The organism is Pseudomonas sp. B21-048, from assembly GCF_024748615.1.
Classification (GTDB): Bacteria; Pseudomonadota; Gammaproteobacteria; order Pseudomonadales; family Pseudomonadaceae; genus Aquipseudomonas.
In genome coordinates this window covers 171,934-401,412 of record NZ_CP087168.1, presented here as the reverse complement: position 1 = coordinate 401,412, position 229,479 = coordinate 171,934, and the positions used below count along the sequence as shown (strand labels likewise).

The 229,479-nt window shown below is 58.6% G+C and carries 211 protein-coding genes, 3 tRNA genes and 15 pseudogenes (1 of these 229 only partly in view); 125 read left to right on the top strand and 104 right to left on the bottom strand.

The genetic code is table 11. From position 1 onward, the window contains the following. The first annotated feature begins 193 nt into the window (after window positions 1–193). On the top strand, window positions 194–2,638 hold the full coding sequence (locus LOY56_RS01865) for a penicillin-binding protein 1A (protein WP_408980368.1): 2,445 nt from the start codon (window positions 194–196) through the stop codon (window positions 2,636–2,638). A 244-nt stretch (window positions 2,639–2,882) separates the two neighbouring features. Here LOY56_RS01865 and LOY56_RS01860 read toward each other — a convergent pair whose 3' ends face one another. From LOY56_RS01860 to rpmE, 3 genes are all read right to left on the bottom strand, one after another. After that, window positions 2,883–4,151 (bottom strand): malic enzyme-like NAD(P)-binding protein, encoded by a 1,269-nt coding sequence (locus LOY56_RS01860; protein ID WP_258619252.1) that lies wholly within the window; start codon window positions 4,149–4,151, stop codon window positions 2,883–2,885. 183 nt (window positions 4,152–4,334) lie between these two features. Then, the gene (locus LOY56_RS01855) at window positions 4,335–5,135 is read right to left on the bottom strand and encodes a thermonuclease family protein (RefSeq protein WP_258619251.1); all 801 of its coding nucleotides are present in this window, start codon (window positions 5,133–5,135) and stop codon (window positions 4,335–4,337) included. 14 nt (window positions 5,136–5,149) lie between these two features. Continuing rightward, the gene (rpmE, locus tag LOY56_RS01850) at window positions 5,150–5,380 is read right to left on the bottom strand and encodes a 50S ribosomal protein L31 (protein WP_007899231.1); all 231 of its coding nucleotides are present in this window, start codon (window positions 5,378–5,380) and stop codon (window positions 5,150–5,152) included. 170 nt (window positions 5,381–5,550) lie between these two features. On the opposite strand from rpmE, the gene LOY56_RS01845 reads away from it, so the two are divergent. From LOY56_RS01845 to LOY56_RS01800, 10 genes are all read left to right on the top strand, one after another. After that, a complete protein-coding gene (locus tag LOY56_RS01845; protein WP_258619246.1) occupies window positions 5,551–7,770 on the top strand; it encodes a primosomal protein N' in 2,220 nt (739 codons plus the stop codon). Between the two features lie 286 nt (window positions 7,771–8,056). Further along, entirely contained in the window at window positions 8,057–9,793 is a 1,737-nt protein-coding gene (argS, locus tag LOY56_RS01840; protein ID WP_258619239.1) for an arginine--tRNA ligase, read from the top strand. A gap of 1 nt (window position 9,794) precedes the next feature. Beyond that, window positions 9,795–10,502: an SPOR domain-containing protein gene (locus LOY56_RS01835; protein ID WP_030129222.1), complete on the top strand. Its 708-nt coding sequence runs from the start codon at window positions 9,795–9,797 to the stop codon at window positions 10,500–10,502. 233 nt (window positions 10,503–10,735) lie between these two features. Further along, entirely contained in the window at window positions 10,736–11,266 is a 531-nt protein-coding gene (gene hslV, locus LOY56_RS01830) for an ATP-dependent protease subunit HslV (protein ID WP_258619226.1), read from the top strand. Between the two features lie 54 nt (window positions 11,267–11,320). Next, window positions 11,321–12,661 carry an ATP-dependent protease ATPase subunit HslU gene (gene hslU, locus LOY56_RS01825; RefSeq protein ID WP_258619225.1) on the top strand — a complete coding sequence of 447 codons (1,341 nt, stop codon included), beginning with the start codon at window positions 11,321–11,323 and terminating at the stop codon, window positions 12,659–12,661. A 120-nt stretch (window positions 12,662–12,781) separates the two neighbouring features. After that, a complete protein-coding gene (locus LOY56_RS01820) occupies window positions 12,782–13,159 on the top strand; it encodes a DUF971 domain-containing protein (RefSeq protein WP_258619223.1) in 378 nt (125 codons plus the stop codon). Between the two features lie 256 nt (window positions 13,160–13,415). Next, a complete protein-coding gene (gene phaC / locus LOY56_RS01815; protein ID WP_258619221.1) occupies window positions 13,416–15,095 on the top strand; it encodes a class II poly(R)-hydroxyalkanoic acid synthase in 1,680 nt (559 codons plus the stop codon). Window positions 15,096–15,229: 134 nt separating this feature from the next. Further along, complete coding sequence (gene phaZ, locus LOY56_RS01810; protein ID WP_030129227.1) at window positions 15,230–16,084, top strand: poly(3-hydroxyalkanoate) depolymerase; 855 nt, start codon at window positions 15,230–15,232, stop codon at window positions 16,082–16,084. A gap of 113 nt (window positions 16,085–16,197) precedes the next feature. After that, entirely contained in the window at window positions 16,198–17,880 is a 1,683-nt protein-coding gene (phaC, locus tag LOY56_RS01805; protein WP_258619219.1) for a class II poly(R)-hydroxyalkanoic acid synthase, read from the top strand. 59 nt (window positions 17,881–17,939) lie between these two features. Next, window positions 17,940–18,560, top strand: coding sequence for a TetR/AcrR family transcriptional regulator (locus LOY56_RS01800; protein WP_258619218.1), 621 nt, complete (start codon window positions 17,940–17,942; stop codon window positions 18,558–18,560). 182 nt (window positions 18,561–18,742) lie between these two features. Here LOY56_RS01800 and LOY56_RS01795 read toward each other — a convergent pair whose 3' ends face one another. The 3 genes from LOY56_RS01795 to LOY56_RS01785 form a co-directional block, all read right to left on the bottom strand. After that, window positions 18,743–19,516 (bottom strand): phasin family protein, encoded by a 774-nt coding sequence (locus LOY56_RS01795; protein WP_258619217.1) that lies wholly within the window; start codon window positions 19,514–19,516, stop codon window positions 18,743–18,745. A 10-nt stretch (window positions 19,517–19,526) separates the two neighbouring features. Further along, window positions 19,527–19,949 carry a phasin family protein gene (locus LOY56_RS01790; protein ID WP_258619216.1) on the bottom strand — a complete coding sequence of 141 codons (423 nt, stop codon included), beginning with the start codon at window positions 19,947–19,949 and terminating at the stop codon, window positions 19,527–19,529. Between the two features lie 224 nt (window positions 19,950–20,173). Beyond that, window positions 20,174–20,449 carry a polyhydroxyalkanoic acid system family protein gene (locus tag LOY56_RS01785; RefSeq protein WP_258619215.1) on the bottom strand — a complete coding sequence of 92 codons (276 nt, stop codon included), beginning with the start codon at window positions 20,447–20,449 and terminating at the stop codon, window positions 20,174–20,176. Window positions 20,450–20,601: 152 nt separating this feature from the next. On the opposite strand from LOY56_RS01785, the gene ubiE reads away from it, so the two are divergent. The 11 genes and pseudogenes from ubiE to LOY56_RS26895 all read left to right on the top strand — a co-directional run bounded on the left by ubiE (window position 20,602) and on the right by LOY56_RS26895 (window position 28,850). Then, the gene (ubiE, locus tag LOY56_RS01780) at window positions 20,602–21,372 is read left to right on the top strand and encodes a bifunctional demethylmenaquinone methyltransferase/2-methoxy-6-polyprenyl-1,4-benzoquinol methylase UbiE (protein ID WP_258619214.1); all 771 of its coding nucleotides are present in this window, start codon (window positions 20,602–20,604) and stop codon (window positions 21,370–21,372) included. Continuing rightward, window positions 21,372–21,995: an SCP2 domain-containing protein gene (locus tag LOY56_RS01775; protein WP_258619213.1), complete on the top strand. Its 624-nt coding sequence runs from the start codon at window positions 21,372–21,374 to the stop codon at window positions 21,993–21,995. Before ubiE ends, LOY56_RS01775 begins: the two co-directional genes overlap by 1 nt. Further along, window positions 21,992–23,596, top strand: a complete 1,605-nt coding sequence (gene ubiB, locus LOY56_RS01770) for a ubiquinone biosynthesis regulatory protein kinase UbiB (protein ID WP_258619212.1) — start codon at window positions 21,992–21,994, stop codon at window positions 23,594–23,596. Before LOY56_RS01775 ends, ubiB begins: the two co-directional genes overlap by 4 nt. A 143-nt stretch (window positions 23,597–23,739) precedes the next feature. Continuing rightward, window positions 23,740–24,141: a phosphoribosyl-AMP cyclohydrolase gene (gene hisI, locus LOY56_RS01765; protein WP_258619210.1), complete on the top strand. Its 402-nt coding sequence runs from the start codon at window positions 23,740–23,742 to the stop codon at window positions 24,139–24,141. Continuing rightward, window positions 24,134–24,466, top strand: coding sequence for a phosphoribosyl-ATP diphosphatase (locus LOY56_RS01760; protein WP_258619206.1), 333 nt, complete (start codon window positions 24,134–24,136; stop codon window positions 24,464–24,466). The genes hisI and LOY56_RS01760 overlap by 8 nt, the downstream gene beginning before the upstream one ends. Window positions 24,467–24,490: 24 nt before the next feature. Then, on the top strand, window positions 24,491–24,769 hold the full coding sequence (locus tag LOY56_RS01755; RefSeq protein ID WP_258619205.1) for a twin-arginine translocase TatA/TatE family subunit: 279 nt from the start codon (window positions 24,491–24,493) through the stop codon (window positions 24,767–24,769). A 10-nt stretch (window positions 24,770–24,779) separates the two neighbouring features. Further along, entirely contained in the window at window positions 24,780–25,205 is a 426-nt protein-coding gene (gene tatB / locus LOY56_RS01750) for a Sec-independent protein translocase protein TatB (protein WP_258619204.1), read from the top strand. Next, window positions 25,202–25,996: a twin-arginine translocase subunit TatC gene (tatC, locus tag LOY56_RS01745; RefSeq protein ID WP_258619201.1), complete on the top strand. Its 795-nt coding sequence runs from the start codon at window positions 25,202–25,204 to the stop codon at window positions 25,994–25,996. The genes tatB and tatC overlap by 4 nt, the downstream gene beginning before the upstream one ends. Continuing rightward, window positions 25,993–26,700 (top strand): 16S rRNA (uracil(1498)-N(3))-methyltransferase, encoded by a 708-nt coding sequence (locus LOY56_RS01740; RefSeq protein ID WP_258619198.1) that lies wholly within the window; start codon window positions 25,993–25,995, stop codon window positions 26,698–26,700. Before tatC ends, LOY56_RS01740 begins: the two co-directional genes overlap by 4 nt. 233 nt (window positions 26,701–26,933) lie before the next feature. Further along, window positions 26,934–27,992: pseudogene (locus LOY56_RS26900) on the top strand (methyl-accepting chemotaxis protein); the annotation flags it as partial. Continuing rightward, window positions 27,978–28,850, top strand: coding sequence for a methyl-accepting chemotaxis protein (locus LOY56_RS26895; RefSeq protein ID WP_408980367.1), 873 nt, complete (start codon window positions 27,978–27,980; stop codon window positions 28,848–28,850). The pseudogene LOY56_RS26900 and the gene LOY56_RS26895, both read left to right, overlap by 15 nt. A 640-nt stretch (window positions 28,851–29,490) precedes the next feature. Here LOY56_RS26895 and mdoH read toward each other — a convergent pair. From mdoH to hutC, 15 genes are all read right to left on the bottom strand, one after another. Then, a complete protein-coding gene (gene mdoH, locus LOY56_RS01730) occupies window positions 29,491–32,061 on the bottom strand; it encodes a glucans biosynthesis glucosyltransferase MdoH (RefSeq protein WP_258619196.1) in 2,571 nt (856 codons plus the stop codon). Then, window positions 32,054–33,865, bottom strand: coding sequence for a glucan biosynthesis protein G (locus LOY56_RS01725; protein WP_258619195.1), 1,812 nt, complete (start codon window positions 33,863–33,865; stop codon window positions 32,054–32,056). Before LOY56_RS01725 ends, mdoH begins: the two co-directional genes overlap by 8 nt. 320 nt (window positions 33,866–34,185) lie before the next feature. Further along, window positions 34,186–34,623, bottom strand: a complete 438-nt coding sequence (gene dtd / locus LOY56_RS01720; protein WP_258619193.1) for a D-aminoacyl-tRNA deacylase — start codon at window positions 34,621–34,623, stop codon at window positions 34,186–34,188. Further along, a complete protein-coding gene (gene pip / locus LOY56_RS01715; protein ID WP_258619191.1) occupies window positions 34,620–35,591 on the bottom strand; it encodes a prolyl aminopeptidase in 972 nt (323 codons plus the stop codon). Before pip ends, dtd begins: the two co-directional genes overlap by 4 nt. Window positions 35,592–35,869: 278 nt before the next feature. Next, window positions 35,870–36,673, bottom strand: coding sequence for an N-formylglutamate deformylase (gene hutG, locus LOY56_RS01710; RefSeq protein WP_258619190.1), 804 nt, complete (start codon window positions 36,671–36,673; stop codon window positions 35,870–35,872). A 10-nt stretch (window positions 36,674–36,683) separates the two neighbouring features. Next, entirely contained in the window at window positions 36,684–37,889 is a 1,206-nt protein-coding gene (hutI, locus tag LOY56_RS01705) for an imidazolonepropionase (RefSeq protein WP_258619187.1), read from the bottom strand. A 17-nt stretch (window positions 37,890–37,906) separates the two neighbouring features. Further along, window positions 37,907–39,316: an amino acid permease gene (locus tag LOY56_RS01700; protein ID WP_258619184.1), complete on the bottom strand. Its 1,410-nt coding sequence runs from the start codon at window positions 39,314–39,316 to the stop codon at window positions 37,907–37,909. A 109-nt stretch (window positions 39,317–39,425) separates the two neighbouring features. Next, window positions 39,426–40,958, bottom strand: coding sequence for a histidine ammonia-lyase (hutH, locus tag LOY56_RS01695; protein ID WP_258619183.1), 1,533 nt, complete (start codon window positions 40,956–40,958; stop codon window positions 39,426–39,428). Window positions 40,959–41,076: 118 nt separating this feature from the next. Beyond that, window positions 41,077–42,600 carry a histidine ammonia-lyase gene (gene hutH, locus LOY56_RS01690; protein ID WP_258619182.1) on the bottom strand — a complete coding sequence of 508 codons (1,524 nt, stop codon included), beginning with the start codon at window positions 42,598–42,600 and terminating at the stop codon, window positions 41,077–41,079. Window positions 42,601–42,758: 158 nt separating this feature from the next. Then, the gene (locus tag LOY56_RS01685) at window positions 42,759–43,610 is read right to left on the bottom strand and encodes a glycine betaine/L-proline ABC transporter ATP-binding protein (RefSeq protein WP_258619181.1); all 852 of its coding nucleotides are present in this window, start codon (window positions 43,608–43,610) and stop codon (window positions 42,759–42,761) included. Continuing rightward, window positions 43,607–44,458 carry a proline/glycine betaine ABC transporter permease gene (locus LOY56_RS01680; protein ID WP_007907826.1) on the bottom strand — a complete coding sequence of 284 codons (852 nt, stop codon included), beginning with the start codon at window positions 44,456–44,458 and terminating at the stop codon, window positions 43,607–43,609. The genes LOY56_RS01685 and LOY56_RS01680 overlap by 4 nt, the downstream gene beginning before the upstream one ends. Window positions 44,459–44,528: 70 nt before the next feature. Further along, window positions 44,529–45,497, bottom strand: a complete 969-nt coding sequence (locus LOY56_RS01675; RefSeq protein ID WP_258619179.1) for an ABC transporter substrate-binding protein — start codon at window positions 45,495–45,497, stop codon at window positions 44,529–44,531. A gap of 170 nt (window positions 45,498–45,667) precedes the next feature. Then, the gene (gene hutU / locus LOY56_RS01670) at window positions 45,668–47,371 is read right to left on the bottom strand and encodes a urocanate hydratase (protein ID WP_258619176.1); all 1,704 of its coding nucleotides are present in this window, start codon (window positions 47,369–47,371) and stop codon (window positions 45,668–45,670) included. Window positions 47,372–47,881: 510 nt separating this feature from the next. Then, entirely contained in the window at window positions 47,882–48,454 is a 573-nt protein-coding gene (locus tag LOY56_RS01665; protein ID WP_258619173.1) for a HutD family protein, read from the bottom strand. Between the two features lie 10 nt (window positions 48,455–48,464). Continuing rightward, window positions 48,465–49,133 carry a histidine utilization repressor gene (gene hutC / locus LOY56_RS01660; protein ID WP_201061667.1) on the bottom strand — a complete coding sequence of 223 codons (669 nt, stop codon included), beginning with the start codon at window positions 49,131–49,133 and terminating at the stop codon, window positions 48,465–48,467. 200 nt (window positions 49,134–49,333) lie between these two features. Between hutC and LOY56_RS01655 the strand changes: the two genes are divergently transcribed. Then, a complete protein-coding gene (locus LOY56_RS01655) occupies window positions 49,334–50,698 on the top strand; it encodes a formimidoylglutamate deiminase (RefSeq protein WP_258619171.1) in 1,365 nt (454 codons plus the stop codon). Window positions 50,699–50,819: 121 nt separating this feature from the next. Here the strand turns inward: LOY56_RS01655 and LOY56_RS01650 are convergent, their stop codons facing one another. Next, window positions 50,820–51,389 carry a lipocalin family protein gene (locus LOY56_RS01650; protein WP_258619169.1) on the bottom strand — a complete coding sequence of 190 codons (570 nt, stop codon included), beginning with the start codon at window positions 51,387–51,389 and terminating at the stop codon, window positions 50,820–50,822. 31 nt (window positions 51,390–51,420) lie between these two features. Beyond that, entirely contained in the window at window positions 51,421–51,675 is a 255-nt protein-coding gene (locus LOY56_RS01645; RefSeq protein ID WP_008068804.1) for a hypothetical protein, read from the bottom strand. A gap of 281 nt (window positions 51,676–51,956) precedes the next feature. Here LOY56_RS01645 and LOY56_RS26890 point away from each other — a divergent pair. From LOY56_RS26890 to LOY56_RS01630, 4 genes and pseudogenes are all read left to right on the top strand, one after another. Continuing rightward, window positions 51,957–52,991: pseudogene (locus LOY56_RS26890) on the top strand (cache domain-containing protein); the annotation flags it as partial. Between the two features lie 93 nt (window positions 52,992–53,084). Beyond that, window positions 53,085–53,849: a methyl-accepting chemotaxis protein gene (locus tag LOY56_RS26885; RefSeq protein WP_408980366.1), complete on the top strand. Its 765-nt coding sequence runs from the start codon at window positions 53,085–53,087 to the stop codon at window positions 53,847–53,849. A gap of 178 nt (window positions 53,850–54,027) precedes the next feature. Continuing rightward, window positions 54,028–54,300 (top strand): type II toxin-antitoxin system Phd/YefM family antitoxin, encoded by a 273-nt coding sequence (locus LOY56_RS01635; protein WP_258619167.1) that lies wholly within the window; start codon window positions 54,028–54,030, stop codon window positions 54,298–54,300. Continuing rightward, window positions 54,297–54,629: a type II toxin-antitoxin system RelE/ParE family toxin gene (locus tag LOY56_RS01630; RefSeq protein ID WP_258619166.1), complete on the top strand. Its 333-nt coding sequence runs from the start codon at window positions 54,297–54,299 to the stop codon at window positions 54,627–54,629. The genes LOY56_RS01635 and LOY56_RS01630 overlap by 4 nt, the downstream gene beginning before the upstream one ends. A 12-nt stretch (window positions 54,630–54,641) precedes the next feature. On the opposite strand, the gene LOY56_RS01625 is transcribed toward LOY56_RS01630, so the two are convergent. The 5 genes from LOY56_RS01625 to LOY56_RS01605 form a co-directional block, all read right to left on the bottom strand. Further along, the gene (locus tag LOY56_RS01625) at window positions 54,642–55,244 is read right to left on the bottom strand and encodes a DUF924 family protein (protein WP_258619163.1); all 603 of its coding nucleotides are present in this window, start codon (window positions 55,242–55,244) and stop codon (window positions 54,642–54,644) included. A 3-nt stretch (window positions 55,245–55,247) separates the two neighbouring features. After that, window positions 55,248–56,258 carry a class 1 fructose-bisphosphatase gene (locus LOY56_RS01620; RefSeq protein ID WP_038978569.1) on the bottom strand — a complete coding sequence of 337 codons (1,011 nt, stop codon included), beginning with the start codon at window positions 56,256–56,258 and terminating at the stop codon, window positions 55,248–55,250. A gap of 252 nt (window positions 56,259–56,510) precedes the next feature. Next, window positions 56,511–57,878 (bottom strand): DUF3999 domain-containing protein, encoded by a 1,368-nt coding sequence (locus tag LOY56_RS01615; protein ID WP_258619160.1) that lies wholly within the window; start codon window positions 57,876–57,878, stop codon window positions 56,511–56,513. Next, on the bottom strand, window positions 57,875–61,462 hold the full coding sequence (locus LOY56_RS01610) for a DUF2339 domain-containing protein (protein WP_258619159.1): 3,588 nt from the start codon (window positions 61,460–61,462) through the stop codon (window positions 57,875–57,877). Before LOY56_RS01610 ends, LOY56_RS01615 begins: the two co-directional genes overlap by 4 nt. A 218-nt stretch (window positions 61,463–61,680) precedes the next feature. Then, window positions 61,681–64,131: a glycogen/starch/alpha-glucan phosphorylase gene (locus tag LOY56_RS01605; RefSeq protein WP_258619158.1), complete on the bottom strand. Its 2,451-nt coding sequence runs from the start codon at window positions 64,129–64,131 to the stop codon at window positions 61,681–61,683. A 258-nt stretch (window positions 64,132–64,389) separates the two neighbouring features. On the opposite strand from LOY56_RS01605, the gene LOY56_RS01600 reads away from it, so the two are divergent. Then, complete coding sequence (locus tag LOY56_RS01600; protein WP_258622555.1) at window positions 64,390–64,830, top strand: YkgJ family cysteine cluster protein; 441 nt, start codon at window positions 64,390–64,392, stop codon at window positions 64,828–64,830. Between the two features lie 190 nt (window positions 64,831–65,020). Here the strand turns inward: LOY56_RS01600 and typA are convergent, their stop codons facing one another. Both typA and thiI read right to left on the bottom strand, forming a co-directional pair. Then, window positions 65,021–66,841: a translational GTPase TypA gene (typA, locus tag LOY56_RS01595; protein WP_237883633.1), complete on the bottom strand. Its 1,821-nt coding sequence runs from the start codon at window positions 66,839–66,841 to the stop codon at window positions 65,021–65,023. 139 nt (window positions 66,842–66,980) lie between these two features. Further along, complete coding sequence (thiI, locus tag LOY56_RS01590; RefSeq protein ID WP_258619153.1) at window positions 66,981–68,435, bottom strand: tRNA uracil 4-sulfurtransferase ThiI; 1,455 nt, start codon at window positions 68,433–68,435, stop codon at window positions 66,981–66,983. Between the two features lie 329 nt (window positions 68,436–68,764). On the opposite strand from thiI, the gene glnA reads away from it, so the two are divergent. The 6 genes from glnA (at window position 68,765) to ntrC (ending at window position 74,857) form a co-directional block, all read left to right on the top strand. After that, window positions 68,765–70,171, top strand: a complete 1,407-nt coding sequence (glnA, locus tag LOY56_RS01585; protein ID WP_258619145.1) for a glutamate--ammonia ligase — start codon at window positions 68,765–68,767, stop codon at window positions 70,169–70,171. A gap of 134 nt (window positions 70,172–70,305) precedes the next feature. Then, window positions 70,306–70,854 carry a chorismate mutase gene (locus LOY56_RS01580; protein WP_258619137.1) on the top strand — a complete coding sequence of 183 codons (549 nt, stop codon included), beginning with the start codon at window positions 70,306–70,308 and terminating at the stop codon, window positions 70,852–70,854. A 92-nt stretch (window positions 70,855–70,946) separates the two neighbouring features. Further along, window positions 70,947–71,462 (top strand): DUF4124 domain-containing protein, encoded by a 516-nt coding sequence (locus LOY56_RS01575; protein ID WP_258619125.1) that lies wholly within the window; start codon window positions 70,947–70,949, stop codon window positions 71,460–71,462. Beyond that, complete coding sequence (locus LOY56_RS01570) at window positions 71,459–72,064, top strand: DUF4124 domain-containing protein (protein ID WP_258619122.1); 606 nt, start codon at window positions 71,459–71,461, stop codon at window positions 72,062–72,064. Before LOY56_RS01575 ends, LOY56_RS01570 begins: the two co-directional genes overlap by 4 nt. A gap of 274 nt (window positions 72,065–72,338) precedes the next feature. Next, window positions 72,339–73,424, top strand: coding sequence for a nitrogen regulation protein NR(II) (gene glnL, locus LOY56_RS01565; protein WP_258619117.1), 1,086 nt, complete (start codon window positions 72,339–72,341; stop codon window positions 73,422–73,424). Continuing rightward, a complete protein-coding gene (gene ntrC, locus LOY56_RS01560) occupies window positions 73,421–74,857 on the top strand; it encodes a nitrogen regulation protein NR(I) (RefSeq protein WP_258619113.1) in 1,437 nt (478 codons plus the stop codon). The genes glnL and ntrC overlap by 4 nt, the downstream gene beginning before the upstream one ends. Before the next feature lie 438 nt (window positions 74,858–75,295). On the opposite strand, the gene LOY56_RS01555 is transcribed toward ntrC, so the two are convergent. Next, window positions 75,296–75,736 carry a hypothetical protein gene (locus tag LOY56_RS01555; protein WP_258619112.1) on the bottom strand — a complete coding sequence of 147 codons (441 nt, stop codon included), beginning with the start codon at window positions 75,734–75,736 and terminating at the stop codon, window positions 75,296–75,298. Between LOY56_RS01555 and LOY56_RS01550 the strand changes: the two genes are divergently transcribed. Further along, the gene (locus LOY56_RS01550; protein ID WP_007949025.1) at window positions 75,735–76,190 is read left to right on the top strand and encodes a tRNA (cytidine(34)-2'-O)-methyltransferase; all 456 of its coding nucleotides are present in this window, start codon (window positions 75,735–75,737) and stop codon (window positions 76,188–76,190) included. The two genes, LOY56_RS01555 and LOY56_RS01550, sit on opposite strands and share 2 nt — an antisense overlap. A 95-nt stretch (window positions 76,191–76,285) precedes the next feature. Here the strand turns inward: LOY56_RS01550 and secB are convergent, their stop codons facing one another. Genes secB through LOY56_RS01535 form a run of 3 tightly spaced genes read right to left on the bottom strand, consistent with a single transcriptional unit; the run spans window position 76,286 to window position 77,498 of the window. Beyond that, window positions 76,286–76,771 (bottom strand): protein-export chaperone SecB, encoded by a 486-nt coding sequence (gene secB / locus LOY56_RS01545; protein ID WP_007897410.1) that lies wholly within the window; start codon window positions 76,769–76,771, stop codon window positions 76,286–76,288. Window positions 76,772–76,828: 57 nt separating this feature from the next. Next, window positions 76,829–77,083: a glutaredoxin 3 gene (gene grxC, locus LOY56_RS01540; RefSeq protein WP_053153180.1), complete on the bottom strand. Its 255-nt coding sequence runs from the start codon at window positions 77,081–77,083 to the stop codon at window positions 76,829–76,831. Window position 77,084: 1 nt separating this feature from the next. Further along, window positions 77,085–77,498 carry a rhodanese-like domain-containing protein gene (locus LOY56_RS01535; protein WP_258619109.1) on the bottom strand — a complete coding sequence of 138 codons (414 nt, stop codon included), beginning with the start codon at window positions 77,496–77,498 and terminating at the stop codon, window positions 77,085–77,087. Window positions 77,499–77,650: 152 nt separating this feature from the next. Here LOY56_RS01535 and gpmI point away from each other — a divergent pair, with 152 nt between their 5' ends. The 6 genes from gpmI to LOY56_RS01505 all read left to right on the top strand — a co-directional run bounded on the left by gpmI (window position 77,651) and on the right by LOY56_RS01505 (window position 84,056). Continuing rightward, window positions 77,651–79,180, top strand: coding sequence for a 2,3-bisphosphoglycerate-independent phosphoglycerate mutase (gpmI, locus tag LOY56_RS01530; RefSeq protein WP_258619108.1), 1,530 nt, complete (start codon window positions 77,651–77,653; stop codon window positions 79,178–79,180). A 181-nt stretch (window positions 79,181–79,361) separates the two neighbouring features. Then, entirely contained in the window at window positions 79,362–80,654 is a 1,293-nt protein-coding gene (locus LOY56_RS01525; RefSeq protein ID WP_258619106.1) for a murein hydrolase activator EnvC, read from the top strand. Between the two features lie 34 nt (window positions 80,655–80,688). Then, window positions 80,689–82,008, top strand: a complete 1,320-nt coding sequence (locus tag LOY56_RS01520; protein ID WP_258619105.1) for a S41 family peptidase — start codon at window positions 80,689–80,691, stop codon at window positions 82,006–82,008. A gap of 1 nt (window position 82,009) precedes the next feature. Next, window positions 82,010–82,807: a divergent polysaccharide deacetylase family protein gene (locus LOY56_RS01515; RefSeq protein WP_258619104.1), complete on the top strand. Its 798-nt coding sequence runs from the start codon at window positions 82,010–82,012 to the stop codon at window positions 82,805–82,807. A 104-nt stretch (window positions 82,808–82,911) separates the two neighbouring features. After that, window positions 82,912–83,451, top strand: a complete 540-nt coding sequence (locus LOY56_RS01510) for a hypothetical protein (protein WP_258619103.1) — start codon at window positions 82,912–82,914, stop codon at window positions 83,449–83,451. Between the two features lie 47 nt (window positions 83,452–83,498). After that, the gene (locus LOY56_RS01505; protein WP_258619102.1) at window positions 83,499–84,056 is read left to right on the top strand and encodes a hypothetical protein; all 558 of its coding nucleotides are present in this window, start codon (window positions 83,499–83,501) and stop codon (window positions 84,054–84,056) included. Between the two features lie 18 nt (window positions 84,057–84,074). On the opposite strand, the gene LOY56_RS01500 is transcribed toward LOY56_RS01505, so the two are convergent. From LOY56_RS01500 to LOY56_RS01470, 7 genes are all read right to left on the bottom strand, one after another. Further along, on the bottom strand, window positions 84,075–84,830 hold the full coding sequence (locus LOY56_RS01500) for an ABC transporter substrate-binding protein (RefSeq protein WP_258619101.1): 756 nt from the start codon (window positions 84,828–84,830) through the stop codon (window positions 84,075–84,077). A gap of 74 nt (window positions 84,831–84,904) precedes the next feature. Beyond that, window positions 84,905–85,675 (bottom strand): imidazole glycerol phosphate synthase subunit HisF, encoded by a 771-nt coding sequence (gene hisF / locus LOY56_RS01495; RefSeq protein WP_007897430.1) that lies wholly within the window; start codon window positions 85,673–85,675, stop codon window positions 84,905–84,907. Window positions 85,676–85,684: 9 nt separating this feature from the next. Beyond that, a complete protein-coding gene (hisA, locus tag LOY56_RS01490; RefSeq protein ID WP_007897434.1) occupies window positions 85,685–86,422 on the bottom strand; it encodes a 1-(5-phosphoribosyl)-5-[(5-phosphoribosylamino)methylideneamino]imidazole-4-carboxamide isomerase in 738 nt (245 codons plus the stop codon). 100 nt (window positions 86,423–86,522) lie between these two features. Then, window positions 86,523–86,783: a DUF2164 domain-containing protein gene (locus LOY56_RS01485; protein ID WP_258619086.1), complete on the bottom strand. Its 261-nt coding sequence runs from the start codon at window positions 86,781–86,783 to the stop codon at window positions 86,523–86,525. Further along, a complete protein-coding gene (gene hisH, locus LOY56_RS01480) occupies window positions 86,784–87,422 on the bottom strand; it encodes an imidazole glycerol phosphate synthase subunit HisH (protein WP_237883601.1) in 639 nt (212 codons plus the stop codon). Beyond that, window positions 87,422–88,015 (bottom strand): imidazoleglycerol-phosphate dehydratase HisB, encoded by a 594-nt coding sequence (gene hisB / locus LOY56_RS01475; protein WP_007897437.1) that lies wholly within the window; start codon window positions 88,013–88,015, stop codon window positions 87,422–87,424. Before hisB ends, hisH begins: the two co-directional genes overlap by 1 nt. A gap of 272 nt (window positions 88,016–88,287) precedes the next feature. Next, complete coding sequence (locus LOY56_RS01470; RefSeq protein ID WP_258619081.1) at window positions 88,288–89,949, bottom strand: OFA family MFS transporter; 1,662 nt, start codon at window positions 89,947–89,949, stop codon at window positions 88,288–88,290. Between the two features lie 292 nt (window positions 89,950–90,241). On the opposite strand from LOY56_RS01470, the gene LOY56_RS01465 reads away from it, so the two are divergent. The 6 genes from LOY56_RS01465 (at window position 90,242) to LOY56_RS01440 (ending at window position 95,038) form a co-directional block, all read left to right on the top strand. Next, window positions 90,242–90,646 carry a PanM family protein gene (locus LOY56_RS01465; RefSeq protein WP_258619079.1) on the top strand — a complete coding sequence of 135 codons (405 nt, stop codon included), beginning with the start codon at window positions 90,242–90,244 and terminating at the stop codon, window positions 90,644–90,646. Between the two features lie 73 nt (window positions 90,647–90,719). Continuing rightward, window positions 90,720–92,954: an AsmA family protein gene (locus LOY56_RS01460; RefSeq protein WP_258619076.1), complete on the top strand. Its 2,235-nt coding sequence runs from the start codon at window positions 90,720–90,722 to the stop codon at window positions 92,952–92,954. Continuing rightward, complete coding sequence (mutY, locus tag LOY56_RS01455; protein ID WP_258619074.1) at window positions 92,951–94,018, top strand: A/G-specific adenine glycosylase; 1,068 nt, start codon at window positions 92,951–92,953, stop codon at window positions 94,016–94,018. Before LOY56_RS01460 ends, mutY begins: the two co-directional genes overlap by 4 nt. Next, window positions 94,015–94,287 (top strand): oxidative damage protection protein, encoded by a 273-nt coding sequence (locus LOY56_RS01450; RefSeq protein WP_258619073.1) that lies wholly within the window; start codon window positions 94,015–94,017, stop codon window positions 94,285–94,287. Before mutY ends, LOY56_RS01450 begins: the two co-directional genes overlap by 4 nt. A 103-nt stretch (window positions 94,288–94,390) precedes the next feature. Next, window positions 94,391–94,466: transfer RNA gene (locus tag LOY56_RS01445), tRNA-Phe, on the top strand. A 386-nt stretch (window positions 94,467–94,852) separates the two neighbouring features. Beyond that, window positions 94,853–95,038 carry a YhfL family protein gene (locus LOY56_RS01440; RefSeq protein WP_258619071.1) on the top strand — a complete coding sequence of 62 codons (186 nt, stop codon included), beginning with the start codon at window positions 94,853–94,855 and terminating at the stop codon, window positions 95,036–95,038. 738 nt (window positions 95,039–95,776) lie between these two features. Here LOY56_RS01440 and LOY56_RS01435 read toward each other — a convergent pair. Next, window positions 95,777–96,226, bottom strand: a complete 450-nt coding sequence (locus LOY56_RS01435) for a carboxypeptidase regulatory-like domain-containing protein (protein ID WP_258619069.1) — start codon at window positions 96,224–96,226, stop codon at window positions 95,777–95,779. A gap of 262 nt (window positions 96,227–96,488) precedes the next feature. Between LOY56_RS01435 and LOY56_RS01430 the strand changes: the two genes are divergently transcribed. From LOY56_RS01430 to LOY56_RS01370, 13 genes and pseudogenes are all read left to right on the top strand, one after another. Further along, window positions 96,489–97,547 (top strand): YhcG family protein, encoded by a 1,059-nt coding sequence (locus LOY56_RS01430; protein WP_258619068.1) that lies wholly within the window; start codon window positions 96,489–96,491, stop codon window positions 97,545–97,547. Further along, window positions 97,531–97,710, top strand: a pseudogene (locus tag LOY56_RS01425) (alpha/beta hydrolase); the annotation flags it as partial. The gene LOY56_RS01430 and the pseudogene LOY56_RS01425, both read left to right, overlap by 17 nt. 87 nt (window positions 97,711–97,797) lie before the next feature. Further along, window positions 97,798–98,214 carry a hypothetical protein gene (locus LOY56_RS01420; protein ID WP_095052725.1) on the top strand — a complete coding sequence of 139 codons (417 nt, stop codon included), beginning with the start codon at window positions 97,798–97,800 and terminating at the stop codon, window positions 98,212–98,214. Between the two features lie 6 nt (window positions 98,215–98,220). Beyond that, entirely contained in the window at window positions 98,221–98,673 is a 453-nt protein-coding gene (locus LOY56_RS01415) for a hypothetical protein (protein ID WP_258619061.1), read from the top strand. 152 nt (window positions 98,674–98,825) lie between these two features. Beyond that, window positions 98,826–98,966 (top strand): annotated as a pseudogene (locus LOY56_RS01410) (AbrB/MazE/SpoVT family DNA-binding domain-containing protein); the annotation flags it as partial. A gap of 384 nt (window positions 98,967–99,350) precedes the next feature. After that, a complete protein-coding gene (locus LOY56_RS01405; protein WP_007897462.1) occupies window positions 99,351–100,124 on the top strand; it encodes an ABC transporter ATP-binding protein in 774 nt (257 codons plus the stop codon). 13 nt (window positions 100,125–100,137) lie between these two features. Beyond that, window positions 100,138–100,884, top strand: a complete 747-nt coding sequence (locus LOY56_RS01400) for an ABC transporter substrate-binding protein (RefSeq protein WP_258619060.1) — start codon at window positions 100,138–100,140, stop codon at window positions 100,882–100,884. 78 nt (window positions 100,885–100,962) lie between these two features. After that, the gene (locus tag LOY56_RS01395) at window positions 100,963–101,658 is read left to right on the top strand and encodes an ABC transporter permease (RefSeq protein WP_258619059.1); all 696 of its coding nucleotides are present in this window, start codon (window positions 100,963–100,965) and stop codon (window positions 101,656–101,658) included. Then, window positions 101,655–102,344: an ABC transporter permease gene (locus tag LOY56_RS01390; protein WP_123721658.1), complete on the top strand. Its 690-nt coding sequence runs from the start codon at window positions 101,655–101,657 to the stop codon at window positions 102,342–102,344. Before LOY56_RS01395 ends, LOY56_RS01390 begins: the two co-directional genes overlap by 4 nt. Beyond that, window positions 102,325–103,554 (top strand): SAM-dependent methyltransferase, encoded by a 1,230-nt coding sequence (locus LOY56_RS01385; RefSeq protein ID WP_258619057.1) that lies wholly within the window; start codon window positions 102,325–102,327, stop codon window positions 103,552–103,554. Before LOY56_RS01390 ends, LOY56_RS01385 begins: the two co-directional genes overlap by 20 nt. Window positions 103,555–103,775: 221 nt before the next feature. After that, window positions 103,776–104,188, top strand: a pseudogene (locus LOY56_RS01380) (FkbM family methyltransferase); the annotation flags it as partial. Between the two features lie 77 nt (window positions 104,189–104,265). Then, window positions 104,266–104,341 (top strand) — tRNA-Thr (locus tag LOY56_RS01375). A 650-nt stretch (window positions 104,342–104,991) separates the two neighbouring features. Next, a protein-coding gene (locus tag LOY56_RS01370; RefSeq protein ID WP_258619056.1) for an IS5 family transposase occupies window positions 104,992–105,845 on the top strand; the annotation gives its coding sequence in 2 pieces (ribosomal slippage) (window positions 104,992–105,333 and window positions 105,336–105,845; 852 coding nt in all). A 3-nt stretch (window positions 105,846–105,848) separates the two neighbouring features. Here LOY56_RS01370 and LOY56_RS01365 read toward each other — a convergent pair. Next, a pseudogene (locus LOY56_RS01365) lies at window positions 105,849–106,058 on the bottom strand (TM2 domain-containing protein); the annotation flags it as partial. A 411-nt stretch (window positions 106,059–106,469) separates the two neighbouring features. After that, a complete protein-coding gene (locus tag LOY56_RS01360) occupies window positions 106,470–108,029 on the bottom strand; it encodes an MFS transporter (RefSeq protein ID WP_258619043.1) in 1,560 nt (519 codons plus the stop codon). Window positions 108,030–108,186: 157 nt separating this feature from the next. Between LOY56_RS01360 and LOY56_RS01355 the strand changes: the two genes are divergently transcribed. Then, complete coding sequence (locus LOY56_RS01355; protein WP_258619040.1) at window positions 108,187–109,086, top strand: LysR substrate-binding domain-containing protein; 900 nt, start codon at window positions 108,187–108,189, stop codon at window positions 109,084–109,086. Window positions 109,087–109,278: 192 nt separating this feature from the next. Here LOY56_RS01355 and LOY56_RS01350 read toward each other — a convergent pair whose 3' ends face one another. Next, window positions 109,279–110,028 (bottom strand): hydroxypyruvate isomerase family protein, encoded by a 750-nt coding sequence (locus LOY56_RS01350; RefSeq protein ID WP_258619039.1) that lies wholly within the window; start codon window positions 110,026–110,028, stop codon window positions 109,279–109,281. Window positions 110,029–110,225: 197 nt separating this feature from the next. On the opposite strand from LOY56_RS01350, the gene LOY56_RS01345 reads away from it, so the two are divergent. Further along, a complete protein-coding gene (locus LOY56_RS01345) occupies window positions 110,226–111,128 on the top strand; it encodes a GntR family transcriptional regulator (protein WP_258619036.1) in 903 nt (300 codons plus the stop codon). Between the two features lie 184 nt (window positions 111,129–111,312). On the opposite strand, the gene LOY56_RS01340 is transcribed toward LOY56_RS01345, so the two are convergent. Further along, the gene (locus LOY56_RS01340) at window positions 111,313–112,023 is read right to left on the bottom strand and encodes an SDR family NAD(P)-dependent oxidoreductase (protein WP_258619034.1); all 711 of its coding nucleotides are present in this window, start codon (window positions 112,021–112,023) and stop codon (window positions 111,313–111,315) included. Window positions 112,024–112,115: 92 nt separating this feature from the next. Beyond that, the gene (locus LOY56_RS01335) at window positions 112,116–112,337 is read right to left on the bottom strand and encodes a 4-oxalocrotonate tautomerase family protein (RefSeq protein ID WP_258619032.1); all 222 of its coding nucleotides are present in this window, start codon (window positions 112,335–112,337) and stop codon (window positions 112,116–112,118) included. A gap of 242 nt (window positions 112,338–112,579) precedes the next feature. Between LOY56_RS01335 and LOY56_RS01330 the strand changes: the two genes are divergently transcribed. Together LOY56_RS01330 and LOY56_RS01325 are read left to right on the top strand one after the other, a co-directional pair. Continuing rightward, window positions 112,580–113,737: an ATP-binding protein gene (locus tag LOY56_RS01330; protein ID WP_258622554.1), complete on the top strand. Its 1,158-nt coding sequence runs from the start codon at window positions 112,580–112,582 to the stop codon at window positions 113,735–113,737. 548 nt (window positions 113,738–114,285) lie between these two features. Continuing rightward, complete coding sequence (locus LOY56_RS01325; RefSeq protein WP_258619030.1) at window positions 114,286–115,212, top strand: LysR family transcriptional regulator; 927 nt, start codon at window positions 114,286–114,288, stop codon at window positions 115,210–115,212. Here LOY56_RS01325 and LOY56_RS01320 read toward each other — a convergent pair. The 10 genes and pseudogenes from LOY56_RS01320 to LOY56_RS01275 all read right to left on the bottom strand — a co-directional run bounded on the left by LOY56_RS01320 (window position 115,126) and on the right by LOY56_RS01275 (window position 123,566). Then, complete coding sequence (locus LOY56_RS01320; protein ID WP_258619028.1) at window positions 115,126–115,446, bottom strand: AzlD domain-containing protein; 321 nt, start codon at window positions 115,444–115,446, stop codon at window positions 115,126–115,128. The two genes, LOY56_RS01325 and LOY56_RS01320, sit on opposite strands and share 87 nt — an antisense overlap. Continuing rightward, on the bottom strand, window positions 115,425–116,141 hold the full coding sequence (locus LOY56_RS01315) for an AzlC family ABC transporter permease (RefSeq protein WP_258619027.1): 717 nt from the start codon (window positions 116,139–116,141) through the stop codon (window positions 115,425–115,427). Before LOY56_RS01315 ends, LOY56_RS01320 begins: the two co-directional genes overlap by 22 nt. Beyond that, entirely contained in the window at window positions 116,138–116,551 is a 414-nt protein-coding gene (locus tag LOY56_RS01310) for a GNAT family N-acetyltransferase (RefSeq protein WP_258622553.1), read from the bottom strand. Before LOY56_RS01310 ends, LOY56_RS01315 begins: the two co-directional genes overlap by 4 nt. Window positions 116,552–116,597: 46 nt before the next feature. After that, window positions 116,598–117,344 (bottom strand): 2OG-Fe dioxygenase family protein, encoded by a 747-nt coding sequence (locus tag LOY56_RS01305; RefSeq protein WP_258619025.1) that lies wholly within the window; start codon window positions 117,342–117,344, stop codon window positions 116,598–116,600. Window positions 117,345–117,549: 205 nt separating this feature from the next. Then, a pseudogene (locus tag LOY56_RS01300) lies at window positions 117,550–117,681 on the bottom strand (nuclear transport factor 2 family protein); the annotation flags it as partial. Then, window positions 117,663–117,902 (bottom strand): annotated as a pseudogene (locus tag LOY56_RS01295) (DsbA family protein); the annotation flags it as partial. The pseudogenes LOY56_RS01300 and LOY56_RS01295, both read right to left, overlap by 19 nt. A gap of 86 nt (window positions 117,903–117,988) precedes the next feature. Then, window positions 117,989–118,201, bottom strand: a complete 213-nt coding sequence (locus tag LOY56_RS01290) for a hypothetical protein (RefSeq protein ID WP_258619015.1) — start codon at window positions 118,199–118,201, stop codon at window positions 117,989–117,991. A 245-nt stretch (window positions 118,202–118,446) separates the two neighbouring features. Continuing rightward, window positions 118,447–119,553 (bottom strand): agmatine deiminase, encoded by a 1,107-nt coding sequence (gene aguA, locus LOY56_RS01285; RefSeq protein WP_258619013.1) that lies wholly within the window; start codon window positions 119,551–119,553, stop codon window positions 118,447–118,449. Between the two features lie 3 nt (window positions 119,554–119,556). Then, window positions 119,557–120,435: an N-carbamoylputrescine amidase gene (gene aguB / locus LOY56_RS01280; RefSeq protein WP_258619007.1), complete on the bottom strand. Its 879-nt coding sequence runs from the start codon at window positions 120,433–120,435 to the stop codon at window positions 119,557–119,559. 218 nt (window positions 120,436–120,653) lie between these two features. Beyond that, window positions 120,654–123,566 carry an aminotransferase gene (locus LOY56_RS01275; RefSeq protein WP_258619005.1) on the bottom strand — a complete coding sequence of 971 codons (2,913 nt, stop codon included), beginning with the start codon at window positions 123,564–123,566 and terminating at the stop codon, window positions 120,654–120,656. Window positions 123,567–123,789: 223 nt separating this feature from the next. Between LOY56_RS01275 and LOY56_RS01270 the strand changes: the two genes are divergently transcribed. From LOY56_RS01270 to LOY56_RS01250, 5 genes are all read left to right on the top strand, one after another. Continuing rightward, window positions 123,790–124,314, top strand: coding sequence for a DUF3916 domain-containing protein (locus LOY56_RS01270; protein ID WP_258619004.1), 525 nt, complete (start codon window positions 123,790–123,792; stop codon window positions 124,312–124,314). 140 nt (window positions 124,315–124,454) lie between these two features. Beyond that, window positions 124,455–125,000, top strand: coding sequence for a dTDP-4-dehydrorhamnose 3,5-epimerase (gene rfbC, locus LOY56_RS01265; RefSeq protein WP_258619003.1), 546 nt, complete (start codon window positions 124,455–124,457; stop codon window positions 124,998–125,000). Between the two features lie 106 nt (window positions 125,001–125,106). Then, the gene (locus LOY56_RS01260; protein ID WP_258619001.1) at window positions 125,107–126,915 is read left to right on the top strand and encodes an ATP-binding protein; all 1,809 of its coding nucleotides are present in this window, start codon (window positions 125,107–125,109) and stop codon (window positions 126,913–126,915) included. Continuing rightward, a complete protein-coding gene (locus tag LOY56_RS01255) occupies window positions 126,912–128,306 on the top strand; it encodes a sigma-54 dependent transcriptional regulator (protein WP_258619000.1) in 1,395 nt (464 codons plus the stop codon). Before LOY56_RS01260 ends, LOY56_RS01255 begins: the two co-directional genes overlap by 4 nt. 40 nt (window positions 128,307–128,346) lie before the next feature. After that, complete coding sequence (locus tag LOY56_RS01250; RefSeq protein WP_258618999.1) at window positions 128,347–128,802, top strand: thioesterase domain-containing protein; 456 nt, start codon at window positions 128,347–128,349, stop codon at window positions 128,800–128,802. 104 nt (window positions 128,803–128,906) lie between these two features. On the opposite strand, the gene cysQ is transcribed toward LOY56_RS01250, so the two are convergent. After that, window positions 128,907–129,740: a 3'(2'),5'-bisphosphate nucleotidase CysQ gene (gene cysQ / locus LOY56_RS01245; protein WP_258618998.1), complete on the bottom strand. Its 834-nt coding sequence runs from the start codon at window positions 129,738–129,740 to the stop codon at window positions 128,907–128,909. After that, window positions 129,737–130,303, bottom strand: coding sequence for an ADP compounds hydrolase NudE (nudE, locus tag LOY56_RS01240; RefSeq protein WP_223486444.1), 567 nt, complete (start codon window positions 130,301–130,303; stop codon window positions 129,737–129,739). Before nudE ends, cysQ begins: the two co-directional genes overlap by 4 nt. A gap of 90 nt (window positions 130,304–130,393) precedes the next feature. On the opposite strand from nudE, the gene yrfG reads away from it, so the two are divergent. Further along, a complete protein-coding gene (gene yrfG, locus LOY56_RS01235; RefSeq protein WP_258618997.1) occupies window positions 130,394–131,056 on the top strand; it encodes a GMP/IMP nucleotidase in 663 nt (220 codons plus the stop codon). A 118-nt stretch (window positions 131,057–131,174) separates the two neighbouring features. Here yrfG and lysM read toward each other — a convergent pair whose 3' ends face one another. Further along, complete coding sequence (lysM, locus tag LOY56_RS01230; RefSeq protein WP_258618996.1) at window positions 131,175–131,615, bottom strand: peptidoglycan-binding protein LysM; 441 nt, start codon at window positions 131,613–131,615, stop codon at window positions 131,175–131,177. A 137-nt stretch (window positions 131,616–131,752) separates the two neighbouring features. Here lysM and LOY56_RS01225 point away from each other — a divergent pair, with 137 nt between their 5' ends. From LOY56_RS01225 to LOY56_RS01210, 4 genes are all read left to right on the top strand, one after another. Beyond that, on the top strand, window positions 131,753–132,640 hold the full coding sequence (locus LOY56_RS01225) for a LysR family transcriptional regulator (RefSeq protein WP_258618992.1): 888 nt from the start codon (window positions 131,753–131,755) through the stop codon (window positions 132,638–132,640). Window positions 132,641–132,734: 94 nt separating this feature from the next. After that, window positions 132,735–133,574, top strand: a complete 840-nt coding sequence (fdhD, locus tag LOY56_RS01220) for a formate dehydrogenase accessory sulfurtransferase FdhD (protein ID WP_258618991.1) — start codon at window positions 132,735–132,737, stop codon at window positions 133,572–133,574. Further along, window positions 133,571–135,919, top strand: a complete 2,349-nt coding sequence (locus LOY56_RS01215) for an FdhF/YdeP family oxidoreductase (RefSeq protein ID WP_258618988.1) — start codon at window positions 133,571–133,573, stop codon at window positions 135,917–135,919. The genes fdhD and LOY56_RS01215 overlap by 4 nt, the downstream gene beginning before the upstream one ends. Window positions 135,920–136,175: 256 nt before the next feature. Beyond that, entirely contained in the window at window positions 136,176–136,658 is a 483-nt protein-coding gene (locus LOY56_RS01210; protein ID WP_258618982.1) for a glycine zipper domain-containing protein, read from the top strand. Window positions 136,659–136,727: 69 nt separating this feature from the next. Here LOY56_RS01210 and LOY56_RS01205 read toward each other — a convergent pair whose 3' ends face one another. Together LOY56_RS01205 and LOY56_RS01200 are read right to left on the bottom strand one after the other, a co-directional pair. Then, a complete protein-coding gene (locus tag LOY56_RS01205) occupies window positions 136,728–137,147 on the bottom strand; it encodes an acyl-CoA thioesterase (RefSeq protein ID WP_408980365.1) in 420 nt (139 codons plus the stop codon). A 138-nt stretch (window positions 137,148–137,285) separates the two neighbouring features. Then, window positions 137,286–138,512, bottom strand: coding sequence for a 3-hydroxyacyl-CoA dehydrogenase (locus LOY56_RS01200; protein WP_258618980.1), 1,227 nt, complete (start codon window positions 138,510–138,512; stop codon window positions 137,286–137,288). Window positions 138,513–138,813: 301 nt separating this feature from the next. On the opposite strand from LOY56_RS01200, the gene LOY56_RS01195 reads away from it, so the two are divergent. Further along, window positions 138,814–140,316 (top strand): Fic family protein, encoded by a 1,503-nt coding sequence (locus LOY56_RS01195; protein ID WP_258618978.1) that lies wholly within the window; start codon window positions 138,814–138,816, stop codon window positions 140,314–140,316. 24 nt (window positions 140,317–140,340) lie between these two features. On the opposite strand, the gene LOY56_RS01190 is transcribed toward LOY56_RS01195, so the two are convergent. Beyond that, the gene (locus LOY56_RS01190; RefSeq protein ID WP_258618975.1) at window positions 140,341–142,275 is read right to left on the bottom strand and encodes an ATP-dependent DNA helicase RecQ; all 1,935 of its coding nucleotides are present in this window, start codon (window positions 142,273–142,275) and stop codon (window positions 140,341–140,343) included. 270 nt (window positions 142,276–142,545) lie between these two features. After that, window positions 142,546–143,049, bottom strand: coding sequence for a polysaccharide deacetylase (locus LOY56_RS01185; protein WP_258618973.1), 504 nt, complete (start codon window positions 143,047–143,049; stop codon window positions 142,546–142,548). A 311-nt stretch (window positions 143,050–143,360) separates the two neighbouring features. On the opposite strand from LOY56_RS01185, the gene LOY56_RS01180 reads away from it, so the two are divergent. The 8 genes and pseudogenes from LOY56_RS01180 (at window position 143,361) to LOY56_RS01145 (ending at window position 148,458) form a co-directional block, all read left to right on the top strand. Beyond that, the gene (locus LOY56_RS01180) at window positions 143,361–143,639 is read left to right on the top strand and encodes a hypothetical protein (RefSeq protein ID WP_258618971.1); all 279 of its coding nucleotides are present in this window, start codon (window positions 143,361–143,363) and stop codon (window positions 143,637–143,639) included. A gap of 109 nt (window positions 143,640–143,748) precedes the next feature. Further along, window positions 143,749–144,876, top strand: coding sequence for a hypothetical protein (locus LOY56_RS01175; RefSeq protein WP_258618969.1), 1,128 nt, complete (start codon window positions 143,749–143,751; stop codon window positions 144,874–144,876). Between the two features lie 78 nt (window positions 144,877–144,954). Beyond that, a complete protein-coding gene (locus LOY56_RS01170) occupies window positions 144,955–145,116 on the top strand; it encodes a hypothetical protein (protein ID WP_258618968.1) in 162 nt (53 codons plus the stop codon). Between the two features lie 350 nt (window positions 145,117–145,466). Beyond that, window positions 145,467–145,766, top strand: a complete 300-nt coding sequence (locus LOY56_RS01165; RefSeq protein WP_258618965.1) for a hypothetical protein — start codon at window positions 145,467–145,469, stop codon at window positions 145,764–145,766. Between the two features lie 113 nt (window positions 145,767–145,879). Beyond that, window positions 145,880–146,040: pseudogene (locus LOY56_RS01160) on the top strand (transcriptional regulator); the annotation flags it as partial. 64 nt (window positions 146,041–146,104) lie between these two features. Then, window positions 146,105–146,458: a DUF1493 family protein gene (locus tag LOY56_RS01155; protein ID WP_258618964.1), complete on the top strand. Its 354-nt coding sequence runs from the start codon at window positions 146,105–146,107 to the stop codon at window positions 146,456–146,458. Window positions 146,459–146,695: 237 nt separating this feature from the next. Beyond that, window positions 146,696–147,190 carry a helix-turn-helix domain-containing protein gene (locus LOY56_RS01150; protein WP_258618962.1) on the top strand — a complete coding sequence of 165 codons (495 nt, stop codon included), beginning with the start codon at window positions 146,696–146,698 and terminating at the stop codon, window positions 147,188–147,190. After that, window positions 147,187–148,458, top strand: coding sequence for a type II toxin-antitoxin system HipA family toxin (locus LOY56_RS01145; RefSeq protein WP_258618961.1), 1,272 nt, complete (start codon window positions 147,187–147,189; stop codon window positions 148,456–148,458). The genes LOY56_RS01150 and LOY56_RS01145 overlap by 4 nt, the downstream gene beginning before the upstream one ends. Window positions 148,459–148,581: 123 nt before the next feature. Here LOY56_RS01145 and LOY56_RS01140 read toward each other — a convergent pair whose 3' ends face one another. The 3 genes from LOY56_RS01140 to LOY56_RS01130 form a co-directional block, all read right to left on the bottom strand. Continuing rightward, on the bottom strand, window positions 148,582–150,126 hold the full coding sequence (locus LOY56_RS01140; protein ID WP_258618958.1) for a phosphoenolpyruvate carboxykinase: 1,545 nt from the start codon (window positions 150,124–150,126) through the stop codon (window positions 148,582–148,584). Between the two features lie 179 nt (window positions 150,127–150,305). After that, a complete protein-coding gene (gene hslO, locus LOY56_RS01135) occupies window positions 150,306–151,208 on the bottom strand; it encodes an Hsp33 family molecular chaperone HslO (protein ID WP_258618951.1) in 903 nt (300 codons plus the stop codon). Window positions 151,209–151,433: 225 nt separating this feature from the next. Further along, a complete protein-coding gene (locus LOY56_RS01130; RefSeq protein WP_258618950.1) occupies window positions 151,434–151,841 on the bottom strand; it encodes an RNA-binding S4 domain-containing protein in 408 nt (135 codons plus the stop codon). A gap of 272 nt (window positions 151,842–152,113) precedes the next feature. Between LOY56_RS01130 and LOY56_RS01125 the strand changes: the two genes are divergently transcribed. Then, window positions 152,114–152,533: an ATP-dependent zinc protease gene (locus LOY56_RS01125; protein ID WP_237887112.1), complete on the top strand. Its 420-nt coding sequence runs from the start codon at window positions 152,114–152,116 to the stop codon at window positions 152,531–152,533. Beyond that, entirely contained in the window at window positions 152,530–153,435 is a 906-nt protein-coding gene (gene rimK / locus LOY56_RS01120; protein ID WP_008005189.1) for a 30S ribosomal protein S6--L-glutamate ligase, read from the top strand. Before LOY56_RS01125 ends, rimK begins: the two co-directional genes overlap by 4 nt. An 84-nt stretch (window positions 153,436–153,519) precedes the next feature. Here rimK and LOY56_RS01115 read toward each other — a convergent pair whose 3' ends face one another. Together LOY56_RS01115 and ompR are read right to left on the bottom strand one after the other, a co-directional pair. Continuing rightward, window positions 153,520–154,833 carry an ATP-binding protein gene (locus LOY56_RS01115; RefSeq protein ID WP_258618945.1) on the bottom strand — a complete coding sequence of 438 codons (1,314 nt, stop codon included), beginning with the start codon at window positions 154,831–154,833 and terminating at the stop codon, window positions 153,520–153,522. Between the two features lie 115 nt (window positions 154,834–154,948). Continuing rightward, complete coding sequence (gene ompR / locus LOY56_RS01110; protein WP_007903084.1) at window positions 154,949–155,689, bottom strand: two-component system response regulator OmpR; 741 nt, start codon at window positions 155,687–155,689, stop codon at window positions 154,949–154,951. Between the two features lie 360 nt (window positions 155,690–156,049). Here ompR and LOY56_RS01105 point away from each other — a divergent pair, with 360 nt between their 5' ends. The 10 genes from LOY56_RS01105 (at window position 156,050) to LOY56_RS01060 (ending at window position 166,510) form a co-directional block, all read left to right on the top strand. Continuing rightward, window positions 156,050–158,374: a Tex family protein gene (locus LOY56_RS01105; protein ID WP_008076563.1), complete on the top strand. Its 2,325-nt coding sequence runs from the start codon at window positions 156,050–156,052 to the stop codon at window positions 158,372–158,374. Beyond that, window positions 158,374–158,757 (top strand): PaaI family thioesterase, encoded by a 384-nt coding sequence (locus LOY56_RS01100; protein ID WP_258618935.1) that lies wholly within the window; start codon window positions 158,374–158,376, stop codon window positions 158,755–158,757. The genes LOY56_RS01105 and LOY56_RS01100 overlap by 1 nt, the downstream gene beginning before the upstream one ends. Before the next feature lie 375 nt (window positions 158,758–159,132). Continuing rightward, window positions 159,133–160,716, top strand: coding sequence for a glutamate--cysteine ligase (gene gshA / locus LOY56_RS01095; protein ID WP_258618933.1), 1,584 nt, complete (start codon window positions 159,133–159,135; stop codon window positions 160,714–160,716). A gap of 275 nt (window positions 160,717–160,991) precedes the next feature. Then, window positions 160,992–161,969 (top strand): taurine ABC transporter substrate-binding protein, encoded by a 978-nt coding sequence (tauA, locus tag LOY56_RS01090; protein ID WP_123721711.1) that lies wholly within the window; start codon window positions 160,992–160,994, stop codon window positions 161,967–161,969. A gap of 16 nt (window positions 161,970–161,985) precedes the next feature. Continuing rightward, window positions 161,986–162,780: a taurine ABC transporter ATP-binding subunit gene (gene tauB / locus LOY56_RS01085; RefSeq protein ID WP_258618926.1), complete on the top strand. Its 795-nt coding sequence runs from the start codon at window positions 161,986–161,988 to the stop codon at window positions 162,778–162,780. After that, window positions 162,777–163,610 carry a taurine ABC transporter permease TauC gene (gene tauC, locus LOY56_RS01080; RefSeq protein ID WP_258618924.1) on the top strand — a complete coding sequence of 278 codons (834 nt, stop codon included), beginning with the start codon at window positions 162,777–162,779 and terminating at the stop codon, window positions 163,608–163,610. The genes tauB and tauC overlap by 4 nt, the downstream gene beginning before the upstream one ends. Window positions 163,611–163,648: 38 nt before the next feature. Further along, window positions 163,649–164,491: a taurine dioxygenase gene (tauD, locus tag LOY56_RS01075; RefSeq protein ID WP_258618921.1), complete on the top strand. Its 843-nt coding sequence runs from the start codon at window positions 163,649–163,651 to the stop codon at window positions 164,489–164,491. A 135-nt stretch (window positions 164,492–164,626) separates the two neighbouring features. After that, window positions 164,627–164,926, top strand: a complete 300-nt coding sequence (locus tag LOY56_RS01070) for a hypothetical protein (protein ID WP_258618917.1) — start codon at window positions 164,627–164,629, stop codon at window positions 164,924–164,926. A gap of 72 nt (window positions 164,927–164,998) precedes the next feature. Beyond that, complete coding sequence (locus tag LOY56_RS01065; RefSeq protein WP_258618914.1) at window positions 164,999–165,304, top strand: hypothetical protein; 306 nt, start codon at window positions 164,999–165,001, stop codon at window positions 165,302–165,304. 3 nt (window positions 165,305–165,307) lie between these two features. Then, complete coding sequence (locus LOY56_RS01060; protein ID WP_258618912.1) at window positions 165,308–166,510, top strand: XRE family transcriptional regulator; 1,203 nt, start codon at window positions 165,308–165,310, stop codon at window positions 166,508–166,510. A gap of 84 nt (window positions 166,511–166,594) precedes the next feature. Here LOY56_RS01060 and mgrA read toward each other — a convergent pair whose 3' ends face one another. Further along, window positions 166,595–167,632, bottom strand: a complete 1,038-nt coding sequence (gene mgrA, locus LOY56_RS01055) for an L-glyceraldehyde 3-phosphate reductase (protein WP_258618909.1) — start codon at window positions 167,630–167,632, stop codon at window positions 166,595–166,597. 401 nt (window positions 167,633–168,033) lie between these two features. On the opposite strand from mgrA, the gene LOY56_RS01050 reads away from it, so the two are divergent. Then, complete coding sequence (locus tag LOY56_RS01050; protein WP_258618906.1) at window positions 168,034–168,294, top strand: hypothetical protein; 261 nt, start codon at window positions 168,034–168,036, stop codon at window positions 168,292–168,294. Between the two features lie 172 nt (window positions 168,295–168,466). On the opposite strand, the gene epsC is transcribed toward LOY56_RS01050, so the two are convergent. Continuing rightward, window positions 168,467–169,393 carry a serine O-acetyltransferase EpsC gene (gene epsC / locus LOY56_RS01045; RefSeq protein ID WP_258618905.1) on the bottom strand — a complete coding sequence of 309 codons (927 nt, stop codon included), beginning with the start codon at window positions 169,391–169,393 and terminating at the stop codon, window positions 168,467–168,469. A 190-nt stretch (window positions 169,394–169,583) separates the two neighbouring features. On the opposite strand from epsC, the gene LOY56_RS01040 reads away from it, so the two are divergent. The 11 genes from LOY56_RS01040 (at window position 169,584) to LOY56_RS00990 (ending at window position 181,063) form a co-directional block, all read left to right on the top strand. Further along, window positions 169,584–170,576 carry a D-cysteine desulfhydrase gene (locus LOY56_RS01040; protein ID WP_258618903.1) on the top strand — a complete coding sequence of 331 codons (993 nt, stop codon included), beginning with the start codon at window positions 169,584–169,586 and terminating at the stop codon, window positions 170,574–170,576. Window positions 170,577–170,814: 238 nt separating this feature from the next. Further along, window positions 170,815–171,609, top strand: a complete 795-nt coding sequence (gene tcyJ / locus LOY56_RS01035) for a cystine ABC transporter substrate-binding protein (RefSeq protein WP_258618900.1) — start codon at window positions 170,815–170,817, stop codon at window positions 171,607–171,609. Next, window positions 171,609–172,274, top strand: a complete 666-nt coding sequence (gene tcyL / locus LOY56_RS01030) for a cystine ABC transporter permease (protein WP_052962896.1) — start codon at window positions 171,609–171,611, stop codon at window positions 172,272–172,274. Before tcyJ ends, tcyL begins: the two co-directional genes overlap by 1 nt. Window positions 172,275–172,278: 4 nt before the next feature. Beyond that, on the top strand, window positions 172,279–173,028 hold the full coding sequence (tcyN, locus tag LOY56_RS01025; RefSeq protein WP_258618897.1) for an L-cystine ABC transporter ATP-binding protein TcyN: 750 nt from the start codon (window positions 172,279–172,281) through the stop codon (window positions 173,026–173,028). 510 nt (window positions 173,029–173,538) lie between these two features. Next, window positions 173,539–174,297, top strand: a complete 759-nt coding sequence (locus LOY56_RS01020; protein WP_258618895.1) for a hypothetical protein — start codon at window positions 173,539–173,541, stop codon at window positions 174,295–174,297. A 252-nt stretch (window positions 174,298–174,549) separates the two neighbouring features. Beyond that, entirely contained in the window at window positions 174,550–175,791 is a 1,242-nt protein-coding gene (locus tag LOY56_RS01015; RefSeq protein ID WP_258618893.1) for an SfnB family sulfur acquisition oxidoreductase, read from the top strand. A gap of 5 nt (window positions 175,792–175,796) precedes the next feature. Then, entirely contained in the window at window positions 175,797–176,990 is a 1,194-nt protein-coding gene (locus LOY56_RS01010; RefSeq protein ID WP_258618891.1) for an SfnB family sulfur acquisition oxidoreductase, read from the top strand. Beyond that, the gene (locus LOY56_RS01005) at window positions 176,990–178,348 is read left to right on the top strand and encodes an LLM class flavin-dependent oxidoreductase (protein WP_258618890.1); all 1,359 of its coding nucleotides are present in this window, start codon (window positions 176,990–176,992) and stop codon (window positions 178,346–178,348) included. Before LOY56_RS01010 ends, LOY56_RS01005 begins: the two co-directional genes overlap by 1 nt. Window positions 178,349–178,495: 147 nt before the next feature. Beyond that, window positions 178,496–179,305 (top strand): MetQ/NlpA family ABC transporter substrate-binding protein, encoded by an 810-nt coding sequence (locus LOY56_RS01000; RefSeq protein ID WP_258618888.1) that lies wholly within the window; start codon window positions 178,496–178,498, stop codon window positions 179,303–179,305. 2 nt (window positions 179,306–179,307) lie between these two features. Continuing rightward, window positions 179,308–180,429 (top strand): methionine ABC transporter ATP-binding protein, encoded by a 1,122-nt coding sequence (locus LOY56_RS00995; RefSeq protein ID WP_258618881.1) that lies wholly within the window; start codon window positions 179,308–179,310, stop codon window positions 180,427–180,429. Further along, the gene (locus LOY56_RS00990) at window positions 180,419–181,063 is read left to right on the top strand and encodes a methionine ABC transporter permease (protein WP_030128490.1); all 645 of its coding nucleotides are present in this window, start codon (window positions 180,419–180,421) and stop codon (window positions 181,061–181,063) included. The genes LOY56_RS00995 and LOY56_RS00990 overlap by 11 nt, the downstream gene beginning before the upstream one ends. 94 nt (window positions 181,064–181,157) lie before the next feature. Here the strand turns inward: LOY56_RS00990 and LOY56_RS00985 are convergent, their stop codons facing one another. Continuing rightward, on the bottom strand, window positions 181,158–184,076 hold the full coding sequence (locus tag LOY56_RS00985; RefSeq protein ID WP_258618868.1) for an RHS repeat-associated core domain-containing protein: 2,919 nt from the start codon (window positions 184,074–184,076) through the stop codon (window positions 181,158–181,160). 527 nt (window positions 184,077–184,603) lie between these two features. Here LOY56_RS00985 and LOY56_RS00980 point away from each other — a divergent pair. Next, window positions 184,604–184,960 (top strand): DUF6124 family protein, encoded by a 357-nt coding sequence (locus LOY56_RS00980; RefSeq protein ID WP_258618863.1) that lies wholly within the window; start codon window positions 184,604–184,606, stop codon window positions 184,958–184,960. A gap of 187 nt (window positions 184,961–185,147) precedes the next feature. Then, window positions 185,148–185,777, top strand: coding sequence for a bifunctional 2-polyprenyl-6-hydroxyphenol methylase/3-demethylubiquinol 3-O-methyltransferase UbiG (locus LOY56_RS00975; protein ID WP_258618862.1), 630 nt, complete (start codon window positions 185,148–185,150; stop codon window positions 185,775–185,777). A gap of 30 nt (window positions 185,778–185,807) precedes the next feature. Here the strand turns inward: LOY56_RS00975 and LOY56_RS00970 are convergent, their stop codons facing one another. From LOY56_RS00970 to LOY56_RS00960, 3 genes are read right to left on the bottom strand one after another with little or no spacing between them, the layout of a single operon-like run. Beyond that, window positions 185,808–188,852: an efflux RND transporter permease subunit gene (locus tag LOY56_RS00970; RefSeq protein ID WP_258618861.1), complete on the bottom strand. Its 3,045-nt coding sequence runs from the start codon at window positions 188,850–188,852 to the stop codon at window positions 185,808–185,810. Next, window positions 188,849–189,916 (bottom strand): efflux RND transporter periplasmic adaptor subunit, encoded by a 1,068-nt coding sequence (locus LOY56_RS00965; RefSeq protein ID WP_258618860.1) that lies wholly within the window; start codon window positions 189,914–189,916, stop codon window positions 188,849–188,851. Before LOY56_RS00965 ends, LOY56_RS00970 begins: the two co-directional genes overlap by 4 nt. Next, window positions 189,913–191,016, bottom strand: coding sequence for an efflux RND transporter periplasmic adaptor subunit (locus tag LOY56_RS00960; protein ID WP_258618858.1), 1,104 nt, complete (start codon window positions 191,014–191,016; stop codon window positions 189,913–189,915). The genes LOY56_RS00965 and LOY56_RS00960 overlap by 4 nt, the downstream gene beginning before the upstream one ends. A 214-nt stretch (window positions 191,017–191,230) precedes the next feature. Here LOY56_RS00960 and LOY56_RS00955 point away from each other — a divergent pair. Next, a pseudogene (locus LOY56_RS00955) lies at window positions 191,231–191,954 on the top strand (AAA family ATPase). Between the two features lie 81 nt (window positions 191,955–192,035). Here the strand turns inward: LOY56_RS00955 and LOY56_RS00950 are convergent. The 6 genes and pseudogenes from LOY56_RS00950 to LOY56_RS00925 all read right to left on the bottom strand — a co-directional run bounded on the left by LOY56_RS00950 (window position 192,036) and on the right by LOY56_RS00925 (window position 196,840). Next, entirely contained in the window at window positions 192,036–192,818 is a 783-nt protein-coding gene (locus tag LOY56_RS00950) for a MetQ/NlpA family ABC transporter substrate-binding protein (RefSeq protein WP_258618856.1), read from the bottom strand. Between the two features lie 271 nt (window positions 192,819–193,089). Further along, window positions 193,090–194,022, bottom strand: a complete 933-nt coding sequence (locus LOY56_RS00945; RefSeq protein ID WP_258618853.1) for a sigma 54-interacting transcriptional regulator — start codon at window positions 194,020–194,022, stop codon at window positions 193,090–193,092. Window positions 194,023–194,078: 56 nt separating this feature from the next. Next, window positions 194,079–194,660, bottom strand: a complete 582-nt coding sequence (locus LOY56_RS00940) for an alpha/beta hydrolase (protein ID WP_258618844.1) — start codon at window positions 194,658–194,660, stop codon at window positions 194,079–194,081. A 377-nt stretch (window positions 194,661–195,037) separates the two neighbouring features. Next, window positions 195,038–195,245, bottom strand: a pseudogene (locus LOY56_RS26880) (TonB family protein); the annotation flags it as partial. A 460-nt stretch (window positions 195,246–195,705) separates the two neighbouring features. Next, window positions 195,706–196,032 (bottom strand): hypothetical protein, encoded by a 327-nt coding sequence (locus LOY56_RS00930; protein WP_258618842.1) that lies wholly within the window; start codon window positions 196,030–196,032, stop codon window positions 195,706–195,708. A gap of 214 nt (window positions 196,033–196,246) precedes the next feature. Further along, window positions 196,247–196,840: a fatty acid desaturase gene (locus LOY56_RS00925; protein WP_408980348.1), complete on the bottom strand. Its 594-nt coding sequence runs from the start codon at window positions 196,838–196,840 to the stop codon at window positions 196,247–196,249. A 98-nt stretch (window positions 196,841–196,938) separates the two neighbouring features. Here LOY56_RS00925 and LOY56_RS00920 point away from each other — a divergent pair, with 98 nt between their 5' ends. After that, window positions 196,939–197,943 (top strand): AraC family transcriptional regulator, encoded by a 1,005-nt coding sequence (locus LOY56_RS00920; protein WP_258618840.1) that lies wholly within the window; start codon window positions 196,939–196,941, stop codon window positions 197,941–197,943. Between the two features lie 221 nt (window positions 197,944–198,164). Here LOY56_RS00920 and LOY56_RS00915 read toward each other — a convergent pair whose 3' ends face one another. Then, window positions 198,165–198,530 (bottom strand): response regulator, encoded by a 366-nt coding sequence (locus tag LOY56_RS00915; protein ID WP_258618838.1) that lies wholly within the window; start codon window positions 198,528–198,530, stop codon window positions 198,165–198,167. Between the two features lie 76 nt (window positions 198,531–198,606). Further along, the gene (locus tag LOY56_RS00910; protein WP_258618837.1) at window positions 198,607–199,293 is read right to left on the bottom strand and encodes a Crp/Fnr family transcriptional regulator; all 687 of its coding nucleotides are present in this window, start codon (window positions 199,291–199,293) and stop codon (window positions 198,607–198,609) included. An 84-nt stretch (window positions 199,294–199,377) separates the two neighbouring features. Here LOY56_RS00910 and LOY56_RS00905 point away from each other — a divergent pair, with 84 nt between their 5' ends. Continuing rightward, window positions 199,378–199,896: a DUF962 domain-containing protein gene (locus LOY56_RS00905; RefSeq protein ID WP_258618835.1), complete on the top strand. Its 519-nt coding sequence runs from the start codon at window positions 199,378–199,380 to the stop codon at window positions 199,894–199,896. 85 nt (window positions 199,897–199,981) lie between these two features. Here LOY56_RS00905 and LOY56_RS00900 read toward each other — a convergent pair whose 3' ends face one another. From LOY56_RS00900 to LOY56_RS00875, 6 genes and pseudogenes are all read right to left on the bottom strand, one after another. Further along, window positions 199,982–200,971 (bottom strand): sulfate/molybdate ABC transporter ATP-binding protein, encoded by a 990-nt coding sequence (locus LOY56_RS00900; RefSeq protein WP_123357244.1) that lies wholly within the window; start codon window positions 200,969–200,971, stop codon window positions 199,982–199,984. 3 nt (window positions 200,972–200,974) lie between these two features. After that, window positions 200,975–201,844 (bottom strand): sulfate ABC transporter permease subunit CysW, encoded by an 870-nt coding sequence (gene cysW, locus LOY56_RS00895; protein ID WP_258618834.1) that lies wholly within the window; start codon window positions 201,842–201,844, stop codon window positions 200,975–200,977. Window positions 201,845–201,857: 13 nt separating this feature from the next. After that, a complete protein-coding gene (gene cysT, locus LOY56_RS00890) occupies window positions 201,858–202,676 on the bottom strand; it encodes a sulfate ABC transporter permease subunit CysT (protein WP_033058556.1) in 819 nt (272 codons plus the stop codon). A gap of 146 nt (window positions 202,677–202,822) precedes the next feature. Further along, window positions 202,823–203,836: a sulfate ABC transporter substrate-binding protein gene (locus LOY56_RS00885; RefSeq protein WP_258618823.1), complete on the bottom strand. Its 1,014-nt coding sequence runs from the start codon at window positions 203,834–203,836 to the stop codon at window positions 202,823–202,825. Window positions 203,837–203,985: 149 nt separating this feature from the next. Then, entirely contained in the window at window positions 203,986–204,168 is a 183-nt protein-coding gene (gene oscA / locus LOY56_RS00880; RefSeq protein WP_007975618.1) for a sulfur starvation response protein OscA, read from the bottom strand. 205 nt (window positions 204,169–204,373) lie between these two features. Beyond that, window positions 204,374–204,653: pseudogene (locus tag LOY56_RS00875) on the bottom strand (GGDEF domain-containing protein); the annotation flags it as partial. Between the two features lie 135 nt (window positions 204,654–204,788). Between LOY56_RS00875 and desA the strand changes: the two are divergent. Together desA and LOY56_RS00865 are read left to right on the top strand one after the other, a co-directional pair. Next, window positions 204,789–205,973 carry a delta-9 fatty acid desaturase DesA gene (gene desA / locus LOY56_RS00870; protein WP_258618818.1) on the top strand — a complete coding sequence of 395 codons (1,185 nt, stop codon included), beginning with the start codon at window positions 204,789–204,791 and terminating at the stop codon, window positions 205,971–205,973. A gap of 288 nt (window positions 205,974–206,261) precedes the next feature. Next, entirely contained in the window at window positions 206,262–207,251 is a 990-nt protein-coding gene (locus LOY56_RS00865; protein ID WP_258618816.1) for a sensor domain-containing diguanylate cyclase, read from the top strand. 81 nt (window positions 207,252–207,332) lie between these two features. Here the strand turns inward: LOY56_RS00865 and LOY56_RS00860 are convergent, their stop codons facing one another. From LOY56_RS00860 to gabD, 3 genes are all read right to left on the bottom strand, one after another. Beyond that, complete coding sequence (locus LOY56_RS00860) at window positions 207,333–208,547, bottom strand: response regulator (protein ID WP_258618813.1); 1,215 nt, start codon at window positions 208,545–208,547, stop codon at window positions 207,333–207,335. A 135-nt stretch (window positions 208,548–208,682) separates the two neighbouring features. Next, complete coding sequence (gabT, locus tag LOY56_RS00855) at window positions 208,683–209,960, bottom strand: 4-aminobutyrate--2-oxoglutarate transaminase (protein WP_258618810.1); 1,278 nt, start codon at window positions 209,958–209,960, stop codon at window positions 208,683–208,685. Window positions 209,961–210,144: 184 nt separating this feature from the next. After that, the gene (gabD, locus tag LOY56_RS00850) at window positions 210,145–211,587 is read right to left on the bottom strand and encodes an NADP-dependent succinate-semialdehyde dehydrogenase (RefSeq protein WP_258618798.1); all 1,443 of its coding nucleotides are present in this window, start codon (window positions 211,585–211,587) and stop codon (window positions 210,145–210,147) included. Window positions 211,588–211,936: 349 nt separating this feature from the next. Between gabD and LOY56_RS00845 the strand changes: the two genes are divergently transcribed. Beyond that, window positions 211,937–212,013 (top strand) — tRNA-Arg (locus LOY56_RS00845). A 49-nt stretch (window positions 212,014–212,062) separates the two neighbouring features. Here LOY56_RS00845 and LOY56_RS00840 read toward each other — a convergent pair. Next, on the bottom strand, window positions 212,063–212,452 hold the full coding sequence (locus LOY56_RS00840; RefSeq protein ID WP_258618797.1) for a MerR family transcriptional regulator: 390 nt from the start codon (window positions 212,450–212,452) through the stop codon (window positions 212,063–212,065). 73 nt (window positions 212,453–212,525) lie between these two features. Between LOY56_RS00840 and LOY56_RS00835 the strand changes: the two genes are divergently transcribed. The 7 genes from LOY56_RS00835 (at window position 212,526) to LOY56_RS00805 (ending at window position 218,036) form a co-directional block, all read left to right on the top strand. Further along, the gene (locus LOY56_RS00835) at window positions 212,526–213,605 is read left to right on the top strand and encodes an SDR family oxidoreductase (RefSeq protein WP_258618795.1); all 1,080 of its coding nucleotides are present in this window, start codon (window positions 212,526–212,528) and stop codon (window positions 213,603–213,605) included. Window positions 213,606–214,049: 444 nt separating this feature from the next. Next, complete coding sequence (locus LOY56_RS00830; protein WP_258618794.1) at window positions 214,050–214,949, top strand: DMT family transporter; 900 nt, start codon at window positions 214,050–214,052, stop codon at window positions 214,947–214,949. A gap of 260 nt (window positions 214,950–215,209) precedes the next feature. Further along, a complete protein-coding gene (locus LOY56_RS00825; protein WP_258618792.1) occupies window positions 215,210–215,542 on the top strand; it encodes a hypothetical protein in 333 nt (110 codons plus the stop codon). 439 nt (window positions 215,543–215,981) lie between these two features. After that, window positions 215,982–216,647: a hypothetical protein gene (locus tag LOY56_RS00820; protein WP_258618791.1), complete on the top strand. Its 666-nt coding sequence runs from the start codon at window positions 215,982–215,984 to the stop codon at window positions 216,645–216,647. Next, entirely contained in the window at window positions 216,625–217,266 is a 642-nt protein-coding gene (locus LOY56_RS00815) for a colicin E3/pyocin S6 family cytotoxin (RefSeq protein ID WP_258618790.1), read from the top strand. The genes LOY56_RS00820 and LOY56_RS00815 overlap by 23 nt, the downstream gene beginning before the upstream one ends. Window positions 217,267–217,281: 15 nt before the next feature. After that, complete coding sequence (locus LOY56_RS00810; RefSeq protein WP_258618787.1) at window positions 217,282–217,521, top strand: pyocin S6 family toxin immunity protein; 240 nt, start codon at window positions 217,282–217,284, stop codon at window positions 217,519–217,521. Window positions 217,522–217,805: 284 nt separating this feature from the next. After that, a complete protein-coding gene (locus LOY56_RS00805; protein WP_258618785.1) occupies window positions 217,806–218,036 on the top strand; it encodes a hypothetical protein in 231 nt (76 codons plus the stop codon). A gap of 49 nt (window positions 218,037–218,085) precedes the next feature. Here LOY56_RS00805 and LOY56_RS00800 read toward each other — a convergent pair. Further along, window positions 218,086–218,342, bottom strand: a pseudogene (locus LOY56_RS00800) (IS3 family transposase); the annotation flags it as partial. Between the two features lie 36 nt (window positions 218,343–218,378). On the opposite strand from LOY56_RS00800, the gene LOY56_RS00795 reads away from it, so the two are divergent. Beyond that, window positions 218,379–219,374 carry a restriction endonuclease gene (locus tag LOY56_RS00795; RefSeq protein WP_258618784.1) on the top strand — a complete coding sequence of 332 codons (996 nt, stop codon included), beginning with the start codon at window positions 218,379–218,381 and terminating at the stop codon, window positions 219,372–219,374. Window positions 219,375–219,945: 571 nt separating this feature from the next. Next, complete coding sequence (locus LOY56_RS00790; RefSeq protein ID WP_258618782.1) at window positions 219,946–220,050, top strand: DUF3077 domain-containing protein; 105 nt, start codon at window positions 219,946–219,948, stop codon at window positions 220,048–220,050. A gap of 77 nt (window positions 220,051–220,127) precedes the next feature. On the opposite strand, the pseudogene LOY56_RS00785 reads toward LOY56_RS00790, so the two are convergent. From LOY56_RS00785 to LOY56_RS00760, 7 genes and pseudogenes are all read right to left on the bottom strand, one after another. Then, window positions 220,128–220,310: pseudogene (locus LOY56_RS00785) on the bottom strand (type II toxin-antitoxin system HicB family antitoxin); the annotation flags it as partial. Then, window positions 220,307–220,397: pseudogene (locus LOY56_RS26875) on the bottom strand (type II toxin-antitoxin system HicA family toxin); the annotation flags it as partial. The pseudogenes LOY56_RS26875 and LOY56_RS00785, both read right to left, overlap by 4 nt. Window positions 220,398–220,464: 67 nt before the next feature. Next, window positions 220,465–220,731 carry a hypothetical protein gene (locus LOY56_RS00780; RefSeq protein ID WP_258618781.1) on the bottom strand — a complete coding sequence of 89 codons (267 nt, stop codon included), beginning with the start codon at window positions 220,729–220,731 and terminating at the stop codon, window positions 220,465–220,467. Window positions 220,732–220,752: 21 nt separating this feature from the next. Beyond that, window positions 220,753–221,373, bottom strand: a complete 621-nt coding sequence (locus LOY56_RS00775) for a hypothetical protein (protein WP_258618779.1) — start codon at window positions 221,371–221,373, stop codon at window positions 220,753–220,755. Beyond that, the gene (locus LOY56_RS00770) at window positions 221,370–221,951 is read right to left on the bottom strand and encodes an RNA polymerase sigma factor (protein ID WP_258618778.1); all 582 of its coding nucleotides are present in this window, start codon (window positions 221,949–221,951) and stop codon (window positions 221,370–221,372) included. Before LOY56_RS00770 ends, LOY56_RS00775 begins: the two co-directional genes overlap by 4 nt. A gap of 17 nt (window positions 221,952–221,968) precedes the next feature. Continuing rightward, window positions 221,969–223,687, bottom strand: coding sequence for a VWA domain-containing protein (locus LOY56_RS00765; RefSeq protein WP_258618777.1), 1,719 nt, complete (start codon window positions 223,685–223,687; stop codon window positions 221,969–221,971). An 86-nt stretch (window positions 223,688–223,773) separates the two neighbouring features. Further along, window positions 223,774–224,334, bottom strand: a complete 561-nt coding sequence (locus tag LOY56_RS00760) for a YbhB/YbcL family Raf kinase inhibitor-like protein (RefSeq protein WP_258618776.1) — start codon at window positions 224,332–224,334, stop codon at window positions 223,774–223,776. 140 nt (window positions 224,335–224,474) lie between these two features. Between LOY56_RS00760 and LOY56_RS00755 the strand changes: the two genes are divergently transcribed. Then, on the top strand, window positions 224,475–226,004 hold the full coding sequence (locus tag LOY56_RS00755) for an FAD-dependent oxidoreductase (RefSeq protein WP_258618774.1): 1,530 nt from the start codon (window positions 224,475–224,477) through the stop codon (window positions 226,002–226,004). Window positions 226,005–226,139: 135 nt separating this feature from the next. On the opposite strand, the gene pgaD is transcribed toward LOY56_RS00755, so the two are convergent. The 3 genes in view from pgaD to pgaB are tightly spaced (at most 1 nt apart) and all read right to left on the bottom strand, a layout consistent with a single transcriptional unit that may run on beyond the window. Beyond that, entirely contained in the window at window positions 226,140–226,667 is a 528-nt protein-coding gene (gene pgaD / locus LOY56_RS00750; RefSeq protein WP_258618768.1) for a poly-beta-1,6-N-acetyl-D-glucosamine biosynthesis protein PgaD, read from the bottom strand. After that, complete coding sequence (pgaC, locus tag LOY56_RS00745) at window positions 226,664–228,022, bottom strand: poly-beta-1,6-N-acetyl-D-glucosamine synthase (protein WP_258618761.1); 1,359 nt, start codon at window positions 228,020–228,022, stop codon at window positions 226,664–226,666. The genes pgaD and pgaC overlap by 4 nt, the downstream gene beginning before the upstream one ends. Window position 228,023: 1 nt before the next feature. Continuing rightward, window positions 228,024–229,479 carry the 3' portion of a poly-beta-1,6-N-acetyl-D-glucosamine N-deacetylase PgaB gene (gene pgaB, locus LOY56_RS00740; protein ID WP_258618758.1) on the bottom strand. 542 nt of this gene lie beyond the right edge of the window, so 1,456 of the gene's 1,998 nt are visible here — the last part of the coding sequence; its start codon lies off the right edge, out of view; its stop codon occupies window positions 228,024–228,026.

The window sequence follows — 229,479 nt, the reverse complement described above, 5'->3', positions numbered from 1 at the left end:
AGTTACGGACTCTGTAATATCCATTGCGTTCAATACCCCCCGTCTTGACAGAAGCGCAAATGACGCCCCCGACGGAAAAATGCTTATAATGCCGAGCGTTTTTTCCGCTTTCACTGCAAGCGCGGGTCACTCTTTGTATAGCCTGAACCCTGATGCCTAATTCATTCTTTGCCCTGGATATCCAAAAGCCTTGATTCGTCTGCTGAAATTTTTCGGTTGGTCCATCGTCGCCGTTTTCTGCGGACTGCTTCTGGGTCTGAGCGGCGCCTTTCTTTACCTTAGCCCTGGATTGCCGTCCGTGGAGGCGCTGAGAAGTATTCAGTTGCAGATTCCTTTGCGGGTGTACAGCAGCGACAACAAGTTGATCGCAGAATTTGGCGAAATGCGCCGTACTCCGATCCGTTTCGCCGACATTCCCCCCAATTTCATCAATGCGTTACTAAGTGCTGAAGACGATAATTTCGCCAACCACTACGGCGTCGATCCCAGCAGCCTGATGCGTGCCGCCACCCAGCTGGTAAAGAGCGGACACATTCAGTCCGGAGGCAGCACCATCACCATGCAGGTGGCGAAGAACTTCTTCCTGACCAGCGAGCGCAGCTTCTCGCGCAAAACCACCGAAATCCTCTTGGCCCTGCAGATCGAACGGCAGTTGACCAAGGACGAGATTCTCGAGCTGTACGTCAACAAGATCTATCTGGGCAACCGCGCCTACGGCATCGAGGCGGCAGCGCAGGTCTATTACGGCAAGTCGATTCGTGACGTCAGCCTGGCGCAGATGGCGATGATCGCCGGCCTGCCAAAAGCCCCGTCGCGCTTCAACCCGCTGGCCAATCCGACCCGCAGCAAAGAGCGTCGCGACTGGATCCTGGGGCGCATGTATAAGCTCGGCAAAATCACCGAAGCCGACTACACCACTGCGATCAATGAGCCGCTGAACGCCAGCTACCATGTGCCGACTCCGGAAGTGAACGCGCCGTACGTCGCCGAAATGGCCCGTGCCGAAATGGTCGGCCGCTATGGCAGCGATGCGTACACCGAAGGTTTTCGTGTCACCACCACAGTCCCGAGCAATTTGCAGGAGATGGCCAACACCGCGGTTCACGAAGGCTTGATGACCTACGACCAACGGCACGGTTATCGCGGCCCCGAGTCACGCCTGCCGGGTAAAACCCGAGAGGCCTGGACTCAGGAGCTGACCAAACAGCGAATCATCAGCGGCCTGGAACCGGCGATCGTGACCCAGGTCGACAAGAACGGCGTGCAGGTGCTGACCCGCACGGGTACCGGCGAAGAGCACGTCGCCTGGGACACCATGAAGTGGGCTCGTCCGTTCCTGAACACCAACAGCATGGGCGCCAATCCGAAGCAGCCGTCAGATGTCGCGCAGGTCGGTGATCTGATTCGCGTGCAACGTCAGCCAGACGGTTCGCTCAAATTCAGCCAGATTCCGCAGGCTCAAGGCGCACTGGTTTCCCTCGACCCGCAGAACGGTGCCATTCGTTCGCTGGTCGGTGGTTTCGCCTTCGAACAGAGCAACTACAACCGCGCCATGCAGGCCAAGCGTCAGCCGGGCTCGAGCTTCAAGCCGTTCGTCTACAGCGCCGCCCTGGACAACGGCTACACCGCCGCCAGCCTGGTGAACGACGCACCGATCGTGTTCGTTGACGAATACCTGGACAAGGTCTGGCGTCCAAAGAACGACACCAACACCTTCCTCGGTCCGATCCGCATGCGTGAAGCGCTCTACAAGTCGCGCAACCTTGTGTCGATTCGCCTGCTGCAAGCGCTGGGTGTCGACCGCACCATCGACTACATCAGCAAGTTCGGCTTCAACAAGCAGGACCTGCCGCGCAACCTGTCTCTGGCCCTGGGCACCGCAACCTTGACGCCCATGGAAATCGCCACCGGCTGGAGCACCTTCGCCAACGGCGGCTACAAGATCACCCCGTACATCATCGACAAGATCGAAAGCCGCAACGGCGACACGCTGTTTGTTGCCAACCCGCCGAGCGTTCCAAAAGGCGCCGTCGCCAGCGATGGCATCGCCGTGCCGGCCTCCAACACCTTCACAGTCAACGCCATTCCAGGCGAAGCACCGAGCACCCTGCCAGCACCACAAACACCAGCCGTGGCCGAGCGCATTGTCGATGGCCGCACCACCTACATCCTCAACAGCATGCTTGAGGATGTGATCAAACTCGGTACCGGCCGCCGCGCGCTGTCCTTGGGCCGTAGCGACATCGCGGGCAAGACCGGCACCACCAACGAATCCAAGGACGCCTGGTTCTCCGGTTACAACGCCGATTACGTGACCACCGTCTGGACCGGTTTCGACCAGCCGGAAAGCCTGGGTAAACGCGAGTTCGGCGGCACCGTGGCCCTGCCGATCTGGATGAACTACATGGCGGCGGCCCTTAAAGACAAGCCGCCTCACACCCAGGCGGAGCCGGAAGGCATCCTCAGCCTGCGGGTTGACCCCGTCAGCGGCCGTGCAGCCAGCCCTGGCACGCCAGGCGCCTACTTCGAACTGTTCAAGGCCGAAGACACGCCACCGTCGGTGAACGAGCTGGGTAACGGCAATGTGCCGGGCAGCCCGTTGCCAGCGGATGAGGCGGCGCCGATCGATTTGTTCTGATCGTGTAGCAACACCCAAAAGCCCTGCCTTCGAAAGAAGAGCGGGGCTTTTTTTGGCCTGCCGATGGTTCCCACGCTCTGCGTGGGAATGCAGCCCGGGACGCTCCGCGTCCCTTTCTAAAGCTGGAACGCGGAGCGTCCCTTGAGGCATTCCCACGCAGAGCGTGGGAACGATCAAACTCTCAGATACAAAAAAGCCCCGACTCAGAGTGAGCCGGGGCTTTTGGTTGAAGCGCTACAACGGCTTAGCCGTTGAACACGTCATCCACGCTCTTCAGCGGGTAGTTCTTCGGATACGGCAGGGTCGCCACACCGGTCTCGATCGCAGCCTTGGCCACGGCATCGGAGATCAGGGTGATCAGACGGGCATCCATTGGTTTCGGAATGATGTACTCACGACCGAATTCCAGCTTGATGCCGCCGTAGGCATCGCACACTTCCTGAGGCACTGGCAGCTTGGCCAGTTCACGCAGGGCGTTAGCGGCAGCCACTTTCATTTCTTCGTTGATGCGCTTGGCGCGAACGTCCAGGGCACCACGGAAGATGAACGGGAAGCCCAGTACGTTGTTGACCTGGTTCGGGTAGTCCGAACGGCCGGTGGCCATGATCACGTCGTTACGGGTGGCGTGGGCCAGTTCCGGGGCGATTTCCGGGTCCGGGTTGGAGCAGGCGAACACGATCGGGTTCGGCGCCATGCGCAGCAGGTTCTCAGCGCTCAACAGGTTCGGGCCCGACAGACCGACGAATACGTCGGCGCCATCCAGCGCGTCAGCCAGGGTGCGCTTCTCGGTCGCGTGAGCGAAGACAGCCTTGTACTGATTCAGGTCGTCACGGCCGGAGTGGATCACGCCGGTACGGTCAACCATGAAGATGTTTTCGATATTGGCGCCCATGCTCACCAGCAACTTCATGCAGGAGATGGCGGCAGCGCCGGCACCCAGGCAGACGATCTTGGCTTCTGGCAAGGTTTTACCGGCGATTTCCAAGGCATTGATCATGCCGGCCGCGGTCACGATCGCGGTGCCGTGCTGATCATCGTGAAATACCGGAATATCGCACTGCTCGATCAGAGCACGTTCGATCTCAAAGCACTCAGGTGCCTTGATGTCTTCCAGGTTGATACCACCGAAGGTGATGGAAATACGCTTGACGGTGTCGATGAAGGCTTGCGGGCTTTCGGAGTCGACTTCGATGTCGAACACGTCGATGCCGGCGAAGCGCTTGAACAATACGCCCTTACCTTCCATAACCGGCTTGGAAGCCAATGGGCCCAGGTTACCCAGGCCGAGAATCGCGGTGCCATCGGAAATGACTGCAACCAGGTTGCCCTTGCCGGTGTATTTGTAGGCCAGTTCAGGATCGCGGGCGATTTCGCGTACTGGTTCGGCTACGCCGGGGCTGTAGGCCAGCGACAGATCGCGGGCGGTAGCGGTGGCCTTGGTGAGCTCGACACTCAGCTTCCCTGGACGGGGATGGGCGTGATATTCGAGAGCGGCAGTTTTCAAATCAGACATAGGGGCATTCCGCTTTTTACTGTTGGACAGACGGACCGCCGAGGATACTCGCCTCGCAAAGTCCTCACAAGACTGACCAGTCACCCCTGTCAAGCGCCCGGCCCTACGACTTTGGGCCAAGAGCCACGGAACACAAGGGATAGACTGTTCACAATCGATAGAAAAAATGTCTACAAGTTTTTCTTACGGCGCCGCCTGCAACATCGCCGGATCGGTCAGCGGCAGAAGCCAGCGCGCCTGTCCCGGTTTCAACCCACCGCGGCGCGAACGATCCACCACCCAGCCACGAGCCTCGATTTGCTTGCCTTTGAGCTGTTCAAGCGATGCAACATCGAATTGGTCCAGCATATTGGGTGCAACCCGCAATACAACCGAATCCTGCAACTCGATCCAAACCCCGCCGCGATTGCGCTGAACCTTGCTCACACGACCACTGAGCATGGCGAAGCCGGACGCGCTGATCTGCTCCGCTTTCAGTACAGGTGATTGTCGCCACAGCCCAAGACCGGCCCGACGCGCACTGCGCTCTGCCGCTTGCTGGCAGGCGACCAAATCGATATTCGGTGCTACCGCCACCTGAAAACCGAGGCCCTCAGCAAGCATTTGCGCTTCGAGGTTGGCCCCATCGACGCCATAGACATGGGCCAGAGTCCGGCCGTAATGATCTTTGCTTTCTTTACCTGGCAGCAAACTGACCTGCCCATCGCTGGCGGCCACCAGAGCTTCAAGGCGTTTGCGCGCGGCCACGGCGAACGGTTCGTCGGAACGCCCCTGCTTGCCCAGCTCCGGCGTGTTCAAACCGATCATTCGCACACTGCGGCCATCGCGCAGGCGCAAGGTGTCGCCATCCACCACCCGCTGCACCGCGACCGACGTCAGCCCGCTCGGCGCCGGGCAGAAGGCCTGGGCAGCGGAAAGCCAAATCGCGGACACAAAAAAGGCGCCCGCGAGGGACGCCTTTTTCATCAGCAAGGAAAAGCCCATCGGGCCTTTCAACCTTACTCTGCAGCAGCTGGAGCTTTCTTGCCGAAAGCGCCGAAACGGTCTGCGAAGCGCTGCACACGACCGCCAGTATCCAGAGTCTTCTGCTTACCGGTGTAGAACGGGTGGCACTCGTTGCATACGTCGATCGCCAGAGGCTTGGCCAGGTTCGAACGAGTTTCGAACTTGTTGCCACAGCTGCAGGTAACTGCGGTGATTTCGTATGTTGGATGGATATCGGCTTTCATGATGTATTCCTCAGGCTAGCGTGCCGCCACTCAACACCATTGTTGAATACCGCACGTAATTAGGCCGCGGATTCTACCAGACAATGCCATTCACGCAAGCTGTCGCTTAAACCAGTCGTCTGCTAGGCTCCCGGCCTTCTTCATCGCCCTCTCATCGAGAAAACAATCGCGTGCCCAACGCCATTTTGCGCCTCGCCCTGCCTTCGCCCCTGCGCCGCCTGTTCGATTACCGTGCCCCGGCCGGAGTCCTGCGCGCCCAGTTGCACCCGGGCATGCGCTTGCGGGTGCCGTTCGGTCGGCGGGAGATGATCGGGATTCTGGTGGAGGTCACCGACACCAGCGAAGTGCCGGCAGAAAAGCTCAAACCGGCCCTGGCGCTGCTCGATGCCACGCCACCCCTGCCGCCAGCGCTGTTCAAACTGTGCCTGTGGACTTCCCAGTATTACCAGCACAGCCTAGGCGATACGTTGAGCTGGGCACTGCCGGTACTGTTGCGACAGGGTGAACTGGCCGAAGCTCGTCAGGAGCGCTTCTGGTCCGCCGCGCCCGGGGCGAGCCTCGATGATCCGCGCATCGCCCGCGCCCCGCGACAACGTGAAGCACTGGCGACCCTGGCTCAGCATCCCCACGGCGTCGCTCATCAGCTTCTGAGCAAACTGATGCTGAGCAAGGACAGCCTCGATCTATTGCTGGCCAAGGATTTGGTGCAAGTAGAAATCCGCAGGCACGCGCCCGGTGCGCGCCACGAACACTGGCTGGCGCAACCGGAATTGCCGCTCAACCCCGAGCAGCGCGCCGCTTACGAGGCGATTCGCGCCGGGTTCGACAGTTATCACGCGTTCCTGCTGGCCGGCGTCACCGGCAGCGGCAAGACCGAAGTGTATTTGCAGCTGATCCGCGAAACCCTCGAGGCCGGCAAGCAAGCCCTGGTGCTGATCCCGGAGATCAACCTCGGCCCGCAAACCCTGGCGCGCTTCGAGCAACGTTTCAATGCGCGCATCGCGCTGATCCACTCCGCCGTCAATGACCGCGAACGCCTGGAAGCCTGGCTGGCGGCACGGGATGGCGAGGCCGACATTATTATCGGTACCCGCTCGGCACTGTTCACGCCAATGAAGAACCCCGGCCTGATCATCATCGATGAAGAGCATGACGGCTCCTATAAACAGCAGGAAGGCCTGCGCTACCACGCCCGCGACCTGGCCCTGGTTCGCGCCCGGCAGGAAAACATCCCGATTGTCCTCGGATCCGCCACACCCTCGCTGGAAAGCCTGCAAAACGCCTACACCGGTCGTTACGGTCTCTTACGCCTGAATGAGCGGGCCGGCGGCGCCAAGCAACCGCGCTTTCTGCGCCTGGACGTGAAAAGTCGCCCGCTGGACAGCGGCATTTCCGGACCGATGCAGCAAGCCATCGGTCAGACCCTGGCCGCCGGCCAGCAGGTGCTGGTGTTCCTCAACCGCCGAGGGTTCGCTCCGACGCTGCTGTGCCACGACTGCGGCTGGATGTCCGAGTGCAAGCGCTGCGATGCGAGGATGACTGTGCACCAGCGCTCAGGCGAACTGCGTTGTCACCATTGCGGCGAAGTCGAGCGGGTGCCCCGCCACTGCCCGAAATGCGGCAAAGTCGATTTGCGTCCCGTGGGCGCTGGCACCGAGCGTGCCGAAGAGCGGCTGGGCATCCTGTTTCCCGGTGTTCCGGTATTGCGGGTCGATCGCGACAGCACCTCGCGCAAGGATGCGATGAATCAGCTGTTCGCCACCATTCAGAAAGGCCAGCCGTGCATTTTGGTGGGCACGCAGATGCTTGCCAAAGGGCACCACTTTCCACGGGTGACGCTGGTGTCGATTCTGGATGCCGACGGCGGACTGTTCTCCGGTGATTTCCGCGCCAGCGAACGCATGGCGCAGTTGATCGTCCAGGTCGCCGGGCGCGCGGGGCGGGCCGAAGAGCCGGGCAAAGTGATTATCCAGACGCACCTGGCAGACCATCCTCTGTTGGTGCAACTGACCGAGCAGGGCTATTTCGCTTTTGCCGAACAGGCGCTGAGCGAACGCCGCTCCGCAGGGCTCCCGCCGTTTGCGCATCTCGCGCTGCTGCGGGCCGAAGCGCATAAACCGGGGCAGGCCGAAGGCTTCCTCGATGAGGCGTGCAGCGAGGCTGAGCGCTTGCTGGCCGAGCAGAATCTGTCCGGGATCGAGTTACTGGGGCCAGTGCCGGCACCGATGGAGCGTCGAGCCGGGCGTTATCGTGCACAGTTGTTGCTGCAGGCCACGGCCCGGGCGCCGCTGCATCGATTGCTGAGCAGTTGGTTGCTGGTTTTGGAGCAGATGCCGAGTGGGCGGGCGGTGCGTTGGTCGCTGGATGTAGATCCGGTCGATTTGTATTGATTGACAACCTGTGGCGAGGGAGCTTGTCGGAACGCCGCGCCGTCCCGTTCGACTGCAAAGCAGTCGCAAAAAAGGTATGCCGGGTCTTTCAGACAAATCATAGCGCCTGATTTCAGGGCCGCTTCGCGCCCCAACGGGAGCAAGCCCCCTCGCCACAGGTAATCATCCGCCGTAAGTCCACAATGAACCTACAATGGTTGGCAAGCCCGTCTTCGCAACGGATAATGCCCAGTTTTTCCACCAGCGCATCGATGCGCCGCCGCGCTAGCGGTCGAAAGAGAAGACCATGAAAGACACCATTCGCCAGCTGATCCAACAAGCCATCACCCAACTCGTCAACGAAGGTGTGTTGCCTGAAGGCCTGTCGCCGGCGATCCAGGTGGAAAACTCTCGCGACAAGAAAAACGGCGACTTCGCCAGCAACATCGCCATGATGCTGGCCAAACCGGCGGGCATGAAACCCCGTGACCTGGCCGAGAAAATCATCGCCGCGTTGCCGGCTGACGAGAACGTTTCCAAAGCCGAAATCGCCGGTCCTGGCTTCCTGAACTTCTTCCAGAACACTCAAGCCCTGGCGACCCGCCTGGACGCGGCTCTGGCCGACGACCACGTCGGCGTGCGCAAGGCCGGCCCGGTGCAGCGCACTGTGGTAGACCTGTCGGCGCCGAACCTGGCCAAAGAGATGCACGTCGGCCACTTGCGCTCGACCATCATCGGCGACGGCGTCGCGCGTGTTCTGGAGTTCCTCGGCGACGAAGTGATCCGCCAGAACCACGTTGGCGACTGGGGCACCCAGTTCGGCATGCTGATGGCTTATCTACAGGAAAACCCGATCACCAGCGACGAGTTGTCGGACCTGGAAAACTTCTACCGTGCCGCCAAGCAACGCTTCGACGAGTCCGAAGAATTCGCTGATCGCGCCCGTGGTCTGGTGGTCAAGCTGCAAGCCGGCGACCCGGACTGCCTGGCGCTGTGGACCAAGTTCAAAGACATCTCGCTGTCGCACTGCCAGAAAATCTACGAACTGCTGAACGTCAAACTGACCATGGCCGACGTGATGGGCGAAAGCGCCTACAACGACGACCTGATCAACGTAGTCAACGATCTCAAGGCCGCTGGCCTGCTGGTCGAAAGCAACGGTGCCCAGTGCGTGTTCCTTGATGAATTCAAGAACGCCGACGGCGACCCGCTGCCGGTGATCATCGTCAAGGCCGATGGCGGCTACCTCTACGCCACCACCGACCTGGCGGCTGTGCGCTACCGCAGCGGCGTGCTGAAGGCTGATCGCGCGCTGTACTTCGTCGACCAGCGTCAGGCCCTGCACTTCCAGCAAGTGTTCCAGGTCGCGCGCCTGGCCGGCTTCGTGACGCACCCGATGGAAATGGAACACATGGGCTTCGGCACCATGAACGGCGCCGACGGTCGTCCGTTCAAGACCCGTGACGGCGGCACCGTGAAGCTGATCGACCTGCTGACCGAAGCCCAGGAACGCGCCTACACGCTGGTGAAGGAGAAGAACCCGGAGCTGGCCGAAGACGAGTTGCGCAACATCGCCAAGGTCGTGGGCATCGGCGCCGTGAAATACGCCGACCTGTCCAAGCACCGCACCAGCGACTACAGCTTCAACTTCGACCTGATGCTGAACTTCGAAGGCAACACCGCGCCATACCTGCTGTACGCCTACACCCGCGTGGCCGGTGTGTTCCGCAAGCTCGGCAAGGACTTCAGCGAAGTCGAAGGGCAGATCGTCCTCGAAGCCGCCCACGAACATGAGCTGGCGGCGAAACTGGCGCAGTTCGGCGAAATCCTCAATAACGTGTCCGACAAAGGCACGCCGCACATCCTCTGCACCTACCTGTACGATGTTGCCGGCCTGTTCTCCAGCTTCTACGAGAACTGCCCGATCCTCGGCGCCGACACCCCGGCGCAAATGCAGAGCCGTCTGCGCCTCGCCGCGCTGACCGGCCGCACTCTCAAGCAAGGCCTGGAACTCTTGGGTCTGGAAACTCTGGAGCGTATGTAAGTTGGCTGCCAAGAAAAAACCTGCACCCAAGCGTGGCGCCAGCCGTTACCAAGCCCCTGCAAAGCAACCGATCCCGGGCTGGCTGTGGATGGCCATCGGCCTGACGGTCGGCGCGTTCATTGTGTTCCTGATGAAGCTGGAGCCGGGCAAGGGCAGCGATACCGTCAAGCGCGAGAAGATCGAGCAGCAGAAAGCCACCAAGATCGCCGAGGCCAACAAGACCCCGCCGAGCCCGACGCAACCGGTGAAGCCGAAGTATGACTTCTACACCTTGCTGCCGGAATCGGAGGTGATCGTGCCGCCGGACGCAGTGCCGGAGAAAACCCTGCCGACACCACAAGTGCCGGCCATCCCGACCACGCCGGTGACGCCAGCGGAAGCGGCGAAGATCGACACGGCCCGGGCTCAAGCGGCATTGGCCGGCATTACCCCGCCGCCAGCGCCACCCGTGGCGAAAGCGGCGCCGGTGACCAAGTTCTTTCTGCAGGCCGGTTCGTTCCGCAAGGAAGCCGATGCCGACAAGGTGCGTGCGCAGATCATTCTGCTGGGTCAGGCGGTGGCGGTTGAATCCGGCACTGTGAAGGACGAAACCTGGTATCGGGTGCTGGTCGGCCCGTTCAGCAACCGTGAACAGCTGACCACCGCCCAGAAGCAACTGGCTGGCAGCGGCTTCAGCAACCTGCTGTTACAACAACGTCAGAGCCGCTGATCCCGCGCCCGATCGTTCCCACGCTCTGCGTGGGAATGCAGCCCGGGACGCTCTGCGTCCCTTCCGGCGCCGGAACGCGGAGCGTCCCTTGAGGCATTCCCACGCAGAGCGTGGGAACGATCGTCTGTCAGGCACCGCTCGTCCCCTCTCCCGTCCTACAGTTGAAAAACGCTCCACCACCCCCATATGAGTTGGCAGAAGGCATTTTCGCCCCGCTGCGTGGAGACTCTCCCTTGACCACCATCGTTTCAGTTCGCCGCCACGGCAAAGTCGTCATGGGCGGCGACGGCCAGGTTTCGCTCGGTAATACCGTAATGAAAGGCAACGCGAAGAAAGTTCGCCGCCTCTACCATGGCCAGGTTATCGCCGGTTTTGCCGGGGCCACCGCTGACGCCTTCACCCTCTTCGAGCGTTTCGAAGGCCAGCTTGAGAAACATCAGGGTCACCTGGTTCGCGCCGCCGTCGAACTCGCCAAAGAATGGCGCACCGACCGTACCCTGAGCCGCCTCGAAGCCATGCTCGCGGTCGCCAACAAAGATGCCTCCCTGATCATCACCGGCAACGGTGACGTGGTTGAACCCGAAGAAGGCCTGATCGCCATGGGTTCCGGCGGCGGCTACGCCCAGGCTGCTGCGAGTGCGCTGCTGAAGAAAACCGATTTGTCGGCTCGGGAAATCGTCGAAACCGCCTTGGGCATCGCTGGCGACATCTGCGTGTTCACCAACCACAACATCACCATCGAGGAGCAGGATCTCGCTGAGTAAGCCTGTTTCGGCCTAGCGCCACGGCTCACTTTTGCTTGAGGACCGCCAATTACTATGCCCATGACCCCCCGTGAAATCGTCCACGAACTCAATCGCCATATCATCGGCCAGGACGATGCCAAACGCGCCGTCGCCATCGCCTTGCGCAACCGCTGGCGCCGGATGCAGTTGCCCGAAGAGCTGCGCGTCGAAGTCACCCCCAAGAACATTCTGATGATCGGCCCGACCGGTGTCGGTAAAACCGAAATCGCCCGTCGCCTGGCCAAGCTCGCCAACGCGCCGTTCATCAAAGTCGAAGCGACCAAGTTCACCGAGGTGGGCTACGTTGGCCGTGACGTCGAATCGATCATTCGTGATCTGGCCGACGCTGCGATCAAACTGCTGCGCGAACAGGAAATGACCAAGGTTCGCCACCGCGCCGAAGACGCCGCCGAAGAGCGCATCCTCGACGCTTTGCTGCCACCGGCACGCATGGGCTTCAGCAACGAGGACTCCGCGCCGTCCCAGGATTCCAACACCCGTCAGCTGTTCCGCAAACGCCTGCGTGAAGGTCAGCTGGATGACAAGGAGATCGAAATCGAAGTGGCCGAAGCGACCGGCGTCGATATCTCCGCGCCACCGGGCATGGAAGAAATGACCAACCAGCTGCAGAGCCTGTTCGCCAACATGGGCAAGGGCAAGCGCAAAAATCGCAAGCTCAAGGTCAAGGAAGCGCTGAAACTGGTTCGCGACGAAGAAGCCGGTCGCCTGGTCAACGAAGAAGAACTGAAGGCCAAGGCCCTGGAAGCCGTTGAACAGCACGGTATCGTGTTCATCGACGAAATCGACAAAGTCGCCAAGCGCGGCAATTCCGGTGGCATCGACGTGTCCCGCGAAGGCGTACAGCGTGACTTGCTGCCGCTGATCGAAGGCTGCACCGTCAACACCAAACTGGGCATGGTCAAGACCGACCACATCCTGTTCATCGCTTCCGGTGCGTTCCACCTGAGCAAGCCGAGCGATCTGGTGCCCGAGCTGCAAGGTCGCCTGCCGATTCGAGTCGAGCTCAAGGCCCTGAGCCCGGAAGATTTCGAGCGCATCCTCAGCGAGCCGCATGCATCACTCACCGAGCAGTATTGTGCACTGCTGAAAACCGAAGGCCTGAACATCGAGTTCCAGCCGGACGGCATCAAGCGTCTCGCCGAGATCGCCTGGCAGGTCAACGAGAAAACCGAAAACATCGGTGCCCGTCGCCTGCACACCCTGCTCGAGCGTCTGCTCGAAGAGGTGTCGTTCAGCGCCGGTGATCTGGCCAGCACCCACGAGGACAAGCCGATCCTGATCGATGCCGATTACGTCAACAGCCACTTGGGCGAATTGGCGCAGAACGAAGACCTGTCCCGTTATATCCTGTAAGCAACACTTGTAGGAGCGAGCTTGCTCGCGATGGTGTGTCAGACACATTGATGTTGACTGACACACCATCGCGAGCAAGCTCGCTCCTACAGGGGTTCCATCCATAACGGAACTCAGGCCATGACCCAACTCCCCACCGACATCAAACTCCACAAAGCCTCAAAAACCCTCACGCTCAAATACGCGTCCGGCGAGGAATATCACCTGAGCGCCGAGTTTCTTCGCGTGCACTCTCCTTCCGCCGAGGTCCAGGGCCACGGCAAACCTATCCTGCAATTTGGCAAGATCGCCGTAGGCCTGAGCAAGGTCGAACCGGCCGGTCAGTACGCACTGAAATTGACCTTCGACGACGGCCACGACAGCGGCTTGTTCACCTGGGAATATCTCTATCAGCTAGCAGTGCGCCAAGAAGATCTCTGGAACGATTATCTTGCTGAACTCAAAGCGGCTGGAAAGACCCGTGATCCGAATGAGTCGGTCGTCAAGCTAATGCTCTAACTCAGGCCTCTGGCTATTTAGAGGGCATTTTCTAATTCCATCTGTTTGAATGCTCCGCTGCGGTGTCAACGATTGGCCCGCTTGCGAAAAAAATTAAACTCGGGTAACCAATGGAGCTGGCAAGTTCCGTGCAGTGCTCTCTGAACTAAAAAGCAGCGATGCGCAATTTACAGTCACCCGAGCAGTAGTACCTGGCGTGCTGTGTGACTACACAGCTGGACTCAGGTACTCGTCTCAGGACAATGGAGCGTCGTAGATGAGTAACAAGCTTAACGATGACTTGAAATTTCAGGCTTCGGAAAACACCTTGGGGCTGAATCCTGTTGTTGGACTACGTAGAAAGGATCTCTTGGGCTCTGCCCGCATGGTGCTGAGCCAGGCCATCAGGCAACCTATCCACAGTGTCAGGCATGTCGCCCATTTCGGCATCGAACTCAAGAACGTGCTGCTGGGAAAATCCGAGCTTCAACCGCAAAGTGATGACCGTCGCTTCCTTGACCCGGCGTGGAGTCAGAACCCGCTCTACAAACGTTATTTGCAAACGTATCTGGCGTGGCGCAAGGAGCTTCACGCGTGGATCGATGACAGCAACCTCTCGCCCAAAGACGTCGCTCGCGGTCATTTCGTGATCAACCTCATGACCGAAGCCATGGCCCCGACCAACACGGCGGCCAACCCGGCGGCGGTCAAACGCTTCTTCGAAACCGGTGGCAAGAGCCTGCTCGACGGTCTCTCCCATCTGGCCAAGGATCTGGTGCACAACGGCGGCATGCCGAGCCAGGTCAACATGGGCGCGTTCGAAGTCGGCAAGAGCCTGGGCGTGACCGAAGGCGCAGTGGTGTTTCGCAACGACGTACTGGAGCTGATCCAGTATCGACCGATCACCGAGCAGGTGCATGAACGCCCGCTGCTGGTGGTGCCGCCACAGATCAACAAGTTCTACGTTTTCGACCTGAGCCCGGACAAGAGCCTGGCGCGCTTCTGCCTGCGCAACAACGTGCAGACATTCATCGTCAGCTGGCGCAACCCGACCAAGGAGCAGCGCGAGTGGGGTCTGTCGACCTACATCGAAGCGCTCAAGGAAGCGGTCGATGTCGTCACCGCGATTACCGGCAGCAAAGACTTGAACATGCTCGGTGCCTGCTCCGGCGGCATCACCTGCACCGCCCTGCTGGGTCACTACGCAGCGATCGGCGAGAAGAAGGTCAACGCCCTCACCCTGCTGGTCAGCGTACTGGACACCACCCTGGACAGCGATGTGGCCCTGTTCGTCGACGAACAGACACTCGAAGCCGCCAAGCGCCATTCCTACCAGGCCGGTGTGCTGGAAGGTCGCGACATGGCGAAAGTCTTCGCCTGGATGCGTCCCAACGACCTGATCTGGAACTACTGGGTCAACAATTATCTGCTGGGTAATGAACCGCCGGTTTTCGATATCCTGTTCTGGAACAATGACACCACCCGGTTGCCGGCGGCGTTCCACGGTGACCTGATCGAGATGTTCAAAAACAATCCACTGATCCGCTCCGATGCCCTGGAAGTGTGCGGCACGCCGATCGACCTCAAGCAGGTCACCGCCGACATCTTTTCCCTGGCCGGTACCAACGATCACATCACTCCGTGGAAGTCCTGCTACAAATCCGCGCAGCTGTTCGGCGGCAAGGTCGAATTCGTGCTGTCCAGCAGCGGGCATATCCAGAGCATTCTGAACCCTCCGGGCAATCCGAAAGCACGCTACATGACCAGCACCGACATGCCGGTCAAAGCCGAAGAGTGGATGGAAAATTCCACCAAGCACACCGATTCCTGGTGGCTGCATTGGCAGGCGTGGCAAGCCGAGCGTTCGGGCAAACTGAAGAAATCCCCCGCCAACCTTGGCAACAAGGCCTATCCAGCGGGTGAAGCTTCGCCGGGTACTTACGTGCATGAACGTTGAGCTTCAAATAACTCGTAGTCCGCGGCACTGGGAGGTGCCGCGATCTCTATCGATTACTCTCGAGGCCAGCCTCGAACATTCTGCGACGGCCCGGGACGGCTCGATCAGCGTTTAAAAACTACAGGGCTCTGTGCATGCCGCAACCGTTCGTCTTTCGTACCGTCAACCTGGATGGCCAGACCCTCCGCACTGCGGTACGCCCCGGCAAGCCTCACTTGACGCCCTTGCTGATTTTCAACGGCATCGGCGCCAACCTGGAGCTGATATTTCCGTTCGTCCAGGCACTTGATCCGGACCTGGAAGTCATTGCCTTCGACGTACCTGGCGTCGGTGGCTCATCGACTCCCAACCGCCCGTATCGCTTTTCGGGCCTGGCGAAACTCACTGCACGAATGCTCGACTATCTCGATTACGGGCAAGTCAACGTGATTGGCGTTTCGTGGGGTGGCGCCTTGGCGCAGCAGTTCGCACATGACTATCCCGAGCGCTGCAAGAAGCTGGTGCTGGCGGCCACGGCGGCCGGTGCCGTGATGGTTCCGGGCAAGCCGAAAGTACTGTGGATGATGGCAAGCCCCAGGCGCTACATCCAGCCATCCCATGTGATCCGCATCGCACCGATGATCTATGGCGGCTCGTTCCGTCGCGATCCGACCCTTGCTGCCAGTCACGCCGCCAGGGTTCGTTCGGCAGGCAAACTCGGGTATTACTGGCAGCTGTTCGCCGGCCTCGGCTGGACCAGCATTCACTGGCTGCACAAGATCAACCAGCCGACCCTGGTGTTGGCCGGCGACGATGACCCACTGATCCCGCTGATCAACATGCGCATGCTGGCCTGGCGAATTCCCAATGCCCAACTGCACATCATCGACGACGGCCATCTGTTTTTGATTACCCGGGCCGAAGCGGTGGCACCGATCATCATGAAGTTTCTTGAGGAAGAGCGTCAGCGCGCAGTGATGCATCCGCACCCCGCGCCATCAGGTGGCTAATCGGCCCAATGTGGGACGGCAGGACGCCGTACCGCGCAACAATCGGCAACAACGTCTATGGTGTTTTGTTCGGTGAGTTTGTTTTTGGCCTGATGACGAAGGAGTGTTAACTCATGCGCGACAAACCGGCGAAGGGCTCTTTGCCCACTCCCGCTGCCTTCATCAATGCACAAAGTGCAGTGACCGGTCTGCGCGGCCGGGACCTGTTTTCGACCTTGCGCAGCCTGGCCACCCATGGCCTGCGCAACCCGGTGTACACGGCCCGGCATGCCTTGAAGCTGGGCGGCCAGTTGGGCCGCGTACTGCTGGGTGAAACCTTGCACCCGACCAACCCGCAAGACAGTCGCTTTGCCGACCCGACGTGGAGCCTCAATCCTTTTTATCGCCGCAGCCTGCAGGCCTATCTGAGCTGGCAGAAAGAAGTCAAAAGCTGGATCGACGAGAGCAACATGAGCCCGGACGATCGCGCCCGCGCCCACTTCGCCTTTGCCTTGATCAACGACGCCGTGGCGCCGTCCAACACCCTGCTCAATCCGCTGGCGATCAAGGAATTTTTCAACTCCGGCGGCAGCAGTCTCGTGCGGGGTATCGGCCATCTGCTCGACGACCTCCTGCACAACGACGGCCTGCCCAGACAGGTCACCAAGCAATCGTTCGAGGTGGGCAAAACGGTTGCCACCACTACCGGCTCCGTGGTGTTTCGCAATGAGCTTCTGGAGCTGATCCAGTACAAGCCGATGAGCGAAAAACAGTATTCAAAGCCATTGCTGATCGTGCCGCCACAGATCAACAAGTACTACATTTTCGACTTGAGCCCCGGCAACAGCTTCGTCCAGTACGCCCTTAAAAACGGTTTGCAGACCTTCATTATCAGCTGGCGTAATCCCGATGTGCGTCATCGCGAATGGGGGTTGTCGTCTTACGTCGAAGCCGTCGAAGAAGCAATGAATGTGTGCCGGGCGATCACCGGCGCTCGCGAGGTCAACCTGATGGGGGCTTGCGCCGGCGGGCTGACCATCGCCGCGCTGCAAGGGCATTTGCAGGCCAAGCGGCAGCTACGACGGGTATCCAGCGCGACCTACCTGGTCAGCCTGCTCGACAGTCAGATCGACAGCCCGGCCACCCTCTTCGCCGACGAACAGACGCTGGAAGCGGCCAAACGCCGTTCCTATCAGAAGGGCGTTCTGGAGGGTCGTGACATGGCCAGGGTGTTTGCCTGGATGCGTCCCAACGACCTGATCTGGAATTACTTCGTCAATAACTACCTGCTGGGCAAGGAGCCACCGGCGTTCGACATTCTCTACTGGAACAACGACAACACGCGCCTGCCAGCCGCGTTTCATGGCGACCTGCTGGACTTCTTCAAGCACAACCCGTTGAATCATGCAGGCGGGCTGGAAGTGTGCGGCACGCCGATCGATCTGCAGAAAGTCACCGTCGACAGTTTCAGCGTGGCGGGCATGAATGATCACATCACCCCGTGGGATGCCGTGTATCGCTCGACATTACTGCTGGGGGGCGAGCGGCGCTTCGTGCTGGCCAACAGTGGTCATGTGCAGAGCATTCTCAACCCACCTAATAATCCGAAAGCCAACTATGTCGAAAATCCGAAACTGAGCAGCGACCCGCGGGCCTGGTATTACGATGCCAAGCGCGTCGATGGTAGTTGGTGGACACAATGGCTGAGCTGGATTCAGGAGCGCTCCGGCGCGCAACGTGAAACCCAGATGGCCCTCGGCAACCAGAATTATCCACCGATGGAGGCAGCACCCGGTACTTACGTGCGCGTGCGCTGACGTTCAACGAACCACGGCCGCCAATGGCCGTGGCATGACTCGACCATTAAGAAGACTGGATGAAAACCCGCGACCGGATTCTCGAATGTGCCCTGCAGTTGTTCAATCAGAAGGGCGAACCGAACGTCTCCACCATGGAGGTTGCCAATGAAATGGGCATTAGCCCCGGTAACCTCTACTACCACTTCCATGGTAAGGAACCGCTGATCCTCGGGCTGTTCGAACGCTTCCAGGCCGAACTGACGCCCTTGCTCGATCCTCCGTCCGATGTGGAATTGGCACCCGACGATTACTGGCTGTTTCTGCACCTGATCATCGAACGCCTGGCCCATTACCGGTTTCTGTTCCAGGACCTGTCGAACCTTGCCGGCCGCCTGCCGAAACTGGCCAAGGGGATACGCAACTTGCTCAATGCGCTGAAACGCACTCTGGCTTCATTGCTGGCACAATTGAAGGCTCAAGGTCAGTTGGTCAGTGACACCCAGGCGCTGGGGCAGTTGGTGGAACAAATCACCATGACGTTGCTGTTCTCGCTGGACTATCAGCGGATTCTCGACCGTGAAGGTGAAGTGCGGCTGGTGGTGTACCAGATCATGATGCTGGTGGCGCCGCATTTGCTGCCGCCGATAAAAATCGCGACTGAGCGGTTGGCGTTGCAGTACCTCGAAGAGCACGACTGATCCTGTGGGTCTTCGGTGCTCTCCAGAATGCATGCACCAACAAAAACGCCCGACCTTCGCAGGCCGGGCGTGATCGTTCCCATGCTCCGCGTGGGAATGCAGCCGGTGACGCTTTGCGTCACTGCCGCAATGGACGCGGAGCGTCCGGTGAGGCATTCCCACGCGGAGCGTGGGAATGATCATCAGGACTGACTGGTTGGCGTCGATGGAGCCGGCGCGGCAGTCTGGGTTACAGCAGGGGTCGGTGCAGCGGCGGAGTTCGCCGTGCTCACCGGGGTTGCCGGTTTGGCGGCAGCCACTGCGGGTTTCGGTGCAACCGCTTTCGCGGCTGCCGGCTTCTTCACTGCTGGCTTCTTCGCTGCAGCGGGTTTGGCCACTGCGGTTTTAGCTGCAGGTTTGGCGGCTGGTTTTGCGGCCGCTTTGGTTGCAGGTTTCGCTGCGGCAGTTTTGGTTGCCGGTTTAGCGGCAGCCTTGGCCAATGGTTTGGCAGCGCTTTTGGCTGCTGGTTTGGCCGCCGCGGTTTTCGCCGCAACAGGGGCAACCTTGGCACCGGTGAGTTTCTCGATCTGCTTGGTCAGGGTATCGACCTTGCTGTGCAGTGCCTTGACCTCATTGCGGCTCGGTACACCCAGGCGCGAAATGGCGCTGTTCAGACGCTTGTCGAAAGCCCCTTCCAGCTCATCCCATTTGCCCAGTGCGCGATCTTTCACGCCGCTGATGCGCGACTTGGCCGACGAAGCGGAATCCTTGGCGGCATCGACTTTCTTGCCGACAGCGCTCTTGGTGAGCTTCTCGGCTTTCTCGCCGTCCTTAACCAATGCATCGAAGAGTTTGCTGCCGTCGGTGTCAATCTTCGAGTACACGCCTAAACCAGCCAGCCAGATCTTGCGGGAGTAGTCTTCGACCTTCCCGATCCACGAGCTGCCTTCTTTTTCAGTCGTCTTTTTACCAGCCATCCCGTTCTCCTTAAGATTTACGCGCGACACGTTCGAGCAATGCCGTCAGCTCATCGAGCTTAGCAGAGAGTGTCTCAACGTCATGTTTAGACGGAATGCCGATACGATTCAAGGCACTTGCGATACGCGTATCGAAAGCCCGCTCGACCTTATCGAGTTGAAGTTCGACTTTGCCTTTGAAAGTGCTTACTTCACTCTTGGCTTCATCGATCTCGGCATTGGCCGCTTCAAGTTTTTCAGTGACGACTTTTTTACCTTTCTTTTCAACAGTTTGACCAGCCTTGATCAACTCTTGAACGTATTCGCTACCCTCTTGACCGACCTTGGTGTAAGCACCCAAGCCTGCCAGCCAGATCTTGCGGGCATACGATTTGACGTCGCTCAGCGTATTAGTCTCAACGTCGACTTTTTTCTTCAAAATAACTTTGGCCATGGTTCACCTCACGCGCAGAAGGGTCGAGGAACTGCCCGCAGAGAGTCGGGCTCAGGCACAAAGTAGTGAGAATAATTAGAAACGGCACCCTAACAAGTGACATAAACAAATGGGACTTGCCTGACATCAATTGTGGCGAGGGAGCCTGCTCCTGCCGACCGATCCGCGCCCGGGCGCAGCAGTCGCAGCGGGAGCAAGCTCCCTCGCCACAGTTGCGCGCGACCTTATGCCAATGCTTTATCGAGGGCCCTTTCGATTTCCGATTTGATGGTGCTACTCATGGCGGACATCAACAGGCCCAGTTCGACATCAACCTTGATCGAGTCCTCGCCTATGTATACCGCACCTTTCACACCGGAACGTTTGAGGTTCAGGGTATCCCCGGACCACTGCGGCTCCAGGCCAAATTGTTCGGACAGCTTCTGCGCCAACTTGTCGGCCTTCTCGCGGGCCGCTTCCTTACCCAGGCCGTGGGCACGTTCAACACTAATATGGGCCATCGAATGACTCCTGCTTTATGGATACTTCCTGAAAATCTTGACCGTTGCTGCGTCAAAACGTCCCGGTGATTGCCTATCTTACCTTCAGCCTTGCCAAGACAAAGCAGGCCACCGGGATTAGAATGCCCGCATTCTCTTTTGGTGACAGCGATATGACTGATCAGCGCAAAGGCAGCGATGCCGAACCCACCACTCACTTCGGCTTCAAAAACGTACCGGAAAGCCAGAAAGCGGAAAAAGTCGCTGAGGTTTTCCACTCGGTAGCCGCCAAGTACGACCTGATGAACGACCTCCTGTCGGGCGGCATGCACCGTCTGTGGAAGCGTTTCGCGATCGAGCTGTCGGGCGTGCGTACCGGTAACCGCGTGCTGGACATCGCCGGCGGCACTGGCGACCTGACCCGCAAGTTCTCGCATCTTGTGGGACCGACTGGTCAGGTAGTGTTGGCCGACATCAACGAATCCATGCTCAAGGTCGGGCGTGACCGCCTGCTGGATCTGGGTGTGTCCGGCAACGTCGAATTCGTTCAGGCCGATGCTGAAAAGCTGCCGTTTCCGGACAACCATTTCGACTGCGTGACCATCGCTTTCGGCCTGCGCAACGTAACGCATAAAGAAGACGCCCTGCGCTCGATGCTGCGCGTGCTGAAACCGGGCGGCCGTTTGCTGGTGCTGGAGTTCTCCAAACCGACCAACGCGCTGATGTCCAAAGCCTACGACGCCTACTCGTTCGCCTTCATGCCGTTGATGGGCAAGCTGATCACCAATGATTCGGAAAGCTATCGCTACCTGGCCGAATCGATCCGCATGCACCCGAATCAGGAAACCCTGAAGTCGATGATGGTCGAGGCCGGTTTCGACCACGTGACCTACCACAACATGACCGCAGGCATCGTCGCCCTGCACCGCGGCATCAAGCCCTGATGCTGCTGGCCGGCCTGTTCGCCAGCGTTGAACTCGGCCTGAACCGGGTGCTGCGTCTCGACAGCACGGCGCTGCCGCGGCTGGCGCATTTGAGCGGCAGAGTGATCGCCGTTGATTGCCGCAGCCCCGCGCTGCAAGTGTTCATCCTGCCCAGCGATGAAGGCCTGATGCTCGCATCCCAATGGGAAACCGGTGCCGACTGCACCTTGCGCGCACCGGCCTCAAGCCTGCTGAAGCTGGCGATGAACAAGGACAAGAGCTCGGTCCTGCATGACCCTGAAGTCGAACTCGACGGCGACAGCGGCGTGCTGCTGGAACTGGCGGCGATCCTTCAGGACCTCGAACTGGACTGGGAGTACGAACTCTCGCGCTGGCTGGGACCTGTCGCTACGCAACTGGTCGGCGGTCATCTGCGCAGTCGCGCACGCTGGTATCAGCAAGGGTTCACCAGCCTGAACCAGAACCTGGGCGAGTACCTGGCCGAAGAATCGCGCGCCCTCGTTGGTCAGCGCGAAGCCGAAGCCCGCTTCAATGAACTGGACCAGATCAAGCTCGATCTGGAACGTCTCGAGGCGCGTTTTGAGCGCCTTTCCCGATCCCTCGACCCAAGCGATAACGCATGAAGCTGCTTGCCGTCCGCCGTTTGTTGCGCATCCAGCGCGTTGTGATTCGCTACCGCCTCGATGACTTGCTGTTCGCCCTGCCGCTGCCCTGGTTTCTGCTGGCGCTGCGCTACGCCCTGCCGTGGCGCTGGTTTCCGCGCAAGACGCTGGACCTGAGCCGTGGCGCGCGACTACGCCTGGCATTGCAAGACCTGGGGCCGATTTTCATCAAGTTCGGCCAGATCCTTTCGACACGCCGCGACCTGCTGCCCGAAGACATCGCCGATGAACTGATGAAGCTGCAGGACCGCGTGCCGCCGTTCGACTCGCAAGTGTCGATCCGGTTGATCGAAGAGCAGCTCGGCAAAAAAATCAGTGAAGTCTTCAGCCGTTTCGACGTCGAACCGCTGGCCTCAGCCTCGGTGGCGCAAGTACATGCCGCGCAGCTGAAAACCGGTGAAGAAGTCGTCGTCAAAGTGATCCGCCCGGGCCTGAAACCGATCATTGCCCAAGACTTGGCGTGGCTGTTCATCCTCGCTCGCGCCGCGGAGAAACTCTCGGCCGACGCGCGCCTGCTGCACCCGGTGGACGTGGTCAGCGACTACGAAAAAACCATCTACGACGAACTTGACCTGCTGCGCGAGGCAGCCAATGCCAGCCAATTGAAGCGCAACTTCGACGGTTCGCCGCTGCTCTATGTGCCGCAAGTCTATTGGGACTGGTGCCGGCCGAAAGTGCTGGTGATGGAGCGCATCTACGGGATTCAGGTCACCGACCTCGCGACCCTGGCCGACCAGCGTACCGACATGAAAATGCTCGCCGAACGTGGCGTCGAGATCTTCTTCACCCAGGTGTTCCGCGACAGCTTCTTCCACGCCGACATGCACCCCGGCAACATCTTTGTCAGCACCGTGCAACCGTGGAGCCCGCAGTACATTGCGATCGACTGCGGCATCGTCGGCAGCCTGACCCCGGAAGATCAGGACTATCTGGCGCGCAACCTGTTCGCGTTCTTCAAGCGTGATTACCGTCGTGTTGCGCAGTTGCACATCGATTCGGGCTGGGTGCCGGCGGAAACCAAACTCAACGAATTCGAAGCAGCGATCCGTACCGTGTGCGAGCCGATCTTCGAAAAGCCGTTAAAAGATATTTCCTTCGGTCAGGTGCTGATGCGCCTGTTCCAGACCGCTCGCCGCTTCAACATGGAAGTGCAGCCACAGTTGGTCTTGCTGCAAAAAACCCTGTTGAACATCGAAGGCCTGGGCCGTCAGCTGTACCCGGACCTTGACCTGTGGAACACCGCCCAGCCGTTCCTCGAGCGCTGGATGCGCGAACGCGTCAGCCCCAAAGCCTTGCTGGGCAACGTGCAGAGCCAGTTCGAACAGATCCCGCACCTGGCCAACATGGCCCGCGACCTGCTCGAGCGCATGTCCCAGCCCCACGCCAACGACCCGCCGCCCCCTTGGCACAAGCGCAAGGACGACTGGTTCCTGCGCCTGCTCGGCACCGCTCACTTGGCGGGTGGCACGATACTCGCCGCCGGTGGTCCGTTGAACGATTTGGGGCATTGGCCCGCAGGAATCATGGTAGCGGTCGGTTTGTATCTGGTCGTTCGCCGATAGCCGGATTGAGCTGCAAGCGATAAGCTTCAAGCTTCAAGCACCGGGTTCAAGACTTGAACTCATCAACACAGGCACAACGCAAACCTGCTTTTACTTGTAGCTTGAAGCTCGAAGCTTACAGCTGCTTTTTTCAGGAATCGAAGATGAAAAACTGGCTGGACGAGATCAAGTGGGACGCCGATGGTCTGGTGCCGGCGATTGCCCAGGACCACAAGACCGGACGCGTCCTGATGATGGCCTGGATGAACCGCGAAGCGCTGGAATTGACCGCTGCCGAGAACCGTGCCATTTACTGGTCACGTTCCCGTGGCAAGCTGTGGCGCAAGGGTGAAGAGTCCGGTCATGTGCAAACCCTGCTTGAGATGCGCCTGGACTGTGACGCCGACGTGATCATCCTGATGGTCGAGCAGATCGGTGACATCGCCTGCCATACCGGCCGTCAGAGCTGCTTCTACCGCGTCTTCGAGAACGGCGACTGGAAAACCGTCGACCCGGTACTGAAAGACCCGCACGCTATCTACTCCGCAGGACATACCCATGAGTGACACCCTGACCCGTCTGGCCCAGGTGCTGGAAGAGCGCAAAGGCGCCGCTGCCGACAGCTCGTATGTCGCCAGCCTGTACCACAAGGGCTTGAACAAGATTCTGGAAAAAGTCGGCGAAGAGTCGGTCGAAACCATCATTGCCGCCAAGGATGCCGCCATCAGCGGTGACTGCAGCGATGTGATCTATGAGACCGCCGATTTGTGGTTCCACAGCATGGTCATGCTCGCCCAGCTGGGGCAGCATCCACAGGCTGTGCTCGATGAACTGGACCGCCGCTTCGGTCTGTCTGGACATACCGAGAAAGCCTCTCGCCCGTCCGCCTGAACATCTATTACAGAGGAACGCAACATGGGCATTTTTGACTGGAAACACTGGATCGTCATCCTGGTTGTCGTCGTGCTGGTGTTCGGCACCAAGAAACTGAAAAACCTCGGTACTGATGTCGGCGAGTCGATCAAGGGCTTTCGTAAAGCCATGAACGACGACGAGAAACCGGCTGACCCGACAGCAACCCCGGCCCAACCGGTTCCACCTGTTCAGCCACAGACCACACAGTCTGTGAACCCGCCGCACACCATCGATGTGCAGGCGCAAAAAGTCGAAGAGCCGACCCGTAAAGACTCGTGAGCACTGACTAATGTTTGGTATCAGCTTCTCTGAACTGCTGCTCGTCGGCCTCGTCGCCCTGCTGGTGCTGGGGCCCGAGCGTCTGCCGGGCGCTGCGCGCACCGCCGGCTTGTGGGTCGGGCGCCTGAAACGCAGCTTCAACGCGATCAAACAGGAAGTTGAACGTGAAATCGGTGCCGACGAGATTCGCCGGCAACTGCACAACGAGCACATTCTGTCGCTGGAGCAGGAGGCGCGGAAGATCTTCACGCCGACTCAGCAAGAGCCGACGCCGGTGGAACCTGTAGCGACGCAGACGATTCATGCGCCGGCGGCTGAAGCTATCCCGGTGGTTGCAACGGCTGAACCTGCTACTCCGGTAGAACCTGCTCCTCCTGCGGCTACGCCTGTTGCGCCAGCCCCTCACGACACCACTTTGCCGCCGCGAGCCCCATGAGCGAACTTCCGGAAAACGACCAGCACATGCCGCTGGTTTCGCACCTCACCGAGTTGCGCACCCGTCTGCTGCGCTGTGTAGCGGCGATTTTCATTATCTTTGCCGGGTTGTTCGCCTTCACCCAGCAAATCTACACCTTCGTCTCCACGCCGCTGCGCCAGTACCTGCCGGCCGGCGCGACGATGATCGCCACTGACGTGTCGTCGCCGTTCCTGACGCCGCTGAAGCTGACCATGATGGTTTCGCTGTTCCTGGCAATCCCGGTGATCCTGCATCAGATCTGGGGCTTCATCGCGCCGGGCCTGTACAAGCATGAAAAGCGCATCGCGGTGCCGTTGCTGGTGTCCAGCATTCTGCTGTTCTACACCGGCATGGCCTTCGCCTATTTCCTGGTGTTCCCGCTGATCTTCAAGTTCTTCGCCGCCGCCACCCCGGCCGGTGTGGAAATGATGACCGACATCACCAGCTACCTCGATTTCGTCATGACGCTGTTCTTCGCCTTCGGCGTGGCGTTCGAGATTCCGGTGGCCGTGGTGCTGCTGGTGTGGATCGGCGTGGTCAATGTCGCCTACCTGAAGAAAATCCGCCCGTATGTAGTCATCGGCTGCTTCGTGGTCGGCATGATCCTGACGCCGCCGGACATCTTCTCGCAGACGCTGTTGGCCGTTCCGATGTGGTTGCTGTTCGAGATCGGCATCCTGTTCGGCAGCCTGATCAGCAAGCGCGGCGAGCACCCGGACGATCAGCCGGCTGACGATCACAACGACCAGCCGCCAGCGACTCAAGCGTGAACCTGCTGCTCCTCGAAGAGGCCGACTTTATTACGGCCGACCGGGCTATCCTGCGCGATCGCCGGTTGACTCACATGCAGGAAGTCCACCGCTCGGTGGTTGGCGACAGCCTGCGGGTCGGGCGTATCGGCGGGTTGATGGGTTCAGCCGAATTGCTGCGCCTGGACGCCGATGAAGCCGAGTTGCGTGTCACCCTCGAGCAGCCGCCACCGACCAAGCTGCCACTGACTTTGGTGTTGGCGCTGCCGCGACCGAAAATGCTCCGCCGGGTATTTCAGACCGTGGCCGCCATGGGTGTGCCGCGAATCGTGCTGGTGAACAGCTATCGCGTCGAGAAGAGCTTCTGGCAAACCCCGTTCCTGGAACCCGAGGCGATTCGCGAGCAGTTGATCCTGGGTCTTGAACAAGCCCGGGACAGCGTGCTGCCGGAGGTCGTCATCGAGAAGCGTTTCAAGCCCTTTGTCGAAGATCGTCTGCCGGCCATTACCGAAGGTACCCTCGGCCTGGTCGGTCATCCCGGTAACTACCCGCCCTGCCCTCGCGGCGTGGACGAACCCGTGACCCTGGCCATCGGCCCCGAAGGCGGCTGGATTCCCTACGAAATCGATTTGCTGGGCAAGGCCGGCCTGCAACCGGTGCAACTCGGCGAGCGCATCCTGCGGGTTGAAACCGCCGTCACTGCGCTGCTGGCACGCCTCTTCTAACCCCAGACACTTATCCTGTGGCGAGGGAGCTTGTCGGATCGCCGCACCGTCCCGCTCGGCTGCGAAGCAGTCGTAAAACCAGTGAATGCGGTCTTGCTGGTAAAAAGCGCTGGCCGCTTCGCGCCCAAGCGGGAGCAAGCTCCCTCGCCACAAGTGTTTACTCCCCTACAGATCCCTGCCAGCCGGCCGATACAGTTCCCATAAAACCGATTAGGTCCTAGGGGAGTTGCAGCATGTACCGTTGGCTGGCCGAGAAACTGGGAAACGTAAGCGTCAATCGCAAACTGGGTATCGGCTTCGGTCTGGTGCTGCTGCTGACCTTGTTGATCACCTTTACCGGCTGGACCGGTCTGAGCGGTGTGATCAGCCGTGGCGATACGCTTGGGTTTATTTCCAGCCTCAATGAGCTGACCAAAGACCTGCGCCTCGCCCGTCTGGATTACGACATGCGCCGTGGCGAACAAGGTCCGGGCGCTGTCAACGAGCTGATCAGCCGACTCGATACCGGCCTGAAAACCGCCCGCACGCTGATCGAACAGCCTGGCGACGTGGCAATGATCGACCAACAATTGGCCGCTGTCAGCGAGTACAAACGCGCCTTCGCTGACATGACTCAGGCCACCGCCACCCGCGAAGATGCTCGCAGTAAACTGGGTGCCACCGCCGATAACGCCGTGGCCCGGGTCGCTGAAGTCGAAAAATCCATGCTGCAAGGCGACAGCGTCGCTCAGTTCAACAGCGTGATCGACCTGAGCAAGCTGATCCAGCAAGCGCGCTTCCAGGTGCGCGGCTATACCTACAGCGGCAAGCCCGAGGCCGAGCAGCCGGCGTTGGGCGCCATCGACAACGCCCTGAAAAACCTCGAGAGCTTGCCGTCTCAGCTGCCGGAACAACACATCGCCAACCTGCAACAGGCGACCGACTCACTCAAAGCCTATCGCGCGGCCGTCAGCCAGTTCCGCGACTCCCAAGTCGCCAGCGCCGCCGCCCTCAAACGCATGGTCACGCAAGGCGACATGCTGCTCGACGTCAGTAAAAAACTCACTGCTTCGCAAACTGTCGCGCGCGACACCGACACAGCGCACGCCAAGAATATGCTCCTGATGGCCACCGTCCTCGCGCTGGCCTTTGGTTTGTTCGCAGCCTGGGCCATCACTCGCCAGATCGTCATTCCTCTGAGCCAGACCCTCAAAGTGGCCGAGCGTGTCGCCGCGGGCGACCTGACTCACAACCTCACCTCCGAACGTCAGGACGAACTGGGTCAGCTACAGCGCGCCATGCAGAGCATGACCCTGGGCCTGCGGGAACTGATCGGTGGCATCAGCGATGGCGTGACCCAGATCGCCAGCGCCGCTGAAGAACTGTCCGCCGTCACCGAGCAGACCAGCGCCGGGGTCAACAGCCAGAAGGTCGAGACCGATCAGGTGGCCACCGCCATGCACGAAATGACCGCCACTGTGCAGGAAGTCGCGCGCAACGCCGAGGAAGCGTCCGAAGCCGCCGTCGCCGCCGACCAGCAGGCTCGCGAGGGTGACCGGGTGGTCGGCGAAGCCATCGCCCAGATTGAGCGCCTGGCTACCGAAGTCGGTAACTCCACCGAAGCCATGGGGCATCTGAAGCGCGAAAGCGACAAGATCGGCAGCGTGCTCGACGTGATCAAGTCCGTGGCCCAGCAAACCAACCTGCTGGCGCTCAACGCCGCCATCGAAGCCGCCCGCGCCGGTGAAGCCGGGCGCGGTTTTGCGGTGGTCGCCGACGAAGTCCGCAGCCTGGCCCAGCGCACCCAGAAGTCCACCGAAGAAATCGAAGAGTTGATCGTCGGCCTGCAAACCGGCACTCAGCAAGTCGCGACCATCATGGACAACAGCCGCAGCCTGACCGACAGCAGCGTCGAACTGACCCGGCGCGCCGGCAGCTCGCTGGAAAGCATCACCCGCACGGTGTCGGCAATCCAGTCGATGAACCAGCAGATCGCTACCGCTGCCGAGCAACAGAGTGCAGTGGCCGAAGAGATCAATCGCAGCGTGCTGAACGTGCGTGATGTGTCCGAGCAGACCTCGGCCGCCAGTGAAGAGACCGCGGCGTCCAGCGTTGAGCTGGCGCGGTTGGGGGCGCATTTACAGAGGTTGGTGGGGCGGTTCAAGGTTTGAGGTGATGCGGCGATTAGGCGTAGGGAGCGAGTACATATCCATTTCTGCGGTAGCGGCGGCTGGCGGTTTCGCTTTTACAGCGAGTCCCTTTTCCAAACGCCGAAAAGGAACCAAAAGGCTTTGCCCCTCCATTCGGTGCCTCGCTCCGGCATTGCTCCGGGAGAGCATCGCGAGCAGGCTCGCTCCCAAGGTTGGACTGGGTACATCCGGGGAAGATGGGTCGGCTGACAGGCCGCCATCGCAGCGACGAGGCGACCCGACAAGCCAGCTCCACAAAAAATCGACGCCCGTCCAAAATCAGCGCCCATCCGCTTTGCTGTTCACCACTCAACAGGCCGAGCGTTAGCTCGCCTGCAGCTCTTGATCTTGATGCACCGTCCCCTCGAGAGGCCGAGCCTTTGGTTACTTGGGGCTTTTCCAAGTGACTCGCTGTAAAAGCGAAACCGTCAGCGGCCGTTACCGCAGAAACGGATATGTACACCATTAAAATCGGCAGGCCATCGCGAGCAAACCCCACTCCCACAGGATCCGCGCCGAACACAAAGCTGAGTTCAGTCAGATCAATTGCATGAGGCGTTCCCGGCTGCACGTGGGAATGATCAGTAGCGCAAAAAAAACCCCGCTTTCGCGGGGTTTTTCATTAGGCCAGCTGAGGCTGCACGCTCACAGGCTTGAGCGGTAACAGCGGCGCATGGGGATCGGCATCCACCGATGTGCGCCAGGCTTGCAGCCACTCGGCATGGCCTTCGTTCCAGACCTGCTCATGCAAGCGACCCAGTGCAACCGGATCACTCAGCAGGGCCAGGCACTCGTTGTTGGTCAGCCCCGCAGGCCCGACCTTCATCGCATGGCGAACCCGCTCGATGCGCAGCCATTCGATCGGCTCGGCCTGACGGTGACGGGACGTCGCCAGCGCACACGCCAAAGCGTTCTGCTGAGGATCGACCACTGCCCGGATGAAACCGTCATTCAACGCATGCCAACGGTTTTCGTGGGTGTACTGGTCGGTTGCCAGCAACGCCTGTGGCGGATTGTATTCCTCAGGGATCAGGAACAGGCTTTCGTCACGGGACTTGAGGCCAAGGCCGACACGGCTGGAGATCACCGACACCGGGATCGACAGCATCAGCGAACCGACAATCGGCACCAACCACCAGAGGAAGCTCGGGTTCAGCCAGATCACCAGCAAGGCCCAGAAGAAGCCCAACACGGTCTGCGGCCCATGGCGCTTGACCGCTTCACTCCACGGCGTGGAGTCGTCGTCACGTTGCGGCGAGTTCCAGGTCGCGGCCCAGCCGAGGAACGCGGCGAGTACGAAACGGGTGTGGAAGATCATCCGCACCGGCGCCAGCAGCATGGAGAACAACATCTCCAGCAGCATCGACAGCGTCACCTTGAACTTGCCACCGAACTCTTTCGCGCCCTTGGCCCAGATCAGGATGATGCTCAGCAACTTCGGCAGGAACAGCAGCACGATGGTCGTCGAGAACAGTGCAATCGCCTTGTCCGGCTGCCATTGTGGCCACAGTGGATAGAGCTGACGCGGTTCTAGGAAGTACTGCGGCTCCATCAACGTGTTGACCGCCAGCAAGGCCGTCGACAACACCAGGAACAAGAACCACAACGGCGCGGACAGGTACGACATCACGCCGGTCAGGAATACTGCACGGTGCACCGGGTGCATGCCCTTGACCAGGAACAGCCGGAAGTTCATCAGGTTGCCGTGGCACCAGCGACGGTCACGCTTGAGTTCGTCCAGCAGGTTCGGCGGCAGTTCTTCGTAGCTGCCCGGCAAGTCGTAGGCAATCCATACGCCCCAGCCGGCACGGCGCATCAGCGCAGCTTCGACGAAGTCGTGGGACAGAATCGCACCGGCAAACGCGCCTTTACCGGGCAACGGCGCCAGGGCGCAGTGCTCGATGAACGGCTTCATGCGGATAATCGCGTTGTGGCCCCAGTAGTGGGATTCGCCCAACTGCCAGAAGTGCAGACCGGCAGTGAACAGCGGACCGTACACACGCGTGGCGAACTGCTGCATACGCGCATAAAGGGTGTCCATGCCCGACGCACGCGGCGCGGTCTGGATGATCCCGGCGTCCGGCGTGGCTTCCATCAGGCGCACCAGACTGCTCAGGCATTCGCCGCTCATGACGCTATCGGCGTCGAGCACGACCATGTACTTGTAGTCACCGCCCCAACGACGACAGAAGTCGTCGAGGTTGCCGCTTTTACGTTTCACGCGGCGGCGACGGCGGCGATAGAAGATCTTGCCGAAGCCCTTGGCCTCACGGCAGACGTCCAGCCAGGCCTGTTGTTCGGCAACGCAGATATCGGCGTCGTTACTGTCGCTGAGTACGAAAAAGTCGAAGCGATCCAGGTTACCCGAGGCCGCAACCGATTCGAAGGTCGCCCGCAAACCGGCAAACACCCGCGGCACGTCTTCGTTGCAGATCGGCATCACCAGTGCGGTGCGTGCGTCCTTGGCGATCGGCTCGTTGCCGGCGCTGGCGCCGGAAATGCGGTACTTGTCACGGCCAGTGATCAACTCGAGGAAGCCCATCAGCGCGGTCCAGAAACCGGCCGAGACCCAGCAGAACAGAATCCCGAACATAATCAGAATGCTGGTTTGCAAGGCATATGGCAGCACTTGCGTGGCGGTTTGGGTCAGCGGTTGATGCAGGACTTCTTCAAGATCGACGAACGACCAGCCCTGGTACGGCATGATGCCTTTCATGTACCAGCCGGCGACGATCGTCTGACCGAGCATCAGCACCAGCAGAATGTAGCGGCGGATCGAACCGACGGTGCGCCAGCGAGCCGCCGGCAGCACGTTCTCATCTTTCGGCGGTACGGGCGGATTGGTGCGACCGGTCAGTCGACGCCAGCCACGCACCAAAATGTTGGTGCGCCACGGCTCGGGCACGACTTTGGTTCGACGGATTGGTGGGGTTGCCTTGAGGCAAACCCGACCGCTGGCGTCGAGCCCCAGCATTTGCGCATCCGCCAGTTCTTCGGCGGTGTTCAGGGTCAGGCGCCGGCCGACCGAAGCCTGAGCGGCCTCGGTCGGCGCGTCGAACGTCGAGGACGACAGACGTTCGTGCAGTTCACTGAAAGACTTGCAGCCCGCGAGTTCCGCGCGCTGCTCGTCGCTCATCGGCAAATGCGCCAGGTACTCGGCAAGCGTTTGTGGCTGTACGTGTGAATTACTCATCGGCAGGCAACTGATAGCTCCAGGTCTCGGTCAGGACTTGTTCAGTCGGTGCCGATTCCGTTGTGGCTGGGGCCGCTTCGGCAGCGACAGGCTGCTTGGCGTCTTTGTTGTCCTTGCCCTTGGTGTCCTTGACTTGCTGGGCTTGGGCTTGTGCTTCAGCCTGCTTGGCTTCCTTGTCCTTCTTCTCCTGCTGTTTGGCGGCGATCTTGTCGGCCTTGGCAACGGAAGAACTGGACGCTGGCGCCGCGGTCTTGAGCGCCTCGGCAGGCGAGATGTTCTTGACCAGCGCTGCGCGCATCTCGGTGGATTTGCTCGGATCCTTGATCTTCATCCGCAGGGTCAGGCGCCAGCCCTTGGTTTCAGGGTTGTAACGGACGCTGTTCTCGACCAGTTCTGCGTTGTCGCCAACACTCACTTGGCTGCGTACTTCAGCGTCTTCCGGCAGGACTTGCAGGGACGGGCCTTCGAAATCCACCAGATAGGCCACGCTGCCGTCCGGCTGACGAATCAGGTTCGACTGCTTGACGTCACCCGTGGAACGCAGGGTCTGTTGAACCCAGGCGCTGTCCGGAGAATGCAGGGAGGCTTCGTCGATGGTCCAGTGCATGCGGTAGGCAACGTCCAGGGACTGGCCGGGCTCAGGCAGTTTTTCCGGGCTCCAGAAAGCGACAATATTGTCGTTGGTTTCGTCGGCGGTAGGAATCTCTACCAGATCGACGGAGCCTTTGCCCCAATCGCCTTTCGGTTCGATCCAGGCGCTTGGACGCTTGTCGTAGCGGTCATCGAGGTCTTCGTAATGGCTGAAGTCACGGCCACGTTGCAGCAAGCCGAAACCGCGCGGGTTCTCGATCGAGAAGTTACTCACGGACAGGTGTTTCGGATTGTTCAGTGGACGCCAGATCCATTCGCCGTTGCCAGCATGAATCGACAGGCCACTGGAGTCGTGCAGTTCGCGACGGTAGTTCAGCACTTTCGACGGCTGGTTGGCACCGAACAGGAACATGCTGGTCAGCGGCGCAACGCCAAGCTTGGTGACCTTGTCACGCAGGAACATCCTGGCCTTGACGTCGACAACCGTGTCACTGCCCGGACGCAGGGTCAGGCGGTAGGCACCGGTGGCGCGTGGCGAATCCAGCAGGGCAAAGATCACCAGATGCTTGTCGCCCGGCGCGGGCTGTTGAATCCAGAACTCGGTGAAACGCGGGAACTCTTCGCCGGAGGGCAACGCGGTATCGATGGCCATGCCGCGAGCGGACAAGCCATAGGTGTGACCTTTGCCGATAACGCGGAAGTAGCTCGCGCCAAGCATGGTCATGATTTCGTCTTGCTTGTCGGCCTTGTTGATCGGGTACAGCACACGGAAACCGGCATAACCCAGCTGCTCGGTGGCTTTAGGATCGAACTTGACGTCGCCGAAATCGAAACGACTCGGGTCGTATTTGATCTCTTCAACGGTATTAGCCGTGATTTCGTTGATTTTCACCGGCGTATCGAAATGCATACCCTGGTGATAGAACGACAGCTTGAACGGGGTTTTCTGGTTCGCCCATTCGGCTTTTTCAGTGAGGAACCGAATTTTTTGATAGTCCGCGAATTTCATCTCGCGAAATTCATTCGGCAAGTTACTGCGCGGGGCTTCGTATTTTTGCCCGGCCAGCTCTTTCGCCTTGACCGATACGTCATCCAGATTGAATGCCCAAAGCTGGCCGGCGCTGAACAGGCAGAGCAGTGCCGAGCCTGCTACCAGAGCGCTTCGAAACCGTTTGGCAGACAATTTTGCTGCATTACAGGGACTAACAATCACGAGCAACCCTCGCCGAAAACAGATCAAAAAACCAACGGCCAGTTAAAGTGCCAGCACGGTGTGCGGTGGAAAAAACCGACGCTGCGAGCCACTCTTGCCAAGTTGGCGAGCATTGTTCCGACTCCTATGGGGCAAAATGATTCCCCAACAGGTCCCGGACAAGTCTCTACCTAAGTCAAAACGGACCAACGAACGCTGATCCCCGTAGCGCGCGATTATCTAGCAGGCCGCGTTACAACGCATCAGGGGCAAGCAAGTATTTATCGGGAAAAGCCCCTGTTTTCAGCCGAAATACCCTTAAAAAGATGTTTCAAGCACTTTCACGTCTGTAACAGGAAGGTTACCGGACCATCATTGACCAGGTGCACCTGCATATCCGCGCCGAATCTACCTGATGCCACAGTGCTATGCATCTGTTTCGCTTTGCCTGATAGATAGTCGAACAGCTCCTCGCCCAAAGCCGGAGGCGCCGCCGTCGAAAAACTGGGGCGCAACCCGTTTTTGGTGTCGGCGGCCAAGGTGAACTGCGAGACCAGCAGCAACCCGCCGCCTACGTCCGCCAAGGACAGATTCATCTTGCCCTCGGCGTCACTGAATACTCGATAGTTAAGCAGTTTATGCAGAAGTTTGTCAGCGCTGGCCCGAGTATCGCCGGGCTCGACCGCCACCAGCACCAGCAACCCCTGATCTATCGCCCCAACCACCTCTCCCGCCACCTCGACTCGCGCGCCACGCACGCGTTGCAGCAGGCCCTTCATGCTTCGTCAGGCGACAGGTTGAGCATACGGCGGGCCATCTGATCGGCGGCGCGAACCAAGGCATCGGTAATACCCGTTTCGGACGCCGCATGGCCGGCGTCGCGAATCACCTGCAATTCGCTGTTCGGCCAGGCCTGATGCAATTCCCAGGCATTGTCCAACGGACAGATCACGTCGTAGCGACCGTGGACGATCACGCCAGGCAAATGGGCGATCTTGCCCATGTCGCGAATCAGCTGGTTCGGCTCGAGGAAAGCGTTATTGGTGAAGTAATGGCACTCGATACGGGCGATGGACAACGCACGCTGAGGCTCGGAGAAACGCTCGACCACCAGCGGATTCGGCCGCAGGGTGGCGGTGCGGCCTTCCCACATGGACCAGGCCTTGGCCGCGTGCATCTGAGCGATCTGATCGTTACCGACCAGACGTTTGTGGAACGCCGAGAGCAAATCGTGGCGTTCGTCCTGCGGGATTGGCGCGATGTAGTCCTGCCAGTAATCGGGAAACAGGCGACTGGCGCCACACTGGTAGAACCACTCGATTTCCTGGGGACGGCAGAGAAAAATCCCGCGCAGAATCAAGCCATGCACGCGCTCCGGGTGGGTTTGCGCGTAGGCCAGGGCCAGGGTCGAACCCCAGGAGCCGCCGAACAGCACCCATTTGTCGATGCCCAGGTGTTTGCGAATCCGCTCAAGGTCGGCGACCAGATCCCAAGTGGTGTTGTTTTCAAGGCTGGCGTGAGGGGTGGAGCGACCGCAACCGCGTTGGTCGAAGGTGACAATGCGATACAGGTTCGGATCGAAATACCGGCGGCTCTGGGCATCACACCCGGCGCCGGGGCCGCCGTGGATGAACACCACCGGCAAACCTTCCGGCGAACCGCTTTCGTCGACATACAGCGTGTGGGTTTTATCGACAGCCAGATCGTGCCGGGCGTGGGGTTTGATCTGCGGGTACAAAGTCTGCATTGCGCGCTCCGTAAGGGGTCGAGGTCATCCCTGGGGGGGACTTCTATTATTCTGCCGTCCGGCATCATAAACCCGAATGACTTCAATGAGCATGCCCCTTGCAGCGTCAGAGTTTGTCAGCCGCCGCCCGCCCCGTTGGGGCGGCGAAGCAGCCCCAACACATTCAATCGATTTCCGACAGATTTACCGCGCGTGCAGGAATTACGACTGCTGCGCAGCCGAACGGGGCGGTGCGGCGTTCCGACAAGCTCCCTCGCCACAGGGTATTGTGCTGAGCTTTAGCGCTTGTAGTGTTCCTGTCCCCACGCCAACAACCCTTGCAACAATTCCCTGAGCACCACTTGCGTCGGCGCCGCCAGGTCAGGGCGATAGCGGAATGGCTCGAACTCTTCCATGTACGTGCACTGACCCAACTCCAGTTGCACGGCATGGATGTTCTCGGCCGGGTTGCCGTAATGCCGGGTGATGTGCCCGCCCTTGAAGCGACCGTTCAGCACATGGCTGTAATCGCCATGCCGTGCGCAGATGGCTTCCAGTTGGCTGGCCAATTGGGGATCGCAACTGGCGCCATTGAAGGTGCCGAGGTTGAAGTCCGGCAACTTGCCGTCGAACAGATGCGGGATGATCGAGCGGATCGAGTGTGCATCGAATAGCAGTGCGTAGCCGAACTCGGCTTTCAGTCGCGCCAGTTCTTCCTGCAAGGTCCGGTGGTACGGCGTCCAGATGTGTTCCAGATACGTCGCCCGTTCTGCGGCCGATGGCTCCAGCCCTTCGCGGAACAACGGAATACCGTCGAACAACGTCGCCGGGTACAGGCCGGTGGTGGCGCCGACATATAAAGGCTTGTCGTCGGACGGCCGGTTCAGGTCGATGACAAACCGCGAGTACTCGGCTGCCAGGGTGCTGGCGCCCAGCTCGGCGGCGAATTCGTAAAGCCTTGGGATGTGCCAGTCGGTGTCCGGCAGGCTTTTCGCGTCGGGAATCAATCCCGCTTCGACCACTGGGGTCAGGCGCAGGCCGGCGTGGGGCATGCTGATCAGCAGCGGCACACGGCCTTGTTTGAAGTTCAGAACCTTATCCACAACTGCTCTCCTAAACGCTTGTTTCGACGCCGTGACGCACGACGCGTTTTTCCAGGTCGCCGCCCAGCCAGTACGACAGGTCGGCCGGTCGATCAATCTGCCAGGCGACGAAGTCTGCGACTTTGCCGGCTTCCAGCGAACCGTGAGTCTCGGCCATGCCCAGCGCGGTGGCGGCATGAATCGTTGCGCCCGCCAGGGCCTCTTCCGGGGTCATGCGGAAACAGGTGCAGGCCATGTTCAACATCAAGCGCAACGACAGCGCCGGCGAAGTGCCCGGGTTGAGATCGCTGGCGATGGCGATTTTTACGCCGTGTTTGCGCAGGGCTTCCATCGGCGGTAATTGGGTTTCCCGCAGGAAGTAGAACGCGCCGGGCAGCAATACCGCGACGGTGCCGGACTTGGCCATGGCGATGGCGTCGTCTTCGGTCATGAATTCCAGATGATCAGCGGACAGTGCGTGATAACGCGCCGCCAGGCTCGAACCGTGCAGCGACGACAATTGTTCGGCGTGCAGCTTCACCGACAAACCGAGGTTCTGCGCGGCAACGAAAACCCGCTCGACCTGCTCCGGCGAAAACGCCAGGTATTCGCAGAAAGCGTCCACCGCATCCACCAACCCTTCGGCCGCCAGGGCCGGGAGCATTTCGCTGCAGATGTGATCGATGTAAGCGTCGGCGCGGTCCGCGTATTCCGGAGGCAAGGCATGGGCGGCAAGGCAAGTGCTGCGCACGCTGACTGGCAGCTCGGCGCCAAGACGACGGATGACCCGCAGGATCTTGCGTTCGCTGGCCAGGTCCAGGCCGTAGCCGGACTTCATCTCGACCGTGGTCACGCCGTCGCGCATCAGGCTCTTCAGGCGCTTGGCGGCGCTGGCGAACAGCTCGTCTTCAGTTGCCGCGCGAGTAGCGCGCACGGTGCTGGCGATGCCACCACCGGCCGCTGCGATTTCCGCGTAGCTGACGCCTTGCAGACGTTGCTCGAATTCACCGCTGCGGTTACCACCGAACACCGTGTGAGTGTGGCAGTCGATCAGGCCCGGAGTCACCCAGGCCCCTTTAAGATCATTGACTGCCGGGTACTCGCCCGACGGCAGTTCAGCGCGTGGGCCGATCCACTCAATGTGCGCACCTGACGTCACGATGGCCGCATCCTCGATGATCGAGTAGACGCCTTGCGCCATGGTTGCGACGTGGCAGTGTTGCCAGAGAGTTTTCATCCGTGGCCTCCGTTAGGTTATCGATGAGAAAAAGAAGGTTCCCGCTCCACCGGTACTGCCTTCCCTGCCGCCGGTTTCACCCACGTCAGGTACGCCAGCACCAGCAATACAATCCAGACCACGCCGACGATCAGAGCCGCCTGGGTATCCGGGAAATAGCCCAGCACGCCGAAAATGAACAGCATTAAAGCAATCGCCGCCATCGGCGCATAAGGCCAGAACGGCACCGGGAATTTCAGTTGTGCGACCTGCTCGGCGTTCATGGAACGACGCATCGCCACCTGGGTGAACAGAATCATCAGCCAGACCCACACCGTGGCAAAGGTTGCGATGGAGGCGATCAACAGAAACACGTTTTCCGGAATCAGGTAGTTCAGCAGCACGCCCAGCAGCAGCGCGGCACTCATCACCACCACGGTCATCCATGGCACGCCATTGACCGACAGGCGGGCGAAGCCCTTGGGCGCATGCCCTTGCTGGGCCAGACCGTACATCATCCGGCCCGCGCCGAAGATGTCACTGTTGATGGCCGACACCGCCGCCGAGATCACCACAATATTGAGGATGGTCGCCGCCGAACTGATCCCGAGGTTGTCGAAAATCTGCACGAATGGACTGCCCTGGCTGCCAATCTGCTGCCAAGGAAAGATCGACATCAGCACAAACATCGTCAGCACGTAGAACAGCAGGATACGCAACGGTACGGCATTGATCGCCCGGGGCAGCACGTGCTGCGGGTCTTTGGCTTCACCCGCCGTTACGCCGATGATTTCAATGCCGCCAAACGCAAACATCACCACGGCAAACGAAGCGATCAGGCCACCTACGCCGTTGGGCATAAAGCCGCCATGGCTCCAGAGGTTGCTGATGTCGGTCGCCTGGGCGCCGGGCGCGGTGCTGATACCGAACAGCATGATGCCGAAGCCACCCAGGATCATCGCAACGATGGCCGCGACCTTGAGCAGCGACAACCAGAACTCCATTTCACCGAAGACTTTGACGTTGCACAGGTTCAAGCCGCCGACCACCGAAACGATGCCGAGTACCCAGATCCAGCGAGCGACTTCCGGAAACCAGAAGCCCATGTAAATACCGAACGCGGTGACGTCGGCCATACCGACGATGACCATTTCGAACGCATAGGTCCAACCGAGGATGAAGCCTGCCATCGGCCCCAGATAGGTGCTGGCGTAATGGCCGAAAGAGCCGGCCACCGGGTTGTGTACCGCCATCTCGCCGAGGGCGCGCATAACCATGAACACCGCCGCGCCACCGATCAGATAAGCGAGCAATACCGCAGGCCCGGCCATTTGAATGGCCGAGGCAGAACCGTAGAACAGCCCGGTGCCGATCGCCGACCCCAGCGCCATGAAGCGAATATGTCGGGCAGAGAGCCCGCGTTTCAAACCTTTTGTTGGCTGTTGCATTTCTCGTCCTTAATTATTCTTATCCGACGCAAAATCGAATCGCGAGCAGGCTCGCTCCCACAGGGGGATGCATTCTAATGTGGGAGCGAGACTGTTCGCGAAAAGGCCATTACAGGCTAGGCAGCAACTTCGTCGTAACCAGCTCATTCAGGCAACGCGTCGCCAACAACTCGCTCGCTGCATTGATGTCTGGCGCAAAGAAACGGTCCTTCTCATAAAACGGCACTTCAGCCCGCAAAATCGCCCGAACCTTTTCCAGTTTGGACGAGGTTTTCAGACCTTCACGCAGATCGAGCCCCTGAGCTGCCGCCAGCCATTCCACCGCCAGAACCCCACGCGTGTTTTCCGCCATTTCCCACAGACGCTTGCCCGCTGCCGGAGCCATGGACACATGGTCCTCCTGGTTGGCGGAAGTCGGCAGACTGTCCACCGAGTGCGGATGAGACAACGCCTTGTTTTCGCTGGCCAGCGCCGCAGCAGTCACCTGGGCGATCATGAAGCCGGAGTTCACGCCGCCATTGGCCACCAGGAACGGCGGCAGTTGCGACATATGTTTGTCCATCATCAGCGAGATGCGGCGTTCGCTCAGGGAGCCGATTTCGGCGATAGCCAACGCCATGTTGTCGGCAGCCATGGCCACCGGCTCGGCGTGGAAGTTACCGCCGGAGATCACGTCGCCTTCAGCGGCGAACACCAGCGGGTTGTCGGAGACGGCGTTGGCTTCGATGGCGAGCACTTCGGCGGCCTGACGGAACTGGGTCAGGCAGGCGCCCATGACTTGCGGCTGGCAGCGCAGGGAGTACGGGTCCTGGACCTTTTCGCAGTTCTGGTGCGAGTCGGACACTTCGCTGCGCTCACCCAGCAGATCGCGGTAAGCAGCCGCAGCGTCGATCTGGCCTTTCTGGCCGCGAGCCGCATGAATGCGTGCATCGAACGGCGAGCGCGAGCCCAGCACCGCTTCGACGGTCAGGGCACCCAGCGCTACGGCACCGGCGAACAGATCTTCGCCTTCAAACAAGCCACGAAGAGCGTAAGCGGTGGAAACCTGGGTACCGTTGAGCAGCGCCAGACCTTCTTTGGCAGCCAGGGTCAGCGGAGTCAGACCAGCAACTTTCAGCGCTTCGGTGGCGGGTAGCCACTCGCCTTTGTAACGCGCCTTGCCTTCACCCAGCAGCACCAGCGACATGTGCGCCAATGGTGCCAAATCGCCGGAGGCGCCGACCGAACCTTTCAATGGAATGTGCGGATACACCTCGGCATTGATTAGCGCGATCAGTGCATCGATCACCACGCGGCGAATGCCGGAAAAACCACGGCTCAGGCTGTTGACCTTGAGCACCATGACCAGCCGCACCAAGGCGTCGCTGATCGGCTCGCCAACACCGGCGGCGTGGGACAGCACCAGCGAGCGCTGGAGGTTTTCCAGGTCTTCACTGGCGATGCGGGTCGAGGCCAGCAGGCCGAAACCGGTGTTGATGCCATAAGCGGTGCGGTTCTCGGCGAGGATCTGTTCCACACAGGCAACGCTGGCTTCGATTTGCGCCGAAGCACTTTCGTCGAGGGTGATGTTGACCGGTTGCTGATAAACATCACGCAGTTGGGCAAGGCTCAGCTGGCCGGGAATCAAATTAAGCGCAGTCACATCATTCTCCTTTTGAGAGTTTTTATTAACTAACCAGACGCTCCGGAAATTTCCGTTGTCCGTCGCTTCCCGACTTTTTGAGAGGGGCTGGCGCCTTGGCACGCTGGTGTTGTGGATTTCAGTTCAGGTTCGGTAAAGCCTTGTGCAACAAAATCGGGTCTTTCAAAACACTGGCAGCGGCGGCAATGTCCGGTGCCAGCCAGCGATCCTGGTCGTAGGCCGGAACCCGCTCACGCAGCAGACGCCACGCGGTATCAGTACCAGCGCCAAAGCGTTGCTCTTTGAGGAATTCAAACGCCTGGGATGCCAGCAAATATTCAATGGCGAGGATCTGCGTGCAGTTTTCCAACGCGCGATGCAGCTTCAGCGCCGCATTGGTGCCCATGCTCAAGTGGTCTTCCTGCAAGCCCGAAGTGACGAAGTTGTCGAGCACCGCCGGTTGCGCCAATTGACGGTTTTCCGCGCACAGGGACGCGGCAACGTACTGGACGATCATCATCCCGGAATTCACCCCGGGATTGGCCACCAGAAACGCCGGCAAACCGCTGACGTGCGGGTTGATCAAGCGGTCCAGGCGACGCTCGGCGATGGAGCCGATTTCGGCCATGGCAATCGCCAGCAAATCCGCCGCCAATGCCACTGACTGACCGTGCGGGTTGGCCTGGGACACCACCCGGAAGTTGTCCGGCGTGCCCAGCAGCATCGGGTTGTCGGTGACAGAGTTGAGTTCGGTTTCGATCTGCTTTTTCGCGTGCTCAAGTTGATCGCGAGCGGCGCCGTGGACTTGCGGGATCGAACGGATGCTCAACGCATCCTGAGTGCGAATACCCTTGCTGCTGGCAATCACTTCACTGCCCTTGAGCAATGCCCGCAGATTGATACCAACCTGCTGCATGCCCGGGTGAGGCTTGAGCGCGATGATCTCGGCGTCGAACGCGGCAATCTGGCCGCGCTGGGCTTCGAAGCTCATGGCACCGATCACATCGGCCCACTGCACCAGACGCGTCGCATCGGCAATGGCCAGACAGCTGAGACCAGTCATGCACGGCGTGCCGTTGACCAGGCACAAACCATCTTTGGCGCCGAGCTGAACCGGTTGCAAACCTTCCTCGCTCAACGCCTGCTGCGCGGAAACGATCTGCCCGCGATAGCTGACATTGCCGACGCCCAGCAGCGTGATTCCGATGTGGGCCATGTGGGTCAGATAGCCCACCGAGCCCTGGGACGGCACTTGTGGGGTGATGCCACGATTGAGCAGCGCCAGCAGCGCCTCGACCACCCGACGGTGAATGCCGGATTTACCATGGCTGTAATTGACGATGGCGGCGCACATGATTGCGCGGGTTTGCTCGTCGGCCAGCGGCGCACCGACGCCACAAGCATGGCTGAGCAAGGTGTTGCGCGACAGTTGGCTGAGTTGTTCGTCTTTGAGCGAGACGTTGCACAAGGCACCCAGACCGGTGTTGACGCCATAGGCACGCTCGCCGCTGGCGACAATGCGCTGGACGATCGCTTGGGCATTTTCGATCCGCGTCCAGATCTGGGGCGACAGCTCGAGCTGCGCGCCGTGACGAGCGACTGTGACCACATCCTGCCAGCGCAACGGGGCGTCGGCGATAACGATTTTTTCAGCCTGGGACATCTTCAACCTCTTGAACTTGATCGTTCCCACGCTCTGCGTGGGAATGCCGCCTGGGACGCTCCGCGTCCCGTTGTCAGCGCAAGGCTCAAGCCCTGCGCATGTGTGACGCGGAGCGTCACGAGATGCATTCCCACGCAGAGCGTGAGAACGATCGGTCTTTAAACCACCGCAGCACGCCGCTGTACAAACCGGTCCACATACTCATCCGCCGGTGAATGCAGGATCTCTCTTGGCGTACCCACCTGAATCAGGCGGCCATCCTTGAGAATCGCAATCCGGTTGCCAATGCGCACGGCCTCGTCGAGGTCGTGGGTGATGAAGACGATAGTCTTGTGCAGGGTCTTTTGCAGTTCCAGCAACTGGTCCTGCATCTCGGCACGAATCAACGGATCAAGGGCGCTGAACGCTTCGTCCATCAAGATGATGTCGGTGTCCGCCGCCAAGGCGCGAGCCAGGCCCACACGCTGGCGCATACCGCCGGAAAGCTGATGCGGGTATTTGTTTTCGTAGCCCTTGAGGCCCACGGTGTTGATCCAGTGCAGCGCGCGCTCGGCGCACATCTGCTTGCTCTCGCCACGCACTTTCAGGCCGTAGGCGACGTTATCCAGCACGGTCTTGTGCGGCAGCAGGCCGAAGCTCTGGAACACCATGCTGATCTTGTGTCGGCGAAATTCGCGCAGGGCTTCCATGTCGTATTGCAGGATGTCCACGCCGTCCACCAGGATCGCGCCGCTGGTCGGGTCGATCAGGCGGTTGAAGTGACGCACCAGCGTCGATTTGCCGGAACCCGACAGGCCCATGATCACGAAGATCTCGCCGGTGCCGATGCTCAGCGACAGGTCGTTCACGCCAACCACGCAGCCGGTTTCGGCCAGCACCTGGTCTTTGGTCTTGCCCTGGCCAATCATGCCCAGCGCATCCTTGGAGCGGCTGCCGAAAATCTTGAAGACGTTTTTGACTTCGATCTTGCTGATGGCTTCATTGCTTTTGCTAATGGCTTCGTTGCTCATTTGCTCACCTCATGCCGTGGCCGACCATACGCCTGAGTAATGCGGTCGATGACCACTGCCAGAATCACAATCGCCAGGCCGGCCTCAAGCCCCCGTCCGACGTTGAGGGTCTGAATCCCCACCAACACGTCTTCACCCAAGCCACGGGCACCGATCATCGAGGCGATGACCACCATCGACAGGGCCATCATGGTGGTCTGGTTGATCCCGGCCATGATGCTCGGCAGGGCCAGCGGCAGTTGCACGCCAAACAGTTGTTGCCAGCGATTGGCGCCGAAGGCGTTGATCGCTTCCATTACTTCACCGTCGACCTGACGAATACCCAGATCGGTCAGGCGGATCAGCGGCGGCGCGGCGTAGATCACCGTGGCGAAAATCGCCGGGACCTTGCCCAGGCCGAACAGCATCAGCACCGGAATCAGGTACACGAAACTCGGCATGGTCTGCATGATGTCCAGCAGCGGCATCAGCACCGAACGCAGGCGATTGCTGCGCGCCGAGAGGATGCCCAGCGGAATGCCGATCAACACCGAGATGACCGTCGCCACCATCATCAGCGCCAGGGTCTGCATCAGCTTGTCCCAGAGGCCGACCGCACCCACCAGGAACAGCAGACCGACGATGACCGACGTGGTCACGACTTTGCGGGTCGCGTGCCAGGCAACGCCCGCCACGATCGCCAGCATCAGCCACCAGGGCGCCGCACGCAGCAGCCCTTCGAGATTGACGATGGCCCACAGCAGGGTGTCGGAGATGCTGCGGAACACATCGCCGTAGTTGGTAACCAGCGTATCGACCCAACTATTGACCCAGTCGGCGATGGAAAAGGTAAAGCTTTCGGGAAACATAAGAGACTCTCAATCAAGGGGTTGCGATCAAGCATCCGACTGCCGTTGCCGACAGTCGGAGAAGCTCGACCTACAAGGCCGCGTCGATCTTTTTGGCTGCGTCTTCGCTCACCCATGCGTGCCAGACTTCAGGATGTTCCTTCAGGAAGATCTTCGCCAGTTTTGGCGACTCGATCCGCTCTTTGGCCATGCGTCCGAGGTTCTGATTCAGCAGGTCGATCGGCAGGTTGACCTTTTCCAGCACGGTAACCAGTTCCGGGGCTTGCTCGTGGAAAGTCTTGGACAGGCCGACCTTGATGGTCACGCGCTTGTCCACGCCTGGTTTCTCTTCGAGTTTGACCAGGTCGACTTGGCCCATCAGCGGGGTTGGCGACCAGTAGTAGAACAAGATCGGCTCGCCACGTTTGTAGCTCGACAGCACCGCGGCATCCAGTGCGGGACCGGTGCCCGGACGGAAGTTGGTGTAGGTGCTTTCCAGACCATAGCTTTTGAGCATTTCGCTGTTGTCCAGCTCACAGGTCCAGCCGGCCGGGCAGTTATAGAAACGGCCCTTGGATGGCTCTTCCTGATCCTTGAACACTGCAGCGTATTTACCCAGATCGGCAATCGCTTTCAGGTCCGGGGCTTTTGGCTCCAGCTTGCGCTTGGCATCACCTTCGATCACGTAACGCGGCACGTACCAGCCTTCGATTGCGCCAACGACCGGAGCGCCGACACCGACAACCTTGCCGGCCTTCTCGGCCTTGTTCCAGACTTCGCTACGACCGACCCACTCTTCGGCAAACACTTGAATGTCGTTGCTGCTCAGGGCGTTTTCCATGGTGATGGAGTTGCCTGGCAGGCTGTCGGTCTTGCAGTCGTAGCCTTTCTCCAAAACGATTTGCATCACGTCGGTCAGCAGCATGGCGCTTTCCCAGTTCAGGCCGGCGAATTTCACCGGTTTTCCCGATTCGCACCAGCCTGCTGCCTGAGTGGCGCCAGCACTGGCCAGCAGGCCCATGGACAGTAATGTGGTCAGCAGGGTCTTGTTCGATTTCATTGTGTGACGCTCCTAATCATGAGTTGGCTTACGGCAGTCAAGAGGCATCCAGCCCTGTCCACGTCCAATCAGGCCTGCTCTACGCGCGACCCGCCCCGCTTATTGTTGGGTCTGCAACATCGTGATCTCTGCAGGAGCTGCCGCGACAGCTCCTGCAGTGGTCTTTTCTCTTATTTGCCGGTAATCATCGGCAGGTTCAGGCCCTGCGCCTTGGCGCAGTCGATGGCGATCTGGTAACCCGCATCGGCGTGACGCATGACACCGGTGGCCGGGTCGTTGTGCAGCACGCGCGCGATACGCTCGGCCGCTTCGTCCGTACCGTCGCAGACAATCACCATGCCCGAGTGCTGGGAGAAGCCCATGCCGACGCCGCCGCCGTGGTGCAGGGAAACCCAGGTCGCGCCGCTCGCGGTGTTGAGCAGAGCGTTGAGCAGTGGCCAGTCGGACACGGCATCGGAACCGTCCTGCATCGATTCGGTTTCGCGGTTCGGGCTGGCAACCGAACCGGAGTCCAGATGATCGCGACCGATCACGATTGGCGCCGACAACTCACCGCTGCGGACCATCTCATTGAAGGCCAGACCGAGCTTGGCGCGCAGGCCCAGGCCAACCCAGCAGATACGTGCCGGCAGACCCTGGAAGCTGATGCGCTCGCGGGCCATGTCCAGCCAGTTGTGCAGGTGGGCGTCGTCCGGAATCAATTCTTTTACTTTGGCGTCGGTCTTGTAGATGTCCTGCGGATCGCCCGACAGCGCAGCCCAACGGAATGGGCCGATGCCGCGGCAGAACAGCGGACGGATGTAAGCCGGTACGAAGCCTGGGAAGTCGAACGCGTTCTCGACGCCTTCTTCCTGAGCCATCTGACGGATGTTGTTGCCGTAGTCGAAGGTCGGAATACCCATTTTCTGGAAGTCGAGCATCGCTTTAACGTGCACGGCCATCGATTGCTTGGCGGCTTTCACCACGGCAGCAGGCTCGGTCTTGGCGCGAGCGCGGTACTCTTCCCAGGTCCAGCCGGCCGGCAGGTAGCCGTTGAGCGGGTCGTGGGCGCTGGTCTGGTCGGTGACCATGTCCGGGCGCACGCCGCGCTTGACCAGTTCTGGAAGGATTTCGGCCGCGTTACCCAGCAGGGCGATGGAAATCGCTTTGCCTTCCTTGGTGTATTTGGCGATGCGGGCCAGCGCGTCGTCGAGGTCGGTGGCTTGCTCGTCGACATAACGGCTGTTCAGGCGGAAATCGATGCTGACCTGTTGGCATTCGATGTTCAGCGAGCAGGCGCCGGCCAGGGTTGCGGCCAATGGTTGCGCGCCGCCCATGCCGCCGAGGCCTGCGGTCAGGACCCAACGACCTTTCAGGTCATCGTTATAGTGTTGCCGACCGGCTTCGACGAAGGTTTCGTAGGTGCCCTGAACGATGCCTTGGCTGCCGATGTAGATCCAGCTGCCGGCGGTCATCTGGCCGTACATGGCCAGGCCTTTGGCGTCGAGCTCGTTGAAGTGTTCCCAGCTCGCCCAGTGTGGCACCAGGTTGGAGTTGGCGATCAGTACACGCGGGGCGTTGCTGTGGGTCTTGAACACGCCGACCGGCTTGCCGGATTGCACCAGCAGGGTCTCGTCGTCATTCAGGTTGGTCAGGCTTTCGACGATCTTGTCGTAGCATTCCCAGTTACGCGCCGCACGACCGATACCACCGTAAACCACCAGTTCTTTAGGGTTCTCGGCGACTTCCGGGTCGAGGTTGTTCATCAACATGCGCAGCGGCGCTTCAGTCAGCCAGCTTTTGGCGGTCAGCGTGTTACCGCGGGCAGCGCGGATTTCAACATTGCGGTGCTTTGTAAAAGGGGCAGTAGTAGGTTTCTGGGTATTGTCAGTCACGAAAAAGACTCCTCAGCGATCAATTCAAACCAGCCCTGGCAGTGGGCAAGCCAGCCTGTGCGCGTCAAAGCGCCACAAGCGAATCAGTGGACGCTGCGAGGAGCCTCGAATCGACTCATACGCATACGTCTTTACTTGTACATACAAGCATATGCAATCGAGCGGCCAACTTGTTGGATGAGCATTCAAGAAAAGTTTTGAAAGGGCTGGAAAGCCTGTAGATCAAGGGTTCTAACGAAGATGAAATTTTTCGGGGGAATTTTGTGCGAGGACGATGGATGTTACTTGAGCGTGGTTTTGCGCCACGCTGGGGCGTTCGGTAACAAAGTGGTGCGCATTGGGAAACGGCGTGGGCTACTGTTTTTGTGGCGAGGGAGCTTGCTCCCGCGGGGCTGCGAAGCAGACCCAAAAACCGGAGCAAGTGGTGTGTCAGAAGAACCGGGATACTGCATTGACGACTGCTGCGCCCGGGCGCGGATCGGCCGGCGGGAGCAAGCTCCCTCGCCACAGTTAGCCGCGTGCAATCAGCTCGATGACACAGCACTGACCCTTGATGGAGATATCCAGCAGCCCGGCGTTACCGTCCAGTTGCAGACAATCATGGCGCCCTAGCTGAGAGGCGTTGTTATCAACTGTCACTTCAAGTTGTTCAGACACGCTGAACACCAGCACGGTGCCGGCCGAACTGAAAAGCCGCTGCTCGCCTTCCAGCCACTGCAACCGAGCGCAGTAACGGTCCGGCGCATAAATCAGGTTGAAGTCGCGAATCGGCCCGCCGAGTAATGTGCAGGACACATGACTCTCGCCACTGAAAGCAAATGGGTCCAGTGGTAACAACGGCCGCGTGTCCTGACCGTCGACGCGCAAGGTCATGCCCTCGCCTTGCAGCACGGTAATCACCCGCTCATAGCCGGCAAAAATGGAAAACCCGCCCGACTCGCCGATGTCGGCAATCGACAGGCGCCAGCCGAAACCCTCAAGGCCTGCACCTCCATCACGGGTGATCTCTTCGGTGCTGCCGCCGCCGTTTTTCCACGGCATGCGCGGGTAATCGGCCGCGCGTAACACTTTCAACTGGCTCATTTATGGCTCTTTATTTATGGAACCGACCTTCCAGACGATGGCGGGAACCGGGGTGGATCAAACGGGCGGCAGTCACTGGCTGACGGCCGGACCAGGTGCGACGACGAATCAGCAGGCATGGCTCGCCCTTTTCAATCTGCAGCAATTTGCATTCGGACGGCTCGGCGAGAATCGCTTCGACCACGTGCTCGCCTTCAGTCAACGGTGCGACTTGATTTAGATAGGCGTAGGGCGTTTGCAGGGTGAAGTCTTGCTTGAGGTAGTCCGGCGCCACCAGCGCGTTGACGAAACGGTCTTCGATTTGCACCGGAATATCGTTTTCGAAATGCACGATCAGCGAGTGGAAAACCCTCTGGCCTTCGCGCATGTCCAGGGCCAGGGCCCGCTCGGAGCCGGCGGCCTCTTCTTCGAGGGTAATTACCTTGCAGGTGTGGCGATGGCCACGGGAGGCGATCTCGTCGGCGATGTTGTGTACTTCAAACAAGGCAGACTGACTTTTCGGCTCGGCGACGAACGTACCGACGCCTTGCATGCGCACCAGTAGGCCATCGGCGGTCATCTCGCGCAGTGCACGGTTGATGGTCATGCGGCTGAAACCCAGCTGGCTGACCAACTCGCTTTCCGACGGAACGCGGTAGTGCGGCGGCCAGTTTCCACTGTCGATCTGCTGGGTGATCATCTGTTTCACGCGGGCGTACAAGGGCGCCGGACTGTCGCCCAGATTGGCGCTCAGATTGGCATTCGGCGGCAATGTGGCAGAGGGAGTCGGCACGGTTAATCCTTGTTCATCTATGAGAGGTTGCTAGCTTGCCGGAGTTTACCGAGCAGGCAAACGTCTGTATATGTATATACAAATAACACACGATGGGGTGCTGAACCATGTCCGCCTTCTTTGCCGAACGCGCGCTGCTGCCTAGTGGATGGGCCAACAATGTACGTCTTGAGGTCAGCGCCGATGGCGTACTGACCCATATCCAGGCCGATTCTCACGCAAATGACGCCGAACGGCTGAGCGGTCCGCTGCTACCGGGGATGCCGAATTTACACTCCCACGCCTTCCAGCGGGCCATGGCCGGGTTGGCGGAAGTGGCGGGTAATCCGAACGACAGTTTCTGGACCTGGCGCGATTTGATGTACCGGCTCGTCGGAAAAATCAGCCCGGACCAACTCGGCGTCATCGCCCGTCAGCTGTACATCGAAATGCTCAAGGCCGGTTACACCTCGGTCGCGGAATTTCATTACGTACACCACGATACGAACGGCCAACCGTACGCAGACCCGGCCGAACTGGCGCTGCGCATCAGCCAGGCCGCCCGCTCCGCCGGTATCGGTTTGACCCTGCTGCCAGTGCTCTACAGCCACTCCGGTTTCGGCGGCCAGGCCCCGAACGAAGGTCAGCGCCGCTTTATCAACAGCACCGAAAATTACCTGAAACTTCAGTCGCGCTTGCAGCCTATCCTGGCGCAGCAACCGGCCCAGGCCCTGGGTTTGTGTTTCCACTCGTTGCGCGCGGTCACCCCACAGCAGATCAGTGAAGTGCTGGCGGCCAGCGACAAGCAGTGCCCGGTACACATTCACATCGCCGAACAGCAGAAGGAAGTCGATGACTGCCTGAGCTGGAGCGGCCGCCGTCCGCTGCAATGGCTGTACGAAAACACCGAAGTCGATCAGCGCTGGTGCCTGGTCCACGCGACTCACGCCAATCCGGAAGAAGTTACGCTCATGGCCAACAGCCGAGCGATCGCCGGCCTGTGCCTGACCACCGAAGCCAACCTCGGCGACGGGATTTTTCCGGCGGTGGACTTCATGGCGCAGGGCGGGCGCATGGGTATCGGTTCCGACAGCCATGTGTCATTAAGCGTGGTAGAAGAATTGCGCTGGCTGGAATACGGCCAGCGTCTGCGCGATCAGCGGCGTAATCGTTTGTATGGCGCGGATCAGCCGATGGTCGGCCGCACACTGTACGACGCAGCCCTAAATGGCGGCGCCCAGGCGCTGGGGCAGCCGATTGGCGCCCTGGAAGTCGGCAAGCGTGCGGATTGGTTGGTGCTCGATGGCAGCGATCCGTACCTGGCGACGGCCAGTGGCGACGGGATTCTCAATCGTTGGCTGTTTGCCGGTGGTGATCGTCAGGTGCGGGATGTGCTGGTCAACGGCCAGTGGATCGTGCGTGATGGGCGCCATGCTGGGGAAGAAGAAAGCAGCCGGGCGTTTACCCAGGTTCTGCGCGAACTGCTCGGTTAAGCGAAAAAGCAAAAGATCGCAGCCTTCGGCAGCTCCTAAATAGATCCGGTTGGTCGCAATAATGCGGATCAACCGGACTCTGGAGCTGCCGCAGGCTGCGATCTTTTTTTCGGCCGCGCCGCTAGTTCGAAGTCTTGGCCATCTTGGTATCCGACGTGCGCCAGATCAGCCGTGTCGTGTCATAACCCTGCTGACGCGCCTTGCTCAGCAGTTCTTCGCGCACTACACCATTGACCGTCGGGGTGCGTGACAGCAGCCAGAGATGACGGCGGCTCGGGTCGCCGACAATCGCGGTCTTGTAATCATCGCTGACGTACAAGACCCAGTATTCGCCCTTCGACACACCGGGTATCAGTCGCGAGAACCAGGTATCGAACTCGACCCATAGCTTGTCGGCCTTGCCGGGCACCTGCGGGGAAGCCGTGCCTTTGGCCTCCTCCCATTGCCAATCTGACGTCAGGCAGCGGTTCAGTACTGCCATGTCACCGTCAGGCTTGAGGCTGTAATGGGCTTCGGATTGCGCGCAGTTGCGCTGGAAATACATCGGCAGACGCGCCAATTCGTACCAGGTTCCCTGATAACGTTTGAGGTTGACGCTATTGACGGTCTTGGGCGCCAATGGATCTACGCCAGAAGTGGCGCAGCCGGCCAATACCAGGCCGGCAAAAAGAACGATCAGTAACCGCTTCATTATTTTTTCTCCCGTGGGCGCAAGCCCCGGTTTATTTCAAGCCTTGGCCGGAAAACATCAGCACTTTGTCACCGGCATACTGCACGCTGATAAAGCTGTTTTTGTCGCCCCAGGTGCAACTGGACATGCCGAGCGCGCCCGAGCAATCGGCCGGTTTACCCAGCAAGGTTTCAACCTCGGCCTTGGGCATGCCGGTCGACAGCTTCGAGTAATTTTCCTGATTGATCTTGCCGCATGCGGCCAACAACACGCAGAACGAGAGCAAGGCGATAGATCGCAGCGACATGGTGTAACTCCTGGGGCAGAAAGGAATGGCATGGCTGCCAAGCTGAAGCTTAGAAGAGAAAACCCCTGTCTGGTTCCCTGAGCATCCGCCTATTTGTTCGGCCGTCCGTCAGCCTTCCGGCGATAAATCAGCCACTTTTTCGCGCCATTGAGTATTTCGTCGGTTTTCACAGAAACCGCCTAATCTTTGGCGCCGGCCAGTCGACATAGAAGCAGTGCAAAGCCTTCCACTGCGGCAAATTGACGCCCATCGTTGATCAGCCCTTCGCGGTAGCTCATTTAATGACCAGAAACATGAAATTCAGCCACAAAATACTGTTGGCAGCCGCGCTCGTGGTGGCCGTTGCATTCGCCTGTTTCATCCTGTTCAACGATTATCGCCAGCGGCAGACTTTGCGCAGCAGTACCGAGTCTTCAATGCAGGAACTCGGCAGCCTGACCACCAGCAACATCCAGACCTGGCTGGAAAGCCGCATCCAGTTGCTGCAATCGCTGTCCCAGCAGATCGCCGTGGACGGCAGCGCCCCGGCCGACCTCAAGCGCGCCATCGACCTGCCGGCCTACACCAGCAACTTTCAGCTGAGCTACTTCGGCGGCACCGATGGCGTGATGTTCTCGGTCCCGGCCGGCAATCGCGCGGCGGACTACGACCCCCGCGCCCGTGGCTGGTACAAGGCGGCCAACAACGCGCAACAGACCATCGTCACCGAACCCTACATCGCGGCGTCGTCGGGCAAACTGGTAATCACCGTTGCCACGCCAGTGAAGCACCAGAATCAAATGATTGGCGTCGCTGGCGCAGACATTGATCTGTCTAGCATCAGCGCAATCATCAACTTGCTGAATTTCGGCGGTCATGGCCATGCCTTTATCATCAGCGCCGACGGCAAGATCCTGATCCACCCGGACAGCAAACTGGTGCTTAAAAACCTGGCCGACGCCTATCCGAACGGCGCGCCGAAAATCAGCCCGGGCCTGAAGGAAGTCGAACTGGACGGCAAAACCCGGTTCATGTCCTTCACTCACGTTAATGGTGTGCCATCGGCGGACTGGTACGTAGCGCTGGTGCTGGACCAAGACACCGCGTTCTCGATGCTCAGCGAATTTCGCACTTCGGCAATCATTGCCATGGTCATCGCCGTAGTGATCATCATCGCGCTGCTGGGCATGTTGATCCGCGTGCTGATGCAACCGCTGCTGACCATGGGCCGCGCCATGCATGACATCGCCGAGGGCGAAGGTGATCTGACCAAGCGTCTGACCATTCACGGCCAGGACGAATTTGGTGCGTTGGGCACCTCGTTCAACCGTTTTGTGGAACGTATTCATACCTCGATCCGCGAAGTGTCCTCGGCCACCGGGCAAGTCAATGAAGTCGCCTTGCGGGTCGTCGCAGCGTCTAACTCATCGATGTTCAACTCCGATCAGCAAGCCTCACGCACCAGCAGCGTGGCTGCAGCGATCAACGAACTCGGCGCCGCCGCTCAGGAAATCGCCCAGAACGCCGCCCTCGCCTCGCAACATTCGAGCGACGCCCGTGCCTTGGCCGAAGACGGTCAGCAAGTGGTGGATAAAACCATCGCGGCGATGCAGCAGCTGTCGGTGAAGATCAGCGACTCGTGCGGCAACATCGAAACACTGAACAGCAACACGGTGAACATCGGCCAGATTCTGGAAGTGATCACCAGCATCTCGCAGCAAACCAACCTGCTGGCGCTCAACGCAGCCATCGAAGCCGCCCGTGCCGGTGAAGCCGGCCGTGGTTTTGCCGTGGTCGCGGATGAGGTGCGCAACCTCGCCCACCGCACTCAAGATTCGGCGCAGCAAGTGCAGAAGATGATCGAAGAACTGCAAGTCGGCGCCCGGGAAGCGGTCAGCACCATGACCGACAGCCAGCGCCAGAGCGAAAGCAGCGTCGGCATCGCCAACCAGGCGGGCGAACGCCTGGTCAGCGTGACGCAGCGCATTGGTGAGATCGACGGGATGAACCAGTCGGTGGCCGCCGCGACCGAAGAGCAGACGGCGGTGGTCGAGTCGATCAACGTCGACATCACCGAAATCAACACGCTGAACCAGGAAGGTGTGGAGAACGTGCAGTCGACTTTGCGTGCGTGTGCTGATCTTGAGCAGCAGGCGGCGCGGTTGCAGCAGTTGGTTGGCAGTTTCAGGATCTAGTGTTTTCAACGGCCCCTTCGCGGTGCGGCGGTCCGACTTGCCCGCGAAGACGGCATCGGCTGCGACGAAAATCTAGAACCGAGACCCGACCCTACTGAAAACGTTGGTCGGTGCCAGCCTGACGCAGGACTGAATTAAGACTAAACTCAGTCCTATTCAATCTGACGAGGCTCATCCCATGAAGCTTTCATCTCAAATCAAGCCGATCAGTTACCTGAAAAGCCACACTGCGGAAATCGTTAAAACGCTCACCGAGAGCCGTGAGCCCTTGGTGATAACCCAAAACGGTGAAGCGAAGCTGGTGGTCATGGATGTGAAAAGCTTTGAAGAGCAAGAAGACACAATGGCTCTTTTAAAGCTCTTGGCAATGGGTAATCGGGAGATTGAAGAGGGCAAGTTTCGGGATGCCGAAGACGTCTTCGCAGAATTGGACAAGGACGACCATCAATGAGTTTAAAGGTCGTCATTCTTCAGTCCGCCGAAACAGACCTCAAAGAAATTCGTACCTATCTCACCAAACAATTTTCTACGCAGACATGGCAAAACACCTACGCCAATCTGAAAGCAGCCATCCGTCATTTGGGAAACCAGCCCTATGCCGGGTCAGTCCCGGAAGAGATTGAGAAGCTCAATCTCAGCCAATATCGACAAACTCTCTCGGGAATGAACCGGATCATTTATGAAGTGCGGGGACAAACGATCTACGTCCACATCATTGCCGATACGCGGAAAAACCTATCGACACTGCTGATGAAGCGACTGTTACAAGGGAATCCGTGAGTTCACAGCCCATCAGAACCGCGACCCCGGCCCATTCAAAAACTCCAGCTCCTCAGCCGTAGACTCGCGCCCCAACACCGCATTGCGATGGGGAAACCGTCCAAACCGCGCAATGATCTTCTGATGCCGCTCGGCATAATCCAGGTTATCGGCAAATACCGCCCGATCCGCCTCTGGCTGCTGTTCAACCAGATCTAGAAACCGCGAAACCGCTTCGTTTTGCACCGCCAGATTCTCGCTGTGCTCGAATACCAGATAGATAAACACCCGCTGGATCGGTCGCAGTTGCCGATCGAAATCCGCGGCTATGCCTTGCGCTACCAGTGCCTGAGCCTTGAGGTCGCCTGAAAAGGATTTGGGGGTGTCGCGAAAGATCATTCGTGGCAGCTGATCGAGCAGCAGCACCAGGGCCAGCCAACCTTCAGGGCATTGCACCCATTCGGTCAATCCGCCGGCCAGTGCTTGCTCGACCAGATCCGCGAAACGCATCCGCGCTTCGAGGTCCTGGCTGTCGCGCTTGCCGAACCATAACTTGCTCTTGTCAGCCGCTATTTCGTTGGGTGATTCGAAAGATCCGAACCACCACTCGAGCAACGGCTGCCAGGGCGCGGTCATGGCTTATTCCTTGTGGTAAGCCGTGACGCGGGCAACTTCTTCTTTCGAACCGAGGAACACCGCAACACGCTGGTGCAGGCCTTCCGGCTGGATGTCGAGGATGCGCTGGTGGCCGTCGGTAGACGCGCCGCCCGCCTGTTCCACCAGGAACGACATCGGGTTGGCTTCGTACATCAGGCGCAATTTGCCCGGTTTCGATGGCTCGCGGCTGTCGCGTGGGTACATGAACAGACCACCACGGTTCAGGATGCGGTGCACGTCGGCGACCATTGCGGCAACCCAACGCATGTTGTAGTTCTTTTTCAGCGGGCCTTCATCACCTGCCAGCAATTCGCCGACGTAGCGCTGTACCGGTGCTTCCCAGTGACGCTGGTTGGACGCGTTGATGGCAAATTCCTGGGTGGTTTCAGGAATGGTGATGTTTTCGTGGGTCAGTACGAAACTGCCCATTTCACGGTCCAGGGTGAAGCCTTTCACGCCATCGCCCAAGGTCAGGATCAGCATGGTCTGCGGACCGTAGATCGCGTAGCCGGCGGCCACTTGCTGGGTACCTGGCTGCAGGAAGGCCTTTTCATTCAAGGGCTCGTTCTGAGTCAGGTATTCGTTCGGGCAACGCAGTACCGAGAAGATGGTGCCGACCGGCGCGTTGATGTCGATGTTCGACGAACCGTCCAGCGGGTCGAATACCAGCAGGTACGCGCCTTTCGGGTATTTGCCCGGGATCTGGTAGGCATTGTCCATTTCCTCGGACGCCATGCCGGCCAGGTGACCGCCCCATTCGTTGGCTTCGAGCAAGATCTCGTTGGAGATCACATCGAGCTTCTTCTGCACTTCGCCCTGGACGTTTTCAGTGCCCATGCTGCCCAGAACGCCACCCAGGGCGCCTTTGGACACGGCGTGGTTGATCTCCTTGCAGGCACGCGCCACCACTTCTATCAGGAAACGCAGATCGGCAGGAGTGTTGTTGCTGCGGGTCTGCTCAATCAAATAGCGACTCAAGGTAACGCGGGACATGGAAGACTCCGGAATGGGGGGCTAAAAACCCGCGCAGTTTAACGCGAGTCGGGGCGCATTTCCTCCTATCAGACGTGATGCGCCCAATAGAGTTCATGCGCGGGGTTGAGCGTAGTTCGAAATGGGGCCGCAATTGGCGGCAGTTTAAATATTTTTGATGGCCGCAAGGACGCCTTCGCGGCCAAGCCTCGCTCTTGTAGGGGCGAGCGGGCGGCGATCCGACTTGCCCGCGATCTGGCGCGAAGCGCCAGCCTAGGATTTGACGGGTGGTTTGCGCAGCAAGCTGAACGCCATGCCCCCCAGAACCAGCACACTGAGCAACAGCACCGCCCACAACCCGAACTTCTTCCAGTTCGTGTCCGCCACTGTTGGCAGGGTTGCCGCCGGAGTCACCACGACCCCACCCTCCACGGTCGCCTTGCCCAACGCCGCCAGCTTCGCGGCGCTGTAATCCGGTATCAGCGTCGACAACGGCAGGTTCGCCGCCTTCACCGTCGCACTCCCCAGCGCCAGCGTATAAGGCCCGGCCCCGCGCGCCAGAAACACCAGTTGCGTGGACCGCACGGCAAACCGCACGGTCGGCGTTTCGGCGCCCAGACCTCCGCCGCGCTCATCCACAGTCAGCTTCAATTGCTGCACGGTCTGGCCCGGCAACTGCAATTCGTTCTGCACCACGTCCTGGCCATTCTGCGTCAGACGATAAAGCAAACCGCTGGTCATCGGTTGCCACGGCAGACTAGTCTCCCGGCGCCCCGACAACGTCACCGGGGCCAGGCTGTTGGGCTGACTCAGTTCGATTTGCAAACGCTGAACGTTCAACCCCATCGGCAATTGCCAAATGTACTCACCGGCCTTCACGCTGGTGCCAGCCAACGGTTGCGACCAGACTAGCGGCAGCGGCAAGGTGCGAGGGTTAGTGCTTTCCAGTTGCGCCGACGTCAGCACGGGCGCCGATTGAGGTGAACTCCACAGCAAGCGCAAATAGCGCGCCGATTGCCCCGGCAGGCCAACCTCATGTTGCTCGACCCGTTCGTCGGCAAACGTCAGACGCGCCACCTGCCCTTCGCCCCAAGACTGCCAATGCTGCAAATCGTCACTGGCTTCGATGCTGAAACGCTGGAAACCGTCGCGATCGCTGGTCCAGTCGAGGATCAATTGCTGCAACGGCGCCTTGATGCGGCTGGCGTCGAGTAACCAACCGCGCAGCTCTTCTTCGCCCGCCTCCAACTGGCTGGACGGCTGCACTTCGATCAACGTGCCGTTGGTGTTCGATTGCACGCGCACACTCGGCGCGCGTTCGGTGGCATCCGCCGAGTTGTACAACGGGAACCACTTCACGTCGTTCAGCGTGCGGTTTTCGCGGGTCTGCGCGGGCTCTCGGGCCAGAGCATAAGCCTGAGGCTCACCGGCGGCGTTGAACACGCGCAGATCGCTGAGATCGGTTTGCCGCGCCTTCAGTTGCACGCCCAAGGGCAATTCCAGGCGATACCACGGGCCCTCGCCACTCACGGACAACGGCACCTGAGCGGCAAAGTCCGCCGGTTTTTCCTGCGCGCCGGCCGACAGCGTCACCCCCAGCAACACAGCCCCCCACAAGCCCAGGTTCAGCTTCTGACTCAAGACGACACTCCTTCGGTTTCAGGGGCCGGTTTTTCGACATCCGGCACAGCCTCGGCACGCTTGGGCGGCAACGGGGCGAAATAGCCCACCACCAACAGCAACACGCCAACGCCTATAAACGACACGATCCGCGCGAGCCCGCCGCGGTTACTCAATTCAACGAAGAACAGCTTGGCGACCACCAGCGCGATCAGCGCCGCGCCGATCAGCCAGACTTCGCGGCGATGACGCAGATGCCCACCGATCATCAGACTCAGGGCCATCAGGGTCCAGACGATGGACAGGCCGGCCTGCACCAGCATCGATTCAAGCAGCAGATCCAGCGCGAACGGCACGCCGCCCCAGTGGTGAGCCGTGCGCATCACCAGCGCGGTGAAAAAGACGAACAGCGAAACACCGGCAATTACTTGCGTGGCGTTATCGGCGTACTCCTTGCGAATCGCCAGTTGCGTCACGGCGGTCCGAGACCAGACGTAAACGCCGAACAGGGCAAACAACAGACCCAACTCCAGCGGGTTAATCAGCGGCACATACGGCAGTGGCTCGGCGGTGCCGTCACTGGCGATGTTTGCCAGCCAGAACCAGCCGAGCATCAACAACGCCAACGGCGCAGCGGCATAGACCCGGTACTCGCGGGGATACTCCGACACCGGCCATGGCCACGCACGCGGCGCGGCCATCAGCACCAGATACAGACTCGGCAGAATCGCCCAGCCCAACCAGCGCCAGGCGTTGTACTGCTCCGACAACAGCAGCAAGCCGTAACGCAGCTCCAGGGCCAGCACGCCGATCAACAGCCAGCAGCCGAGCACATGGGCGGTGCTCAGGGCTCTTGCAGGCAGCGTCGGCGCCAGGCGCCGCAGGGAGATGAAATGCACGACAAACACCGCGACCCAAACCAACCAGCCGAAGTTGGCGGCCGGGTGATAACGCGAATACCAGGCCGCGAGCAGCACCAGACCGGCGGCTGGAATTAGCAAGGTGCAAAGCAAGCCCAGCGACGACCATGTCTGGCGCAGCGCCAACAGCGTCCACAGCGCGACACTCACGGCGGCGACGGCCAGCAACAAAGTGGCTTGCAGATTCAACGGCGCAAAGCGCAGCACTTCGCTGACCCACGCCAGCGCCCACCAACCCGCGCCCCACACCAGCAACACTTCGGACAAGCGTTGCAGACTCAGCCCATCGAAGGCCGAAGCATGATTGCCAAGCTGCAGACGCCAGGCCCCGACGAATGCGGCCAGCCCCAGCACCAGCGGCGTCCAGAAACCGCTATGCGCCAGCGGTCGCAACCCTTCGCTGAACAGCGGGCCGAGCAGGTCCGGCCCGGCGAACAGGAACGCAGCACCGCCGATCACCTGCAACAGCAGACCAAAGACAAAACTCACGCGCTGCTTCAGGTACAGGCTCAACCAGATGATGAACAAACCACTGGCTGCCCACACCGCACTCGCGGTTTGCCATGGCAACACAAACAGCACGGCGAGGTTGATCAGCACCAGACCGGCCAGCAACACCACTGACAAGCCGCGCAGCAAACGCACGTCATTGCGCACCATGTCGTCGCGGGCCGCCAGCAACATCCCGGCGATCAACGCCAGCCCGATCAGGGACGCGCTGAGTAAACCGCTCCAACCGGCGCTGAACACCGCAGCCGACTCACCACCCGCCCCTTGCAGCCGCAACAGGAACAACGCTCCGCCGAGCAGTTGCACGGCGAACGCGGTGAACAGGAACGTTCGCGATTGCAGGCGCAGGCCGACGAACAACGTCGCCAACCCTGCCAGCGCCCAACTGATCGCCGTGCCGTGAGTGAGGAAAAACAGCGGCGCCAGCAGATAGATATAGGTCAGGCCCAGGCAAGCCAACACCGGCAATCCTTTGCGCTCCCACTGCGACGCCTGTTCGGGCAATGCTTTGCGCAATTGGTAGAAGCTGAACAGCAGCGCCATGCCGAGCATCAACGCCCCCAACGGGGCGCCATCGAGCAGGCTGTTCTCGCCGCTACGCAATTCACTGAGGAAGGCCAGTGCCGAGCCCAGTTGCAGCAGCAAGGCAAAGGCTCGCGCCAGCGGTCGTTGTTGGCGCAGGCCGAGCCAGAAAATCCCCGCGCCTTCCACCGCCCAAGCCGCCGCGGTCCAACGTGCATCGAGCCCCAAGGGGATCGCCAGGCTGGCAAAGATCACCCCCAGCGCCAGACAGGTTTCCGCCAACAACAGCGCTCGTCCACCCATCAGCAACCGGGCCAGCCCCATGTAAATCATGCCCAGCGCCAAGGCGCTGAAAGCAGCGGCAAATTCCAGGTGCTCCACCAACGCAAACTGCAAACCGAAGCCCACCAGCGGTGGCGCGAACAGCATGGTGCCGTCAACGTAATCGCCCTTGCGCACCGACCAGTGCAGCAGTGCATCGCGGCTGTCGTCCTCGGGCGCATCGCTCATTTCCAGCAGCTTGCGCCGAGCAAACAACAACCCGATGGCCAGGTACATCAGGAAAAACAGAATCAGAAACGGCTCGGTGCTCCACAGCAACTCTGGTGTATAGGAACGCAGGCCCCAGGCCAATCCGATGCCGAAGGTGCCGACAAAACCGATCAGGTTGAGCAACCGCCAGGCCTTGAACCACGCGATGGCGAGGATGCCGGCATTGAGCAAGGCGAAGTAGCTGAACAACGCGACATGGTTGCCAGCGCCGGTGGAAGTCAGGATCGGTGCGGCGAAACCGCCCAAGGCGGCTGCGGCGGCCAAGCCTAAGGCGTTTTGGGTAATGGCGAGAATTGCCGAGAACACTGTTACCACCACCAGCAGCCCCAGTGCAGCCGTGGGGTCGAGCAATGGATGCAGACGCATCGCGGCAAATACAGTCAGGTACAACACCGCGATCCCGGTGCCTTGCAGCATCAGCGCGTAATTGCTGTTGCGCAGGCGCAACCACCAGCCCAGCGCGAGCAAGCCCAAGGCCGCCGCCGCGACACCGGCGTAACGCAACTCGACCGGTACCACCATGCCTTCGGTGGCGTAGCGCAATAAGAAGGCCAGGCCGAGAAACAACAGCAGCACGCCGACCCGCAGCACGGTATTGCCGCCGAACAGCCAGTTGCGTGCGCCGCTGATGGCGCGTTCGATGAAGTTCGGGCCGCGAGGTGCTGCCGGTTGCTGTGGTTCGCGGGTGACGGGCTCGGGTTTCCACAGATCATCGGGCTGCGGACGACTGGTTTCGGTGGCGGCTGCTGCGATCGGTTCGAGTTCGGGCGGCAGTTCCCAGACCAATTCCGCGGTGGCGACAGGGGCTTGCTCGACAATGATTTCAGGAGATGGAACGGGTTCGCTGGCCACAGATTCACTGGCTTCAGGCGTTTTGACGCCCGACACTTCCAGCAATGTCAATCGCTGCTCGACCGCATTCAGCGCAACCTGCGCCTGATCCAGCAAGCGTCGCTGCTCGGCGGTTTGAGTCGTCAAGCGGCCGATGCGAATGGCCTGGCCGATACCCTGCCCGAGCAAAGCGCCCAACAGCGCACCGCTGAACGACTCGTCAAGCATCCAGCCGAGCAGCAGCCCAATCAGCATGAACATCCATTGCATGGTCGATATCCCTAAGCGGCCCATTGCCTTGTGGCGTTTGCACTGACGTCATCGCGGGCAAGCCACGCTCCTACAGCGATCAATGTCCTTTTGTAGGAGCGAGGCTTGCCCGCGAAGACGTTCGCGCAGCGGTCACTGAAACATCCGGCAAAACTGGTGCTTAGTATATCGGTCCGGCTCAACAACCGTCGGGCCGGACTCGCAATTATTGCTAAAAGTTACTCCAACGCTTTCCAAATATCCGTGGCGTACTCGCGAATGGTCCGGTCGGACGAGAACCAACCCATCCGTGCGCTGCTCAATACCGCCGAGCGCCACCATTCTTTCGAGTCGTGCCAGTGAGCCTCGACGCGCATCTGAGCGTTCCAGTAGGAATCGAAATCGGCGCAGACCAGGAAGCGGTCGTAGTCCACCAGCGAATCGATCAAGTTGGTGTAACGGGACGGATCATCCGGTGAGAACACACCGCTGCGAATCGCTTGCAGCACGTCATTGAGTCGATGGGAGGCGGCAATGTCCGGCGCCGCGTTGAATTCATGGTTGAGCTTGCGCGCCTCCACTTGCTCGGCGCTGAGGCCGAAGATGAACATGTGTTCGGCGCCGATGCGTTCGCACATCTCCACGTTGGCCCCGTCCAGGGTGCCGATGGTCAGCGCGCCATTGAGGCCGAATTTCATATTGCTGGTGCCCGAGGCTTCGAAGCCGGCGGTGGAAATCTGCTCCGACAAATCCGCCGCCGGAATGATGCTTTCAGCCAAGCTCACGTTGTAGTTGGGCAAGAACACCACTTTGAGCAAACCACGCACGGTCGGGTCGTTATTGACCACGCGGGCGATGTCGTTGGTCAGCTTGATGATCAGCTTGGCCTGGTGATAACTGGCCGCCGCCTTGCCGGCGAATATTTTCACCCGCGGCACCCAGTCGATTTCCGGTTCGGCACGAATCGCCTGATACAGCGCAACGGTGTGCAGCAGGTTGAGCAACTGACGTTTGTATTCGTGGATCCGCTTGACCTGCACATCGAACATCGCCGCCGGGTTGATCGCGACCCCCAGCCGTTCATGAATCAGGTACGCCAGGGCTTTCTTGCTGTGCAGCCGCTGTTCGGCGAACTGTTTGCGAAATTCAGCCTTCTCGGCAAACGGTTCCAGCCCTATCAGGCGCTCTTCGGGGTTATCCAGCAGATCCGGGCCGAGGGCGTCGACCATCATCGAGGTCAGCTCGGGGTTGGCCTGATAGAGCCAGCGGCGGAAGGTGATGCCGTTGGTCTTGTTGTTGATCCGCTCCGGATAGAGTTTATGCAACTCGGAAAACACTGTGCTGCGCATCAGCTGTGTGTGCAGGCCGGACACGCCGTTAACGCTGTGAGAACCAAGGAACGCCAGGTTGCCCATGCGCACGCGACGACCGTTGTCCTCCTCGATCAGCGACACCGCACGCAACACGTCGAAATCGTGAACGCCCTTGGCGCGCAATGAGTCGATGTGCTGGGCGTTGATCAAATAAATGATCTGCATGTGCCGTGGCAGCATCCGCTCCATCAAACCGACCGGCCAGGTTTCCAGCGCTTCCGGCAACAGCGTGTGGTTGGTGTACGACAGCGTGTCGACGGTGACCTGCCACGCCGCATCCCACGCCACGTCATAAACATCGACCAACTGACGCATCAACTCGGCCACGGCAATCGAGGGGTGAGTGTCGTTGAGTTGAATGGCCGCGTGATCGCCCAGGGTCAGCACCGAGGTGTGCATGTTGCGATGGCGGCGCAGCAAATCCTGCAGGGACGCGGCGACGAAGAAGTATTCCTGACGCAGGCGCAGTTCCTGGCCGGCCTCGGTGCTGTCTGCCGGGTAGAGCACGCGGGAGATACTTTCGGCCCGGGCCACTTCGGCGACCGCGCCCAAGTGGTCGCCAGCGTTGAAGCGCTCCAGGTGCAAATCTTCCATGGCCCGGGCACGCCACAGCCGCAGCGTGTTGACACTCGCGCCGTGCCAACCGACCACCGGCGTGTCATAAGCAATGGCCCGCACGGTTTCCGCCGGGGACCAGACTTGCCGGGACTTGCCGTTTTCATCGGTCACGGTTTCGACACTGCCGCCGAAGCCGATCGGATAGGCGACCTCCGGCCGTTCGAACTCCCACGGATTGCCGAAATCCAGCCAGTGTTCGGTCTGTTCCTGTTGCCAGCCGTCGACGATGGCCTGACGGAACAAACCGTGTTCGTAACGAATGCCGTAACCATGGCCGGCGATGCCCAGGGTCGACATGCTTTCCATGAAGCACGCCGCCAGACGCCCGAGGCCTCCGTTGCCCAGTGCCGCATCGGGCTCCAGCAGACGAATGCGTTCGATGTCGACGCCAAGCTCGGTCATGGCTTCGCGGGCCACATCGAGCAGGCCGAGGTTGCTCAGGCTGTCGTAAAGCAAGCGGCCGATCAGGAATTCAAGGGAGAGGTAATAGACCCGCTTCTGACCTTTACGGTAGATCTGCCGGGTGTGGTCCATCCAGTGCTCGACCATGTGATCGCGCGCCGCCAGGGCGATGGCTTCGAACCAGTCGTGGTCGAAGGCGTGATCCGGGTCTTTGCCCACCGCGTAGGTAAGCTTGGTCAAGACGGCGTCGCGGAATGCGGCCACCTCTGCTTCGCGAACAAGTGGTTCTTGAGTCATCGATAAGACCTCGAGCGAGCGTGAAGTTGTCTGAGCCTAGTCGGTCTGACAGACCATTGAAGCTCTGGTTCGGCCGTTTTTCCTGTTAGTGCGGGATAGATCGGCATCAGGTTATCGCGTGCCTGAAACAATGCAGGGGTCGTGCCGACACAAGGACTATTTTGCGCCAAGCAAAAAAATCTGGCGAAAGGTTGTTCAAAAATCCACCAGTCCCGGTATCATCGCGCGCCCTGATGCACACGCTGGTAACAACCGATGATGAAGCCCAACCTGATCGCCGCCGCGGAGATCGATCGCCTCGATACCTGGGCCAAGTATTCTGCCCCAATGTGCGGCGCCTGCGTGTCCAGCTGCTGCACCTTGCCAGTCGAGGTCAAGATCAAGGATCTGATCCGTATCGGCATCGTCGATGAGTTCGAACGTGGCGATCCGCCGAAGAACATCGCCAAGCGTTTGCAAAAGGAAGGGATCGTCGAGCGCTATAACCAGAAGTCCGAGATCTTCACCCTTCAGCGCATGAGCAACAACGATTGCCTGTACCTGGATCGTAAGAGCCGTCTGTGCACTATTTATGATAAGCGCCCGGACACCTGCCGCAACCACCCGAAGATCGGACCGCGACCGGGGTATTGCGCGTATAAGCCTAAAGAAGTGGTGCGCGAGAGCAGCAATAGCCGCCGCACCCTCGAGAAGTTTTAACCCTACCATGATCATTCCCACGCTCCCGCGTGGGAATGCAGCCCGGGATGCTCCGCGTCCCAAAGCGGACGCTCCGCGTCCATTGAGGCGTTCCCACGCAGAGCGTGGGAACGCTCATCAAACCCCAGACAAACAAAAACGCCCCCGACCTTTCGGTCGGGGGCGTTTTTTTGCCCGCTAACTAAATGACTTAGTTACCGGACTTCTTCGCAGCGCGGGTACGCTCGCTTTCGCCCAGGATCTTCTTGCGAAGACGGATGGACTTAGGCGTGACTTCGCACAGCTCGTCTTCCTGTACGAACTCCAGAGCTTGCTCCAGAGTGAACTTGACAGGCGGAACCAGAGCGATGGTTTCGTCTTTACCCGAAGCACGCATGTTGTCGAGCTTCTTGCCTTTAGTCGGGTTGACACCCAGGTCGTTGTCGCGGCTGTTCAAGCCAACGATTTGACCTTCATAGATGTCCTGGCCGTGTTCTACGAACAGCTTGCCACGCGCCTGCAGGGTTTCCAGCGAGTAAGTCAGAGCCTTACCGGTCGCTACCGACACCAGTACACCGTTCTGACGGCCGGACATGTCGCCGGACTTCATCACGTCGTAACGGTCGAAGATCGAGGTCAGGATGCCGCCACCGGAGGTCAGGGTCAGGAATTCGTTACGGAAACCGATCAGACCACGAGCCGGGATGTTGTACTCAAGACGCACACGGCCCTTGCCATCCGGAACCATGTTGGTCAGGTCGCCTTTACGCAGACCCATTTGCTCCATGATCGCGCCCTGGGATTCTTCCGGCAGGTCGATGGTCACGTTTTCGTACGGTTCGTGCTTGACGCCATCAACCATACGGATAATCACTTCCGGACGACCAACACCCATTTCGAAGCCTTCGCGACGCATGGTTTCGATCAGTACCGAGAGGTGCAGCTCACCACGGCCGGAAACTTTGAACTTGTCAGCCGAGTCGCCTTCTTCAACGCGCAGAGCAACGTTGTAGAGCAGTTCCTTGTCCAGACGTTCCTTGATGTTACGGCTGGTCACGAACTTGCCTTCTTTACCGCAGAAAGGCGAGTCGTTTACCTGGAAGGTCATGGAAACGGTTGGCTCGTCGACGGTCAACGGCTTCATCGCTTCAACAGCGGTTGGGTCGCACAGGGTGTCGGAGATGAACAGTTGTTCGAAGCCGCTGATGCAGACGATGTCGCCGGCAGCTGCTTCTTCAACGTCGATACGGTGCAGACCGTGGTGACCCATCAGCTTCAGGATACGGCCGTTGCGCTTCTTGCCGTCGGCGTCGATAGCGACAACCGGAGTGTTCGGCTTGATGCGACCACGAGCGATACGGCCAACGCCGATAACACCCAGGAAGCTGTTGTAGTCCAGAGCGGATATCTGCATCTGGAACGGACCATCACGGTCGACTTTCGGTGCTGGTACGTCGTCGATGATCGACTGGTACAGCGGGGTCATGTCTTCAGCCATGGCGGTGTGGTCAAGACCAGCAATACCGTTCAGGGCCGAGGCGTAGACGACTTTGAAGTCCAGCTGTTCTTCGGTGGCACCCAGGTTGTCGAACAGGTCGAAGATCTGGTCCAGAACCCAGTCCGGACGCGCGCCTGGACGGTCAACCTTGTTGATGACCACGATTGGACGCAGGCCGGCTTCGAAAGCCTTCTTGGTCACGAAACGGGTTTGCGGCATAGGGCCGTCTTGAGCGTCAACCAGCAGCAGAACGGAGTCAACCATCGACATTACGCGTTCAACTTCGCCGCCGAAGTCGGCGTGGCCCGGGGTGTCCACGATGTTGATGTGGTAGCCGTTCCAGTTGATGGCGGTGTTTTTCGCCAGAATGGTAATACCGCGTTCTTTCTCCTGGTCGTTGGAGTCCATCACGCGCTCGTCGTTGAGCTCGTTGCGCTCCAGGGTGCCGGATTGACGCAAGAGTTTGTCTACCAGGGTGGTTTTACCATGGTCAACGTGAGCAATGATGGCGATGTTGCGTAGATTTTCGATCACTTGTGTATCTCGATCAGAGGATTCGGTGTGCTGACAGGTCGTGGCAGCGATTAACTTTAGAGTCCGTCAAAGCCGTTACAGCTTGACGGCGGCGTCGGGGGGCCGGTGACGCAGGCCACAGGCAAACAGCCCCGGGCACTTAGCTCGGTCGATAAACGCGCACATTGGCATGCCCCTCACTGAGCAAATGGTGGGCATGCAGGCGACTCATCACGCCTTTGTCGCAATACAACAGGTACTGGCGAGTAGGGTCCAGTTCCTTGAAACGAGCGTTCAATGCATAAAACGGCATCGTCTGCACCTCAATGCCAGCGAGATCCAGCGGCTCGTCTTCAGCGGCATCCGGGTGACGGATGTCGATGATGATCTGGCCCGCCAGTGCTTCGCTGACTTCTTCGATCTGCAAATCCTGGCCCAATTCGTCGATTACGCGATCGATCGGCACCAATTTGGCGTTCTCGAGCGCACGCTCGAGGACCGCCATGTCGAATTCTTTCTCTTCATGCTCCACGCGCGGACGCTTGGCGTGGGTCTTTGGGTTCACCGAGATGACCCCGCAGTATTCCGGCATGTGCTTGGCGAAATCGGCAGTACCGATTTCGTTGGCCAGGTCGATGATGTCCTGCTTGTGACTGGCGATCAGCGGGCGCAAGACCAACTTGTCGGTCACGCAGTCGATCACGGACAGGTTCGGCAACGTCTGGCTCGACACCTGGGAAATCGCTTCGCCGGTGACCAGCGCTTCGATCTCCAGCCGATCGGCAATACGGGAAGCAGCGCGCAACATCATACGCTTCAAAACTACGCCCATATGACTGTTATCGACTTTCCCGAGAATTTCTCCCAGTACTTCCTCGAACGGCACACTGACAAATAACACGCGTTGGGAGCTGCCGTACTTCTTCCAGATGAAGTGCGCGACTTCCATGACGCCCAGTTCGTGGGCACGTCCGCCCAGATTGAAGAAGCAGAAATGGCTCATCAGCCCGCGACGCATGATCTGGTAGGCGGCGACGGTGGAATCGAAGCCGCCGGACATCAGCACAAGCGTCTGTTCCAAGGCACCCAGCGGATAACCGCCAATGCTGTTGTGCTGGTTGTGAATCACGAACAACCGTTTGTCGCGAATTTCGATACGGACTTCAATTTCCGGCTCTTTCAGCGAAATACCGGCTGCACTGCACTGACGGCGCAGTTGGCTGCCGACGTATTTCTCGACATCCATGGAGCTGAATTCGTGCTTGCCGGCACGCTTGCAGCGCACCGAAAAGATCTTCCCGGCCAGGGCGTCACCGAAATGCTGCTTGCACTTGGCGACGATGTCGTCGAAATCGCCCAACGGGTACTCATCGACCTGCAGGAAATGCGCGATGCCCGGCATGCAGCTCAGGCGTTCGGTCATCTCCTTCAGGGCTTTCGGCTCGCTGACGCGGGTTTCCAGCTCGAGATTGTCCCACACACCGTTCACCACCACGGCCGGGTCCAGATCGCGGAGCACGGTACGGATGTTTTTGGCCAACTGGCGGATGAAACGCATCCGTACCGGGCGGCTCTTGATGGTGATCTCGGGGAAGACTTTTACGATTAGTTTCATGAAAACAGCGCGCGCTGGGCCAGCCGAAAAAGGGGGGCGCGGATTATAGCGGAAATTGCTCAAGGTTTAACCAGTTAATGTGCAGAAGGTTTTGCGTGCACCAAAACAGGTCATTTATGCAATTTAACGCTACATTACAGGGCGAGGTTTGGCGCTTTTTGAGGCTTTGCGCCTTTCTAAGCGTGATATTGGGGCAAAAAACCCACGGTGGGGCACTGGCATGCAATTTGCTCCCTTGTGAGGCAGGTTGCCATGGCAGAGTATTCGCGCCGGCATCACCCACAGATAAGGGCATCCATTACTAGCCCTAAGCCACCCCGGAGGACACTATGTCGAAGTCGGTTCAACTCATCAAAGATCATGACGTCAAGTGGATTGATCTGCGCTTCACGGACACCAAAGGCACTCAGCACCACGTGACCATGCCGGCTCGCGATGCGCTGGATGAAGCTTTCTTTGAAGAAGGCAAAATGTTCGACGGTTCCTCCATCGCCGGCTGGAAAGGCATCGAAGCTTCCGACATGATCCTGATGCCGGATGACAGCACTGCCGTTCTCGACCCGTTCACCGAAGAGCCGACCCTGATCCTGGTTTGCGACGTGATCGAGCCTTCGACCATGCAAGGCTACGACCGTGACCCACGTGCGATCGCCAAGCGTGCCGAGGAATACCTGAAGTCGACCGGTATCGGTGACACTGTATTCGTGGGCCCAGAGCCTGAGTTCTTCATCTTCGACGAAGTGAAGTTCAAATCCGACATCTCCGGTTCCATGTTCAAAATCTTCTCCGAACAAGGTTCGTGGATGTCCGACCAGGACGTGGAAGGCGGCAACAAAGGCCACCGTCCAGGCGTCAAAGGCGGCTACTTCCCTGTTCCGCCGTTCGACCACGACCACGAAATCCGTACCTCCATGTGCAACGCGATGGAAGAAATGGGCCTGGTCATCGAAGTTCACCACCACGAAGTGGCGACTGCCGGTCAGAACGAAATCGGCGTGAAATTCAACACCCTGGTTGCCAAGGCTGACGAAGTTCAAACCCTGAAGTACTGCGTACACAACGTTGCTGATGCATACGGCCGCACCGCGACCTTCATGCCTAAGCCTCTGTACGGCGACAACGGTTCGGGTATGCACGTTCACCTGTCCATCGCCAAAGATGGCAAGAACACCTTCGCTGGCGAAGGCTATGCCGGCCTGTCCGATACCGCTCTGTACTTCATCGGCGGCATCATCAAGCACGGTAAGGCCCTGAACGGCTTCACCAACCCGTCGACCAACTCCTACAAGCGTTTGGTCCCAGGTTTCGAAGCGCCGGTGATGCTGGCCTACTCGGCTCGCAACCGTTCGGCTTCGATCCGTATTCCTTACGTGTCCAGCCCTCGCGCTCGCCGTATCGAAGCTCGCTTCCCGGATCCAGCAGCTAACCCGTACCTGGGCTTCGCTGCACTGTTGATGGCTGGCCTGGACGGCATCCAGAACAAGATCCACCCTGGCGACGCCGCTGACAAAAACCTGTACGACCTGCCGCCTGAAGAGGCGAAAGAGATCCCACAAGTTTGCGGCAGCCTGAAAGAAGCCCTGGAAGAGCTGGACAAAGGTCGTGCGTTCCTGACCAAAGGCGGCGTTTTCAGCGACGACTTCATCGACGCTTACATCGCCCTGAAAAGCGAAGAAGAAATCAAGGTTCGTACCTTCGTACACCCACTGGAATATGAGCTGTATTACAGCTGCTGATCCGGTAGCGCCGCGCTACGCGGCGTGACAAAAGAGAGGCCTCCTTCGGGAGGCCTTTTTTATGGGCGACCGTCTGTCACCGGATGCCCGGTTGCGTGCATCATGGCCTTCATCCGATAAAGCCGAGATGCCCCATGCGCCTACGCCCATGCCTTGCCCTGCTCACCGCCCTGCTGGCCAACAGCGCTTTTGCCAGCCCAGCCCCCGCCGCCCTCGCTCCGTTGCTTGGCACCATCGAAGAACGCCTGACAATTGCCGATCAGGTCGCGCTGAGCAAATGGGACAGTGGCAAACCGGTCGAAGACCGGCAGCGCGAGCGCGAGGTGATTGCCGGCGCCGTCGCCCTGGCACCCGCCTATAAATTGAGCAACGAAGCCGTCGAACAGTTCTTCTCGGCGCAGATCGAGGCCAACAAACTGGTGCAATACGCTCACCTGTCTGACTGGCACGCGCAAGGCAAGGCGCCCAACGATCCTCGCCCCGACCTCGTCGGGCAGATCCGCCCACAACTTGACCAGTTACAAAAACGCCTGCTGCAACAACTGGCCGAATTCAGCCCTTATCGCAACGACCCGCAGTGTCCGACCTGGCTGGCCAAGGCCAATAAAACCAATGCCCAAGCGCCGCTGCGAAAGCTCGCCCAGATACGCGCCACCGCTGAGTTGTGCAGCGCCAGCCGCTGAGCCGGCCTGCCGACGTGCGCTGAAGTGCTCTATGCTGTCGCCATGAACGGAACAGGGCCGGACACTTGCCCAACGGCCAATGGAAGCCTGCAATGCGCTCATTGTTGTTATGCCTGTTTGTGCTGATCGCCCTGCCCGCCGCCGCGCAGATTTACAAGTACACCGACGCCAACGGCAACACCGCGTACAGCAATCAACCGCCTGATGGCGTAAAAGCTCAACCCGTGGAGTTGCCACCGCTCAACAGCGTCGAGCTTCAACCACCGAGCGAGCCAGTAGCGCCTGCGCAATCCAGTCGCCGTGAACAGCTCGGTAGCGCCTATCAGGTGCTGGAGCTGACCGGTCTGCCCACCGAAGAAGCCCTGCGCGCCAACAACGGCACGTTCACCGTCGGTGTATTGATCCAGCCGCGCCTGCAAGGCGCTCATCGATTGAGACTGTTACTGGACGATCAACCCTACGGCCAACCGAGCAACGTCCCGATTCTGCAAGTGGTGAACATCGACCGTGGCGAACACCGCCTCGCGGTTCAGGTGATCGATGGGCAAAACGTCCTGCAGCAGAGCCCCCCCGTGACTCTCACCGTACAACGGGTGCATAAGCCTTGAGCTTCTGGCTGTTGCTCGCGTGCCTGATCAGCCTGCCGGCAATGGCCGAGGTTTTCACCTACGTCGATGCCCAGGGCAATCGGGTCTTCACCGATCAGCCGGGCACCCGTAATGCCAAGCGTGTGCCACTGGCGACCAGCAATCGAATGTCGCCCAACCCGAGCGGTGCCGCCCCCATGACGGCCGCGAAAAACCAGGCCAAAACCCTGTTTCATTACGACATGCTTCGTGTGTTGGTGCCGGAGCCGGATGCCACAATCCGTAGCACTGCCGGTGAATTGATCGTCAGCGTTACCAGCGAACCCGGCCTGCAACAGGGCCATCGATATCGACTGCTGCTGGATGGCCAACCCACCGCCGAGCCTGGCCCAAGTCCGGTGTTCGCCCTGAGCAACATCGACCGCGGCAGCCACAACCTGTCGGTGGAAATCCTCGACGAGCAGGACCGCACCGTCGAACGCACGGCCAATCAACCGTTTCATATGCTGCGCATTTCCCTGGCGCAGAAACGCCAGGTCAAACCCTGCGTCCTTACAGACTACGGCCAACGGCCGGAATGCCCGCTCAAAGACAAACCCGAAGAAGAAAAAAGCTTCTTCTGATGCTAATGCCCGTGTAGGAGCCCAGCGGTGCGGCGATCCTATCTGTCGTTCAGCTTTGCGCACTATATTGGTGCAAAAGAGTGCACAGTGCTCACACCCCTAAACCATTCTGGTTCGAAAGCACCCGCAAAAACTGACAGAACGCCACGCAAACGAGCGCCAAAGGCCTGTTTCAGGCTTTTAACGCTTCTTTTCGGAGCCTTGGTTTGGTTTTTGCATTTTCCTTACATCGGCGCTTGTTTTTTACGCGCATATCGCTCCAAAAGAGGTCCTGATGACCATTAGCGACGCACTACACCGCTTGCTACTCGACAACCTGACCACCGCCACCATTCTGCTCGACGCCGAACTGCGCCTCGAGTACATGAACCCGGCGGCAGAGATGCTGCTGGCCATCAGCGGTCAACGTAGCCATGGGCAGTTCATCAGTGAGTTGTTCACCGAATCCACCGAGGCGCTGAACTCCCTGCGCCAGGCGGTCGAGCAGGCGCACCCGTTCACCAAGCGCGAGGCGATGCTCACCGCCCTCACCGGCCAGACCCTGACCGTCGACTACGCGGTAACGCCGATCCTGAGCAATGGCGATACGCTGCTGTTGCTGGAGGTTCACCCGCGTGACCGCTTGTTGCGGATCACCAAGGAAGAGGCGCAGCTGTCGAAGCAGGAGACCAGCAAGATGCTGGTACGCGGCCTCGCCCACGAAATCAAAAACCCTCTCGGCGGGATTCGCGGCGCGGCTCAGTTGCTCGCCCGTGAATTGCCGGAAGAAAGCCTGCGCGATTACACCAACGTCATCATTGAAGAAGCCGATCGCCTGCGCAATCTGGTGGATCGCATGCTCGGCTCCAACAAATTGCCCTCACTGGCCCTGTGCAACGTCCATGAAGTGCTGGAGCGCGTGGGTCAGTTGGTGGAAGCCGAGAGTCAGGGCTGCATCACGTTGGTGCGCGACTACGACCCAAGCATTCCAGATGTCCTGATTGATCGCGAACAAATGATTCAGGCCGTCCTGAACATCGTGCGCAACGCGATGCAGGCCATCAGCACCCAGAACGAGCTGCGCCTTGGCCGCATCAGCTTGCGTACCCGCGCCATGCGTCAGTTCACCATCGGCCACGTACGCCATCGCCTGGTGACCAAGATCGAAATCATCGACAACGGCCCGGGGATCCCCGCCGAGCTACAGGAAACCATCTTCTTCCCCATGGTCAGCGGCCGTCCGGACGGTACCGGGCTGGGCCTGGCCATTACCCAGAACATCATTAGCCAGCACCAGGGCCTGATCGAATGTGACAGCCATCCAGGCCACACCACGTTCTCGATCTTTCTGCCACTGGAACAAGGAGCCACATCGACATGAGCCGTAGTGAAACCGTGTGGATCGTCGATGACGACCGTTCTATCCGTTGGGTCCTGGAAAAAGCCTTGCAGCAGGAAGGCATGACCACGCAAAGCTTCGACAGCGCCGATGGCGTGATGAGCCGCTTGGCGCGCCAGCAGCCGGATGTGATCATCTCCGACATCCGCATGCCGGGTGCCAGCGGACTGGACCTTCTGGCACGGATTCGCGAACAACACCCACGGCTGCCAGTCATCATCATGACCGCGCACTCCGACCTGGACAGCGCTGTCGCGTCCTATCAGGGCGGCGCGTTCGAATACCTGCCCAAGCCGTTCGATGTCGACGAAGCCGTCTCCCTGGTCAAACGCGCCAACCAGCACGCTCAAGAACAGCAAGGTCTGGAAGTCGTTCCGACACTGACCCGCACCCCGGAAATCATCGGCGAAGCGCCGGCGATGCAGGAAGTGTTTCGTGCCATCGGGCGCTTGAGCCACTCCAATATCACCGTGCTGATCAACGGCGAATCCGGTACCGGTAAAGAGCTCGTGGCCCACGCCCTGCACCGTCACAGCCCACGGGCGGCCTCGCCGTTCATTGCGCTGAACATGGCGGCCATCCCCAAGGACCTGATGGAATCCGAGCTGTTCGGCCATGAAAAAGGTGCATTCACCGGCGCGGCCAACCTGCGTCGCGGGCGTTTTGAGCAGGCTGACGGCGGCACGCTGTTCCTCGATGAAATCGGCGACATGCCGGCGGATACCCAGACTCGCTTGCTGCGGGTATTGGCGGACGGTGAGTTCTACCGTGTCGGCGGCCATGTGCCAGTGAAGGTCGATGTACGCATCATCGCTGCGACTCACCAGAACCTGGAAACCCTGGTGCATGCCGGTAAATTCCGTGAGGACTTGTTCCACCGCCTCAACGTGATCCGCATCCACATTCCACGGCTGTCGGACCGTCGCGAAGACATCCCGACCCTGGCCAAGCATTTTCTCGGGCGCGCCGCGCAAGAACTGGCGGTGGAACCGAAGCTGCTGAAAAGCGAAACCGAGGAATACCTGAAGAACCTGCCGTGGCCAGGCAACGTGCGTCAGCTGGAGAATACCTGCCGCTGGATCACTGTGATGGCCTCGGGTCGCGAAGTGCACATCAGCGATCTGCCGCCAGAGCTGCTGAGCTTGCCGCAGGATTCGGCGCCGGTAACCAACTGGGAGCAAGCGTTGCGTCAGTGGGCTGATCAAGCGCTGGCTCGCGGCCAGTCGAGTTTGCTCAACAGCGCCGTGCCGGCCTTCGAGCGGATCATGATCGAAACCGCCCTCAAACACACCGCCGGCCGCCGCCGCGATGCTGCCGTTTTGCTGGGTTGGGGCCGTAATACCCTGACACGCAAGATCAAGGAACTGGGGATGAAGGTTGATGGTGGGGATGATGATGAGGGGGATGAGGGCTAGTCCCTTCACCTGATTGTTCCCATGCTCTGCGTCCGCTTCGGCAGGGATGCGGAGCGTCCCGGGCTGCATTCCCACGCAGAGCGTAGGAACGATCATCGCCCCGGCGTGCACCGCCGCAATGCACCGTGAACCGCAATCGCGCACGGCAACAGATCCGAAATCCCGCCTGCGTTCGCAATCGAACCTCTATCGAAAAAACACAAAAGCCCCGAATTACGGGGCCTCTAGCGCTACTCAGCGGTTTTTTGTTTGCACTTGTTAAAAACTGGCACGCCCCCTGCAATAGCCCAATCAGTGATTCGATTCACTACCCAGTTTCGGGGACCTTGGTACAGGCAGGCCGGGGATTCCCCTCTTTACACCGGGCTCATACCGCAATTGCGACGAGCCTTCCCGTTTTGGGGAACCTTGGTACAGGCAGGCCGGGGATTCCCTCTTTTATTGCTCTCGGAGATGGATCTCCAGCCGCCAGCGGTCATCGACCTCGCTACCGGCCCATTCGCCCTGCAGCGGACGGGCCGCCACCACCGTCAGCAACAACCCCCCATCACTCAATCGCGTTCGCCAGTTCACGTCCTTGCCGTTGAGCTTAAGCTGACCTTTTTGCGCCTTGCCTTCAGCCTCGAACAACAGCGCCACGCTGCCGTCAACCAGCTCACCGTGGGTTTTGGGCTCGTTGTTGAACCACACCACCAGCCCATCGTTCGTCACCTCGACTTGCTCTAAAACGCTGGGGTCGGGCGCGGTCAGGCGACCGATCATCAGGCCCACCATCATCCCGACAATCGCCAGCGAAGCCATCACCCGCGGGAATAGTTTCGAACGAGGGTCCTTTGGCGGCGTAGAATGCCCGTCATCTTTACCTTCGGAGCCGTGCATGTTTCACGTCATCCTTTTCCAACCAGAAATTCCGCCGAATACCGGCAACGTTATCAGGCTGTGCGCCAACAGTGGCTGCCACCTGCATTTGATCGAACCGCTGGGCTTCGAGATGGACGACAAGCGTCTGCGCCGGGCCGGCCTCGATTACCATGAGTATGCCACCCTGCAACGCCATGCGGACCTCGCCAGCTGCCTGGAAAGCCTCGGCCATCCACGGTTGTTCGCCTTTACCACCAAGGGTTCGCGGCCATTTCATGACGCCAGCTTCGCCGAGGGCGATGCCTTCCTGTTCGGCCCGGAAAGCCGTGGCTTGCCGGCCGAGGTGCTCGACGCCCTGCCCGGCGAACAACGCCTGCGCTTGCCGATGCGCGAAGGCTGCCGCAGCCTGAACCTGTCCAACACCGTGGCCGTCGCCGTGTATGAAGGCTGGCGCCAGCTCGGGTTCAAGTAATCTCGAGACCTGATCGTTCCCACGCTCTGCGTGGGAACGATCACCCAAGAAAAAAGCGCCTGTTACGGCGCTTTTTTCGTTTCTGCATCGAACGCTTATTGCACAGTCGGGGTTTCGCCCGCGGCCTGCATGCGTTGCAGCTCTTGTGCGTACAGCGCGTCGAAGTTCACCGGGGCCAGCATCAGGGCCGGGAACGAACCGCGGGTCACCAGGCTGTCCAGGGTTTCGCGAGCGTACGGGAACAGGATGTTCGGGCAGAACGCGCCTAGGGTGTGACTCATCGAAGCATCGTCCAGGTTCTTGATCAGGAAGATCCCGGCCTGTTGCACTTCAGCAATGAACGCCACTTCTTCACCGTTTTTCACGGTGACTGACAGGGTCAGCACGACTTCGTGGAAATCGCCTTCCAGAGCCTTCTGACGGGTGTTCAGATCCAGACCAACGCTTGGCTCCCACTGCTGGCGAAAGATCGCCGGGCTTTTCGGGGCTTCGAAGGACAAGTCACGTACGTAGATGCGCTGCAAGGAGAATTGCGGTGCGGTTTCTTCTTCGCTAGCTGCAGTGTTCTGTTGGTCAGTCATCTCAGATCCTTTCTGATCTCGGGTCTTGTAAAGGTTGGCTATTTTTAAGTCAGGCAGTCAGGCCTTGAGCAGGGCGTCGAGCTTGCCGGCGCGCTCCAGGGCAAACAAATCATCACAACCGCCCACGTGGGTGCTGCCAATCCAGATCTGCGGCACGGACGTACGTCCGGCCTTCTGAGCCATCGCGGCACGCACCTGCGGCTTGCCATCGACCTTGATCTCTTCGAAGGCTACGCCTTTGTTCTCGAGCAGGTACTTGGCTCGCGAGCAATAAGGGCAGTAATCGCTGGAATAGACGACGACGTTGTTCATATCACTTCACCAGCGGCAGATTGTCGGCTTTCCAGCTGGAAATACCGCCAGACAGCTTGGCGGCGGTGAAGCCGGCTTTCATCAGTTCGCGGGCATGAGTGCCGGCAGTCTGGCCCATGGCGTCGACCAGGATAATGGTCTTGGCCTTGTGCTTTTCCAGTTCGCCGACGCGAGCGGTCAGTTTGTCCTGAGGAATGTTCAACGCGCCAACAATGTGACCGGCGGCGAAATCCTTGGTCGGACGAATGTCGATCACTATGCCCTCGTCCTTGTTGACCAGCCCGGTCAGTTCACCGGTGCTAAGGTTGCGGCCGCCGCCTTGCATCTGATAGGCCAACAGCAAGGCCGCCAGTACAACGAAGATACCCACGAGAATGTAGTGGTTGGTGGCGAATTGAATCAGGTGATCAACCATCGAAGGAGGTTCCAGGGCGTTAAAATGTCGGCCAGTATACACAGCCACTATGGTGGGCCAAACCCCGTCCGGCGGTGACGGCGCCGGAACTTCGCTTTAAACTGCCACTCCCTTTTCCATCGCCTCTTTTAATTCAGCCACGAGTGGAATCTATGACTACGACGCCTAAACCTTTGGTCCTGATGATTCTCGACGGCTTCGGTCACAGTGACAGCCAGGAATCCAACGCTATCTATGCGGCAAAGAAGCCCGTACTGGACCGCCTGTGGGCCACTGTGCCAAATGGCTTGATCTCGGGCAGCGGCATGGACGTCGGCTTGCCGGACGGCCAGATGGGTAACTCCGAAGTCGGCCACATGAACCTCGGCGCCGGCCGGGTGGTGTATCAGGACTTCACCCGTGTGACCAAAGCGATTCGCGATGGCGAATTCTTCGAGAACCCGACCCTCTGCGCCGCGGTGGATAAAGCCGTTGCTGCCGGCAAAGCCGTGCACTTCATGGGGCTGCTGTCCGATGGCGGTGTTCACAGCCACCAGGATCACCTGGTCGCCATGGCTGAACTGGCCTACAAGCGCGGCGCCGAAAAAATCTACCTGCACGCCTTCCTTGATGGCCGTGATACGCCACCGAAAAGCGCCCAGTCGTCCATCGAACTGCTGGATGCTGCGTTCCAGGCCCTCGGTAAAGGTCGGATCGCCAGCATCATCGGCCGTTACTACGCCATGGACCGCGATAACCGTTGGGACCGCGTGTCCCAGGCCTACAACCTGATTGTCGATGGCAGCAGCGAATTCAACGCCGCCACCGCCCAGGAAGGCCTGCAAGCCGCGTATGAGCGCGGCGAGAGCGACGAATTCGTCAAAGCCACCAGCATTGGCGAGCCAGTGAAGGTTGAAGACGGCGACGCCGTGGTCTTCATGAACTTCCGCGCCGACCGTGCCCGCGAACTGACCCGCGTGTTCGTCGAAGACGACTTCAAGGAATTCGAACGTGCTCGCCAGCCAAAACTGGCCGGTTTCGTCATGCTGACCCAATACGCCGCCAGCATCCCCGCGCCGTCGGCCTTCGCCGCGAGCAGCCTGGACAACGTGCTGGGCGACTACCTGGCGAAAAACGGCAAGACGCAGCTGCGCATCGCCGAAACCGAAAAGTACGCCCACGTGACTTTCTTCTTCTCTGGCGGTCGCGAAGAACCGTTCCCGGGCGAAGAACGCATCCTGATCCCGTCGCCGAAAGTCGCCACCTATGACTTGCAGCCCGAGATGAGCGCCCCGGAAGTCACCGACCGCATCGTCGATGCCATTGAAAACCAGCGTTACGACGTGATCGTGGTCAACTACGCCAACGGCGACATGGTCGGCCATAGCGGTGTATTCGACGCGGCTGTCAAAGCAGTTGAATGCCTGGACCTGTGCGTCGGCCGCATCGTCGATGCGCTGGAAAAAGTCGGCGGCGAAGCCCTGATTACCGCCGACCACGGCAACGTCGAGCAAATGTCCGACGCATCGACCGGCCAGGCGCACACTGCGCATACCACCGAGCCGGTGCCGTTCATCTATGTCGGCAAGCGTGACTTCAAGGTCCGCGACGGCGGCGTACTGGCGGATGTCGCGCCGACCATGCTGATGTTGCTGGGGCTTGAGAAGCCGGCGGAGATGACGGGTACTTCGATTCTGGTGTAAGCAGCCTCTTCAAACACCGCCAAACCCTGTGGGAGTGAGCCCCCTCGCCACACAAGCTCGCTCCCACATTGGTTTTCGGTGTTTTTTCTGTCCAGTTATCACACAACCCCAATTGGGCATTTTTTTTGCTGCGCTTGGCGGGCATACTAGGCCGTCCCTTTCCCTGGTGTCGCCCGCCTCTATGCTTCGCGTCCTGATAGCCCTTGCCCTGACTTGCCTGCTTCAACCGGCCTTTGCCGACGAGCGCACGCAAACCCAACAACAGTTGGACGCCACGCGTCAGGACATTACCGAGCTGAAAAAACTGCTGGGTAAACTCCAGGAAGAAAAATCCGGGGTGCAGAAAGACCTCAAGGGCACCGAAACCGAGATGGGCAAGCTCGAGAAGCAGGTCGAAGCCCTGCAAAAAGAGCTGAAGAAAAGCGAATCCGAGCTGCAGCGACTCGATGCTGAGAAAAAAAAACTCCAGAGCGCGCGCATTGAACAGCAACGACTGATCGCCATCCAGGCCCGCGCGGCCTATCAGAATGGCCGTCAGGAGTACCTGAAGCTGCTGCTCAACCAGCAGAACCCGGAAAAATTCGCCCGCACCCTCACCTATTACGACTACCTGAGCCAGGCCCGCCTGGAGCAGCTGAAGAATTTCAACGAAACCCTGCGCCAACTGGCCAATGTCGAAAAAGACATCGGCCTGCAGCAAGCGCAATTGCTGGTGCAGAAAAGCAGCCTCGACAGCCAGCGTGACGAACTCGACAAGGTCCGCCAAGAGCGTCAGCAAGTCCTGACCAAACTCAACGACGACGTGAAGGCTCGCGATCAGAAACTGGCGGCGCGCGAGCAGGATCAGGCAGATCTGTCTAAAGTCCTTAAAACCATTGAAGAAACCTTGGCCCGTCAGGCCCGAGAGGCAGAAGAGGCGCGGCAAAAAGCGCTGATCGCCCAGCAGGAAGCCGAAAAAAAGCGTTTACGTGAGGCTCAGGCTGAAGCAGATGCCACCGATGCCCCACGCAAACCCGCTAAATCGACACCCGGCGCACTGGTTTCAAGTTCAGGCGAAACCTTTGGCGGCCCCTTTGCTTCCACCCGCGGCAGACTTCCATGGCCGGTTGATGGTCGACTGCTGGCGCGCTTCGGTGAAAGCCGTGGCGACGATGCCCGCACCAAATGGGATGGCGTGATGATCAGCGCTTCCGCCGGCAGCCAGGTGCATGCCGTGCACGGCGGCCGCGTGGTGTTTGCCGATTGGTTGCGAGGCGCCGGACTGCTGGTGATCCTCGATCATGGCAACGGTTTTTTGAGTCTTTACGGTCACAACCAGACGCTGCTCAAGTCTGCGGGTGACGTGGTAAAAGCCGGTGAGTCCATCTCCACTGTCGGTAGCAGTGGCGGGCAGGACACACCAGCGCTGTATTTCGCTATTCGTCAGCAGGGTCACCCGAGTGATCCGGCGCAATGGTGCCGCGCGCAAGGATAGGCGTTGAGTCACCTACTTCAGGAGTTCGTTCGACATGCTGTATTTGTCCCGCCTTACCTCGCTGGCCCTGACGATTGCCCTGGTGATCGCCGCGCCGTTGGCGTTTGCCGCTCAACCGACCCCGGCGGTCGCACCTGCCGGCACCGCTGCGACCACCAAGGCGCCATTGCCGCTGGACGAGTTGCGCACCTTTGCCGAAGTCATGGACCGGATCAAGGCAGCCTATGTAGAGCCGGTGGACGACAAGACCCTGCTGGAAAACGCCATCAAAGGCATGCTCAGCAACCTCGACCCGCACTCCGCGTACCTGGGCCCGGAAGACTTCGCTGAATTGCAGGAAAGCACCAGCGGCGAATTTGGCGGCCTGGGCATCGAAGTCGGCGCCGAAGACGGTTTCATCAAGGTGGTTTCCCCCATCGATGACACCCCGGCCTCCAAGGCTGGCATTCAGGCCGGCGACTTCATCGTCAAGATCAACGGCCAGCCGACTCGCGGCCAGAGCATGACCGAAGCCATCGACAAGATGCGCGGCAAGATCGGCCAGAAGATCACCCTGACCCTGGTACGCGACGGTGGCGCGCCATTCGACGTGACCCTGGTCCGCGCCATCATTCAAGTGAAGAGCGTGAAGAGCCAGCTGCTGGAGTCCGGCTACGGTTACATCCGCATCACCCAGTTCCAGGTCAAGACCGGCGAAGAGGTCTCCAAGGCCCTGGCCAAGTTGCGTAAGGACAACGGCAAGAAGCTCAGCGGTATCGTCCTCGACTTGCGCAACAACCCGGGCGGCGTGCTGCAATCGGCAGTGGAAGTGGTCGACCACTTCATTACCAAGGGCTTGATCGTCTACACCAAGGGCCGCATCGCCAACTCCGAACTGCGCTTCTCCGCCACCGGCAAGGACGAAAGCGAAGCCGTTCCAATGGTCGTGCTGATCAACGGCGGCAGCGCCTCGGCCTCGGAAATTGTCGCCGGCGCCCTGCAGGATCAGAAACGCGCGGTCGTCATGGGCACCACCAGTTTCGGCAAAGGCTCGGTACAAACCGTGTTGCCACTGAACAACGAACGCGCACTGAAAATCACCACGGCGCTGTACTACACGCCGAACGGCCGCTCAATTCAGGCGCAGGGCATCGTCCCGGACATCGAAGTGCGCAAGGCCAAGATCACTAGCGAGCAGGACGGCGAATACTTCAAGGAAGCCGATCTGCAAGGACACCTGGGCAATGGTAACGGCGGCGCCGACAAACCGACCGGTTCCGGTGGCAAAGCCAAGGCCATGCCGCAAGATGACGATTACCAGTTGGCCCAGGCCCTGAGCCTGCTCAAAGGGCTGAGCATCACCTCCGGCCGCTGAGATGCGCCTGCGGTTGCTCCTCGGTCTGCTGTGCTGTCTGGCGGGTGTCGCTCACGCGGCGCCTGCCACGACAGCGGCCACACCTCACAAGGCTTATCTGAGCCTGATCATCGATGACCTGGGGCAGAACCTGCCCCGGGATCGCCGCGTGCTGGCCCTGCCCGGCCCGGTCACCACGGCAATCATGCCCGATACACCCCACGCCACCGAATTCGCCCGCGAAGCCCATCGCGCCGGCAAGATTGTCATCCTGCATATGCCCATGGACCCGGCCACTGGGCCATTCGCCTGGCATCCCGAGCTACCCATCGAAGAACTCGAGAAGCGCCTGAACGCGGCGTTCAAAGCTGTGCCGTACACCGCCGGCATCAACAACCACATGGGCAGCCGCATGACTGTTCAGCAATCGGCCATGGCCTGGCTGATGGCGGACTTGCAGCGTCGGCACAATTTCTTCGTCGACAGCCGCACCAGTGCGCAAACCGTGGCGGCCGCCGAGGCGCAGAAGATTGGTTTGGCGAGCGTTTCGCGGGATGTGTTCCTGGATGACGAGCCCACTGAAGCCGCGATTTTCACTCAGCTACAGACGGCTATCAGCCTGGCGCGCAAGCAGGGTTCCGCGGTGATGATCGGGCATCCGTATCCGCAGACATTGGCGGTGCTTGAACGTGAATTGCCCAAGCTCAAGGCCCAGGGCATTGACTGGATCGACATCAAACAGATGATCAGTGTGCGCGGCAATCGTGCAACGGCAGCGCACGGCAAGGATGGTCAGTACCGCCTCCCGACTGCCCGGTAATTCCTCCCGGCCCACTCCATTTCGCGATAACTATTTATACCTGTCGGTACACCGCCCCGTGCCACGATAGCGCTCACCCCGAATTTCATCACCAAGGAATGGACATGAAATATCTCAGGTTCTTTTGCTTCGCAGGCCTGATTGGTCTGCTGGCTATTTCCTCCGCAGTGCAGGCCCGAGACTTGGGCGAAGGCGCCGTCAACGGCTCAACTTCGAAAGCGTTGCAAAACAGCGAGCACTACTATGAACTCTGGAGCGGCATCGGACGACTCGGTCTGCCCTCAGGGGAATCCTGCAGCGCCGTTCTTCTGGATACGCGAAACAGGCAAAGCCGAGCCATCGGCCCTGCTTACCTGCTCACCAGCGGTCATTGCGTGTTCTTTGAGTACGGTTCGGCACGGACCAATCTGCCTTTGAAAGCCAGCGTCACCTTCCACTACTTTCATGACGTGCCACAGCGTAAGCGCCAATACGCCATTCGGACCGCCCGATGGAGCAGCCTGGTCGGGACCGATCTTGCGGTACTCGAAGTCGACGCGACATTGGCGCGCCGGGCGGCTTTACCGAACAAGGGCTTCGATTCAGTGCCTGCGCTGAACAAACCGCCGGAACGTTCATCGATCATCCCGGGGTGTTCTCTTTAGCCATGAGAAACAGCTGCGACCTTTACGCTGGCGGCTCCGGTAGCCCGATGCTGAATCGCCGCACCAACGAAATAACCGGCATCGTCAGTAAAGTCATGGCCTCGCGTAATACACCAGCGCTGCCCGACTGTGAGCACTCGACGTCTTGCAACGCCGCCCGCTTCAACTACAGCTACTCGGCCAATTTTCTGCACAAGTGCTTTATTGACGGTGTCTTCACCAGCAATGGATCGGACTGTTCGCTGGAGCCGGTCGAACTGACTGTCACTGAGCCCTGGAAGCTCAAGTCATACGTTCATCGAACGCAGAATGCGGATGGGCAGATCGTATTACCTACTTGGGACTTCAGGTTTTCCCTTGAGGCGCCCTTCTATCGCTATAAAACGGTCCATAACGCTAGGGACTGCAAGGTTCCTGACAAATACAGTGCCACCATCAGCGCTGAAGATGCTTATATCAATACTCAAATCGGGCCACAAAGCGGCGCACATGCACTCTGCATTATCGGCGTCGCCTCAGGGGCACAGCCGCTGACAAAGGCGACGTTGAATAACGTGTTTACAACTGCCGTGTACTTGAGCGCGACGCCGGACGCTGCGCTTTAGACCACATCAAGGTAATTGCTACAGATAGCGCCCCATGATGTCGTCAACGATGCCTTCCTTGCGCAATTGATCCAGCGCGGCCTGCAGCTTCGCGACAGTTTCATCCGGCACGTCTTTGTTCAATGCCAGGTACAACTCGGCGCTGTTGAAGCGCAGTACGGTCTTGAGCCCGTTGACGCCTTCGCGACGCGCCAGATAACGCCCGGCAGGGTCACCGGTGGCCCACAAGTCGATCTGGCCCTCGACCAGTTTTTTTGCATTGTCCTGATCCCGCAGCACAACAATCGGCTTCAATCCTTGCTTGGCCAGCGTCTCGGCAATCGCGTCGCCCTTGTAGGCGCCAATCTTGTATTGGCGCGCCTGCTCCAGCGACTCGAGGGTGATCTTGCTATCGGCCTTGGCCAGCAGAATCCAGTCGTCGGGGCCGATAGGGCCGACCCACTTGAAGAGCTTCTCTCGATCCGGCAACCGCGCCATCACGAACACGCCATAACCAGGCTTTTCCAGGGCGAGTTTGTAGATACGTTCCCAGGGGAAACGCAGCGTCAAGCTGTAGGTAATGTCGGCGCGTTTGAACATCTCGCGGATGATGTCCGTGGCGATGCCATTGATATTCTCGTCCTGCGCGAAGTTCTTGCCGTTCTTCGCCATGTTGTAGGGCGGGAAGTTTTCAGTCAGCAACACCAGGCCGGTGCTGGGACTTTCTTTGGCGTAAACGCCGTTGATGAGCAACAGGGAAGCGCTGGCGAGGATAAGAAGAAGACGTTTTAGCATGTCGGGCTACCGGAATCCATGGCGTGCTCAAGAGTGCCTTGAGCACGCCATGCTGTCCACTGGCCTGTACCCGTTTAACGCATCACGATGCCGCGATGAGCCATGTAGGCCTTGGCTTCCTGCACGGTATATTCGCCAAAGTGGAAAATACTCGCCGCCAGCACCGCGCTGGCGTGGCCTTCGAGAATGCCGTCGGCCAAGTGCTGCAAGTTGCCAACACCGCCGGACGCGATCACCGGAATCCCCAGCGCATCGCTGATGGCGCGGGTGACGCCCAAGTCGAAGCCGTTTTTCATGCCGTCCTGGTCCATGCTGGTCAGCAGGATTTCGCCGGCACCCAGGCCTTCCATCTTCTTCGCCCACTCAACCGCGTCGAGACCGGTTGGCTTGCGACCACCGTGGGTGAAGATTTCCCAGCGCGGGGTTTCGCCCGGACCGGAAACCTTCTTCGCGTCGATGGCGACGACGATGCATTGCGAGCCGAAATGCTGGGCCGCTTCGCCGACGAATTCCGGATTGAACACCGCCGCGGTGTTGATCGAGACCTTGTCCGCACCGGCATTGAGCAAGTTGCGAATGTCCTGCACGGTACGTACGCCGCCGCCGACAGTCAGCGGGATGAACACCTGGCTGGCCATGCGTTCGACGGTGTGCAGCGTGGTGTCGCGACCGTCGACGCTGGCGGTGATGTCGAGAAAGGTAATCTCGTCGGCACCTTGCTCATCGTAACGACGGGCGATTTCCACCGGGTCGCCGGCATCGCGAATGTTCTCGAACTTGACGCCCTTGACCACCCGGCCGTTATCCACGTCCAGGCAAGGGATGATGCGTTTGGCCAGCGCCATGGTGAGTCCTCAGCCTTTGTACGAATCGCAGAAAGCTTGCGCTTCAGCAACATCGAGGGTGCCTTCGTAAATCGCCCGGCCGGTGATGGCGCCGATGATGCCTGGCGCCTTGGCGTCGAGCAGCGACTTGATGTCACCCAGATTGTGGATACCGCCGGAAGCGATCACCGGAATCTTCGTCGCAGCGGCCAGGGCGGCGGTGTACGAAACGTTGCAGCCCTGCATCATGCCGTCTTTGGCGATGTCGGTATAAACGATCGCGGACACGCCGTCGGCTTCGAATTGCTTGGCCAGGTCAATCACCTGAATGGTGCTGATTTCAGCCCAGCCGTCGGTGGCGACAAAACCGTCTTTGGCATCCAGACCAACGATCACTTTGCCCGGGAACGCGCGGCAGGCTTCGGCAACGAAAGCCGGATCTTTCACGGCTTTGGTGCCGATGATCACGTAGCTCACGCCTGCTTTGACGTAGTGTTCAATGGTTTCCAGCGAGCGAATACCGCCGCCGATCTGAATCGGCAGGTTCGGATAACGCTTGGCGATGGCGGTGACCACTTCGCCGTTGACCGGCTGGCCTTCGAAGGCACCGTTCAGGTCGACCAGATGCAGACGGCGGCAACCGCCTTCCACCCACTTGGCAGCCATGCTCACCGGGTCATCGGAGAACACCGTGGAATCTTCCATGCGGCCCTGACGCAGACGAACACAGGCACCGTCTTTAAGATCGATAGCGGGAATAATTAGCATGCTTTTCCTTCGTCAAAGAGCTGCAAGCTGCAAGCCATAAGCTGCAAGCGCGCACGCGTGTCTACTTCTTGCAGCTTAAAGCTTGAAGCTTGCCGCTGCCCTAATTCTTCTCAAGCGCCCACAGGTCGCTTTCGATGCTTTCGAACCTCTCTTTGAGGTGCGTCTGCACATCGAAAATCGCCCTGTTGTAATAGTGCGGAGCAATTTCGCGGGTAAACAGCTCAAGGATTTCAGCCGCTTCGAACGAACCCAGGTCCAGTTCGAAACGGTCCTCCATGAAGCGTTTGATCTTCTGATTGGCCTCGTTCTCCTGTTCGGGAGTGAGGGTCAGGATCGGCGGCTTGCCCTTCTTGACGGCCATTTACCAGCGACCGTCCCACGCGGCAAAGTTCTGCAGCAATTGCAGGCCATGGGTATGGCTCTTCTCCGGGTGGAATTGCACGGCGAAACGCGAGCCATCGGCCAGCGCAGCGGCGAAATCGACACCGTAGTGACCGCTGCCCACCACCTGCCGCGCATTGCCGGCAGCAATGTAGTAGCTGTGCACGAAGTAGAAACGCGCCAAGTCCGGAATGTCGTGCCACAGCGGGTGACTCACCGTCTGCTTCACTTCGTTCCAGCCCATGTGCGGGACTTTCAGGTGTTCGCCGTCTTCGTGCAAATCTTTGCCGAAGAACTTCACCTGGCCGGGGAACAGACCGATGCAATCGACGCCGTCGTTCTCTTCGCTGCGGTCGAGCAAAGCTTGCATGCCCACGCAGATGCCAAGGAACGGACGGTCCTGGCTGACTTCACGCACCAGCGAGTCGAAGCCCAGGCGACGGATCTCCGCCATGCAATCGCGAATCGCGCCGACGCCGGGAAATACCACCCGGTCGGCTTCGCGAATCACATCGGCATCGCTGGTGATCAGCACCTTGCCGGCACCGACGTGCTCGAGGGCCTTGGCCACCGAGTGCAGGTTGCCCATGCCGTAATCGATAACCGCGACCGTCTGCATTACAGAACGCCTTTGGTCGACGGCATCTGACCAGCCATGCGGTCATCAAGCTCTACGGCCATGCGCAGGGCGCGGCCGAAAGCCTTGAACACGGTTTCGATTTGGTGGTGGGTGTTGGTGCCACGCAGATTGTCGATGTGCAGGCTGACGAGGGCGTGGTTGACGAAGCCCTGGAAGAATTCCTGGAACAGGTCAACGTCGAAACCGCCGACGGTCGCGCGGGTATAAGGAACATGCATCTGCAGGCCAGGGCGGCCGGAGAAGTCGATCACCACGCGCGACAGCGCTTCATCGAGCGGCACGTAGGCATGGCCGTAGCGACGGATGCCTTTCTTGTCGCCGATGGCTTTGGCGAAGGCCTGACCCAGGGTGATACCGACGTCTTCCACCGTGTGGTGGTCGTCGATATGCAGGTCGCCCTTGCTGACAATATCCAGGTCGATCAGCCCGTGACGGGCGATCTGGTCCAGCATGTGCTCAAGAAAAGGTACGCCGATATCAAATCGGGCCTTTCCGGTGCCATCCAGGTTGATCGAGGCTTTGATCTGGGTTTCCAGAGTGTCGCGCTCGACAGACGCCATACGTTCGGCCATCACCAGCTCCGCAAAAATCATTGGGGCGAAAAAGGCAGCCATTATAGGGTCGCGGGCGCTAAACAGAAACACGGGAGGTGATATCACTGACGGAGTGAACTCAGTGCCGCCAGCGATGTACATGTCAGTACAAGCACCCCAAGACCACTGATCGCTCCCACGCTCTGCGTGGGAGTGCAGCCCTGGACGCTCCGCGTCTGCTCTGAATGTGACGCGGAGCGTCACGGGAGGCATCCCCACGCAGAGCGTGGGAACGATCCGTTACGGGGAACTTAGTGGAACAACACTGCAGTCTTCTGCAACGTCACCCAAACACCCCACGCCAACGGAATACCCACCACCAACCACGCAGCCACCGCCAAAGGCTTGGTGCCCGCATCCGCTTTCCACTCCAGCACGGTGCTGGCGTCAGCACCCTTGTCGTGGCCCAGCGCCTGCTCGGCCGCCAGTTCAGCGTCGGTCATGAAGTACTTGTCGGCCACCGGACGAACCATCAGGTTGCACAGGAAACCCAGCACCAGCAGGCCCGCGAGGATGTACAGGGTGATGTCGTAAGCCGCGGCACGTTCAACGCCGAGGCTCAGCTGATATTCACGCAGGTAGTTCACCAACACCGGTCCCAACACCCCCGCCGCTGCCCAAGCGGTCAACAGACGACCGTGGATCGCGCCGACCATTTGCGTACCGAACAAGTCAGCCAGGTAAGCCGGCACCGTCGCAAAACCACCGCCGTACATCGACAGGATGATGCAGAACGCCGCCACGAACAGCGCAACGTTGCCCAGGTGGCCGAGATTCGGAATCAGCGCGTACAGCGCAAATCCGAGGGCGAAGAACACGAAATAAGTGTTCTTGCGACCCAGGTAGTCCGAGAAAGAAGCCCAGAAGAACCGGCCACCAATGTTGAACAGGCTCAGCAAACCGGTGAAACCGGCCGCAATCGCTGCGATCGAGGCCAGTTGCCCGGCATCCAGCTGACCAAATGTCTGGTCGGTGCCCAGCAATTTACCGGCGAAGACTTCCTGCAACAGCGGCGAAGCCATGCCGAGGATGCCGATACCCGCCGAAACGTTCAGGCACAGCACCAGCCACACCAGACAGAATTGCGGGGTTTTCCACGCCACATTCACATGCACGTGACGGTGAGTGATCATCGAGTTCAACGCTTTTTTCGCCGGAGCAGTCCAGCCTTCAGGCTTCCAGCCAGTTGGCGGAACGCGGTACGACAGCGCGCCACCGATCATGAACACGAAGTAGATCGCGGCCATCACCAGAAAGCTCTGCCACACGCCGACGCTGGTTGGTGAAGCGAAGTGGCCCATCAGCGCTGCAGCCAGTGGAGCGCCGACCATCGCGCCGCCGCCGAAGCCCATGATCGCCATGCCTGTGGCCATGCCGCGCTTGTCCGGGAACCACTTGATCAGGGTCGAGACCGGCGAGATGTAACCCAACCCCAAGCCGATACCACCAATGACCCCGGAGCCGATCCACATCAGCCAGATCTGGTGGGTATAAACCCCCAACGCCGAAATCAGCAGACCGCCACACCAGCACAGTGCCGACACCACACCGGCCTTGCGCGGACCTGCGTGTTCCAGCCAGCCGCCCCAGATCGCTGCCGAGCAGCCGAGGAAGATGAAGAACAGGGTGTAGATCCAGCCGAGCATCGAGATCGGCCAGTCGCATTGAGACGAAAAGACCTGAGCGATGAAGCTCATGTCCGGCTCGCAAGTCACGGCCTTGGTGACGCCCAGGGCTTTGGACAACGGCAACCAGAACACCGAAAAGCCGTAGGCCATGCCGATGCACAGGTGGATGGCCAGAGCGGCCGGTGGTACCAGCCAACGGTTAAAACCGGGCTTGGCAATGATGCGCTCCTTGGACAGGAACGCGGGCTGGTCGGCAAAGCCGTCCGCCGTGATGCTCGTAGTCATGGTGTTTCCCCCAATTATTAGTATGGTTCGCCAGCCGCTCTTCACCCCCAGCCTTTATGCACGCAGACACGACTGTTTTTTCGGAGCTGAAGCTTCATTTTTGATGTGACATCAAGTCATTGAAGGACGGACGAACGGGCAAAGGTTACCATTTGAACGCGACAGAAAAACCAAAGTGATATCACCTTTTGTATGTCATCTGTTCTCGTACAACCCGCAAGAATGTGTTTCACGCGTAGGAGCAGCCTTCGGCAGCTCCTACGGGGCCGGATTACTTTTCAAAGGAAGCGCCATGCCGATCATTGTCGAACTGCTGAACCCAGCCACTTATCAGGATCAACAAGATCTGCAGAAGATCTACCGCGATGCTCCGGACTGGCTGTTTGCGCCATTCACTGGGGAGACGCAGCTGATTGAAGACTGCCTGCGGGACGGTTCGCTGATCGCCGGACGCTTCAACGATCGGCTGTTGGGCGCGGCACGTCTGCAACGACACCAGGACGTCTGGCACTTGTCTCATTTATGCGTACGAAAAATTACCCGTCGCCGTGGCGTTGCCGAGCGTCTGGTGAACGAAGCGCGGAAAATGGCGTCGCAATCAGGTGCGACATTGCGGCTGTTGGCGCCTGCCGGGCACCTCGAAGCTCAAGCACTTGCGGCTAAGCTGAAGGTGCCGCTGGATGTACTTACCCTATGATCGCTGACCGGTCGTCCACTTCGCAGCGCTATACTCCCCGCTAAATTTCGAGACTAATTACAAGGACTCGCCTATGAAAGCGTTCGGCAAAATCCTGGGTCTGGTACTTCTCGGGCTGTTGCTGATCATTGTGGCGCTGGGCTTTGCCCTGACCCACCTCTTCGATCCCAACGACTATAAAGACGAGATTCGCCAGATTGCCCGCGACAAGGCCCACATCGAGCTGACGCTCAATGGTGATATCGGCTGGAGCCTGTTTCCCTGGCTGGGCCTGGAATTGCACGAAGCCAGTGTTGCAACCCTGGCCAAGCCTACCGAGCCGTTCGCAGACTTGCAGATGCTCGGCCTGTCGGTCCGCGTGATTCCGCTGCTGCGCCGCGAAGTGCAGATGAGCGATGTGCGCGTCGAAGGCCTGAACCTGCGCCTGAACCGCGACAAGGACGGCCACGGCAACTGGGAAGACATCGGCAAGGTCCCGGCGCCTGCCACCCCGAGTACCTCGGCCACGCCGCCCGCCGCCACCGGCGAACCTGCACCAACGACGACTGCTCAGGCAGAAAAACCGGCCCAGCCGATCCGCCTGGACATCGACAGCCTGACCGTCAACAACGCCCGCGTTGAGTACAGCGACGAGAAAACCGGCAAGCAGTTCAGCGCCGAAAGCATCCAGCTGAGCACGGGGCCCGTGCACGACTCGACCAACATCCCGGTCAAACTCACCGCGTTTCTCGGCACCAACCAACCGGTTCTGCGGGTGCGGACTGAGCTGGCTGGCGAGTTGCGTTTCGAGCGTGCGCTGCAGCGCTACAAATTCGAAGACATGAAACTCTCCGGTGAAGTCGCTGGCGATCCGCTGCAAGGCAAGACCATGACCTTCGCCGCTCAAGGCCAGCTGCTGCTGGACAAGGCCGCCAACGTCGCCGAATGGACCGGCATCAAGATCTCCGCCAACCAGCTGCGCGCCTTGGGTGAACTGAAGGCCAACGACCTCGACAAGACCCCGAAGATCAGCGGTGGCCTGTCGATTGCTCAATTCGACCTGGCGAAATTCGTCGACAGCATCGGCCAAAAACTCCCGGCGATGGCCGAAGGTAGCCTGAGCAAAGTCGAACTGGTGAGCCAGGTTGCCGGCACGCCGACCAGCTTGTCCCTCGACAACCTCAACCTGAAACTCGACGACAGCACGTTCAGCGGCCGCATCGCTGTCGAAGACTTCGCCAGGCAATCGCTGCGACTGAACCTCAAGGCTGACACCTTCAACGTTGATCGCTACTTGCCGCCAAAATCCGCCGAAGCCGACAGCGCGAAGCAGGTGCGTCAGGCCGAAGTGGCCAGCACCGAGACCGAGGCCATGGCTGGCGCGGGCAGTTCACCACTGCCACCTTCACCGACCAAAGGCTCATGGAGCACCGAGCGCCTGTTGCCGGTGGAGCGTCTGAGCAAACTCGACGTGAACGCCGACCTGACCTTTGGCCAACTGACCCTCGACAAACTGCCGATTCAGAATGCTGCACTCAAGGCTACCGGCCAAGGTGGCCTTCTGACGCTGGAAAACCTGCGCGGCGACCTGTACGACGGCAACTTCGAAGCCAAAGGTACCCTGGACGTGCGCCAGCAAGTGCCGGCGCTGAACATGCAGACGCGCATCAGCAAAGTGCCCGTGGAAAAAATCCTCGAAAGCCAAGGGAAAACCCCACCAGTCCAAGGCCTGGTTACGCTCAACAGCGCGCTGACCAGCAGCGGCAATAGCCAGAACGTGCTGATCGATAACCTCAACGGCAACGCCAGTTTCGTCATCAACAACGGCGTGCTGCTCAATGCCAACCTGGAGCAGCAACTGTGCAAAGGCATTGCCACCCTGAACCGCAAAACCCTCACCGGCGAGCCACGGGGCAAGGACACACCCTTCGAAGAGCTCAAGGGCAACCTGACCTTGCGCAACGGCGTGGCCAGCAACCCCGACCTGAAAGTGCGCATTCCGGGCATGACCGTCAACGGTAACGGCGACATCGACCTGCGGGTGCTGGGCATGGATTACCGCGTCGGCGTGATCGTCGAAGGCGACAAGAGCGACATGCCGGACCCGGCCTGCCAGGTCAGCGAGCGCTTCGTCGGCATCGAGTGGCCACTGCGCTGCCGCGGCCCGCTGGAACTGGGCGCCAAGGCTTGCCGCATCGACAACGAACGCATGGGACAAGTCGCGAGCAAACTGGCCGGCGAGCGGATCAGCGAAAAAATCGACGAGAAGCTTGGCGATAAAGTCAGCCCGGAACTGAAAAACGCGCTCAAGGGGCTGTTCAAACGATGAGAACCGAGCAATTTTCAACGGCGGTGCTGGATTGGTACGACCGCCACGGCCGCCACGATTTGCCTTGGCAACAGGGCATCACCCCTTACCGGGTGTGGGTCTCGGAAATCATGTTGCAGCAGACCCAGGTCAGCACCGTGCTGAATTACTTCGACCGTTTCATGGCTTCGCTGCCAACGGTCGAAGCCCTGGCCGCCGCGCCGGAAGACGAAGTGCTGCACCTGTGGACCGGCCTCGGTTACTACACCCGTGCGCGTAATCTGCAAAAGACCGCGAAAATTGTCGTCGCCGAATATGGCGGCGAGTTTCCCCGTGATGTGGAAAAGCTCACTGACCTGCCGGGTATCGGACTTTCCACTGCTGGCGCAATCGCCAGCATCAGCATGGGCCTGCGTGCGCCGATCCTCGACGGCAACGTCAAACGGGTGCTTGCGCGCTTTACCGCGCAAGAGGGTTATCCGGGCGAGCCCAAGGTTGCCAAACAGCTGTGGGCCAACGCTGAGCGCTTTACGCCGCAGACCCGTGTCAACGCCTACACCCAGGCGATGATGGACCTGGGCGCCACGCTCTGCACCCGCAGCAAACCGAGCTGCCTGCTTTGTCCGCTGGAAAAGGGCTGCGAGGCGCACAGGCTTGGCCTGGAAACCCGCTACCCAATCCCCAAGCCGCGCAAAGCCGTGCCACAGAAGCGCACGCTGATGCCGATGCTCGCCAATGGCGAAGGGGCGATTCTGCTTTACCGTCGCCCTTCCACGGGCCTGTGGGGCGGTCTCTGGAGCCTGCCGGAACTCGACGACCTCGACGACCTGCAACATCTGGCTTCGCAGCATTCACTGGAATTGGGCAACCAACAGGCACTACCAAGCCTGGTGCACACCTTCAGCCACTTTCAGTTATCCATCGAACCTTGGCTGGTTCAGGTCCAGGAGGCCGGCCATCACGTGGCCGAGGCCGACTGGCTCTGGTATAACCTCGCCACCCCGCCGCGCCTGGGCCTTGCCGCCCCGGTCAAAACCTTGCTCGAACGCGCGGCCGCCGTATTGAACGCAGGAGAGTCGTCATGACCCGCACCATCATGTGCCGCAAGTACAAAGAAGAATTGCCCGCCCTGGAGCGCGCTCCGTTTCCGGGCGCAAAAGGTCAGGACATTTTTGACCACGTATCGCAAAAGGCCTGGGCCGACTGGCAGAAACACCAGACCCTGCTGATCAACGAAAAACGCCTGAACATGATGAACGCCGAGGATCGCAAATATCTTCAAGGCGAGATGGACAAGTTCTTTTCCGGCGAGGAATACGCCAAGGCCGAAGGCTACGTTCCGCCATCGGAGTAACCCTGCAAAATCGGGGTCCGGATCGTAAGCGACGGAATAAATTAAAATTTTTTTGAAAACTTGCTTGACGACCCCCTGAAAAACCAGTTTAATGCGCCCCGTTGCCCAGATAGCTCAGTCGGTAGAGCAGGGGATTGAAAATCCCCGTGTCGGCGGTTCGATTCCGTCTCTGGGCACCAAAATACCGAGAAACCCCAAGGAACAATGTGTCCTTGGGGTTTTTTATTGCCTGCGATTTTATGGTCGCTGGACCATTTCTGGACCAAGTCACTTCGGCAGTGTGATTGATAGCTGTTGGCGCTGATTGAAAACTGACCTGGGTCAGTTTTCGGTCAGCGGCAACACTACTTCATGATGGGCGAAATTTGCCAGACGGAAAACGGTGATTACACCCTCTCGATGTAACCGACGTTGCCCATCACTTCATCAGATTCGCGATCTATCCAGTACATTTTAATCCACATAAAATGAACTTTAGGATTTTTCCTATAGACCAGTGCTTTACTTTAAGCCATCATTGCTGGCCACCATTAGGTGCGGATTATAAATTTAAGGATTTAGTATAATGAAGTTCAAGGCGATCTTGGCTGTTGTAGCAATTTGTGGGACGGCTGTTCTGACTGGCTGCACGGGCCAAGTCTACAACCAGCAAAAAAACTGTTCTTACGACTATCTTTTTACTCCATCGGTTTCCATCTCGAAAATCATTGGCGGATGCGGCCCTATTGACAAACTGTCCCCACAACAGTAATCGCATAGTTACTTAGTTCAGTAATGCCCTTTCCTATGCCATTAGGAAAGGGTCCACACTATTATTAATAAGAACATCGATAGACAAATACGCATCAATCCTTCACCACCCGCGTCAATATCCCTTCGTGCCGCGTCGCGATTCAGCAGCCTTTCCACATCTGCAGCGTCTCGGGCGAATGCATACTCGCTGTCCGACCAAAAACCGACAAATAGCTTGAATCGCAGGTCTCCAGCAGCAATTGACTGCGGTTGTCTCAAGTTTTTGTCAGCGTTTGAGCTCCGCTAATGACTCTCTATCACGGCATTTCAATGCACTGTGTTGCCCAGCTTCTCCGGTCAAACAATGCTCATTCTACTGTAAGAGTTACATTGGCTGATGTAGGTGCTTTTGAAGTTCCTAAATAATAAAATGCATAAATATCACGCGGTACGCGCAGTGCGTGGAAAACCAACCGCAATCCACTTCCAACGCTCCGGTGCTCCTCCGGTACGTCCGGACGCTTTTGAAGCCATCTGGCCCGCTTCTGGCCGGGGGTTACAGTAAGGAATTTGAGATAGGGCAAGGATAACCAGCCGTTTCTCGAATGCGGAAGAAGGTTCACAGGTTTTGAAAATCCCCGTGTCGGCGGTTCGATTCCGTCTCTGGGCACCAAATACCGAAAACCCTGAATCGCAAGATTCAGGGTTTTTTTATGCCCGCGATTTGATCAGGCATCGTGCAAGCGTCTCTCTTGGGCTAGTTTTCAGTATTCCAGTGGAAGACAAGATTGCGAGCGGCACCACTTCCTACATCCGTCGTATCACGCCGCTCCTCACCATTGCGCGTCGCGACGACGGTGTACTTGCCAGGTGGCAGCTGTACGTAAACCAGCGGGCCGGCCTCACTCAGCGTCAGCACGGGTTGCCCCGGGTCTTTCTGAATGACCAGATTTACATCCGGAACATATTTGCCCTCCGCCCCGATGGAGAAAGTCATGTGCAGGTTGTAGCCCTGCGCTTGTTGAATAGCTCGAGCCTCATCCTCTCCGATCCCCCCGGACAGGTAAGTAATCCCGTTTTGCTGTTGCTGCTGGACTTGCACGCCTGTGCTGTCGATCGGTTCAAGACTGGCGGCGTTAAGCACGACTGGAAACATCAGTACGCCGACGGCGGCGATGGGCAGCATGAATGAATGGACGTTCTTCATGATGGCGACTCCCGGGTTGCTCAGAACCCAATCGTTACTCTTTTTAGATTTGTTACCGAATGTTCAAGTTTTAGATCGATTAGCACTTGGGCTCACTGCGAATCGGACTACATGATGCGCTCCTCATGCACGGGCCACCGTGGGCCCGGTCCTGCAAAGCAAATTCATCTTTCCTTCCGATTTACCAGCAACGCCCGGCATCGCGGACTATCACTCTCTTGCCATCCTCTTGTGCCTGTTTCCTTCAGCCGCGGAAAATGTCATGAGCCTTCTCAAACCCGGTAACACTCAAGATTCACAGATCACTTCACTGCTCGGCAATCTTGGCGAATTGATCCGTGACGCGCGTCAGAAGGTGCTGCGAGCGGTCGATACCGTTCAGGTGCAAACCTGCTGGCAGATCGGACGGCATATTGTGGAGTTCGAGCAGGAAGGCGCTCGGCGGGCGGTGTATGGCAAGCAGTTGCTATCGACGCTGGCGAAAGTACTGACGGAGCAGTTTGGGAAAGGTTTCGACGCTTCCAACCTTCGCTACATGCGCCTGTTCTATCAAGCGTTCCCAATTCGTGACGCACTGCGTCACGAATTGAGCTGGACCCACTACCGCAGACTGCTACGAGTCGACAACGACAATGCTCGCCACTGGTACATGAACGAGTCAGCTATGCAGAACTGGTCAAGTCGAGCCCTCGAGCGCCAGATCAATACCCTCTATTACGAACGCCTGCTGGCGAGCCGCGACCGGGCTGCCGTCAAACAGGAAGCCGCCACCAATATCCAGCAAATGAACGCCAGCCCTCGGGATTTCATCCGCGACCCCGTGCTACTGGAATTTCTCGGCCTGCCCAATGCGGGCTTGATCCAGGAAAGCGAATTTGAACAAGCATTGATCAATCAACTCCAGGGCTTCCTGCTCGAACTGGGCAAAGGCTTCGCCTTCATCGCTCGCCAGCAACGCATCAGTACCGAGAGCAAAGACTTCTACATCGACCTGGTGTTCTACAACTACCTGCTCAAGTGCTTCGTCATCTTCGACCTCAAGCGCGGCGTACTGACCCACGAGGATGTCGGCCAGATGGACATGTACGTGCGCATGTACGACGACCTCAAGCGCGGACCGGAGGATAGCCCCACCGTCGGCCTCATTCTCTGCGCGCAAAAAGATGAATCGGTGGTGCGCTATTCAGTGCTGCAAGGCAACGAACAACTGTTCGCCAGTACCTACAGACTGGTGTTGCCGAGCGAGGAGGAACTTCGCACAGAACTGGATCGGGAATGGGCGGTGCTTGAGGAGCGGTTGCTCAAGCAGAGACTCCGATAAGTACGGGTGGATTATTCATAAAAGCCTGCTCGACTACTTCCCTGGCAGCACAGATACCCGCCTGCGAATCGCTCCTGAAAACATCGGCGAAGAAGAAGTCGGACATTTCGCCTTTTTTCGCAGCGCATACCAAGCCACACTATGGCCCATTGCATTGTCCTGACTGCAGACCGATGCCTCGACACACCTGGGTCGGCGAATGCCACGCAGTTGATGGATGCGCCCTCTCAACGAATTACGGAACGACACCATGGCCTCCGCCAACAAACAGAACAAACGCGCCTCACGCGCCAAAGCCAAGGCCAAGCAGAACCGCACCCAGCGGGCCGCCGCGCCGGTCGAGCTGGACCCGAATGACGATCGCATCGACTTCGAATCGGTGGACCTCACCGAATTGTTCAAAGAGATGATCGATGCGGCAAAGATCAGCCAACAGGCGATGTGCGCAGCTTTTCTGGAACACCCATTGCTCGCGCTGGTGCTGGAGCAGGAAGGCGAAGAAACCGCGACAGACTTCATCATCGCTGCACTGATCGAGTATCGCCAATGGTCCACCGAAGCCGACGAAGCCAGCGCCCTGGCGTGGATCGAATCCCCGGCCTTCCAGGCTGACTACGTGGCAGCGTCCGAAGTCATTGCAGCCCAAAACCAACAGAAACCGAACTGAGTTCCCATGGCCTCCCTGAACAAGCAACAGAAACGCGCCAAACGCGCCAAGATCAAAGCCCGGCAAATCAATATCCACGGCCGAAAACCCGCCGCGCTGGACGATGACCTGGGCGAAATCGGCGAGCCGATCCCGGAATACACCCTGACGATGTTCAGCAAAATGCGCGACGCCGAAGCCACCAGCCGCAACGGCATGCTGCTGACCCTGCTGTCGAACCTCGCCGGGATCATCAGCGACCATCCAGAACTGCTGGACATGGAAAACGCCGACAACGAAGCCATGGCCGCCACACACCTGGCCGCCGATATGCTGATCGACTACCGCATGTGGGCCGACGGCATGGACCGCGACGCCGCCCAGGCCTGGCTGACCGATCCGCAGTTCATCACCGACTTTGGCGATGCGCTGGACAGTTATCGTCAGTCGCTGGACCTGCCGGTCGAAAAGGCTGAGTAAAGCCATTCCAAAAAACGGCCGCTTATCATCGCTGACAACGGCCGTTTTTCGTAGCAATGAACTGTTGTGACCATCACAATCCTTCATCAGTCGCCACGTATATCCCATTGAAATATCCCGCCGAATTTCTATCGCGTCAGCAGGAGGCCACCCTGGAACACACCACTCTTTTTATGAGCAATCGAAGCCAGGCCGTCCGCCTACCCAAAGCCGTCTCAATACCCAACGATATGAAGCGAGTCGATGTTATCGCTATCGGCAGGGCTCGCCTCATCACCTCGACAGGAGAAGCCTGAGATAGCTGGTTCGACGGTGAAGGGGTGAGCGCAGACTTTGGCGAGGTGTCGTCGAACAGCATGACGGTCAGGGCCGTGAAAAAGCACACATAACTATAAAAGTGCAGATCAGGAACGTTTGTCCGGTTAGCGCTTCCAACACCCCGCCAAAACTGGCAACATCGCGCCTTTTTTTACCCGACAGCCGCGCCAAAGCCTCTTCAAACGGCTGTTCGTTTGTTGATGGGGCGACAGTCTGCTGTGCCGATGCGACAACCTGCCACAGGCCACCCGTTTACCGTCCGTAGCGCTGTTGGCTGCCATTCGAACGCTATGCTAGCTTGGCCGCCTCGCCAGGAAGGCCGCCAACAGCAGGAGCGCAAAACACTATGAGGAACGCACATGGCTGAGGCCACGCCCGCGCTTGAAATCCGCAACTTGCACAAACGCTACGGACAGCTTGAGGTGCTCAAAGGCATCTCGCTGACCGCCCGCGACGGCGACGTGATCTCGATCCTGGGCTCCTCCGGTTCCGGCAAGTCCACGTTCCTGCGCTGCATCAACCTGTTGGAAAACCCGCATCAGGGCCAGATCCTGGTGGCCGGCGAAGAACTCAAGCTCAAAGCTGCCAAGAACGGCGAACTGGTCGCTGCCGATGGCAAGCAGATCAATCGCCTGCGCAGCGAGATCGGTTTTGTATTTCAAAACTTTAATCTCTGGCCACACATGAGCGTGCTCGACAACATCATCGAAGCCCCGCGCCGCGTGCTCGGCCAAAGCAAGGCTGAGGCCATCGAAGTCGCCGAAGCCTTGCTGGCCAAGGTCGGCATCGCTGACAAACGTCATGCCTACCCGGCGCAACTTTCCGGCGGCCAGCAGCAACGCGCGGCCATCGCCCGCACATTGGCAATGCAGCCCAAGGTGATCCTGTTCGACGAGCCCACTTCCGCCCTTGACCCGGAAATGGTCCAGGAAGTACTTAATGTCATCCGCGCATTGGCCGAAGAAGGCCGCACCATGCTGCTCGTGACCCATGAAATGGGCTTCGCCCGTCAGGTTTCCAGCGAAGTGGTGTTCCTCCACCAAGGCCTGGTAGAAGAACAAGGATCGCCGCAGCAAGTGTTCGAAAACCCACTTTCGGCGCGCTGCAAACAATTCATGTCCAGCAACCGCTAACGGAGCTACCCACATGCAGAACTACAAAAAAATCTTCCTGGCCGCTGCCGCCACCCTGGCCTTCAGCGCCGGTGCCGCCGCCGAGACCTTGAAGATGGGCATCGAAGCGGCCTACCCGCCGTTCAACAACAAAGATGCCAGTGGCAATGTCGTCGGCTTCGACAAAGATATCGGCGAGGCCCTGTGCGCCAAGATGAAAGTCGAGTGCACCGTGGTCACCTCCGACTGGGACGGCATCATTCCGGCCCTGAACGCCAAGAAATTCGATTTCCTGATCTCCTCGATGTCGATCACCGACGAGCGCAAGCAAGCGGTGGACTTCACCGAACCGTACTACTCCAACAAGCTGCAGTTCATCGCCAAGAAAGACGTCGATTTCAAAACCGACAAGGCTTCGCTGCAAGGCAAAGTGATCGGCGCCCAACGCGCGACCCTCGCCGGCACCTGGTTGGAAGACAACATGGAAGGCGTCGAAGTCAAACTCTACGACACCCAGGAAAACGCCTATCTGGACCTGACTTCGGGTCGTCTGGACGGCATCCTCGCCGACAAGTACGTCAACTATGAGTGGCTGAAAAGCGACGCCGGCCGTGCTTATGAATTCAAAGGCGATCCGGTGGAAGAAAGCGACAAGATCGGTATCGCTGTTCGCAAGAACGACCCGATCCGCGAGAAGCTGAACATCGCGCTGAAAGAAATTGTCGCTGATGGCACTTACAAAAAGATCAACGACAAGTACTTCCCGTTCAGCATCTATTGATTCTGACCTGCCTGACCGGCGCCGCTCGCTGACGGCGCCAGTCTTTGGCATTGCCTGCCGCGATTTGAAAAGAAATCCATGATTATCGACCTCTACGGATTCGGCCCGGCGCTCGCCGCTGGTGCGCTGATGACTGTGAAACTGGCACTCTCGGCCCTGTGCCTGGGGCTGGTGCTCGGTCTGCTCGGCGCCTTGGCCAAGACTTCCCCGTACAAGCCGCTGCAATGGCTTGGCGGTACTTATTCGACGCTGGTTCGCGGCATCCCGGAATTGCTCTGGGTGCTGCTGATCTACTTCGGCACGGTCAACCTGATGCGCGCCCTGGGCGAGTTCTTCGGCAACCCCGACCTCGAACTCAATGCCTTCGCCGCCGGCGTGATTGCGCTGGGGCTGTGCTTCGGCGCCTACGCCACGGAAGTGTTTCGCGGTGCGATTCTGGCGATCCCCAAAGGTCACCGTGAGGCCGGCGTGGCCTTGGGCCTGTCGAAATTTCGCATCTTTACCCGGCTGATCATGCCGCAGATGTGGCGCATCGCCCTGCCGGGCCTGGGCAACTTGTTCATGATCCTGATGAAAGACACCGCGCTGGTCTCCGTCATCGGCCTGGAAGAAATCATGCGTCACGCACAAATCGGCGTGACCGTGTCCAAGCAACCGTTCACCTTCTATATGGTGGCCGCGTTCATGTACCTGGGCCTGACCATCTTGGCCATGACCGGCATGCACTTTATGGAACGACGCGCCGCTCGCGGCTTCGCGAGGAGCGCCCAATGAACTGGGAAGTCATCATCAAATGGCTGCCGAAACTGGCTCAAGGCGCAACGCTGACCCTGGAGCTGGTGGCCATCGCCGTGATCGCCGGGTTGTTGCTGGCGATTCCACTGGGCATCGCCCGCTCGTCGCGACTCTGGTACGTGCGGGCATTCCCCTACGGCTACATCTTCTTTTTCCGTGGCACACCGTTGCTGGTTCAGCTGTTCCTGGTCTACTACGGCCTGGCGCAGTTTGATGCGGTGCGTAACAGCTCGATGTGGCCGTACCTGCGCAGTCCGTTCTGGTGCGCCACCGTGACCATGACCCTGCACACTGCGGCCTACATCGCCGAGATCCTGCGCGGCGCGATCCAGGCGATTCCACCGGGCGAGATTGAAGCGGCGCGGGCGCTGGGCATGTCCCGGGCCAAAGCGCTGTTCTACATCATGCTGCCGCGCGCGGCGCGCATCGGCCTGCCGGCCTACAGCAACGAAGTAATCCTGATGCTCAAGGCCAGCGCCCTGGCCAGTACCGTGACCTTGCTGGAACTGACCGGCATGGCCCGCACCATCATTGCCCGCACCTACCTGCCGGTGGAGATTTTCTTCGCCGCGGGCATGTTCTATCTGCTGATGGCGTACGTGCTGGTTCGCGGTTTCAAGCTGCTGGAGCGCTGGTTGCGCGTCGATGCCTGCCAAGGCCGCTGATTCCTGCGTGCTGACGGGCGAGGCCCTACTCGCCCGTTTCACTGCGCTGGATGCTTTTCTGATCGAGCATCAAGCATTGTGGAAGCCTCGACCGTTTACCCATCTGCACTTGCCTTGGGAAATGTCCTATCCGGAATTGGCTCGATGGCTACGCGGGCGGTCGCTGGAAGATGCGGAAAACAGTCATAACCAACCTTGCTTGCTCGATGCGCCGGAGCCGTTTGCTTCATTGGCGGCGATGTCTGCTGAACTGAGCGCGGTGGGTGAATTGCCAGCTCGCATGCTTGAAGCCGCAGGCCATCGCTTGAATGTGGATGTGCCGGGACGTAAATGGCAGCAGATCGAAGCGTTCGCCAGTTGTTTACAGTTTGTTCATGCATCAACGCATTGGCTGGATTGGTGTTCGGGCAAGGGCCATTTGGGACGACGCCTGTTGCAAACCGGGCAACAACTGACATGCCTGGAGTACGACCCAACGCTAGTCGCCAGCGGCCAAGCACTCAGCAAGCGTCATCAATTGCACGCGCTGCATGTCGAGCAGGATGTACTCGCGCCTGGCGCAGCCGCTTTATTGAACGCCGATCACACGCCGGTCGCGCTGCACGCCTGTGGCGATCTGCACGTGCGGCTGATCCAGCTCGCCAGCGCCGCCGGTTGCAAACAATTGGCCATCGCACCCTGTTGCTACAACCGGATCAGTCTGAACACCTATCAGCCGCTTTCCTACGCAGCTGAGCGCTCCGACCTACATCTTTCCCTCGATGATCTTGCGCTGCCGATGAGCGAAACCGTCACCGCCGGCGCTCGCGTCCGACGCCAGCGCGACATCTCCATGGCCCGGCGCCTGGCGTTCGACCTGCTGCAACGACAACTGCGCGGCGTCGACGAATACCTGCCGACCCCTTCCCTGCCCAGCGCCTGGCTGGACAAACCTTTCGCCGATTACTGCCGCGATCTGGCTGCACTCAAAGACTTATCCACAGTCGGCACGCCAAACTGGGCCGTACTGGAAGACGCCGGTTGGCTGCGATTGGCCGAAGTGCGCAATCTGGAGCTGCTGCGAGGCCTTTTCCGACGGCCGCTGGAGCTTTGGCTGGTACTTGATCGGGCGCTTTTCCTATCTGAGCAGGGTTATGCCATTCGCCTTGGCACTTTCTGTAACCCCCCCCTTACGCCGCGCAATTTTCTGCTGCTGGCAGAACGTCCTTAAACAGTCATCGTCTGTGGATAACTCTGTTGATGGAATTATCGTGGATCCAATATCCATGCCGTTTTACGCCCGAAACGTTGCTGGTCATTTTTTGTTCATACCCATAAAAAACCCGTAAAACAGGTATTTGCAGACAAATGAGAACGAGTCTACAAAATCGCAATGAACAGACCATCGCCCCTAATCCATTGTGCATAAGCATTTCATCAAAACGACATAACCGCCGCCCCATCCACTTTCTGAAAATCGACGGTCACGAAGAAACCGTCCTGCGCGGCATGGACTTCACCCAATGGCGGCCATGGATCATCCTCATCGAAACCCCATGGGAACGCGACCAGACCTGGGAAACCCTCGTCACCGGCGCCGGCTACCAGTCCATCCTGTTCGATGGCATCAACACCTACTACCTCGCTGAAGAGCACTTGGCCCTCAAACCCGCCTTCAACATCCCGCCATGCAACCTGGACGAATTCCAATTCTGCCGCGGCCACAACTTCAGCCACCCCATCACCGACGCCGAAAACCACCTCGCCGCCGCCCTGCAACGCGCCGAAGCGCAGCTGCTGCAATGCAAAACAGCCGGGCCTGGAAAGCCATTCAGAAACTCAAGAAAACCTTGCTTCGCGCCTGACCAGAAGCCTGCGTAAAAATAGTCTGAATTCAGGGGTTTACAGAACCAACCCAATCGCTATAATCGTCGCCCAACACGCCGGTATAGCTCAGTTGGTAGAGCAACTGACTTGTAATCAGTAGGTCCCGGGTTCGACTCCTGGTGCCGGCACCATACAAAACGAAGCCCTCGTAGAAATGCGAGGGCTTTGTTGTTTGTGGCATCCAAAAAAACAGCCCCTGTAGATACCGTCTTAACTCCCCCGCGCCAAAATCTGCATGCACATTTACCCGTTACAATTTCTGACGACCTTCTCCTGCGACCTAAAATGCTCCTCCAATACACCCGCCAAGCCTAGGTTGACTTAGTCAGCAAGCTCAAATCGTGCGGGTTTTTTCTGTCTGAAGAAGACTAGATGAGTGCCTTCGACATGCCAGACCAGGTTGGCCGAATTTGAGGTTGCCGGTACTCAAAATCGATAGTCACCGGCGGGCGCTGACAGGAGTCGGATCGTTATTGGGGCGATCAGATGGATTGAAGCGGCCTTCGAGCGGCTTTGCTGTGTATGTAGGGCAAGGATTGCCTCTGTATCACCACCCGCGCCTCCGAGGTTCATTCGGATTGGGTGGTGAACTTTAGTTTTCCTTGATTAGAGCTACTTCAAGGCGGGCATCATGTCGAATTTTTTCAGAATGCTCACGAATAATGCCAGGAATCAAAAAGAGGTCCACTAGGTTCTGTACGAAATCCTTTGAAACCGCCGTCACCGCACTTGAACACTGATATTCGGTAAAGTTCGCGCCCATCGAAGGCAGGAGGCCACGATGGTGAAACGGTACGAAATTCCCGATGCAGCCTGGGAGCTGGTTGCTGACCTCTTTGAACAACCCCGGCGCAATGGTCGGCCGAGAGCCGATGATCGTTTGATGCTCAATGGCGTGCTCTGGGTGCTTTGCTCAGGCGCCGCATGGCGCGACATGCCCGAGCGCTTCGGGCCCTGGTCAACGGTCTACCAACGGTTTCGGGATTGGCGTAACCAAGGAACGTTCGACCTGATGCTCAGGCGGCTGCACATTAAGCTGAACGAGCAAGGATTGATCGACCTGGAAACATGGATGATCGATTCCACAGCTGCACGCGCAACCCGAGCTTCATCAGGCGCCGGGAAAAAAGGGGGCCTGATGAACCTTCAGACCATGCGCTAGGCCGCAGTCGCGGAGGCCTGACGACCAAGATTCATATGCTTTGCGACGCCAACGGCATACCGCTGCGTTTTCTACTTTCGGGCGGACAAGCCAGTGATATCTCGTATGCCCAGCCACTGCTCGATGAAGCCTATATCCCCAGTTTGCGCGGTCGTCCTCGCAAACGATGTCGCTGGCTTTTGGCCGACAAAGGCTACGATGCTGAGGCTCTGCGTCGCTACTGTGACCGTTACCGGATGCAGCCGGTAATCCCTCTGCGATCCATGAAACGCAAACCCAAGCCCGGTTTGCCTCGCTTGTTTGATCGGCCAAAATACCGGCAGCGCAACATCATCGAGCGCATGTTCGGCTGGCTGAAAGAAAACCGCCGCATCATCACACGCTTCGACAAGCTCGCGAAAAGTTATGCTGCGATGGTCTCGTTAGCTTGTGCTATGCGGTGTTTGCGACATTACTTTTCGTACAGTGCCTAGCAACCAGATACCCGTAACAACAAGGGGAATCAGAGTAAAAAAACCGACGATCGTGATAATCAATTGTGCGACCGCAGTCCCAGTCTTACCGAGATAGAACCGGTGGCCACCAAAGCCCCCCAAGAAAAACCACAGCAAATAAGCCACGCCGGTAGATTTTTGGGCATTGGCGACCTTTTGCTCAATTAACATCTCAGCTTGCAGGGAAGACATTCAGATTTCCTTTCCCATCAGGGAGTCCATGCGCCGGTATGACACTAAGGTCAATTGAAGCGTATGGATGGCATCTTGCAATCAAACATTCGAAATTGAGTGCGCTAACGGCGCCCGTTTTCAGAAAAAATCGGGCAAAGCGCTGTCGTTGACAGCAATCAGGTAGCCAGAACCTTAAGGCTGCGCCACACACCGTGGTATTCCTTCCAAATGTGCGATTAGCGTCCGGCGGCTCGCATGATCATCGCGATGTGATGGATGCTAATTCGGAGACAGATCACGACTACTGGCTTAAATGAATAGGCCAACACTAAATTAATCGTGTCAATTAATCGTGTCTGTCCCCGTTTTTCCCTCGGGAACACGCAGGGTGAGCTTCATTGGAATCGCCGCTCGTTCGCATCCGCCCGATCACTCGCGGTCACCCACGATCACGGGACGGACTGCTTCTACTGGTTGATGATCATGCGCGCTAACTCGACCGAGCGTTGCGAGCACAGCAACTGCCGTGAGCACGCTGCCAGCGCCCAAGATGAAAAGCAGATGACGAAACGCGTTCGCGTACTCGTGGCGCAAAAGCTCTGACTGCCCTGGCAGTTGGTTGCCGGCGTTCTTCAGATCGCCGAGCGCAGCCCGGCTGGATGCCTCCATAATCTGATGCGGTGCAAAATTCGTGGCGGCGTCGAATAGCCCCCATTGAATGAACGTCGCCAGCAACGCTCCGGCGACGGCGATGGCTATACCGTCGGCGGAAACGCGAACTGCGTTAAAAATCCCTGTGGCCATTCCCGCGCGTTCTTTTTCAACCACGCTAACGGCCATGCCATCCATCAAACCCCAAGGCAGGCCAATACCGATGCCGATCAGCGCCATAGGCATTACCGCATGACTTACTCCGCTATCTAGCACGACGCCTAGCCAAAACAGCCCGACAGCCACCAGCATCAGCCCGACCGCCGAGAGCATTCCTGATGTGTAGTATCGCGCGAGCTGAGCAGCCAGAAACGGCACAAGCAACAACGGTGCGGCCAGCGCAATCATCATTTGTCCGGTCTGCGAAGCACTAAGCCCATCGACTCCAATAAATCGCGCCGGGAGCAAGATGACGAGGACGACAAAAAAAAATGCAGGGCTCGCTGCAAGAATCTGCACACCAACAAACTTGGATTGCTTGAACAACGAAAGGTCGAGCATAGGACTACTGGTTCGGCGCTCTATCAGCACGAATATCATGAACAGCAAGATCGCGCCGGCGACACTTCCCAAAACGATTGGGCTGGCCCAACCGTCCTCAGGCGCGAGGAGAATGCCATAGGTAAACAGGGTTAGTGCGGCCGTGAAGCTGAGAGCACCGGGCCAGTCCATACCATTGTTAGCCGGGTCTTTAGAATCAGTCGCGCTCACGCAGACAAGCACGAAGCCCGCTACGCCTATCAATGCCGTAGCGTGGAACGTCCATTTCCAGCCTGCGGAGTCGACCAGTAGCCCCGCCGCCAATGGGCCGAAAGCTAATCCAATGCCAAAAGTCGTCCCAAGGAGACTGAAAACCTTGGTGCGTTCAGAACCGTGGAATACCTGGGCTAGAGACGACATGGCGCCGGCGAAAGCAGCTGCTCCGCCCAACCCCTGTACAAGCCGTAGGACATCGATCTGCAAAACTGTGGAAGAGAAGGGAATAGCAATGGTAGACAACACAAAGATTACTAGACCCATCAGCCATACCCGCTTGCGTCCATAGATATCCGTCAGGCTCCCTGCCGCCATCATGGCGCTGCCATAAGTCAGGATATATGCGTTGACGACCCAGCTGAGCTCGACAGCAGATCCGCCCATGGCAGCGCTGATGGAAGAGAGGACAACTGCCGGCCCAGTGAAGCAAAGCGGGATGAGAACGCCTGTCAGGCAAGCTGCGAATAGCTGTATCCACTTCAATAACTGGGGAGCCGCCTGAACGCTGCGTGTTGAATTCATCTGAATGTTCCCTGATTGATGTGCAGAGGTGTTGGTCCTCAGCGCACGGTTGTCCGCGGTGATCGGCCCACCAAGAGGCTAGGGCATGCGTTCGCAAACAAAAACAGGCCTATAATCCGAACATATCGGACACTGGTGTCCGCAGTGAGGGCAGCCCTTGGAATCGCTTGGTAGCATTTCACTATTCGTATTGGTGACTGAGACTCGAAGCTTTACAGAAGCAGGGAAACGACTAGGTATTTCCTCCTCTGGCGTCGGTAAAAGTATTGGTCGGCTGGAGGAGAAGCTCGGTGTACGCCTATTCCAGCGCAACACCCGCAGTATTGCCCTGACGTTAGAAGGGTCACTGTTTCTTGAGCGGTGCCGACGGATACTTTCGGAGCTTGAAGCCGCAGAAATGGAGCTAAGCAATGCCCGTGAACAACCGAGGGGAAAATTGCGAATTAGCTTGCCTCTAGTCAGCGGTCTAGTGATGCCAGCAATCATTCAATTCATGCGCACTTACCCCGAAATAGAACTCGACATAGATTTTTCTGATCGAATGGTCGACGTTATTGAGGAGGGCTTTGATGCTGTGTTGCGGACAGGCGAGCCTAGTGACTCTCGGTTGATTTCTAAAAGGCTGGGAGGCTTTCAGCTCCAGATTGTGGCGTCTCCAGACTATCTCGCACAGTACGGTGTACCTAAACGGCCAGCAGATCTCGCTACGCACTCATGTTTATTGCACAAGTTTCCTTCGACAGGGAAGGTTGAACCTTGGCCGCTACGCGTTGAGACCGGAGAGCCGGATTTCGAGCTCCCTCAGACCATGGTGTGCAACACGACTGAAGTGATTGTCGATGTGGCTCGTTCAGGTTTGGGAATCGCTTGCCTACCTGACTTCATGACTTCCAAGTCCATCAAAAACGGCGAACTGGTTAGGGTGTTAGCAGACTATACGGTTCACACTGGGGTGTTCAGGCTTCTGTGGCCATCGAGCAAACATCTTTCTCTAAGACTACGGGCCTTCATAGATTTTATGCACAGTCAGCTATTCACTAGCGACCTGCATGGATAGCTCGTTTATCTGCTCGCCGAGGCAGCTCACCTCGCAACAATATTCACCTTCATAAAAATCATTAATGGCAAATAGTTAAATATCCATTCGACTCGGTACCGCACCATACAAAACAAAGCCCTCGTAGAAATACGAGGGCTTTGTTGTTTCTGGCGTACGTGAAACCCGAATCCCATTCACGCGTCGCAAGCACTAAGCACTTAGCGACTTAATCCAGTCAAGGCTCGCAACGGTAGAACCCGAAGGATGGTATTCACAACCAATCCATCCTGAGTAGCCACGCTGCTCCAGCGCCGCGAACAAGGCAGCAAAGTCGATGCTCCCCGTTCCCGGTTCGTGACGACCCGGGCAGTCGGCAATTTGTACATGGACGGTTCTGTCATAAAACCGAGCCAGAACATCTGCTGCGTCTCCAGTCAGAAGCTGGGCATGGTAAAGATCGAGAATCAGCCCAACACTCGGGAAGGTCTCCAGCACCTGTTGTGCCTTGTTGAAGTCAGACATGTAATAGCTTGGCATAGCCTCTGAACTGATCACTTCGATAAGCGGCCGCAAACCCTGGTCTTCGAAGTACTTGACTGCATATTCCAGGTTGCCCTCGAAGATAAGCGCTGCCTCATCCTGCGTCGTAACGCCAGACATGAGGTGGACATCCGAACACGCCAGCGCCTTTGCATAGCGGGCAGCCTGGAGCAACCCGTTGCGAAACTCTTCTTTCTTGCCCTGCAAGGCAGCAATGCCTTTGGTAACGCCAGCCGGTGCGGCGAACTGAATCAACGGCAGACTGTATTGAGCCAGATGGTCGGCCAGCAGACTTGCGTCGAATTCATAGGGCGACGGGAACTCCACCGCCCGAAAACCAGCTGCTGCGGCAGCTTCGATGCGTTGCAGAAAAGGTAACTCATTGAATTGGAAGCCGAGATGAGCATTGAACTTGAGCATGGGGTAAACATCCATCCTGGGAAGAAACGAAATCATCAGCCTGGAGCATCCTTCGCAGCTCCAGCACTGCACTGTCGGGAGTGGCGCTCTCTGTGCAGATATCCACTGCCTCTTCGTATGGTATTTTCCAACTCCACTCCGGTGGGGCATCTGCCCCAACGGGAATGGACTGAAGCTAACCATTCGAGATAGAACCTGTGATCAAGAAAGACCTCGCCTTGCAGTTGGCCCCACGCGTCATCGACATGGTTCGCGCCCGGTCGATGAAAGCCGGTGAGCCGTTGCGCGAGCAGACGTTCGCCCAGGCGCTGGGTGTTTCGCGCTCGCCTATCCGGCGAGTGTTTGCCTTGCTCGCCGAGTGGGACCTGGCCATTCAGGAGCCTAATCGTGGCTACTTTCTGAAACAGGGCGCAGAGCAGATTGAGGAAGCAAGATTCCCTCTTGCCACTGATCCTTTCGAAGACTTTTACCTTCGCGTGGTCGATGACATTCTTGGCGGCGAAATACCTGCCCATTTTTTCGAAGCGCAGCTGTTGCGCCGTTACGAAGTGCCCCGTGGACAATTGCTCAAGGTGCTGAACAGGCTGGCCAGCGAAGCCATGGTGGAGCGCAAGCCGGGGCAAGGATGGGCGCTCAAAGACTTCGTGCATAACGCTCAGACATACATACAAAGTTATCGCTTTCGTATGGCCATCGAGCCGGCAGCCCTGCTTGAGCCCGGTTATCAGATCAATCACGCCGCGTTTGCCAAAGCCAGGCAGCAACAGCAGGCCATGCTCGATGGGGATATCCACACCTTGTCCCGTGCCCAATTGTTCCAAGTGGGCGCGCAGTTTCACGAACTGATCGTGCAGTGCTCCGCAAATGTCTTTTTCATCGATGCCATACGCCAGCAAAACCAACTCAGGCGTTTCATGGGCTACAAAGCCAACGTCGATCGCACTCGTCTTATTGCGCAATGCCAGGAACACATCCATTTGCTCGATCTCATTGAGTCTGATCGGCGTGAAGAAGCCGCGCAATTTCTCTGGAGGCATCTGGACGAAGTGGGCCGACTCAAGACTCATCAAGGCGTCATGCCAAAAGATGAAGGGATATAGAGCGCACCACTGACACCCTATTACTGATCGAAGCTTCGTCAGAGCGCTCTCCAATAATTCGGCAATCAGCTTAGCACGATTGTTTCTACTTAATACAAGATACAAAAACAGATACCACCCCCCCACAAAACAAAGCCCTCTCAGAAATGCGAGGGCTTTGTTTTTTCCGGGATTTGGAAAGGTCTCAGTGACCCGCACTCTGCCCACCATCAACATGCAAGATTTCGCCGGTGACAAAGTTGGCACTGTCCAGATACACCACAGCCTGAGCAATATCGCTGATCTCCCCCATGCGCCCAACCGGATGCAAACTCCCCAGCGCTTCGTGAGTTTCCTCGCCGTGCATCGGGGTCTTGATGATGCCGGGGGAAACCGCATTCACCCGAATCCCACGCTTGGCATACTCAATGGCCAGTGACTTGGTCGCAGCGTTCAAACCACCCTTGGTCAACGACGCCAGTACCGACGGCACACCGTCGATGGCATGGTCCACCAGGCTGGTGGTGATGTTGACGATGTGTCCTTTGCCCTGTTTTTCCATCTCGGTGATTGCGAGTTGGGTGATATAGAAGAAGCCATTCAGGTTTACCGACAGCACCGCCGCATAATCTTCAGGGGTATAAGCGGTGAACGGCTTTGCAACGAAGATACCGGCGTTGTTGACCAGTGTGTCGATGCGACCAAAACGCGCGATGGCTTCACGAATGACTTGCTGGGCGATCGCCGGGTCGCCGATGTCGCCCGCCACGGTGTGGATGTCCGGATCGGTGGACGGCTGGATCGAGCGTGAAGTCGCGACAATCTTGTAATCGAGATCACGGAAGGCCTTGACCATGCCTGCGCCGAGACCTTGGGAGGCGCCAGTAATAACGATGACTTTTTTCGAATTGCTCATGATGAACCTCAACTGGAAATTTTAAAAAGTGATCAATCAGGCTTCGGCGGGGCACACCACATCGGAGATGAAATCGAGGGTGACGGACGCAGTCATGACTGCCCCTCTTCCTCAGCCAGTTGCTTTCGGTACTGGGTGGTGGTGATGCCGGCATAACCCCAGTTATCGGTGTCGACTTCTTCGATCACGATGTGAGTCAGGTCCGGGCGCTTGTTGAGGACGCGTTCCAGGGTTTCAGTGATTTCGGCGATCACCTGAGCTTTCTGCTCTGGGGTAACGCCATCGCGGGTGATGCGTACGCTTACGAAAGGCATGGGGGAATCTCCAGTGACCTTCTCATCGGAATAATGGGGAGGCGTTGGAGATCAATGTATGAGGTTGGTCTGGGGGGGATAAAGGTGGGGGCGGGAACATCATTAGTGACGTGATGTAATGAGTTCAAAGGATGTTGTGCTTGGCTAAAGTCCATCTGCGCACCCTCAGGCCAGTTTCCAGCCTTTATGCTAAATTATGGCTGGCCAATAATTATGGCGTGTCCATAAAAAGAGGTAATTGCATGAGCAGCATTTTTCAGCGCCCTGAACTGGCTGAACAGATGGCAAATCAGCTTCTCAATCCGGGTGTTCTCGATGAGGGTCTGCGCTCAGGTCTGTTTCTTTCCGGCCTGCGCAGAACCGGTAAAACGACTTTCCTGAGAAATGACCTCATCCCTGCCTTGGAAGAAGCGGGTGCTCTGGTCATTTACGTCGACTTATGGAGCGATACGCTGGCCAATCCTGCAATACTCGTGCATGACGCTATCCGTCAACATCTGGAAGAACTCCAAACGCCTGGCTCCAGCCTGCTCGAAATGCTCAAACGCGTTAGTGGTGCAGATGTCGGAGTAGCCGGATTCAAGTTTGGTTTCAAGCTCGACAGCATTGGCAATGCAGGTGGGCCTACGCTGGCACAGGCGCTGACAGCAGTCGTCGATCAAGCAAAAACAGATTTGGTGCTGATCATCGACGAAGTGCAGCACGCCATTTCCTCCGATGACGGCAATCAGCTGCTCCTGGCACTCAAAGCCGTCCGTGATGCGATCAACCCACGCCCGAATACGCCGGGCTATTTTCTGTTCATCGGAACGGGATCGCACCGGGCGCAAATCAGTGAACTGACTGCAAAACGGAACCAGGCGTTTTCCGGCGCAACGTCGGCGGCGTATCCGGTGCTGAAAGGGGATTACGTTGAGTACCTGCTCAACCGCCTCGCCATGACGGTAAAGAAGGAAAAATTACCGTCTCTTGAGGTCGCCATCGAAGCGTTCAACACCTTGGGGAATCGACCTGAGGAAATGCTCAAGGCATTGCGACAGTTGATGCAGCAAGAAGGTGATCCAGACCTTTTCTTGCCAGTTATTGCCAGCACTTTGCGTTCGGCAGCGGCCGGTATTGAGCTTGAAAAAGTTGAACAACTGGGAAGTCTGGCTCAGGCTATTTTCAACAAAATTGCGTCTGCGGACGGCGATGCACGAGGTATTTTCTCTACCGATGCTGCGGCTGAGTATTCGAAGACTGTAGGTCGTGAGGTGCGCGTTGAAGAGATTCAACCGGTGGTGATTGCGCTAGTTGCCGAGAACATCATCATGCGACGTGGTCATGGGATTTATGCGATTACGGATCAGTTTGTTCAGGAGATTTGGTTGGAGGAACGGGCGCTGATTGACGTTAGTTAGAGAGGTGTCGCTAACGGCGACATGTCCACGTTTCGGCGGTTTTTTCGAAGACCAAAAAACGCCGACACACGGTCAACACACCCATTGACACCCCCCTCACACGGGCAGAGAATTTAATCGAGAGCGCGAAACCGACTGCCTTCAGGTGGCGATAGTCGACGTTAGGAACCCCGTTGGTGACCTGAAAATCAGCGTAGGGGCAAAACCTCTCCTCCCCTGCTTGAGGGAGCATAATATCAAGCACCCATTCATGAAAGCAGCCTCATCAGGCTGCTTTTTTTGCCTGGGAAAAAGATTTCATTGTTCAATCAAAACCAAAAAACAACTACGTCTGCCCCCGTTCAGCCACTTTTTGACCAGATCATCTATCCTCCACCCAAAAACCCGCCCCTGTAATAAGTCTCCAACCATCGGACGCGAAATCATTTCGCTACTAAACTCGGGACAAGCATGCTCAGGTGCAGGATCATAGCCAGCACGCGACCGACGCCCACCGGGGCGGCCAGGTACACAACAATAATCAGCCCACTTTAGAGGGCATTACCCAAATGGATAGTAGAACCTTACGTAATCTCATGCGCATCGTGCAGACCGGCTCGTTGTCGGCGGCGGCGGAGCATTCCTGTTTGACCGTGCAGGCCTTGGCCGCGCAGTTGAACAAGGTCGAAGAGCAGTTTGGTTTTCGGTTGTTTCGTCGCTCCAACAAGGGGCTGACCCTAACGACGCAGGGCAAGGAGCTCACGCCCTATATGGACAAGGTATTGGTCGCCATGCGGCAATTGGAGGAGAAAGTCGCCACGCTCAAGGTGCCCGGACAACGTACGCTCAAGGTTGCGCTTAATACGACCCTGTCAGCCGACTTCAACCGGCGAATGATCGGACGCCTCATTGAGGTGTTTCCTGATTATCAACTGGAATTCAGCTACGCCGAGTCGATGGAAAACCTCAGCAAGTTGAAGAATGAAGACTTCGACCTGGCCGTGCTGATTGGCCCGCAGCAACCAGGTTTACCCAGCATTGCCCTGCCCGATGTACAGGTGCAGGTGGTGGGTGCTCATTGCGGTCAGGAAAACGATCCGCTGATGCTGCTCAGCAACAAGTTTCAGGTTCGTCCTGCCGACGATTGTCCGTATTCCCACAGTTTCTTGCGTTTTCTCGACGCCGGCCTTGGTCATTACGAGTCAGACAAGCGGATGATCTATTCCTGCAGCGAGACCCTGACCCTGTCGTTGATCACGCAAATGGACGGCCTCGGCGTGGTGTCCCGTGAGGCGGCCCTGCGTAACGGCTTGACCATTTTCCCGGGTTTCGAGGACTCCCTTGAAGTACGGCTGGCGGTCAATAACCCCGAGTTGTCGAGCCAGGCCCTGAACGAGGTGGTTGCTCTGTCACTGCATGAACGACCCGAGCGCGATGTACGCAGCCGTTCCCACCGCTACGCTGAGAAAGAGATTTTTGCTGAAATACGCACATAACAACGTCGGAATGGCTGCATAAAATTCCGGGCGATCAAGTTGCACCTGCTGATCCTTGATCAACAGCGGCGTGAGACTGATTGCAGCGACGATCGCCACCGGCAGGTATTCCAGCGCCCGGGCGACCAGGGGTGGCCAATGGTCGGTGTTCACCTGCAGCGGCAACGCGCGCGGCAGGAATGTGACGGCCATCATCAGCGCGACGACGAGGATCAGGAACGTTTGGTCAGGCATACACCCACCCCGCAGCCCACGAATGTGGCAATGAACACGTTGAAGGGTGAGCTGCCGATCAGGCTCAGGGCACCCATGCAGGCAACCGCGGCCAGTGCGGCGATCAGTTTGTTACGGGTGTTGCACAGCGATACCAGCACGTAGAGCATCATCGCGGTCAGCGCATAGTCGAGCTGATACTTGATCAGGTGCGCCGCGTACTGTGCGCAGATCGCCCCCAGCAAACCGCCCAGCACCCACGAGGTGTGGCAATACAGATTGAAGCCGATCAGGTAACGCACATTGACCGGTATGCCCTTGCCCAGTTTGACGCTGTGGAAGGCGAACGATTCGTCGGTCAGCCCGCCGGCATAACACCAGCGCTCCAGACGACTGAGGCCCATCGCCTGCAAGGCCTTGGCCATGTAGACCGACATCAGCATGTGCCGCGCGTTGATCAAAAACGTGGTGAGGATGATGGTCGTCAGCGACGCACCGCTGGAAATCAGCGCCAGGGCGGCGAACTGTGAAGCGCCGGCGTAGACGAACAGGCACATCGCGACCGGCAGCCACACGGGCAATCCGGCATTGACGGCCATCAGACCGAACACAAACGCCACCGTGAAGTAGCCCGCAATCACCGGGCTGGCTTCAGCGAACGTGCGCGAGGGCTGGGGTTCGACCATCAGCGGTTGGCTGCTGGACGTCTCATTCATAAGTCCCTCTCAAAGGTCGTTTCGCCGCGCGGCTCACAAAAGCCCTGGGCACTCCAAAAACGTTTGCCGGCGAGGTTGGCATCGTCAACGAACAGGAACATCCGCAGCACACCGACCCTTTTCATGTCCGCCGATGCCGCTTCCACCAAGCGCTGACCGACCCCCTGGCTGCGATACACCGGGCTCACCGCCAAGTGATTGATGGTGCCACGGCTGCCGAGCATTCCGCCCAACACCGCGCCGACCACTTCGCCACAGACATCGAGCGCGAGAAACGCGGTGGTGGTTTTCTGCTCCAACACACCGCGCAAACATTTGGCGTCTTGCCATTCACAGAATGACACTTCGTCGAATTGCCGAAAGAAGCGCTCCAGACGTTGCGCTTCCTTGGCTGTTGCACGCTGCAGCATCACCGGTGCAGGGCACTCGGCGATGTGCATCATGGGGTCTAGCTGTTCAGCGAACAATGTCGAAAGCGGTCCCGGGCCGCGAGAAGGAAATGGCCAGAATCTGCCGATAGGCCATTTCGTGAGCGTGGGTATTGCGTGCCGCTGTCACGTAGTGACGCATGTCGCGATCGAGGAAGTAGGTGGTGTCGAGGATTTCCAGATAAGTCGTCGCCGCCAACTGTTCCTCTTCAGCCGAATACAACCGGCTTTCCGCCCCCTCCACGTTGTTGCGGCCCCAGAAATGCACACCGCTGAACGGATAACCGTCGCAATGAATACCTTCCGGGGTGATTTCCAGTTGCTTGCCCGGCTTGATTTCGATGCGGATCTGATGGATCTGGCACTGCCAGATTTCATCGTGCAACTCCGGCGGCAATACGTTTTTGTACACCTCGAAATCCGCATCGATGAGGCTGCGCATCACCGGCGAATTGATGACTTCATTGGAGAAATCCTGGAAGTGCCGCTCCAGCCCGCCGACGTAGCTGTTGTTGGCCTTCGATTGCACGTAGGCGCGGTGTTCCAGCTGCTTCAGTTCACGGCTGACCGGGTTGTATTCGAAATCGCTGTAACGACGGAAACGCATGCCCGCATCGGCCTGGCCGTAATAGCTGTCCGGCTCCATGCTTTCCCAACTTTTAGTCAATCTGACAAAGTCGGAAAAATGACCGAAGAGATTGAAGTCGGCTCCCTGGACGTTGACATATTTGTCGCGTCGTAGCGATTCGCCAACTTCTTTGTTCAACACGATCATTACCAGGTCTCCATTCCATTTAGCGGCCTAATCTAGTGGGTGCGGGTTTTGCGGCCCATGAGAAAGAATTTCAGGCATATCAAGCGTTGCTTGAAACGCGGCATGAAGTTGCTTTAATCCGATTTTTTACGAGTAAAAACAGCAACTTTGGGTATTTTTCCGAACAAAAGTGATCAATGTACCGAGGTCGTTTTCCGCGCCCCCATCACTTGTCCGCGATAGCTAATTGCACAGTGTGACTGTCGACGAATTGTTCGAAATGCGTGACTTTGCCGTCGGCCAGCGTCCACAAGTGAGCGACCCGGGCATTCATCGGGCGTCCGGTGGCTTTGTAGATTGTCGGAAGGCCTCAGGTTCCAGATCTGTTTGTACGGCGAGTTCCATCAGAACGGCTTCGTCAGCAATGCGTCGACCTTCCACGTAATGAGCTGTTTGCAAACGACCCAGCAATGCGAGCCCTCGTCCCGCGATCTGCTCGGCTGCCAGTACAGCGGCAATCGGCGGTGTGGAATCGAACACCGCCGTCTCATCGCGCAGCAAACCGTCGAAATATGCCTCACGGACCAATGCACCTGGTCGCGATCACAGGCATAAAAAGCGCCGCCTTCCCCGGCAGCGCTTTTATCAATCCGTTGTTTTTCTTCTTATCCTTCCATCACATCCCACAGTGCTTCCAGTTCTGCCTCGCTGAATAAACCAGCGGGGTAGCGCTCGATCATCATCCGGCGCGGATCAGCTTCCCTGATCTGACGCGTTCCATTGGACTTCAACCACTGCGCCAAGACCTGGAGCGATTCGCTATTAACTGCCAGAGGATGCAGTGCCCGCTCGCTCACGACGTTCATTTCGGCGTTCATCTCAGCGCTCTCTCCTGGTTTGTGAGCGGCTAACTTATCCAAGGTTTATGACAGAACATCGAAGTTCTCTCCCTCCCCACATTGCGCCATCGAAGATACAAGAGCTGTGCCAATGTTTTCGAAGTGTCGGCAAGTGGATACAAAAAAGCCCGCAGTCCTGATGGGCTGCGGGCTTTCTGTGAAACAACGAGGCTGAATCGTTGCTCAATCGATTCTTCAATCAACTCAAGGTGTTACGACCTCACTCACTCCTTGTGCGGGGCTGGCTGTTGTTGGGTAAGGCAGTGGATGTTACCGCCCCCCAGTAACAATTCACGACCCGGCACCATGACCACTTCGTGTTGCGGGAACAACCTCTGCAAAATCTCTTTGGCCGGACCATCCAAGGGGTCGTCGAAGCTCGGCGCGATGATGCCGCCGTTGACGATCAGGAAGTTCACGTAAGAGCCGGCCAGACGAACGGTCGGATTGCGTTCCTGAGTGCCATCCACCGGATCGACACCTGCGCACTCGTCTTCAGTTGCGTACAGCGGCCCCGGAATCGGCATCTTGTGCACCGTGAACGGGCGCCCCTTGGCATCGGTGCTGTTTTGCAGCACGTTTATTGCCGCCTGGCAGCGCGGGTAGTTCGGGTCCTGCGGGTCGTCGGTCCAGGCCAGCAGTACTTCGCCCGGACGCACGTAGCAGCAGAAGTTATCCACATGGCCGTCGGTTTCGTCGTTGAACAAACCGTCTGGCAACCAGATGATTTTATCCACAGCCAGATTGGCGCTGAGCACCGCTTCGATCTGCGTGCGGTCCATGTGCGGATTGCGATTGCGGTTGAGCAGGCACTCTTCGGTGGTGATCAGGGTGCCTTCGCCATCGACATGGATCGAGCCGCCTTCGAGCACAAAACCTTCGGTGCGGTAGCGCGGGCTGCGCTCGATTTCGAGGATCTTGCCCGCCACCTGCGAGTCACGGTTCCACGGTGAATACAGACCACCGTCGAAACCGCCCCAGGCATTGAAATCCCAATCCACACCACGGACTTCGCCGCGGTTATTGATGACGAATGTCGGGCCAGTATCCCGAACCCAGGCGTCATCGCTGGACATCTCCACCAAACGAATATTCGGCACATCGAGACGGGCACGAGCATTTTCGTACTGGCCGGCGGAAACCGCCACGGTCACCGGTTCGAAACGCGCGATGGCCTTGGCCACCGCCACATGCGCGGCTTGTGCCGGTTTGCCACCCAGGCGCCAGTTGTCCGGGCGCTCGGGCCAGACCATCCAGGCCTGGGTCTGTGGAGCCCATTCGGCGGGCATGTAAAAGCCGTCGGTGCGAGGGGTGCTGTTCAAAGTGGTCATGGTTCAGGACTCCAGGGAACCGTCGAGGGTTTTGATCGCGCCGTACAGGTTCGGGCGACGGTCACGGAACGAGCCCCATGCGCTGCGGATGTGCTCCAGCTCATCGAGGTCGAAACTGTGAACCAGAATGCCTTCTTCTGTTTCATTCAGCTCTTGGACTTTCTCACCAAACGGGTTGGCAATGAACGATGAGCCGTAAAAGGTAATGTCGTAGCCGTCTTGTTCTTCATTGCCAATGCGGTTACTGGCAATCAGCGGCATCAGGTTGGCGCCGGCATGGCCTTGTTGCACGCGCTGCCAGTGGTCGCGGGAGGAAATGGTCTTGTCGTGTGGCTCGCTGCCGATGGCGGTCGGGTAGAACAGGATTTCCGCGCCTTGCAGCGCCATGCTGCGGGCGCACTCAGGGAACCATTGATCCCAGCAGATGCCCACGCCAATTTTCGCATAACGGGTGTTCCAGACTTTGAAACCGGTATCGCCCGGGTTGAAGTAGTACTTTTCGTGGTAGCCAGGGCCGTCCGGGATGTGGCTTTTACGATAAATCCCGAGGTTGCTGCCGTCGGCATCGATGATCGCGATGCTGTTGAAACGTGCGCGGCCGGCCAGTTCGTAGAAGCTGATCGGCAGAACGACCTGCAGCTCTTTGGCGATTTTCTGAAAGTGCTTGATGGCGACGTTGTCTTCAACGGTCGTGGCCAACTGCAGGTAATCAGGATTCGGCTTCTGGCAGAAGTACGGAGCCTCGAACAGCTCCTGGATCAGGATGATTTGCGCGCCTTTGGCCGCTGCCTCACGGACCAGTTTCTCAGCGGTCTCGATGTTGGCTTCCAGGTCCCAGGAACACGCCATCTGGGTAGCGGCGACGGTAACGATACGGCTCATGAATCATCTCCTGGGCAAGTGCTTGAGGGTCGAGGGTGGCATCGACCGATGACAGACAGAGGCAACACCGGGCGTGGTTCATCCACACCGTGGGCAGTGGCGACTTTATAGCCGATAAAAATCGGCTTTTAAAGCGGAAAATACTCCATCCGTCAAAAATGATTCGCTTAAAACCGATAACAATCGACATTTCACGATTCAAATGTAGGAGCTGCGGCTTATAGACCCTCATCCAAGACTTTGGACAGTATGTCGACAAAGAAATCCACGCTCTGACGCGACGTAACCATCGGCGGCTTGATCTTGAGGATGTTCAGATAATCACCCGTCGGCTGCATGAAGATCCCCAGCTCTCGAAGACGATCGCACAGCGCCGTGGTTTCCTCGGTCGCCGGTTCCAGGGTTTCTCGATTGCGGATCAACTCCACGCCCAGATAGAAGCCGGAACCATGCACCGCTCCCACCAAGGGATGCCGATCGATCAACGCTTCAAGACGTTCCTTGAAATACCCGCCCACGACCTGGGCGTTTTCCCAGAGTTTTTCTTCTTCCATCACATCCAGCACTGCCATGCCGATCTGGCAACTGACAGGGCTGCCGCCGGCCGACGAGAAGAAGTAACCCTCGGCCTCCAGCGCTTCGGCGATTTCCCGACGGGTAATGACTGCGCCCAACGGCTGGCCGTTACCCATGCCTTTGGCCATGGTGATGATGTCTGGCACCACGCCCTGCTCTTCGAAGCCCCAGAAGAATTTGCCCATCCGGCCGTAACCGACCTGCACCTCGTCGGCGATGCACACCCCGCCCTGAGCGCGGACCAGCGCATAGACCTGCTTCAAGTAACCCGGCGGCAGCGAGATACCGCCGGCATTGCCGTACACCGGCTCGCAGATGAAACCGGCTAACTGGCGTTTCTGCTCGGCGATTTTCGCCAGGTTGTGTTCGACGCTACGCACGTAGTCGGGTGCGCTGTCGACACCACGAAATTCACCGCGATAGGTGTTCGGCGCGGTCACCGGGTGCACCCAATCAGGACGACTGCTCAAGGCCTTGGGGTTATCGGCAATCGAGGTCGAGACCGCATCCGCCGCCACCGACCAGCCGTGATACGCCTCCAACACGCTGAGCATGTCGCGACCGCCGCTGTAGGCCCAGGCCAGGCGGATTGCCAGGTCATTGGCCTCGGTGCCGCTGTTGACCAGAAATACACGGTCCATGTTGTCCGGTGCCAGCTTCAGCAAGCGTTCGGAAAACTCGGCAATCGCCGCGTAGTGAAAACGCGAGTTGGTGTTGAGCAACGACCACTGCCGGCTGGCGACGGCAGCCATGCGCGGATGGCCATGACCCAGGACCGCGACGTTGTTGAGCATGTCGAGGTAAGAACGGCCCTGCATGTCAATCAGGTGATTGCGCCAGCCGCGCTCGATGCGCGGCGGGTCGATGTAATAGTGTTTTTGGGAGCGCGCGAAACTCGCGTCACGGCGGGCCAGCAACGTCTGCGGGTCGAGTTCTTCTTCCGCATTACAGGCCAGGCCCAGCAACGCGGCAGGCGAAGGACACAACGCCTGCCAGGCTGCCGCGCGCGATGGCGTGCAAAACAACGGCGCATCGAGCTGAGCGCTTCGACACAACTGCACGATCAACGGCCCGCTGACCGAACCCAGCACCTGGCCTTTGACCAGCGCCGCGCCATCGCGCACCGACGAGGCCACACCCCATAATCGGACGCTGACCTCTGGGGCGTCCAGTTGCAGCAAATTTTCCCCTGCGATATGGATAACACCGGCAAACGGCGCTTCGACCGCCGTGCCGTCGGGCACTCGCAACGCAACGTGTAACGGGAAAGTGTCCGCTTCGCTGGCGCTGTCCGGTCGGGTTTGAGACAGACGATATTGGCCATATCGACTGGCCGCCAGACCGTGAGCAGCGGCGGCCTCCGTCAACAGACGCAGATCGATTCCCTCCTGCTCCCAGTTACCCGTCTCGAAATGTGGGCTGAGTACGCCCAGATCGATCAACGCAAATTCGCGCCCCACCAGACTCGGCAACAATGGCGCGAAGCCTTCACTGTCGATGCTCGGCAGACTTTGACCGACTGCGGCAAGAATCGCCGCCTCCATCAACGCCAACGGCACCGATGTGGCAACGCGGAAAATCTCCCACTCATGGGTCAGGTTGTCACGACTGTACTCATTGCCCGGATCGATGCTGACCTGCTGTTCGCCACTCAGCACCAGCACCGCCGAGCGGGCAACGATCAGCGGCCAGAGCGCCAGCAACTCTTCATGCTGCAACGGATTGACCGCGTGATAAGCCTGAACCGCCGGCAAAATGTAGAACGGATCGCCATCGGCATGGTGCAGTAGCGCGGCACAGGTCACCGACAGATCGGTGATCCGCCAGGTTCGGACCAGATCGCCAAAATCGATCACGCCCTGCAACTGCCATTGGCGCTGGGAATCCCGCTGCCAGACCACGTTGTCGTCAGTGATGTCCATGTGAATCGCCTGTACCGGCAGCTTATCCACCAAGGGCTGCAAATGGCGCTCGGCCTGTTCGGCCGCTTCAGCAATCAACGCTCGTTGCCGCTCATCCTTGATCACCGGCAGCAAATGCGCGATCAACGCGTTGGCGTGACGGGCGTCCCATTGAAGGGTGCGCTCAAGGCCCGGATGATCGAAACCGGCCAGCGCCAGGTCCATTTCGCCGCAAAGCCGACCGAAACCGGCAACCACTGAAAGGCTCAGATGATCGAGGTGCGTCAGGGATTGGCCGTCGATGTAATCGAGCAGGCGCACGTGCACCGCCTGGCTCCCAATCTCAAGGGAGAGGAGGTCTGCGCCGTTTTTGGCAGGAATAACTCGTGGCACCTGCACGCCGGAGTGTTCAGCCAAATGCTTGAGCCCTGCGTGCTGAGCTTGCAGCTCCAGCGCCGAGTAATCGCCACGGCAGATTTTCAGGACAAAACGCCCCTGCTCGCTGTCGACCCGGAAATTGAGATCCTGCTGGCTCCCAAGAGCCTGCAACCGCCCGCTCAGCCCGTAATGCGCTTCCAGCAGCTCAAGCGCTTGCGCCGCAGACACTTGCGGGCTGGGCAGACTGGCGCGGTGAATCAACGTGGCGAGCGGCATACAACGATCCCCTGAAATTTTATTAGGTGCTTATATCGCCACTGCTTCGGGCGATACGCAACCCTCTTATACCGGTCGGGGGGGCGGCATTGGGGACGGCTTCCAGTCAGCGACTACTTAGATGAACTTTCCTACAGCAATCTCGGATTGCCTTTCCCCCGTTCCTGATTCCAACCTATAGCCTGAAGGGCCCCATCAAACCGTCCAGGATAAAATCGCCACCATGACGATGCGCCGCCTTGCACTCTCAAACAAAAAAGTCCGCAATATCCCACGTCGATTGAAAGCGCTTGCAGCCTGGGCCTCTCGCTTCGAAGGCTATTTCCCGGATGACCTGACTCTCGAGCAGAAATATTGCCACTGGAAAATTCCGGTTCTCACAACGCTGGTAGAGGGTAAACAAGCGACCACTGTCATACGCAAAGAATGCGCCCAACAAATGATCAATGCAGCGCACCACATACGCCAGGCCAGGCCTGAAAATGCCATCGACTGTCGAATAGTCACGGTCATTTGCCTACCGGACATGTTCACCAGCGAAATCTGCATTTACACCAATCTGGATTACCACCGAGGTCATATTCCGCCAATCGACAGTGAGCACTGCCGAACTGACAAAAGCCTCGCCACAGAATGGGGTCTTGTCCTTCCGGACGGGATGAAGGAAAGAGGATTGCGCTATACCTCTGAAGATTGTGACGGGCAACCCTATGAGGCCGAGCAGTGGTATTTCGGTGAGGTCGATTAACAGGTGAGAGATCACCCGTTTTTTACTGATGGAGACACAGCAACTTCAAGATTTTGATCGCCCGAACCACCGCACCACTCGCACCCACCGCCACTTTGCGTAAGAATGTCGGCCATCACGCCTATTGCTGGAGAAACACCATGAATGTAGTCACCACCGACCTGCCCGGTGTTGTGATCATCGAACCCAAGGTATTTGGTGACGAGCGCGGTTTCTTCTATGAGAGCTTCAACGCCAAGGCTTTCGAAGAAGCGACTGGCCTGAACACCCAGTTCGTTCAGGACAACCATTCCCGCTCGCAAAAAGGCGTTCTGCGCGGCCTGCATTACCAACTGGAAAACACCCAGGGCAAACTGGTCCGCGTCACCGTCGGTGAAGTGCTGGACGTGGCGGTGGATATTCGACGCAGCTCGCCGCATTTCGGCAAATGGGTGGCGGTGCGCCTGTCCGCCGACAACCATCGCCAACTCTGGGTACCGGAAGGTTTTGCCCATGGTTTCGTGGTGCTGAGCGATTTCGCCGAGTTCCTCTATAAAACCACCGACTACTACACCCCGTCGGCCGAGCGCAGCATTCGCTGGGACGATCCGGACCTGGGCATTGACTGGCAGCTGGACGAAGCACCAAAACTGTCGGCCAAGGATCAGTCCGCTGCGTTCCTCAAGGACGCCGAAGTCTTTTCCTGAATTCCTGTGTGAGTCTTCACCGCCAGCGCGCACTTGATCCCAGGTGCGCAGACTGCGCCCGCAAGCCTAGGCATAATGCGTCTGTACCCACAGGCGCCTGATGCTCATGACACCGACCCTCCCCCGCAGACCCCGCTGGCGCAGCCTGGCGTTGCTCGCGCTGTGCCTGGCGCCCTTGCTGTGGCCACTGGAGCATCTGGCCGAGCGTTACTACCGCAGCGAACTGACCGGGCAGAACCGTCAGACCCTCGACCTCTACGTCGCCAACCTGCTGGGCACCCTGCATCGGTATGAAGTGTTGCCACAGATTCTTGGCGAGCTGCCTGCCCTGCGCGCGACACTGGCCGCACCCGACGAAGGTGTGGTTCAAGGCAATGCCAATCGCCTGCTGAAAAACATCAGCGCCCAGACCGGCGCCGAAGTCATGTACCTGATGGACACCACCGGCAAGACACTGGCAGCTTCCAATTGGGACAAACACGACAGCTTCGTCGGCCGCAATTTCGCTTTCCGTCCTTATTTCAGTGAAGCCATGGCCGGACGCCTGGGGCGCTTCTTCGGCCTGGGCACCACCTCGGCCAAACGCGGTTACTTCTTTGCGGCGGCAATACGTGATCGCGAAAAAATCATTGGTGTGCTGGTCATCAAGGTTGACCTCGACCACACCGAAAGCCTCTGGGGCAAAACCCCGGAACAACTGCTGGTCACCGACCACAATGGCGTGGTCATCCTCACGTCGAGGCCCGAGTGGCGTTTCCGCTCGACGCGCCCATTGAGCGACGCAGAGCGCGAGGCCATCACCGCCATTCAACCCTACCCGACCCGCGATCCCAAGCCGTTGAATCTCGACGCCAATGCCTGGCTGACCCAAACCCGGCAGATCGAAGAAACCGGCTGGAGCGTCAGTATCCTTGCGCCGCGTACCCTGATCGACCGCCCGGTACGCACGGTTGTGGCCATCGGCGGCGCAACGCTGCTGGTATTGATGCTGCTGCTCGGCCTGATGATGCAGCGTCGACGCCATTATCTGGATCGGATCGCCTTCGAAGGCAAGGCTCGCCAGGAACTGGAAGGCCGGGTCGCTGAACGGACCAGCGACCTCGAAGGCCTCAACCGTCGACTGAAGCAGGAAGTGCTGGAGCGCGAACACGCTCAGCAGGAACTGGTGCGCGCGCAGGATGACCTGGTGCAGGCCGGCAAGCTCTCGGCGTTGGGGACGATGTCGGCAAGCATCAGCCATGAACTCAATCAACCCCTGGCGGCGATACGCAGCTACGCGGAAAACGCCGAAGTGCTGCTCGATCATCAGCGCACCGAGGATGCTCGCGGCAACCTCAAGCTGATCAGCGAATTGACCGGGCGCATGGCCTCGATCATCGCCCACCTGCGCGCCTTCGCCCGGCGTGATCGCCACGCCCCGGAAAGCGTGGCCCTGCAACCGGCGCTGGACGATGCCCTGGCATTACTGGCCAAGCGTCGACGCAGCATGGAAGTCGAACTGATCCGTGACCTGCCGGCCGCCACCCTATGGGTCGAGGCCGGTGAAACCCGTCTGCGCCAGGTACTTGGCAATTTGCTGGCCAATGCCCTCGATGCCCTGACGGAAAAAGGCCCGCCGCGTAAACTCTGGTTGAGTGCCGAGTCCACCGCCGCCGGCGTCAATCTGTACATTCGCGACAACGGCCCCGGGTTCTGCCTGGAAGCGCTGGGTCGTGCCGGCGAGCCCTTTTACACCACCAAGACCCGCACTCAGGGGCTTGGGCTGGGGCTGGCAATCTGCGACAGCCTGATGCGCGCCTTCGGGGGTGAACTGTCGTTCTCCAACCACAAGGAAGGCGGCGCCCTGATTACCCTGAAACTGCGCGCAGGCGCACCGGGTGTGAGCCTGCAACCGTCCGAGGACCGAAGTGCATGACCATCGACAACCGCATCCAGGTCGTGTTGATCGACGACGATCCCCATCTGCGCCAGGCCCTGAGCCAAACTCTGGATCTGGCCGGCCTGAAAATCCTGCCGCTGGCTGAAGCCAAAGGCCTGGCCGGGCAACTGGAACGCGACTGGCCGGGCGTGGTGGTCAGTGACATCCGCATGCCGGGCATGGACGGCATCGAACTGCTGACCGAACTCCATGCCCAGGACCCGGAGTTGCCGGTGCTGCTGATCACCGGCCACGGCGATGTGCCGCTGGCGGTACAAGCCATGCGCGCCGGAGCCTATGACTTTCTGGAAAAACCTTTCGCCAGCGACGCCCTGCTCGACAGCGTGCGTCGTGCCCTGGACCTTCGCCGGCTGGTGCTGGATAACCGCAGCCTGCGTCTGGCCCTGAGCGATCGCAACGAACTGAGTGCTCGACTGGTCGGCCAATCGGCGCCGATGCTGCGCCTGCGCGAACAGATTGGTGCCTTGGCGGCGACCAAGGCCGACGTGCTGATCCTCGGCGAAACCGGTGCGGGTAAAGAAGTGGTGGCCCGCGCGCTGCACGATCTGTCGAGTCGGCGTAACGGCCCGTTCGTGGCAATCAACGCCGGAGCCCTGGCCGAGTCGGTGGTGGAAAGCGAGCTGTTCGGTCACGAACCCGGTGCATTTACCGGCGCACAGAAACGTCGCATCGGAAAATTCGAATTCGCCAATGGCGGCACGTTGTTCCTTGATGAAATCGAAAGCATGAGCCTGGACGTGCAGGTGAAACTGCTGCGCTTGCTGCAAGAGCGGGTCGTCGAGCGCTTGGGCGGCAACCAACTGATCCCGCTGGACATCCGCATCATCGCCGCGACCAAGGAAGACCTGCGTCAGTCCGCCGACCAAGGCCGCTTCCGTGCCGACTTGTATTACCGCCTGAACGTCGCGCCATTGCGTATTCCGCCGCTGCGTGAGCGAGGCGAAGATGCGCTGATGCTGTTCCAGCATTTCGCCGATGAAGCCAGCGCCCGGCACGGCTTGCCGCCCCACGAATTGCAGCCGGGGCACCGGGCACTGCTGTTGCGCCATACCTGGCCAGGCAATGTGCGCGAACTGCAGAACGCCGCCGAACGTTTTGCCCTGGGTCTTGAACTGGCGCTGGACAACAGTGCGCCTGATGGCGGCGTCGGCACCACGATTGAAGTGGTCAGCGGCGGTTTGAGCGAGCAGGTGGAGAACTTCGAGAAGAGCCTGATTGCCGCCGAACTGGCGCGCTCTCACAGCTCCGTGCGCAGCCTCGCCGAAGCGCTCGGCATTCCGCGCAAAACCTTGCATGACAAACTGCGCAAGCATGGTCTGAACTTCGCCGACGCTGGCGGCAGCAGCCACACCGACGACCTTGATTGAGCTACCGTAAAATCATCCTCTTCAAACAAAAGGCCCGCGAATGAACCGCGACAGTCGACACCTGGAATCGATCCTCCATTCCGACATCCCTCTCACGCGGAAGATGGGCCTCAAAGTGCTCGACTGGCACGATCAACAACTGCGCCTGCACCTGCCACTGGAAGCCAACGTCAACCACAAGAGCACCATGTTCGGCGGCAGCCTGTATTGCGGCGCGGTGCTGGCCGGCTGGGGCTGGTTGCATTTGCGTTTGCGCGAAGAAGGCATCGAAGACGGGCACATCGTGATTCAGGAAGGGCAGATCAGCTACCCGCTGCCGGTCACCATGGATGCGACGGCGATGTGCCAGGCACCGAGTGCGGCGGCGTGGAAGAAGTTTCTGGCAATGTATGAGCGGTATGGGCGGGCGCGGTTGACGCTGCATTCGCGGATCGTCAATGCCGGGAGTGAAGAGGAGGCGGTGCGGTTTACCGGGCAGTACGTCCTTCACCGATGACTGATCGTTCCCACGCTCTGCGTGGGAATGCAGCCCGTGACGCTCCGCGTCACTGGACGCGGAGCGTCCCTAGAGGCATTCCCACGCCGAGCATGGGAACGATCTTAGTTGCGAGCCAAAGCCAACAACTTTTCCCGCCATGTTGCCTTAGCCGGCAGCGCCAGAAAAAATTCATTCAGCAATGATTCCCGCGCCGGGTAACAGAACGGCTCACCGCTCAAATCCAACACTTCACCCCCCGCACCTTCCAGCACGCCTTGGGCCGCGGCCGTGTCCCACTGCGAAGTCGGCGCCAGCCGTGGATAACAATCCGCGGCCCCTTCCGCCAACAGGCAAAATTTCAACGAACTGCCGATATTCGCCAGTTGCAACTCGCCCAGGCTGTCGCTCAACCCCGCGAGTAACCGCTCCTGCTCAGGGCTGGAATGCCGACGACTGGCAACCACCGTGAACGCTTCACCCGCCGCCGGAACGTCGCGAACCTCAATCGGCAACGGCTCGGCGCCTTTATCGCCACGCCAGGCACCTAACCCCGCGCCCCCTACATAAAAGCGCCCGTTGGTCGGCATCGACACCACACCGAACACCACACGCCCTTGCTCGATCAACGCAATGTTGACGGTGAACTCTTCGCTGCCGGAAATAAACTCCTTGGTCCCGTCCAATGGATCGACCAACCACCAGCGCTGCCAGCCAGCGCGCACGCTCTGGGGAATATTGGCGTCTTCTTCGGACAGCACCGGAATGCTCGGATCCAGCGCCGTCAGCCCAGCCAGAATCAGATGATGAGCGGCCATGTCGGCGGCGGTGACCGGGGAATCATCGGACTTTGCCGTCACGGCAACGTTGACGCGCCAGAATGGCAGGATCGCTTCACCAGCCTTCAAAGCCAGTTCAACGACTGGCGCCATCAACGGATGGGGAAAATTCAAATTCACGGCAAAAACACCCCACGTTGAGTCAGTAAGTCACGGGCCAGATACAACGCCGCCAAGGCACGGCCCTCGGTGAATCGCGGGTTCTGCGCCAAGGCCGACAATTCACGCAGATTGATCTTGTCCACCCCCATCGGCTCAGGCTCGTCCCCCTCCAGGCGTTCTTCGTACAAATCGGTCGCCAGTACCACCTGGATCTTCTGGCTCATGTAGCCGGGTGACAACGACAACTCGGTCAGATGTTCGAGCTGCCGCGCGCCATAGCCGGCTTCTTCCTTGAGTTCCCGCTCGGCCGCCGCCAGCACGTCTTCGCCCGGCTCGATCAAGCCTTTGGGCAAGGACAGTTCATAGGCATCGGTGCCGCCGCAGTATTCCTCCACCAGCACCGCGTGGTCCGCGTCGAGCATCGCCACGATCATCACCGCGCCATAACCGGCGCCCTTGCCGACCAGGCGCTCGTACGTGCGCTCCACGCCATTGGAAAAGCGCAACTTCAGCTCTTCGACACAGAACAAACGGCTGGTGGCGACGATCTCGCGGGCAAGTACGGTGGGTTTCTGGCGCATAGACAGCTCCTTGGCGTGAACGCGTTACTATACCCGGCCTATTCTGATTGTTTACCTCGGATATCTTTTTTACCGCTGGAGAAGTTTTTTATGTCCCTGCTGCCCTGGCGCGACATCGATACCGTTTTGCTGGATATGGACGGCACGTTGCTGGACCTGCACTACGACAACCATTTCTGGATGGAGCACCTGCCCCAGCGTTATGCCGAGCTGCATGGGGTGAGCCGGGCCATGGCGGAGCTGGAGTTGCAGCCACTGTTCGAACGCAACGCCGGTCAATTGCAGTGGTATTGCCTGGACTTCTGGAGCGCCGAGCTGAAGCTGTCGGTACGCGAACTGAAAGTGGAAACCGCGCACCTGATCGCCCTGCGTCCGGATGCGGACACGTTTCTGGCGGCAATCAAACGGGCCGGCAAACGCGTGGTACTGATCACCAACGCCCACCGCGACTCGCTGTCATTGAAGCTGGAACGAATTGAACTGGCGCCGTATTTCGAGCGATTGATCAGCTCCCACGATTACGGTTTCCCCAAGGAAAACCCGCAGTTCTGGGATGCCTTGCAAGCCGATATCGGTTTCGACCCGGCGCGCAGTCTGTTTATCGACGATACGTTGCCGATTCTGCGCAGTGCTCGCAATTTTGGTGTGGCGCATCTGCTGGCCGTGAGCGAACCAGACAGTCGCAAAGGGCCGAAGGACACGGCCGAATTTGCGGCGGTGGGGGATTATCGGGAGTTGATTGCCGGGCTCTAAATCGAGTCGCATGCATCGCGGGCAAGCCACGCTCCCACAGGATCTGTGTCGTTCGCATCCTTCGTGAACGACACAATTCCTGTGGGAGCGGGCTTGCCAGCGATAGCGATCTCAAGCCTTATTCAGGAATCCGCAACACCTGCCCCGGATAGATCTTGTCCGGGTGCGAAAGCATTGGTTTGTTGGCCTCGAATATTTTGTTGTACTTGTTCGCGTCGCCGTATTCGGCCTTGGAAATTGCGCTGAGGGTGTCGCCCTTTTTAACGGTGACAAAGCGCGCCGCCTGAGCAACCGGACCTGTTACGGTGATCTGGTCATCAACACTGCCGACACCGGCAATATTGCCCACGGCCAACAGAATTTTTTCCTTCTCTTCCTGACTCGCCACGTCACCGGTGATGGTGACTTTGTCGCCCTCAATTGTCGCCTGAACATTCGGATTACCCAGGCCGACCTTGCTGATGTGTTCCTTCAGTTGCTCGCTGGCATTCGCATTGCCAGGTGTCAACAGATCGATAAGTTTTTCGCCTGCTTCTTTCACAAAGCTAAAAATACTCATGGTGCACTCTCCTTGGGGTTTAGGTTCCAGACGCCAAAGACTAGACCAGCCTTGCGAAGCCCGGTTCCCAGCCGACCAATGACCCAACCCCCTGCAGGCGCTAGAATCGCAAACCTTGCCCGCGCCCTGGAGTGAAGATGGACATCAAGCAGCTCAAATTCCTCATCGCTCTCGACGAAACCCGGCACTTCGGCCAGGCCGCCGCGCGTTGTCACATCACCCAGCCGACCTTGTCCATGCGCCTGCGCAGCCTCGAAGAAGAGCTCGACCTGCCGCTGGTCAATCGCGGTCAACGCTTCGAAGGTTTCACCGCGCCGGGCGAACGCGTGTTGGCATGGGCGCGTACGGTACTGGCGGCTTGTGATGGTTTACAGGCCGAAGCGGCAGCCTGTCGCGGCAATCTCGTGGGTACGTTGCGTCTGGGCGTGGTGCCGCTGTCGAGTTTCGATCCGGTGCCATTGATGCAACGCCTGCACGCCGAACACCCCAACCTGCGCTTCGAACTTTCGGCGCTGAGTTCCGAACAGATCCTTGAACAATTGGCGAATAACCGTCTCGACATCGGCGTGTCGTACCTGGAGCGTCTGGACGGTGAGCGTTTCGATTCCCTGGCCTTCAGCGAAACCAGCATGGGCCTGCTTTACGATCGGCGTTTCTTCAGCTTCGGCGAGGCGCCGTTAAGCTGGGAATCGTTGATTGAACTGCCGCTGGGCATGCTCACCAGCGGCATGCATTTTCGCCAGTCCATCGACCATAACTTCCACAGCCGTGGCCTGAGCCCACAGCCATTGCTGCAAACCGATGCGGTCCACCAATTGTTACAAGCCGTACACGGTGGCCTGTGTTGCGCAGTGATGCCGCTGAGCAGTGGCCTGGAAAACCTCACCGATCACTTGCGTCTGCAACCCATCGAAAGCGCCCAGACCCTCGCCCGGCTGGGTCTGATCATGCGTCGCAGTGCTCCGCGTTCGGCGCTTGCAGAAGTCTGTTTCGCGTTCTATCAGCAATCACCGACAGACTCTTGATCGATCTTATCTATCAGTAGATCAGCAATAGCGATTAGACGTGACCCGTTGACGCGCATAGGCTTAAAGCTGACTAAACCCTCGGTGATGCCTAATGAACGCCAAGCGCCCTTCCCGCGCGGCGCCTGCTCTTGAAACGCCCGCGACCGCCGCAAGCCATACCTACAGTTACTGCAACCTTGAATACACCGAATCGGCCAGCACCGCGCTGGCCGAGGAAGTCGCGCTGGCGATCGCCTACAACGGCATCAGCCAGGCGGTCATGTTGGTGACGCCAACGGATCTTGAAGACTTCATCGTCGGTTTCAGCCTCGGCAGCGGCATCATCGAAGACGCTTCAGACATCTACGATTTGCAACTCAGCGGTTCAGGGTCGGCGCAATACGCGCAAGTGACCATCGCCAATCGTGCCTTCTGGAACCTCAAGCAGCAGCGTCGGCAACTGGCTGGCACCAGCGGTTGCGGGCTCTGTGGCGTGGAAGCGGTGGAGCAAGCCCTGCCCGACCTCAAAGTATTGCCCGGCGCCCCACTGCCCCCGGCCGAATGGCTGGACGGCCTGCGCCAGCGCATCGGCGAGTTCCAGCCTCTGGGCCAGCATTGCGGCGCGGTGCATGCGGCGGTGTTCATGAACGGCAACGGCGAATTGCTGTTGGGCCGCGAAGACATCGGCCGGCACAACGCCCTCGACAAGCTGATCGGCGGGTTGATCCGCCAGAAAATCCCGACCACTGGCGGCCTGGCAATTGTCACCAGCCGTTGCAGCCTCGAATTGATCCAGAAAGTGTTACGCGCCGGCATCCAGACCCTGGTCAGCCTGTCGTCGCCCACGGGCCTTGCCGTGCAATGGGCCCGTCGTCACAACCTCAATCTCATCCACCTGCCGCAGAAAAGTGCACCGCGGGTTTACAGCCCAGCGTTGGAGAATCAAGCGTGAGTCAACATCGTCAAGCCGACCGCAAACCCGTCCCTCGCTACAAGCCCTACAAAGGCCCAGCCGGTGGCTGGGGCGCGCTGATCAGCGTCGCCCAGGCCTGGTTGACCAGCGATAACGCATTGAAAAACCTCCGCATAATGCTCAAGACCAACCAGAACGGCGGCTTCGACTGCCCCGGTTGCGCCTGGGGCGATTCTCCGGAAAAGGGCATGGTGATGTTCTGTGAGAACGGCGCCAAAGCGGTGAACTGGGAAGCGACCAAACGCCGTGTCGACAGCGCGTTTTTCGCCAAACATAGCGTCAGCTCGCTGCTGGAGCAGAGCGACTACTGGCTCGAGTATCAGGGCCGATTGACCGAGCCGATGAGCTACGACGCCGAGACCGACCGCTACAAACCCATCAGCTGGGATGACGCCTTCGCGCTGATTGGCAAACATTTGCAGGGCCTGTCGAGCCCGGACCAAGCCGAGTTCTACACCTCGGGCCGCGCCAGCAACGAAGCGGCGTACCTTTATCAGCTGTTCGTGCGCGCCTACGGCACCAACAACTTTCCCGACTGCTCGAATATGTGCCACGAGGCCAGCGGTGTGGCCATGGCGCAGAGTGTCGGCGTCGGCAAAGGCACGGTGACCTTCGATGATTTCGAACACGCCGATGCGATTTTCGTCTGGGGCCAAAACCCCGGCACTAATCACCCGCGGATGCTCGAACCCTTGCGCGAAGCAGTGAAACGTGGCGCTCAGGTGGTATGCGTCAACCCGCTGAAAGAACGCGGCCTGGAACGCTTCCAGCATCCGCAACATCCGCTGGAAATGCTCACCAACGGCGACAAGCCAACCAACACTGCCTACTTCCGCCCAGCGCTGGGCGGCGACATGGCGGTGCTGCGCGGCATGGCGAAATTCCTGCTGCAATGGGAACGCGATGCGCAGAAGGCTGGCGCCCCGGCGGTGTTCGATCACGACTTCCTCAATGAACACGCGGTCAACGTGCTGGACTACATGGGCGTCATCGACGACACCCCATGGGAGCAGATCGTCGCGCAGTCCGGCCTGACTCTGGTGGAAATAGAGCAAGCGGCGCGTATGTACGCCAAAGGCAAGAACGTGATCATGTGCTGGGCCATGGGCATCACCCAGCATCGTCATTCGGTGCCGACCATCCAGGAAATCGCCAACCTCATGCTGCTGCGCGGCAACATCGGTCGGCCGGGTGCCGGTCTGTGCCCGGTGCGTGGCCACAGTAATGTGCAGGGCGACCGGACGATGGGCATCAACGAACGTCCGCCAGCGACGTTCCTCGATGCCTTGGAGCGACGCTTCCAGTTCAAGGTGCCGCGCGAAAACGGCCACAACGTGGTCGAGGCGATTCACGCCATGGCCGACGGCCGCTCGAAAGTCTTCATCGGCCTTGGCGGCAACTTCGCCCAAGCCACCCCAGACAGCACGCGTACCTTCCAGGCGCTGGCCAACTGCGACCTGACCGTGCAGATCAGCACCAAGCTCAACCGCAGCCATTTGGCCCACGGTACAGAAGCGCTGATCCTGCCGTGCCTGGGCCGTACCGACATCGACATCCAGACCGAAGGCGCCCAAGCGGTGACCGTGGAAGACTCGTTCAGCATGGTCCACGCTTCCAACGGCCAGTTGCAGCCGTTGTCGGATCAGATGCGCTCGGAGCCTGCGATCATCGCCGGTATCGCCGCGGCGACCCTGGGGAACAAACCGGTGGACTGGAACTGGCTGGTGGCCGATTACAGCCGCATCCGCGACCTGGTTGCCGACACCATTCCGGGCTTCCGGGACTTCAACGAAAAGATTCAGAACCCGGGCGGCTTCCACCTGGGTAACAGCGCTGGCAGACGTCGCTGGAATACCCCATCGGGTCGGGCCAACTTCCGAGCGAACAGGCTGCCCAAAGACCTGGTGCACGAACGCACCCGCGCCACCGGCGTGCTGCCGGACCTGATCATGCAGTCGATGCGCTCCCACGATCAGTACAACACCACGATTTATGGTCTTGATGACCGCTATCGCGGGGTGAAAGGTCAACGGGATGTGCTGTTCGTCAATGAGGCCGACATCATTCGCCTGGGCTTCAAACCGGGGCAGAAGGCTGACATCGTTTCAATCTGGGATGATGGCCGTGAGCGTCGGGTGAAAGGCTTTACGCTGCTGGCGTTTGATATTCCTGCCGGGCAAGCTGCCGCGTACTATCCGGAAGTGAACCCGCTAGTGCCGCTGGAAAGCACTGGAGATGACAGCCATACGCCGACGTCGAAGTTTGTGGCAATTCGGTTGGAAGCGGCGAGTGAGACTAGGTTGATTATGGCCAAGTCGGCTTAACGCACACATACCACTGTGGCGATGTTCACTTCTGATTTCCAGCGGAAACTCACTTTCCAATCGCCCATAAAAAAGGCCGTTTTTGTATAGAAACGGCCTTTGCGAAGTAGCTAAAGACCGGTGAAAAACAGTTAAGTTCCGCCCAAAAAACAGTAACTTATAGAATTGTGCTCAAGTCGTGTTACTCGTCGGATTTCTATTGTCACAACCATGACACAGCCTCAGGATCGCGCCGTCATCCCCTTGAGGTTCCTCTATGAAGTTCTCCTCGATTCTCTTGTTGTCCCTTGGCCTGGTCAGTGGCTTCGCTTCTGCTGGCGGCACCACCGAAGCAGGTGTGGGCGGCGCATTGGGCGGGGTACTGGGCTCGGTCGTCGGTCAATCGTTAGGCGGCAGTACAGGTTCAACCATTGGCGCAGCCCTGGGCGGCGCGGGTGGTAGCGCAGTCGGCGCAGACAAACGCAGCCGTGGCGAAGCCGCCATCGGCGGTGCGTTGGGCGCAGCGGGCGGTAACGTGGTCGGTCGCAGCATGGGCGGCACCACCGGCAGCCTGATCGGCTCCGCGGCAGGCGGCGGCGCCGGTGGTGCGCTGGGTAACTACATGGGCAACAAGAGTGATGACGACGACGATCGTCGCTCCTATCGTGACCGTGATGATCGTCGCTACTACCGTGACGGCCATCCAGGTCGCGGCCATGCCTACGGCCATCGCAAGCATCACCATCGCTACCGCGACTGAGGCTTGAATCGCCTCGTTAACCGGTAGATCAAAAAATCGCAGCCCTCGGGCTGCGATTTTTTTTGCCCCTCAAACCGCTAACCGCTCCAATGCCCCGCGCAACCTGGCAGGAATCGCCACCGGTTGATTCGACGCCCGATCCACGAAGACATGCACGAAGCGCCCCGCCGCGCAGGCTTCATCTTCACCTGCCTTGAACACAGCCAATTCGTATTGCACCGAGCTGTTGCCCAACTTGCCAACCCGCAGGCCGATTTCGATCCGGTCCGGGAAGGCGATAGAAGCGAAGTAATCGCAGGCCGAACTCACCACAAAACCCACCACTTCGCCGTCATGGATATCCAGACCGCCGACTTCAATCAGGTAGGTGTTCACCGCCGTGTCGAAGAAGCTGTAATAGGCAACGTTGTTGATGTGACCATAGGCGTCATTGTCATGCCAGCGGGTGGTGATGGGCTGGAAGTGGCGGTAGTCGAAGCGTTGGGGCATCGAAGCAGGTCCTTTCATGATCGTTCCCACGCTCTGCGCGGGAATGCGGCCCGTGACGTTCTGCGTCACATTCAGGAGCGGACGCAGAGCGTCCATGGAGGCGTTCCCGCGCAGAGCGTGGGAACGATCAGTATAAATTCACATGTCAGCAAAGCCTCGCCCCTCTGCCGCCAGTTCACCAATCAACCGCGCCGGCGCCCAGTGATCACCCTGCTTGGTCTCAAGCTGCAACAACCGCAGATGAATATCCGCCAACCCTTGCTGATCCGCCCAGGCCATCGGCCCGCCCTTGTCCGCCGGGAAGCCATAACCATTGAGGTACACCAGATCGATGTCATGCGCCGACGTGGCAATACCTTCCTGAAGAATCTTCGCCCCTTCGTTCACCAGCGCCAGCAAACAACGCTCCAGAACCTCTTCAGGGCCGATCTCGCGACGCTGGAATCCCAGCCCTTCGCTAACTTCCAATACCAGCGCATCGACTTCCAGATCGTGCTCAGCCTGGCGACTGCCCGATTCGTAGTGGTAATACCCATCGCCACTCTTCTGACCGAAACGCCCCAGCTCGCACAAGCGGTTGTCCACTTGAACCTCCGGCGCATCCTGCCCTTTGCCTGTCAGTTCCCGAGCGCGCCATTCCAGGTCGATGCCGACCACGTCGTACATGCGGAACGGCCCCATGGCGAAACCAAAACCTTGCAGCGCCGCATCCACCTGATAAGGCAAAGCGCCTTCCAGCAGCATCTTGCGCGCTTCGAGTACGTACGGATGAAGCATGCGGTTGCCGATAAAGCCGTGGCAGTTGCCCGACACCACGCTGACCTTGCCCATGCGCTGGCCAAGCATCAGGGCCGCATCAAGCACCGCCGGTTCCGTCTGGGCGCCGCGCACAATCTCCAGCAATTTCATGATGTGCGCCGGGCTGAAGAAATGCAGGCCCAGCACCTGCTGCGGACGGCGAGTGGCAGCGGCGATGGCGTCGATGTCCAGTGCTGAGGTATTGCTGGCCAGAATCGCTTCAGGTTTCATCAGGCCCTCAAGTTCGCGGAAAATTTTCTGCTTCAACTCGAGGTTTTCGTAAACCGCTTCAATAACCAGATCGACATTGCGGATCGCTGCGTAATCGGCAGCCGCTGTCACCCGCGCAATACGCGCATCCGCCTCGGCCTGATCGATCCGCCCCTGACGCACGTTGTGGGCGTAAGTCTCAGCCACGCTGCTCAGCGCTTGCTCGAGCATCTGCGGATTGTTGTCGACCCACTGCACCGGCACCCCGGCGTTGGCCAGGCACATGACAATGCCACGGCCCATGGTGCCCGCGCCGATCACGGCGGCGCGCTGAATATCGAACGGTGTCTGGCTCATGGTTGTTCTCTTGTTAGCGATCCAAAGACAGTCCTCACCATAGTCAGGCGCCGGGTTTTTTTGAAATTTATTCCTGTGATGAGCGACATTCAGGGGATGGATATACCATTTATTGCGGGAAGCCCATTTCCACAACCGCTAGGGGACCCAGAACTCAGAAAAAATTACAAAGGAGTGAGCCAGACCAAAATGGGTGTTAGCCAACAACTTTAATCAGGTTAAAATTTTCTTATCTGATTTGATGATTTTAAAAAAAATCTTGATATGGTAAAAAAAATCTTACCCGGATAGGGGAACTGCGATGGGAAACAGAGTGGGCTATGCGCATTTGATTGATGCGCTGGATCTAAAAGCTATCGAGGTGAAACGGCCAGCGCTCATCCAGCCAGTCACCCGCCTAGAGAAAATCGGCGGTGCGTTGTCCGTTCCGCTGAGTGTTGCGCCATCGAAAGAAGACTACCTCTCACACATCATGTTTGCGCTAAAGCATGAGGGCGTCAATCTCGCCATTCTGGCTCAGGCACTCCCCCGCATTGATGGCCAAATATTGGTCGAAGCCATCACAGAAGCTCCCAGTAGTGCCTATCTGCGCAAAATTTGCTTCCTCTGGGAATTTTTCACCGACCAGCACCTGGACTATCCCGACAACCCACGCGGCACCGCTACTTTTCTATTTGATCCGGACAATTACATCACCGGGCCATCAGTCCGAAATTCGCGCTGGCGAGTCGACTTCAATGGACTTGGCACGCTTCGATATTGCGCAACAGTCGAACGCACAGCTGAGATTCAGACCCTGCTCGACTATGACATTCTTGGTCGATCAAAAGCCTTTATCGGCTCCCTGCCAAAAGAAACGATGGATCGGGCGATCAATTGGGCGTATCTGAGCGAAACCGAATACTCGTTTGCAATCGAGAAGGAAGCCCCCAGTGAGCAGAAGGCGCAACGATTTGTGCAACTGCTCCGCCAGGCACATGAGCGCCAGCCGCTTACGGAAGATTATCTCGTCGCGCTGCAGAACAGCGCGATCTCCAACCCCTTTGATCGTGCAGCAGCATTCCGACACGAACAAAACCACCTGAGTAATTCATTTCGCGGTGCTGCTGGTGTGACCTACGTGCCGCCAGACCCCGAGCTCTGCCGTGAGTTGATGGAAGAGCTGATGACCTTTGCCAACAGAGCGCCAGAGCAACTCGACCCATTGGTCGCCGCAGGCATCGCTTCTTTTGGCTTCGTCTTTCTGCACCCCTTCATGGATGGCAATGGCCGTCTTTCGCGCTTTCTGATCCACCTGGCTCTGTGCCGAAGCGGTGCTCTCGAAAACGGCCTCTTGCTACCTGTTTCGATCGCTATGAAGCGTGAAGAACAACACTATCTGGAAGCACTACAGTCTTTCTCCAAGCCAGCCCGTGAGTTTTGGGATGTTCGCTGGATCGATGCGGAAACAATGAGTTTCAACTTCATCGGCGACTCCAGTCTCTATCGCTATTGGGATGCCACCGATTGCGTAGCGTTCACGATGGAAATGGCCAAACGAGCCCTCGAGGTGGAGCTGAGAGAGGAAACCGATTTTCTTCAGCGATTCGATACTCTCGTGAAAGTTGTAAACGAAAACTACGACGTTCGAGGCAATCTTTTGTCCAGGCTAGTCATGCAGTGCCTGGATCAAAACGGCATCGTGTCCAAAGGCCGTCGCAAACAATACCAAGGATCGATTCAGGAAGAGGTCTTTGATTTTCTTGAGCAACAAGCTCAGGCGCTATTGGCCGATGCTTACGGTGAGTCTCCTGAAGACGTTTGAACGGCCTCTGTGGGAGGCCGTGTTTCAACTTGGTAGATGCGCTTGAGCCCACTCACGCACCTCGGCATACGGATAATCCTCCAACGCCGCAAACCCCGGAATCGCCCGAGCCTTGAGCTTGGTAAACAGCGGCACACTGATCCCACATAGAAATCTTGTTACGCGCTCAGCCGAAGGGATGTTGCCCGTGTGCTGCTCGTGCCTGTGGATAAAGTCACCACACAGCGCCTCGAAATTTTTATCCACAAGCGCTGGCAATTCCGGTGGTGCTGGCAGACGCGCCACCTGACCGTGACACACCGAACAATGCCCGCACTGCTTCGGTGCGTTTTCGTCACCGAAGTATTCCGCCAGGCGGTAACCCAGACAGAGGTCGGTGGCGAACAGATCCAGCATGGCGTGAATCCGCGCGATCTCGGTGCGCTCGTGTTGGGTGAAGTAGGCGTGCAATTCAGCGCTCAGGGTTTGGGCATCAAAGTCTGCTTTTTGCAGGCTGTAGACCTCGGTCATCTGCTTGCTTTCAAGCTCCACCCAGCCTTTCTCCTGGAAGTAATCCAGGGCCTTGACCACCCGACTGCGCTCGGCCTGATGCTGTTCATACAGCGCGTCGAAATTCACCGTGGCCCAGGTGCGTGCGCGGCTGGAGGTCTGGATGATCGCCGAGACGAAGTCCCTGCGCTCACCTTCAAAACGAGCCAGCAACGCTTCGGGCTCCTGCAAATACTTGAAGCGGTATTCGGCGTAATACGCATAACGCGGAGCGATTATTGCGCGCAGCTCCAGCTGTACCAGCAAGGTCTTGAGCGGTAACTGGCGAATGTTGCTCTGATCGGCCAAAGGCCCCAGCAGAAACTCCCACTGCCCCTCGGGCACAGCGGCTTGTAACTCCTCGAGCACGCAACGAATGCCGTCCCGTTCCGGCGTGTCGCCGTAGACGAAGTTCTCCAGCACGTTGAGGCTGTCGCGGTTGGCCAGCACCAGGCAATCGGATGGCTGCCCGTCACGCCCGGCGCGGCCGATTTCCTGGCTGTAGTTTTCGATGGATTTGGGCAGGTCGAAATGCACCACGTTGCGGATATCACTTTTGTCGATGCCCATGCCGAACGCGATGGTCGCGACGATGCAATTGGATTGCCCGCCCATGAACCGCCGCTGAATTGCTTCCCGTTGTTCGTGGGGCAAACCGGCGTGATAGGCCTCGGCCTGAATTCCGTTCCGCCCCAGATGTTCGGCGATGTGCTCGGCGGTTTTCTGCAGGGTCACGTAGACAATGCTCGGCTGGCCGGGACGCTGGCTCATCCACTCGACAAGGCGTCGGCGCTTGTCCTGGCCGCGTACCGGTTCCACCAACAGATTGAGGTTGGGTCGATAAAAACCGGTGGTCACCACATCCTCGGGGGCGATGGAGAATTTGGCCTCCATGTCGGCGATCACCTTGGGTGTCGCGGTGGCGGTCAGCAGCAGGGCCTGAGGGATGTTGAACTGGCGCTGATAGTCCGGCAGCTTGAGGTAGTCGGGGCGAAAGTTGTGGCCCCATTCAGAAATGCAGTGGGCCTCGTCCACCACCAGCAGCGAGATGGGCACTTGCTGCAAGAAATTACGGAAGCGCTCGTTCTTCAGGCGCTCCACGGAAATCATCAAAATCTTCAATTCACCAGACTTGGCCCGGGCCATCACATCGCTGGCGTCATCGCGGCTCTGGGCCGAATCGATACTGCCCGCCGCAATGCCGTGGCGCTGCAAGAACGCTAACTGATCCTGCATCAGCGCCAGCAAAGGCGAGACCACCAGCGTCAAGTGCGGCAGCAACAAGGCCGGCAATTGATAGCAAAGAGACTTGCCCGAACCGGTCGGGAAAATGGCCGCCGCCGAACGCCCGGCCAACACCGCGCTGACCGCCGCCTCCTGGCCGAGCCGAAACTGTGGATAACCGAAAACCTGTTCCAGGGTGTTGTGCATAAGCTGTCACTCCGTTGACCGCTGCGAAGCCCAAAGCCTAGCCGGCGAACGCAGCGAGTCGAGAAAAGGTCGGGGGCAAAAACGATACGGGATGATACAGCGGATAGTTCGGGAGACTGCAAGGCGTGATCGTTCCCACGCTCTGCGTGGTAATGCCTCAAGGGACGCTCCGCGTTCCAGCTATTGAATGTGACGCAGAGCGTCACGGGCTGCATTCCCACGCAGAAGCATGGGAACGATCAATATCACCCAAAAAACATTGATAAAAAATCAGGGCACCAACACCGCCACCCGCAACTGTTCATTCAGCGCCTGCTCATGAAACACCCGACTCTTGCTCGCCCAAACCGCAAAAGCCGGGCTGATTTCGCCAGTGAACGCCGCCGCCAACTGACGCAAATCCGCGACACTTCGCACACGGGGGCAGAAGGGTTCAGCGTCACAGTTCTGGCTGGCGTTGCGGTAGGTAATCAGCAACCGATCCCACAACCCGTCACGCACTTGCCTGACCGACTTGAGCTTCACAGCCTGCACACCCAGTCGCTGTTTCAGACCCTGTTCATCCAGCGTTTCGCTGGCCAACAGCGCCTTGCCCACCATCAAGACCTCGGCGCGGGACGCGGTGTCGACGTCTGCCTGAGTGGTCAGCGCCTGTGGCCAACCGTTGCGGTCCATGTTGGCGAGGACCAGCGAATGAGCGACGTCGGCAGCGCCCGCCATCCGGCAAACACCCGCCCACAACAAAAAAATCGAGACCATACGCAGCCATTGCATACCTAATTCCCTTTAAGAGTCGACTCAGACGCTTCGAAACGTCCTACAAATTCTGGCGCGCACCCTACAGAGCTTTGATGCACTAAGCCTGACAGGCCCGTAGGAATATCGACCTCTAAGGGAAAAGCTTAAAAAATAGTTGGGGCATGCGTAGGCAAAGGCCGATAGCGCCGGTAAATCCCCTACAAATCCTGTCCATTTGCGCCACCTTGCGACGCCTCGCCGCAGCCCTCTATAGTTTTCGACGCGGCTGAAAACACTGTGTCGGCCTGCCGGCGAGACTGCCCGACTTCCTTACAGGACTGACCTCGATGAACACGTTCCACTCGTTAACAGACCGCTATCGCCCGCTCAAAACCAGCTACAGCGATACTCCCGTATTGGTCATCGACACCGAAGCCAATCCTCACGAGATTCTTGACGCCGCCCAGCAACGCATCCGCGCTGCCAGTGACCTGCTCGAAACGCTCTATTGCCTGTGCTTTAAACAGGCCGACGTGAAAGACATTCCCAATATCGTCAACGCACTTTACTTGCTGACCCAAGATGGCTGCGAACTTCTTGAAGTCGCCAAACAGCGAATCAAATAAAAATATCAATAACTAACACACCTTACAAAAATAGCAACAACTCATCACTTCACTCTTCAAACAACACAAACTAACGTGCCAGCTCTTACATCAAAAAAGAGCGACACAAATGACCGTACTAACTATTTTCTTCTGTGGCACTGGCTCAACCAAATTCGACGACACCAACGCAAACTACTGGGACGGCGAACTGGTGTCGACACTCGCATCCCACCATCTCGGCAGGGAGTTCGCCGAATGGATCGTGGTCGACGGCCCCGGCAGCGGTAACCTGCAAGCCGATGATCTCTTCACCAAGTCCGAGGACTACGGCCTCAGCGGCACACTGTTCGGCAAAGGCTGGGAGCAAAACGTCCAGCACGCGATCAACATCATCAAAGGCCAGTGCAGCTGGCAGCGCGAGCAACTGACCGAAGCCGAATACAACCGCCTCAAAGCGGCCGGCATCCCCATTGAAGACGTGAAAATTGAAGGCTCGTGGTTCTGGCGCAAATACAACTATGGCGATCGCAGCGTGACCCAGCAGGCGTTGCAAGAACAGATCATCAAAACCTTCCGCCAGGACGGTATTATTCCCACCCAAGTAAACCTGGTGGGCTGGAGCCGCGGCGGTATTAGTTGCCACATGCTGGCCAACGCCATGTTCAAGGACAGCACACTTAGAAACATCCCGGTTACTATCTTTGCGATTGATCCGGTGCCTGGTATTGGCAACTTTCAGGATGACAAAGTCAAACTCGGTGGCAACGTCAAAGAGTATGTAGGTTTCTATGCCCGGGACGAACGCTCGAAAGGTTTCAGCTGCGTTATCCCGCAAACCGCCACTGGCACCAAAACCCACATTTACCCAATACCCGGCCGTCACGCCACTCTGGTTGGCAATGCCTCCCCTGACGGCGTCAACGGCCCGAAAATCCTGGCCGAGCCAGGCCGGTTCGTTCGCCACTTTGCCGAAGTCTGCCTCAAGCGTTGGGGCGTGCAACTGGACAAGCCGTTGAACCTGACTCAGGCCGATCTGGCGAACCTCGGCAAAGCCATGGTCGACGACGAAGCGAAGTATCGGCTGATGCACAACTACTCCTACACCTACTTCACCGAGCTGGATCAAGGTGAACGCTATGTTTCGCTGGGCAGCCAAGGGGTCAACTTCTCGGCGGTGAAGGGCACGATCTATGCGCCGGCGACCGGGCTGACGACTAGCGTGCTGGATGTTGCGGCGTATCGGCATATTGGTTGATCGGGTGGGCGGCGCTGGGCGAAAGCACTCCTGTGATGGGCGCGGGATTTCTAAAAACTGATGTAGAGGTGAAGTTGAATGATGGATAAAACGTCCGACAACGACTCTGAGGCGCAAATCGACAATGCAGCCTACGAGGCATGGTTCATCAAGCAGGTCCAGGCCAGCATCGATGATCCTCGACCGAGCATTCCGGACGAAGAAGCCAGGCGTCTGATGGCGAAAAACGCGACTTGTTGAAGCGGTCGGCAGATCGGTAGTAACGGCCTATCGAAGCTTCATCCCGTTCCTACAACAGAAGGCTCCTTGTCGACTATCGCCGCCCCGTAGCTCAAATCTATAGTCGTGACTGGCGCTGCCAAATCAGCGGCTCGGGCTTGGTCACCCGAATGGATCATACTTACGCGTTCGCTGTATGCTGCCGGCACCTCAAGTGTCTGCACGTTTTATGGTGGCTGTGTTTGGGACGCCTTCGGGCGTGCCGGGTATGCGTGTGATCCTCACCGGTTGACCAACCTGAACACAGTCCGCCTCCCATCGCTTGGTCACGATGGCGGTGGCTTCATTTGATGCATTTGAGGATAAACACAATGAACTCATGGAATCCGCTCACAAACGATCGTTACCTTCCGCTGCAAACCAGCCTCACCGACTCCCCGCCCCTGATCATCGATACAGAGGCCAACCCGCAAGACATCCTCGAAGCCGCCCTCCAGCGCATCCGAGCCTCCAGTGATCTCCTCAAAACCCTGCACTGCGTTTGCTTCAAACACGGCGACGTCGAAGATATTCCCCACATCACCCACGCGCTCTACCTGCTAACTCAGGACGGTTGCGACCTGCTTAAAGTCGCCCAGCAACGCATGATGGGCTGGAAAGCGCCTGCCTGACGCCGAGTGAAGATCGTTCCCACGCTCCGCGTGGGAATGCCTCTACGGACGCTCCGCGTTCGGCTCTTGGGACGCAGAGCACCGAAAGCCGTCATCGAACACTGGAGATAATCATGAGCAAGTTTTTTGATGAGCTAATGGAAAGCGTGCAACAGATGAACGAGATCGTACGGGGTGAGCGTGAGCCCGCGAGTTTCATGTTGATGGGTTGCAAGTCCAAGAAATTCGTAAGGCTACCGATCTGACTCAGACCAAGTTCACAGTGCCGATTGACGACCCCGACTCGCCGCAAAGTCGGGCTTAATCCTCATCGATATACACCCAACGGAAGATGCACCATGAACCTCGCCCCCAACTTCCCCGATGACCACGCCATGCACCTGCTCATGCAGCTGCTGCACGAAGAGCTCGGCCTGCCCGAACGCAAAATCATCAGCCTCACCACCTCGATCAACTTTGACCTGGGCTGTGATGGCGCTGATGCACGGCATTTGATGGAAGCGCTGGAAGAACAGTTTGGGATCGACTTCGTTGATTACGACGCGTACCGGTACTTTCAGCCGGAAGGGTTTGATGTGTTCCTCAAACGCAGGGCGAAGGGTCGAGGCGACAAAATCCCACTGACCATTGGCATGCTTTACCAAGCGATCAAGGTGCAACGGTGGGACACACAAAGATTGGAGGGCCTGTAACGCGCATATCGATACTTCGATCGCCGCAACCAGTCTCAAGATAAGTGGCATTATTCTGGCTGTTTAGGCGTATTTCGACTGGAATAATGGCAGTTTTGATGATCGATCATCTGCATAGACAAGGAATGGCAACCCTAGATAGGTCGATCCCGTAACCCTGTAAGACCGTGAAGCAGCCCATCCATTAAGTGCTATTATTCTGGCAGTTTAGGCTTAAAAATGAAGGAATAATGGCACATGGCTAAGAAAACAGCACCACTCTTGCCCGCCGCGTCCAAGCTGCTTTCCGAGTTTGGCGAGCGACTGAAACTCGCTCGACTGCGCCGAAAGCTGACAGCCAAACAAGTAGCCGAGAGGGCTGGCATGTCGCTGACGACACTGCGCTCTCTGGAGTCCGGTGGATCGGGAGTGACGATGGGTGCCTATTTGTCAGTGATGCAGGTGCTGGGATTGGAAAAAGACTTGAGTAAGCTCGCCGCAGTGGATGAGTTAGGGCGCCAACTGCAAGATGCTCAGTTAACCCCCGGAGCGAAACTCACGGTCAAAAAACGCCGAAGTGCACGAAGCATTGCTGCGACCCGAACGCCGTCCCCCGTAGACGAAAAGGGTGGTCAATTGATTGAAAGATCCGGTCCCGAATCAGATCGTATTCCTGATTTCCCTTTCAGTACCCACTCCTTATCCCGCTTGGTCATCAAGAAAAAAAACAAGCCTATGGCAGATGAAAAATGACATTAATCGCTGTGTATGCCGACTGGGAAACCTTGAACGGTCCAAGACGACTTGGGTTCCTGCACGTAAGGAAAACCCGCTCCGCAAACATATTTGAGTTTGAGTACGACTCTGCCGCACTGGCCGATCCGGCGTTAAATTTCATTTCGCTTGACCCCCGTATCGGGCTTTTTGAAGGTCGTCAGTACCCAGGTCAACATCAAAGCCGGTTTGGCATATTTGCTGACTCAAGCCCTGATCGGTGGGGTCAGTTGCTGATGAAGCGCCGGCTGGAGCGAGATATCCGCGAGGGCTTGGCGCCTGACGGAACCAAACTGTACGAGTCCGACTTTCTTCTGGGTGTTCATGACCGCTACCGGGTCGGGGCGATCCGCTACAAACTCAATGACCAAGGCAATTTTCTGGATGATCGCGATGGGTTGGCTGCTCCGCCCTTCGTCGAGTTACGCGCCTTGGAGCAGGCAAGTCGCGCCTTGGAGCGCGATGAGGACAACACTGCTCCCGATGGACGGGAATGGCTGAGAATGTTGATTGCACCTGGCGGCTCATTGGGCGGAGCCAGACCTAAGGCCAGTGTCGCTGACGAAGCTGGGCATTTGTGGATCGCTAAATTTCCAAGCACTCGCGATGACTATGACGTCGGCGGTTGGGAACTGGTGGTGAACGCCTTGGCGGATAGCTGCGGATTGCGGGTAGCAACTGGTGTGGCACAACGTTTCGCAAGCGATCATCACTGCTTTATGGTTAAGCGCTTCGACCGAACCAAAAATGGTGGTCGACTGCACTTCGCCTCAGCCATGACCATGACAGACAGGGTGGACGGTGACGATGCATCGGCAGGTGCCAGCTACTTGGAGTTGGCTGAAGTGCTCATAAAGCACGGTTCAGAAACTAACGCGGATCTTCGCGAGTTGTGGTCTCGTATCGTGTTCAACATCCTGGTTTCCAATACCGACGACCACCTGCGCAATCATGGTTTTATCCTTGACCCTGGTCGAGGATGGCGCCTGTCTGAAGCCTACGACATGAACCCGGTACCACATGCCGATGGGTTGAAACTCAACATTACCGATTCGGATAACGCTTTGGATCTTGAGCTCGCTCGCGAAGTTGCAGGGTACTTCCGAGTCAGCCGTAACGACGCAGACGAAATTATCGAGAACTACCAGGAAGCCGTCAGCCAATGGTCAAACGTGGCTAGTGCGTTGGGGCTTTCGAAGCGAGAGAGGGACAACATGGCCCCAGCGTTTCGGCTTTCGGGTAATTAGCCTCAACGCGCCAACTACGACGCAGGGAAGATTGCCAGTTCTGCTTCAAGGGAACTGAATCGCGCCCACAAAAAAGCCGCCCTACTCAGGCGGCTTTCTCTTACCTCAAACCACTACCGATTCTTACAACTTCGGCCCAGCAGCCTTGATCGCGTCGCTCACATCGAACTTCTTGAAGTTCTCAACAAACAACCCGGCCAACGCCTTGGCAGCTTCATCGTAAGCAGCCTTATCAGCCCAAGTATTACGCGGGTTCAACAAACCAGTCTCAACGCCCGGCACAGCCAATGGCACGTCCAGGTTGATGGTGTCCAAGTGCTCAGTCTCAGCACCGATCAACGCGCCGCTCTGGATCGCTGCAATCACGCCGCGAGTGGTCGGGATGTTGAAGCGCTTGCCAACGCCGTAGCCGCCGCCGGTCCAGCCGGTGTTGACCAGGTAGACCTTGGAGCCGAAGCCGCGGATACGTTTGATCAGCAGTTCTGCGTATTCGCCGGCCGGGCGCGGGAAGAACGGGGCGCCGAAGCAGGTGGAGAAGGTCGATTTGATGCCGCTGCCGGAACCCATTTCGGTCGAGCCCACCAGTGCGGTGTAGCCGGACAGGAAGTGGTAGGCCGCTTGCTCTTCGCTGAGGATCGACACTGGTGGCAGGACGCCGGTCAGGTCGCAGGTCAGGAAGATCACAGCGTTTGGCTCGCCACCGAGGTTTTTCTCGGAACGCTTCTCGACGTGCTCCAGCGGGTACGCTGCGCGGCTGTTCTGGGTCAGGCTGCCGTCGGCGTAGTCGGCTTTCTTGGTGACCGGATCGATAACGACGTTTTCCAGGACTGCGCCGTGCTTGATGGCTTTCCAGATGACCGGCTCGTTCTTCTCGGACAGGTCGATGCACTTGGCATAGCAACCGCCTTCGATGTTGAACACCACGCCCTCGCCCCAGCCGTGTTCGTCGTCACCGATCAGGTAACGGCTTTCATCGGCGGACAGGGTGGTTTTGCCGGTGCCGGACAAACCGAAGAACAGGGTCACGTCGCCTGCTTCACCGATGTTGGCGGCGCAGTGCATTGGCAGTACGTCGGCGGCCGGCAGCAGGAAGTTCTGCACCGAGAACATGGCTTTCTTCATTTCACCGGCGTAGCGCATGCCAGCGATCAGCACTTTTTTCTGGGCGAAGTTGAGAATCACGCAGCCATCAGAGTTGGTGCCGTCACGCTCTGGCACGCACTCGAAGTTGGCAACGTTGAGGACTTGCCACTCTTCACGGCCAGCCGGGTTGTACTGAGCTGGGTTGATGAACAGGCAACGACCGAACAGATTCTGCCAGGCAGTCTGGGTGGTCATCTTCACGGCCAGGTAGTGCTCTTCGGCAGCACCTACATGCACGTGGGAAACGAAATGCTCTTGCGCGTTGTTGAAGGCCTCGACGCGAGCCCACAGGGCATCGAACTTGTCGGCCGGGAACTTGCGGTTGATCGGGCCCCAGGCGATGGCGTCCTGGGTGGTCGGCTCTTCAACGATGAAACGATCGACTGGCGAACGGCCGGTACGGTGACCGGTGCGAACAACCAGCGCGCCGGTATCGGCAAGCTCGCCTTCACCGCGATTCAGGGCTTCTTTAACCAGATCATCAACACTCAGATCGGTGTACACGGCGTTATTGGCTTGCGTCATGAGGTTCCCCGTCGGCCAGTGGCCGAGTGCTCCAAACGTTTTGTAGTAGAAAGTCGTGCACTACTACCGCGAAAAAAGTGGGCCGGATTATGCCAGAAAAGCCCAAAAAGTGTAGGGCCCTCCCGTCGTAACGGCGTTATTCCGGCGTTACGCAGTGAATTTACCTGCGCTGAAACGTTTTAGTGACGGGTATCTGACGGCGTATCGACCCCTGCACCAGCAAACAATTGGGTGATATCGGCCGCGTCGAACAGGTAACGTTCGTTGCAAAACTGACAATCGATCTCGACGGCGCCACCGTGTTCGATGACGAGTGCCTGAGCATCTTCCAGACCCAAACTGACCAGCGCATTACCCGAGCGTTCCCGCGAGCAGCTGCAATGGAAGCGCAGTTTCTGCACGTCGAACAGGCGCACCTGTTCTTCATGATAGAGGCGATGGAGCACGGTTTCGTTGTCCAGGCTCAGTAATTCATCGGCCGTCAGCGTACTGGCGAGGGCGGTGATGTGCTGCCAGCTGGCGGCGCGTTCTTCTTCGTCTTTCAGTCGGTCGGCAGGCAATTGCTGCAGCAACAGGCCACGGGCACGACGGCCATCGGCGTAGAGCCAGAAGCGCGTGCCGACCTGCTGAGACATGACGAAGTAGTTAGTGAAGCACTCCGAGAGAGTTTCGCCGTCGAGGTCGACGATGCCTTGGTAACGCTGGCCCTGAGTCGGGTCGACGGTCAGCGCCAGCACACCATTGGGCATCAGGTCGGCGAGGGTCGCGTCCGGGGCGATCTGGTCGGCTTCGTAACGCGCCAGCCCACGGATTTCGCGCTCGCTGGAGCACTCGATCATGAGCAGCGGCACCGGGCCTTCGGAACGGGCCTGAAGAATCAGCAAGCCATCGAACTTCAAGGTGCCCACCAGCAACGCTGCCGCCGCCATCAGCTCGCCCAGCAGTTGCGCGACCGGCTCCGGATAGGCGTGTTTGGCGAGGACTTCGGCATAGCTACGCTCCAGCCCAACCAGCTCGCCGCGAGTGTCGCTGTCATCGAAGATGAAGCGTTGGGTGTAGTCGTTATCCGCTAGATCGGTCATAGGTCTGGGTATCTGAAAGGGTTACAAAAAATGAAAATCGCGTCATTTCCGCATTTTTGCGCGGGCAATGTTCAGCCATAAGGGCATTTTATGGACAATCCAGGGTTGTTCCAAGCAAGGTCAAATCCCGGTTTTCGACGAACGGCGTTTTAACGTTGGCGCTGTCGAGCACACCCATATGGCTGCACAGGTGAGCGATTGCAAGTCTGGGCTTGCCGGCGGTCACTACTCGTCGTTGCTGTTACCGCGAAACTTGAACAGATCCCGGCGCTGCTTCTTGCTCGGTTTGCCATCGGTACTCACGCCCAACGCCCCGGCCTTGCGCATGGCCGCAGCCGCTTCACGTTTGGCGACGCTGGCTTCGGTTTCGGCATACAGGGCCTGAGCCTCCGGCGCGCCACGGCGCACGATCGACAGCGCCTGGACCACCACCGTGCGCTCCTCGAAGCCGGTGCGAATCTGAAATTCGTCGCCGATCCTCGGTTCCTTGCCCGGCTTGCAGCGCTCGCCCCGGCAATGCACCTTGCCACTCTCAATCGCGGCCTTGGCCAAGGCACGTGTTTTATAAAAACGCGCGGCCCACAACCATTTATCGAGACGAACCTTGTCGTCCTCTTCGCTTTTTTGTGCCATCGGATGACCTCATTCTGAAATATCGATGAACTGTACTACCGTTTCTGTCGTGCCATGAATCATCACACTCTGGATTAGAATGCAGGCATTCCCCGCCAGTGAGGGATGGAAATCCAGGCAGTAGATATCTGTCGCCTTTTACCCATTATTCTGCGTGAATACCGCGGATTCAGCCGCACGCGGCCAGAGCGGTTTTTACCGATTGAGCACTTTTGAAGACATTTGATCATTTGACCGTTATCGGTCTGCGCGAGTGGGTGGCGCTCCCGGATTTGGGAGTCGCGGGCCTTCGCGCAAAAATCGACACCGGCGCCAGCACCTCCAGCCTGCACGCCACCGATATCGAGCCGTTCGAGCGCGACGGCGAACAATGGGTGCGCTTCACTGCGCACCTGGGCACGGTGGTGCAACTGCGTCACCGGCGTTGCGAAGCTCCGCTGGTAACGAGGAAAACCATTAAAAGCTCCAACGGCCACACGCAGATGCGCTATGTGGTCAGCACCACCCTGGCCCTCGGTGATCGGGTCTGGCGGGTCGAATTCACCCTCGCCTGCCGCAAGTCCATGCGTTATCGCCTGTTACTCGGTTCCAAAGCCCTGATAGACGGCCAGTTGGTGGTCAATCCGGGCATTAAATATGTACAAGACAAGCCGGTGTTCCCGGTATCTACCTTCTCCACAGGTGTTGCATGAAGATCGCTGTGCTGTCGCGGAACCCGCGTCTGTATTCCACCCGTCGTCTGGTCGAAGCCGGTATGGAGCGTGGCCATGAAATGGTGGTGATCGACACCTTGCGCGCCTACATGAACATTGCCAGCCACAAACCGCAGATCCACTACCGAGGCAAACCGCTGGAGGGTTTCGATGCAGTGATCCCGCGGATTGGTGCTTCGGTAACGTTTTATGGCTGCGCGGTGCTGCGCCAGTTCGAAATGATGGGGGTGTTTCCACTCAACGAATCGGTGGCCATCGCTCGTTCGCGAGACAAACTGCGGTCGCTGCAATTGCTGTCGCGCCGAGGGATCGGTTTGCCGGTCACCGGTTTTGCCCACTCCCCGGATGACATTCCCGACTTGATCGAGATGGTCAACGGCGCACCGCTGGTGATCAAGGTGCTGGAAGGCACCCAAGGCATCGGTGTGGTGCTGTGTGAAACCGCGACGGCGGCGGAGTCGGTGATCGAAGCTTTCATGGGCCTGAAACAGAACATCATGGTTCAGGAATACATCAAGGAAGCCGGTGGTGCGGACATTCGCTGTTTTGTGGTCGGCGACAAGGTGATCGCGGCGATGAAGCGCCAGGCCAAGCCGGGGGAGTTTCGCTCCAACCTGCATCGCGGTGGCAGTGCGAGCCTGATCAAGATCACGCCGGAAGAACGCATGACCGCGTTGCGTGCGGCGAAGGTCATGGGGTTGGCGGTGGCGGGGGTGGATATCCTGCGCTCCAATCATGGGCCGCTGGTGATGGAAGTGAACTCGTCGCCGGGGCTTGAAGGGATTGAAACCACCACCGGGAAGAACGTGGCGGGGATCATCATTGAGCATCTGGAGAAGAATGGTGGGCCGAATATGACGCGGACCAAAGGCAAAGGCTAAAAAGCAGCTTCAAGCTACAAGTTTCAAGTTTCAAGTTTCAAGCGGCAAGTAAAAGCCGCTTTAGCTTGTAGCTTGTAGCTGCTTCTAAACCGCATCCCTCGGCAACATCAACCCAAGCGGCAACCGTACCCGCGCTTCCAGCCCACCACCGGACCGGTTGCGCAGCTCGACATTCCCGCCATGCATCGAAGCGATCCGCTTCACAATCGCCAAGCCCAACCCGGTCCCCTTCCCGCCCCGGGCCCGATCGCCACGGGTGAACGGGTTGAAGATCGCCTCCAGTTCCGACGGATCGATCCCTGCCCCACGGTCCATGACACTCAGGACCACATACGGCGCACTCGTATCCCCGGACACATAAGCCGCCACTTCCACCCCGCTGCCGGCGTGATGCAGAGCATTACCAATGAGGTTGTTCAGCAGCCGCTTCATCGACACCCGACGCAACGGGAACGGCTGGATCGGCTCCAGGCGCAAGTGCACTTTTTCTTCGTTCTGGTTGTACGGCGCGGCGACTTCGCGAACCAGATCGCTCAGGTCCACGTCTTCCACCGACTCGTCACGTCCGTCACGAATGAACGCCAGGAATTGATCGAGAATCGCGTCCATGTCTTCGATGTCGCGGATCATGTCGTCCGTCAGGTCCGTGTGAGCGCCCATCAGTTCCAGGGAAAGTCGCAAACGGGTCAGGGGCGTGCGCAGATCGTGGGAGACCCCGGCCAGCATCAGTTCCCGTTCGCGCCCCGCCTGTTCGACGTCTTCAGCCATTTGGTTGAAGGCGCGATAAACCTCGGTCATCTCGCTCGGCGTATCGCTGATCGGCAGGCGCACGCTGCGGCCCTGACCGAGTTGCCTTGCGGCATAGACCAGACGTTTGAGCGGTTGATTGAGCTGGCTGACGAAGATCCATGCCGAGGCGGTGGATAGCAGACCAATGGCGAGGAACCAGCCGAGCACGTTCCAGATTTTCTGGCCACGCAATGGGTGCGGATACAGCGGTACTTTCAGCCAGCCATCACCCAGGCTGGGCGCCCGGACCCATAGCGCCGGCGGTGAGTGCATGCGTAATCGCACTTCGGTGTCGGCACCCAGTTCGGCCTGCATTTGTCGTTGGTAAATCTCGCTGTAGGGCCAGTGCTGTTCGCCTTCCGGCACACCGGCACCCACCACCCGGATCAGGGTCGCGGCATCGGCGATTTTAGTGCGGTTTTCTTCATCGGCGGCCCAATAGGCGCGCAGCGTCAGGGCGACGCCGTGGCTGTATTGGCGATCCACCAGCACGTCTTCGTTCATCAACAGATAAACCAGGGTCAGCGCCTTGGAGAACAGGACGACGATCAGCACCAGCCACAGGGTGCGGGAGAAGAAGCTCTGGGGGAACCAAACAGGGGTTTTCATGGATAACCGCTACACACTTGCAGGAGCGAGCGATGCTCGCATATTGCGGATCGCGAGTCTGCGGGAAAGGCCATCTGACCCGTTACCCGCAAGACCCGCTCCTACAAATCACCGATCACTTCGTGGCGGCGCCATCCGGAACGAACACGTAACCCACGCCCCAGACGGTCTGGATGTAGCGCGGTTTGGACGGATCGGGCTCGATCATCCGGCGCAGACGGGAAATCTGCACATCGATGGAACGCTCTAGGGCATCCCACTCGCGACCACGGGCCAGATTCATCAATTTGTCGCGGGTCAGTGGTTGACGCGCATTCATGACCAACGCCTTGAGCACCGCGAACTCACCGGTGGTGAGCATGTGCACTTCGTCGCCGCGCTTGAGTTCGCGGGTGGCCAGGGACAGTTCGTAGTCACCGAAGGTCACGCTTTCGTCTTCGCTGCCCGGGGCGCCTGGCACCGGTGCCGCCTGACGACGCAAAACCGCTTTGACCCGAGCCATCAGTTCGTCCGGGTTGAACGGCTTGGCCAGGTAATCGTCGGCGCCCAGTTCAAGGCCCTTGATGCGGCTGAGTTCATCGCCCTTGGCGGTGAGCATGATGATCGGAATCTGATTGTTCGCCGTGCGCAGGCGGCGGCAAGCGGTCAGGCCGTCTTCGCCGGGCAGCATCAGGTCAAGGACGACCAGGTTGAACACTTCACGCGCCAGCAGGCGGTCCATTTGTTCGGTGTTCGGGACGGCGCGGGCACGGTAGCCCTTGCTGACGAAAAAGCGTTCCAGCAGGCTGCTCAGCCCAGGATCGTCGTCAACAATAAGAATTTTTTCGCCTTCAGCAATGTTTGCAGTGCTGCTCATTGGATGCTCCTTTGATCTCGGCGCGCATTATGGCGTAGCTGCCGTTATACGCACCGTGTGCATTGTTAGCAGATTTTTCCTTCACCGCCAGAAAACCGGGCATTGTGCCTACAACCCGCGATGCCCCCGAATGGACAGAACGCTGGTTATAATGCGCGGCCTTTTGTGTCAGGCAACGTCTGATCGTTACTGCAAGCAGCCGCTTTTTTTTCATGGCGCCGGCAGTAATTGTTCGATTTCACGGGTCAACGGGAAGCCTGTTGGCTCAGGTAGCGGCGCACGCCAGGCCGCTCAACCAGACTCGCCGAGCCCTTATCTCTGCGCCTGCGAGCCTGCTTTCACAATTTGTCAGGTGGTTTTATGGACAGCATCAACAGCCGCATCGCCGAGGAACTCGGTGTACGCCCACAACAGGTCGAAGCGGCCGTCGCGCTACTCGATGAAGGCTCTACCGTTCCCTTCATCGCCCGCTACCGGAAAGAAGTGACCGGCAGCCTCGATGACATCCAGTTGCGTCATCTGGAAGAGCGTTTGCGCTACCTGCGAGAACTCGACGAACGGCGGATCAGCATCCTCGCCAGCATCCAAGAGCAGGGCAAACTGACCCCGCAACTCGAACGCGACATCAAACTCGCCGACACCAAGACCCGCCTCGAAGACTTGTACCTGCCGTACAAGCAGAAGCGCCGCACCAAGGGCCAGATCGCCCTGGAAGCCGGCCTCGGCGAGCTGGCCGATGGCCTGTTCAACGACCCGACCCTGAACCCTGAAGCCGAAGCCGCGCGCTTCATCGACGCCGAAAAAGGCGTGGCCGATGTGAAAGCCGCCCTTGAAGGCGCCAAGTACATCCTCATGGAACGCTTCGCCGAAGACGCGGGCCTGCTGGACAAGTTGCGCAACTACCTCAAGCAGGAAGCCACCCTAAGTGCCCGCGTCATCGCCGGCAAAGAAGAGGAAGGCGCCAAGTTCCGCGACTACTTCGAACACGACGAACCGCTGAAAAGCATGCCGTCGCACCGCGCGCTGGCGATTTTCCGTGGCCGCAACGAAGGCATCCTCAGTTCCGCGCTGAAAGTCGGCGATGAACTGCCAGGCACCATGCACCCGTGCGAAGGCATGATCGGCCAGCAATTCGGCATCCAGAACCAGAACCGTGCCGCCGACAAATGGCTGGGCGAAGTGGTGCGCTGGACCTGGAAGGTCAAGCTCTACACCCACTTGGAAACCGACCTGTTGGGTGAACTGCGCGATGGCGCGGAAACCGAAGCGATCAACGTGTTCGCGCACAACCTGCACGACTTGCTGCTGTCGGCCCCGGCCGGCCCGCGCGCCACCCTGGGCCTCGACCCGGGCCTGCGCACCGGTTGCAAGGTCGCCGTGGTCGATGCCACCGGCAAGCTGCTGGATCACGCCACGGTTTACCCGCACGTACCGCACAACAAGTGGGACCAGACCCTCGCCGTGCTCGCCGCCCTGTGCGCCAAGCATTCAGTCGACCTGATCGCCATCGGCAACGGCACCGCCAGCCGCGAAACCGACAAGCTTGCTGCCGAGCTGATCAAAAAATACCCCGCCATGAAGATGACCAAAGTCATGGTCTCCGAGGCCGGTGCATCGGTTTACTCGGCGTCGGAACTGGCTTCCAAGGAATTCCCGGACCTCGACGTGTCGATCCGTGGCGCGGTGTCGATTGCCCGTCGCTTGCAGGACCCGCTGGCGGAGTTGGTGAAGATCGATCCGAAATCCATCGGCGTCGGCCAGTACCAGCACGACGTGTCGCAGCTGAAACTGGCACGCGGCCTGGACGCGGTGGTCGAGGACTGCGTGAACGCCGTCGGCGTCGACGTCAACACTGCCTCCGTGGCGCTGCTGGCGCGCATCTCCGGCCTCAACGCGACCCTGGCGCAGAACATCGTCAGCCACCGCGACGAGCATGGCGCGTTCAAAACCCGCGCCGCATTGAAGAAAGTTGCGCGTCTGGGTGAAAAAACCTTCGAACAGGCCGCGGGCTTCCTGCGCGTCATGAACGGCGACAACCCGCTGGATTCGTCCGCGGTTCACCCGGAAGCTTATCCGCTGGTGCAGCGCATCGCCGCTGAAACCGATCGCGACATTCGCTCGCTGATCGGCGACGCGAGCTTCCTCAAGCGCCTCGATCCGAAGAAGTACACCGACGAAACGTTCGGTCTGCCGACGGTCACCGACATCCTGCAAGAGCTGGAAAAACCCGGCCGCGATCCACGTCCCGAGTTCAAGACCGCCGAGTTCCAGGAAGGCGTCGAAGACCTCAAGGACTTGCAGCTGGGGATGATCCTCGAAGGTGTGGTGACCAACGTGACCAACTTCGGCGCGTTCGTCGACATCGGCGTGCATCAGGACGGTTTGGTGCACATCTCTGCACTGTCGGAGAAGTTCATCAAGGATCCGCGCGAAGCGGTGAAGGCCGGTGATGTGGTCAAAGTGAAGGTCATGGAAGTCGACATCCCGCGCAAACGCGTTGGCCTGTCGATGCGCATGAGTGATACCCCGGGCGAGAAGATCGACGGCGCTCGTGGCGCGCGTCCGGGTTCGGCACCACGCCAATCCCAGAACACCGCACCGCGTAAGGAAACCACGGCAGCGGCCCCGGCCAACAACGCCATGGCCTCGCTGTTCGCCAACGCCAAACAGTTGAAAAAACGCTGATGGAGATCCCGGCTGGCTTGACCGAAAGCGCGTTTTTCAAGCTGCTGGGATGTCGCTTGCACAGTCTGGAAACCGGGGTGGCGCAAGTCGCCCTGGCGCTTGAGCCAGAACTGCGCAATCGCGGCGGCAAACTGCACGGCGGCGCTTTGTTCAGTCTGGTGGACATTGCCATGGGGCTGGCGTGTTCCAGCACCCACGGCTTTGACCAGCAGAGCGCAACCATCGAGTGCAAGATCAACTACATCCGCGCCGTCGCCGACGGTGAAGTGATGTGCACGGCCCGGGTGATCCACCCGGGCCGCCGCACGTTGGTGGTCGAGGCCGATGTGATGCAAGGCGACAGACTCGTCGCAAAAGCACAAGGCACGTTCGCTGTCCTGTAGCCGCCCATCATCAATTTGAGTTAATTTCGGCGCTGTGACTGCAGCGTCGGAGTTTTCTTCGCGCGCGATAGCCAGATTCAGGGAGTGAAGTTGGCTTTTAAATGTGAGCCTGTGCGGCTAATACCAGTCAGTAAGGTACGCAACCTATGAGGGCGGGCTTGCCCGCGAATGCAGTGTGTCAGGCGACGTGGACTGACATGCCCTCCTCGCGAGCAAGCCCGCTCCCACAGGGAATTGCGGTGATCAATCTTTAACTGGCTGGCATCTGTTCTGTGCGGCTCAAAAACCAGGCGAAAACGCCAGTTTTAACTTCACCCTTGTAGACCGTCTTGCCCACCCCCATATTGGGGCGACTGACGCGTGAAGGAATCCAACTTGAGCGAACTTCTCAACCGCCGCCTGGCTCTGCTCGGCGAGCGCGCTAACCTCTCTCTGCTCGAACAGTGCCTTCACGGCATCGAACGTGAATGCCTGCGCGTGACAGGCGAAGGGCGCCTGGCGCAAACGCCGCACCCTGTAGCATTGGGTTCCGCGCTGACCAATGAACAAATCACCACCGACTATTCCGAGTCGCTGCTGGAATTCATCACGCCAGCCCTGCCAGACCCGGCGGAAACCCTGGCAAGCCTCGATAAGATCCATCGGTTTGCCTACAGCAAGCTCGGCAATGAGTACCTGTGGAGTCCATCGATGCCGTGCCCGTTGCCGGCCGAGGAAGACATCCCGATCGCTTATTACGGCACCTCCAACATCGGTCAGCTCAAGTACGTCTATCGCAAGGGCCTGGCGCTGCGTTACGGCAAGACCATGCAGTGCATCGCCGGAATCCACTACAACTTTTCCCTGCCGGAAAAGCTCTGGCCGCTGCTTAAAGAGGCCGAAGGCTTTGTCGGCACCGATCGCGATTATCAGTCGTCGGCCTACATCGCGCTGATCCGCAACTTCCGCCGCTACAGCTGGCTGCTGATGTACCTGTTCGGTGCTTCGCCTGCGCTGGACGCCGGTTTCCTGCGCGGTCGCTCGCATCAGTTGGAACAGCTGGACCCGGACACCTTGTACCTGCCGTACGCCACCAGCCTGCGCATGAGCGATCTGGGTTACCAGAGCAACGCCCAGGCCGGTCTGACGCCGTGCTACAACGATCTGACCAGCTACACCGACAGCCTGCGCAAAGCGGTGGCCACGCCATACCCGCCGTACGTCGAAGTCGGTACGCATCAGGACGGTGAGTGGGTTCAGCTCAACACCAACATCCTGCAGATCGAAAACGAGTACTACTCCAACATCCGCCCGAAACGCGTGACCTACACCGGTGAGCGTCCGATTCAGGCACTGGTGGCCCGTGGCATTCAGTACGTCGAAGCGCGCTGCCTGGACATCAACCCGTTCCTGCCGATGGGCATCGACCTCACCGAGTCGCGGTTCCTTGATGCATTCCTGTTGTACTGCGCGCTGAACGACAGCCCACTGCTGACCAGTACCAGCTGCGGCAATGCGACGTCGAACTTCCTCAGCGTGGTCAAGGAAGGTCGTCGTCCGGGCCTGCAATTGCAACGCGACGGGCAGCCAGTAGACCTGAAGGAATGGGCCAGCGAATTGCTGGAAAAAATTGCGCCATTGGCGGCATTACTGGATCAAAGCCATGGCGGCGATGCCCACAGCAAGGCCCTGGACGCACAACTGGCCAAGGTCCAGGACTCGTCCCTGACGCCATCGGCGCAGGTGTTGGCGGCGATGGCCGAGCACAAGGAAAGCTTTGCCCGATTCTCCCTGCGCCAGAGTCAGGTGCACGCAGAGTTTTTCCGTAGCGAGCCGCTTTCAGACGAAGAACAGGCTAAATTTGAAGAACTGGCGCGCTCGTCGCTGGCTCAGCAGGTGGAGCTGGAACAGAACGAAGTCGGCGATTTCGATGTGTTTGTCGGGTCGTATCAGGCGAGTATTCTGGCGATCAGTAACTAAACTCTGAAGGCCCTGCGGACTTTATCGCGGGCAAGCTTCGCTCCTCGATCGTTCCCACGCTCTGCGTGGTAATGCCTCAAGGGACGCTCCGCGTCCAGGTGACGCGGAGCGTCACCGGCTGCATTCCCACGCGGAGCGTGGGAACGATCGACAACGGTCTCTCTTAGAATTTTCCGCTCATAAGATAATTCGAAAAAGTTATTTATTTTCGGATTCTTATATCATTTAGTCTCCTTTTCACGCCGACTCTCGGTCGCCTGACAAGGAGCTTTCCGATGAAACTGACTTCCCCTCTTCGCCTTCTGGCCGCCGCGTTTCTGGCTTCGGCGAGTTTTCTGGCTCAGGCAGCAGATGTGACCGTCGCCTACCAGACCACCGTTGACCCCGCCAAAGTCGCCCAAGCCGACGGTACCTACGAAAAAGCCACCAAAGCCAACATCGACTGGCGCAAATTCGACAGCGGTGCCGACATCATCGCCGCCATCGCTTCCGGCGATGTGCAAATCGGCTACCTCGGTTCCAGCCCTCTGACGGCGGCAATCACTCGCAAAGTCCCGGTAGAAACCTTCCTCATCGCCACCCAGATCGGCGCCGCCGAAGCGCTGGTCGCTCGCGACGGTTCCGGGATCAAGACTCCGCAAGACCTGATCGGCAAGAAAATCGCCGTACCGTTCGTTTCCACCGGTCACTACAGCCTGCTGGCCGCGCTGAAACACTGGAACATCGACCCATCGAAAGTCACCGTACTCAACCTCGCCCCGCCGGCGATCATCGCTGCGTGGAAACGCGGTGATATCGACGCCACTTACGTATGGGACCCGGCGCTCGGCGTGGCCAAGGAAAACGGCAAAGTGCTGATCACCTCAGGCGAGTTGGCCAAGTTCGGCGCGCCGACTTTCGATGCCTGGATCGTGCGTAAGGATTTCGCCGAGAAGCACCCGGAAATCGTCACCGCGTTCGCCAAAGTGACCCTCGATGCCTACGCCGACTACCGCAAAGACCCGAAAGCCTGGCTCGCCAACCAAAGCAATGTCGACAAACTGGTGAAGCTCTCCGGTGCCAAGGCCAGCGACATTCCATTGCTGCTGCAAGGCAACGTCTTCCCGCTCGCGGCTGATCAGGTGATCACCCTCGGCGCGCCGACCACCAAGGCCATCACCGACACTGCGGTGTTCCTCAAGGAACAGGGCAAGGTCGAGGCCGTGCTGCCGGACTACGCGCCGTACGTCAGCGCCAAGTACATCACCAACTGATCGGGAGTTAACCGCGATGGCTTTGCTTGAGCTGGAGCGCATCGGCGCACAGTACCCCGGCAGCCCGGAACCTGTGCTGGCGGATATTTCCCTGAGCCTGGGGCCCCGGCAGTTGCTGGTCGCCCTCGGCCCGTCCGGCAGTGGCAAGACCTCGCTGTTGAACCTGATTGCCGGTTTCGTCGAGCCCACTGCCGGGCGCATCACCCTTGACGGCGTGCCAGTCAAAGGCCCGAGCGCCGAGCGCGGCGTAGTGTTCCAGGACGACGCCCTGCTGCCTTGGCAGGACGTGCTGGCCAACGTCGGCTTCGGCCTGGAACTGGCTGGCGTCCCCCGGGAAAAACGCGAAATCCGTGCCCGGGAAATGCTCGCGCTGGTGGGCCTTTCCGGTTTCGAAAATCGCCGAATCTGGCAGCTCTCGGGCGGGCAGAAGCAACGTGTCGGCCTCGCTCGTGCACTTGCCGCAGCCCCTCGGGTTTTGCTGATGGATGAACCCTTCGGTGCCCTCGACGCCTTCACCCGCGAACAGATGCAGGAGCTGTTGCTGCAAGTCTGGCAACGCACCGCCAAACCGGTGTTCCTGATTACCCATGACATTGAAGAAGCGGTGTTCCTCGCCACGGATCTGATTTTGCTGGCACCAAACCCCGGGCAAATCGTCGAGCGTCTGAGTCTGGATTTCGGTCAGCGTTACGCCGCTGGCGAATCGGCGCGGGCGATCAAATCCGACCCGCGCTTTATCGAAACCCGCGAACACGTGCTCGCCAAAGTGTTCTCCCAACGCAGTGCCGTCCAGCGGCAGGAGCGCGCATGAGCACTTATGAAATTCCCGCCGCGACGGTGAAGTCGGGCTCGACGGTCATTGTGCTGCGTCGCAGTTTGAACACGCGCTGGATCAGCGTGCTGACTCTCATCGCGCTGTTGGCGATCTGGTGGGCCGTGACGGCCACTGGTTTGATCGAGCCACTGTTCCTGCCGCCACCCTCCGCCGTGCTGCAAAAAGGCTGGCTGCTGGTGACCACCGGCTACATGGATTCGACCTTGTGGCAGCATTTGGGCGCGAGCCTCAGTCGTATTGGCCTGGGTCTGGGCTTCGCGGTGCTGACCGCCGTGCCGGTCGGCATCGCCATTGGCCACAACCGCACCGCTCGCGGCATTCTCGATCCGCTGATCGAGTTCTATCGTCCGATTCCGCCGCTGGCTTATCTGCCGCTGATCGTGATCTGGTGCGGCATCGGTGAGCTGTCGAAAGTCTTGTTGATCTATCTGGCGATTTTCGCCCCGATCGCGATTGCCACCGCCACTGGCGTGCGCACCGTCGACCCGGCCAAATTGCGCGCCGCGCAGTCGTTGGGCGCGACTCGGGCGCAGTTGATTCGGCATGTGATTCTGCCCAGTGCCTTGCCGGACATTTTGACCGGCGTGCGGATTGGTCTGGGTGTCGGTTGGTCGACGCTGGTGGCCGCCGAATTGATCGCTGCCACCAGTGGTTTGGGCTTCATGGTGCAGTCGGCCGCGCAATTTCTGGTCACTGATGTGGTGGTGCTGGGGATTCTGGTGATCGCGCTGATCGCCTTCGCCATGGAAATGGGCTTGCGTGCGCTGCAACGCAAACTGGTGCCATGGCACGGCCAGGCTCATTGAATATTCATTGTGGGAACCCCGGATTAAAGAGAACCACCATGAGCCACCTGACCATCGTCCCTTTAAGCTCCGCCCTCGGCGCGCAAATCAGCGGCGTCGACATCAGCCAGCCGCTGAACCTGGAGCAACGCGACGCCATCGAACAGGCGCTGCTCAAGCATCAAGTGCTGTTCTTCCGCGACCAGCCGATCGAGCCGCAACAACAAGCGCGATTCGCCGCCTATTTCGGCGACCTGCACATTCACCCAATCTACCCGAACGTGCCTGAGCAGCCGGAAGTGCTGATCCTCGACACCGCCGTCACAGACGTACGGGACAACGCGATCTGGCACACCGACGTGACCTTCCTGCCAACCCCGGCCATGGGCGCGGTGCTCAGCGCCAAACTGCTGCCGGAATTTGGCGGCGACACGCTATGGGCCAGCGGTATCGCGGCGTATGAAGCGCTGTCCACGCCGATGAAAACCTTGCTAGAAGGGCTGACCGCTACTCACGATTTCACCCGTTCGTTCCCGCTGGAACGCTATGGCAATACACCAGAAGCGCTGGCCCAGTGGGAAGAGGCCCGGCGCAAGAACCCACCGTTATCGCACCCGGTGATTCGCACGCACCCGGTGAGCGGGCGCCGGTCGTTGTTCGTCAATGAAGGGTTCACGTCGAAGATCAATGAGCTGTCGGAAACGGAAAGCGAGGTGATTCTGAAATTCCTGTTCGCCCACACCACACGGCCGGAATTCACCATCCGCTGGCGCTGGCAGAAAGACGACATCGCGTTTTGGGACAACCGCGTGACCCAGCATCACGCGGTGGATGATTACCGCCCGGCGCGGCGGGTGATGCAGCGGGCGACGGTGTTGGGGGATGTGCCATTTTTTCGGTGACGCTTGAGTCTAGAAGTAACATTCGAATTGACGCCACTACTCGTCTGACAAGCTGTATAAAAAAACAGGTCGCTCTTCCATAACGAATAAAAATGAAGTAAAAATCCGCTTACCGAATAGTGAGTGATGAATCGCATGATCACAAAAGAAGAAATTCAAAGCTTCATTCGTGCGCAAGTTGATAGAGAGTTTTTTGAAGAACTCGGCGTCCTGATTCCTCAAACCTTTCAAAAAGCTTCGAAAGTGGTGCATGACCTCCTGATTCATACCCCTCAAGAAGATCTGAGGGGACACTTACGCCACTCACTTGCTCAAGAAGCCTTAGCAGGTATGACCCGCTGGAATCCGCTCATCAAATCAACCGACCCCAAAGGGCACAGTTACGTCCTATTGGAACTGGGAAAACTCCGCATCACATCTGTCGTTTTGCCTTGACAAAAAGAAGTTCGCGCAGCGAAACACCGCAGTGAACTGAAATCGCTGAACGAATCGTTAGCGTCAACCCAGATGGATTGGATCGATGGGCTGTCCCACACCGTTTCCGAACAATTGATCCATGCACTCGTCGTAGTCCACGCACCACCTCCACGTTCAGCAGATCAATCAGAGCCCGTGGCGATCGTGATGGCCATACCTTATTTCAACGGTAAGGGCTTCCATATGGATTGCACGTTCGAAGAGCTTCTTCAGGGCTACTCTGATAACCCAGCAATTGATCAGAAACCGATTGAATTGGTGAAATTGCGAGATAAGATGCGCCGCGCTGAAGAAATCGAAGACCAAACTGATGATGAGCAAAATTCCAAGAGGTGAACCATGAGAACTGGAGTCGCGGGCTTTCAGTCCGAGCGTCTCAAACAGTTACGGCTCACGTGCGGTATAACCCAGACTGCCTTGGCCGAAATGGTTGGACGCGCCTCTGGAAATATTTCTAAATGGGAGAACGGGCTCCAGGTTCCGGAGGCCGATGCTTTCCAGCGGTTATGCGAGGTCTTTGGCGTCAGTGAAAACTGGCTTTTAGAAGAGCAAATCGTAACGAGTGAGAACACGCCGTTTTTCTTCCGCTCACAGGTGAGTGCCACCGCTAATGCGAGAGAAATAGCGGAGGTGCGCTTGGAATGGCTTCAAGACATCTCCTACAAACTTCAGGAAAGCCTTGAATTCGTCACCGTTAATGTTCCTCATCTGGAAGAAAGCAACTGCCTGCTGATTTCCGACGAAGAAATCGAACGAATGGCTAGCGAATGTCGTCAAGCATGGGGCCTGGGAATCGCTCCCATACCCAATGTCGTTCAGGTTCTGGAGAATGCCGGGATCGTCTGCGCTCGAACCACGCTAGGCCACCTGAAAATGGATGGTGTATCAAATTGGTATGAGCTGGATCAGCGACCTTATGTACTCCTTGTAGCAGATAAGGCGAACGGCATACGAAATCGATTCGATGCGGCCCACGAGCTTGGACATATCGTTCTCCATCGGCAAATTTCCAAGGAACAGTACGAATCGAATTACGCGTTGCTTGAATCACAGGCACATCGATTGGCAAGTGCATTCCTGATGCCAGCAGAAAGTTTCTTAAGGGAGATTCGCTGGCCTACGCTGGATACCTTGCTAGCACTGAAACCACGCTGGAAAGTGTCTGTGGCAGCGATGGTTCGTAGATGTCTAGACCTAGAGATAATCAATGACACCACGACAACAAGATTGTGGAAAGCCAGGTCAGCAAGGGGCTGGGTCAAAGGCGAGCCTCTGGATGGCGATTTCGATTTTGAAAGGCCGCAGTTAATTGCTCAAGGCGTAAAGATGCTCGTGGAAAACAAGGTACTTTCCCGATCTCAAGTCAGACAGCTACTGGGACTACCTCTGCCGATTCTGGAAAGCCTGTGTAGCCTTGATAAGGGTTACTTTACCCTTCCAGATCAATCGCAGGTGATCGACATGCAGCTCAGAAAGAGATCTGCGAGGGATACATTTTTCAATGAAACAGCAGAGATACTAGGCTTCCCAAGCAAAAAATAACGACCGCGTCGCCCCTCAAAGTAAATCACGCATCCCTTCTCCCGCGAGGGGATGCTTGATTCGGCTCTTGACCCTCGAACGAATTTACTCAGCCGTCGAAGGCTTCTCCCAAAGATTGACCCCACCTTCCTGGGCAAACCGGTCAATCTCCGCCAACTCTTCAACGCTAAAACTCAGATTCTTCAACGCCCCGACGTTCTCGATGATCTGCTCCGGCCGGCTCGCGCCAATCAGCGCCGAGGTCACCCGTGGATCCCGCAAGGTCCAGGCCAGCGCCAACTGCGCCAGGCTCTGACCGCGACGTTTGGCGATTTCATTGAGCGCCCGCACCTGGGCGATGTTGGCTTCGGACAGGTGAGACGCCTGCAACGAACCACCACCCGGACGATTGACCCGCGCATCCGCTGGCACGCCATTGAGGTACTTGTCGGTCAACAGCCCCTGAGCCAATGGCGTGAAGGCGATCACGCCGGTACCGAGTTCATCGGTGGTGTCCAGCAGGTCCTTTTCCACCCAGCGATTGAGCAGGTTGTAAGCCGGTTGATGAATCAGTAACGGCACTTTCCACTCTTTCAGCAACCCGGCGATTTCACGGGTTTTCACCCCGGAATACGACGAGATACCGATGTACAGCGCCTTGCCCTGCTGCACCGCGGTGGCCAGTGCGCTGGCGGTTTCTTCCAGCGGCGTGTCCGGGTCGAAGCGATGGGAATAGAAGATGTCTACGTAGTCGAGGCCCAGGCGCTGCAGGCTCTGGTCGAGGCTGGCCAGCACGTATTTGCGCGAACCACCGCCCTGACCGTAAGGGCCGGCCCACATGTCCCAACCGGCCTTGCTGGAGATGATCAACTCATCGCGGTACTGCTTGAAGTCTTCACGCAGCAAACGACCGAAGTTTATCTCGGCGCTGCCGTACGGCGGGCCGTAGTTATTGGCCAGGTCGAAGTGGTTGATGCCCAGATCGAATGCCGTGCGCAGCAACGAACGCTGGGTATCGATTGGCGTGCTGTCGCCGAAGTTGTGCCACAAGCCCAGAGACAGTGCCGGCAGCACCAGCCCGCTGCGGCCTACACGGCGGTAAGGGATGGAATCGTAGCGGTTTTCGGCAGCGGTGTAGGTCATCGAATCCTCTCTTGTCTGTCTTGAATGTGGTATCGACTGCTTTGCAAGTTGCCCAGCATACGCCCGGACAAACGCCGATAAATCTCGGACTCGAGAAAATACTGAAACGTTTCACAGATTATTAAATCTGACCGAAATCAGCGTTTCCATTCGGTAGTGCGGGCACTGGATCAACCTCAGGCCTGCAATCGCCGAGGCTGGCTTGGGTGAATGGTGGGTTGGTTTAACTATGCTCGATATATATAGGGATGAATCAGCAAGGACGCCTTCGCGGGCAAGCCTGCTCCCACAGCGATCGTGTCGTTCACGGCATTACCGTTCGATACAAACCCTGTGGGAGCGTGACTTGCCCGCGAAGACGGCCTCAAGGGCAATACACATCTGAAGGGCGGAGCTCCACCATGCACACAGCAATCATCATCTTCTTCGGTTTGCTTCTGCTGGCACTGATGCTGTTCATCGGCGAGAAAATCGGTTTCCCTCGCCAGACCCTGGCCTTCAGCTTTGTCGTGCTGTGGCTGGCGTTGACCTTGATCAACGGCGCGGTCGGCATCGTCAACGCCGGCCAGCCGTTGAGCACGGAACTGGTGGTCGGCAGCGCCGTGTTCGGTGTACCGGTGGCGGCGCTGGTGCTGTTCATGGTGTTGAGTACTGATACCTAGAAAGACTCAAAGATGGGTATGACGTGGGAGTTATCGCGATCGTTCCCACGCTCTGCGTCACAACGGTGCCAGACACTGCATCGGCGGCCCTGGAACGCGGAGCATCCCTTGATCATTCCCACGCGGGAGCGTGGGAATGATCGCTCAGGGAGAGACGTACAATCGGGGTGCCTTACTTCTGCGTCCCATCATCATGCTGCAGATTCGCCTGGGTCAGGTTGCACCCCGCCGGCACGCTGCGGGTCAGCCAGACGTTGCCGCCAATGGTCGACCCCTTGCCGATGGTGATCCGCCCCAGAATCGTCGCGCCGGCATAGATCACCACATCGTCCTCGACGATCGGATGCCGCGGATGGCCCTTTTGCAACTGGCCGTCTTCTTCCGCCGGAAAGCGCTTGGCGCCCAAGGTCACCGCCTGATAAATCCGCACGCGCTCGCCAATGATCGCGGTCTCGCCGATCACCACACCTGTCCCGTGATCGATGAAAAAACTGCGACCGATCTGCGCTCCCGGATGGATGTCGATGCCCGTGGCCGAGTGGGCGATTTCGGCGCTGATCCGCGCCAGCATCGGCAACCCGGCGCGGTACAAATGGTGGGCCAGGCGATGGTGAATCACCGCCAGAATCCCCGGATAGCAGAGCAACACTTCATCGACACTGCGAGCCGCCGGATCGCCGTGATAGGCCGCCAGCACGTCGGTGTCCAACAGGCTGCGCAACCCCGGCAGAGCGAGGGCGAAATCCTGAATGATCTGAATGGTTTTGGCCTCGACTTCAGTGTTGGCCTGGGCGCTGTGGCGCGCGGCGTAACGCAGTTCGAGCCGAGCCTGAGCCAGCAGCGCGTTCAACGCCACGTCGAGCGTATGGCCGACGTAGAAATCTTCACTTTCCTCGCGCAAATCCACCGGCCCCAATCGCATCGGGAACAGCGCACCACACAAGGCTTCGAGAATGTCCGCCATGGCCGCTCGGGACGGCAACTCGCGACCGCCTTGCTCGCCGCTGGCTCGGCCGTTTTGTGCGCGCCACTGATCGCGCGCTGTACGCAGTTGGCTGACGATGGTCTGCAATTGCCAATGGCTGGAACGCTCGCTCACGGTAAAAACTCCTCACGGGCGGCCGGACTGTCTGGCCGCGTTAACCGCGATTACTTTACGGCAACGCCTTGCAGCCGAATTAAGAACCAATAGTGCTGTGCTTAATACTTTTGGCTATAAGCGATGGGCAGTTGCCCCACTAAATACCCGTGCCTATAGTCCTGTCATCTTCTTCCGCCAGTACGGACCCATGATCAAACAACAGCTTGCCCGCTTTAACCGCCTCGACCTGCTCGGTCATCCTACTCCCCTGGAAAAACTCGAACGCCTGTCGACCTGGCTGGGCCGCGGTGTGTACGTCAAACGCGATGACTTGACGCCATTGGCACTGGGCGGCAACAAGCTGCGCAAACTCGAATACCTGGCCGCCGATGCGCAGGCAAAGGGCGCTGATACGTTGATCACTGCTGGCGCGATACAGTCCAACCACGTGCGCCAGACCGCTGCCATTGCGGCCAAGCTTGGCCTGGGCTGCGTGGCGCTACTGGAAAATCCCCTCGGCACGGACGACAGCAACTATGTCGGCAACGGCAATCGGCTGTTGCTGGACCTGTTCGATGCCAAGGTCGAGTTGGTGGAAAACCTCGACAATGCCGACGAGCAACTGGAAGCGCTTGCCGGGCGTCTGCGCAGCAACGGTAAAAAGCCGTATCGGGTGCCGATTGGTGGCTCGAATGCATTGGGCGCTTTGGGTTATGTCCGTGCAGGCCTGGAACTGGCCGAACAGATCAAGGACACCGGGCTGAATTTCGCCGCCGTGGTGCTGGCGTCCGGCAGTGCTGGCACCCACAGCGGCCTGGCGCTGGCATTGAGCGAAGCACTGCCGGATTTGCCAGTGATCGGCGTAACGGTTTCTCGCAGCGATGAAGCGCAACGACCGAAAGTCCAGGGCCTCGCCGAGCGCACGGCCGAGCTGCTGGGCGTGAGCCTGCCAGCGCATTTCAAAATCGAACTGTGGGACGAATATTTCGGCCCGCGTTATGGCGAACCGAATGCCGGGACACTGGCGGCGCTGAAGTTGCTGGCGAGTCAGGAAGGGTTGTTGCTGGATCCGGTGTATACCGGCAAGGCCATGGCCGGTTTGCTCGACGGCATCGGGCGCCAGCGCTTCAATGACGGCCCGATCATCTTCCTGCACACCGGTGGGGCGCCGGCGTTGTTTGCCTACAAAGACTTTCTGTAACTGATCATTCCCACGCTCTGCGTGGGAATGCAGCCCGTGACGCTTGGAATATCTCAAAAAAGAATAACAAATTGAATATTTAGTATTTTCCTATCTAAAGACAAGATCATATAGTCGCGCCGCAGGCGAATTTGCAGCAAGACGCATAAGCTGCTTTAGGGCAGGATATCGCAGTCGTTCAAATCCCGAATTTGCCAACTTTCCTTAAGCGTCTTCCAAGAAAACACAGGGGCTTGTCATGAATTTTTCTGCATTACGTCGAAATCTGCTGGTGGGCTCGCTGGGCCTGGCGCTAAGCGCCGGCCTGCTCGGGCAAGCGGTTGCTGGTGAGCAGCTGCAACAAATCAAGGACAAAGGTGTGATCAACATCGGCCTGGAAGGCACTTATCCACCGTTCAGCTTCGTCGACGAGGCCGGCAAACTGAGCGGCTTCGAAGTCGAGTTCTCCGAAGCCTTGGCCAAAGAGCTGGGCGTGAAGGTCAAACTGCAGCCGACCAAATGGGAAGGCATCCTCGCCGCCCTGGAATCCAAGCGTCTGGACGCGGTGATCAACCAGGTGACCATCACCGAAGAGCGCAAGAAGAAGTACGACTTCTCCACGCCTTACACCGTTTCCGGGATTCAGGCGCTGACCCTGACCAAAAACAAAGACACCATCAAGACCGCCGCTGACCTGGCCGGCAAGAAAGTCGGCGTAGGTCTGGGCACCAACTACGAGCAGTGGGTGAAAGAGAATGTGCCTAAGGCTGACGTGCGCACCTACGAAGATGATCCGAGCAAGTTCCAGGATCTGCGCGTCGGCCGCATCGACGCCATTCTGATCGACCGCCTGGCCGCGCTGGAATATGCCAGGAAGGCCAAGGACACTGCCGCCGCTGGCGAAGCGTTCTCCCGCCTGGAAGCCGGTATTGCCCTGCGCAAAGGCGAGCCTGAGCTGCTGGCTGCGGTGAACAAGGCCATCGACAAGCTGCGTGCTGACGGTACGCTGAAAAAGCTGTCGGAAAAATACTTCAGCGCTGACGTCACTCAATAATGGGAGAAGCTTTCCAACTTGCGCTGGACTCCGCGCCCTTTCTGCTCAAGGGCGCGTACTACACCGTCATCCTGAGCCTGGGCGGAATGTTCTTCGGCTTGCTGATGGGCTTCGGCCTGGCATTGATGCGGCTGTCGCGCTTCAAACTGGTGAGCTGGATCGCCCGCGTCTACGTTTCGTTCTTTCGCGGCACGCCGTTGCTGGTGCAATTGTTCGTGATTTATTACGGCTTGCCGCAATTGGGCATCGAACTTGATCCGCTGCCGGCGGCCCTGATCGGCTTCTCGCTGAACATGGCCGCCTACGCCTGCGAAATCCTGCGTGCCGCCATCAGTTCCATCGAGCGCGGCCAATGGGAAGCCGCCGCCAGTATCGGCATGACCCGCGCGCAAACCCTGCGCCGGGCCATCCTGCCGCAAGCGGCGCGCACAGCCTTGCCACCTTTGGGCAACAGCTTCATCTCGCTGGTCAAGGACACCGCGTTGGCAGCCACCATTCAGGTGCCGGAACTGTTCCGCCAAGCGCAGCTGATCACCGCCCGTACCTTCGAAATTTTCACCATGTATCTTGCCGCTGCGCTGATCTACTGGGTTCTGGCGACTGTACTATCGCACCTGCAGAACCAGTTGGAAGCGCGGGTCAATCGGCACGACCAGGAGTCCTGACCCAATGATTGTCGTGGAAAAACTGACAAAGCAGTTCAAGGGTCAGGTGGTGCTCAATGGCATCGATCTGCAGGTGAAGGAAGGCGAAGTGGTGGCGATCATCGGCCCCAGCGGCTCGGGCAAGACCACCTTCCTGCGTTGTCTGAACTTTCTCGAGGAGCCTAGCAGCGGCCGGATCAAGGTCGGCGATATCGAGATCGATGGCAGCCGTCCCCTGAACCAGCAGCAGAGCCTGGTACGGCGCTTGCGCCAGCACGTGGGTTTCGTGTTCCAGAACTTCAACCTGTTCCCCCATCGCACGGCCCTGGAAAACGTCATCGAAGGCCCGTTGGTGGTGAAAAAGATCCCACGCGCCGAAGCCGTTGCCCTGGGTAAAAAGCTGTTGGCCAAGGTCGGCCTGGCGGGCAAGGAAGACGCTTACCCGCGACGCCTCTCCGGCGGTCAGCAACAGCGTGTGGCGATTGCCCGGGCGTTGGCGATGGAACCGGAAGTGATCCTGTTCGATGAACCGACCTCGGCGCTGGACCCGGAGCTGGTGGGCGAAGTGTTGGCGACCATCCGCGGCCTGGCCGAGGAGAAACGCACCATGGTGATCGTTACCCACGAAATGGGCTTTGCCCGGGACGTGGCCAACCGCGTGGTGTTTTTCGACAAGGGTGTGATCGTCGAACAAGGTGAAGCCAAGGCACTGTTTGCCCATCCGAAAGAGGAACGGACGAAGCAGTTTCTCAGCAAGTTTCTTAATAACGCTTAGTTCTGCCACACTCGAAAAGTTGTCAACTTCCATGGATGGAAGTGGCATTAACTCCGCTTTATAAAAATCGCATACCCGCTTTCAACGAACCACATGATTCGCCTCCATCATAAATAACTTCCCACCGCCCGATGCGGTACATATATATATGTCCTGCAACAGATTCATATCGCCTAAAATTTATAAATCACCTCGCTGCCCACGCTCAAAGAGTTGCTGCCTCGGAGGCATAAAACCCACCAAATACCGGCCTATATTCGACAGAGCGATGCGGTTTATTAACCACGGCGCGTAGGAATTTTCTGAATCACGCAAGAACTAACCTTTAACCAACCAACGCTATTGACACCTATTCAACCGCACTCTTATCTAGTCCCCAACAGGCAACAGCCACCACACTCAATTATTGTTTAAGCGCGCAAATAGTGAATCGTTTTGTTGCTTGGTAATTCACGCCTTTCGATCTTTCAGAAATGGACTTCGCGGCAAGGCTTCAAGGAGAGAAACCCCATGACAAGCACTTCGAACAAACCCGAACTTGCAGCCCCGACCCTGGCGCAAAGCCACAAGGCCGGTATCAACATCACCTCGGCCGCTCATCTTATGATCGATGTGCCACCCTACCCCGGCATGGACGAAGGGGATCTGATCGAGCTGTTCTGGGACAACTGCTATGTCGCCTCCAGGGTGTTGGGGGCCGACCACAATAGCGAAGCCGTGAGCCTGCGGGTGCCGGAAAGTTTCATTGCCAATGGTTCTGCACGCGTCCATTACAAGGTCATGCAGGTCGGGCAAGGGCCGGCGGTATCACCGGCGGCGCGGGTCCAGATCAAACTCGATTGCCCGGGCGGCCTGCTTCTTTGCAATGAGGAAAACCAGAGCCTGGCGCCCGTATTCATCCCAGAGACCATTCGCCGTCAGGGGGTCAATTCGAACCAGGTCAAACGCGGTGTGCCGTTGACCATCGAACCGTACCTGAACATGGCCGCCGACGACGAAATCACCCTGCGCTGGGGCGATGTGCGCATGGACCTGCCCAAGCTCAAGGCTTGCGATGTGGGTCAGCCGATTCAGGTCTGGGTGCCCCCGGCGATCATTCTCGAAGCCGGCGAAGACCTTCGACTGGAAGTGACTTACTGCATCCTCGACCGCGTGGGTAATAACTCGCGATGGGCACCGGCACGCACACTGAAAATCGGCTGTGCCAATCCCTATCTCAAGGTGCCGCCCAAAGAAGCGCTCAAAGCCGCAGAGCCCCGCAGTCGATGAGGTCCTTGTAGCAGCTGAAGGCTGCGATCTTGGTGATTCAAAGGATGACGAACTTCTATACATATTCCTAAAAGTTAGTTCATTAATTATTTATACACGTTTAGGGTATATACACCGGACCACCGGACATTCGTGTTTTTCGTTCGCCGCAACTTGCGGCGCTTTCATGAGATGTGAGGTAGGTATGGTCCGGAACACAATCACCCCAGTGCAAATCGCCAGGGCATTGCGTGCAGCCAAGGAGCGGCACTGATGTCCAGTCTGGCAGATGCAATCGTCCAGAGTGATCTGGACATCGCCCCGTTGTTGTTGCCCGCGCAGGTCTTGCGCAACGACGCACAAGCCATCAAGGCTGCCCATGAGCTGGCGCAAGTCGCCCGCCTGCAAGCCGCCAAACGTGACCAGCAGCGCAAGCTGCCGTGGTCGGAAATCGAACAGTTCACCCGCAGCGGCCTGGGCAGCATTGCCATCCCGCGAGAGTACGGTGGCCCGCAGGTTTCATTCGTCACCTTAGCCTCGGTATTCGCGATCATTTCCGCGGCCGACCCGGCTTTGGGGCAGATCCCGCAGAACCAGTTCGGGATTCTCAACCTGATACTCGGCAGCGCCACCGAGTCGCAGAAAAAACAGCTGTTCAAAAGCGTGCTGGAAGGCTGGCGAATCGGTAACGCGGGACCGGAGCGCGGGACCAAAAATACCCTGGAGCTCAAGGCACGGATCACTGCCGACAGTGATGGCTTCGTCATCAATGGGCAGAAGTTCTATTCCACCGGGGCCCTGTTTGCCCACTGGGTGGCCGTCAAGGCGCTGAACGACGATGGCAAGCAAGTGCTGGCCTTCGTTCGTCGCGGAACACCGGGGTTGCGTATCGTTGATGACTGGTCGGGTTTCGGCCAGCGCACCACCGCCAGTGGCACCCTTTTGCTCAACAACGTGCGGGTCGACGCCGAGCTGGTGGTGGATAACTGGAAGATCAACGACAGCCCGAATACCCAAGGCGCCGTGTCGCAATTGATTCAAGCTGCCATCGACGCCGGCATCGCCCGGGGTGCCATCGATGACGCCATCGAGTTCGTGAAAACGCGTGCACGGCCGTGGATCGACGCCAAGGTCGAGCGCGCCAGCGACGACCTCTACGTGATCGCCGACATCGGCAAGCTGAAAATCGAACTGCACGCCGCCGAAGCGCTGCTGCGCAAGGCAGGCCAAGTACTCGATCAGGTCAACGCCGCGCCGCTCACCGCCGAGTCCGCTGCACACGCCTCGATTGCCGTGGCTGAAGCCAAAGTACTGACCACCGAGATCTCGCTGCTGGCCAGCGAAAAGCTCTTCGAGCTGGCCGGCAGCCGCGCCACCCTCGCCGAATTCAACCTCGACCGCCACTGGCGCAACGCCCGGGTGCACACGCTGCACGACCCGGTGCGCTGGAAATATCACGCGGTCGGCGCCTATCACCTCAACGGCGCATTACCGGCCCGCCATTCCTGGATTTAACAACCATGACTCTTTCTCACCACGTCGCAGTCATCACCAGCGATGAACAAGCCCTGATTGTCGCCGGTGACCTGGCCGATGATTTCAAACGCAACAGCGCCCTGCGCGACCGCGAACGTCGTTTGCCATACCCGGAACTGGAAGTGTTTTCCCGTTCGGGTCTTTGGGGCATCAGTGTGCCAAAAGAATACGGTGGCGCTGGGGTTTCCAACGTCACCCTGGCCAAGGTCATCGCGCTGATCGCCCAGGCCGATGGCTCTCTCGGACAAATTCCCCAGAACCATTTCTACGCCCTCGAAGTGCTTCGCGTGAACGGCACCGATGAGCAGAAAAAACGCCTGTACGCCGAAGTGTTGGCCGGCCAGCGCTTCGGCAACGCACTCGCGGAACTGGGCACAAAAACCGCCCATGATCGCGTCACCAGCCTGACTCGCGATGGTAACGGCTACCGCATCAACGGTCGCAAGTTCTACGCCACCGGCGCCATTTACGCCCAGCGTATCCCGACATCAGTGGTGGACGAAAACGGCGTGCAGCAACTGGCCTTCGTCCCGCGCAACAGCAAAGGCCTGACGGTGATCGACGACTGGAGCGGCTTCGGCCAGCGCACCACCGGCAGCGGTTCGGTGGTGTTCGAGGATGTCTACGTCGCCGCCGAGGACGTGATCCCGTTTCAAAGCGCGTTCGAGCGCCCGACCACCGTCGGCCCGCTGGCGCAGATTCTCCACGCCGCCATCGACACCGGCATCGCCCGCGCCGCTTACGAAGATGCCCTGCATTTTGTGCGCACCAAGACCCGGCCATGGATTGATTCCGGCAACGACAAAGCCACCGAAGACCCGCTGACGATCAGAAGTTTCGGCCACTTGAGCATTCGCCTGCACGCCACCGAAGCCTTGCTGGAACGCTCCGGCGAATTCCTCGACGAGGCCCAGGCCGACACCAATGCCCAGACCGTCGCCGCCGCATCAATTGCCGTCGCCGAAGCCCGGGCCATCAGCACCGAAATCTCCCTCGCCGCCGGCAGCACGTTGTTCGAACTGGCCGGCAGTCAGGCAACCCTGGCCGAACACGGTCTGGATCGCCACTGGCGCAACGCCCGGGTGCACACCCTGCACGATCCGGTGCGCTGGAAGTATCACGCGATAGGCAATTACTACCTCAACGATGAAAACCCGCCGTTGCGGGGGACCATCTGATGGCTGATGCCAAAAAGAAAATCCTGCTCAACGCGTTCAACATGAATTGCATCGGGCACATCAACCATGGCCTGTGGACGCATCCACGGGACAATTCCACCCAATACAAAACCATCGAATACTGGACCGAACTGGCTCAGTTGCTGGAACGCGGACTGTTCGACGGTCTGTTCATCGCCGACATCGTCGGCGTGTACGACGTCTATCAAAACTCGGTGGACGTGCCGCTCAAAGAATCGATCCAGCTACCGGTCAACGACCCGCTGCTGCTGGTCTCGGCCATGGCCGCCGTCACCAAAAACCTCGGCTTCGGCCTGACCGCCAACCTGACCTACGAACCGCCGTATCTGTTCGCCCGACGCCTGTCGACGCTGGATCATTTGAGCCGTGGGCGGGTCGGCTGGAACATCGTCACCGGCTACCTCGACAGCGCCGCCAAGGCCATGGGCCTGAGCGAACAGGTGGAACACGACCGCCGCTACGACCAGGCCGACGAATACCTGCAAGTACTCTACAAACTCTGGGAAGGCAGTTGGGAAAACGACGCGGTGCTCAACGACCGCGAACAGCGGATCTACGCCCAGCCAGACAAGGTGCACAAGGTCGAGCACAAGGGCGAGTTCTATCAGGTCGAGGGTTATCACCTCTGCGAGCCGTCGCCGCAACGCACGCCGGTGCTGTTCCAGGCCGGCAGTTCCGATCGCGGTTTGCAGTTCGCCGGTCGGCATGCCGAGTGCGTGTTCATCAGCGGCCAGAACAAACCGGCGACCAGGATTCAGGTGGACAAGGCTCGCGCCAGCGCCGTCGAGGCCGGGCGCAATCCCGAGGACATCAAGGTGTTCATGGGCTTGAACGTGATTGTCGGTGAGACGGAAGAGCTGGCCTGGGCCAAGCATGCCGAGTACCTGAGCTACGCCAGTGCCGAGGCCGGTGTGGCGCACTTCTCGGCGTCGACCGGGATTGATTTTTCCGAGTACGAACTCGACGAACCGATTCAGTACGTGAAGAGCAACGCCATCCAGTCCGCCACCAAAAATCTGCAAAACAACGACTGGACCCGCCGCAAATTGCTGGAACAACACGCCCTCGGTGGCCGCTACATCACTGTGGTCGGCTCGCCTGAGCAAGTCGCTGACAAGCTGGAGTCGTGGATCGCGGAAACCGGTCTGGATGGCTTCAACCTGACGCGGATCGTTACGCCGGAAAGCTATGTGGATTTCATTGAACTAGTGATTCCGGAGTTGCAACGCAGAGGGTCGTACAAGACCGCTTACGACGACGGCAGCCTGCGGGAAAAGCTGTTTCACGGCGAAGCGCATTTGCCTGAGCAACATACCGGATCCCACTACCGACACTAACCCCCGACCCTGATCGTTCCCACGCTCTGCGTGGGAATGCAGCCAGTGACGCTCTGCGTCATCGCCGCAGGGACGCGGAGCGTCCTGGGAGGCATTCCCACGCGGAGCGTGGGAACGATCGGCCTTAACTTGACTGGAAACCTCATCATGAAAAAGACCTACCTCTCTCACCCAGTCAAAGCACTGGCCCTGGCCCTCGGCCTCTTCAGCTCCATCACCTTCGCCGCCGACGCACCGCTGAAAGTCGGCACCACCGCCGCCTTCGCCATTCCCCTGGAAGCCGCCGTAGAAGAAGCCAACAAACAAGGCCTGAAAGTCGAACTGGTGGAGTTCAGCGACTGGATCGCCCCCAACGTCAGCCTCGCCTCGGGCGACATCGACGTGAACTATTTCCAGCACATCCCGTTCCTGGAAAACGCCAAGGCTGCCGCCGGTTTTGACCTGGTGCCATTCGCCCCGGGCATCATCAACAACGTCGGCCTCTACTCGAAGAAATACAAAAGCTTCGACGCGTTGCCCGAAGGCGCCAGCGTGGCCATCGCCAATGACCCGATCAACAGCGGTCGCGGCCTGCAACTGCTGGCCAAGGCCGGGCTGATCACCCTCAAACCGGGCGTCGGCTACAAGGCCACCGAAGAAGACATCATCGCCAACCCGAAAAAAATCAAAATCCTTCAGGTCGAAGCCGTGCAACTGGTGCGCGCCTACGACGACGCCGATCTGGTCCAGGGTTACCCGGCCTACATCCGCCTGTCGAAGACCTTCGATGCCAGTTCCGCACTGCTGTTCGATGGCCTCGATCACAAGGAATACGTGATCCAGTTCGTGATCCAGCCGAAAAGCAAAACCGACCCACGCCTGATCAAGTTCGTCGACATCTACCAGCACTCGCCCGCCGTTCGTGCAGCGCTGGATAAGGCCCACGGCAAGCTCTATCAAGCCGGTTGGGAAAGCTGAGTATGACGGCCGCGATCCAACGGCGACTGGAACTTCCGGAGCCACATAACGCCACACAAACCGAACTGCACCCAGACCTCAATCGCGCCCACGTGCGCTTCATCGGCCTGGGCAAAACCTACAATGGCCAACAAGGTCCGGTGGCGGCCTTGCACGGCATCGACCTGGCGATCCAGCGCGGCGAAGTGTTCGGCATCATCGGCCGCAGCGGTGCCGGCAAGTCGTCGCTGATCCGCACCATCAACCGCCTCGAACAACCGAGCAGCGGGCGGGTGCTGATCGATCAGGTCGACATCGGCGAGTTCGATGAAGACCGCTTGGTGGCGCTGCGGCGACGGATTGGCATGATCTTCCAGCACTTCAATCTGATGTCGGCCAAAACGGTTTGGCAGAACGTCGAATTGCCGCTGAAAGTCGCCGGCGTGCCCAAGGAACAGCGCGAGCGCAAAGTCCGCGAACTGCTGGAACTGGTCGGCCTGCAAGAGAAGCACAAAGCCTACCCGGCGCAACTTTCCGGCGGGCAGAAACAGCGCGTCGGCATCGCCCGCGCGCTGGTGCATGACCCGGAGATTCTGCTGTGTGACGAGGCGACTTCGGCGCTGGATCCGGAGACCACGCAATCGATCCTCGGCCTGCTGCGCGAGATCAATCAGCGCCTAGGCCTGACCATCGTGCTGATCACTCACGAGATGGCGGTGATCCGCGATATCTGTGATCGGGTGGTGGTGCTGGAACACGGGCGAATCGTCGAGCAAGGGCCGGTCTGGGAAGTTTTTGGCAACCCGCAACATGAGGTCAGCAAGACCTTGCTCGCGCCGCTGCAACACAGTCTGCCGGAAGAGCTGAAAAGCCGCTTGCGGGAGCAGCCGCAGTCTTCGGACGCCGCCGTGGTGCTGCGTTTGCAATTCACCGGCAGCGCGAGTGACGAGCCAGACCTGGCGGCGCTGTTCAGCGCCCTCGGTGGCCGCGTGCGCTTGCTGCAAGGGGGCGTGGAACGGATTCTGGGGCATGCGCTCGGGCAATTGCTGTTGGCGGTGACCGATTCGTCCCTCGGCGCCGAGGAGCTGCGTCAGCGCGCTGGCCACTGGGCGCAACAGGTGGAGGTGCTGGGTTATGTGGTTTGATCGGTTGCTTCAGGGTTTTATTGATACGTTTTTGATGGTGGGTGTGTCGTCGTTGATTGCGCTGTTGGCGGGCATTCCGTTGGCGGTGATTCTGGTCACCAGTTCCAAGGGCGGGATCTACGAAGCACCAGCGCTGAATCGCGCGTTGGGTGCGTTTGTGAACCTGTTTCGCTCGATTCCGTTTTTGATTTTGATGGTGGCGTTGATTCCGTTTACCCGGTTGATCGTTGGCACCACTTACGGCGTGTGGGCTGCCGTGGTGCCGCTGACCATAGCGGCCACGCCGTTCTTTGCGCGCATCGCCGAGGTCAGTTTGCGCGAGGTCGACCATGGGTTGATTGAAGCGGCGCAGGCAATGGGCTGCCGACGCTGGCACATCGTCTGGCATGTGCTGCTGCCCGAAGCGCTGCCGGGGATTGTCGGTGGGTTCACGATTACATTGGTGACGATGATCAATTCGTCGGCCATGGCCGGGGCGATTGGGGCCGGTGGGTTGGGGGATATTGCTTATCGGTACGGGTATCAGCGGTTTGATAGCCAGATCATGTTGACGGTGATTGTGTTGCTGGTGGTGTTGGTGGCGGTGATTCAGTTGGGTGGGGATCGGTTGGCGCGGGGCCTCAACAAGCGTTGATCTGTGTTGAGTCTGAGCAGGCATGCCCACTCCCGCTCAGACATATCCAGTGAACGCCTGCTCAAACACACCGCTTGTTCTCATACGCTGACGTTCACGAAAACCACCTTTGAACGGTGCTGGACAGTCGTTGAGAAAAACCGGGGGACTTCTGGTAGTAGGCTATGAAGTTTCCAACGGCCCTATTTGGCGCACCAGGATATGACCGCGTCATGAGAGATTGACCTTCGGCACCGATAACCCCCAGGACAGTCGAATACCCTCCATCAAGATTCACTGATTGCCAGCCCGAACCGTTCAATCTGTCGAGTTTGGCCATAACCATGGACCATTCGGGCATGGTGTAACCGGGAGATTCATAGGTTCGCCCCTTGGTAGAGCCCATTGCCAGCCGTGTGCGCTGCCCACCTGCGTCTGGATCAGGAAGGCTGATGCCGGAGCGAGCATTGGGCGCGCTCGCATGACCCAGCTTGCCCGGCGTGCCGGTCTGGTCGCTAAACTGAAACTGCGGCTGACTCAGCATTTGCTGGGGGAAGGTAGCCTTGCCGTTGTCTGAAAGCAAAGGCCCGGAATGAATCATCGAAAGGTCATCCATCCGGATCTTCACATAACTTGAGCGATAGTCTTGAGGAATACTGGCATGTTCCCTTGGGCGACCATCAATGACGTTGTGGCCAACGGATGCATAACCAGGGGCATCCTTACTCGCCCCTCCCCCCATGTTGAAAAAGCCGCCGTTTATATAGGCCATCGCACCGGCGTTTTTTTTCCGAGCCTCAGACTTGATAGCTGCCCCCGACAAACTTTTGAGATAAACCGGGCGAACACCTCCCGAAACTTTTCCTTTCAGAGAGGCATCAATGGACAAATACGAAAGCCTTCTGTCGCTGTTGACGTCACGTGTGAGCCCAATGCCCATGCGATTGAAGAGTTCATTTCCTCCGACAACATCAACTGCGATTATTCCCGGCACAACGGTTCGAACCCGAACCCCCGAGTTAGTGGCCGCCACCGCATCATAGGCCGCTCTCCACCTCTTACTCGCCGCCTCTCTTGTCAAACCGTCGGGGTCAAAAAAATTCAGAGGACTGTTCCCGACCATCTCGAATGCATTGAGCCCATCCCATGCCGGATCCGGACTTATCCAACGTTGCAACCAGGGGGCGTAATACCGAAACCCATAGCAGTAAAGACCGGTCGCATCCCGCTCTTTCTCCGAATACCGAACGCTTTTGTACTTTGCCACCAACGCACTTTTACCCGCCCAACACGCCGTGCCACCAAAAGGGTAATAGTGCTCCTGGGTCAGCACGCCTGCCTCATCGTCCAATTCCAACGTGCTTGAACCGAGGTGATCGTCGAGGCTGTAGCGCAGTTGATCGTCAAGGGTGCCCTCGGGCCAATGCAGTGCCCGCACACTACTGCGCCCTGCTTCGACGCAGATCACATGGTACTCCTCGCCATCAGCATGTCGGCGGACTTCCAGGCCCGGCAAGTAACAGACTTCAGCTCGCAGGGTTCGGCGATTGGTCTGGTTGAAATGCACCTTGCGTAACCGATGACCGGGGCGGTCGTAGACATAACATTCGTAATCGTCGGGTTCACCCTCACGCTCGATCAGGGTCACCCGGCTCAACTGGTTGCGAATATCCCAAACCATGGCTTGCCCGCGCTGCAGCTCCAGCAGGTTGCCACAGGCATCGAAACCGGAGGCGATTTCAGGTTCGTCTGGCAATGAACCATCATCCCGTTGAGCCAGGCTTCGGTTACTGCCCACAGAGGTGAACATCGAGAAACCGGGAGCACCGCTGTGGTGACGAGAGATCAAATTGCCCGCTGGATCATAGTCGAATTGCTGTGTGTAATTGCGCCGCTGATTGGGGTCCAGCGGTGTAGGCAATAATTGCGGTAACGCAGGTCCGTGGCTTGGGTTGGTGACTTCCCAGCCCTTGGCTTCGATCAGTTGATACAGGCTGTCATAGCGGTAGCGGTTGATCGGCTCAATACGCTGGTTGTTGAAATGCATCACGGATTGGGACTTGTCTTCCACCTCGACAATGTTACCTATCGGATCGTAGAGGTAGTTCAGGTCCTGCAATGGCTTTTGATTCCCTACCGCCGCCACTAGCCTTGTCAAACGACCGTTCTCGGCGTCGTACTCAACTCGCGTTTCAACGCCATTGCCCGCCGTTTCGCTTTCGATCTGGCCATCGGCGTTGTAGCGAATGTTGCTGACCAGACATTGCGGTTGCTTGCCATCCCCAACCAGTAGCAGCCCGACTTCACCGAGCGTGCCCGCCACGTCATAGCCAAAGGTTCGGATATTCCCCTTGGCATCGGTCTGACGTTGAATCTCACCCGTAGGAAGGAAGGCGTAGTGAGTGACAAACGACTGATCTTCCAGCAACTCGTCCCGGGACTCTAGCTCGTCAGGCCAGTCGGGTGTTTCAAGTTCAGTAAGGAGTCGTCGGCTTTCCATCAACACTGAACCCGCCAGACCGTAGTCGCCGATGAGTTGAGAACCCGCAGGATCGTCGTGACGGATCAGTCGCCCGCACTGATTGTGTTCGGTGAACACTGGGCCGACGCCGCCATAGGTCAACCGCTCCACCACGTGTGGCCGTTGTCCAGCCGCCTGTTCCGTGACGGTTATCGGCCGTTGTTGATCGTCATAGTCAATGTGCCGCTTGTTACCTCGACCGTCCCAGAACAAACGCGGCGAACCAGCCTGATCCAAAAGGCTCAACTGCCACCCGGCATCCACGCTGTTCGACAGCAAAGGCTGGTCGTTCAGGCCGTGGATCGTGGCCACATTTGGTTTCGGCGACGTTCCCCACAATCTTGGGTCCCACGACTGAATCAACCGCCCCGCGGTGTCGAAAATTTGCCGACTGACGCGCGACTCGATGCCTGGTTTGTCCGGATGGCGGCAGTAGCCCACGCTACGGATCACCAACCCACGCGGGTCTTTGACCGATAGAGCTGGGGTAGCAAAATCATGGTTAGTTCGCATTACAGCAGCCATCGTTCGTAGACGAGGAAAAATATGAACCCTTATCGGCTAAGGCGATACTGTAAGAACTAACAGGTAGCCATATTCGGGACGGCAGGTATTTCGATCGCTACCCAATCGAGCGGGAGCAAGCTCCCTCGCCAAGCGCGTCTGCCACAGGTAATCGCCGACCCCTGAAGGGAAGTTTTCGCACAAGAAAATCAGAGTGCCAGCAGGCCCGATCCCTTTCTTTTGCAGGACGTTTCCTAGATCATTCCGCTCGCTTGCGCCTGCCAAATTCCGTGGCTAGTCTCGGTCCGTCACTGCTCATCAGTGATCGGGTTTAGTAGCCCGGATCAATAGGCGCATAGCGATTCCATGCTCATGTCCGGCAATGTTTGCCGCATGCAGAATATGGTGGCTGTGCGTGGGGCACCTTCGGGTGCACCGGTTTTCCTATTGACCGGCCTACTAACCTGCGCGCAGCCGCCACCCAATCGTTTAGTAGGCGATAAGTGATGGCTCCCATGTAGCAATAGGAGCAACACATGAAAAAATCCGTACCCGATCCACCTCCCGAAACACCCACCAACGAAACCGCCACTGAAGATCCGCTCAGGGATCGATCGGCGCTCTACCGTGCGATTGATTTCTACCTCACCGGCGATCAGCCCTCACCGCCCGACGAATTTCGCTTCTACAACGTCAGCAAAGACGTGAGCTTCGAGGATACCCAGCTTTACGTCGCCGATCTGCTGCGCTGCGCCTCGGTCACGGCATATCAGTGTGGCGATCAGCTCAAGGGGGCCGATCGGGCATTGGTGTTTTCCGTTTGGCATTTGCTGGAGATTGCCAAGACGATGGTTGATCGGTCCATTGAATGTCTGGGGATGAAGCAAAGCTGAATCTGGCCTGAGTCATTGGTCGTCAGTGATATTGCCTTCGCGGGCAAGCCTCGCTCCTACAGGAGTTATGTGGTTCTGGCGATCACTGGCCCCCTGTAGGAGCGAGGCTTGCCCGCGAATGGCTGCGCAGCAGCCCCCGGCGTCATGGCGTATATTCGGCGAATCCCCATTGCCTGCGCAGCCGACCATGAAACAGACTCCCGCCGATCTGGAGCAGATCACCTCCACTACCCTGGGCCATTACAACGCGGTGGCCGAAGATTTCCGTGAAGGCACTCGCGATCACGATGTCAGCCAGAACATCGATGCCCTGCTGCGGCATATTCAGGGTGAGGCGCCGTTCACCCTTCTCGACTTTGGCTGCGGCCCTGGCCGTGACCTTAAAACCTTCACACGCCTGGGCCATACCGCCGTCGGCCTCGACGGTTCGGAAAAGCTTGCGCAGATGGCCCGAGAGGACAGTGGTTGCGAAGTCTGGCAGCAGGACTTTCTGAAACTCGATCTGCCGGCCGAGCGGTTTGACGGGATTTTTGCCAATGCGGTGCTGTTCCACATCCCTAGTCAGGAATTGCCTCGGGTGTTGAAGCAGCTGCGCGAGGCGTTGAAGCCGGGCGGTGTGTTGTTCAGCTCCAATCCGCGTGGAGAGAACCAGGAAGGCTGGAACGGGCCGCGGTATGGGGCGTATTACGATCTTCAGGCGTGGCAGGAACTGCTGACTGAGGCGGGGTTTGTGGAGCTTGAGCATTACTACCGGCCGGCGGGGCTGCCGCGGGAACAGCAGCCTTGGTTGGCGAGTGTTTGGCGTCGAGCCGACTGATCGTTCCCATGCTCTGCGTGGGAACGATCATTAGGCAGACTTCGGTTCGCGGATTTTGTACCAGGCCACATACAGCGCCGGTAAAAACAGCAGCGTCAGCAACGTCGCGATGATGATCCCGCCAATCATCGCGTACGCCATCGGCCCCCAGAACACTTCCCGGGCAATCGGGATCATCCCCAGGCTCGCCGCCGCCGCCGTCAGCAAAATCGGTCGGCGACGATGTTCCGTGGCCTGCACCACCGCGTCCCACGGCGTGTAGCCGCTCTTCTCGAAAGAGTCGATCTGGGTCACCAGAATCACCGAGTTGCGGATGATGATCCCGATCAACGCCAGAATCCCGAGGATCGCCACGAAGCCCATCGGCGTACCGGTCGGGATTAGCGCCAGCACCACGCCGATCAGCCCGAGCGGCGCGACGCTGGCCACCAGGAACAGCTTCTGCACGCTGTGCAACTGGATCATCAGGAAGGTCGCCATCAAAAACAGCATCAACGGCACGACCTTGGCAATCGGCCCCTGGGCCTTGCCGCTTTCCTCCACCGTACCGCCGGTGGCGACTTTGTAGCCCACCGGCAAACTGGCGGCGAATTTATCGATGTCCGGTTGCAGTTGTTTCACCAGGTCGGTCGGCTGAATCTCGTCGCGTACCGCGGCCTTGATGGTGATGGTCGGTTTGCGATCGCGACGCCACACCAGCGGCTGCTCGAGCTCATACCGCACCGTGGCAAACGCCAGCAGCGGAATCGAAGTGCCGCCAGGAGTGACGATCTGCAAGTTCTGCAACGTTTCCGGACTACCGCGCTCAGCATCTTCAGCGCGGCCGACCACGTCGATCAGGTAGATATCGTCATCGACCTGCGTCACCGGCGAACCGACGACGATGCTGTTCATCAAGCTCGCCACGTCTTCCGACGACAACCCCAATTGCCGCGCCTTGTCCTGGGCGATGTCGATGCGCAGCACTTTGCCCGGCTCGTTCCAGTCGTAAATGATTTCGCCGATGTGCGAGTTCTTATCCAGTTCGGTGGCCAGGGCGATAGCGTGTTTGCGCACCTGATCGATGTCTTTGCCGCTGACCCGGTACTGAATCGGCCGCCCCACCGGCGGGCCCATTTCCAGAGCCTGGACGTAACTGCCGACACCGACGAACTCTTCACGCAGGCGTTTTTGCAAACGAGCAGTCAAGGCTGGGCGTGACTTGCCTTTGCTGACGATCACCAGTTGCGCGTAGTACGGGTTCTGCAATTGCTGGTCGAGGGGCAGATAGAAACGGATCGCGCCCTCGCCGATGTAGGTGCTCCAGCGCACGATGTCCGGGTCATCTTTGAGCGTTGCTTCGAGCTTATTAACGACCATGCGAGTTTCGGCAATCGAGGCGTTTTGCGGCAGGTTCAGGTCGACAAGGATTTCCGGGCGATCCGAGGACGGGAAGAACTGGTTCTGCACGAACTGCATGGAAAACACCGAGAGCACAAACAGCGCCACGGTGATGCCGATGGCCCACCAGCGATTGCGCATGGCCCAGAGCAGGCCGCCATTGAACGCCCGACCGATGCGCCCTGGCTCTGCGTCGTGAGGCTTCACCTTGGCGCTCAGAATGTGCACACCGAGCACCGGGGCGAACAGCACGGCGACGATCCATGACACCAGCATGGCCACCGCGATCACCGCGAACAGCGTGAAGGTGTACTCACCGGCGGAGCTGGCGTTCAAGCCGATCGGCACGAAACCGGCGACGGTGACCAACGTGCCGGTGAGCATCGGGAATGCGGTCGAGGTGTAGGCGAAAGTCGCCGCCTGCTCTTTGGTTTCGCCCATTTCCAGGCGCGTGACCATCATCTCGACCGTGATCATCGCGTCGTCCACCAGCAGGCCGAGGGCGATGATCAGCGCACCAAGGGAAATCCGCTGCATGGTGATGCCGCTGTATTCCATGAAGAGGAAGACCATCGCCAGCACCAACGGAATCGAACACGCCACCACCAATCCGGCGCGTACACCGAGACTGACGAAGCTGACAATCAGTACGATCACCACCGCTTCGAACAACGCACTGGTGAAGCCGCCGACGGCTTCTTCCACCACGACAGCCTGGTCGGAAACGGTGTGTACACCGACGCCCACCGGCAGGTCAGCCGTCAGCTCATCCATGCGCAGGTGCAGCGCCTTGCCGAAGTCCTGAATGTTGCCGCCCTTTTTCATGGCGATCGCCAGGCCGATGGCTGGCTGACCGTTGAAGCGAAACTCCGGGGTCGACGGATCGACGTAGCCACGGCTGATGTTGGCGATGTCGGCCAGTCGGTAGAAGCGGTCGTTGAGCTTCAGGTTAACGTTGGCCAGATCTTTTTCAGAGGCAAACTGCCCCGACGTCCGCACCGAAATCCGCTCCGGACCAGCCTCGATCACCCCGGCCGGGGTCACAGCGTTCTGCGATTGCAGGGTCTGCACCACCTCGCGCCGATCAATGCCGAGGGCGGCCAGTTTGCGGGGGGAGAAGTTCAGGTAAAGGACTTCATCCTGCTCGCCGACCATCTCGACCTTACCCAACCCCGGGACTTCGCGGATTTCGGCACGCACCTGTTCCACGTAATCGCGCAACTGGCGCATCGACAGGCCGTCGGAGGTAAAGGCATACACCGAACCGAATACGTCGCCGAACTCATCGTTGAAGCCCGGCCCTTGCAGGCCTTGCGGGAAGTCACCGCGAATGTCGTTTATCTTCTTGCGCACCTGGTACCAGATTTGCGGGATGTCCTTGGCACTGGTGGTGTCGAGCAGGTTAACGAAGACCGTCGATTCGCCGGGGCGGGTGTAGCTTTTCACGTAATCGAGCGAGTCGAGTTCTTCGAGTTTTTTCTCGATCCGGTCGGTGACCTGCTTGAGGGTTTCTTCCTGGGTCGCGCCGGGCCAGCGGGTCTGGATCACCATGGTTTTGATGGTGAACGAGGGGTCTTCTTCGCGCCCCAGGTTCAGGTACGAGAACACGCCCATCAGCAGCGCGACGAACATCAAATACCAGACAAACGACTGATGCTTGAGGGCCCATTCGGATAAGTTGAAACTCCCTTTCATTGCGGGCCGTCCTCGTCAATTTTCACTTTCTGCCCCGGTTTGAGGCTGTTCACACCGGCACTGACCACTCGCTCGCCGGACTTCACGCCGTTGGCCAGGACCACCGTGGCATCGGTCCGGCTGATCAGGCTGACGTCCCGCGGGGAAACGGTTTGCGTCTGCGGATCGACGACCCAGATCCGCAGTTTTCCATCGACCTCCTGCAGCGCGCTCACTGGCAGCTCGAGGCGTGGCTTGATCGCAGAGCTGAGGGTCACGCTGATCGCCGTGCCAAGGCGAAAGCCCGGCGGCGTATCGGTCAGGCTGAGGCGGGCGCGACGGGTACGGGTTGCGCTTTGGGCCTGGGGTTCGATTTCGCGCACGATGGCAGTGCTGGTGATGCTCGGGTCCAGTTGCGAGGCGACCTGGAACACCACATCGGCCGGCAACCGATCGACCAGGGTGTCGGGCAAGTCGATCACCGCTTCCTTGATGTCCGGCTGCGCCAGGGTCACCACTTGTTGGCCGGCCGTGACCACTTGCCCGGCCTCGGCATTCCACGCGGTAACTACGGCTTTGTGATCGGTGCGCAGCTCGATGTAATCGAGTTGGTCTTGCGCCTGTTCCACTGCGGCCCGGGCTTGATCGAGAGAGGCCTGGGTAGTTTTCAGATCGGTCTGGGCGATGTCGAGCTGCGCCTGCGCGCCAACCCCGCGATTGAACAATTCCTGCTGACGCCGGGCGTTGGCCTGAGCGTTGATGAGCTGCGCTTGCACACGCGCCAAATCACCTTGGGCCGAACGTAACTGATTCTGCTGATCGGAGGGGTCGAGGGTGGCAAGCAAGGCGCCCTTCTGGACTTCGGCGCCGACATCGACATTACGGCTGGCGATACGCCCCGGTACCCGGAAACCGATATTGCTTTCGTAACGGGCCTGAATGCTGCCGGCAAACCGGCCGAGGTCTTCTTGATTGAGCGCTTTCACCTCCACGGACAATACCGGCCGAACCGGTTCTGGCGGCGCTTCCTCATCAGAGCAAGCGACCAGTAGTGCAGCGGCGGACAACAGCAACAGGCGCTTCATGGCTGGGCTCCTGTCATTGGCGTCTTATAGGTGTTTTCGACGATCTCCACCTTCACGCCCGGATGCAGTAATTGGCCGCCTGCGATGACGACTTTTTCGTCACCGTTGAGGCCGGCGCTGACGATGACTTTGCCGGTCAGGTAACGGCCGACGGTGACCGTGTGCAATTGCGCCTTGCCCTCGGCATCCACCAGCCACACGGCAGGGTCACTGAGGTTTTTGGTCAGGGCCGACCAGGGCAGCTCCACTGCGGTTTTGCCGACTGGCTTGGCGGTGGCGCTCACCACCGACCCGAGTTGCATGCCCTCGGGGAGCCTGTCGAGGCTGACTTTGACTTGTACTGTGCCGGTCTGCGCCGAGACTGCCGGCGTGACTTCCCGAACGGTGCCTGTGGTCTTGATCTTCGGGTTGTCGAGCAGGCTGACCACAATCGATCTATCCGCCGGCGGCTCAGCCAGCAGCGATTCATAAACGTTGAAAACCGCGTCACGCTCTCCGTCCCGGGCCAGGTTGAAAATCGGAACCGTGGCTTGCACGACCTGGCCGACTTCGGCCTGGCGCGCGGTAATCACCCCCGGCGCGTCGGCAATCAACGCGGTATAGCTCAGTTGATCCCGGGCATTGGCCAATTGCGCTTGAGCAGCGGCCAATGCGCTCTGACTGCTGAGCAAGGCAGCTTGAGCGGAATCGTATTCGCTCTGGCTGGTGTAGCCCTTGGGCAGGAGTTTTTGTTGGCGAACGAAGGCCGCGGCGGTTTGTTTGACCCGGGCCTGTTCGGCAACGACCTGAGCCTGGGCCGAGTCGACAGTGGTTTGCAGGTCTTTCGGGTCGAGTTTGGCCAGCACTTGTTTGGCCGAAACCCGGTCACCGACATCGACCATACGCTGGATGATCTTGCCGCCCACGCGGAACGACAACTCGGTCTGGACTCGCGCCTGGACGTCGCCGGTGAGTGTCACCGCGGCGGCGTAATCCGATGGCTTGACCTCTTGCACGAAGACTCGCGGGCGGTCCTTCTCGACAGGCTTTTTATCGCCACAGGCGGTCAGCAAGGCGATGAGGCTCAGGCCAACCATTAATTTCAATCCGGGACCCGCCATGCAGACTCCTTTGCGTTGCGAACGTGCCAGTGACGATACGACTGAGAGCTTAGATCAGGGTTCCACGTCTGCACGAGCGATCCTTATACTCCATTGATCGTTCCCATGCTCTGCGTGGGTACGCCGCCATGGACGCTCTGCGTCCACTGTGACGCGGAGCGTCACGGGATGCATTCCCACGCGGAGCGTGGGAACGATCAAGAGAACGTTTTCCATGCCCAAAACCCTCGCGGTGGCCAATTACCGCTCGATCAATAAATTGGTGATTCCGCTGGGCCGATTGAACCTGATTACCGGCCCCAATGGCAGCGGCAAATCCAACCTCTACCGCGCCTTGCGCCTGCTGGCGGAAACCGCTCAGGGCGGGGTGGTCAATGCGTTGGCCCGTGAGGGTGGGCTGGATTCGACGTTCTGGGCCGGGCCTGAAAATATCAGCCGACGGATGCGCAATGGTGAAGTCCCGGTCGAGGCGAGCGTACGACACGGCGCCAAACGCCTGCGCCTGGGGTTTGCCGGTGAGGATTTCAGCTACTCGATCGCACTGGGCCTGCCGGAGCCGAGTCAATCGGAGTTCTCCCCCGATCCGGAAATCAAAAAGAAATGCATCTGGTCCGGGCCGTTCTATCGCCCGGCCAGCCTGCTGATGGCGCTATCTGCTGCTGGTCGCGGCATTGCTGACGCCTAGGCCACCGACATTGATGGTGTTGAATGAGCCGGAAACCAGTCTGCATCCGGACCTGCTGCCGGCGTTGGCGCGGTTGATCATTCGAGCGTCCGAGCAGTGTCAGGTAGGGGTGGTGTCCCATGCGCGGCGGTTGATCTCGGCGTTGCAGGAGGACCCGGAATGCAATTGCATTGTGCTGGAGAAGCATTTCGGCCAGACCGGGATGGTCGGGCAGCGGATGCTGGATGAGCCGGCGTGGCATTGGCCGGATTGATGCAAACACCCCCAATAAAAACGCCGACGCTGAATTAGCCGCCGGCGTTGAAACCTTGAAGAAGTTCGAGACTGCGATCAATCAGAACGCCGGCAGTACCGCGCCACTGTATTTCTTGTCAATGAACGCCTTCACTTCCGGGCTGGTCAGGGCCTTGGCCAGTTTCTGGATGGCAACGCTGTCCTTATTGTCTGGACGAGCCACCAGGAAGTTCACATAAGGCGAATCGGCACCTTCGATCAGCAGCGCGTCTTTAGCCGGGTTCAGACCCGCGTCCAGCGCGTAGTTGGTGTTGATCATGTCCAGGTCGACCTGGTCCAGAACACGCGGCAGCATGGCCGATTCCAGTTCCTTGAACTTGAAATTGTGCGGGTTCTTGGCGATGTCTTTCGGGGTAGCCACAGCGTTTTTTGGGTCTTTCAACTCGATCAGGCCAGCCTTCTGCAGCAGGATCAGGGCTCGGCCGCTGTTGCTGCCTTCGTTCGGGATAGCGATGGTTGCGCCGTCTTTCAGCTCAGCCAGGCTTTTGACTTTCTTCGAGTAGCCGCCAAATGGTTCGACGTGTACGCCGACCACGGTCACCAGGTGCGTGCCTTTACCTTCGTTGAAGTTTTTCAGGTACGGCAGAGTCTGGAAGTAATTGGCGTCCAGATGTTTCTGATCGAGCTGCACGTTCGGCTGAACGTAGTCGGTGAAGACTTTGATCTCCAGGTCCACGCCTTCTTTGGCGAGGGTCGGTTTGATCAGTTCAAGAATCTCGGCATGTGGAACTGGCGTCGCCGCCACCACCAGTTTCTCGCCAGCCTGGGCCAGGCCCGCGCTCAGGGCAGCCGCCAATGCGGTGAACAACAGAACCTTTTTCATGCAGTGTCCTTATCGAAAAATCGCGGTCGTGATCGACGACGGCTTGTTTATTACGAGTGGTTTTTTAAGTGCTACTGAAGTGCTATCGCTGGCGTGACGCGGACAATACCGGGATTCTTTATTCCCGAATAATATCTTTTACTCACTTTCTTATTCCATTCTGTTCATACAACCGCCACGCCCGATATAGGAGCTGCCGATGGCTTCGATCTTTTGATTTTGGCGATTTCAAAGCCACCAAAGATCAAAAGATTGCAGGCTGCGCCAGCTCCTACAGAAGCCCGGTGGCTTTGAGCAGTTTTTTCAAGGCCTCTTTTTCGGCGGCGGAACCGTTGCCAAGCATTTTTTTGAGTTGCTGTTCGATCGTCACCAGCGACACAGCCGCCTCGGGCAGATTCAAATGCTCGGGCAAAATCTCGTCGCCGGTACTCACCAACAGCGCAAAGTGAATGACGTTCTCCAGCTCCCGGGTATTGCCCGGCCAACTGTGTTGCTCCAGCAGTTGCTGCGCGGCTTCGCTGATCAACGGCACCGGCAGGTCGAGGCGTTGGCTGTAGATGCCAAGGAAGTATTCGGCCAGTGACAAAATATCGCCCACCCGTTCGCGCAAGGCCGGCAGTTCGAGCGGGCCTTCGCTGAGGTAGTGATAGAGCCGCTCATGGAATTTTCCGGCAGCCACGGCCTGCGCCAGATCGATGCTGGTGGCGGCCACCAGACGTACGTCCACCGGGCTCGGCTGGTGAGCGCCGACTCGGGTGACTTCGTGGTTCTCCAGGGCGGCGAGCAACTTGATCTGGATCGGCAGCGGCAGGTCGCCGATCTCATCCAGATACAAGGTGCCGCCATTGGCCGAACCAAACCAGCCAGCGCGACTGCTGGCCGAACCGCTGTAACTGCCGGCGGCATAGCCGAACAGTTCGGCATCAGCGTAGGTCGGGCTGATCGCCCCGCAATTGACTGACACAAACAATCCCCCACGGTCACTGGCGCGATGGATGTGTCGCGCCAGCAGCTCTTTACCACTGCCGGTTTCACCGCGAATCAACACCGAAATAGAACGTGGCGCCAGTTGTTCCAACTCCTGGCGCAACTGCCGGGAACGCGGATCGACGAATACCAACGCCTTGGCGCGAATGCTCAGCGGGCTTTTTTCCGCATCGGGAAAGATCAGCAGCGGCTGACCGAATGTTTCATGCAAGCTCATGGCAGACTCCCGCCCAAAACCGCCGGGGAGACGGGGGCGTTCAATAAAATAAAGGTTCAAGCTCGACGCAGGGCGCGCTGTTCCATGCGGTTTTGCAGACGATAGAGGTACGCAAAACCTTGCTCCCAGCGCTGGTGACCGGACTTCACATTGATGTGCCCGGCACCCGATAAAATCCCCGCCTCGGCGCCCCATTGGCGCGCCAATTCAAGCGCTCGTGGCGCGCTCACTGCGCTGTCGTTGTCGGAGCTGACGACCTGGCTCGGGAAAGGCAGCAAATGAGTCGGGATCGGTGCGAAGTTGCGCAGGGCCGGCGCGCAAGCCGGGCGCTCGACGTCCGCTGGCGCGACCAGCAACGCGCCGCGCACCTGACGCAAAAATGGCAGCGGTGCCGTGGCCGCCCAATGGGCGACGGTGATGCAGCCCAGGCTGTGGGCGATCAGAATCACGGGCGTACTGTCGGCGGCAATCGCCTCGGCCAGTGCCGCGACCCAGTCCTCACGGCGAGGCGTCAGCCAGTCTGCCTGCTCCACCCGCGCACTGTTGGGCAGGCTGTTCTGCCAATGGGTTTGCCAATGATCTTCTGGCGATCCTTGCCAGCCCGGCACAATCAGGTAGCGAATTGATTCGTTGCGCATGGGGGAGCTCTCCTGCTGCGTGTCTGTTCGTGACCGAGTATAGGGAGGAGAGTTATATTCGTTAAGGAATAAGAAGCTATTTATTAAGACCCATAAGGAATATAAAGGCTCATTCCCACAGGGTTTTGTACTTGCCGCAAAATAAAAAAGGAGCCGCACCCTGCCAAGGAGACGGCCCCGGAAATCATAAATTTATTAACGCGCGGTAATCACCTACAACTTGATAATCTCTGCCCGCTCAATCAGGGACGCCACGTCCCGCGCCGCTTCGCCGTCATTCACCCGTCGTCCGCCTGCAATTGCACTCGCACCTCGGGATCCTTCGCTTCGCAGTGGAGATGCCAGTAACGTCATGATGTATTCCCTCGGGTAAATGTTTAGCGCGAAAAGGTTTCGTTCCAATGAACCTTGAAATCGATGGGCACACAGAATCCGGGCCGTTCTGGGCAATTTCACCCTGCTTGGCCGGCACAAAAATCTTCCGTTTTCACGGCGCTCAACGCCGCGTTGTTGAGCTCCTGGCGACCTGCTGTCCCGAATCCGGATTTCGCCGGGCTTGCCGCTGGCCAGCACGCGCATTCGGACGTGGCCGGCCGAGATCGACCAAGTCGCCACTCGTTGCCTGGCGCCACAGCACCTCATGCGCACTGATAGCGGTTTGGACATTGCCCCATTGATTAACTCCCATGCGGTCTCTTTGCGCCCCCCCTGATATCCCCCGGTGCGCCCAAATCAGTGGGTGAGTCATTGGGCAAAATGCTTATCCCTTAAAGTAATTTTTAAACTTATACTTAGTCCGAAATAGAATATTAAAAAGCATAAGCGTGCCAAGCCGCGTTATATAAGGCTTGTAGCAAAATAGGCCATTATGAAGTTTTTCAAGCATTGAAATTATTCGTAGAAGGCATGGATTTACGAGAGAAACCACGACGAATAGTGATAAAACAATTCAAGTATTTTGCGAATATTAGTTAAATGGCGGCTCACAAACAAAACAGGCTGACGCACTTTCATGCATCAGCCTGTTGATAACTATCGCAAATGTTTATTGCTTGACAAACTCACCTGCCAATCCCACTACATCACCGTCAAAGTTATTGCGCGACCCCACAGCCCGAATTTTTGAATAGTTGTGGTCCGGCGAAAATAGTGACCACGCCTGATACCCAGTGCCATCATTTAAAGCGGTAAAAGTGATGATAGTCGGTTGCCCGGTGCTATTCTGAAAATGATAGTGTCCATAATCGACTTCATAGTTAACACCACCTTGGCTGAACGTACCACTGAATGTGCCATTGGAATCGTTGCCATCGGTAATAACCAGTTTGGCGCCAGCGTTAGAGTTCACATAAGTACCATTAATGCTCGACATGGTTTGATTTCCTTTATCGTTTAAAAGTATCTTCCGATGAAAGCAAGTTCCCTCCTGGAAACTCACGACACTGATAATGGTTCGACCCTTGGAATTTGTCCACCCAAGAAACGCCCTATCTATCTACAAAAATGCAATAACAACTTCATAATTTATTCCAAAGTAGAATTCTCATTATTTCCTTTCGGACTAAGTAAGTAATCATAACGACCGGTCACGCCCAACATCCTTGGTGTGCCGAGTAGCCCTTCGTAACCGCCATTACCACCCCGTTCACAGGGTTGTGTAGCAGATATTGTCGAAGGCGTTTTTCAACCACAGGGAAATAATTCCATTGGCCCTGATTAGCCCGCGAAAGGGCCTTCAGACGCGCACCCCGTCCACAGTTTGCCCCTGAATTTTCTCCTCCCTTGTGGTGGTTGAGGTGTAGATGACGGCGGATCCAGGGGTTGATGGTGCTCGGTCGCGCCATCCATACCAGGCCCATCATCAGGTTGTGCGGCACCCGCTGTTTGCGGAAATACATGCTGTGGATCAGGTCGTGCTCCAGCTCGTGGGTCAGCGAGGCGAAAAACGCGTTGAGCAACAGGCATACCCACCAGGCCATGTACCCGGTGATGTACAGCGCTGCCGAACCGATCATCCCGGACAACGCGAAGGCCAGAATGCCCGCACCCAAGGCATCCTGATGGTTGAGAATCGGGTAGCGCTGACGCAGTTCGACGCCCTTGGCCAATACCACCTCGCGAATATGCGCTGATCGCTGTGCTGCATTCAGTCGCCGGGGACTTGCGGAAATGCCGTCCATGCTTCCATCCTCTGCTTATAGATGTTCGTATCCTGCCCTGTGATGCTTTACTGAGCGGTAGCCGTGAACGCCAACGTTGACCAGACGCGCCAATCAACATGACAGAACCGACCTCTCTCGCCAGCTGGACCCGCGCCCTGCGCAAGCAGCTCGATGCGTTGGGACTCGACAGCACCGCCCTGTGCCAACAGGCGGGGCTCGACCCGCAGTTGATGGACGACCCGAACGCCCGTTACCCGTTGTCCGCCACCACGCGCCTGTGGCAAATCGCGGTGCAGGTCAGCGGCGATCCGGCGATTGGCTTGCGGGTATCGCGTTTCGTCAGCCCCACTACCTTTCATGCGTTGGGTTATGCGTTGGTGGCCAGCGGCAGCCTGCGGGAGGTGTTCGAGCGCATTGTGCGTTATCACCAAGTGGTCAGCGACGCGCTGGATCTGGAGCTGATCCGCGCCGAAGATCGCTACTACTTCCGCCTGAAAATCCCCCAAGGCAACCCCCCGCCAGCCTTCGAAGCCATTGATGCGTTTGCGGCGATTTATGTGCGTACCTGCCGCAATCGCCTGGGCCGTGACTACGCCCCGCTGGCGGTTTATCTGCGCCGTCCGGAACCTGCCGACTCGCATCAATGGCACAAAATGTTCCGCTCCCCGGTGTATTTCAACGCCGACGAAGACCGACTGGAGTTCGCCTTGATGGATTTCGACAGTCACCTGGACGATGCCAACCCGGAACAGGCCGAACACGACGAAACCGTGCTCAAACGTACCCTGGCGCAACTCAAACCCCTGACCTGGGAGCGCAAGGTTCGCGACGCCATTGAAGAGCAATTACCCGAAGGCGAACCGTCGGCCGAGTGCATCGCCCATGCGCTGCATTTGGGTTTACGCAGCCTGCAACGGCACTTGGCGGATGAAGGTTGTCGGTTCGATACGTTGCTCAACGAAAGCCGGGAGAACCTGGCGCTGCTGCACCTGCGCGACCCGCAATGTTCGTTAAGCGAGGTCAGTTACCTGCTGGGTTTCGCAGACACCAGCAGCTTCAGTCGCGCGTTCAAGCGCTGGACCGGAATGACGCCGGGGCAGTTTCGGGATGGGTTGCGGTGACAGATCCGGGAGGTGTTCTGTATGTTCCGGCCTCTTCGCGGGCAAGCCTCGCTCCTACGGGAATACGCGGTCATCTGTAGGAGCGAGGCTTGCCCGCGAAGGCATCCATCGCATACTCGCATCATATACAGTGCAAATTCATATAAATAAACGCATATGCATTGTATTTAGTGCACCACTAAGTCGAAGTCCAGCTAATTTTTTTTTGGCGAAACTCGTTCTCAGCGCCCGCGATCTCGCCGCAACAGCTTGCGCACTCGCTTCACGAGTTCACTGACGGCAAACGGCTTGAGCAGGTAATCATCCTCATGCAATTCCAGTCCGCGCAGGCGATCTTCGATGCCGTCCTTGGTGGTGAGGAGCAGTACCGGCGTGTCGCCGAGCTTGCGGATCTGCTGCAGCAACTGCCAGCCGTTGAGCCCCGGCAGCATCACGTCGAGGATGATCAGTTCGTATTCGCCGGATTCGATAAAGCGCCGGCCGTCCATGCCATTGAGCGCCACATCCACCGCGTAACTCGCTTCGCTCAGGCCTTTGGCCAGGAGGCTGGCGGTCTCGGGTTGGTCTTCCACTAGCAATACACGCATGGCACACCTCGATTGTCGTCGTCACAGGCTAGGCGCGTTCGCGGATAAAGCCCACCACTGCCGCTGCGATCTTTTTTCAAATCACCGCCAACGCTCGCAACCGCTGCGCATCCAGAATCTCGATCTCGCCATACTTGAGATTCAGAATTCCTTGCCCCTGCAAATCCTTGAGGAGCTGGTTGGTGGTCTGGCGCGACAGCGACAGCATCGACGCCAGTTGCTCCTGAGACAGTTGCAGAACACGGCGCGCCGGGGCGATTTCGCCATAACCCTCGGCGATCATCAGCAAACGATGGGCCAGGCGCGCCGGGGCTGGCATCAGACTCAGCTGTTCGAGGTTGATGAAGGTCAGGCGCAGTTTGTGGCTCATCAGCAACGCCAGTTGCCGCCAGTACACCGGGTGTTCGTCGAGCAACGCCAGCAGCGTTATTTGCGGGATGTGCAACAGGGTGCACTGGCCAACAGCGCAGGCATCGTGGGTTCGCGGCTGGCCATCGAACAGGCAGATTTCGCCGAACCAGTGCGGCGCTTCCACCAGGCTCAGCAGTGCTTCCTTGCCCTGCTCGCTCACCGCGCCAATGCGCACCGAACCTTCGAGCACTGCATACAGCCCGCACGGCGGATCACCGCGTTTGAATAGCAGTTGCCCCGACGGCAGGCGCCGAACCCGGGCAGCAGCCAGCAGACTATTCTGTAAGAGAACAGGTAAATGACTGAACCACTGCCCCGTATCCAGGCGCGAACGCCAAAACTGCATGTCCATGAAAACTCCTGGAGATTGTCGCTTGGCTGACAGAACGAGGATGAAGCCTGGAGCATCATCCATCACCCTACAGGAGGAATAACAATGAAAAGCCTCGTTGACCATCTCAGTCAATACGCCGCCTACCACCGTGACCCGCGCAATATCGCCAGCCACTTTATCGGTATCCCGCTGATTGTAGTGGCCGTTACAGTGTTGCTGTCGCGGCCGCAATGGGGCGCAGGCTGGGTTTCGCCGGCGGTGCTGATCGCAATCGCATCGGCGTGGTTTTACCTGCGCCTGGAGGTGCGTCTTGGGGTGTTGATGACCGTGTTGCTCGGTCTTTGCATTTGGGCGGGTCACGTTCTCGCGCAGCAAAGTACGCTGGTCTGGCTGGCCAGCGGCATCGGGATGTTTGTGGTGGGATGGGCGATTCAGTTTGTCGGCCATCATTACGAGGGACGCAAACCGGCGTTTGTCGATGACGTGACGGGGTTGATTGTCGGGCCGTTGTTTGTGGTGGTCGAGTTGGCGTTTTTGCTCGGGTTGCGGCATGAGCTGAAAGAGCAGATCGAGACGCGGGTGGGGGGGGTGCGTTTGCGTCAGAAAAACGCAGCAACGTAAGACGCCTTCGCGGGCAAGCCTCGCTCCTACAGGATTGTATGTACGACACAAATCACTGTAGGAGCGAGGCTTGCCCGCGAAGCTTTTAAAGGTTGGCGACTTTCTGCCAGACCTTGGGCTTGAAGAACAACGTCTCCCCCTTCGCCAAGCCAACCAGGCTGTCGTGATCCTTCACCACTTCCGCTTCGATCAGCTCGCTCTGGCCTTCGACCTTCAACGTCACCCGCGTCGTCGCGCCCAGCGGACGAATATCGCGCACTTCAGCCGCGTGGTGATCTTCCAGTTCATGCCGCGACAGCGACACTTCGTGCGGCCGGAACAGCACGTGCCGGTCTTCACCCAAATGCAGACGGTTCGAATCGCCGAGGAAGTGATAAACGAAATCGCTGGCCGGGTTTTCGTAGACGTCGCCCGGTGAGCCAATCTGCTCGATCACGCCCTTGTTCATCACCACGATACGGTCGGCGACTTCCATCGCTTCTTCCTGGTCGTGGGTCACGAATACCGAGGTCAGGTTGATGTCTTCGTGCAGACGTGCGAGCCAGCGACGCAGCTCCTTGCGGACCTTGGCGTCGAGCGCGCCGAAGGGTTCGTCGAGCAGCAAAACTTTCGGCTCCACCGCCAAGGCACGGGCCAACGCGATGCGCTGACGCTGGCCACCAGAGAGTTGTTCCGGGTAGCGATCGGCCAACCAATCCAGCTGCACCATGTTCAGCAGTTCGTGGACTTTCACCGCGATCTGGCTTTCATTCGGACGCTGGTTTTTCGGCTTCATACGCAGGCCGAACGCGACGTTATCGAACACCGTCATGTGGCGGAACAGGGCGTAGTGCTGGAACACGAAACCGACATTTCGATCACGCACGTCGTGGCCGGAAACGTCTTCGCCATGGAACACGATGTTGCCCTGATCCGGGGTTTCCAGGCCGGCGATGATTCGCAGCAACGTGGTTTTGCCGCAGCCGGACGGCCCCAGCAGCGCCACCAGCTCGCCGCTTTGAATGTCCAGGCTGATGTTGTCCAGCGCCTTGAACGCGTGAAAGTTCTTGCTGACGTTACGCACTTCGATCGACATGACTTATTCCTCCGCGGCGCTGGCGCGCAGGCGGTTAATACGGTTTTCGCTCCACTGCTTGAGCAGCAGGATGAAGAGCGCCAGGATCAGCAACAGGCTCGCCACGGCGAACGCGGCCACGTGGTTGTATTCGTTGTAGAGGATCTCGACGTGCAGCGGCAGGGTGTTGGTCACCCCGCGAATGTGCCCGGAAACCACCGACACCGCACCGAACTCACCCATGGCCCGGGCCGTACACAGCACCACGCCATAGATCAGGCCCCATTTGATATTGGGAACGGTGACGTGCCAGAACATCTGCCAGCCATTGGCGCCAAGCAGACGCGCGGCCTCTTCTTCCTGAGTGCCTTGTTCCTGCATCAGCGGAATCAATTCACGGGCCACGAACGGCACGGTGACGAAAATCGTCGCCAACACGATGCCCGGCAAGGCGAACACGATCTGGATGTCGTGATCCTGCAACCACGGGCCGAACAGCCCCTGAGCGCCGAACATCAACACGTAGACCAGACCGGCAATCACCGGCGACACCGAGAAAGGCAGGTCGATCAGGGTCACCAGCATGCTCTTGCCGCGGAACGAGTATTTGCTCACGCACCACGCCGCGCTGACACCGAACACCAGGTTCAACGGCACCGAAATCAGCACGGCGATCACGGTGAGTTTCAACGCCGACAAGGCGTCTGGCTCGAAGATCGCGGTGAAGAATGCACCCAGGCCCAGCTTCAGGCCCTGGGACACCACGATGAACAACGGCAATAACAAAAACAGTGTGAAGACCAGCCAGCCGAGGCCGATGAGGATTCGCCGCGACGTGGCACTGCCACGGCGGGAGGCGTTCGAGGAGGCAGCTGCAATAGACGATTGGGACATGATTCGCGCCTCCTTATGGGGTTTCGATGCGCCGCTGCAGCAAGTTGATCAGCAGCAACAGGACAAAGGAAACCACCAGCATCAGTACACCAATGGAGGTGGCGCCGGTGTAATCGTACTGGTCGAGCTTGACCATGATCAGCAGCGGCAGAATTTCGGTTTTCATCGGCATGTTGCCGGCGATGAAAATCACCGAACCATACTCGCCGACCCCGCGGGCAAAGGCCAAAGCAAACCCTGTCAGCCAGGCTGGCAACAGCGCGGGCACCAGAATATGGCGAAAAACCTGTAACGGTTTCGCCCCGAGGCAAGCCGCCGCTTCCTCCACTTCACGCGGGATATCAGCCAGTACAGGCTGTACCGTACGTACTACGAATGGAAGCGTCACAAAAGTCAGCGCCAGCGTGATGCCGAGGGGGGTGTAGGCGATCTTGAAACCCAGGTCCGCCGCGAACTGACCCACCAGACCAGTAGGGGTATACAGCGCGGTCAGCGCGATACCGGCCACCGCGGTGGGCAAAGCAAAGGGCAGGTCGATCATCGCGTCGATGACTTTGCGTCCCGGGAACGTGTAGCGCACCAGCACCCAGGCCAGCAGCGTGCCGATGATGCCGTTGATGATCGCGGCATAAAGCGCGGTGCCGAAGCTCAGCTTCAGTGCCGCCAGCACCCGTGGCGCCGAGATGATGGCCCAGAACTGATCCCAGGTAAGTTGAGCGGCATGCACGAACATCGCCGCCAGTGGAATGAGCACAATCAGGCTGAGGTACACCAAGGTGTAACCCAGCGTCAGCCCGAAGCCGGGTATGACAGGGGAGATACGACGTGACATAAAAGTCCTTGGTTGAAAATGCGCTAAGCCCCGACGGTGAAATTGGGGCCTGTTGGCTAATGCCCGTCAGTTAAGATGCGAAACCTGTGGGATCGCCGCACCGCCGCTCCCACATGGATTGCACTTAACTGACCAGTATTTTCAGATTACTGCGCCTGATAAATCTGGTCGAACACGCCGCCGTCATTGAAGAATTTCGGTTGCGCGGTTTTCCAGCCACCGAAGTCCTTGTCGATAGTCACCAGCTCCAGTGTCGGGAACTGCTTGGCGTATTTGGCGGCCACCTCTTTGTCACGTGGACGATAGAAGTTTTTCGCTGCGATTTCCTGGCCGGCCGGGCTGTACAGGTGCTTGAGGTACGCCTCGGCGATGTCGGTGTTGCCCTTTTTCTCGGCATTCTTGTCGACCACGGCCACCGGTGGTTCGGCCAGGATCGACAGCGAAGGCACGACGATGTCGAATTTGTCGGCGCCGCCGTCTTCTTTCAACGCCAGGAAGGCTTCGTTTTCCCAGGCCAGCAACACATCGCCCTGACCGTTGTTGACGAAGGTGATGGTCGAACCACGAGCACCGGTGTCCAGCACAGGTACGTGCTTGAACAGGGTCTGCACGTACTCTTTGGCCTTGGCTTCGTTACCGCCGTTGGCTTTCAGGCCATAGGCCCAGGCCGCGAGGAAGTTCCAGCGTGCGCCGCCGGAGGTTTTCGGGTTCGGGGTGATGACTTCCACGCCGTTCTTGGTCAGGTCGCCCCAGTCCTTGATGCCTTTCGGATTGCCTTTGCGCACCAGGAACACGATGGTCGAGGTGTAAGGCGTGCTCGCCTCCGGCAGACGCTTCTGCCAGTCGACCGGGAGGCTCTTGCCGAGTTTGGCGACTTCATCGATGTCACCGGCCAGGGCCAGGGTCACCACGTCGGCCCGCAGACCGTCGATCACCGCCCGGCCCTGCTTGCCCGAACCACCGTGGGACTGCTGGATTTTCACATTGTCGCCAGCGTGGTCTTTTTTCCAGAAGTTGATGAACTCGGCGTTGTACTCCTGGTACAGCTCACGGGTCGGGTCATACGACACGTTGAGCAGTTCGTAATCCTTGGCAACCGCGGAACCAGCAAAAAGGGCACTGGCCAGGGCGGCCAAAGCAAAATGACGAATCGACGACATGGTGAAAGCTCCTGGAATTCTTGGTGTATTGGCTTTTTCTTATGGTCTGGAACGGGTTGCCTGTTCGAAGATCGCAGCCTTTACATCAGTCTCCCGCAGGAGCTGCCGAAGGCTCGGGCCGCGTTCGGACGATCTTCTGATCTTTCGCCTCAGCCCGGTTTATTGCCCGGCTGCTGCAAACGGAACTTCTCTTTGCGTTCGATCTGAACCACTTGGGCGTTATGCACGGTGATTTCCACCGCGCCAAAACGCAGATCGCGCAAGGCGCTCTGGATCTCCCGCAAAATGGTGGCTTCGTCCTGCCCGTCAACACTACGTAGGGATGCGCTCATGGTGCTGCTCCTTTAATGAGATATGCCTGGCAGTGACGGGCACTGCTTACGGCGTAGGGGCAATAGTAGATAGGCACTGATATTCTTAAAAAGACTATTTAAGAATTTTTATATAACCAAAAAATATTATTTGGCGGGAGCAAGGAGTTGCGGAGGTCGCTACTTTCAAGGGCACACAAAAAGCAGATCACATCCAATCGTTAGTCGCCTGACGCAAACGTCCCCGGCCTGCATTACGCTCGCTCAACTTGGCACTGACGCCCCAGGCATCGAGACAAACATGCCCGCACAATGAAGATCAGCCCGGCGCTGAACAACACCCAGACAGAACCGTTGATCAGTTGCCAGCGCAGCAGGTCGGTAAACCATCGAAAAACCTGCTCAATAAATAGCCACTAAACTGGAGCAAGGCTACGGAAAGGCACCACGTAGAGCAGCGCCGCACGCAAGGCATCGCGATACAGGCTGACATTAGAGCCATCCATATCCCTACAAAAAAGACTGGAACTATAAATTAAAGAAACATCCAGCCATTCTTATCTGAAAGGGCGGCTGGTTTTATCTGTGAGCTTAGTGATAATGCGATGGCTGTTTTTTCTTTTTCGAGGGTTATATAGGCTATGTGGTACGAAGGTTTTCTTGGCTTATCACCCTGGTCACTGGTGGCAGTCACCCTGCTGATGACCCACGTGACGATCGTCGGTGTCACAGTCTATTTGCATCGCTATTCAGCCCATCGCTCGCTCGAGCTCAATGCCGGCCTGAAACATTTTTTCCGCTTCTGGCTGTGGTTGACCACCGCACAGAACACCCGCGAGTGGACGGCTATCCACCGCAAGCATCACGCCAAATGCGAAACCGTCGATGACCCGCACAGCCCGGTCATCAAGGGATTGTCCACCGTTCTGCGCAAAGGCGCCGAGCTGTACCGCGCTGAAGCGGAGAACCCTGAAACCCTGCGCATCTACGGTAAGAACTGCCCCGAAGACTGGATCGAACGCAACCTCTACAGCCGCTTTCCACTACTGGGCGTGGCGATCATGGGCATCATCGACCTGCTGCTGTTCGGCACCATTGGCATCACCATCTGGGCCATCCAGATGATGTGGATCCCGGTATGGGCTGCCGGCGTAGTCAATGGCCTGGGCCATGCCATCGGCTACCGCAACTTCGAATGCCGTGATGCGGCGACCAATCTGGTGCCCTGGGGCATCCTGATCGGCGGCGAAGAACTGCATAACAACCATCACACTTACCCTAACTCGGCCAAACTGTCGGTGAAGAAGTGGGAGTTCGACCTCGGCTGGGCCTGGATCCAGGTCTTCAGCTTCCTGCGTCTGGCCAAAGTCCAGCGGGTCGCGCCCATCGCTCACCGTGTCGAAGGCAAAGGCAGCCTGGACATGGACACTGCCATGGCGATCCTCAACAACCGCTTCCAGATCATGGCCCAGTACCGCAAGCTGGTGATCGCGCCGCTGGTCAAGCAAGAGCTGGAAAAGGTCGATCATTCGGTCCGCCACCAGTTCCACCGGGCCAAGCGTTTGCTGTCGCGGGAAACCAGTCTGCTGGACGACAAACATCACGTGCGCATCCAGACCATGCTCGAGCACAGCCAAGCGCTGAAAGTCATTTACGAAAAACGTCTGGCCTTGCAGCAGATCTGGGTCAAGACCAGCTCAAATGGCCACGACATGCTGGCCGCCATCAAGGATTGGGTGCACGAGGCCGAGGCCAGCGGGATTCAATCCCTGCGCGACTTCGCCGACCAGTTGAAAACCTACTCCCTGCGCCCCGCCAACGCCTGATCCTCTAGCGAGGGCTTGCCCTTGCTGAGTGGTTAGCCTGTGATAAGGGCCTGCCTGTGGCGAGGGAGCTTGCTCCCGCTCGGCTGCCCAGCAGGCGCAAAACCTGACGACGCGTTTCATCTATAAAAACGCGTCGTCAATTCAAGCAGCCATACCGCTCAGCAGGTCCCCTTCCCCCAACGCGGGAACTTCGTTCCAAATCCCCTATCTCAAAGACACTTCGCCATTCAGGCGGGCTTCATTCTGGCCGCTGTCGATATAGCGGCACGCCCTTTGAGATTTGTGCCGATGGTCAATAAAAATCTACAGGACACATCCCTTCCCCAGTGGCCAGAAGCTGCGCAAACGCTGATGGCGCTGATGCATGCCCAAGGTGAAGTGGCGCGTCTGAGCGAACGCGAACAGCTGTTCAGCTCGCTGCTGGTCAGCGTTAACGCCATGCTTTGGGCGTTCAACTGGGAAACCCGTCAGGTGCTTTACGTCAGCCCGGCCTATGAGCGGATTTTCGGCCGTCCCGCCAATCTGTTGCTGTCCGATTACAAATACTGGCGCGACAGTATCCATGCCGACGATCTGGACTACGCCGAACGCAGCCTGACGCAGGTGCTGGTCAAAGGCGCCGTTGAAGACCGCGAATATCGCATCATCGCCGCCGATGGCCAGGTGCGCTGGCTTAGCGACAAGTGTTTCATCAACCGTCAGGCCGAACCGGGCCAACCGGTGATCATCGTAGGCATTGCCGAAGACATTACCGAAAAGAAGCAGATGGAAACCGAACTGCAACGCCTGGCCAGTACCGATGCATTGACCCAAAGCAGTAACCGCCGACACTTCTTCGAATGCGCCCATCGCGAATTCGAGCAGGCGCGGTTGAACGGTACGCCGATGGCGTTCCTGCTACTGGATATCGATGACTTCAAAGTGGTCAATGACAGCTACGGTCATCAGGAAGGCGATAAGGTGCTGCAACGCATCGCCGAGAGCGGTCGCGCGGCTCTGCGGCGTGGTGATCTGTTCGGACGGATTGGCGGTGAGGAATTCGCAGCGGTGTTTCCCGGCTGTGTCCCGGACATGGCCATACAAGTGGCCGAGCGCCTGCAACGGGAGATTCAGCGGTTGAGCTTCAGCCACGATGACCAGACATTCGGTATTACCGTTAGCCAGGGCCTGAGTAGCCTTACCGCCGAGGATGAAAGCGTCGACAGCCTGTTCGCCCGCGCCGATGCGGCGATGTACCAAGCCAAGCGCGAGGGCAAGAACCGCATAATCTCTGGCTGATTTGATTTGTTGCGAAGGGACGCGGAGCGTCCCGGGCGGCATTCCCATGCAGAGCGTGGGAACGATCTATTTGCAAAAAGCCTATTTTTTGCGCAAACGCATCAACTCCGGCAATCCGATCTTGAGCAATCGCGCCGTGCGGCTCTTGGACAACGCCTCGATTCCCTCATGCTCAGTCAGGCGCGCCAGTTGCGCGGCCATGTTCATCACCAGCGCTTCACGTGAGTAAACCCCGCCACCGAGCTGGTACACCGCCGCAATCAGCTCTCGCAGCTCCAGCGGCAGGCGCCAGCGGGTCCGTAGCGCCGAACCGTAGCCCGCGCCGAATTCAGCCAGGGCATCGCCGACCTCTTCCCACTCATCCAGCTCTCCGCCAGCTTGCTTCCACTCCTGCAAACAGCGCAGCAAGGCCAGATCGCCGAGGCGATGCAGCATGCCTGCGCAATAACAGCGCGCCTGATCCAGATCCAGCAAACGCGCCAGCATCCGCGCGTATTCGGCGGTGTGGAGGGACAACTCCCAATAACGCTCGGCATAGTCCGCCAGCTGCGGGTCACTGAGCCGGGCACTGCGCTTGAGGGCAAGCCCCAGAATCAGGTTCATGCTTTGCCCGGCACCCAGGCGGTGCAGCGCCTGAGCCAGGGTTTGCACGGCGACGCCATGATGCTGCGCTGCGCTGTTCGCAGCGGCGATCAGGACAGCGGTAACGTGCGGATCAGTACGGACTTCGTCTTCCAGTACTGTCAGATCGAGGCCATCGGGATTAAGGCTACGTTTGATCGCCACCTGCACATCGGTCATCAACGGCGCACCGTCCGCCAGCTCACGACGCCGTTCCAGGTATACCGACAAGGTCATGCCAGGCGCCAATGACGGCACCTCGCACGACACCTCTTCACCAGGGTTCAGCAGCACATCCTGCAGACGCTGAGTCAGGTTTTCCATGTTCAACGGTTTGCTCAGGTACGCCGTGGGCGCCAGGGGTAAGGCTTCGCGCACGCTGGCGCTGTCGTTGCGGCTGCTCATCAGGATGAAGGGCAACGGTGGATTACGTTTGCGCTGACGAACATTGCGCAAGACATTCAGGCCATCGACGCCAGGCAACGCCCAATCGACGATCAGCAGATCGTAGGGATTTTCCGCCAACAGGTGCAGTGCCTCCTGGCCATCGGCACACAGGTCCAGCCGCGCGTCGCAGCGCACATTCAACAATACTTGCTTGAGCAGGTCGCGGGACCAAGGGTCGGCCTCGGCAATCAGCACACGCGGTACAGCGGGTAACACTACAGCAGTCATCGCACACTCCATCGGCAATGCTTGCACCTTAGTCAATGATGGCCATTCGATACAACTCAATTGCCCCTGATGTGTTTCAAGCATCATAAAAAAACCCGCCGAAGCGGGTTTTTTGTCGATCAGGTCACAAATGCATCAGAGCTCGGCGAAGCACTCTTCGATAATTGCCAAGCCTTTGTCCAGTTGCTCGTCCGGCGAAGTCAGCGGTACCAGCACGCGCAGAACGTTGCCATAGGTGCCGCACGACAGCAGGATCAGGCCCTTGTCGCGCGCCTTGGCCACCACCGATGCCACGGCAGCAGCGTTCGGCTTGTGGCTGTCGCCGTCGACGAACAGCTCGACCGCGATCATCGCGCCCAGGGCACGTACCTCGCCAATGATCGGGTACTTGGCCTGGATGGCCTTCAGGCCAGTCACCAGACGCTCGCCAACTGCTTTGCAGCGATCCAGCAGGTGCTCTTCTTCGAACACTTCCATCACAGCCAAAGCCGCGGCGCAAGCAATCGGGCTACCGGCGTAGGTGCCGCCCAAGCCGCCCGGAGCGATAGCGTCCATGTATTCAGCCTTGCCGCAGACACCGGCCAACGGGAAGCCGCCAGCAATGGATTTGGCAAAGGTGGTCAGGTCGGCGGCAACGCCCATCTGTTCCATGGCGAAGAAAGTGCCGGTACGGCCAGCGCCCGTCTGCACTTCGTCAGCGATCAACAGAATGCCGTGCTGGTCGCACAGGGCGCGCAGACGCTTCATGAACTCTTTAGGCGCGACGTAGAAACCACCTTCGCCCTGAACCGGCTCGATGATGATGGCAGCGATGTCACGCGGCTCAGCGTCGTTCTTGAAGATGCGTTCGATGCTGGCAATCGAATCGTCGATGCTCACACCGTGCAGTTCGTTCGGGTACAGCGCGCGGAAGATGCCGCCTGGCATCAGGCCCATGCCGGCCGAGTAAGGCACGACTTTACCGGTCAAGCCCAAGGTCATCATGGTGCGACCGTGGTAAGCGCCGGTGAACGCGATCACGCCGGCACGACCCGTAGCGGCGCGGGCGATCTTGATGGAGTTTTCCACGGCTTCGGAGCCGGTGGTCACCAGTAGGGTTTTCTTGGCGAAATCACCTGGCACCTTGGCGTTGATTTTTTCGCACAGCTCCACGTACGGCTCGTAGGCCAGGACCTGGAAGCAGGTATGGGTCAGTTTGTTCAGCTGCGCAGTCACGGCCGCGATGACTTTCGGGTGTAGGTGACCGGTGTTCAACACGGCGATACCGCCGGCGAAGTCGATGAACTCGCGACCTTCAACGTCGGTCACGGTGGCATTCTTCGCGGACTCGGCGAAGATCGGGTGAATCTGGCCAACACCGCGCGGTACAGCGGCTTCGCGGCGTTTCATCAGGGATGCGTTAGTCTTGCTCATAGTGTCCTCATTCGCCGCTCATCGGGCGGCGTGGCTCAAGGAAAATGCGGCGGGGAGGCAACTACGGCAGCATGCGATGATCGACTGCCACAGCGTTCCCGGCCACAGAGAAAATTCCGTTTGAAGCGTCGCAAAGGGACAGCGCTCTCGTGCCCTTTGCGCTTGAAGCAATGCCTTGCCGGACTCAGATCCCCAGGCAGAGGTATTTGATTTCCAGGTAATCTTCAATGCCGTACTTGGAGCCTTCACGGCCCAGGCCCGAGGCCTTGATGCCGCCAAACGGCGCGACTTCGTTGGAGATCAACCCGGTGTTGACGCCGACCATGCCGTATTCCAGGGCTTCAGCCACACGGAACACACGGCCCAGGTCGCGAGCATAGAAGTACGAGGCCAGACCGAACTCGGTGTCGTTGGACATCGCGATCACGTCGGCTTCGTCTTTGAAGCGGAACAGTGGCGCCAATGGACCGAAGGTTTCTTCCTTGGCCACCGCAGCGTTATTCGGCACGTTGGTCAGGATGGTCGGCTCGAAGAAGTTGCCTTGCATGCTCTTGCCACCCGCCAGCACGGTAGCGCCTTTGCTCACGGCGTCAGCAATGTGCTCTTGCACCTTGGCCACGGCTTTTTCGTCGATCAGCGGGCCAGTGGTGGTGCCGTCTTCCAGACCGTTACCGATCTTGAGTTTGGCCACGGCCACTTTCAGTTTTTCGGCGAACGCGTCGTAGACCGAATCCTGAATGTACAGGCGGTTGGCGCAGACGCAGGTCTGGCCGTTGTTGCGGTACTTGGAAATGATCGCGCCTTCGACAGCCTTATCCAGGTCCGCGTCGTCGAACACGATGAACGGCGCGTTGCCGCCCAGTTCCAGCGAGACTTTCTTGATGTCCTTGGCGCACTCGGTCATCAACTGACGACCGATTTCGGTCGAACCGGTGAACGACAGTTTGCGCACGATCGGGTTGCCGGTCAGCTCGCTGCCAATGTCGCCGGCGCTGCCAGTCACAACACTGAACACACCGTTCGGAATACCGGCACGCTGAGCCAGTTCAGCCAGGGCGAATGCAGAGAACGGAGTTTGCGAAGCAGGCTTGAGCACCATGGTGCAACCAGCGGCCAGAGCCGGGCCGGCTTTACGGGTGATCATCGCGGCCGGGAAGTTCCACGGAGTAATCGCAGCGGTCACGCCGATCGGCTGCTTGATCACGATCAGGCGCTTGTCTGGCTGGTGGCCCGGAATCACGTCACCGTAAACGCGCTTGGCTTCTTCAGCGAACCACTCGATGAAGGAAGCGGCGTAAACGATCTCGCCCTTGGCTTCAGCCAATGGCTTGCCTTGCTCCAGAGTCATCAGGCGAGCCAGGTCGTCTTGGCTCTCGATGATCAGCTCGAACCAGCGACGCAGCTTGTTCGCACGCTCCTTGGCGGTCAGTGCACGCCAGGCCGGCAGCGCTTTATCTGCGGCTTCGATCGCACGACGGGTTTCGGCAGCGCCCATTTTCGGCACGGTGCCCAGAATTTCGCCCGTTGCCGGGTTATTGACCTTGATTGTCTGACCGTTGTCCGCATCGACCCAAGCGCCATCGATAAAGGCTTGCTGGCGGAACAACTGGGTGTCTTTAAGCTGCATGTCGGCTTTCCTTAACAGCACCGCGGCACGCGCGGAGCGAATTATGATTATAGAAAGGCGCCTTATAGGCTGCCGTCAGGGAAATCATTCACCGGGCTGAAGCACATAAATAGCGCACGGAACGAACTCGTGCGGTTCAGCACCCAGACAAGAGCGTTTGAAATCTCAAACGAATCCTAGGATCAAAGGGGGTAAAGGACAATAGGCTGTTCGAAAAAAAGAACAAAAACGCCGCATTTGCCTATTTTTTCAGATCAGCGTAGCAAACGCAGGTTACGCTTTCGAAAAGCACAGACGATTCAGCAGCATGGACGCCCGCAGCGCATATGAGTATCATGGCGCCCGCATTGCACCAGTAGCTCAGCTGGATAGAGTACTGCCCTCCGAAGGCAGTGGTCGTGGGTTCGAATCCCGCCTGGTGCACCATCTTCTTTCCCTTGTATTACAAGGGGATAGCGCTCCTGACTGAAACCTGTCAGCTGGAAGAGTTGTTCAGCTGCTGAAGCTCAAGTTGCTTGGCAGCACTGGCTTCGAGGTTTGCACGCTCTTCATCCAGATACCGATATATGCTTTGGAAGTTGGCGATTTTCTGTTTGATTTCTGCCATCTTCTTTTCGATTAGCTTAGCGCCGTCAGCACAATCGATCAGCTTGTTCCGCTGCGCATCCAGAATCTCGCCTATTTCCCCCAGGGAAAACCCCATGCTTTGCGCGCGCTGGATAAAGTCCAGATCCTGCAGAGTTTGCGCTGTGTAAACACGATAGTTGTTAGTTCCCCGCAGCGGTGAGATCAGGCCGATTTGCTCGTAATAACGCAACGTATGGCGGCTGGCGCCGCTGCGGGCCTCGAGTTCGCCGATTTTCATGAAAACACCACTTGACTATAGAGTTGGGTCGATAGTTTACGCTTGATTTCTCACCTTAACTAAGAGCAGGGAAATGAGCGTGGAGTGCTTTGTCACGGGGGGTACCGGCTTCATCGGTCAACATTTGGTGGCGTACCTGAGTGCAAAAGGTCACACCATTCGGGTGTTGATGCGTCACCCAGAGCGACTAGCTGCACTGCGGGAGCAAGTCGACAATTTGGGAGGGAGCGCAACCCGGGTATTTGCCGTAGCTGGCGATCTGGAACGGGACAACCTCGGGCTGAGCCTTGCTGACCGAGAAGTGCTAAGGCACGCCAGAGTCATATTCCACCTAGGCGCCCACTTCGCTTGGGGGCTTTCAGTGGAGCATTCTCGTGCGGTGAATGTAGAAGGGGCAAAGCGCGTGGCGCTGTTGGCGGCTGAGCAAAAAAGCCGGTTAGTGATGATCGGCGGCTACATGCTGAAAAATTATGAACATCTGCAACGCGTCGGGATTGATCCTCATTATCCGGAGCTGACGAATTGGCCTGCCGTCTACCGACATGTCGGTGGTTACGAGGGGAGCAAGCTGGAGGCGCATTTTGCGACCCTGGAGGTCATGTCCGCCAAGGGCGGGGAGATTACCGTTGTCCACCCCGCGACGGTTTGTGGCCACAGCCGCACGGGGCATATCCTTGACGGTCAGCCGCTGGTGGAGCTGATACGCAACCTTGTGCAGGGAAAGCTGACTGCGGTGCCCGGTACCGCCGAGCACTGGCTGCCACTGGTCACCGTGGATTACCTGGTTGAGCTGGTGGCGGTTTGTGCTTTTGATCCTGCCATGGTGGGCCAGGAACTGCTGGCGCTTGATGACCAAACTCCCAACTTGCGAGAACTCCTGGTACAGGTGGCACAACCTTTGGGCTTAAAGTCTCCCAAGCATTACATTTCACTCCGATTGCTGAAGTTGCTACTGAGTATTCCTCCCGTCGCGCGGTTTTTGAATACAAAACCCGAAGCCTTGGACTTTATCCAGACCACTCGTTTTGATACAGCGGCGGTCGAGCAATTTGCCAACAGGCATGGAATAGCCAAACCGGATATACGCCAGTCTTTGCAGCACACTGCAACATTCGTCAACTCATATTGCATAGCGAAGGGCAAGGCCCACTGACCTCTCTTGGGGGCGACAAAGCCGTTAGCCCCGATTAAATGGACTTTCCTAAGGTAAGTAATGCGGATTCATCAACTTAGAAGTGCAACCATCGTGCTTGAAATCGGCCCTTGTCGACTCATTGTCGATCCTATGCTGGGAGAACAGGGTGCATAATCGCCTCTAGCTTGGGGGGTATGTCTAACTAACACTCAATCGCCTCAGCCATATGTTTGAGCACTACTTCACAGCGATGCATGGGAGTGAACGTCCACCTGATCCACCCTCTTTTTTCTGCCATTTCGTACTGGAACTTCAAGAAGGCCTACAGCATCCTACTGGGCGATCCAGCTTATGCCACAATAAATACTGGGGTTGGTGGGATCTTCGTATCCTCAAACTTTGCGCCGTCGATGTAGGGCGGCATTCTATCGAACGACAATTCAGCGACAGGGATCGTCATCAATGCAATCTACTTTCAGCAAAGGCGTCATATTTGCACTCTCCGCTGCGGCACTGAACGCAACGATCGGTGTACTCAGCAAAGTACTCATGAGTAATGGTTTCACCGCCAGCAGTGTCGCTGTCATCAAGACCGTACTGGGTTGCGTGCTTCTCTCGATCTTACTGTTTTTCCTCAAGCGCCCGGCGGCGTCGACCAAATGGACTCAGGCGGCTATCTGCGCATTCCTTGGCATCTTTGTGCTGTTCCATTTCGAAACGTCCGCCTATCGACACTACGCTGCGGCAGGTGTGGTGGTGGTGCTGATGGCCAGTGCCTCAATTTCCTCGATCATTCTGGGGCGCATTTTCCTCAAGGATGCCATCACCGCGAACGCTACCGTGGGCGCCGCACTGGCTATCGCTGGGATCTCGGTGATCTTCGGCGGCGACCTGCAGCAGGGCTTTACCCTGCAAGGTGCTGCGCTCGCCTCCATGGCCGGCTGCGGCTATGGGGCCTTTTCGGTTGCCATGAAGCGGATGGGGGTGTCGGGGGGGCTGCACTTCACCCGACAATTGTTGTTCTTTGGCAGCCTGTACCTGCTGATGCCGGCTGCGGCCGATGGTTTCGCGATCGGCGAGCTGTCGCCGCTGGCGATCGCCGCGCTGCTGGCACTGGCCACGCTGCCGACCATCCTGGGCTTCTTCTGCACCACCAAGGCCATTGAGTATCTCAAGCCATCCCAAGTGCAGGCGCTGGAGTTGACCGAGCCGCTGTTCGCCGCGCTGCTGGCGTTTGTGGCGCTCAATGAAGTACCGCGCGAAAGCCTGTACGCGGGGGCGGCACTGATCATCGTCGGCCTGTGTTTCTCCAATGAACTAATCCGCTTGGGCAGCAAAGCATCCGTCCCTTCGACCGAGTGAGCTATTTTCAAATCCTGATTACTTTAGCAATCAGTGGTTTTTAAGGGTTTTGAGCGACTGGCCGATTCTTGCCTGTCGCCACCGCTAGCTATGGACCAACTGCGGTCAGCCGTATCGGCACACAAACAAACCAAAACTCTGTTAGTGGTCGCCATGGGGCCAGAGCCAATGCAGAGGTCTGACCCAGAGACTCGCTACTATAGAGACCGGCCACTGATAGAATCGGACTGGTTATACATAAAACCCCTCTGAGAAATGGCATGAGCGCAGAATTGACGGAAGAAGAGATGCGCCGGGCGCTGTTCGGCGGTGCCGAGCCCCTTGCGCAGGTTAGTGCGTCACCTGTGCAAGATACGCTCTCGGATATCGTGATCATTGAGCCGGCAAAGGCAGCGGAGAAAAAGAAGGTCGCGAAAGCGTTTACGCCTAGGCTGAGAGTCACGCTGCGTGTGGGCAACGAATTTGAGGGTGAGACGCACGAGATGGTTCATGAAGCCGATACGCTGAGTACACTCCTGGCAGAGCAAGAAGCAACTAGGGCGGCCAGGAAGAAATTCAGGTTTGTCGAAGTAGTTTCGGTCAAGCCGACGTAGGGCGGGCCGATTTCACGAGGCTCGCTCACCCAGCATTGAGCCGTCTTCGATTTCGTGGCTAACCCGATCGACGTCTTGGGGGCGAAAGCGGCAAAGTCTAGCGGCGTGATGGATCTCCCCACCGCAGATAGTGAGCAAATGCCACAAATTTGCCACACTCACCCCGCTAACCGGGGCGAAAGCCCGCTAATTCGCGCTAACGAATTGATTTTAAACGTCTATTCTTATAACTCCGAAGGCAGGGGTCGTGAATTCGAATCCCGCCTGGGCACCATAATGTAGAACGAGAAAGCCTCAGGCCGCAGGGTCTGGGGCTTTTTTGTGGATGGTGTCTCAGGACGCACAGCCAGCTCGGGCAAATGCCGCAAAACTATTTTTTTCCTAGCGCGCTTCACGCTCTCCAGAATGCCTCCCCGAGGATTTAACCAAAGGGAACGCCATGCGTTTGATAAGGAATGCCGACAAGGGCCTCGAACAAACCGAAAGCCCCAGCACTGCCGCCCAATTGGTGAACGACGCACTGATGCGAGGTCGCCACAACATCGACGGACTCGCTGATTTTGGGAGCCATTCCCGTATCAGCAGCGACAGCGAGATTGTCGAAGCCGTCCGTAAGGGTGATTTGCTGTTGGTAAAGGATCGCTTTGCCAGTTCAGGCGGTGGCTTCATCGCGAGATCAGCGCCAGCGCCTGAACCGGTCTACATCCCCCCAAAAGATCCATGGCCACAGACCAAGCCTCGCGACGATCAGGTCTTTGCCAAATCCTGTACCCCCGATAACTGGTGTAGCACCGACGCCGGTACCGCCCCGGAGCCCGCTTCGAACTTCGGCAAGGTGATGGTGGCGGGCGCCATGCTTTTTCCGTCGGCCAGTACCGCCATAGCGACCGCACTCGGCGCCGATCTGGCACTAGGTCGCATGGCCGGTGGTGGCATCCTGCAACAGCGTCTCAATTGGGCAATACGCAGTACGGGCGGGCCAGCCAGTGTTTTCATACTGGGCATGCTCCCGACCAAGATGGGCGACGGCACGCTTCATACCGACACTCAGTTGCGCAGCATGCGCCCATGCACCTACCGGTGTGCGTTTTCAATTTCGTCATGATGCTGAGGGCGCATTACAGATCTACGGCATCCACACCACCGCATCAGGCGACGACACCGTACGCACGGTGCAGGCCAACTGGAACGCCGATAAAACCGCCATGGAAGCCAATCTCAATGGCATCACTATTCTATGGACGCCCCAGCGCGGGCCACTAGGAGAATTGCCGCCGCTGATCTATCCCGACAGTAGCGGAGAACAGCTCGGCACTATCCTGGTACACCCGATCCCGGAAAACACAGACAGTCAAATCGAAGGCCTCCCCGGTGAAGACATCACCACCGAGGACTGTATTCTGGTGTTTCCAGTGGACACTGGGTTGAAGTCGCTGTACGTGGTGTTTGCTCGGCCTATTGGCGGCGACTACAGCTACCATCCCGCCCCTAAAACTCTGACAGCCTTCCCAGACGCCACACGTGCAAAAAAAATGTCGAGCGTCCAAGGCGGAGGCAAAAAACGAAGTCGCTGGAAAGATCGCAAGGGCAGAATTTATGAATGGGATTATGAAAACGACAGAATTGAACTCTACGACAAGCAAGGTAAGCATTTGGGAGAGTTCAATCCCGATACGGGAGAACGTACAAAGGGTGCTGAACCAGGGCGAACCACATCAAAGTGATATCGGAGAGCAATAATGTTTTTAGAGATTACGGGCTTCCTGGCAGGCGACAACGAAGACGATTCGATCAAATTTGAGTTCGACGTAAGTCCTGAGTTTGAGCAAGCGGTTATGGACGTATTGGGTTGGGACAGCTTAGCGGCAGAAGCTAATGGCGAGCTTCCATTAACCGGCGAGCAGGTCCAACAATTAGAAATTGCGATCCAACAGTCATTACCGAAAGAATTGGAGCTATTCATCGGTGTACGGGCATAGCAGGGGCTAATAGCTGAAGTTCGACGAGGTGCGCACCCTCACCAGATCGATGCGCACCAGGTAGTGCACACCACCGAACAAATAGCGTATCTGCATTTGATCGCTGCCCACCCGGAGCAACTTCAATGGGCTACCTAGGCGACTCTTTCATTCAGTCGTCCAATCAAACTCGTCGTAGTCATCGTCCTCGATCTGGGAGAGTTCGACCCTGACACGGGAGAACGCACAAAGGACGCCGAGCCGGGCCGATTCACGCCAAAGTAATCTTGAGAGGAACCCGAAAAATGCAGCATGAGATTCTTGCATTCGACAAGAAAACCGAACAACTGGCATTCAGTATCGAGATACCTGCCGACCAGTTCGATATGTTAGCGGAGCTCATGGCCTGGAGTGAGCCAGAGGATGCGATCTATGAATACGAACTATCGTCTGAGCAGGTAAGTCGCCTTGAAAGCATGACTGGCAAGACCTTCGGCAGTCCGGATTATATTTTTCAGTTGTCTTGTAGTGCTTAAGCCGGGAAATGCGGCGTTTTTCAAGGTAGTTGTCGCGTCAACCGTCTAACTATGCTGCTCTTTTCTCGACCTGTTGCTCTCGATCCGGGTTCAACAGCACGGTGCCGATTGGCTCCAGTTACGCGTTCGACCCGACCACCGTTCCGGCTTATTCTCTTTGGCTCGTTGGTACAGCTCATGTCGCCGGGCCAAGACTTGATGGTCCAGTCCTCAATGCCTCTCAGCCGGTGTGACGAACCGGATACGGCTATGCCGGTGTTTGTGGTTGTATCGGTGCATGAAATCCCTCACCCAAGCTCGTGCCGCGTACCTACCGGTGCAATCGATTACTAAGGAAGTGATATGGCCAAAATGTGGATGATTCGTGGCGAGTCTGGCCGGTTATACGACGATTTTCGTGAACGCGGTGTCGCCGCCATTGGATGGTCACAACTCGCGCCGCTGGCCAAACCTGGTATGACGCGCAAGGAAGTCACTCGCCTCTACCAAGATATTGAACCCAATATCAAACCAGGCACTGCAATTTCAGGCGCCTCGCAGGTATGGCGCTTTATCAATGAAATTCAGCCCGGTGATTGGGTGGTGACATATTCACCCGCCAATCGCACTTATTTGGTGGGCAAAATCACCGGCGACTTCAAACACAATCCTGATCTCGCCGACCTTGGAATGTCACTGACCCGCCCAGTTCAATGGCTGGCTCAAGAAGTGGATCGCGACAGCCTGAGTTCTGCCAGCAAGAATAGTCTCGGCTCCACACTTACAGTCTTTGTCGTACCTGACTTTGCGCTCCAGGAATTGAAAGCGATGGCGGCTGGAGACAAGCCACCCGCGTTACCAACCGTTGAAGAGGAATACCCCGACAGCGATCCTCTGGCGGGCATGGAAAGTCTGGCTCTCGAACGCATCAAGGACCTTATCAACGCATTGCCTTGGGATGATATGCAGGACTTGGTCGCAGGTATCTTGCGTGCGATGGGCTACAAGACCCAGGTCTCCCCTGCTGGCCCTGATCGTGGAAAAGACATCATTGCGTCGCCGGATGGATTCGGGTTTGAAAACCCGCGGATTATCGTTGAAGTCAAACACCGCAAAGACCAGATGGGCAGTCAACAAATCCGTAGTTTTCTTGGAGGTCGGCATAAGGATGATCGTGGGCTTTATGTCAGCACAGGTGGATTCAGTAAGGATGCCTACTACGAAGCAGAACGGGCCAGTGTGCCGCTGACGCTTTGGACGCTGGATAACCTCGTACGCGCGTTGATTGAACACTATGGGCAGACGGATTCGGAAACCAAGAGATTGATTCCACTGAAGCTGACCTACTTGCCACTCTAGTCGAGAGGGCCCATGACAACGGAATGAGCTATTGACTGACGGTGAGCCGGCTGAAGGGGCAGTTGTAAACTAAAAGTTGACTACTGCCGCAGACGGGCCTCCGGTTGATTGACGAGAAAATTCTGACGACTCTCGGAAATCGCTCGTACAAAACTCAGCATGAATGTCGATTGTTACTTTTATCGTCGGCTAGACGCATGAGGTCTGCGGAGGTTGCAGGAGATCAGCCTGCACGATACCCTTCCGCCGTCGCTGCCAATTCAGCGGCCGGGCTTGGTAACCCGAGAGTTAAGCGCAACAGCGCCCCCATTAGATTTGCAGGCGTTTTTTTATGCCCGCAATTTTGAGTTATGGCGGCTGTGCGTGGGACGTCTTCGGGCGTGCCGGATTCCTTGACTCCCGGTTTACCAACCTGCGCACAGCTGCCACCCATTCGCTTGGTAACGAAAAAGTGGCAGTTCCTCGTCAAGGAGCTAGACCATGCGCAATATAAATCCGTACGAAATTAGGCTTATCCCTCACCGCGATTTCGAATCGTGCCCCACCGCACCTCCGTTAATGGAGGTGACAAATGACTGAACACTCAGAAGCAAAAACCATCGGTTTCACACCCTGCCTTTACTGTGCAGACGATCCGCTGTTTCGTGTCAGCGCTGGGGTGCCTATTAGCGAATAGCGGCAACTCACCCTTGAAATGCGCCCCGACTTTTCGGGGCGTCCAAAACTTCCAGATGTGAACGCGTGGTCGCGTCAGAGCTTGGCGCAAGTATCCAGATAATCAGTGACGGCCTGTTCAAATGCATTTCGAAGCTCCTGTACCGACTCGCCATGAAACCCAACGACATCTCTAATACCAGCGATATGGCCGACAAACAGTCCGTCTTCTTCGCTGTATTCAATTCGGGCTGCGTAGCCTTTGTAATTCATTACGTTCATGGGGTGACTCCTGCTTGTTCAAGGAAATCCCGAGCATCACGAACCTGGCAGGGCTTTGCTTCCTTGTCCAGGCGGTCGGTGAAAGGTGGTTCGCCTTGATGGCAAGTTCAAACAGCGCTTCTTTCAATGGCAAAAAACCGCCGAAGCGGTTTTTTCATTCTGTCGTCCAGTCAAACTCGTCGTAATCATCATCCTCTTCGTCCTCGATCAACTCATCATCAAGAACGTCTTCCTCAAGCGCTTCTTCTGCCTGCTTCGCCAGCAGAAACTCCTTACGACTCTCAGTCACTGCTCGCCGTAATTCCTCACCCTTCACCGGGCAGTTGAGCATTTGGGCGATGCGGTCGATTTTTTGTGCCACGGCATCCTCCAACGCATCGGCTATGGGCCGATAGTGCGCGCTTTCGGGTGTCGATGCCAAATTTGCCGACCGCTGTTCACCTCATTTCTTCTGCAAATCCTTGAGTCGGGCCGTGAGGTTTTCCTTGGGAAAGCGCTTGTGCAATGTCGCCAGCAGCGCCTCGGCGGCTTGGGTTTGACCGGTCTCTTGCAGGCGTATTACCTCACGTAATTGATCATCCAGTGACTTGGCCGGCGCGGCTAAGCGTTTGCTGATTTTTGCTTCGTCCGCCATTTCACTATTGATCGACTCGCGCTGCAACGGTGCCGAGAACTCCGCCATGGGCGCAGCGGGTGCGGGAGCGGATATAGCGCCGGTCGGTGCCGCCTGGGATCGGGCAGCGGCTTCCGGTTTGGCGGCTGGGGCAGACGCTTTGGGCACAGGCGCGAAGTCATAACTCGGTAGTTGTTCCGGCGTGCGTTGCACCAGTGCCAGCATCAGGGCCACGCCGACGAGACTGGCGAATGCCACTTGCCAGCGAGGCTGCTGGCAGGCGCGAAGCCAGCGTTGCCACAGGTTCGACTTCGGTGCGGGGACTTCGCGGTGTGCGGTGGCCAGGATGAAGGCATCGAGATGCGCCGGTGGTTCGCCGGTTGCGTGGTCGCGGAAATGCTTGAGCACTTCATCGTCAGGCGATGGTGGCGTCTGTTTGGCGTCAGTCATGTCAGTACCTCCTCGGCCAGCAGCCGACGCAGTTTTTGCTGGGCGTAGCGCAAGCGACTTTTAACGGTTTCCAGCGGTGTTTCGGTGAGGGTGGCGATTTGCGGCAGGTCGAGGTCGCCGTGGGCGCGCAGCAGGAACACTTCGCGCTGGTCGGCGGGCAGCGTTTGCAGGGCGGCTTCGAGGCGTTGACCGTCGCGGCTCAGGCTCAGCAGTTGTTCGGGGTCGGCCGCGTCATCGATCAGGGCATGGGTTTGCTCGTCATAGCGGTCGTGCAAGGGGTTGTGGATGCCGTGTTTGCGCCAGTGGTCGATCAGTCGGTTGCGGGCAATTTGGTAGAGCCAGGTACGAAAGTTCGCCCGGCCTTGTGGCTGACTGGTGCTGCGGATCAGGCTCAGCCAGGTTTCCTGATACACCTCTTCGGCCAGTTCGGGCTTGCCGCTGAGGCCGAGGAGAAATCGATAAAGGCCCTGGCGATGACGGGCGTACAAAACTTCGAACGCCGGCCCGTCGCCCGAGCGGTAGCGCGCCAGCAGCGATTCGTCGCTGCTGGCGGCTGAGCTGACTGCAGAATCGGACATGTCAGCGCTGGCCTCTTTCACTCTATCCGGTTGTCGTTGGGCTGCTGATTCGAGGCGGTTGGGGTTCGCAGGCTCTGCGCCAACTCCACCAATTGCACGAATTCACTGCGCAGGCCGAATTGATCATCGCCTCGTGCGCCACGGGCCAGGGCTTCGGTGTCCTTGAGGCTGTAATTACCGGTATAACGCCCGTCCTTGAGCTGCTGGGAAAATGCGGCAACGGCGGCGGCGAATCTCAGGTCATCGCTGCCGGTCGAAAGCTTGCCGGCCTCACCATTCAGTATTGGCCGCTCGATCAAGCGACTATTCCCACCTTCCGGCAACTGATAACGCACCCGCAGCATCGCCATTTCCCCGTTTTTTACGGAAACATCGGCCCCGGAATTGCCATACCGCAGCGGTTCCAGCCAGCCCTTCTCGCCCTTGGGCACAATTTCGTACAACGCCGTCACCGTATGCCCTGCGCCGATTTCACCGGCATCGACTTTGTCGTTGCTGAAATCCTCACGCTTCAAGGCGCGATTCTCATAGCCCAGCAGCCGATATTCGCTGACTTGGGCGGGATTGAACTCCACCTGCAGTTTCACGTTTTTCGCCACCACCGCGAGGGTCGAGCCGAGCTGATCCACCAGTACTTTGCGCGCCTCGCGCAAGTTGTCGATGTAGGCGTAGTTGCCGTCGCCAGCATCGGCCAGTTGTTCCATCAGGTGTTCATTGTAGTTATCCACACCAAAACCCAAGGTAGTCAGAGAGACGCCGGTTTTGCGTTTATCCACAGCCATTTGCTTGAGGCTGTCGAAGTCGCTGATGCCGACGTTGAAGTCACCATCGGTGGCCAACAGGATGCGGTTGATGCCTTTGGGGATAAACGCCTGTTGCGCCATTTGATAAGCCAGTTCGATACCCGATGCACCGGCGGTCGAGCCGCCCGCAGTCAATTGATCGATGGCGGTACGAATTTTCGCTTTTTCTCGTCCGGAAGTCGGCTCCAGGACCACGCGAGATTCTCCGGCATACACCACCAGCGAAACCCGATCCTGCTCGCGCAGTTGATCGACCAGCAATTTCAGCGTGCTTTTGACCATGGGCAAGCCTTCGCGCCGGTCCATCGAGCCAGATACGTCCACCAGAAACACCAGGTTCGCCGGGGCCAGTTCCGCCACCGTGCGATCGGAGGCCTTGATGCCGATGCGCAGCAATCGGGTATGCGAGTTCCAGGGCGACGGCGCCAACTCGGTGGTTACGCCGAATGGCGAGCCATCGGTGGGCAAGGCGTAATCGTAGGGGAAGTAATTAACCATTTCTTCCAGCCGCACCGCCCCTTCGGGAGGCAAGCGCCCCTGATTGAGCAAGCGCCGGACATTGGCGTAAGCGCCGGTGTCGACATCGGCACTGAAGGTCGAGACCGGCGCCTCGGTCACGCTGTGAATCGGGTTATCGGCCAGCGCCTGATATTGCTCCCGCTGCTCATCCCGATAGCCCTGTGGATAAGCTTCACCGGCTGGCATTGGCGCGAAAGCGACCAAGGGTGCCGGTCGCGCGCTACGCTTGGCCTGTGCGGTGTCCGCCATGGCTGCCTCGCGCACCAATGCCTCAGTTTTCAGCGCACCTTGAACCGGAGGCGCAACCGCTGCCGGATCAGATGGGGATGAAGCACCACAACCGGCAACGGCCAGCAACAATCCGGCGGCGAAACCCTGGGCTGCTGGGCAGAGGTAGTGCAGAGGGAGGGACATGGGGGCTGACCTCAGGAGAAAATTGACTCATTCATCCTCTGAGACGGACAGCCCGGCAGGTTCGGGTTAACTCACCCAAAAAATCTTCAGCGGTGATAACGCCGCACCACGCTGCTGTTTTTCAGCACATGGCCTTTGATCTGCTCCATCAACTGCGCGCGGGTCAGGCCGGCAGGCAAAGCGTCTGGCGCCAGGTCCAGGGCGTAAAGCTGGATGATGTAGTGGTGGGAGCTGTCGCCGATGGGCGGGCAAGGGCCGATGTAACCGGTAGTGCCTTTGCTGTTGCTGCCGCCCACGCCTTCGAGGGCGGATTTAGCGCCGACGCCGGCCGGGATCTGGCGCGTCGTGGCCTTGATGCCGTAATGAATCCAGTGATCGACGCCCAGGCCTTTCTGGCCGTCCGGGTCGTGTATGACGATGGCGTAGCTGAGGGTGCCCGGAGGGCCGGCGTTCCAGCTCAGGGCCGGGGACTGGTTTTTGCCGCCGCAACCGTTGGCGTCGCTGGCCGCCACCGACGTGAACAGGCGATTGTCCGAAACGCCGGGAATGCTGAGGGTGAAACGCTCTTGGGCCTGTGCCGGAAACTGCACACAAAGGGCGACTGCAACGGCCGCCAGCCAAGGGTTCAAAGAGGTCAATCGGGTCATACCGGAGCACCTTGTGCGGGGTGGGGCCATCGTCGGCTGGCAAACTATAGCCGGACCGTTCGTGCGGTGGCAGCGGGAATTGGCTGAACCTCGGAAAAGGCGCCAAACTCCTAAGTGAAACACCTGCCTGGAGATCGATCATGGCACTGCATCGCGTCGCCCGTTTCGCCGATGTGCCCCAAGACCGTGGCCTTGAGGTCCGGATCGACAAGATGAAAATCGTCTTGCTGCGGGTCGGCGATCAATTGCGCGCCTATCAGGGCAAATGTCCCCACGCCGGAGCACCGCTGGCCGAAGGTGCGTTGTGTCATGGGCGGCTGATCTGTCCGTGGCACAAGGCAGCCTATCGGCTCGAAGACGGCGCGTTATGCGAGCCACCGTCCCTGGACAGTCTGCGGCGCTACCCGCTTGAAGTCCGCGACGATGAGGTCTGGGTCGATGACCAGCCGATGCCCACCGCGAGCACCCCACCGGCGGACGATAAGCGAACCTTTGTGATCATCGGTGCCGGTGCTGCAGGAACAGCGTGTGCAGCGGCATTGCGGGAGAAAGGCTTCGGCGGCCGGGTGTTGCTGATCGACCGCGAGCCCGAGGCCGGTTACGACCGTACGGTATTGAGCAAATTCGTGATTGCCGGGGAGATGCCACCGGACGAAGTTCCGCCTCTGCGGGATGAAGATTTTTATCGTGAACAGCGCATTGAACGGATAAACAGCGATGTGATGGGCTTGGATGCAGCGAACCGGACTCTGCGCCTGTCTGATGGCCAATCGCTGAGCTATGACGGCGCCGTGATCGCCACCGGCGGCATACCCAAGTCTCTGTCGCTGCCCGGTGCCGATCTGCCGCAGGTATTCGTATTGCGTTCGAAGGCACAGGCGCAGCAGATTCTTTCAGCCTCGAAACCTGGTCAACGGGCAGTGATTGTGGGTGACAGTTTCATTGCTCTGGAGTCCGCTTCATCCCTGCGTCAGTACGGCCTGGAGGTCACAGTCCTGGCCCGCCATCCTATCCCTTTCGAGGCGCAATTCGGCGAAGCTGTCGGCAAAGCCATTCGTGCCCTGCACGAAGCCAACGGCGTGGTCTTTCATACCGATGGCGAAGCCGTGCGGATCGAAGGCACAGGCAAGGTTGAAGCGGTGCGGCTGGATAATGGTCAGCACTTGCCGGCCGACCTGGTATTGGTCGGCATTGGCGTCACCCCGGCAACGACCCCGTTTGCCGATTTGCCAAAAGAAAAAGATCAGTCATTGAAGGTCGACGGCGGGATGCGTGTGACCGAGGGGCTCTGGGCCGTCGGCGACATCGCGACCTTCCCGCTCAATGGCCAGCCCCGACGGATCGAGCATTGGCGCCTGGCCCAACAACAGGCGCGGATTGCGGCGGCGAATATGCTTGGCGGTGACGAGCGCTACCTTGACGTGCCCTATTTCTGGACCTGGCACTTCGGCAAAAACTACGACTACCTCGGACACGCCGAAGCCTGGGACGAGGTCGAGTTCAAGGGCGACCCTGACCATCCACCGTTTATCGGCCTGTTTGGCAAGAATGGCGTGGTGGCGGCTGCGATTGCCTGCGATCAGGAACGGGCCATGGCGATGCTCGCCGAACGGATGAAACAACCGTTGTCGGTGGATGAGGCGTGGCGCCTGATTCGGGATTTTGCCTGACCGATCTCTCCAATCCTCCGCTCCCCTCGTAGGAGCTGCCGCAGGCTGCGATCTTTTGATCTTTGGCATTTTCGAAACCGCTGAAAATCAAAAGATCGCAGCCTGCGGCAGCTCCTTGTATCTACAAAGAGCGGGTCAAACGATGCTTATCGGCTCCCGGTTGTCATCATCCTCAGCCGGCAAACGAATCACCCACGGATGCTCCAGCGGCGCCAAAGGCGGCGACAGCTGGGCCGGGTCGACCGGGAGGAAGTGCGTAACGACATGGCTGACATCGCCATCCTGATCGTTATGAATGGTCATCGAGCCCGGCGTGCGCAGTTTCGCCAGCCGGTCGCCGGTCAGCTTGAAGCTTTTGCTGAGCCCCTGATCATCCACCACCGGCGCCGGTAAACGGCGCTGGGCGAAGCTCTTGCTTTTGCGCTGTTGATAACGCGCCCACGTGATCAGGATTACCGCGTTGAACAATGCCACCCACAGGTAAATCTGCAGCGTGCCGAGGGCGTCGAAAAACGACGCGTAGATACGCGGGCCGGCATGGGTATCCATCAACGGCCACAAACTGCGCGCCAGCAAGTACAGCAGACCGACCCAGGCGAGCACGGTGAGAAAGATATCGATCACGGCCAGAAAGGGCCGCTGCCGGGTTCTGATGATTCTCATTTGATGACCTCCTCCTCTTCATCGTCATTCAGCGGCTTGATGCCACGGTCCGGGCTGACCCAGCGCGCGCGCTTCTGATGTTGGCCGAACAGCACTTTGGGGAAACTGACCAGGGTGGTGAGCAAGCTGATAAGCCAGAACACCAGCGGATACCAAATCACCCAGAACAGGGTCTTGCCGAGGCCCTTTTCATAACGGCGGTCGATCATGATGCTGACCGCGAATTGCACCAGGCAGACTACTGCTAACAACAGCCCGGTAAACGCCGGCGGCATGAGGTGATCGACAGCAATGGCTGGCGGCATTTCGATGAATGTTCCGACGCCCCAGAAAATCATCGACAGCAGGAACGTGAAGGCCCACCCAGTAGACAGGCAGTATTCGAACAGCAGCGGCCAGAGGTAACGATGACGGTATTGCCAGATGCCACGGATGTTCTTGAACAGCACCTCAGCGCCGCCCTGGGCCCAGCGCAGACGCTGCTTCCACAGGCCACCGAGGGTTTCCGGCATGAGGATCCAGCACAGCGCGCGGGGCTCGTAGAAAATGCTCCAGTGATCCAGTTGCAGCTTCCAACTGATGTCGATGTCTTCGGTGATCATGTCCGGGCTCCAGTAGCCGACCCGGTTCAGTGCGGTGCGACGGAAAGCGACGATAACCCCGGAGACGGTAAAGATCCGCCCGAACACCCGTTGAGTGCGCTTGATCAGGCCGATGATCGACGAGAACTCGCCGACCTGCACACGGCCGATCAGGGTCGAACGGGTGCGGATTCGCGGGTTGCCGGTCACGGCGCCCAGTCGCGCATTGTCGAGCATCGGCGCCACCAGATACGCCGCGGTGTTCGGCGCCAACAGCGCGTCACCGTCGATGCACACCAGATACTCGCTGCGCGCCGCGATGGCGCCCATGCGCAGGGCCACTGCCTTGCCCTGGTTTTCCGCCAGGTGCAGCACCCGCAGACGCGGATCCTGCGCCGCCAGTGCATCGAGCACCGCGGCGGTGTTGTCCTTGGAGCCGTCGTTGATCGCGATCACTTCGATATTCGGGTAATGCTGGGCCAGCGCCGCGTGGATGGTATCGGCCGCGTTGTCGCCTTCGTTGTAACAAGGGATCAGGATCGAGATCAGCGGTTCGCCGGCCAGCGGTGGCGGCAAGGTGTCATCCTGCCACGGCCAGTGCCGTTCCCAGTGCAGCCAGAAATACAGGCCGCCGGCAATCCATAGTCCCGACATGAACAGTGGATAGAAGAACACGAAATCCATCAGGAATTGCCCGGTGAACAGAAAGATCAGCCCGAGGGGAAGCCCAAGGACGATCGCCAGAACCAGCAGGGCTAGAAGTCTGTCCAGCATGTTATGGATTCCACTTGTTGGAGAGCGCGGGCCGCACGGTTTTCAGGTCCGGCTGGTTCTCGAGGAAGTTGTCCGGGTAGTAGCCAAAACTGGTGGCGCCCTGACGCTTGAGGCGGCCCATCCAGTCAGCCAGCTGTGCGCTCTTGATATCGGCTCCGGTGCTTTTCCTCCAGTCGCGGGCCTGTAGTTCGAACACCGTGCGGCCGAGTGCGCCGGGGCGCGACTTGACCGTCGCCACCAGTTTTTCGAGCCAACGGCCGGATTGCTGGCGGCTCTGTTTTTCCATGAATGGCATGGCCATGGGTGCCGTCCAGTTGTAGGCACCCAGGAAGTCGTCGAGATTCTGCGCGAACCAGGTTTCGCTCTCGGGGTTGAGCATCGGCTCGGCGAAAATATTGCGCGCCGTCTCCACTTGCGGGCCGCGAATGGCACGCACCTTGGCGGTCAGTTCGTGAGTGAAATCGATCAGGTAGCGGCTCTTGAAACGCGTCCAGCGTTGCAGGGTGGCCGGATCGGCACGCAGGGCGGCAATCGAACCGGGAAAACCGTGGGCGGCATAGACCTTCAGGGCTTCGGGGCCGGCGTCTTCGAAGTCTGACAGCACCGCGTCATCGTGATAGAGAATGCCGTCGACCGAGGTCAGGCGCGCCACGTCTTCGTAGATTTCACCGATGATGCGCCGCACCTTCGGATCGAATGGCGACAAGCGTTTGTACTGGTCCGGATCAATCAACGTGGTAGCGGTTTTCGGGTTCCAGCGAGTAACGCGTGGCAGCTTCGAGTCCAGGGCAAAACTCAGCACTGGCATCCAGGCATACACTTGGACGTGAGCCCGAGTGCGCAACTGCCAGGCCACGCGATCGAAGAGATCGGCGCGCACAGGCAGGTGACGGTTAGGGAAGTACAACGAGCGCACCAGGCCATCGCCCGCAGGGTCGGCGAAGGCTTGCAGGAACACCGTGTTGGCGCCCATGTCGGCCATGCGCTGGATCAGTTTGCCGAGGTTGATTTCCTGTTGTGCCGGGTCCGGGTCGTAGACATTGTCCAGATCCACATGCACCACGCGCATGGGCGATTTGGACTGCACCGAGACAACGCTGTTGGCGAAGTGTTCGCCATCCGGGTCCGAGGCCACCAAATAGCGCGGGCTGCTCATCAAGTTGTCGAGGGCACTGAGGCCATCGTCCAGGGTCAGGGCCATCTGATAACCCTGATCGTTGATCACTTGCAGCGAGGTGCCATCCGCCGTGCCATACGGCCAGACCCAAACCCGCGGTTTGTAACCGGTGATCTTGTGGATTTTTTCCGAGATGGCCATCACGTCGGCGCGCATCCGGGCCTGAAATTGGGCCTCGGTTTCATAGCGCCCGGTAGTGGCGTCATAACGCCGGGTCGCAGCAGCCGGTTGCAGGTTGCCTTGCGGGTTGGCCAACACACCTTTGTGGCTGGCGTCGGTG

Coding starts and splice junctions, on each gene's coding strand:
- LOY56_RS01860 (WP_258619252.1), bottom strand. CDS start 4,151: ATGTCTGATTTGAAAACTGCCGCTCTCGAATATCACGCCCATCCCCGT.
- LOY56_RS01855 (WP_258619251.1), bottom strand. CDS start 5,135: ATGGGCTTTTCCTTGCTGATGAAAAAGGCGTCCCTCGCGGGCGCCTTT.
- rpmE (WP_007899231.1), bottom strand. CDS start 5,380: ATGAAAGCCGATATCCATCCAACATACGAAATCACCGCAGTTACCTGC.
- argS (WP_258619239.1), top strand. CDS start 8,057: ATGAAAGACACCATTCGCCAGCTGATCCAACAAGCCATCACCCAACTC.
- hslU (WP_258619225.1), top strand. CDS start 11,321: ATGCCCATGACCCCCCGTGAAATCGTCCACGAACTCAATCGCCATATC.
- LOY56_RS01820 (WP_258619223.1), top strand. CDS start 12,782: ATGACCCAACTCCCCACCGACATCAAACTCCACAAAGCCTCAAAAACC.
- phaC (WP_258619221.1), top strand. CDS start 13,416: ATGAGTAACAAGCTTAACGATGACTTGAAATTTCAGGCTTCGGAAAAC.
- phaZ (WP_030129227.1), top strand. CDS start 15,230: ATGCCGCAACCGTTCGTCTTTCGTACCGTCAACCTGGATGGCCAGACC.
- phaC (WP_258619219.1), top strand. CDS start 16,198: ATGCGCGACAAACCGGCGAAGGGCTCTTTGCCCACTCCCGCTGCCTTC.
- LOY56_RS01800 (WP_258619218.1), top strand. CDS start 17,940: ATGAAAACCCGCGACCGGATTCTCGAATGTGCCCTGCAGTTGTTCAAT.
- LOY56_RS01795 (WP_258619217.1), bottom strand. CDS start 19,516: ATGGCTGGTAAAAAGACGACTGAAAAAGAAGGCAGCTCGTGGATCGGG.
- LOY56_RS01790 (WP_258619216.1), bottom strand. CDS start 19,949: ATGGCCAAAGTTATTTTGAAGAAAAAAGTCGACGTTGAGACTAATACG.
- LOY56_RS01785 (WP_258619215.1), bottom strand. CDS start 20,449: ATGGCCCATATTAGTGTTGAACGTGCCCACGGCCTGGGTAAGGAAGCG.
- ubiE (WP_258619214.1), top strand. CDS start 20,602: ATGACTGATCAGCGCAAAGGCAGCGATGCCGAACCCACCACTCACTTC.
- LOY56_RS01775 (WP_258619213.1), top strand. CDS start 21,372: ATGCTGCTGGCCGGCCTGTTCGCCAGCGTTGAACTCGGCCTGAACCGG.
- ubiB (WP_258619212.1), top strand. CDS start 21,992: ATGAAGCTGCTTGCCGTCCGCCGTTTGTTGCGCATCCAGCGCGTTGTG.
- hisI (WP_258619210.1), top strand. CDS start 23,740: ATGAAAAACTGGCTGGACGAGATCAAGTGGGACGCCGATGGTCTGGTG.
- LOY56_RS01760 (WP_258619206.1), top strand. CDS start 24,134: ATGAGTGACACCCTGACCCGTCTGGCCCAGGTGCTGGAAGAGCGCAAA.
- LOY56_RS01755 (WP_258619205.1), top strand. CDS start 24,491: ATGGGCATTTTTGACTGGAAACACTGGATCGTCATCCTGGTTGTCGTC.
- tatB (WP_258619204.1), top strand. CDS start 24,780: ATGTTTGGTATCAGCTTCTCTGAACTGCTGCTCGTCGGCCTCGTCGCC.
- tatC (WP_258619201.1), top strand. CDS start 25,202: ATGAGCGAACTTCCGGAAAACGACCAGCACATGCCGCTGGTTTCGCAC.
- LOY56_RS26895 (WP_408980367.1), top strand. CDS start 27,978: ATGCAGAGCATGACCCTGGGCCTGCGGGAACTGATCGGTGGCATCAGC.
- mdoH (WP_258619196.1), bottom strand. CDS start 32,061: ATGAGTAATTCACACGTACAGCCACAAACGCTTGCCGAGTACCTGGCG.
- dtd (WP_258619193.1), bottom strand. CDS start 34,623: ATGAAGGGCCTGCTGCAACGCGTGCGTGGCGCGCGAGTCGAGGTGGCG.
- pip (WP_258619191.1), bottom strand. CDS start 35,591: ATGCAGACTTTGTACCCGCAGATCAAACCCCACGCCCGGCACGATCTG.
- hutI (WP_258619187.1), bottom strand. CDS start 37,889: ATGAAAACTCTCTGGCAACACTGCCACGTCGCAACCATGGCGCAAGGC.
- LOY56_RS01700 (WP_258619184.1), bottom strand. CDS start 39,316: ATGCAACAGCCAACAAAAGGTTTGAAACGCGGGCTCTCTGCCCGACAT.
- hutH (WP_258619182.1), bottom strand. CDS start 42,600: ATGTCCCAGGCTGAAAAAATCGTTATCGCCGACGCCCCGTTGCGCTGG.
- LOY56_RS01685 (WP_258619181.1), bottom strand. CDS start 43,610: ATGAGCAACGAAGCCATTAGCAAAAGCAATGAAGCCATCAGCAAGATC.
- LOY56_RS01680 (WP_007907826.1), bottom strand. CDS start 44,458: ATGTTTCCCGAAAGCTTTACCTTTTCCATCGCCGACTGGGTCAATAGT.
- LOY56_RS01675 (WP_258619179.1), bottom strand. CDS start 45,497: ATGAAATCGAACAAGACCCTGCTGACCACATTACTGTCCATGGGCCTG.
- LOY56_RS01665 (WP_258619173.1), bottom strand. CDS start 48,454: ATGAGCCAGTTGAAAGTGTTACGCGCGGCCGATTACCCGCGCATGCCG.
- hutC (WP_201061667.1), bottom strand. CDS start 49,133: ATGATCACCCAGCAGATCGACAGTGGAAACTGGCCGCCGCACTACCGC.
- LOY56_RS01655 (WP_258619171.1), top strand. CDS start 49,334: ATGTCCGCCTTCTTTGCCGAACGCGCGCTGCTGCCTAGTGGATGGGCC.
- LOY56_RS01650 (WP_258619169.1), bottom strand. CDS start 51,389: ATGAAGCGGTTACTGATCGTTCTTTTTGCCGGCCTGGTATTGGCCGGC.
- LOY56_RS01645 (WP_008068804.1), bottom strand. CDS start 51,675: ATGTCGCTGCGATCTATCGCCTTGCTCTCGTTCTGCGTGTTGTTGGCC.
- LOY56_RS26885 (WP_408980366.1), top strand. CDS start 53,085: ATGTTCAACTCCGATCAGCAAGCCTCACGCACCAGCAGCGTGGCTGCA.
- LOY56_RS01635 (WP_258619167.1), top strand. CDS start 54,028: ATGAAGCTTTCATCTCAAATCAAGCCGATCAGTTACCTGAAAAGCCAC.
- LOY56_RS01630 (WP_258619166.1), top strand. CDS start 54,297: ATGAGTTTAAAGGTCGTCATTCTTCAGTCCGCCGAAACAGACCTCAAA.
- LOY56_RS01625 (WP_258619163.1), bottom strand. CDS start 55,244: ATGACCGCGCCCTGGCAGCCGTTGCTCGAGTGGTGGTTCGGATCTTTC.
- LOY56_RS01620 (WP_038978569.1), bottom strand. CDS start 56,258: ATGTCCCGCGTTACCTTGAGTCGCTATTTGATTGAGCAGACCCGCAGC.
- LOY56_RS01610 (WP_258619159.1), bottom strand. CDS start 61,462: ATGCAATGGATGTTCATGCTGATTGGGCTGCTGCTCGGCTGGATGCTT.
- LOY56_RS01605 (WP_258619158.1), bottom strand. CDS start 64,131: ATGACTCAAGAACCACTTGTTCGCGAAGCAGAGGTGGCCGCATTCCGC.
- LOY56_RS01600 (WP_258622555.1), top strand. CDS start 64,390: ATGAAGCCCAACCTGATCGCCGCCGCGGAGATCGATCGCCTCGATACC.
- thiI (WP_258619153.1), bottom strand. CDS start 68,435: ATGAAACTAATCGTAAAAGTCTTCCCCGAGATCACCATCAAGAGCCGC.
- glnA (WP_258619145.1), top strand. CDS start 68,765: ATGTCGAAGTCGGTTCAACTCATCAAAGATCATGACGTCAAGTGGATT.
- LOY56_RS01580 (WP_258619137.1), top strand. CDS start 70,306: ATGCGCCTACGCCCATGCCTTGCCCTGCTCACCGCCCTGCTGGCCAAC.
- LOY56_RS01575 (WP_258619125.1), top strand. CDS start 70,947: ATGCGCTCATTGTTGTTATGCCTGTTTGTGCTGATCGCCCTGCCCGCC.
- glnL (WP_258619117.1), top strand. CDS start 72,339: ATGACCATTAGCGACGCACTACACCGCTTGCTACTCGACAACCTGACC.
- ntrC (WP_258619113.1), top strand. CDS start 73,421: ATGAGCCGTAGTGAAACCGTGTGGATCGTCGATGACGACCGTTCTATC.
- LOY56_RS01550 (WP_007949025.1), top strand. CDS start 75,735: ATGTTTCACGTCATCCTTTTCCAACCAGAAATTCCGCCGAATACCGGC.
- LOY56_RS01555 (WP_258619112.1), bottom strand. CDS start 75,736: ATGCACGGCTCCGAAGGTAAAGATGACGGGCATTCTACGCCGCCAAAG.
- secB (WP_007897410.1), bottom strand. CDS start 76,771: ATGACTGACCAACAGAACACTGCAGCTAGCGAAGAAGAAACCGCACCG.
- grxC (WP_053153180.1), bottom strand. CDS start 77,083: ATGAACAACGTCGTCGTCTATTCCAGCGATTACTGCCCTTATTGCTCG.
- LOY56_RS01535 (WP_258619109.1), bottom strand. CDS start 77,498: ATGGTTGATCACCTGATTCAATTCGCCACCAACCACTACATTCTCGTG.
- gpmI (WP_258619108.1), top strand. CDS start 77,651: ATGACTACGACGCCTAAACCTTTGGTCCTGATGATTCTCGACGGCTTC.
- LOY56_RS01525 (WP_258619106.1), top strand. CDS start 79,362: ATGCTTCGCGTCCTGATAGCCCTTGCCCTGACTTGCCTGCTTCAACCG.
- LOY56_RS01520 (WP_258619105.1), top strand. CDS start 80,689: ATGCTGTATTTGTCCCGCCTTACCTCGCTGGCCCTGACGATTGCCCTG.
- LOY56_RS01515 (WP_258619104.1), top strand. CDS start 82,010: ATGCGCCTGCGGTTGCTCCTCGGTCTGCTGTGCTGTCTGGCGGGTGTC.
- LOY56_RS01510 (WP_258619103.1), top strand. CDS start 82,912: ATGAAATATCTCAGGTTCTTTTGCTTCGCAGGCCTGATTGGTCTGCTG.
- LOY56_RS01505 (WP_258619102.1), top strand. CDS start 83,499: ATGCTGAATCGCCGCACCAACGAAATAACCGGCATCGTCAGTAAAGTC.
- LOY56_RS01500 (WP_258619101.1), bottom strand. CDS start 84,830: ATGCTAAAACGTCTTCTTCTTATCCTCGCCAGCGCTTCCCTGTTGCTC.
- hisF (WP_007897430.1), bottom strand. CDS start 85,675: ATGGCGCTGGCCAAACGCATCATCCCTTGCCTGGACGTGGATAACGGC.
- hisA (WP_007897434.1), bottom strand. CDS start 86,422: ATGCTAATTATTCCCGCTATCGATCTTAAAGACGGTGCCTGTGTTCGT.
- LOY56_RS01485 (WP_258619086.1), bottom strand. CDS start 86,783: ATGGCCGTCAAGAAGGGCAAGCCGCCGATCCTGACCCTCACTCCCGAA.
- hisH (WP_237883601.1), bottom strand. CDS start 87,422: ATGCAGACGGTCGCGGTTATCGATTACGGCATGGGCAACCTGCACTCG.
- hisB (WP_007897437.1), bottom strand. CDS start 88,015: ATGGCCGAACGTATGGCGTCTGTCGAGCGCGACACTCTGGAAACCCAG.
- LOY56_RS01470 (WP_258619081.1), bottom strand. CDS start 89,949: ATGACTACGAGCATCACGGCGGACGGCTTTGCCGACCAGCCCGCGTTC.
- LOY56_RS01465 (WP_258619079.1), top strand. CDS start 90,242: ATGCCGATCATTGTCGAACTGCTGAACCCAGCCACTTATCAGGATCAA.
- LOY56_RS01460 (WP_258619076.1), top strand. CDS start 90,720: ATGAAAGCGTTCGGCAAAATCCTGGGTCTGGTACTTCTCGGGCTGTTG.
- mutY (WP_258619074.1), top strand. CDS start 92,951: ATGAGAACCGAGCAATTTTCAACGGCGGTGCTGGATTGGTACGACCGC.
- LOY56_RS01450 (WP_258619073.1), top strand. CDS start 94,015: ATGACCCGCACCATCATGTGCCGCAAGTACAAAGAAGAATTGCCCGCC.
- LOY56_RS01440 (WP_258619071.1), top strand. CDS start 94,853: ATGAAGTTCAAGGCGATCTTGGCTGTTGTAGCAATTTGTGGGACGGCT.
- LOY56_RS01435 (WP_258619069.1), bottom strand. CDS start 96,226: ATGAAGAACGTCCATTCATTCATGCTGCCCATCGCCGCCGTCGGCGTA.
- LOY56_RS01430 (WP_258619068.1), top strand. CDS start 96,489: ATGAGCCTTCTCAAACCCGGTAACACTCAAGATTCACAGATCACTTCA.
- LOY56_RS01420 (WP_095052725.1), top strand. CDS start 97,798: ATGGCCTCCGCCAACAAACAGAACAAACGCGCCTCACGCGCCAAAGCC.
- LOY56_RS01415 (WP_258619061.1), top strand. CDS start 98,221: ATGGCCTCCCTGAACAAGCAACAGAAACGCGCCAAACGCGCCAAGATC.
- LOY56_RS01405 (WP_007897462.1), top strand. CDS start 99,351: ATGGCTGAGGCCACGCCCGCGCTTGAAATCCGCAACTTGCACAAACGC.
- LOY56_RS01400 (WP_258619060.1), top strand. CDS start 100,138: ATGCAGAACTACAAAAAAATCTTCCTGGCCGCTGCCGCCACCCTGGCC.
- LOY56_RS01395 (WP_258619059.1), top strand. CDS start 100,963: ATGATTATCGACCTCTACGGATTCGGCCCGGCGCTCGCCGCTGGTGCG.
- LOY56_RS01390 (WP_123721658.1), top strand. CDS start 101,655: ATGAACTGGGAAGTCATCATCAAATGGCTGCCGAAACTGGCTCAAGGC.
- LOY56_RS01385 (WP_258619057.1), top strand. CDS start 102,325: ATGCCTGCCAAGGCCGCTGATTCCTGCGTGCTGACGGGCGAGGCCCTA.
- LOY56_RS01360 (WP_258619043.1), bottom strand. CDS start 108,029: ATGAATTCAACACGCAGCGTTCAGGCGGCTCCCCAGTTATTGAAGTGG.
- LOY56_RS01350 (WP_258619039.1), bottom strand. CDS start 110,028: ATGCTCAAGTTCAATGCTCATCTCGGCTTCCAATTCAATGAGTTACCT.
- LOY56_RS01340 (WP_258619034.1), bottom strand. CDS start 112,023: ATGAGCAATTCGAAAAAAGTCATCGTTATTACTGGCGCCTCCCAAGGT.
- LOY56_RS01335 (WP_258619032.1), bottom strand. CDS start 112,337: ATGCCTTTCGTAAGCGTACGCATCACCCGCGATGGCGTTACCCCAGAG.
- LOY56_RS01330 (WP_258622554.1), top strand. CDS start 112,580: ATGAGCAGCATTTTTCAGCGCCCTGAACTGGCTGAACAGATGGCAAAT.
- LOY56_RS01325 (WP_258619030.1), top strand. CDS start 114,286: ATGGATAGTAGAACCTTACGTAATCTCATGCGCATCGTGCAGACCGGC.
- LOY56_RS01320 (WP_258619028.1), bottom strand. CDS start 115,446: ATGCCTGACCAAACGTTCCTGATCCTCGTCGTCGCGCTGATGATGGCC.
- LOY56_RS01315 (WP_258619027.1), bottom strand. CDS start 116,141: ATGAATGAGACGTCCAGCAGCCAACCGCTGATGGTCGAACCCCAGCCC.
- LOY56_RS01310 (WP_258622553.1), bottom strand. CDS start 116,551: ATGCTGCAGCGTGCAACAGCCAAGGAAGCGCAACGTCTGGAGCGCTTC.
- LOY56_RS01305 (WP_258619025.1), bottom strand. CDS start 117,344: ATGATCGTGTTGAACAAAGAAGTTGGCGAATCGCTACGACGCGACAAA.
- LOY56_RS01290 (WP_258619015.1), bottom strand. CDS start 118,201: ATGAACGCCGAAATGAACGTCGTGAGCGAGCGGGCACTGCATCCTCTG.
- aguA (WP_258619013.1), bottom strand. CDS start 119,553: ATGACCACTTTGAACAGCACCCCTCGCACCGACGGCTTTTACATGCCC.
- aguB (WP_258619007.1), bottom strand. CDS start 120,435: ATGAGCCGTATCGTTACCGTCGCCGCTACCCAGATGGCGTGTTCCTGG.
- LOY56_RS01275 (WP_258619005.1), bottom strand. CDS start 123,566: ATGCCGCTCGCCACGTTGATTCACCGCGCCAGTCTGCCCAGCCCGCAA.
- LOY56_RS01270 (WP_258619004.1), top strand. CDS start 123,790: ATGACGATGCGCCGCCTTGCACTCTCAAACAAAAAAGTCCGCAATATC.
- rfbC (WP_258619003.1), top strand. CDS start 124,455: ATGAATGTAGTCACCACCGACCTGCCCGGTGTTGTGATCATCGAACCC.
- LOY56_RS01260 (WP_258619001.1), top strand. CDS start 125,107: ATGACACCGACCCTCCCCCGCAGACCCCGCTGGCGCAGCCTGGCGTTG.
- LOY56_RS01255 (WP_258619000.1), top strand. CDS start 126,912: ATGACCATCGACAACCGCATCCAGGTCGTGTTGATCGACGACGATCCC.
- LOY56_RS01250 (WP_258618999.1), top strand. CDS start 128,347: ATGAACCGCGACAGTCGACACCTGGAATCGATCCTCCATTCCGACATC.
- nudE (WP_223486444.1), bottom strand. CDS start 130,303: ATGCGCCAGAAACCCACCGTACTTGCCCGCGAGATCGTCGCCACCAGC.
- yrfG (WP_258618997.1), top strand. CDS start 130,394: ATGTCCCTGCTGCCCTGGCGCGACATCGATACCGTTTTGCTGGATATG.
- lysM (WP_258618996.1), bottom strand. CDS start 131,615: ATGAGTATTTTTAGCTTTGTGAAAGAAGCAGGCGAAAAACTTATCGAT.
- LOY56_RS01225 (WP_258618992.1), top strand. CDS start 131,753: ATGGACATCAAGCAGCTCAAATTCCTCATCGCTCTCGACGAAACCCGG.
- fdhD (WP_258618991.1), top strand. CDS start 132,735: ATGAACGCCAAGCGCCCTTCCCGCGCGGCGCCTGCTCTTGAAACGCCC.
- LOY56_RS01210 (WP_258618982.1), top strand. CDS start 136,176: ATGAAGTTCTCCTCGATTCTCTTGTTGTCCCTTGGCCTGGTCAGTGGC.
- LOY56_RS01205 (WP_408980365.1), bottom strand. CDS start 137,147: ATGCCCCAACGCTTCGACTACCGCCACTTCCAGCCCATCACCACCCGC.
- LOY56_RS01200 (WP_258618980.1), bottom strand. CDS start 138,512: ATGAGCCAGACACCGTTCGATATTCAGCGCGCCGCCGTGATCGGCGCG.
- LOY56_RS01195 (WP_258618978.1), top strand. CDS start 138,814: ATGGGAAACAGAGTGGGCTATGCGCATTTGATTGATGCGCTGGATCTA.
- LOY56_RS01190 (WP_258618975.1), bottom strand. CDS start 142,275: ATGCACAACACCCTGGAACAGGTTTTCGGTTATCCACAGTTTCGGCTC.
- LOY56_RS01185 (WP_258618973.1), bottom strand. CDS start 143,049: ATGCAATGGCTGCGTATGGTCTCGATTTTTTTGTTGTGGGCGGGTGTT.
- LOY56_RS01180 (WP_258618971.1), top strand. CDS start 143,361: ATGAACACGTTCCACTCGTTAACAGACCGCTATCGCCCGCTCAAAACC.
- LOY56_RS01175 (WP_258618969.1), top strand. CDS start 143,749: ATGACCGTACTAACTATTTTCTTCTGTGGCACTGGCTCAACCAAATTC.
- LOY56_RS01170 (WP_258618968.1), top strand. CDS start 144,955: ATGATGGATAAAACGTCCGACAACGACTCTGAGGCGCAAATCGACAAT.
- LOY56_RS01165 (WP_258618965.1), top strand. CDS start 145,467: ATGAACTCATGGAATCCGCTCACAAACGATCGTTACCTTCCGCTGCAA.
- LOY56_RS01155 (WP_258618964.1), top strand. CDS start 146,105: ATGAACCTCGCCCCCAACTTCCCCGATGACCACGCCATGCACCTGCTC.
- LOY56_RS01150 (WP_258618962.1), top strand. CDS start 146,696: ATGGCTAAGAAAACAGCACCACTCTTGCCCGCCGCGTCCAAGCTGCTT.
- LOY56_RS01145 (WP_258618961.1), top strand. CDS start 147,187: ATGACATTAATCGCTGTGTATGCCGACTGGGAAACCTTGAACGGTCCA.
- LOY56_RS01140 (WP_258618958.1), bottom strand. CDS start 150,126: ATGACGCAAGCCAATAACGCCGTGTACACCGATCTGAGTGTTGATGAT.
- hslO (WP_258618951.1), bottom strand. CDS start 151,208: ATGACCGATCTAGCGGATAACGACTACACCCAACGCTTCATCTTCGAT.
- LOY56_RS01130 (WP_258618950.1), bottom strand. CDS start 151,841: ATGGCACAAAAAAGCGAAGAGGACGACAAGGTTCGTCTCGATAAATGG.
- rimK (WP_008005189.1), top strand. CDS start 152,530: ATGAAGATCGCTGTGCTGTCGCGGAACCCGCGTCTGTATTCCACCCGT.
- LOY56_RS01115 (WP_258618945.1), bottom strand. CDS start 154,833: ATGAAAACCCCTGTTTGGTTCCCCCAGAGCTTCTTCTCCCGCACCCTG.
- ompR (WP_007903084.1), bottom strand. CDS start 155,689: ATGAGCAGCACTGCAAACATTGCTGAAGGCGAAAAAATTCTTATTGTT.
- LOY56_RS01105 (WP_008076563.1), top strand. CDS start 156,050: ATGGACAGCATCAACAGCCGCATCGCCGAGGAACTCGGTGTACGCCCA.
- LOY56_RS01100 (WP_258618935.1), top strand. CDS start 158,374: ATGGAGATCCCGGCTGGCTTGACCGAAAGCGCGTTTTTCAAGCTGCTG.
- tauA (WP_123721711.1), top strand. CDS start 160,992: ATGAAACTGACTTCCCCTCTTCGCCTTCTGGCCGCCGCGTTTCTGGCT.
- tauB (WP_258618926.1), top strand. CDS start 161,986: ATGGCTTTGCTTGAGCTGGAGCGCATCGGCGCACAGTACCCCGGCAGC.
- tauC (WP_258618924.1), top strand. CDS start 162,777: ATGAGCACTTATGAAATTCCCGCCGCGACGGTGAAGTCGGGCTCGACG.
- tauD (WP_258618921.1), top strand. CDS start 163,649: ATGAGCCACCTGACCATCGTCCCTTTAAGCTCCGCCCTCGGCGCGCAA.
- LOY56_RS01070 (WP_258618917.1), top strand. CDS start 164,627: ATGATCACAAAAGAAGAAATTCAAAGCTTCATTCGTGCGCAAGTTGAT.
- LOY56_RS01065 (WP_258618914.1), top strand. CDS start 164,999: ATGGATTGGATCGATGGGCTGTCCCACACCGTTTCCGAACAATTGATC.
- LOY56_RS01060 (WP_258618912.1), top strand. CDS start 165,308: ATGAGAACTGGAGTCGCGGGCTTTCAGTCCGAGCGTCTCAAACAGTTA.
- mgrA (WP_258618909.1), bottom strand. CDS start 167,632: ATGACCTACACCGCTGCCGAAAACCGCTACGATTCCATCCCTTACCGC.
- LOY56_RS01050 (WP_258618906.1), top strand. CDS start 168,034: ATGCACACAGCAATCATCATCTTCTTCGGTTTGCTTCTGCTGGCACTG.
- LOY56_RS01040 (WP_258618903.1), top strand. CDS start 169,584: ATGATCAAACAACAGCTTGCCCGCTTTAACCGCCTCGACCTGCTCGGT.
- tcyJ (WP_258618900.1), top strand. CDS start 170,815: ATGAATTTTTCTGCATTACGTCGAAATCTGCTGGTGGGCTCGCTGGGC.
- tcyL (WP_052962896.1), top strand. CDS start 171,609: ATGGGAGAAGCTTTCCAACTTGCGCTGGACTCCGCGCCCTTTCTGCTC.
- tcyN (WP_258618897.1), top strand. CDS start 172,279: ATGATTGTCGTGGAAAAACTGACAAAGCAGTTCAAGGGTCAGGTGGTG.
- LOY56_RS01020 (WP_258618895.1), top strand. CDS start 173,539: ATGACAAGCACTTCGAACAAACCCGAACTTGCAGCCCCGACCCTGGCG.
- LOY56_RS01015 (WP_258618893.1), top strand. CDS start 174,550: ATGTCCAGTCTGGCAGATGCAATCGTCCAGAGTGATCTGGACATCGCC.
- LOY56_RS01010 (WP_258618891.1), top strand. CDS start 175,797: ATGACTCTTTCTCACCACGTCGCAGTCATCACCAGCGATGAACAAGCC.
- LOY56_RS01005 (WP_258618890.1), top strand. CDS start 176,990: ATGGCTGATGCCAAAAAGAAAATCCTGCTCAACGCGTTCAACATGAAT.
- LOY56_RS01000 (WP_258618888.1), top strand. CDS start 178,496: ATGAAAAAGACCTACCTCTCTCACCCAGTCAAAGCACTGGCCCTGGCC.
- LOY56_RS00995 (WP_258618881.1), top strand. CDS start 179,308: ATGACGGCCGCGATCCAACGGCGACTGGAACTTCCGGAGCCACATAAC.
- LOY56_RS00990 (WP_030128490.1), top strand. CDS start 180,419: ATGTGGTTTGATCGGTTGCTTCAGGGTTTTATTGATACGTTTTTGATG.
- LOY56_RS00985 (WP_258618868.1), bottom strand. CDS start 184,076: ATGCGAACTAACCATGATTTTGCTACCCCAGCTCTATCGGTCAAAGAC.
- LOY56_RS00980 (WP_258618863.1), top strand. CDS start 184,604: ATGAAAAAATCCGTACCCGATCCACCTCCCGAAACACCCACCAACGAA.
- LOY56_RS00975 (WP_258618862.1), top strand. CDS start 185,148: ATGAAACAGACTCCCGCCGATCTGGAGCAGATCACCTCCACTACCCTG.
- LOY56_RS00970 (WP_258618861.1), bottom strand. CDS start 188,852: ATGAAAGGGAGTTTCAACTTATCCGAATGGGCCCTCAAGCATCAGTCG.
- LOY56_RS00965 (WP_258618860.1), bottom strand. CDS start 189,916: ATGAAGCGCCTGTTGCTGTTGTCCGCCGCTGCACTACTGGTCGCTTGC.
- LOY56_RS00960 (WP_258618858.1), bottom strand. CDS start 191,016: ATGGCGGGTCCCGGATTGAAATTAATGGTTGGCCTGAGCCTCATCGCC.
- LOY56_RS00950 (WP_258618856.1), bottom strand. CDS start 192,818: ATGAAAAAGGTTCTGTTGTTCACCGCATTGGCGGCTGCCCTGAGCGCG.
- LOY56_RS00945 (WP_258618853.1), bottom strand. CDS start 194,022: ATGAGCTTGCATGAAACATTCGGTCAGCCGCTGCTGATCTTTCCCGAT.
- LOY56_RS00940 (WP_258618844.1), bottom strand. CDS start 194,660: ATGCGCAACGAATCAATTCGCTACCTGATTGTGCCGGGCTGGCAAGGA.
- LOY56_RS00930 (WP_258618842.1), bottom strand. CDS start 196,032: ATGTCGAGCATTAATGGTACTTATGTGAACTCTAACGCTGGCGCCAAA.
- LOY56_RS00925 (WP_408980348.1), bottom strand. CDS start 196,840: ATGGACGGCATTTCCGCAAGTCCCCGGCGACTGAATGCAGCACAGCGA.
- LOY56_RS00920 (WP_258618840.1), top strand. CDS start 196,939: ATGACAGAACCGACCTCTCTCGCCAGCTGGACCCGCGCCCTGCGCAAG.
- LOY56_RS00915 (WP_258618838.1), bottom strand. CDS start 198,530: ATGCGTGTATTGCTAGTGGAAGACCAACCCGAGACCGCCAGCCTCCTG.
- LOY56_RS00910 (WP_258618837.1), bottom strand. CDS start 199,293: ATGGACATGCAGTTTTGGCGTTCGCGCCTGGATACGGGGCAGTGGTTC.
- LOY56_RS00905 (WP_258618835.1), top strand. CDS start 199,378: ATGAAAAGCCTCGTTGACCATCTCAGTCAATACGCCGCCTACCACCGT.
- LOY56_RS00900 (WP_123357244.1), bottom strand. CDS start 200,971: ATGTCGATCGAAGTGCGTAACGTCAGCAAGAACTTTCACGCGTTCAAG.
- cysW (WP_258618834.1), bottom strand. CDS start 201,844: ATGTCCCAATCGTCTATTGCAGCTGCCTCCTCGAACGCCTCCCGCCGT.
- cysT (WP_033058556.1), bottom strand. CDS start 202,676: ATGTCACGTCGTATCTCCCCTGTCATACCCGGCTTCGGGCTGACGCTG.
- LOY56_RS00885 (WP_258618823.1), bottom strand. CDS start 203,836: ATGTCGTCGATTCGTCATTTTGCTTTGGCCGCCCTGGCCAGTGCCCTT.
- oscA (WP_007975618.1), bottom strand. CDS start 204,168: ATGAGCGCATCCCTACGTAGTGTTGACGGGCAGGACGAAGCCACCATT.
- desA (WP_258618818.1), top strand. CDS start 204,789: ATGTGGTACGAAGGTTTTCTTGGCTTATCACCCTGGTCACTGGTGGCA.
- LOY56_RS00865 (WP_258618816.1), top strand. CDS start 206,262: ATGGTCAATAAAAATCTACAGGACACATCCCTTCCCCAGTGGCCAGAA.
- LOY56_RS00860 (WP_258618813.1), bottom strand. CDS start 208,547: ATGACTGCTGTAGTGTTACCCGCTGTACCGCGTGTGCTGATTGCCGAG.
- gabT (WP_258618810.1), bottom strand. CDS start 209,960: ATGAGCAAGACTAACGCATCCCTGATGAAACGCCGCGAAGCCGCTGTA.
- gabD (WP_258618798.1), bottom strand. CDS start 211,587: ATGCAGCTTAAAGACACCCAGTTGTTCCGCCAGCAAGCCTTTATCGAT.
- LOY56_RS00840 (WP_258618797.1), bottom strand. CDS start 212,452: ATGAAAATCGGCGAACTCGAGGCCCGCAGCGGCGCCAGCCGCCATACG.
- LOY56_RS00835 (WP_258618795.1), top strand. CDS start 212,526: ATGAGCGTGGAGTGCTTTGTCACGGGGGGTACCGGCTTCATCGGTCAA.
- LOY56_RS00830 (WP_258618794.1), top strand. CDS start 214,050: ATGCAATCTACTTTCAGCAAAGGCGTCATATTTGCACTCTCCGCTGCG.
- LOY56_RS00825 (WP_258618792.1), top strand. CDS start 215,210: ATGAGCGCAGAATTGACGGAAGAAGAGATGCGCCGGGCGCTGTTCGGC.
- LOY56_RS00820 (WP_258618791.1), top strand. CDS start 215,982: ATGCGTTTGATAAGGAATGCCGACAAGGGCCTCGAACAAACCGAAAGC.
- LOY56_RS00810 (WP_258618787.1), top strand. CDS start 217,282: ATGTTTTTAGAGATTACGGGCTTCCTGGCAGGCGACAACGAAGACGAT.
- LOY56_RS00805 (WP_258618785.1), top strand. CDS start 217,806: ATGCAGCATGAGATTCTTGCATTCGACAAGAAAACCGAACAACTGGCA.
- LOY56_RS00795 (WP_258618784.1), top strand. CDS start 218,379: ATGGCCAAAATGTGGATGATTCGTGGCGAGTCTGGCCGGTTATACGAC.
- LOY56_RS00790 (WP_258618782.1), top strand. CDS start 219,946: ATGACTGAACACTCAGAAGCAAAAACCATCGGTTTCACACCCTGCCTT.
- LOY56_RS00775 (WP_258618779.1), bottom strand. CDS start 221,373: ATGACTGACGCCAAACAGACGCCACCATCGCCTGACGATGAAGTGCTC.
- LOY56_RS00770 (WP_258618778.1), bottom strand. CDS start 221,951: ATGTCCGATTCTGCAGTCAGCTCAGCCGCCAGCAGCGACGAATCGCTG.
- LOY56_RS00765 (WP_258618777.1), bottom strand. CDS start 223,687: ATGTCCCTCCCTCTGCACTACCTCTGCCCAGCAGCCCAGGGTTTCGCC.
- LOY56_RS00760 (WP_258618776.1), bottom strand. CDS start 224,334: ATGACCCGATTGACCTCTTTGAACCCTTGGCTGGCGGCCGTTGCAGTC.
- LOY56_RS00755 (WP_258618774.1), top strand. CDS start 224,475: ATGGCACTGCATCGCGTCGCCCGTTTCGCCGATGTGCCCCAAGACCGT.
- pgaD (WP_258618768.1), bottom strand. CDS start 226,667: ATGAGAATCATCAGAACCCGGCAGCGGCCCTTTCTGGCCGTGATCGAT.
- pgaC (WP_258618761.1), bottom strand. CDS start 228,022: ATGCTGGACAGACTTCTAGCCCTGCTGGTTCTGGCGATCGTCCTTGGG.